This is a genomic window from Rhizobium sp. P40RR-XXII (assembly GCF_012641405.1).
Taxonomy (GTDB): domain Bacteria; phylum Pseudomonadota; class Alphaproteobacteria; order Rhizobiales; family Rhizobiaceae; genus Rhizobium.
The window spans coordinates 283,975-508,501 of sequence record NZ_JABAII010000002.1 but is presented as its reverse complement, the minus strand read 5'-3'; the positions used below and the strand labels follow the sequence as shown (position 1 = coordinate 508,501).

Annotated in this window: 222 protein-coding genes, 3 tRNA genes and 2 riboswitches (2 of these 227 running past the window's edge); of the genes, 130 read left to right on the top strand and 95 right to left on the bottom strand. The window is 60.1% G+C overall.

From position 1 onward, the window contains the following. The 18 genes from HGP16_RS05750 to lpxB form a co-directional block, all read left to right on the top strand. A protein-coding gene (locus HGP16_RS05750; RefSeq protein ID WP_168839040.1) for a cell envelope integrity EipB family protein crosses the window boundary here: on the top strand, nucleotides 1-149 show its 3' portion. Its footprint begins 679 nt before the window's first position; only the last 149 of its 828 coding nucleotides appear in the window; its start codon lies off the left edge, out of view; its stop codon occupies nucleotides 147-149. A 222-nt stretch (nucleotides 150-371) separates the two neighbouring features. Further along, nucleotides 372-1,451: a toxic anion resistance protein gene (locus HGP16_RS05745; RefSeq protein ID WP_168839039.1), complete on the top strand. Its 1,080-nt coding sequence runs from the start codon at nucleotides 372-374 to the stop codon at nucleotides 1,449-1,451. A 5-nt stretch (nucleotides 1,452-1,456) separates the two neighbouring features. Further along, complete coding sequence (locus HGP16_RS05740; protein ID WP_168839038.1) at nucleotides 1,457-3,031, top strand: VWA domain-containing protein; 1,575 nt, start codon at nucleotides 1,457-1,459, stop codon at nucleotides 3,029-3,031. 109 nt (nucleotides 3,032-3,140) lie between these two features. Continuing rightward, the gene (locus HGP16_RS05735; protein WP_168839037.1) at nucleotides 3,141-3,758 is read left to right on the top strand and encodes a 5-bromo-4-chloroindolyl phosphate hydrolysis family protein; all 618 of its coding nucleotides are present in this window, start codon (nucleotides 3,141-3,143) and stop codon (nucleotides 3,756-3,758) included. Further along, entirely contained in the window at nucleotides 3,758-4,864 is a 1,107-nt protein-coding gene (locus HGP16_RS05730) for a substrate-binding domain-containing protein (RefSeq protein ID WP_168839036.1), read from the top strand. The genes HGP16_RS05735 and HGP16_RS05730 overlap by 1 nt, the downstream gene beginning before the upstream one ends. Nucleotides 4,865-5,051: 187 nt before the next feature. Continuing rightward, on the top strand, nucleotides 5,052-5,819 hold the full coding sequence (gene rpsB / locus HGP16_RS05725) for a 30S ribosomal protein S2 (protein ID WP_168839035.1): 768 nt from the start codon (nucleotides 5,052-5,054) through the stop codon (nucleotides 5,817-5,819). Nucleotides 5,820-6,194: 375 nt separating this feature from the next. Further along, complete coding sequence (gene tsf / locus HGP16_RS05720; RefSeq protein ID WP_168839034.1) at nucleotides 6,195-7,121, top strand: translation elongation factor Ts; 927 nt, start codon at nucleotides 6,195-6,197, stop codon at nucleotides 7,119-7,121. A 136-nt stretch (nucleotides 7,122-7,257) separates the two neighbouring features. Next, a complete protein-coding gene (gene pyrH, locus HGP16_RS05715; protein WP_168839033.1) occupies nucleotides 7,258-7,977 on the top strand; it encodes a UMP kinase in 720 nt (239 codons plus the stop codon). 55 nt (nucleotides 7,978-8,032) lie between these two features. After that, nucleotides 8,033-8,593: a ribosome recycling factor gene (frr, locus tag HGP16_RS05710; RefSeq protein WP_168839032.1), complete on the top strand. Its 561-nt coding sequence runs from the start codon at nucleotides 8,033-8,035 to the stop codon at nucleotides 8,591-8,593. 109 nt (nucleotides 8,594-8,702) lie between these two features. Further along, nucleotides 8,703-9,449 carry an isoprenyl transferase gene (locus tag HGP16_RS05705; protein WP_168839031.1) on the top strand — a complete coding sequence of 249 codons (747 nt, stop codon included), beginning with the start codon at nucleotides 8,703-8,705 and terminating at the stop codon, nucleotides 9,447-9,449. Beyond that, nucleotides 9,449-10,282: a phosphatidate cytidylyltransferase gene (locus HGP16_RS05700; protein WP_168839030.1), complete on the top strand. Its 834-nt coding sequence runs from the start codon at nucleotides 9,449-9,451 to the stop codon at nucleotides 10,280-10,282. Before HGP16_RS05705 ends, HGP16_RS05700 begins: the two co-directional genes overlap by 1 nt. Before the next feature lie 24 nt (nucleotides 10,283-10,306). Then, nucleotides 10,307-11,980 carry an RIP metalloprotease RseP gene (gene rseP, locus HGP16_RS34655; protein WP_168839029.1) on the top strand — a complete coding sequence of 558 codons (1,674 nt, stop codon included), beginning with the start codon at nucleotides 10,307-10,309 and terminating at the stop codon, nucleotides 11,978-11,980. 200 nt (nucleotides 11,981-12,180) lie between these two features. Continuing rightward, nucleotides 12,181-14,514 (top strand): outer membrane protein assembly factor BamA, encoded by a 2,334-nt coding sequence (gene bamA, locus HGP16_RS05690; RefSeq protein ID WP_168839028.1) that lies wholly within the window; start codon nucleotides 12,181-12,183, stop codon nucleotides 14,512-14,514. 51 nt (nucleotides 14,515-14,565) lie between these two features. Beyond that, nucleotides 14,566-15,633, top strand: a complete 1,068-nt coding sequence (gene lpxD, locus HGP16_RS05685; protein WP_168839027.1) for a UDP-3-O-(3-hydroxymyristoyl)glucosamine N-acyltransferase — start codon at nucleotides 14,566-14,568, stop codon at nucleotides 15,631-15,633. Then, nucleotides 15,626-16,099, top strand: a complete 474-nt coding sequence (gene fabZ / locus HGP16_RS05680) for a 3-hydroxyacyl-ACP dehydratase FabZ (protein WP_149637607.1) — start codon at nucleotides 15,626-15,628, stop codon at nucleotides 16,097-16,099. Before lpxD ends, fabZ begins: the two co-directional genes overlap by 8 nt. After that, nucleotides 16,096-16,911 (top strand): acyl-ACP--UDP-N-acetylglucosamine O-acyltransferase, encoded by an 816-nt coding sequence (lpxA, locus tag HGP16_RS05675; RefSeq protein WP_168839026.1) that lies wholly within the window; start codon nucleotides 16,096-16,098, stop codon nucleotides 16,909-16,911. The genes fabZ and lpxA overlap by 4 nt, the downstream gene beginning before the upstream one ends. A gap of 1 nt (nucleotide 16,912) precedes the next feature. After that, a complete protein-coding gene (locus HGP16_RS05670; protein ID WP_168839025.1) occupies nucleotides 16,913-17,794 on the top strand; it encodes an LpxI family protein in 882 nt (293 codons plus the stop codon). Then, entirely contained in the window at nucleotides 17,791-18,972 is a 1,182-nt protein-coding gene (lpxB, locus tag HGP16_RS05665) for a lipid-A-disaccharide synthase (RefSeq protein ID WP_168839024.1), read from the top strand. Before HGP16_RS05670 ends, lpxB begins: the two co-directional genes overlap by 4 nt. 27 nt (nucleotides 18,973-18,999) lie before the next feature. Here the strand turns inward: lpxB and gltA are convergent, their stop codons facing one another. Next, a complete protein-coding gene (gene gltA, locus HGP16_RS05660; protein ID WP_168839023.1) occupies nucleotides 19,000-20,289 on the bottom strand; it encodes a citrate synthase in 1,290 nt (429 codons plus the stop codon). A gap of 281 nt (nucleotides 20,290-20,570) precedes the next feature. On the opposite strand from gltA, the gene HGP16_RS05655 reads away from it, so the two are divergent. After that, nucleotides 20,571-23,066, top strand: a complete 2,496-nt coding sequence (locus HGP16_RS05655) for a ComEC/Rec2 family competence protein (protein WP_409526810.1) — start codon at nucleotides 20,571-20,573, stop codon at nucleotides 23,064-23,066. Here the strand turns inward: HGP16_RS05655 and lexA are convergent. After that, the gene (gene lexA / locus HGP16_RS05650) at nucleotides 23,047-23,769 is read right to left on the bottom strand and encodes a transcriptional repressor LexA (protein ID WP_168839022.1); all 723 of its coding nucleotides are present in this window, start codon (nucleotides 23,767-23,769) and stop codon (nucleotides 23,047-23,049) included. The genes HGP16_RS05655 and lexA overlap by 20 nt on opposite strands. A gap of 398 nt (nucleotides 23,770-24,167) precedes the next feature. Here lexA and HGP16_RS05645 point away from each other — a divergent pair, with 398 nt between their 5' ends. From HGP16_RS05645 to HGP16_RS05580, 14 genes are all read left to right on the top strand, one after another. Beyond that, a complete protein-coding gene (locus tag HGP16_RS05645) occupies nucleotides 24,168-25,055 on the top strand; it encodes a VOC family protein (protein ID WP_168839021.1) in 888 nt (295 codons plus the stop codon). Then, nucleotides 25,052-25,891 carry a 3-deoxy-8-phosphooctulonate synthase gene (gene kdsA, locus HGP16_RS05640; protein WP_168839020.1) on the top strand — a complete coding sequence of 280 codons (840 nt, stop codon included), beginning with the start codon at nucleotides 25,052-25,054 and terminating at the stop codon, nucleotides 25,889-25,891. The genes HGP16_RS05645 and kdsA overlap by 4 nt, the downstream gene beginning before the upstream one ends. A gap of 149 nt (nucleotides 25,892-26,040) precedes the next feature. Next, nucleotides 26,041-27,315 (top strand): phosphopyruvate hydratase, encoded by a 1,275-nt coding sequence (gene eno, locus HGP16_RS05635; protein ID WP_168839019.1) that lies wholly within the window; start codon nucleotides 26,041-26,043, stop codon nucleotides 27,313-27,315. A 222-nt stretch (nucleotides 27,316-27,537) separates the two neighbouring features. Continuing rightward, entirely contained in the window at nucleotides 27,538-27,849 is a 312-nt protein-coding gene (locus tag HGP16_RS05630) for a septum formation initiator family protein (protein ID WP_168839018.1), read from the top strand. Nucleotides 27,850-28,006: 157 nt separating this feature from the next. Then, nucleotides 28,007-29,050 carry a pyruvate dehydrogenase (acetyl-transferring) E1 component subunit alpha gene (pdhA, locus tag HGP16_RS05625; protein ID WP_168839017.1) on the top strand — a complete coding sequence of 348 codons (1,044 nt, stop codon included), beginning with the start codon at nucleotides 28,007-28,009 and terminating at the stop codon, nucleotides 29,048-29,050. A gap of 16 nt (nucleotides 29,051-29,066) precedes the next feature. Continuing rightward, nucleotides 29,067-30,449, top strand: coding sequence for a pyruvate dehydrogenase complex E1 component subunit beta (locus HGP16_RS05620; protein WP_168839016.1), 1,383 nt, complete (start codon nucleotides 29,067-29,069; stop codon nucleotides 30,447-30,449). A gap of 15 nt (nucleotides 30,450-30,464) precedes the next feature. Next, nucleotides 30,465-31,826 carry a pyruvate dehydrogenase complex dihydrolipoamide acetyltransferase gene (locus tag HGP16_RS05615; protein ID WP_168839015.1) on the top strand — a complete coding sequence of 454 codons (1,362 nt, stop codon included), beginning with the start codon at nucleotides 30,465-30,467 and terminating at the stop codon, nucleotides 31,824-31,826. Between the two features lie 25 nt (nucleotides 31,827-31,851). Continuing rightward, complete coding sequence (locus HGP16_RS05610) at nucleotides 31,852-32,493, top strand: SGNH/GDSL hydrolase family protein (RefSeq protein ID WP_168839014.1); 642 nt, start codon at nucleotides 31,852-31,854, stop codon at nucleotides 32,491-32,493. A gap of 52 nt (nucleotides 32,494-32,545) precedes the next feature. Beyond that, nucleotides 32,546-34,009, top strand: coding sequence for a dihydrolipoyl dehydrogenase (gene lpdA / locus HGP16_RS05605; protein ID WP_168839013.1), 1,464 nt, complete (start codon nucleotides 32,546-32,548; stop codon nucleotides 34,007-34,009). 55 nt (nucleotides 34,010-34,064) lie between these two features. After that, complete coding sequence (locus HGP16_RS05600; RefSeq protein ID WP_168839012.1) at nucleotides 34,065-34,319, top strand: GlsB/YeaQ/YmgE family stress response membrane protein; 255 nt, start codon at nucleotides 34,065-34,067, stop codon at nucleotides 34,317-34,319. Between the two features lie 34 nt (nucleotides 34,320-34,353). Next, entirely contained in the window at nucleotides 34,354-34,602 is a 249-nt protein-coding gene (locus tag HGP16_RS05595; RefSeq protein ID WP_092715509.1) for a GlsB/YeaQ/YmgE family stress response membrane protein, read from the top strand. A 34-nt stretch (nucleotides 34,603-34,636) separates the two neighbouring features. Next, nucleotides 34,637-35,608 (top strand): lipoyl synthase, encoded by a 972-nt coding sequence (gene lipA, locus HGP16_RS05590; RefSeq protein ID WP_168839011.1) that lies wholly within the window; start codon nucleotides 34,637-34,639, stop codon nucleotides 35,606-35,608. A 202-nt stretch (nucleotides 35,609-35,810) separates the two neighbouring features. After that, the gene (locus HGP16_RS05585; protein ID WP_205926325.1) at nucleotides 35,811-36,359 is read left to right on the top strand and encodes an AAA family ATPase; all 549 of its coding nucleotides are present in this window, start codon (nucleotides 35,811-35,813) and stop codon (nucleotides 36,357-36,359) included. A gap of 9 nt (nucleotides 36,360-36,368) precedes the next feature. Next, nucleotides 36,369-36,815 carry a type II toxin-antitoxin system RatA family toxin gene (locus tag HGP16_RS05580; RefSeq protein ID WP_168839010.1) on the top strand — a complete coding sequence of 149 codons (447 nt, stop codon included), beginning with the start codon at nucleotides 36,369-36,371 and terminating at the stop codon, nucleotides 36,813-36,815. A gap of 15 nt (nucleotides 36,816-36,830) precedes the next feature. Here the strand turns inward: HGP16_RS05580 and HGP16_RS05575 are convergent, their stop codons facing one another. Next, complete coding sequence (locus HGP16_RS05575) at nucleotides 36,831-37,328, bottom strand: CinA family protein (protein ID WP_168839009.1); 498 nt, start codon at nucleotides 37,326-37,328, stop codon at nucleotides 36,831-36,833. Further along, nucleotides 37,325-38,545: a bifunctional 2-C-methyl-D-erythritol 4-phosphate cytidylyltransferase/2-C-methyl-D-erythritol 2,4-cyclodiphosphate synthase gene (locus tag HGP16_RS05570; RefSeq protein WP_168839008.1), complete on the bottom strand. Its 1,221-nt coding sequence runs from the start codon at nucleotides 38,543-38,545 to the stop codon at nucleotides 37,325-37,327. The genes HGP16_RS05575 and HGP16_RS05570 overlap by 4 nt, the downstream gene beginning before the upstream one ends. A gap of 218 nt (nucleotides 38,546-38,763) precedes the next feature. Here HGP16_RS05570 and dusB point away from each other — a divergent pair, with 218 nt between their 5' ends. The 8 genes from dusB (at nucleotide 38,764) to hflX (ending at nucleotide 48,983) form a co-directional block, all read left to right on the top strand. Then, nucleotides 38,764-39,792 (top strand): tRNA dihydrouridine synthase DusB, encoded by a 1,029-nt coding sequence (gene dusB / locus HGP16_RS05565; RefSeq protein ID WP_168839007.1) that lies wholly within the window; start codon nucleotides 38,764-38,766, stop codon nucleotides 39,790-39,792. After that, a complete protein-coding gene (locus tag HGP16_RS05560; protein ID WP_168839006.1) occupies nucleotides 39,789-40,946 on the top strand; it encodes a two-component system sensor histidine kinase NtrB in 1,158 nt (385 codons plus the stop codon). The genes dusB and HGP16_RS05560 overlap by 4 nt, the downstream gene beginning before the upstream one ends. Then, nucleotides 40,943-42,394: a nitrogen regulation protein NR(I) gene (gene ntrC, locus HGP16_RS05555; RefSeq protein ID WP_168839005.1), complete on the top strand. Its 1,452-nt coding sequence runs from the start codon at nucleotides 40,943-40,945 to the stop codon at nucleotides 42,392-42,394. The genes HGP16_RS05560 and ntrC overlap by 4 nt, the downstream gene beginning before the upstream one ends. A 286-nt stretch (nucleotides 42,395-42,680) precedes the next feature. Further along, complete coding sequence (locus HGP16_RS05550; RefSeq protein ID WP_168839004.1) at nucleotides 42,681-44,954, top strand: PAS domain-containing sensor histidine kinase; 2,274 nt, start codon at nucleotides 42,681-42,683, stop codon at nucleotides 44,952-44,954. Continuing rightward, complete coding sequence (locus tag HGP16_RS05545) at nucleotides 44,944-46,308, top strand: sigma-54 dependent transcriptional regulator (RefSeq protein WP_168839003.1); 1,365 nt, start codon at nucleotides 44,944-44,946, stop codon at nucleotides 46,306-46,308. The genes HGP16_RS05550 and HGP16_RS05545 overlap by 11 nt, the downstream gene beginning before the upstream one ends. A gap of 48 nt (nucleotides 46,309-46,356) precedes the next feature. Further along, nucleotides 46,357-47,220 carry a D-amino-acid transaminase gene (locus HGP16_RS05540; protein ID WP_168839002.1) on the top strand — a complete coding sequence of 288 codons (864 nt, stop codon included), beginning with the start codon at nucleotides 46,357-46,359 and terminating at the stop codon, nucleotides 47,218-47,220. A gap of 107 nt (nucleotides 47,221-47,327) precedes the next feature. Next, a complete protein-coding gene (gene hfq / locus HGP16_RS05535) occupies nucleotides 47,328-47,570 on the top strand; it encodes an RNA chaperone Hfq (RefSeq protein ID WP_003539403.1) in 243 nt (80 codons plus the stop codon). Between the two features lie 78 nt (nucleotides 47,571-47,648). Next, nucleotides 47,649-48,983, top strand: a complete 1,335-nt coding sequence (gene hflX / locus HGP16_RS05530; protein WP_168839001.1) for a GTPase HflX — start codon at nucleotides 47,649-47,651, stop codon at nucleotides 48,981-48,983. 225 nt (nucleotides 48,984-49,208) lie between these two features. Here the strand turns inward: hflX and mazG are convergent, their stop codons facing one another. Both mazG and HGP16_RS05520 read right to left on the bottom strand, forming a co-directional pair. After that, the gene (mazG, locus tag HGP16_RS05525; RefSeq protein ID WP_168839000.1) at nucleotides 49,209-50,057 is read right to left on the bottom strand and encodes a nucleoside triphosphate pyrophosphohydrolase; all 849 of its coding nucleotides are present in this window, start codon (nucleotides 50,055-50,057) and stop codon (nucleotides 49,209-49,211) included. Between the two features lie 22 nt (nucleotides 50,058-50,079). Continuing rightward, the gene (locus HGP16_RS05520) at nucleotides 50,080-50,667 is read right to left on the bottom strand and encodes a nucleoside deaminase (protein WP_168838999.1); all 588 of its coding nucleotides are present in this window, start codon (nucleotides 50,665-50,667) and stop codon (nucleotides 50,080-50,082) included. 292 nt (nucleotides 50,668-50,959) lie between these two features. Between HGP16_RS05520 and cysG the strand changes: the two genes are divergently transcribed. The 5 genes from cysG to HGP16_RS05495 all read left to right on the top strand — a co-directional run bounded on the left by cysG (nucleotide 50,960) and on the right by HGP16_RS05495 (nucleotide 55,979). Further along, nucleotides 50,960-52,396, top strand: coding sequence for a siroheme synthase CysG (cysG, locus tag HGP16_RS05515; RefSeq protein ID WP_168838998.1), 1,437 nt, complete (start codon nucleotides 50,960-50,962; stop codon nucleotides 52,394-52,396). 3 nt (nucleotides 52,397-52,399) lie between these two features. Next, nucleotides 52,400-52,714: a DUF2849 domain-containing protein gene (locus HGP16_RS05510; RefSeq protein WP_168838997.1), complete on the top strand. Its 315-nt coding sequence runs from the start codon at nucleotides 52,400-52,402 to the stop codon at nucleotides 52,712-52,714. Nucleotides 52,715-52,731: 17 nt separating this feature from the next. Beyond that, nucleotides 52,732-54,411: a nitrite/sulfite reductase gene (locus HGP16_RS05505; RefSeq protein ID WP_168838996.1), complete on the top strand. Its 1,680-nt coding sequence runs from the start codon at nucleotides 52,732-52,734 to the stop codon at nucleotides 54,409-54,411. 11 nt (nucleotides 54,412-54,422) lie between these two features. Further along, nucleotides 54,423-54,935, top strand: coding sequence for a DUF934 domain-containing protein (locus tag HGP16_RS05500; protein ID WP_168838995.1), 513 nt, complete (start codon nucleotides 54,423-54,425; stop codon nucleotides 54,933-54,935). A 231-nt stretch (nucleotides 54,936-55,166) separates the two neighbouring features. Continuing rightward, entirely contained in the window at nucleotides 55,167-55,979 is an 813-nt protein-coding gene (locus HGP16_RS05495) for a ferredoxin--NADP reductase (RefSeq protein WP_168838994.1), read from the top strand. Between the two features lie 54 nt (nucleotides 55,980-56,033). Here HGP16_RS05495 and HGP16_RS05490 read toward each other — a convergent pair whose 3' ends face one another. The 3 genes from HGP16_RS05490 to HGP16_RS05480 form a co-directional block, all read right to left on the bottom strand. Then, a complete protein-coding gene (locus tag HGP16_RS05490) occupies nucleotides 56,034-56,648 on the bottom strand; it encodes a GntR family transcriptional regulator (RefSeq protein ID WP_168838993.1) in 615 nt (204 codons plus the stop codon). Between the two features lie 177 nt (nucleotides 56,649-56,825). Further along, nucleotides 56,826-57,032 carry a hypothetical protein gene (locus HGP16_RS05485; protein WP_168838992.1) on the bottom strand — a complete coding sequence of 69 codons (207 nt, stop codon included), beginning with the start codon at nucleotides 57,030-57,032 and terminating at the stop codon, nucleotides 56,826-56,828. Nucleotides 57,033-57,235: 203 nt separating this feature from the next. Next, nucleotides 57,236-57,493, bottom strand: coding sequence for a GlsB/YeaQ/YmgE family stress response membrane protein (locus HGP16_RS05480; protein WP_168838991.1), 258 nt, complete (start codon nucleotides 57,491-57,493; stop codon nucleotides 57,236-57,238). A gap of 376 nt (nucleotides 57,494-57,869) precedes the next feature. Here HGP16_RS05480 and HGP16_RS05475 point away from each other — a divergent pair. From HGP16_RS05475 to HGP16_RS05465, 3 genes are all read left to right on the top strand, one after another. After that, a tRNA-Lys gene (locus HGP16_RS05475) sits at nucleotides 57,870-57,945 on the top strand. A 364-nt stretch (nucleotides 57,946-58,309) separates the two neighbouring features. After that, the gene (locus HGP16_RS05470) at nucleotides 58,310-58,786 is read left to right on the top strand and encodes a hypothetical protein (protein ID WP_246703231.1); all 477 of its coding nucleotides are present in this window, start codon (nucleotides 58,310-58,312) and stop codon (nucleotides 58,784-58,786) included. 429 nt (nucleotides 58,787-59,215) lie between these two features. Further along, nucleotides 59,216-59,419, top strand: coding sequence for a hypothetical protein (locus HGP16_RS05465; RefSeq protein WP_168838990.1), 204 nt, complete (start codon nucleotides 59,216-59,218; stop codon nucleotides 59,417-59,419). Nucleotides 59,420-59,540: 121 nt separating this feature from the next. On the opposite strand, the gene HGP16_RS05460 is transcribed toward HGP16_RS05465, so the two are convergent. Beyond that, complete coding sequence (locus HGP16_RS05460) at nucleotides 59,541-59,756, bottom strand: hypothetical protein (protein ID WP_168838989.1); 216 nt, start codon at nucleotides 59,754-59,756, stop codon at nucleotides 59,541-59,543. A gap of 328 nt (nucleotides 59,757-60,084) precedes the next feature. After that, nucleotides 60,085-60,363 (bottom strand): PsiF family protein, encoded by a 279-nt coding sequence (locus HGP16_RS05455; protein WP_168838988.1) that lies wholly within the window; start codon nucleotides 60,361-60,363, stop codon nucleotides 60,085-60,087. A 270-nt stretch (nucleotides 60,364-60,633) separates the two neighbouring features. Here HGP16_RS05455 and HGP16_RS05450 point away from each other — a divergent pair, with 270 nt between their 5' ends. Together HGP16_RS05450 and HGP16_RS05445 are read left to right on the top strand one after the other, a co-directional pair. Beyond that, nucleotides 60,634-61,386 carry a cytochrome c biogenesis CcdA family protein gene (locus HGP16_RS05450; protein ID WP_168838987.1) on the top strand — a complete coding sequence of 251 codons (753 nt, stop codon included), beginning with the start codon at nucleotides 60,634-60,636 and terminating at the stop codon, nucleotides 61,384-61,386. A 65-nt stretch (nucleotides 61,387-61,451) separates the two neighbouring features. After that, on the top strand, nucleotides 61,452-62,414 hold the full coding sequence (locus HGP16_RS05445; protein ID WP_168838986.1) for an AEC family transporter: 963 nt from the start codon (nucleotides 61,452-61,454) through the stop codon (nucleotides 62,412-62,414). Here HGP16_RS05445 and HGP16_RS05440 read toward each other — a convergent pair. Further along, on the bottom strand, nucleotides 62,391-63,593 hold the full coding sequence (locus HGP16_RS05440; RefSeq protein ID WP_168838985.1) for a UbiH/UbiF family hydroxylase: 1,203 nt from the start codon (nucleotides 63,591-63,593) through the stop codon (nucleotides 62,391-62,393). The two genes, HGP16_RS05445 and HGP16_RS05440, sit on opposite strands and share 24 nt — an antisense overlap. Before the next feature lie 211 nt (nucleotides 63,594-63,804). On the opposite strand from HGP16_RS05440, the gene pcsA reads away from it, so the two are divergent. The 15 genes from pcsA (at nucleotide 63,805) to HGP16_RS05365 (ending at nucleotide 81,778) form a co-directional block, all read left to right on the top strand. After that, on the top strand, nucleotides 63,805-64,530 hold the full coding sequence (gene pcsA, locus HGP16_RS05435) for a phosphatidylcholine synthase (RefSeq protein WP_168838984.1): 726 nt from the start codon (nucleotides 63,805-63,807) through the stop codon (nucleotides 64,528-64,530). Between the two features lie 12 nt (nucleotides 64,531-64,542). Next, on the top strand, nucleotides 64,543-65,526 hold the full coding sequence (locus HGP16_RS05430) for a quinone oxidoreductase family protein (RefSeq protein WP_168838983.1): 984 nt from the start codon (nucleotides 64,543-64,545) through the stop codon (nucleotides 65,524-65,526). A gap of 41 nt (nucleotides 65,527-65,567) precedes the next feature. Further along, the gene (locus HGP16_RS05425) at nucleotides 65,568-67,142 is read left to right on the top strand and encodes an ABC transporter ATP-binding protein (protein ID WP_168838982.1); all 1,575 of its coding nucleotides are present in this window, start codon (nucleotides 65,568-65,570) and stop codon (nucleotides 67,140-67,142) included. Next, nucleotides 67,132-68,217 carry an ABC transporter permease gene (locus HGP16_RS05420; protein ID WP_168838981.1) on the top strand — a complete coding sequence of 362 codons (1,086 nt, stop codon included), beginning with the start codon at nucleotides 67,132-67,134 and terminating at the stop codon, nucleotides 68,215-68,217. The genes HGP16_RS05425 and HGP16_RS05420 overlap by 11 nt, the downstream gene beginning before the upstream one ends. After that, on the top strand, nucleotides 68,214-69,134 hold the full coding sequence (locus HGP16_RS05415) for an ABC transporter permease (RefSeq protein WP_168838980.1): 921 nt from the start codon (nucleotides 68,214-68,216) through the stop codon (nucleotides 69,132-69,134). Before HGP16_RS05420 ends, HGP16_RS05415 begins: the two co-directional genes overlap by 4 nt. Before the next feature lie 48 nt (nucleotides 69,135-69,182). Further along, entirely contained in the window at nucleotides 69,183-70,259 is a 1,077-nt protein-coding gene (locus tag HGP16_RS05410; RefSeq protein ID WP_168838979.1) for a BMP family ABC transporter substrate-binding protein, read from the top strand. Between the two features lie 142 nt (nucleotides 70,260-70,401). Further along, nucleotides 70,402-71,364: a galactofuranose ABC transporter, galactofuranose-binding protein YtfQ gene (ytfQ, locus tag HGP16_RS05405; RefSeq protein ID WP_168838978.1), complete on the top strand. Its 963-nt coding sequence runs from the start codon at nucleotides 70,402-70,404 to the stop codon at nucleotides 71,362-71,364. 128 nt (nucleotides 71,365-71,492) lie between these two features. Continuing rightward, on the top strand, nucleotides 71,493-73,016 hold the full coding sequence (ytfR, locus tag HGP16_RS05400) for a galactofuranose ABC transporter, ATP-binding protein YtfR (protein WP_168838977.1): 1,524 nt from the start codon (nucleotides 71,493-71,495) through the stop codon (nucleotides 73,014-73,016). Then, nucleotides 73,013-74,041, top strand: a complete 1,029-nt coding sequence (locus tag HGP16_RS05395; protein ID WP_168838976.1) for an ABC transporter permease — start codon at nucleotides 73,013-73,015, stop codon at nucleotides 74,039-74,041. Before ytfR ends, HGP16_RS05395 begins: the two co-directional genes overlap by 4 nt. Next, complete coding sequence (gene yjfF, locus HGP16_RS05390) at nucleotides 74,038-75,006, top strand: galactofuranose ABC transporter, permease protein YjfF (RefSeq protein WP_168838975.1); 969 nt, start codon at nucleotides 74,038-74,040, stop codon at nucleotides 75,004-75,006. The genes HGP16_RS05395 and yjfF overlap by 4 nt, the downstream gene beginning before the upstream one ends. Before the next feature lie 17 nt (nucleotides 75,007-75,023). Continuing rightward, nucleotides 75,024-75,770: a FadR/GntR family transcriptional regulator gene (locus HGP16_RS05385; RefSeq protein WP_168838974.1), complete on the top strand. Its 747-nt coding sequence runs from the start codon at nucleotides 75,024-75,026 to the stop codon at nucleotides 75,768-75,770. Between the two features lie 102 nt (nucleotides 75,771-75,872). After that, nucleotides 75,873-77,234, top strand: coding sequence for a bifunctional UDP-N-acetylglucosamine diphosphorylase/glucosamine-1-phosphate N-acetyltransferase GlmU (glmU, locus tag HGP16_RS05380; RefSeq protein ID WP_168838973.1), 1,362 nt, complete (start codon nucleotides 75,873-75,875; stop codon nucleotides 77,232-77,234). A gap of 115 nt (nucleotides 77,235-77,349) precedes the next feature. Next, on the top strand, nucleotides 77,350-79,176 hold the full coding sequence (gene glmS, locus HGP16_RS05375; protein WP_168838972.1) for a glutamine--fructose-6-phosphate transaminase (isomerizing): 1,827 nt from the start codon (nucleotides 77,350-77,352) through the stop codon (nucleotides 79,174-79,176). Between the two features lie 178 nt (nucleotides 79,177-79,354). Beyond that, nucleotides 79,355-80,056 carry a DUF502 domain-containing protein gene (locus tag HGP16_RS05370; protein ID WP_168838971.1) on the top strand — a complete coding sequence of 234 codons (702 nt, stop codon included), beginning with the start codon at nucleotides 79,355-79,357 and terminating at the stop codon, nucleotides 80,054-80,056. Nucleotides 80,057-80,293: 237 nt separating this feature from the next. Continuing rightward, nucleotides 80,294-81,778 carry an esterase-like activity of phytase family protein gene (locus tag HGP16_RS05365; protein WP_409526809.1) on the top strand — a complete coding sequence of 495 codons (1,485 nt, stop codon included), beginning with the start codon at nucleotides 80,294-80,296 and terminating at the stop codon, nucleotides 81,776-81,778. A gap of 42 nt (nucleotides 81,779-81,820) precedes the next feature. On the opposite strand, the gene recG is transcribed toward HGP16_RS05365, so the two are convergent. Continuing rightward, entirely contained in the window at nucleotides 81,821-83,926 is a 2,106-nt protein-coding gene (gene recG / locus HGP16_RS05360; RefSeq protein WP_168838969.1) for an ATP-dependent DNA helicase RecG, read from the bottom strand. A gap of 173 nt (nucleotides 83,927-84,099) precedes the next feature. Between recG and HGP16_RS05355 the strand changes: the two genes are divergently transcribed. Continuing rightward, on the top strand, nucleotides 84,100-84,414 hold the full coding sequence (locus tag HGP16_RS05355) for a succinate dehydrogenase assembly factor 2 (protein ID WP_168838968.1): 315 nt from the start codon (nucleotides 84,100-84,102) through the stop codon (nucleotides 84,412-84,414). Next, complete coding sequence (mfd, locus tag HGP16_RS05350; protein ID WP_168838967.1) at nucleotides 84,411-87,911, top strand: transcription-repair coupling factor; 3,501 nt, start codon at nucleotides 84,411-84,413, stop codon at nucleotides 87,909-87,911. Before HGP16_RS05355 ends, mfd begins: the two co-directional genes overlap by 4 nt. Before the next feature lie 77 nt (nucleotides 87,912-87,988). Here the strand turns inward: mfd and HGP16_RS05345 are convergent, their stop codons facing one another. Continuing rightward, nucleotides 87,989-88,411: a RidA family protein gene (locus HGP16_RS05345; protein ID WP_168839179.1), complete on the bottom strand. Its 423-nt coding sequence runs from the start codon at nucleotides 88,409-88,411 to the stop codon at nucleotides 87,989-87,991. Nucleotides 88,412-88,575: 164 nt separating this feature from the next. Here HGP16_RS05345 and HGP16_RS05340 point away from each other — a divergent pair, with 164 nt between their 5' ends. After that, on the top strand, nucleotides 88,576-89,163 hold the full coding sequence (locus HGP16_RS05340; protein ID WP_168838966.1) for a TetR/AcrR family transcriptional regulator: 588 nt from the start codon (nucleotides 88,576-88,578) through the stop codon (nucleotides 89,161-89,163). Between the two features lie 81 nt (nucleotides 89,164-89,244). Here the strand turns inward: HGP16_RS05340 and HGP16_RS05335 are convergent, their stop codons facing one another. Then, nucleotides 89,245-89,916 carry a DsbA family oxidoreductase gene (locus HGP16_RS05335; RefSeq protein WP_168838965.1) on the bottom strand — a complete coding sequence of 224 codons (672 nt, stop codon included), beginning with the start codon at nucleotides 89,914-89,916 and terminating at the stop codon, nucleotides 89,245-89,247. Between the two features lie 91 nt (nucleotides 89,917-90,007). Continuing rightward, entirely contained in the window at nucleotides 90,008-91,819 is a 1,812-nt protein-coding gene (locus HGP16_RS05330) for an extracellular solute-binding protein (protein ID WP_168838964.1), read from the bottom strand. A 264-nt stretch (nucleotides 91,820-92,083) separates the two neighbouring features. Here HGP16_RS05330 and HGP16_RS05325 point away from each other — a divergent pair, with 264 nt between their 5' ends. After that, a complete protein-coding gene (locus HGP16_RS05325; protein ID WP_168838963.1) occupies nucleotides 92,084-92,743 on the top strand; it encodes an invasion associated locus B family protein in 660 nt (219 codons plus the stop codon). Between the two features lie 138 nt (nucleotides 92,744-92,881). Here HGP16_RS05325 and hspQ read toward each other — a convergent pair whose 3' ends face one another. The 3 genes from hspQ to HGP16_RS05310 form a co-directional block, all read right to left on the bottom strand. After that, the gene (hspQ, locus tag HGP16_RS05320; protein ID WP_168838962.1) at nucleotides 92,882-93,211 is read right to left on the bottom strand and encodes a heat shock protein HspQ; all 330 of its coding nucleotides are present in this window, start codon (nucleotides 93,209-93,211) and stop codon (nucleotides 92,882-92,884) included. 214 nt (nucleotides 93,212-93,425) lie between these two features. Continuing rightward, nucleotides 93,426-94,835 carry a type I glutamate--ammonia ligase gene (gene glnA / locus HGP16_RS05315; protein WP_168838961.1) on the bottom strand — a complete coding sequence of 470 codons (1,410 nt, stop codon included), beginning with the start codon at nucleotides 94,833-94,835 and terminating at the stop codon, nucleotides 93,426-93,428. A gap of 61 nt (nucleotides 94,836-94,896) precedes the next feature. Continuing rightward, the gene (locus HGP16_RS05310; RefSeq protein WP_015339877.1) at nucleotides 94,897-95,235 is read right to left on the bottom strand and encodes a P-II family nitrogen regulator; all 339 of its coding nucleotides are present in this window, start codon (nucleotides 95,233-95,235) and stop codon (nucleotides 94,897-94,899) included. Between the two features lie 348 nt (nucleotides 95,236-95,583). Between HGP16_RS05310 and HGP16_RS05305 the strand changes: the two genes are divergently transcribed. Further along, nucleotides 95,584-97,059, top strand: coding sequence for an NAD(P)H-hydrate dehydratase (locus tag HGP16_RS05305; RefSeq protein ID WP_168838960.1), 1,476 nt, complete (start codon nucleotides 95,584-95,586; stop codon nucleotides 97,057-97,059). A gap of 3 nt (nucleotides 97,060-97,062) precedes the next feature. Here HGP16_RS05305 and HGP16_RS05300 read toward each other — a convergent pair whose 3' ends face one another. Together HGP16_RS05300 and uvrA are read right to left on the bottom strand one after the other, a co-directional pair. Then, nucleotides 97,063-97,869: a DUF72 domain-containing protein gene (locus HGP16_RS05300; RefSeq protein ID WP_168838959.1), complete on the bottom strand. Its 807-nt coding sequence runs from the start codon at nucleotides 97,867-97,869 to the stop codon at nucleotides 97,063-97,065. A 32-nt stretch (nucleotides 97,870-97,901) separates the two neighbouring features. After that, nucleotides 97,902-100,823 carry an excinuclease ABC subunit UvrA gene (gene uvrA, locus HGP16_RS05295; RefSeq protein WP_168838958.1) on the bottom strand — a complete coding sequence of 974 codons (2,922 nt, stop codon included), beginning with the start codon at nucleotides 100,821-100,823 and terminating at the stop codon, nucleotides 97,902-97,904. Nucleotides 100,824-101,093: 270 nt separating this feature from the next. On the opposite strand from uvrA, the gene HGP16_RS05290 reads away from it, so the two are divergent. Further along, on the top strand, nucleotides 101,094-101,651 hold the full coding sequence (locus tag HGP16_RS05290) for a single-stranded DNA-binding protein (protein WP_168838957.1): 558 nt from the start codon (nucleotides 101,094-101,096) through the stop codon (nucleotides 101,649-101,651). A gap of 72 nt (nucleotides 101,652-101,723) precedes the next feature. Here HGP16_RS05290 and HGP16_RS05285 read toward each other — a convergent pair whose 3' ends face one another. After that, nucleotides 101,724-102,356 (bottom strand): MarC family protein, encoded by a 633-nt coding sequence (locus tag HGP16_RS05285; protein WP_168838956.1) that lies wholly within the window; start codon nucleotides 102,354-102,356, stop codon nucleotides 101,724-101,726. A 224-nt stretch (nucleotides 102,357-102,580) separates the two neighbouring features. On the opposite strand from HGP16_RS05285, the gene gyrA reads away from it, so the two are divergent. Further along, entirely contained in the window at nucleotides 102,581-105,376 is a 2,796-nt protein-coding gene (gene gyrA / locus HGP16_RS05280) for a DNA gyrase subunit A (RefSeq protein WP_168838955.1), read from the top strand. Between the two features lie 142 nt (nucleotides 105,377-105,518). On the opposite strand, the gene HGP16_RS05275 is transcribed toward gyrA, so the two are convergent. From HGP16_RS05275 to HGP16_RS05265, 4 genes are all read right to left on the bottom strand, one after another. Continuing rightward, the gene (locus HGP16_RS05275) at nucleotides 105,519-106,409 is read right to left on the bottom strand and encodes an NAD(P)-dependent oxidoreductase (RefSeq protein ID WP_168838954.1); all 891 of its coding nucleotides are present in this window, start codon (nucleotides 106,407-106,409) and stop codon (nucleotides 105,519-105,521) included. A 202-nt stretch (nucleotides 106,410-106,611) separates the two neighbouring features. Next, nucleotides 106,612-106,746 (bottom strand): hypothetical protein, encoded by a 135-nt coding sequence (locus HGP16_RS34360; protein WP_281023965.1) that lies wholly within the window; start codon nucleotides 106,744-106,746, stop codon nucleotides 106,612-106,614. Nucleotides 106,747-106,786: 40 nt separating this feature from the next. After that, entirely contained in the window at nucleotides 106,787-106,945 is a 159-nt protein-coding gene (locus tag HGP16_RS05270) for a hypothetical protein (protein ID WP_168838953.1), read from the bottom strand. A 91-nt stretch (nucleotides 106,946-107,036) separates the two neighbouring features. Beyond that, a complete protein-coding gene (locus tag HGP16_RS05265) occupies nucleotides 107,037-107,261 on the bottom strand; it encodes a hypothetical protein (protein ID WP_246703230.1) in 225 nt (74 codons plus the stop codon). A gap of 201 nt (nucleotides 107,262-107,462) precedes the next feature. Here HGP16_RS05265 and coaD point away from each other — a divergent pair, with 201 nt between their 5' ends. The 7 genes from coaD to HGP16_RS05230 all read left to right on the top strand — a co-directional run bounded on the left by coaD (nucleotide 107,463) and on the right by HGP16_RS05230 (nucleotide 113,338). Continuing rightward, the gene (gene coaD / locus HGP16_RS05260) at nucleotides 107,463-107,975 is read left to right on the top strand and encodes a pantetheine-phosphate adenylyltransferase (protein ID WP_168838952.1); all 513 of its coding nucleotides are present in this window, start codon (nucleotides 107,463-107,465) and stop codon (nucleotides 107,973-107,975) included. A gap of 28 nt (nucleotides 107,976-108,003) precedes the next feature. Then, the gene (locus HGP16_RS05255) at nucleotides 108,004-108,576 is read left to right on the top strand and encodes a peptidylprolyl isomerase (protein ID WP_168838951.1); all 573 of its coding nucleotides are present in this window, start codon (nucleotides 108,004-108,006) and stop codon (nucleotides 108,574-108,576) included. Between the two features lie 133 nt (nucleotides 108,577-108,709). Then, nucleotides 108,710-109,219 carry a peptidylprolyl isomerase gene (locus HGP16_RS05250; RefSeq protein WP_168838950.1) on the top strand — a complete coding sequence of 170 codons (510 nt, stop codon included), beginning with the start codon at nucleotides 108,710-108,712 and terminating at the stop codon, nucleotides 109,217-109,219. Between the two features lie 88 nt (nucleotides 109,220-109,307). Next, nucleotides 109,308-110,393, top strand: a complete 1,086-nt coding sequence (gene queA, locus HGP16_RS05245; RefSeq protein ID WP_168838949.1) for a tRNA preQ1(34) S-adenosylmethionine ribosyltransferase-isomerase QueA — start codon at nucleotides 109,308-109,310, stop codon at nucleotides 110,391-110,393. 6 nt (nucleotides 110,394-110,399) lie between these two features. Further along, nucleotides 110,400-111,530, top strand: a complete 1,131-nt coding sequence (gene tgt, locus HGP16_RS05240; protein ID WP_168838948.1) for a tRNA guanosine(34) transglycosylase Tgt — start codon at nucleotides 110,400-110,402, stop codon at nucleotides 111,528-111,530. Between the two features lie 237 nt (nucleotides 111,531-111,767). Further along, entirely contained in the window at nucleotides 111,768-112,151 is a 384-nt protein-coding gene (locus HGP16_RS05235) for a VOC family protein (RefSeq protein WP_168838947.1), read from the top strand. Between the two features lie 296 nt (nucleotides 112,152-112,447). Beyond that, on the top strand, nucleotides 112,448-113,338 hold the full coding sequence (locus tag HGP16_RS05230) for a cell wall hydrolase (protein WP_168838946.1): 891 nt from the start codon (nucleotides 112,448-112,450) through the stop codon (nucleotides 113,336-113,338). Between the two features lie 77 nt (nucleotides 113,339-113,415). Here the strand turns inward: HGP16_RS05230 and HGP16_RS05225 are convergent, their stop codons facing one another. From HGP16_RS05225 to HGP16_RS05200, 6 genes are all read right to left on the bottom strand, one after another. Next, entirely contained in the window at nucleotides 113,416-113,838 is a 423-nt protein-coding gene (locus HGP16_RS05225; RefSeq protein ID WP_168838945.1) for a DUF4864 domain-containing protein, read from the bottom strand. Between the two features lie 57 nt (nucleotides 113,839-113,895). Next, entirely contained in the window at nucleotides 113,896-115,161 is a 1,266-nt protein-coding gene (gene fabF, locus HGP16_RS05220) for a beta-ketoacyl-ACP synthase II (protein WP_168838944.1), read from the bottom strand. Between the two features lie 17 nt (nucleotides 115,162-115,178). Beyond that, nucleotides 115,179-115,685 carry a helix-turn-helix domain-containing protein gene (locus HGP16_RS05215; RefSeq protein ID WP_168839178.1) on the bottom strand — a complete coding sequence of 169 codons (507 nt, stop codon included), beginning with the start codon at nucleotides 115,683-115,685 and terminating at the stop codon, nucleotides 115,179-115,181. A 220-nt stretch (nucleotides 115,686-115,905) separates the two neighbouring features. Further along, complete coding sequence (locus HGP16_RS05210) at nucleotides 115,906-116,496, bottom strand: NADPH-dependent FMN reductase (protein ID WP_168838943.1); 591 nt, start codon at nucleotides 116,494-116,496, stop codon at nucleotides 115,906-115,908. Nucleotides 116,497-116,532: 36 nt separating this feature from the next. Next, nucleotides 116,533-118,434, bottom strand: a complete 1,902-nt coding sequence (locus HGP16_RS05205) for an ABC transporter ATP-binding protein (RefSeq protein WP_168838942.1) — start codon at nucleotides 118,432-118,434, stop codon at nucleotides 116,533-116,535. A 2-nt stretch (nucleotides 118,435-118,436) separates the two neighbouring features. Further along, the gene (locus HGP16_RS05200) at nucleotides 118,437-120,329 is read right to left on the bottom strand and encodes an ABC transporter ATP-binding protein (RefSeq protein ID WP_168838941.1); all 1,893 of its coding nucleotides are present in this window, start codon (nucleotides 120,327-120,329) and stop codon (nucleotides 118,437-118,439) included. A 228-nt stretch (nucleotides 120,330-120,557) separates the two neighbouring features. On the opposite strand from HGP16_RS05200, the gene HGP16_RS05195 reads away from it, so the two are divergent. Then, nucleotides 120,558-121,214 carry a dihydrofolate reductase family protein gene (locus tag HGP16_RS05195; RefSeq protein WP_168838940.1) on the top strand — a complete coding sequence of 219 codons (657 nt, stop codon included), beginning with the start codon at nucleotides 120,558-120,560 and terminating at the stop codon, nucleotides 121,212-121,214. Between the two features lie 42 nt (nucleotides 121,215-121,256). Here the strand turns inward: HGP16_RS05195 and HGP16_RS05190 are convergent, their stop codons facing one another. Next, nucleotides 121,257-122,147, bottom strand: coding sequence for a LysR family transcriptional regulator (locus HGP16_RS05190; RefSeq protein WP_205926295.1), 891 nt, complete (start codon nucleotides 122,145-122,147; stop codon nucleotides 121,257-121,259). 102 nt (nucleotides 122,148-122,249) lie between these two features. Between HGP16_RS05190 and HGP16_RS05185 the strand changes: the two genes are divergently transcribed. The 4 genes from HGP16_RS05185 to HGP16_RS05170 all read left to right on the top strand — a co-directional run bounded on the left by HGP16_RS05185 (nucleotide 122,250) and on the right by HGP16_RS05170 (nucleotide 124,951). Next, on the top strand, nucleotides 122,250-122,474 hold the full coding sequence (locus HGP16_RS05185) for a DUF1127 domain-containing protein (RefSeq protein WP_168838939.1): 225 nt from the start codon (nucleotides 122,250-122,252) through the stop codon (nucleotides 122,472-122,474). Between the two features lie 44 nt (nucleotides 122,475-122,518). Continuing rightward, nucleotides 122,519-122,659, top strand: a complete 141-nt coding sequence (locus tag HGP16_RS05180) for a hypothetical protein (RefSeq protein ID WP_168838938.1) — start codon at nucleotides 122,519-122,521, stop codon at nucleotides 122,657-122,659. A gap of 218 nt (nucleotides 122,660-122,877) precedes the next feature. Then, on the top strand, nucleotides 122,878-123,732 hold the full coding sequence (locus HGP16_RS05175; RefSeq protein ID WP_168838937.1) for a D-alanyl-D-alanine carboxypeptidase family protein: 855 nt from the start codon (nucleotides 122,878-122,880) through the stop codon (nucleotides 123,730-123,732). A 397-nt stretch (nucleotides 123,733-124,129) separates the two neighbouring features. After that, nucleotides 124,130-124,951, top strand: a complete 822-nt coding sequence (locus HGP16_RS05170; protein WP_168838936.1) for a class I SAM-dependent methyltransferase — start codon at nucleotides 124,130-124,132, stop codon at nucleotides 124,949-124,951. Nucleotides 124,952-125,135: 184 nt separating this feature from the next. Here the strand turns inward: HGP16_RS05170 and HGP16_RS05165 are convergent, their stop codons facing one another. From HGP16_RS05165 to metG, 5 genes are all read right to left on the bottom strand, one after another. Next, complete coding sequence (locus tag HGP16_RS05165; protein ID WP_168839176.1) at nucleotides 125,136-125,615, bottom strand: SRPBCC domain-containing protein; 480 nt, start codon at nucleotides 125,613-125,615, stop codon at nucleotides 125,136-125,138. Between the two features lie 73 nt (nucleotides 125,616-125,688). Next, entirely contained in the window at nucleotides 125,689-126,180 is a 492-nt protein-coding gene (locus HGP16_RS05160) for a YbaK/EbsC family protein (protein WP_168838935.1), read from the bottom strand. Continuing rightward, nucleotides 126,177-127,004 (bottom strand): MBL fold metallo-hydrolase, encoded by an 828-nt coding sequence (locus tag HGP16_RS05155; protein ID WP_168838934.1) that lies wholly within the window; start codon nucleotides 127,002-127,004, stop codon nucleotides 126,177-126,179. The genes HGP16_RS05160 and HGP16_RS05155 overlap by 4 nt, the downstream gene beginning before the upstream one ends. A gap of 4 nt (nucleotides 127,005-127,008) precedes the next feature. After that, the gene (locus tag HGP16_RS05150; RefSeq protein ID WP_168838933.1) at nucleotides 127,009-127,791 is read right to left on the bottom strand and encodes a TatD family hydrolase; all 783 of its coding nucleotides are present in this window, start codon (nucleotides 127,789-127,791) and stop codon (nucleotides 127,009-127,011) included. Nucleotides 127,792-127,799: 8 nt separating this feature from the next. Continuing rightward, on the bottom strand, nucleotides 127,800-129,353 hold the full coding sequence (gene metG, locus HGP16_RS05145; RefSeq protein ID WP_168838932.1) for a methionine--tRNA ligase: 1,554 nt from the start codon (nucleotides 129,351-129,353) through the stop codon (nucleotides 127,800-127,802). 308 nt (nucleotides 129,354-129,661) lie between these two features. Between metG and HGP16_RS05140 the strand changes: the two genes are divergently transcribed. Continuing rightward, a complete protein-coding gene (locus HGP16_RS05140) occupies nucleotides 129,662-130,405 on the top strand; it encodes a sulfite exporter TauE/SafE family protein (RefSeq protein ID WP_409526815.1) in 744 nt (247 codons plus the stop codon). Nucleotides 130,406-130,457: 52 nt separating this feature from the next. Here the strand turns inward: HGP16_RS05140 and HGP16_RS05135 are convergent, their stop codons facing one another. From HGP16_RS05135 to HGP16_RS05100, 8 genes are all read right to left on the bottom strand, one after another. Continuing rightward, a complete protein-coding gene (locus tag HGP16_RS05135; protein WP_168838930.1) occupies nucleotides 130,458-131,489 on the bottom strand; it encodes a DNA polymerase III subunit delta' in 1,032 nt (343 codons plus the stop codon). Continuing rightward, complete coding sequence (tmk, locus tag HGP16_RS05130; RefSeq protein WP_168838929.1) at nucleotides 131,486-132,163, bottom strand: dTMP kinase; 678 nt, start codon at nucleotides 132,161-132,163, stop codon at nucleotides 131,486-131,488. The genes HGP16_RS05135 and tmk overlap by 4 nt, the downstream gene beginning before the upstream one ends. Before the next feature lie 153 nt (nucleotides 132,164-132,316). Then, on the bottom strand, nucleotides 132,317-133,525 hold the full coding sequence (locus HGP16_RS05125; protein WP_168838928.1) for a D-alanyl-D-alanine carboxypeptidase family protein: 1,209 nt from the start codon (nucleotides 133,523-133,525) through the stop codon (nucleotides 132,317-132,319). Nucleotides 133,526-133,595: 70 nt separating this feature from the next. Beyond that, on the bottom strand, nucleotides 133,596-134,765 hold the full coding sequence (locus HGP16_RS05120) for a septal ring lytic transglycosylase RlpA family protein (RefSeq protein WP_168838927.1): 1,170 nt from the start codon (nucleotides 134,763-134,765) through the stop codon (nucleotides 133,596-133,598). Between the two features lie 333 nt (nucleotides 134,766-135,098). Then, entirely contained in the window at nucleotides 135,099-135,602 is a 504-nt protein-coding gene (locus tag HGP16_RS05115) for a GNAT family N-acetyltransferase (protein WP_168838926.1), read from the bottom strand. Nucleotides 135,603-135,681: 79 nt separating this feature from the next. Further along, a complete protein-coding gene (locus HGP16_RS05110) occupies nucleotides 135,682-136,554 on the bottom strand; it encodes a sigma-70 family RNA polymerase sigma factor (RefSeq protein WP_168838925.1) in 873 nt (290 codons plus the stop codon). After that, the gene (locus tag HGP16_RS05105) at nucleotides 136,547-137,170 is read right to left on the bottom strand and encodes a flavodoxin family protein (protein WP_205926293.1); all 624 of its coding nucleotides are present in this window, start codon (nucleotides 137,168-137,170) and stop codon (nucleotides 136,547-136,549) included. Before HGP16_RS05105 ends, HGP16_RS05110 begins: the two co-directional genes overlap by 8 nt. A gap of 192 nt (nucleotides 137,171-137,362) precedes the next feature. Continuing rightward, complete coding sequence (locus tag HGP16_RS05100; protein ID WP_168838924.1) at nucleotides 137,363-137,728, bottom strand: helix-turn-helix domain-containing protein; 366 nt, start codon at nucleotides 137,726-137,728, stop codon at nucleotides 137,363-137,365. 98 nt (nucleotides 137,729-137,826) lie between these two features. Here HGP16_RS05100 and HGP16_RS05095 point away from each other — a divergent pair, with 98 nt between their 5' ends. Beyond that, entirely contained in the window at nucleotides 137,827-138,573 is a 747-nt protein-coding gene (locus HGP16_RS05095; RefSeq protein ID WP_168839174.1) for an SDR family NAD(P)-dependent oxidoreductase, read from the top strand. A 100-nt stretch (nucleotides 138,574-138,673) separates the two neighbouring features. Here HGP16_RS05095 and HGP16_RS05090 read toward each other — a convergent pair. After that, a tRNA-Ser gene (locus tag HGP16_RS05090) sits at nucleotides 138,674-138,763 on the bottom strand. A 416-nt stretch (nucleotides 138,764-139,179) separates the two neighbouring features. Here HGP16_RS05090 and HGP16_RS05085 point away from each other — a divergent pair. Further along, on the top strand, nucleotides 139,180-139,776 hold the full coding sequence (locus tag HGP16_RS05085) for a DNA-3-methyladenine glycosylase (protein ID WP_168838923.1): 597 nt from the start codon (nucleotides 139,180-139,182) through the stop codon (nucleotides 139,774-139,776). Between the two features lie 72 nt (nucleotides 139,777-139,848). Beyond that, complete coding sequence (locus HGP16_RS05080; RefSeq protein WP_168838922.1) at nucleotides 139,849-140,253, top strand: VOC family protein; 405 nt, start codon at nucleotides 139,849-139,851, stop codon at nucleotides 140,251-140,253. 231 nt (nucleotides 140,254-140,484) lie between these two features. Here HGP16_RS05080 and HGP16_RS05075 read toward each other — a convergent pair whose 3' ends face one another. The 4 genes from HGP16_RS05075 to HGP16_RS05060 all read right to left on the bottom strand — a co-directional run bounded on the left by HGP16_RS05075 (nucleotide 140,485) and on the right by HGP16_RS05060 (nucleotide 144,301). Continuing rightward, entirely contained in the window at nucleotides 140,485-142,029 is a 1,545-nt protein-coding gene (locus tag HGP16_RS05075) for a DHA2 family efflux MFS transporter permease subunit (protein WP_168838921.1), read from the bottom strand. Continuing rightward, complete coding sequence (locus tag HGP16_RS05070; protein WP_168838920.1) at nucleotides 142,022-143,248, bottom strand: HlyD family secretion protein; 1,227 nt, start codon at nucleotides 143,246-143,248, stop codon at nucleotides 142,022-142,024. The genes HGP16_RS05075 and HGP16_RS05070 overlap by 8 nt, the downstream gene beginning before the upstream one ends. Continuing rightward, the gene (locus HGP16_RS05065) at nucleotides 143,241-143,705 is read right to left on the bottom strand and encodes a MarR family winged helix-turn-helix transcriptional regulator (RefSeq protein ID WP_168838919.1); all 465 of its coding nucleotides are present in this window, start codon (nucleotides 143,703-143,705) and stop codon (nucleotides 143,241-143,243) included. Before HGP16_RS05065 ends, HGP16_RS05070 begins: the two co-directional genes overlap by 8 nt. A 314-nt stretch (nucleotides 143,706-144,019) precedes the next feature. Continuing rightward, nucleotides 144,020-144,301 (bottom strand): hypothetical protein, encoded by a 282-nt coding sequence (locus HGP16_RS05060; RefSeq protein ID WP_168838918.1) that lies wholly within the window; start codon nucleotides 144,299-144,301, stop codon nucleotides 144,020-144,022. Between the two features lie 180 nt (nucleotides 144,302-144,481). On the opposite strand from HGP16_RS05060, the gene HGP16_RS05055 reads away from it, so the two are divergent. Genes HGP16_RS05055 through glp form a run of 5 tightly spaced genes read left to right on the top strand, consistent with a single transcriptional unit; the run spans nucleotide 144,482 to nucleotide 149,970 of the window. Beyond that, nucleotides 144,482-146,374 carry a peptidylprolyl isomerase gene (locus HGP16_RS05055; protein WP_168838917.1) on the top strand — a complete coding sequence of 631 codons (1,893 nt, stop codon included), beginning with the start codon at nucleotides 144,482-144,484 and terminating at the stop codon, nucleotides 146,372-146,374. Nucleotides 146,375-146,399: 25 nt separating this feature from the next. Further along, a complete protein-coding gene (gene trpD, locus HGP16_RS05050) occupies nucleotides 146,400-147,422 on the top strand; it encodes an anthranilate phosphoribosyltransferase (protein ID WP_168838916.1) in 1,023 nt (340 codons plus the stop codon). A 6-nt stretch (nucleotides 147,423-147,428) separates the two neighbouring features. Then, entirely contained in the window at nucleotides 147,429-148,244 is an 816-nt protein-coding gene (gene trpC / locus HGP16_RS05045; protein ID WP_168838915.1) for an indole-3-glycerol phosphate synthase TrpC, read from the top strand. Between the two features lies 1 nt (nucleotide 148,245). Beyond that, the gene (moaC, locus tag HGP16_RS05040) at nucleotides 148,246-148,740 is read left to right on the top strand and encodes a cyclic pyranopterin monophosphate synthase MoaC (protein WP_168838914.1); all 495 of its coding nucleotides are present in this window, start codon (nucleotides 148,246-148,248) and stop codon (nucleotides 148,738-148,740) included. A gap of 3 nt (nucleotides 148,741-148,743) precedes the next feature. Then, entirely contained in the window at nucleotides 148,744-149,970 is a 1,227-nt protein-coding gene (gene glp / locus HGP16_RS05035) for a gephyrin-like molybdotransferase Glp (protein ID WP_168838913.1), read from the top strand. Nucleotides 149,971-150,039: 69 nt separating this feature from the next. On the opposite strand, the gene gnd is transcribed toward glp, so the two are convergent. Beyond that, complete coding sequence (gnd, locus tag HGP16_RS05030) at nucleotides 150,040-151,065, bottom strand: phosphogluconate dehydrogenase (NAD(+)-dependent, decarboxylating) (protein ID WP_168838912.1); 1,026 nt, start codon at nucleotides 151,063-151,065, stop codon at nucleotides 150,040-150,042. Between the two features lie 304 nt (nucleotides 151,066-151,369). Between gnd and tehA the strand changes: the two genes are divergently transcribed. Further along, complete coding sequence (gene tehA / locus HGP16_RS05025) at nucleotides 151,370-152,371, top strand: dicarboxylate transporter/tellurite-resistance protein TehA (protein ID WP_168838911.1); 1,002 nt, start codon at nucleotides 151,370-151,372, stop codon at nucleotides 152,369-152,371. 31 nt (nucleotides 152,372-152,402) lie between these two features. After that, on the top strand, nucleotides 152,403-152,774 hold the full coding sequence (locus tag HGP16_RS05020) for a VOC family protein (protein WP_168838910.1): 372 nt from the start codon (nucleotides 152,403-152,405) through the stop codon (nucleotides 152,772-152,774). Nucleotides 152,775-152,803: 29 nt separating this feature from the next. On the opposite strand, the gene HGP16_RS05015 is transcribed toward HGP16_RS05020, so the two are convergent. After that, entirely contained in the window at nucleotides 152,804-153,934 is a 1,131-nt protein-coding gene (locus tag HGP16_RS05015; RefSeq protein ID WP_168838909.1) for a citrate synthase, read from the bottom strand. A gap of 84 nt (nucleotides 153,935-154,018) precedes the next feature. Between HGP16_RS05015 and HGP16_RS05010 the strand changes: the two genes are divergently transcribed. After that, nucleotides 154,019-155,107: a citrate synthase/methylcitrate synthase gene (locus HGP16_RS05010; protein WP_168838908.1), complete on the top strand. Its 1,089-nt coding sequence runs from the start codon at nucleotides 154,019-154,021 to the stop codon at nucleotides 155,105-155,107. Between the two features lie 23 nt (nucleotides 155,108-155,130). On the opposite strand, the gene HGP16_RS05005 is transcribed toward HGP16_RS05010, so the two are convergent. After that, nucleotides 155,131-156,006, bottom strand: coding sequence for a LysR family transcriptional regulator (locus tag HGP16_RS05005; RefSeq protein WP_168838907.1), 876 nt, complete (start codon nucleotides 156,004-156,006; stop codon nucleotides 155,131-155,133). Nucleotides 156,007-156,106: 100 nt separating this feature from the next. On the opposite strand from HGP16_RS05005, the gene HGP16_RS05000 reads away from it, so the two are divergent. Then, a complete protein-coding gene (locus HGP16_RS05000; RefSeq protein WP_168838906.1) occupies nucleotides 156,107-156,706 on the top strand; it encodes a LysE family translocator in 600 nt (199 codons plus the stop codon). 26 nt (nucleotides 156,707-156,732) lie between these two features. Here HGP16_RS05000 and HGP16_RS04995 read toward each other — a convergent pair whose 3' ends face one another. From HGP16_RS04995 to HGP16_RS04980, 4 genes are all read right to left on the bottom strand, one after another. After that, nucleotides 156,733-158,592: a CHASE2 domain-containing protein gene (locus tag HGP16_RS04995; RefSeq protein ID WP_168838905.1), complete on the bottom strand. Its 1,860-nt coding sequence runs from the start codon at nucleotides 158,590-158,592 to the stop codon at nucleotides 156,733-156,735. A 12-nt stretch (nucleotides 158,593-158,604) separates the two neighbouring features. Then, complete coding sequence (locus HGP16_RS04990) at nucleotides 158,605-159,138, bottom strand: FecR domain-containing protein (protein WP_168838904.1); 534 nt, start codon at nucleotides 159,136-159,138, stop codon at nucleotides 158,605-158,607. 86 nt (nucleotides 159,139-159,224) lie between these two features. Beyond that, nucleotides 159,225-160,274, bottom strand: coding sequence for a HoxN/HupN/NixA family nickel/cobalt transporter (locus tag HGP16_RS04985; RefSeq protein ID WP_168838903.1), 1,050 nt, complete (start codon nucleotides 160,272-160,274; stop codon nucleotides 159,225-159,227). A 142-nt stretch (nucleotides 160,275-160,416) separates the two neighbouring features. Continuing rightward, entirely contained in the window at nucleotides 160,417-160,809 is a 393-nt protein-coding gene (locus HGP16_RS04980; RefSeq protein WP_168838902.1) for a rhodanese-like domain-containing protein, read from the bottom strand. Between the two features lie 65 nt (nucleotides 160,810-160,874). Between HGP16_RS04980 and ftrA the strand changes: the two genes are divergently transcribed. Then, entirely contained in the window at nucleotides 160,875-161,927 is a 1,053-nt protein-coding gene (gene ftrA, locus HGP16_RS04975) for a transcriptional regulator FtrA (protein ID WP_168839173.1), read from the top strand. Nucleotides 161,928-161,967: 40 nt separating this feature from the next. Here ftrA and HGP16_RS04970 read toward each other — a convergent pair whose 3' ends face one another. From HGP16_RS04970 to HGP16_RS04955, 4 genes are all read right to left on the bottom strand, one after another. Beyond that, nucleotides 161,968-163,596: a CTP synthase gene (locus HGP16_RS04970; RefSeq protein WP_168838901.1), complete on the bottom strand. Its 1,629-nt coding sequence runs from the start codon at nucleotides 163,594-163,596 to the stop codon at nucleotides 161,968-161,970. 143 nt (nucleotides 163,597-163,739) lie between these two features. Continuing rightward, a complete protein-coding gene (gene secG, locus HGP16_RS04965) occupies nucleotides 163,740-164,267 on the bottom strand; it encodes a preprotein translocase subunit SecG (protein WP_168838900.1) in 528 nt (175 codons plus the stop codon). A gap of 114 nt (nucleotides 164,268-164,381) precedes the next feature. Further along, nucleotides 164,382-165,152 (bottom strand): triose-phosphate isomerase, encoded by a 771-nt coding sequence (tpiA, locus tag HGP16_RS04960; RefSeq protein ID WP_168838899.1) that lies wholly within the window; start codon nucleotides 165,150-165,152, stop codon nucleotides 164,382-164,384. 139 nt (nucleotides 165,153-165,291) lie between these two features. Beyond that, on the bottom strand, nucleotides 165,292-166,188 hold the full coding sequence (locus tag HGP16_RS04955; protein ID WP_168838898.1) for an alpha/beta fold hydrolase: 897 nt from the start codon (nucleotides 166,186-166,188) through the stop codon (nucleotides 165,292-165,294). Between the two features lie 203 nt (nucleotides 166,189-166,391). On the opposite strand from HGP16_RS04955, the gene parE reads away from it, so the two are divergent. The 3 genes from parE to HGP16_RS04940 all read left to right on the top strand — a co-directional run bounded on the left by parE (nucleotide 166,392) and on the right by HGP16_RS04940 (nucleotide 171,056). Next, nucleotides 166,392-168,455, top strand: coding sequence for a DNA topoisomerase IV subunit B (gene parE, locus HGP16_RS04950; protein ID WP_168838897.1), 2,064 nt, complete (start codon nucleotides 166,392-166,394; stop codon nucleotides 168,453-168,455). Between the two features lie 149 nt (nucleotides 168,456-168,604). Beyond that, nucleotides 168,605-169,738: an esterase-like activity of phytase family protein gene (locus tag HGP16_RS04945; protein ID WP_168838896.1), complete on the top strand. Its 1,134-nt coding sequence runs from the start codon at nucleotides 168,605-168,607 to the stop codon at nucleotides 169,736-169,738. 139 nt (nucleotides 169,739-169,877) lie between these two features. Continuing rightward, entirely contained in the window at nucleotides 169,878-171,056 is a 1,179-nt protein-coding gene (locus HGP16_RS04940; protein ID WP_168838895.1) for an AI-2E family transporter, read from the top strand. Between the two features lie 6 nt (nucleotides 171,057-171,062). Here HGP16_RS04940 and HGP16_RS04935 read toward each other — a convergent pair whose 3' ends face one another. From HGP16_RS04935 to HGP16_RS04920, 4 genes are all read right to left on the bottom strand, one after another. Beyond that, nucleotides 171,063-171,527 (bottom strand): GNAT family N-acetyltransferase, encoded by a 465-nt coding sequence (locus HGP16_RS04935; protein ID WP_205926291.1) that lies wholly within the window; start codon nucleotides 171,525-171,527, stop codon nucleotides 171,063-171,065. 35 nt (nucleotides 171,528-171,562) lie between these two features. Next, nucleotides 171,563-172,702: a DUF2336 domain-containing protein gene (locus HGP16_RS04930; RefSeq protein WP_168838894.1), complete on the bottom strand. Its 1,140-nt coding sequence runs from the start codon at nucleotides 172,700-172,702 to the stop codon at nucleotides 171,563-171,565. Between the two features lie 128 nt (nucleotides 172,703-172,830). Next, nucleotides 172,831-173,436, bottom strand: a complete 606-nt coding sequence (locus tag HGP16_RS04925; RefSeq protein WP_168839171.1) for a flavin reductase family protein — start codon at nucleotides 173,434-173,436, stop codon at nucleotides 172,831-172,833. Next, nucleotides 173,436-174,023 (bottom strand): nitroreductase, encoded by a 588-nt coding sequence (locus tag HGP16_RS04920; RefSeq protein ID WP_168838893.1) that lies wholly within the window; start codon nucleotides 174,021-174,023, stop codon nucleotides 173,436-173,438. Before HGP16_RS04920 ends, HGP16_RS04925 begins: the two co-directional genes overlap by 1 nt. Before the next feature lie 110 nt (nucleotides 174,024-174,133). Here HGP16_RS04920 and HGP16_RS04915 point away from each other — a divergent pair, with 110 nt between their 5' ends. After that, on the top strand, nucleotides 174,134-175,246 hold the full coding sequence (locus HGP16_RS04915; protein ID WP_168838892.1) for a DUF4493 domain-containing protein: 1,113 nt from the start codon (nucleotides 174,134-174,136) through the stop codon (nucleotides 175,244-175,246). A gap of 80 nt (nucleotides 175,247-175,326) precedes the next feature. Here the strand turns inward: HGP16_RS04915 and HGP16_RS04910 are convergent, their stop codons facing one another. The 5 genes from HGP16_RS04910 to HGP16_RS04890 all read right to left on the bottom strand — a co-directional run bounded on the left by HGP16_RS04910 (nucleotide 175,327) and on the right by HGP16_RS04890 (nucleotide 179,862). Beyond that, nucleotides 175,327-176,166 (bottom strand): lysophospholipid acyltransferase family protein, encoded by an 840-nt coding sequence (locus HGP16_RS04910; RefSeq protein ID WP_168838891.1) that lies wholly within the window; start codon nucleotides 176,164-176,166, stop codon nucleotides 175,327-175,329. 144 nt (nucleotides 176,167-176,310) lie between these two features. Further along, nucleotides 176,311-178,299, bottom strand: coding sequence for a threonine--tRNA ligase (gene thrS / locus HGP16_RS04905; protein WP_168838890.1), 1,989 nt, complete (start codon nucleotides 178,297-178,299; stop codon nucleotides 176,311-176,313). Nucleotides 178,300-178,427: 128 nt separating this feature from the next. Further along, nucleotides 178,428-178,955: a DUF1697 domain-containing protein gene (locus HGP16_RS04900; RefSeq protein WP_168839170.1), complete on the bottom strand. Its 528-nt coding sequence runs from the start codon at nucleotides 178,953-178,955 to the stop codon at nucleotides 178,428-178,430. Nucleotides 178,956-178,960: 5 nt separating this feature from the next. Further along, nucleotides 178,961-179,383 (bottom strand): membrane protein insertion efficiency factor YidD, encoded by a 423-nt coding sequence (gene yidD, locus HGP16_RS04895; protein ID WP_168838889.1) that lies wholly within the window; start codon nucleotides 179,381-179,383, stop codon nucleotides 178,961-178,963. A 14-nt stretch (nucleotides 179,384-179,397) separates the two neighbouring features. Further along, nucleotides 179,398-179,862 (bottom strand): iron-sulfur cluster assembly scaffold protein, encoded by a 465-nt coding sequence (locus HGP16_RS04890; RefSeq protein ID WP_312862840.1) that lies wholly within the window; start codon nucleotides 179,860-179,862, stop codon nucleotides 179,398-179,400. Nucleotides 179,863-180,265: 403 nt separating this feature from the next. On the opposite strand from HGP16_RS04890, the gene folE reads away from it, so the two are divergent. From folE to HGP16_RS04875, 3 genes are all read left to right on the top strand, one after another. Next, entirely contained in the window at nucleotides 180,266-180,877 is a 612-nt protein-coding gene (gene folE, locus HGP16_RS04885; RefSeq protein ID WP_168838887.1) for a GTP cyclohydrolase I FolE, read from the top strand. A gap of 25 nt (nucleotides 180,878-180,902) precedes the next feature. After that, entirely contained in the window at nucleotides 180,903-181,352 is a 450-nt protein-coding gene (hisI, locus tag HGP16_RS04880) for a phosphoribosyl-AMP cyclohydrolase (RefSeq protein WP_168838886.1), read from the top strand. 105 nt (nucleotides 181,353-181,457) lie between these two features. Then, complete coding sequence (locus HGP16_RS04875; RefSeq protein WP_168838885.1) at nucleotides 181,458-182,417, top strand: patatin-like phospholipase family protein; 960 nt, start codon at nucleotides 181,458-181,460, stop codon at nucleotides 182,415-182,417. A 96-nt stretch (nucleotides 182,418-182,513) separates the two neighbouring features. Here HGP16_RS04875 and HGP16_RS04870 read toward each other — a convergent pair whose 3' ends face one another. Both HGP16_RS04870 and HGP16_RS04865 read right to left on the bottom strand, forming a co-directional pair. Beyond that, entirely contained in the window at nucleotides 182,514-182,948 is a 435-nt protein-coding gene (locus tag HGP16_RS04870; protein ID WP_112343114.1) for a CBS domain-containing protein, read from the bottom strand. A gap of 165 nt (nucleotides 182,949-183,113) precedes the next feature. Further along, entirely contained in the window at nucleotides 183,114-183,884 is a 771-nt protein-coding gene (locus HGP16_RS04865) for a rhomboid family intramembrane serine protease (RefSeq protein ID WP_168838884.1), read from the bottom strand. A gap of 314 nt (nucleotides 183,885-184,198) precedes the next feature. Here HGP16_RS04865 and HGP16_RS04860 point away from each other — a divergent pair, with 314 nt between their 5' ends. The 7 genes from HGP16_RS04860 to HGP16_RS04830 all read left to right on the top strand — a co-directional run bounded on the left by HGP16_RS04860 (nucleotide 184,199) and on the right by HGP16_RS04830 (nucleotide 190,665). Next, a complete protein-coding gene (locus HGP16_RS04860) occupies nucleotides 184,199-184,861 on the top strand; it encodes a PAS domain-containing protein (RefSeq protein ID WP_246703228.1) in 663 nt (220 codons plus the stop codon). Between the two features lie 83 nt (nucleotides 184,862-184,944). Further along, the gene (locus HGP16_RS04855; protein WP_168838882.1) at nucleotides 184,945-185,574 is read left to right on the top strand and encodes a PilZ domain-containing protein; all 630 of its coding nucleotides are present in this window, start codon (nucleotides 184,945-184,947) and stop codon (nucleotides 185,572-185,574) included. 72 nt (nucleotides 185,575-185,646) lie between these two features. Next, on the top strand, nucleotides 185,647-186,609 hold the full coding sequence (gene pip, locus HGP16_RS04850) for a prolyl aminopeptidase (protein WP_205926290.1): 963 nt from the start codon (nucleotides 185,647-185,649) through the stop codon (nucleotides 186,607-186,609). Nucleotides 186,610-186,998: 389 nt separating this feature from the next. Beyond that, a complete protein-coding gene (locus tag HGP16_RS04845) occupies nucleotides 186,999-187,604 on the top strand; it encodes a transglutaminase-like cysteine peptidase (protein ID WP_168838880.1) in 606 nt (201 codons plus the stop codon). A 318-nt stretch (nucleotides 187,605-187,922) separates the two neighbouring features. Next, nucleotides 187,923-188,693 (top strand): hypothetical protein, encoded by a 771-nt coding sequence (locus HGP16_RS04840; RefSeq protein WP_168838879.1) that lies wholly within the window; start codon nucleotides 187,923-187,925, stop codon nucleotides 188,691-188,693. A 117-nt stretch (nucleotides 188,694-188,810) separates the two neighbouring features. Continuing rightward, complete coding sequence (locus HGP16_RS04835) at nucleotides 188,811-190,292, top strand: serine hydrolase (RefSeq protein WP_168838878.1); 1,482 nt, start codon at nucleotides 188,811-188,813, stop codon at nucleotides 190,290-190,292. A gap of 97 nt (nucleotides 190,293-190,389) precedes the next feature. Further along, nucleotides 190,390-190,665, top strand: coding sequence for a hypothetical protein (locus tag HGP16_RS04830; RefSeq protein ID WP_075856917.1), 276 nt, complete (start codon nucleotides 190,390-190,392; stop codon nucleotides 190,663-190,665). Between the two features lie 12 nt (nucleotides 190,666-190,677). Here the strand turns inward: HGP16_RS04830 and HGP16_RS04825 are convergent, their stop codons facing one another. Both HGP16_RS04825 and HGP16_RS04820 read right to left on the bottom strand, forming a co-directional pair. Further along, the gene (locus tag HGP16_RS04825; protein ID WP_168838877.1) at nucleotides 190,678-191,112 is read right to left on the bottom strand and encodes a DUF1489 family protein; all 435 of its coding nucleotides are present in this window, start codon (nucleotides 191,110-191,112) and stop codon (nucleotides 190,678-190,680) included. Nucleotides 191,113-191,171: 59 nt separating this feature from the next. Then, nucleotides 191,172-192,581, bottom strand: a complete 1,410-nt coding sequence (locus tag HGP16_RS04820; RefSeq protein ID WP_168838876.1) for an L-serine ammonia-lyase — start codon at nucleotides 192,579-192,581, stop codon at nucleotides 191,172-191,174. A gap of 200 nt (nucleotides 192,582-192,781) precedes the next feature. Here HGP16_RS04820 and HGP16_RS04815 point away from each other — a divergent pair, with 200 nt between their 5' ends. The 3 genes from HGP16_RS04815 (at nucleotide 192,782) to HGP16_RS04805 (ending at nucleotide 195,014) form a co-directional block, all read left to right on the top strand. Further along, nucleotides 192,782-193,474 (top strand): DUF599 domain-containing protein, encoded by a 693-nt coding sequence (locus HGP16_RS04815; protein ID WP_168838875.1) that lies wholly within the window; start codon nucleotides 192,782-192,784, stop codon nucleotides 193,472-193,474. Between the two features lie 64 nt (nucleotides 193,475-193,538). Then, nucleotides 193,539-194,528, top strand: coding sequence for a heparan-alpha-glucosaminide N-acetyltransferase (locus HGP16_RS04810; protein WP_168838874.1), 990 nt, complete (start codon nucleotides 193,539-193,541; stop codon nucleotides 194,526-194,528). Nucleotides 194,529-194,540: 12 nt separating this feature from the next. Continuing rightward, nucleotides 194,541-195,014, top strand: coding sequence for an isoprenylcysteine carboxylmethyltransferase family protein (locus HGP16_RS04805; RefSeq protein WP_168838873.1), 474 nt, complete (start codon nucleotides 194,541-194,543; stop codon nucleotides 195,012-195,014). A gap of 22 nt (nucleotides 195,015-195,036) precedes the next feature. Here the strand turns inward: HGP16_RS04805 and HGP16_RS04800 are convergent, their stop codons facing one another. Then, complete coding sequence (locus HGP16_RS04800; RefSeq protein ID WP_168839169.1) at nucleotides 195,037-195,429, bottom strand: MerR family DNA-binding transcriptional regulator; 393 nt, start codon at nucleotides 195,427-195,429, stop codon at nucleotides 195,037-195,039. A 319-nt stretch (nucleotides 195,430-195,748) separates the two neighbouring features. On the opposite strand from HGP16_RS04800, the gene HGP16_RS04795 reads away from it, so the two are divergent. Further along, nucleotides 195,749-196,243 (top strand): peptide deformylase, encoded by a 495-nt coding sequence (locus HGP16_RS04795; protein WP_168838872.1) that lies wholly within the window; start codon nucleotides 195,749-195,751, stop codon nucleotides 196,241-196,243. 59 nt (nucleotides 196,244-196,302) lie between these two features. Here HGP16_RS04795 and HGP16_RS04790 read toward each other — a convergent pair whose 3' ends face one another. After that, nucleotides 196,303-196,839 (bottom strand): hypothetical protein, encoded by a 537-nt coding sequence (locus HGP16_RS04790; RefSeq protein ID WP_168838871.1) that lies wholly within the window; start codon nucleotides 196,837-196,839, stop codon nucleotides 196,303-196,305. 627 nt (nucleotides 196,840-197,466) lie between these two features. Then, nucleotides 197,467-198,183, bottom strand: coding sequence for a lipoyl(octanoyl) transferase LipB (gene lipB, locus HGP16_RS04785; protein WP_168838870.1), 717 nt, complete (start codon nucleotides 198,181-198,183; stop codon nucleotides 197,467-197,469). Between the two features lie 238 nt (nucleotides 198,184-198,421). Between lipB and HGP16_RS04780 the strand changes: the two genes are divergently transcribed. From HGP16_RS04780 to HGP16_RS04770, 3 genes are all read left to right on the top strand, one after another. Continuing rightward, nucleotides 198,422-198,506: transfer RNA gene (locus HGP16_RS04780), tRNA-Leu, on the top strand. 304 nt (nucleotides 198,507-198,810) lie between these two features. Continuing rightward, entirely contained in the window at nucleotides 198,811-199,026 is a 216-nt protein-coding gene (locus HGP16_RS33875; protein ID WP_120664072.1) for a hypothetical protein, read from the top strand. Between the two features lie 78 nt (nucleotides 199,027-199,104). Then, nucleotides 199,105-199,257 carry a hypothetical protein gene (locus HGP16_RS04770; RefSeq protein WP_168838869.1) on the top strand — a complete coding sequence of 51 codons (153 nt, stop codon included), beginning with the start codon at nucleotides 199,105-199,107 and terminating at the stop codon, nucleotides 199,255-199,257. A gap of 18 nt (nucleotides 199,258-199,275) precedes the next feature. Here the strand turns inward: HGP16_RS04770 and HGP16_RS04765 are convergent, their stop codons facing one another. Beyond that, complete coding sequence (locus HGP16_RS04765) at nucleotides 199,276-199,698, bottom strand: helix-turn-helix domain-containing protein (RefSeq protein ID WP_168838868.1); 423 nt, start codon at nucleotides 199,696-199,698, stop codon at nucleotides 199,276-199,278. 220 nt (nucleotides 199,699-199,918) lie between these two features. Here HGP16_RS04765 and HGP16_RS04760 point away from each other — a divergent pair, with 220 nt between their 5' ends. The 6 genes from HGP16_RS04760 to sugE all read left to right on the top strand — a co-directional run bounded on the left by HGP16_RS04760 (nucleotide 199,919) and on the right by sugE (nucleotide 206,168). Continuing rightward, nucleotides 199,919-200,854: a DMT family transporter gene (locus HGP16_RS04760; RefSeq protein ID WP_168838867.1), complete on the top strand. Its 936-nt coding sequence runs from the start codon at nucleotides 199,919-199,921 to the stop codon at nucleotides 200,852-200,854. A gap of 81 nt (nucleotides 200,855-200,935) precedes the next feature. Further along, a complete protein-coding gene (locus tag HGP16_RS04755; protein WP_168838866.1) occupies nucleotides 200,936-202,945 on the top strand; it encodes an acetyl/propionyl/methylcrotonyl-CoA carboxylase subunit alpha in 2,010 nt (669 codons plus the stop codon). Nucleotides 202,946-203,105: 160 nt separating this feature from the next. Then, nucleotides 203,106-204,233 (top strand): S-(hydroxymethyl)glutathione dehydrogenase/class III alcohol dehydrogenase, encoded by a 1,128-nt coding sequence (locus tag HGP16_RS04750; protein WP_168838865.1) that lies wholly within the window; start codon nucleotides 203,106-203,108, stop codon nucleotides 204,231-204,233. A gap of 74 nt (nucleotides 204,234-204,307) precedes the next feature. Beyond that, nucleotides 204,308-204,748 carry a YaiI/YqxD family protein gene (locus HGP16_RS04745; protein WP_168838864.1) on the top strand — a complete coding sequence of 147 codons (441 nt, stop codon included), beginning with the start codon at nucleotides 204,308-204,310 and terminating at the stop codon, nucleotides 204,746-204,748. Between the two features lie 120 nt (nucleotides 204,749-204,868). Further along, nucleotides 204,869-205,705, top strand: coding sequence for an S-formylglutathione hydrolase (gene fghA, locus HGP16_RS04740; RefSeq protein ID WP_168838863.1), 837 nt, complete (start codon nucleotides 204,869-204,871; stop codon nucleotides 205,703-205,705). A gap of 148 nt (nucleotides 205,706-205,853) precedes the next feature. After that, nucleotides 205,854-206,168 (top strand): quaternary ammonium compound efflux SMR transporter SugE, encoded by a 315-nt coding sequence (gene sugE / locus HGP16_RS04735; protein WP_168838862.1) that lies wholly within the window; start codon nucleotides 205,854-205,856, stop codon nucleotides 206,166-206,168. Nucleotides 206,169-206,178: 10 nt separating this feature from the next. Here the strand turns inward: sugE and HGP16_RS04730 are convergent, their stop codons facing one another. The 8 genes from HGP16_RS04730 to HGP16_RS04695 form a co-directional block, all read right to left on the bottom strand. Further along, on the bottom strand, nucleotides 206,179-206,565 hold the full coding sequence (locus HGP16_RS04730; protein ID WP_168838861.1) for a DoxX family protein: 387 nt from the start codon (nucleotides 206,563-206,565) through the stop codon (nucleotides 206,179-206,181). Nucleotides 206,566-206,702: 137 nt separating this feature from the next. Further along, nucleotides 206,703-207,095 carry a DoxX family protein gene (locus HGP16_RS04725; protein WP_168838860.1) on the bottom strand — a complete coding sequence of 131 codons (393 nt, stop codon included), beginning with the start codon at nucleotides 207,093-207,095 and terminating at the stop codon, nucleotides 206,703-206,705. A 123-nt stretch (nucleotides 207,096-207,218) separates the two neighbouring features. Next, nucleotides 207,219-208,751, bottom strand: coding sequence for an acyl-CoA carboxylase subunit beta (locus tag HGP16_RS04720; RefSeq protein ID WP_168838859.1), 1,533 nt, complete (start codon nucleotides 208,749-208,751; stop codon nucleotides 207,219-207,221). Between the two features lie 162 nt (nucleotides 208,752-208,913). Then, on the bottom strand, nucleotides 208,914-209,384 hold the full coding sequence (locus HGP16_RS04715; RefSeq protein WP_168838858.1) for a hypothetical protein: 471 nt from the start codon (nucleotides 209,382-209,384) through the stop codon (nucleotides 208,914-208,916). Nucleotides 209,385-209,453: 69 nt separating this feature from the next. Next, a complete protein-coding gene (locus tag HGP16_RS04710; protein ID WP_168838857.1) occupies nucleotides 209,454-210,239 on the bottom strand; it encodes an ATP12 family chaperone protein in 786 nt (261 codons plus the stop codon). A gap of 9 nt (nucleotides 210,240-210,248) precedes the next feature. Continuing rightward, entirely contained in the window at nucleotides 210,249-210,902 is a 654-nt protein-coding gene (locus HGP16_RS04705; protein ID WP_168838856.1) for an HAD-IA family hydrolase, read from the bottom strand. Then, nucleotides 210,899-211,897: an RluA family pseudouridine synthase gene (locus HGP16_RS04700; protein WP_168838855.1), complete on the bottom strand. Its 999-nt coding sequence runs from the start codon at nucleotides 211,895-211,897 to the stop codon at nucleotides 210,899-210,901. Before HGP16_RS04700 ends, HGP16_RS04705 begins: the two co-directional genes overlap by 4 nt. Before the next feature lie 186 nt (nucleotides 211,898-212,083). Continuing rightward, the gene (locus tag HGP16_RS04695) at nucleotides 212,084-212,617 is read right to left on the bottom strand and encodes a copper chaperone PCu(A)C (protein ID WP_168838854.1); all 534 of its coding nucleotides are present in this window, start codon (nucleotides 212,615-212,617) and stop codon (nucleotides 212,084-212,086) included. Nucleotides 212,618-212,785: 168 nt separating this feature from the next. Continuing rightward, a riboswitch (glycine riboswitch) is annotated at nucleotides 212,786-212,869 on the top strand. Nucleotides 212,870-212,872: 3 nt separating this feature from the next. Then, nucleotides 212,873-212,950: riboswitch (glycine riboswitch) on the top strand. Between the two features lie 70 nt (nucleotides 212,951-213,020). Between HGP16_RS04695 and gcvT the strand changes: the two genes are divergently transcribed. The 4 genes from gcvT (at nucleotide 213,021) to HGP16_RS04675 (ending at nucleotide 218,066) form a co-directional block, all read left to right on the top strand. After that, nucleotides 213,021-214,157 (top strand): glycine cleavage system aminomethyltransferase GcvT, encoded by a 1,137-nt coding sequence (gene gcvT, locus HGP16_RS04690; protein ID WP_168838853.1) that lies wholly within the window; start codon nucleotides 213,021-213,023, stop codon nucleotides 214,155-214,157. Between the two features lie 25 nt (nucleotides 214,158-214,182). Beyond that, nucleotides 214,183-214,545, top strand: coding sequence for a glycine cleavage system protein GcvH (gene gcvH / locus HGP16_RS04685; protein WP_168838852.1), 363 nt, complete (start codon nucleotides 214,183-214,185; stop codon nucleotides 214,543-214,545). Continuing rightward, nucleotides 214,545-217,409 (top strand): aminomethyl-transferring glycine dehydrogenase, encoded by a 2,865-nt coding sequence (gcvP, locus tag HGP16_RS04680; RefSeq protein WP_168838851.1) that lies wholly within the window; start codon nucleotides 214,545-214,547, stop codon nucleotides 217,407-217,409. Before gcvH ends, gcvP begins: the two co-directional genes overlap by 1 nt. A 348-nt stretch (nucleotides 217,410-217,757) precedes the next feature. After that, nucleotides 217,758-218,066, top strand: a complete 309-nt coding sequence (locus HGP16_RS04675) for an addiction module antidote protein (RefSeq protein ID WP_168839168.1) — start codon at nucleotides 217,758-217,760, stop codon at nucleotides 218,064-218,066. On the opposite strand, the gene HGP16_RS04670 is transcribed toward HGP16_RS04675, so the two are convergent. The 8 genes from HGP16_RS04670 to HGP16_RS04635 form a co-directional block, all read right to left on the bottom strand. After that, entirely contained in the window at nucleotides 218,021-218,644 is a 624-nt protein-coding gene (locus HGP16_RS04670; RefSeq protein WP_168838850.1) for a hypothetical protein, read from the bottom strand. The two genes, HGP16_RS04675 and HGP16_RS04670, sit on opposite strands and share 46 nt — an antisense overlap. Nucleotides 218,645-218,671: 27 nt before the next feature. Continuing rightward, nucleotides 218,672-219,061 carry a Fe-S cluster assembly scaffold SufA gene (gene sufA / locus HGP16_RS04665; RefSeq protein WP_168838849.1) on the bottom strand — a complete coding sequence of 130 codons (390 nt, stop codon included), beginning with the start codon at nucleotides 219,059-219,061 and terminating at the stop codon, nucleotides 218,672-218,674. Between the two features lie 76 nt (nucleotides 219,062-219,137). Beyond that, nucleotides 219,138-219,518, bottom strand: coding sequence for an SUF system Fe-S cluster assembly protein (locus tag HGP16_RS04660; protein ID WP_120664094.1), 381 nt, complete (start codon nucleotides 219,516-219,518; stop codon nucleotides 219,138-219,140). A gap of 11 nt (nucleotides 219,519-219,529) precedes the next feature. Continuing rightward, entirely contained in the window at nucleotides 219,530-220,771 is a 1,242-nt protein-coding gene (locus tag HGP16_RS04655) for a cysteine desulfurase (RefSeq protein WP_168838848.1), read from the bottom strand. 15 nt (nucleotides 220,772-220,786) lie between these two features. Further along, nucleotides 220,787-222,061, bottom strand: coding sequence for a Fe-S cluster assembly protein SufD (gene sufD, locus HGP16_RS04650; protein ID WP_168838847.1), 1,275 nt, complete (start codon nucleotides 222,059-222,061; stop codon nucleotides 220,787-220,789). A 22-nt stretch (nucleotides 222,062-222,083) separates the two neighbouring features. After that, a complete protein-coding gene (gene sufC / locus HGP16_RS04645) occupies nucleotides 222,084-222,839 on the bottom strand; it encodes a Fe-S cluster assembly ATPase SufC (protein ID WP_047633180.1) in 756 nt (251 codons plus the stop codon). Between the two features lie 71 nt (nucleotides 222,840-222,910). Further along, nucleotides 222,911-224,380 carry a Fe-S cluster assembly protein SufB gene (gene sufB / locus HGP16_RS04640; RefSeq protein WP_168838846.1) on the bottom strand — a complete coding sequence of 490 codons (1,470 nt, stop codon included), beginning with the start codon at nucleotides 224,378-224,380 and terminating at the stop codon, nucleotides 222,911-222,913. Nucleotides 224,381-224,526: 146 nt separating this feature from the next. Then, nucleotide 224,527, bottom strand: partial view of a cysteine desulfurase family protein gene (locus HGP16_RS04635; RefSeq protein WP_168838845.1) — a 1-nt sliver only. 1,166 nt of this gene lie beyond the right edge of the window; only 1 of the gene's 1,167 nt is visible here; its start codon lies beyond the right edge, outside the window — the gene reads right to left on this strand; only part of the stop codon is in view: it crosses the right edge, with 1 base visible at nucleotide 224,527.

The window sequence follows — 224,527 nt, the reverse complement described above, 5'->3', positions numbered from 1 at the left end:
CCACAGGCGACGCCACGCCCGTCTACCGCATGTCCTTCAAGCTCTACGAGAACGGCATAACGCGTGATCTCACCATGGATTACGGTGACTTCGTATTGACCGGCAAGCTTACCAAGCTCGAGGTTCTCGATACCAAGGCGTGCCAGTAGTCCGGCGCGCGGCGTTGGGTCGGCCGAAACATAAAATCATCGTCATAAAACTGTGATCTAAGCTTCACTATGGTGTGAAACGATTGGCACGTGTGGGTGAGTCCGTCTTTCGCTCGCGCCGATCTGGAATTGTAGTGGGGCGCGCGGGGGAATGATCGCCTTTTGGGGCGATTGAAAATTTTTGCGGTCGGCTCCGTGTTTATGGACGAGAAAGCACGACCTATGAGCAATACCGACATCTCCGCCGGTTCCACCAACAGCCTGCCGGCTGTCGCCGCCGATCCGGCGGAAATCGCCCGCATCGGCGACGGCATCGATCTGACCGATCGCGCCGGCATTTCCGTCTATGGCGATCGCGCCCAGCAGGCCGTTTCCGATTATTCCGATCGTATCCTGCGCGAAGTTCGCAATCGCGATCTTGGCGAGGTCGGCAAGCTGCTGACCGATATCATCGTCAAATCAAAGAAGCTGGACCCCGCTTCCCTGAAGGACGAGGGTTTCCTCTCGCGGATGTTTTCCTCGTTCAGGGCGAGGCTCGAGCGCTTCAAGGAACAATTCGAGGATGTCGCCGGCCAGATCGACCGCATCGGGCTCGAGCTCGATCGGCACAAGGATATCCTGCGCCGGGATATCGCCCTGCTGGACGATCTGCATGAGGAGACGAAGCAATCCATCGTGCAGCTCGATGCCTATGTGCAGGCCGGCAAGGATTTTGCCGAGCGTTTTCGGTCCACCGAACTTCCCCGCCTGAAGAACGTCGCCGATGCGGCTTCCGCTAATCCTGGCGGCGGCATGCTGGAAGCGCAGATCTACCAGGATAGCCTTCAGGCCCTCGATCGGCTGGAAAAGCGGGTTTTCTACCTGCAGCAGGCCCGTCAGCTCGGTATCCAGCAATTGCCGCAGATCCGTATCGTCCAGTCGGGCGATGAAACCCTGATCGAAAACCTGCAGGCGACTTCCGCGCTGACGGTGCCGGCCTGGAAGCAGAAGATGGTGATTCTGCTCGGCTTGACGCAGCAGAAATCCGCGCTCGACCTGCAAAAGACTGTTACCGACGCCACCAACGACATGATCCGTCAGGCATCGAAAATGATGAAGGATCAGGCGATCGCCATAGAACAGCAATCGCAGCGCGGTATCGTCGATATCGACACGCTTGCGGCTGCCAACCGCGACCTGATCGACACGATCAGTGGTGTCCTGAAGGTGCAGGAGGATGGCCGCGCCAAGCGGGCAGAGGCCGAGCAGCGGATGCAGAAAATGACCATAGAGCTCAAGAAAGCAATGATCGAGGCGCGGTAATTCGCATGACAATCCGCACATTTGTTACCGGCTTGACGCTCGCGTCAGCTCTTGCGCTGAGCGGCTGCGATGTCGGCGGCCAGGGGCCGAAGTTCTCGATCGTTTCCGGCTCGGAAAATACGGTTCTTCAGCCTGTTGTCGAGGAATTCTGCAAGGAGAAGAAGGCGACTTGCACCTTCGCCTACGAGGGCACGCTGGATATCGGCTTGGCCCTGCAGAGCGAGAAGGGTGTCGAGCAGGACGCAGTCTGGCCGGCCTCGAGCGTCTGGGTCGACATGTTCGATGCCAAGCGCCGGGTGAAGTCGCTGACATCGGTCGCGCAGATGCCCGTCATTCTCGGCCTACGCAAATCCAAGGCCGAGGTGCTCGGCTGGGTCGGCAAGCCGGTTTATATGAAGGACATTCTGGCGGCGGTGAAGAACGGCTCGCTGAAATTTCTCATGACATCGGCGACGCAATCCAATTCCGGCGCCAGCGCCTATCTCGGCATGCTTTCGAGCGCGCTCGGCAACAAGCCCGTGATCGAGCCGGGCGATCTCGACAAGCCGGAGGTTCAGGGTGCGGTCCGCTCGCTGCTTGCCGGTGTCGAGCGCTCTTCGGGTTCGTCTGGCTGGCTTGCCGATCTCTACACCGACTCGGCCGCAAAGGGCGTGCTCTACGACGCCATGTGGAATTACGAGGCGGTGCTGAAGGAAACCAACGACAAGCTCGCAGGCATGGGCAAGGAACCGCTTTATGCCATCTATCCCGCCGATGGCGTGGTCGTTGCCGATTCGCCGATCGGCTTCGTCGATCACGGACGAGGGCAGGAGGTCGAGACCTTCTTCAATCAGCTTGTCGATTATCTGCGCTCCGCTTCGGTGCAGAAGCGCATCGCCGATACCGGCCGCCGCATTCCTCTCGCCGACGTTGCCGCAAAGCCGGATCCGTCATGGAATTTCGATCCGACCCGGCTCGTGACGGCGATCCGCATGCCGGAACCTGCCGTCATCCGCCAGGCACTCGATCTCTATCAGGTCGCTCTGCGCAAGCCGTCGCTGACCGCTCTCTGTCTCGATTTCTCGGGCTCGATGGGGGGCAAGGGCGAGGAGCAGCTCCAGGCGGCCATGCGATTCCTGTTCAATCCCGGCGAAACAGGCAAAGTGCTGGCGCAATGGACGCCGGCCGATCGTATCATGGTCATTCCGTTCGACGCCGATGTGCGCACGACTTTCGAGGGCACGGGAGATCCGGCTCAGCAGAAAATGCTTGTCGACAAGGTTTCGCGCCAGCACGCAGACGGCGGCACGGATATGTATGCCTGCGCAAGCAGGGCGCTTGACTGGATAAGTGCGACGCGGGATCTGTCATCCTATCTGCCGGCGGTCGTCATCATGACCGATGGGAGATCCGATGATGCCAACGGTGATTTCATGAGCCGCTGGGCATCGGTGAACCCGCATGTGCCGGTGTTCGGTATCACCTTCGGCGATGCGGACAAGCGGCAGCTCGATGCTATCGCAAAGGAGACCTCGGCACGCGTGTTCGACGGTCGCGGCGATCTGGTCAGCGCGTTCCGGGCAGTGCGCGGTTATAACTAGAGCATTTCTGTTTTAAATGAAGCCACAGAAATGCTCTATCCCTTTGTTTTCTCGCAATTCCGGACGCAAAACCGCTTCGCACGTTTGCTGGAATTGCTTTAGGACGATAATGCGCAATTGGTTCGGCAATGACTGGAATTGGATCGTGGCGGGGCTTGCCGCCGCGATCGTCGTTCCTTTGCTTAGCTTTTTTGCCGGCATGCCGATATGGATCGCGGCGCTGATCGGTCTCTTGGTGTTCGTCGGCCTGATCTTCGTGCTCGCGCCCACGCGCCTGTTTGAAGGGCTGGATGCGAAGGCAATCGGCAGGGGACGCCTGGACTTTGCCCGTGACCTGTTGAGTGCGGCGACACCGGCCGCACAAAGGCTGGAGGCATCGGCAGGTCAGATCGCCAGCAAGGAACCGGCAGAACGGGTGCGGCATCTGGCTGACATTGCCGCCGACGTCTTCGCCAAGGTGGAGGCCAATCCGGAAAGTGCCGGCACGGTCCGGCGGTTCCTCAGCTATTATCTGCCGCGGGCGGCGGAGGTGGCGGAAGGATTTGCCGTGATCGAGGCGAAACGCCAGCCGGACGCCGCGCGCCTGCAGGAGGTGGGTCTCGTCCTGACCAAGCTGGAAGACGCTTTCGTGCACTATTCCGACAGCCTGCTCGAAGACAGGCTCGATACGCTTGATACCGAGCTGCGCCTCATACAGGCTTCGCTCAAAGAGGATATAAGACGCTGATGGCCATTTCCCGCCGCGCTTTTGGAGTAGGGCTTCTTGCCGCCGGTGTCGCGGGGACTGGAGGCTATTTCGCGATCAAGGACCGTCCGGAGCTGCAGGGGCTGCTTGGCAACCGCACCAAGCTCTTCGGCTTTATCGGCGGCGAGAAGGAAGCCTTCCTGGCCGATAGCGACGTGATCTCGGCACTTCACGGTTACGGATTGGAGATCAACAGCCGCGTAGCCGGTTCGGTGGAGATGGTGCGCGAGCAGGCGCTTCTCTCGCAGGACCCCGCGTTCCTGTGGCCGTCTTCGTCGATCATGGTCGATATCGCCCGTCAGGGCGGCGTCAAGATCCGCAATGATCGCGTCATCCTCAATACGCCCGTCGTCATCTATTCGTGGCAGCCCGTCGTCGACGGATTGACGAAGGCCGGGCTCGTCACTACGACCCCGGCGGGGCAGCACCAGCTCGACCTCAAGGCGCTGCTGGACGCAATGCTTGCCGGAACGAACTGGTCGAAGCTCGGCGTCAACTCGCTCTATGGCCAGGCCCGAATCGTCTCGACGGATCCCAACCGTTCCAACTCCGGCTTCATGTTCTCCGGCCTCGTGCTCAGCCTTCTGAGCGGCAATGTCGCGAGCGCTGAAAGCCTCGCGCAGTTCGGCGACAAGGCGCAGACGATCTTCCGCAACATGGGCTTCAAGTCGTCGTCATCAGGCAAGCTGTTCGAGCAGTATCTCGCCGGCGGCATCGGCGGCGAGCCGATGATCGTCGGCTACGAGAATCAGCTGGTGGAATGGATTATCGCCGACCCGAAGCGCTGGCAGAGGATACAGGCCGGCAACGGCGCCAAGCCCGTGGTGCTCTATCCGCATCCGACAGTCTATTCCGCGCACCCGCTGATCGCCATCGATGAACAGGTCGATCGCATGATCGAGGCCCTGGTCAGCCCGCGGCTGCAGGAGCTTGCCTGGACCAAGCACGGTTTCCGGGGGCCGCTGGGAACAATGACCGGCGATGCCGACAGCGCGATTGCCGGCCTGCTGCCGGCTGAAATCGATGCCGTATTGCCGCTGCCGGACGCCAATGTCATGCTGGCGCTGCTCGATAAACTGGCGGCTTGAGGGCAGGGTAGGGTTATTTTTCGACCCAAAGCCTTGCATTCCAAGTGAATCGAATGTATGGGCACCGGCATTCCACACGTAAGGCATGGGATTGTCCGGGAGAAATCCGGATTGTTCCGCCCGGTGGCATTCTCGAAGAGGGTGCTGTTCGCCTTGCGGAGGTTCAACCGGAAAAGGATACAAAGGCATGGCATTGCCCGATTTTTCTATGCGCCAGCTTCTCGAAGCAGGTGTTCACTTCGGCCACCAGACGCATCGCTGGAACCCGAAGATGAAGCCGTACATTTTTGGCGATCGTAACAACATCCACATCATCGACCTCGCCCAGACGGTTCCGATGCTGAGCCGCGCCCTGCAGGTTGTCAGCGACACCGTTGCTCGCGGCGGCCGCGTCCTGTTCGTCGGCACCAAGCGTCAGGCGTCCGAACTGATCGCCGACAGCGCAAAGCGTTCGGCTCAGTACTACGTCAACGCCCGCTGGCTCGGCGGCATGATGACCAACTGGAAGACGATCTCCAATTCGATCCAGCGTCTGCGCAAGCTCGACGAAATCCTCTCCGGCGAAGCCCAGGGCTTCACCAAGAAGGAGCGTCTGAACCTTGAGCGCGAGCGCGAAAAGCTCGACAAGGCCCTCGGCGGTATCAAGGACATGGGCGGCACGCCGGACCTGATGTTCATCATCGACACCAACAAGGAAAAGATCGCGATCGACGAAGCCAAGCGCCTCGGCATCCCGGTCGTCGCCATCATCGACTCGAACTGCGATCCGGACCTGATCGACTATCCGATCCCGGGCAACGACGACGCTTCGCGCGCCATCGCTCTCTACTGCGACCTGATCGCGCGCGCTGCCATCGACGGCATCGCCCGTCAGCAGGGTGCATCCGGTCGTGACCTCGGCGCTTCCGAGGAAGCTCCGATCGAGCCGACCCTGGCGGACGGCACCGAAGCCTGATCGCGCCCAGAGGCGGGCAGAAGATTGCCCGCCCACGCGCATTGACATCCGGGATAAGGCCGTTTGCGACTTCAAGAAGTTCGAGCGGCCTTATCGCGTTTTGCAAAGGCCTTGCCTACTGCATAATTCCTTAAATCGGAATCGATTTAAGGGTAAAATTATGCAGCGGATTTAAGTGCTACAGCGACCTTTGCGCGTCACTTGTGACGCACGGCGCTGTAGGCGGTAAATCCAGGCATGTTCCAATCAAGAATTCCACAGTATGACGCGGCTTCATAACGCTGTCATACTTACGGGTACATTTCGTCCCTCAAATCGGTGCCGCTTCGGCTCAAAACCGCATGCCGCACCGTATGAACCGACAAGAGGAAGCTTATGACCGAGATTACGGCTGCACTGGTGAAGGAACTGCGCGAAAAGTCTGGCGCAGGCATGATGGACTGCAAGAAGGCGCTGACCGAAACCAACGGCGATATCGAAGCTGCGATCGACTGGCTGCGCGCCAAGGGCATCTCCAAGGCCGACAAGAAGTCCGGCCGTACCGCCGCTGAAGGCTTGGTCGCCATTGCCGGCGCCGGTCACAAGGCCGTTGTCGTCGAGCTCAATTCCGAAACCGACTTCGTTGCCCGTAACGATGCCTTCCAGGACCTCGCTCGCGGCATCGCCGAAGTTGCGCTGTCCACCAACGGCACGGTCGAAGCCATTTCGGCTGCGACCTATCCGGCATCCGGCAAGCCGGTCGCCGACACCATCAAGGATGCGATTGCAACCATCGGCGAGAACATGACGCTTCGTCGTGCGGCCAAGCTGGAAGTCGAGCACGGCGTCGTGGCGACCTACATCCACAACGCTGCCGGCGACGGTATCGGCAAGCTCGGCGTTCTGGTCGCCCTGAAGTCGGTCGGTGACAAGGCCGTTCTGACGTCGATCGGCCGCCAGGTCGCCATGCACATTGCTGCCACCAACCCGCTGGCTATCCGCGCCGAAGAAGTCGATGCCGCGGTCGCCGAGCGCGAACGCAACGTCTTCATCGAGCAGTCCCGCGAATCCGGCAAGCCCGAAGCCATCATCGAAAAGATGGTGGAAGGCCGCATGCGCAAGTTCTTCGAGGAAGTCGCTCTTCTCTCGCAGGCTTTCGTCATCAACCCGGACCTGACTGTCGCTGCTGCCATCAAGGAAGCCGAAAAGACCGCCGGCGCCCCGATCGAAATCACCGGCATGGCCCGTCTGCTCCTCGGCGAAGGCGTCGAGAAGGAAGAGACCGACTTCGCTGCCGAAGTTGCGGCTGTCGCCAAGGGCTGATCGGCAAAAAGAAATCATATCCCGGATTGGTGAAACCATATCAGGGAAAACATCAGGGCATCGCGTGACAACGCGGTGCCCTTCGTGTATCCGGCTTGCACAATCATTCCCCCGGTGATCACTTCAAGGAGCTACGATGTCCCAGCCGATCTACAAGCGCGTGTTGCTCAAGGCCTCTGGTGAAGCTCTGATGGGCAGTCAGGGCTTCGGTATCGACGTGACCGTCTCCGACCGGATTGCATCCGACATCGCGGAAGCGCGTGCAATGGGCGTTGAAGTCGGCGTCGTCGTCGGTGGTGGCAATATCTTCCGCGGCGTCGCCGTGGCTTCCAAGGGTGGCGACCGCGTGACCGGCGACCACATGGGCATGCTCGGCACCATTATCAACGCGCTGGCTCTGGCGACCTCGCTGCGCAAGCTCGATATCGACACCGTCGTGCTCTCGGCCATCTCCATGCCGGAAATCTGCGAAAGCTTCTCGCAGCGCGCCACGCTTTATCATCTCTCGCTCGGTCGCGTGGTGATCTTTGCCGGCGGCACCGGCAATCCATTCTTTACGACAGATTCCGCGGCCGCGCTGCGAGCGGCCGAGATGGGCGCGGAAGCGATCTTCAAGGGCACGCAGGTCGACGGCATCTATTCCGCCGATCCGAAGAAATTCCCCGATGCCGAGCGCTTCGACCATCTGACGCACAGCCAGGTGCTCGAAAAAGGACTGGCCGTCATGGATGTGGCCGCCGTGGCGCTTGCTCGCGAAAACTCCATTCCGATCGTCGTCTTCTCCATTCACGAGAAGGGCGGTTTCGCTGAAATCTTGACCGGCGGCGGCCGCAAGACCATCGTATCAGATAATTGACGTTCCTGTGACGCCGGGCATGCCCGGTGTCGCCATATCAGACGGGAGTATAAACATGAGTGAAGGCAACGACCTCAAGGAATTGAAGCGCCGCATGGACGGCGCCATCGCGGCATTCAAGAGCGATATCGCCTCTCTGCGGACCGGACGTGCATCCGCCAACATCCTGGATCCGGTTGTGATCGAAGCCTATGGTTCGCGCATGCCGCTGAACCAGGTTGCCAACATTACCGTGCCGGAATCGCGCATGCTGACGGTTTCGGTGTGGGACAAGTCGATGGTCGGTGCCGTGGAGCGCGCCATCCGTGAATCCAATCTTGGCCTCAACCCCATCGTCGACGGCCAGAACCTGCGCATCCCGCTGCCGGAGCTCAACGAAGAGCGGCGCCGGTCGCTGGTAAAGGTCGCCCATGAATACGCGGAAAAGGCGAAGGTGGCGATTCGCCATGTCCGCCGCGACGGCATGGATGGTCTCAAAAAGGCCGAAAAAGATGGTGTACTCGGCCAGGACGAGAGCCGTTCTCTCTCCGAACGTGTGCAGAAAATGACGGATGAGACGATTTCGGAAGTCGACCGCTTGCTAGCCGACAAAGAAAAGGAAATCATGCAGGTCTGATCGCACGCTGGGGAGATGTCGCGCTTTTGATTTGGCAATATTGAAAGCGGTGGCCGCGCCCTAGATTACGAGACCAGAGCGTATTTCCGCCGAACGAAACCGGATCCATATGTCAGCTCCCACGTTCTCTGTCGTACCCGAACACGTTGCCATTATCATGGATGGCAACGGTCGCTGGGCCAATGCGCGCGGTCTGCCGCGCACCATGGGCCACCGCAAGGGCGTGGAGGCGGTCAGGGAAACGGTTCGGGCCGCCGGCGATATCGGCATCAAATACCTGACGCTGTTTGCCTTTTCCTCGGAGAACTGGCGCCGCCCCGAGACTGAGGTGAGCGATTTGCTGGGCCTGCTCAAGGCCTTCATCCGAAGGGACCTCGCCGAGCTTCATCGGCAGAACGTCCGGATTCGCGTCATCGGCGATCGCAGTAACCTGCGCGGCGACATTCTGCCCCTGTTGATCGAGGCGGAGGAAACCACCAGGAACAATACGGCCCTGACGCTGGTGATCGCCTTCAATTATGGCTCGCGCGATGAAATCACGCGCGCCTTCGCGAGCCTTGCAAAAGATGTCGAGGCTGGGCGGCTGCGCCCCCAGGACATCAGCCCTGAACTGGTCGATGCCCGCCTCGACACCGCCGGAATTCCAGATCCCGACCTCATTATCCGCACGAGCGGCGAGGAACGGCTTTCGAATTTCCTGCTGTGGCAGGCCGCCTATTCCGAATTCATGTTCGTGCCGGACTATTGGCCCGATTTCAGCCGCGATCTCTTCTTCTCCGCGCTGGAAAGATATGCAGCGCGCGACCGGCGCTTTGGCGGCCTTTCCGCCAAGCCGGCGGCCGCCGTGGGGTCCTGATGAGCCGCGAACTCAGGCTGCGCATTATTTCAGGCATCCTTCTCGCCGTCATCGTCCTTGCCGCCACTTGGTATGGCGGCTTGAGCTTTCGTCTTCTGGCGGCCGCGATCGGTCTGCTCGTCTACTATGAATGGTCGACGATAGCGGATCTGCATGGCCGAGATCCCCAGGGAAATGCGCTGGGCTGGCTTGGTCTCGTGCTGATGGCCGGCGCGACGATCCTGGGCGAATCCGTCTACTCCATCGAAGTTCTGGCGGTCTTCGTCATCGTCACGGCGATCATGGTCGGGATTCGCGCCAGAAGCTGGTGGCTGCCTGGCGGCATATTCTATTCCGGACTGACGACGATTGCGCTTTCGGAGATTCGCGATGACGATCTGCGCGGCTTCGTCGTAATGCTGTTCATTTTCGCCACCGTGTGGGCAACGGATATCCTCGCCTATTTCGTCGGGCGCGCCATCGGTGGGTCGAAACTGGCCCCGCGGATATCGCCGGGCAAGACATGGTCGGGCGCGATCGGCGGTGCCATTGCGGCCGTCGTGGCTGGAACTGCGGTCGTCTGGAGCTTCTTTTCCGCCGATGAGCTGCGGATTCCCATCCTTGCCCTGGTGCTTTCCGTATGCAGCCAGATCGGCGATTTGTTCGAGTCGTTCGTCAAGCGCAAGTTTGGTGTGAAAGACTCCAGCCATCTGATTCCCGGCCATGGCGGCGTCATGGATCGGGTCGATGGACTAATTTTTGCTTGTTTTGCGGCGTTTTTGTTGGCTATCGTAATGTCGCTGACAATGAGCGGCGAGACCTTTTCGTTGGGCGGCGTTCTGCTCGGGGTCTGAAATTAACACGAACAGGATCGTTGCATGGGTAGCGCGGCTAGCTTCATTGGTTTCTTGACGAACAACGTCATCACGTTTGTTTTCGTCCTGTCGCTGCTCGTCTTCGTGCATGAGATGGGCCACTATCTGATCGGCCGCTGGTCCGGTATCCGCATCATGGCCTTCTCGATCGGCTTTGGCCCGGAGATCGCCGGATTTACCGATCGGCACGGCACGCGCTGGAAACTTTCGCTCATCCCGCTCGGCGGCTACGTGCGCTTCTTCGGCGACGAGGACGCCTCCAGCAAGGTCGACGTGGATCAGCTTTCAGCCATGACGGAGGAGGAGCGGGCACAGTCCTTTGCCGGTGCCAAGCTCTGGAAGCGGGCGGCCACGGTTGCGGCCGGCCCGATTGCCAATTTCCTTCTCGCCATTGCGATCTTCGCCGTCCTTTTCGGTATCTATGGCCGTACGGTCGCCGATCCGGTGGTTGCCATGGTGACGCGTGACGGAGCTGCCGCCGAGGCAGGCATCGAGCCAGGCGACCGCCTTGTTGCCATCGACGGCAACAAGGTGGCGACCTTCGATGAAGTGCAACGCTATGTCGGTCTTCGCCCGGGCCGTACCATCGTTCTGACGGTCGAGCGCGACGGCCAGAATCGCGATTTCCGGATCGTGCCTAAGCTCGTGGAAGATACGGATCAGTTCGGCAACAAGATGGAAATGGGCCGCATCGGCATTGCGCTCGTCGATCCGGTGGTGACGGCGGTTGAGCCGGTAGGTCCGGCCGCCAGGGCTGGCTTGCAGGCCGGCGATCGGCTGATTGCGGTCGACGGCCACAACGTCGCGACCTATTACGATATCGGTCGCTACGTGGCCGACCGTCCCGGCAAGAGCATCGTGCTGACCACACAGCGCAACGGTGCAATCCGCGATATCCCGATCATGCCCGAAACGCTTGTCGATACCGATGCGTCTGGCAACAAGAAGGATATCGGCAGCATCGGAATCGCACCGATCGATCCGATCGTTGCCTCGATCGGTTCCGACAGCCCCGCCCAGATGGCCGGCCTGGAACCAGGCGATCGCATTCTTTCTGTGGATGGACGGGACATCGGCTCCGTCGGCGAAGTGCAGCGTTATGCAGCGGCTCATGCCGACAAGCCCATGGCGCTGACGGTCAAGCGCGACGGTCAGACACGCGATCTGACGGTGACGCCCAGGAAGTCGGAAGAGACCGATGCCTTTGGCGCCCGGACGGAGATCGCCACCATCGGCATCACCGACGGCCAAAAGCCGATCAAGCTGCGCTATGAGGCCTATGGGCCACTCCAGGCGCTTGCCGAGGGTGTGAAGCAGACCGGCAGCATCGTTTCCGGCACTTTCGAATATATCGGCAATGTCATTGGCGGCTATATGAAGGCCGATCAGCTTGGAGGCCCGATCAGGGTTGCGCAACTTTCGGGGCAAATGGCAACTTTAGGCTTTGCTGCGGTGCTCCAATTCGCCGCCATACTTTCTGTTTCAATAGGGTTATTAAATTTGATGCCGGTGCCGGTACTTGATGGCGGCCATCTGATGTTCTATGCGATTGAAGCCGTAAGGGGAAAACCCCTGGGTGCAAGGGCGCAGGATATCGCTTTCCGGATCGGATTTGCGATGGTGCTCTCACTCATGGTGTTTGCGACCTGGAACGACATCAGTTCCAGAATAGGCTAGCGGAGCTGCGACGAGAGGAAATTACGATTTATTTACGATGTTTCAAAGCTGTAGTGGCGAATGAGCCACGCTTTGAAATGAAGTAAACAGAAATTAACGTGCTCCCTTGCTTGTATGTCAAAAGCGGGTAAAACGACACACGTGGCCGGAATCGGGTTCGCTCGAGGCTGGGGACGATTGAAAAAAGGTAAGAAGTGAAAATGAAGGCTGGTTCAAAATTTTTGAACGCAGTGTCGGCGGTAGCGCTGTCTGCTGGTGTTGTTGCGTCTGGTGCTGGTGTTCTCACACTTGCCTCTGCCTCGGTCGCGGAAGCGGCTGTCATTCAGCGCGTTGACGTTCGCGGTGCGGAACGTGTTGGCGCGACGGCAGTTCGCGACAATATCACGATCAAGCCCGGAAAGAGCTTCTCCCCCGGCGACATCGACACTTCGGTGAAGCAGCTCTATGCCACCGGATATTTTTCGGATGTCCACGTCACGGTTTCGGGCAGCACCCTGATCGTAACGGTCCAGGAAAACAAGCTCATCAACGCCGTGGTCTTCAACGGTAACCGCAAGATCAAGGACGACAAGCTTCAGGGCGTCATTCAGACCCATTCGGCTGGTCCGTACAACGAGGCTAGCGTTCAGGCTGACATCAAGACCATCAAGGACGCCTACGCTGCGATCGGTCGTAACGATGTCCAGGTGACGACGCAGACCGCGGAAGTCTCGCCGGGCCGCCTCAACGTCGCCTTCGTCATCAACGAAGGTGATCGCACCAAGATCGACAAGATCAATTTCTCGGGCAATCAGGCCTATGGCAGCGGCCGTCTGGCTTCGGTGATCAGCACCAAGAAGAGCAACTTCCTGTCATTCCTGACCCGTAAGGATGTCTACAGCCCTGAGCGCCAGCAGGCAGACCAGGATACGCTGCGTCAGTTCTACTACAATCACGGCTATGCCGATTTCCGCATCGTCAGCGCCGACGCGACGCTGAACGAGCAGAACAACGAATACACGCTGAACTTCAATGTGGACGAAGGTCCGCGTTACACCTATGGCGACATCAACGTGGTCTCGACGGTCGACGGCGTCAATGCCGACGAGCTGAAGGGTCTCATCATCACCCACAAGGGCGATGTCTATAGCGCCAAGGATATCCAGACCTCGATCGAGAACATTTCCAAGCGCGTGGCCTCCGCGGGCTATCCGTTCGCCCGCATCACGCCGCGTGGCAATCGCGATCTGTCCGGTCACACCATCGGTATCGAATATCTGGTCGACCAGGGCGAGCGCGCCTATGTCGAGCGGATCGAAATCCGCGGCAACACCCGTACGCGCGATTACGTCATCCGCCGCGAGTTCGACCTCAATGAAGGCGATGCCTTCAATCAGGAAATGATCACGCGCGCCAAGCGTCGCCTTGATGCGCTCGGCTATTTCACCAAGGTCGATATCTCGACGGCGCAGGGCAGTGCCCCGGATCGCGTGGTCGTTATCGTCAACGTCGAAGACCAGCCGACCGGCTCCTTTGGTATCGGCGCCGGTTACGCTGTCGGTAACAATGGCGGCCTGCTGCTCGAAGCTTCGGTCGAAGAAAAGAACTTCCTTGGTCGCGGCCAGTACATCCGTATTGCCGCAGGTGCCGGCACGGAAGGTAACCGTACCTATAACATCTCGTTCACCGAGCCTTACTTCCTCGGTTATCGTCTTGCCGCCGGCTTCGATATTTTCAAGAACCAGACGTCGAGCGATGATTATTACGATTACTCGGAAGAAGGCTTCTCGCTGCGCGTCACCGCGCCGATCACCGAGAACTTCGCGACGACCCTGCGCTATAACTATAAGCGCTTGACCTACGACGGCACGAATAATTGGCAGGACAATCTTTCTGCTCCGTATGTCAACCTCGTCGAGAACGGCCCTTGGACGCAGTCGACTATTTCGCAGACCTTCACCTACAATACGCTCGATGACCAAAACCTGCCGCGCGAAGGCATCATCGCCAAGTTCACGCATGAATATGCCGGTCTCGGTGGCGACTCCGACTTCTACAAGCTGAGCGGTAAGGCTCGTTACTACAAGATGATCAGCGACGAAGCCGATATCATCGGCTCGCTGACGGTCGGTGCCGGTTACGTGATGCCGACGGACGGCAAGCTGAACGTCTTCGATCAGTTCACGCTTGGTGGCCGTGAAATCCGCGGCTTCGAGAATGCCGGTATCGGCCCGCGTTCGTCGCATGGCGATCCGCTCGGTGGCACGACCTACTTCACGGCTTCGGCGGAAGCTAGCATGCCGATGCCGGGCGTACCGCAGGATATCGGTCTGCGTATTGCGGCCTTTGCCGATGCAGGTTCGCTCTACGGCAACAAGGCGAATCTCTTCGGCGATACGCTTCACAACGACAGCTCGATCCGCGCATCGCTCGGTGCCGGTTTGATCTGGTCGTCGCCGTTCGGTGTCATCCGCGTCGACTATGCCGTACCTGTTCTCAAGGAAGATTACGACAAGGTCGAGAATTTCCGGTTTGGCATCGCCAACCAGTTCTGATATCGGCAGTCCAGAACTTCGGGCTTAAACACCGTTCTGGAGCCGGTGCTTATGGAACATACTGGTTTTTTCCCGCCCCATGGTGGCGTCAGCTTAAAGCAACTGGCTGAGCATCTTGGGGCGGAACTTGCTGATGCGGCCTCTTCGGAGGTCGTCATCAGGTCGATCGCCCCCGTCTATCGGGCAGGCGAGGGTGATATTTGCTATATCCTTTCCCGAAAGAATCGCGCTGAGCTGGAGACCTGCAAGGCTTCCGCCATCATTTGCTTGCCGGCGCTGAAATCTTTCGTTCCCGATCATATTCCCGTGCTTCTGTCCAGGAAGCCGCATACGGATTTTGCGATCGTCGGAGGTTTGCTGCATCCGCAAGCCATGCGGCCGATCGCATTCGCGGCGAATCAGGGAACGATTTCACCGGCCGCTACTATCGATGCGACGGCGAAGCTGGAGGCCAATATTGGCGTCGAGCCGGGTGCTGTCATCGGGGCTGGCGCCGAGATCGGCGAGGGCACGTATATCGGTGCCAACGCCCTTATCGGGCCAGGCGTGAAAATCGGACGCAATTGTAGCATTGGCGGCGGTGCGAGCGTGCTCTGTGCCTACCTCGGCAATGGCGTCATCGTCCACAATGGTACGCGCATCGGCCAAGATGGTTTCGGTTATGCGCCAGGGCCTCGCGGCATGGTCAAGATCGTTCAGATCGGCCGCGTCATCATCCAGGACAATGTCGAGATCGGCGCCAATACGACGATCGACCGCGGCACCATGGATGACACCGTGATCGGCGAAGGCACCAAGATCGACAATCAGGTTCAGATCGGACATAACGTCCGCATTGGTCGGCATTGTGCTATCGTCAGCCAGGTCGGTATCGCCGGCAGCACGGTGATTGGAGATGGTGTCCAGATCGGCGGCCAGGCTGGCCTCAATGGCCACATCCACATCGGCGATGGCGTGCAGATCGGTGCCAAGAGCGGCGTGATGAACAGTATTCCGGCGGGAGAGCGTTATGCGGGCCTTCCAGCGCGGCCTCTATGGGATTTTCTAAGGGAATCGGCGGAGATCGCAAAGCGGTCAGGGGCCAGGGAAAAGAAAGACGGGAGTGCGGAGCATGACTGAGGAAGCCAAGGCGTCGTTGTCGTCGGCTGACGTTCTGGAAATTATGAAGCTGTTGCCGCATCGTTATCCCTTCCTGATGGTCGATAAGATCATCGAGATCGATAGCGACAATTCCGCGATCGGCATCAAGAACGTCACGGCCAACGAACCGCAGTTCACGGGGCATTTTCCCGGTTCTCCGATCATGCCGGGCGTGCTGCTCATCGAGGGCATGGCGCAGACAGCTGGCGCGATCTGCGCACGCAAGGACGGCATTGGCGGTAACCTCGTTTATTTCATGACGATCGATAACGCACGTTTCCGCAAGCCGGTCGTTCCCGGTGACCGCGTCGAGTTTCACGTCGTCAAGCAGAAGCAGCGCGGCACCATCTGGAAATTCCATTGCGACGCGAAGGTCGATGGCTCTCTGGTCGCCGAAGCCGATATCGGCGCGATGATTGTGAGGAAGGATCAGGACGAGGCATGAGCAGCATCGCTAAAAGCGCTCGCATTCACAAGCAGGCGGTCGTCGAAGATGGCGCAGTCATCGGCGAGAATGTAGTGGTCGGCCCGTTCTGCTATGTCGGTCCGAAAGTCGTACTCCATGATAATATTCACTTGCTCAACAATGCGGTCGTGACCGGCCGCACGACGATCGGTAAGGGAACGAAGATATTTCCGATGGCCGTTGTTGGCGGGGATCCGCAAAGCGTCCATCACGGCGGCGAAGAAACAACGCTCGATGTCGGCGAGAACTGCACGATCCGCGAGGGCGTGACGATCAATACCGGCACGGCCGATTACGGCGGCAAGACGATCATCGGCAACAACAATCTGTTCCTTGCCAATTCCCATGTCGCGCATGATTGCCGCGTCGGCAACAATGTCATCATGTCGAATAATGTCATGTTGGCGGGGCATGTGACCGTCGAGGATCGCGCCATCCTGGGTGGCGGCTGTGCCGTCCACCAGTTCACCCGCATCGGCCGGCAGGCCTTTATCGGGGGGCTTTCGGCTGCGAGTTACGACGTCATTCCCTACGGCATGTTGAATGGCAATCCGGGCGTTCTCTCGGGCCTTAATATTGTTGGCATGTCGCGTGCGGGTATAGAGCGCGCGGTCATTCACAGGGTTCGGCGCGCCTACAAGACCATCTTCGAGAATGAAGGCTCGATCCGCGACAACGCGGCTGCGATCCGCGACGAATATGCCGACTGCAAGGAAGTGGTCGAAATCCTCGATTTCATCGCAGCCGATAGCGACCGCGCTCTGTCGTCGCCCAATCGCGGCAAGAGCTGACGTGGTTTCGGCCGGCCAAAACGGCAAAGGCAGGCTGGCGATTATCGCAGGCAGCGGGCTTTTGCCGGTTTACGTCGCCGACGCCGCTCGCCAGGCCGGTGAAAATCCCGTCATTATTGCGTTGACGGACGAGGCGGATCGGGATTGGTCCGCCTTTGACCATGCCAATCTCGGTGTCGGCAATTTCGCGGGGCTGGAGGCGATGTTTCGTCGTCATGGCGTGGACCGCGTCGTCATGTCTGGCGGTGTCGCGCGCCGTCCGCCCTGGCGCGAGATCCATCCGACCTGGCGTGTGATCAAAGAATTGCCTCTGACTATCCGCACGCTTCTTTCCGGCGGCGACAATGCCGTGCTGCAAATGGTCATCCGCTTGATCGAAGCCGGCGGCGTTCAAGTCGTTGGAGCGCATGAGATCGCGCCCGATCTGCTGGCGACCACCGGACCGCTCGGCCGGCACTCGCCGTCCCCAGAGGATTTGCGCGATATCGCGCAAGGGGCGAAGGCCGCCGATGCGCTGGGGTTGCTGGATGTCGGCCAGGGTGCCGTCAGCGTGGGTGGGCGTGTCGTCGCGCTGGAAGGTGCCGAGGGCACGGACAAGATGATCGAGCGGGTTGCCGAACTGCGCGCGGCGGGGCGCATCTCGACGCGTCGGCGCGGCGTGCTCGTCAAACTCTGCAAGCCACAACAGGATGTCCGGGCCGACCTGCCGTCCATTGGGGTATCTACGGTGTCGAACGCCAAGAAGGCCGGTCTTGCCGGCGTTGCCATCGAAGCCGGCAGGGCGCTGATCCTCGACCGGCAGGCTGTCATCGCCGCCGCGGACGAGGCCGGTATTTTCGTCTGCGGCATCGACCGGGGCTTGAGCGCGGAGGGCTTCATGTGAGCAGTGCGCCTTTGAAGCTTGCCGTCGTCGCCGGCGAGGTTTCCGGCGATCTGCTGGGGGGCGATCTCGTTGCCGCACTGAAGCGGCGCTACGACGGCCCTGTCGAACTGGTGGGCGTCGGCGGCGAGGCATTGGAAGCGCAGGGCCTCCGCTCGCTCTTCGACTATTCCGAACTCTCGATCATGGGATTCATTCAGGTCATCAAGCGGTTGCCGAAGCTGCTTGCCCGCATCCGGCAAACGGCCGACGCCATTATTGCCGAAAAGCCCGATGTGCTTCTGATCATCGATAGCCCCGATTTCACCCATCGTGTCGCGAAGAGGGTGCGCAAGGCTCTGCCTGGTCTTCCGATCGTTAATTATGTGTGCCCCAGCGTCTGGGCGTGGAAGGAATATCGCGCGCAGAAGATGCTCGCCTACGTCGACCATGTGCTGGCCGTGCTGCCGTTCGAGCCCGCCGCAATGCAGCGTCTGGGCGGTCCGGCCACGACCTATGTCGGCCACCGCTTGACCGTGGACGCCGATTTGTTGGAGACGCGCCGCCAGCGTGCATTGCGCGGTCTTGCCGGCGCCGATGCGCAGAAAACAATCCTGTTGCTGCCCGGATCGCGTGCATCGGAGATCCGGCAGCTGCTTCCGGTTTTTGAGCGGGCTACCGAAGAACTTAGCCGGCGAAACGATAATATTCGTTTTCTGCTGCCAACCGTACCGCGGCAGGAGGCATTGGTGCGTTCTCTTGTCGGAAACTGGCAGGTAAAGCCAGATATTGTCGTTGGCCAGAATGCCAAATGGAGCGCTTTTGCTGAGGCTGATGCCGCCATGGCAGCCTCCGGCACCGTGATCCTCGAACTCGGGCTCGCCGGCGTCCCCGTGGTCTCGACCTACAAGACGGAATGGCTGGCGAAGTTCGTGCTGTCACGCATCAAGATATGGACGGCCGCCTTGCCGAACCTGATTGCCGATTACGCCGTTCTGCCCGAGCTTATCAACGATGTTCTGCGGCCAGGAATGCTCGCTCGCTATATGGAGCGCCTGGCGAACGACACGCCGGAACGTGCAGCCATGCTCGCGGGTTACGATCTCGTCTGGGAGCGAATGCAGACGGAGGAACCGCCCGGCGACAAGGCGGCGCAGGTTGTTCTGGACGTTCTAGCCCATAAAAAAACCGGTCATCCCTGACCGGTTTTTTCGTTTCAGTACCGAAGCTTAGCGCTTGGAAACAGGCACATATTCGCGCAGCGGAGCGCCGGTGTAGAGCTGGCGCGGACGGCCGATGCGCTGATGCGGATCCTCGATCATTTCGTTCCACTGAGCGATCCAGCCGACGGTGCGGGCGAGAGCGAACAAAACGGTGAACATGGTCGTGGGGAAGCCGAGAGCCTTCAGCGTGATGCCGGAGTAGAAGTCGACGTTCGGATAGAGCTTCTTCTCGATGAAGTACTCATCCGTCAGAGCGATGCGCTCCAGCTCGATTGCGATGTCGAGCAGCGGATCGTCCTTGATGCCGAGTTCGCCCAGAACCTCATGCGCCGTCTTCTGCATGATCTTGGCGCGTGGATCGTAGTTCTTGTAGACGCGGTGACCGAAGCCCATCAGGCGGAACGGATCGTTCTTGTCCTTGGCGCGGGCGATGAATTCCGGGATGCGATCGACCGTGCCGATCTCATTCAGCATGTTCAGCGCCGCTTCGTTGGCGCCGCCGTGAGCCGGACCCCAGAGGCAGGCAATGCCTGCGGCAATACAGGCGAACGGATTGGCACCCGAGGAGCCTGCGAGGCGGACCGTCGAGGTCGACGCATTCTGCTCATGGTCGGCATGCAGGATGAAGATGCGGTCCATGGCGCGGGCGAGCACCGGATTGACGACATAGTCTTCGCACGGAACAGCAAAGCACATGCGCAGGAAGTTAGACGCATAGTCGAGATCGTTCTTCGGGTAAACGAAGGGCTGGCCGATATGGTACTTGTAGGCCATGGCGGCGAGCGTCGGCATCTTGGCGATCATGCGAAGGCTTGCGACCATGCGCTGATGCGGATCGGTGATGTCGGTCGAGTCGTGATAGAAAGCGGAGAGCGCGCCGACGCAGCCGCACATGACGGCCATCGGATGCGCGTCGCGGCGGAAGCCGGTGAAGAAGCGCGACATCTGCTCGTGCACCATCGTGTGATGGGTCACGCGATAGTCGAAATCCTTCTTCTGTGCTGTCGTCGGCAGTTCGCCGTAAAGAAGAAGATAGCATACTTCGAGGAAGTCGCCGTGTTCGGCCAGCTGATCGATTGGATAGCCGCGATGCAGCAGAACGCCTTCGTCGCCATCGATATAGGTGATGCTGGACTCGCACGATGCGGTCGAGGTGAAGCCAGGATCGTAAGTGAAAGTGGAGGTGTTCTTATAAAGGGCACCAATATCAATGACACTTGGGCCGATGGTTCCGGTCATGACCGGCAGGTCCACCGTCTTTTCACCCCAAGTTAGTTTCGCGCTTTGTTCCGTCATGCTGATCCTCCAAGATTTGGCGGGATTGACGCCATAAAAAGCGCCAAAAGGTTAAGCGACTACCGACTAGCTATATGATCCAGAGCCTAATGCCAAGTTATCCGATTGCTGAATTGTGCATCGCGGTATCAACTTTTGGGCACTGCGGTAGCGCCACTAATCGTGCTGTACCGAGAAACCGGCTCAATTTCATCCCTATCATGCCGATTTCGGTTGAAATCACCTGATGGTGACGGCAAAAATCGCGCCAAAGCTGTGGTTTTGCGTGGGGGTGGCGGCGAGTGCCTAATTTGGAGGCAACGGAGCAGCGGGACGATGGCCGGGAAGTCGCTGCGCCTTCGCAGCTTCGTCCTGCCGTCGCGACGAATGTGCTTCGTGCCAAGGCACGACAAGGGGAGCGGACGCAGCATCTGGCGCCGCTGACCTCGCGTTTCCTCCTGATCGCGGGCCGCATTCGAGGCGGCATTGCCCGGCTGGTCGAGGAGGAAGCCGCACACGGCCGCGCCATCCTTTTCGCGCCGATCTATATGGGTCTCGGTGCGATCTTCTGGTTCGAAGCTGGCAGCGATCCGCCTCCGCAAGCCGTGCTGGCGGGCCTGTTTGTCTTTACCGCTAGCTTTGCGCTCCGGCGGGAAACGGGCAGGCTGTTTCGGCATCTGCTTTTCGCCGCCATGCTGATCTGCCTCGGCATGGCGCTGGCTCAATGGGAAAGCTGGCGGGCTTCCACTGTCATGCTCGACTCGGCCGTGACGACGACCGTCACGGGGAGGGTCGAGCGACGTGAATCCTATGACAATGGCGGCTGGCGCTATGTCGTCCGGGTCGCGGCAACGGAAAAGCCCACGATTCGCCGTTCGCCGGAACGGATCACGATCTTCGTACGCAAGCAGCTGAAGCCGTTTGACCTCGGCGATCGCATCCAGGGCAGGGCGCGCCTGACACCGCCGTCCGGGCCGGCTTTGCCTGACCTCAACGATTTCGCCTTCAGCTCTTACTTCAATGGCATTGGTGCGAACGGTTTCGCCTATGGCAGCCCGAACCTATTGCCTCCATCCGGTGATAACACCGCAAATTCGCTGCTGGATAAGGCCGATATCTGGCTTGCCGGCCTGCGCAACGGCATCGGCGACAGGATCAGGGAAACCCTGCCGGGAGATACGGGCGCCTTCGCTGCGGCGCTCGTCACCGATGAGAGACGTGCGATCTCCAAGGATACGACCGAGTCGCTGCGAATTGCCGGTCTTACCCATATTATTGCAATTTCGGGGCTGAACATGGCGCTATCGGCCGGCATCTTCTATGTCGGCCTGCGCTATCTGTTCAGCTTGTTTCCGGGAGTTGCGCAGGCCTGGCCGACCAAGAAATTCGCGGCTTTCGGCGCGCTTTTGACGGTAACGGCCTATTACCTCATTTCCGGCTTCGGCGTATCCGCCGAGCGTGCTTTCATCATGATGGCGATCATGCTGGTGGCCGTACTTTTCGATCGGCCCTCGCTCAGCCTTCGCAATGTCGCGCTATCCGCCATCGTCATCCTTGTTCTGTCGCCGTCGCAGGTGCTAGGCCCAAGCTTCCAGATGTCCTATGCCGCAACGCTGGCGCTGGTGTCGGGCTATTCGTTATGGAAACGACGGCGGCACCGCGAAAACATCCTCTCGCGGATCCGCCTGTTAAGCCCGCTGCTCTTCGTCTCGCGCTTCTTCGGCGGCGTATTGTCGACCTCGTTCATCGGCGGCGCATCGACGGCCATCTTCTCGATCGAGCATTTTCACCGGCTGGCGACATATGGTCTCGCCGCCAACCTCGCGGCCATGCCGGTGGTCTCCTTCATTGTCATGCCGTTCGGCATGGTGGCAATGCTGCTCATGCCCTTCGGCCTGGACGGGCCGTTTTGGAAGGTCACCGGCGAGGGACTGGAACTCGTCATCGTAATCGCCAAAACGGTGGCCGGTTGGGGAGGCGACATCACCTTCGGCCGCCAACCCGGCTGGCTAATGCCGACCTTCATTGCCGGCTTCCTGATCATGACCGTGTTGCGGACCCGGCTTCGCCATTTGGGGCTGCTGTTGGTGCTTTCATCCACCGGCGTGGCGGCATTCGACTCCGGCGTGCCGAAGCCGGATCTGATGATTTCGGAAGATGGGGTCCTGGTTGCGCTGCGACAGGACGATATACTCGCCACAAATCGCGAAAGGCCGCAGGCCTTCATTTTCGAACAATGGCAGAAGGCACTGGTCGCAACCGAACACCAGCCGCCCACTATTCTCCCCAGCGATAGCCGGCTTCCGCAGATCAGCAAGACCGATCGCCACAAGCGACTGAGCAGCGAAGAACATAAGGCAGTCCGTAAGGCAATGGAGGAAGCGCTGGACCGGACGATGCAGGGAAGTTTCGCCTGCCAGAAAGGCGCATGGTGCGCAGCCATGCTTGATAATGGCGCTATCCTGATCACCATAGAAAACGCAGCCTATTTGCCGTCCGCCTGCGACACGGCAAATATCGTCGTGACCCCGATCCGACTGCGGCTCGATCATTGCCGCTCCGGAGCGATACTCATAACCGGTGCGACATTGCGCAAAACCGGGTCCATCGAAATGGCGCTCACCGCCGATAAGCCCGTTATCTCTGCCGCTTTCGAAAACCCGCAGCGACCATGGACCAGACACCGAACCTATGATTGGCGCACCGGCAAATTCGGTACACCACCTGCGCAGGTATCACCCGTCAACGGTAATCCAACTGTTAGTGATAACTCATCCGTCAATGATAACGACGAATAAGCCCTACCAGCTTGCCTTGAACCTTGACGCGGTCTGGCCCGAAGATGCGGGTTTCATAGGCCGGATTGGCGGCTTCCAGCGCGATCGAGGCGCCCTTGCGGCGGAAGCGCTTCAGCGTTGCCTCTTCGTCGTCAACGAGCGCAACGACGATATCGCCGGGATTGGCTGTCGTCGAATTTCGGATGATGACCGTATCGCCATCGAAAATTCCGGCGTCGATCATCGAATCGCCCCTCACCTCCAGCGCATAATGCTCGCCGGAGCCGAGCATGTCGGCGGGAACGGTAATGTCATGTGTATTGTTCTGAATGGCGGAAATCGGAACGCCGGCAGCGATGCGCCCCATGACCGGTACCGATACCGAACTGTTGTGGTCGTCGTTTGCAACCTTTGCCGGGGCTGGCGGCGCGACCGGCTGGGGTTTGCCGAGACTGCCTTCGATAACACTCGGCGAAAAGCCGCGGCGTGGCTGCAGGCTCGAATTATAGGCGTCCGGCAGCTTGATGACTTCGAGCGCCCGCGCCCGATTCGGCAGGCGGCGGATGAAGCCACGTTCCTCGAGCGCCGTGATCAGACGGTGAATGCCGGATTTGGATGCCAGATCCAATGCGTCCTTCATCTCGTCGAAAGATGGCGGGACACCGGACTCCTTCATCCGCTCGTGAATGAAGAGAAGCAGTTCCTGCTGCTTGCGCGTCAACATCGTCTTGGAACCCCAAATCAAGAAAAATCGTGAAACAAATCCAGAACGGACACTATATGTTCCATATGTGTTCTGCAAGTGCTTAAATTTCAGTAAAGCTTCGCCGGGTCTGTCAAATAATTGCCGCTATCGCACGGATCGCTTGAAATTCCTCGGGAATTATATCCGCGCTAATTCATCGATAAATATGAGAAATGCCGCTTTGTTCGCTTTATGGACGCTTCACGTCAATCCCGCTCGGCGCATGTGCGGATGGAGACGACGACTGTCGCATAAGCCGGCTACAGTTGAGAATTAGTGCGCCCGCGTTCTTCTGCGCGTTCACGGCTTTGGCTTTGGTCTTGAATTGAGCATTGTATGGGCGCAAATCTGTTCTTGCGGGCAAACAAGGGAGGACCATGACTTTGTCACCGCATCCGTTGGATCATCTCGTGCTGCCGACCGTCAACATCGCTCTGGCGCGCGAGCGCCTGGGCAAGCTCGGCTTCACGGTGGCTCCGGATGCCCGCCATCCTTTCGGCACTGAAAATGCCTGTGTCTTCCTTGCCGATAAGACCTATCTCGAGCCTTTGGGCGTGGCATCGCAGGAGCAATGCGAGACGAGTATTGCCGATGGCAACGTCTTCGTCGCGCGTGACCAGGCTTATCGATTCCGCGTCGCCGAGGATGGATTTTCGGCCGTGGTTTTCGGCACCGACGATGCCGTCGACGACGACGAGCGTTTCAAGGCGGCCGCGATCTCGGCCGGGCGCATGCTTGATTTCTCGCGGCCGATGAAGATGCCGGACGGAACGGAAACCACGGCCGGCTTTCGTCTCGCATTTGCGGCGGATCTGCGCGCGCCGGATTTCCTGGCCTTCTGCTGTCAGCGTATCAATCCGCTGCCGGCCGATCGTGGCGCGCTCGAACGTCACGAAAACGGCGTGACCGGCATCGCGCGGGTGGCGCTTTCCGCGCTGACACCAGCGGTGTATCGCGGCTTTTTCGAAGAGATCGTTGGTGGTCCGCGAGTCCTCGAGCACTCCTTCGGCTTGACGATCAAGACGGCCAATGTCGATCTCGAACTTTTGTCGCCGGAAGGAATGGAGGCATTCTACGATTTGCCGGTTCATACCAGCGATCCCGGGCTGAGGGCGCGCGCAATCCTTTTCAAAACGCGCGATCTTTCCGTGACATCGTCGCATTTCGCTGCTAACGGCGTCACCTACACGCGTAAGAACAATCGTATACTGGCAAGGCTGGCGCCCGGACAGGGCGCATTGTTCGCCTTCGAGGAGATAGCATGAGCACGAATTCCGAAGTCACCGTCGGCGAGGGTGCCTCCAAGGTCCTCTTTTCCAACACCGCCAAGCTGTCGCTGATTGCCGGCCCCTGTCAGATGGAGAGCCGCGACCATGCATTCATGGTCGCCGGAGTCCTGAAGGAGCTCTGCGGCAAGCTCGGCATCGGCCTTGTCTACAAGTCCTCCTATGACAAGGCGAACCGGACCTCTCTGTCAGGCAAGCGCGGCATCGGTCTGGAAAAATCCATGGAAGTCTTTGCCGACCTCAAGAAGGAATACGGCTTTCCGGTTCTGACCGACATCCACACGGAAGAGCAATGCGCCGTCGTTGCCAAGACGGTCGATATCCTGCAGATCCCGGCTTTCCTGTCGCGCCAGACCGATCTGCTGGTTGCGGCCGCCAAGACCGGCCGTATTGTCAACGTCAAGAAGGGTCAGTTCCTCGCGCCCTGGGATATGAAGAACGTGCTTGCCAAGCTCAATGAAAGCGGCAATCCGAACATTCTTCTGTGCGAGCGCGGCGCCTCCTTCGGCTACAATACGCTGGTCTCCGACATGCGCTCGCTGCCGATCATGGCGGCTATGGGCGCGCCAGTGATCTTCGATGCGACCCATTCCGTGCAGCAACCCGGCGGGCAGGGCGGCTCTACCGGCGGTGACCGCCGATTCGTCGAGACGCTGGCGCGCGCCGCCGTTGCCGTCGGCGTGGCAGGTGTTTTTGTCGAGACGCATGAAGACCCGGACAATGCGCCCTCGGATGGCCCGAACATGGTTTATCTGAAGGACATGCCGCGGCTTCTGGAGAAGCTGCTGGCTTTTGATGCCGTGGCCAAGGCTTAAGAAATATCAGGCATTCAACAGGCTGACATGAATTTGCTTTACGCGGCCTGCAGGAGTGCCAAATCGGGGCGCGGATCGGCATTGAAATTTCCGTGCCTTCGATTAAGACGATTTAAATCGATTTATAAACCAGCGAGCAGGAAGCTATCATGACCGCAATCACCGACATTATCGCCCGCGAGATTCTCGACAGCCGTGGCAATCCGACCGTCGAAGTCGATGTCTACCTCGAAGACGGCAGCATGGGCCGCGCGGCGGTTCCGTCGGGTGCGTCGACCGGCGCGCATGAAGCCGTCGAGCTTCGCGATGGCGGCAAGCGCTACCATGGCAAGGGCGTCGAGAAGGCTGTCGAAGCCGTCAACTCGGAAATCTTCGATGCGATCGGCGGCATGGACGCTGAAAACCAGATCCAGCTCGACAACATCATGATCGAACTCGACGGCACGCCGAACAAGTCGCGCCTCGGCGCCAATGCTATCCTCGGCGTCTCGCTTGCCGTTGCCAAGGCCGCTGCCCAGAGCGCCAACCTGCCGCTCTACCGCTATGTCGGCGGCGCTCATGCCCGTCTCCTGCCGGTTCCGATGATGAACATCATCAACGGCGGCGCCCATGCCGATAACCCCATCGACTTCCAGGAATTCATGATCCTGCCGGTCGGCGCAGAATCCATCCGCGATGCCGTGCGCATGGGCTCGGAAATCTTCCACGTCCTCAAGAAGGAACTGGCATCGCAGGGGCACAACACCAATGTCGGCGACGAAGGCGGCTTCGCACCGGGCCTCTCCAGCGCTCCGGCAGCCCTCGACTTCATCATGAAGTCCATCGAAAAGGCCGGCTACAAGCCGGGCGAAGAAATCGCTCTTGGCCTCGATTGCGCCTCGACCGAATTCTTCAAGGACGGCAAGTACGTGCTTGAAGGCGAGGGCCGCACGCTGGAATCCGGCGCGATGGCCGAATACCTGGCGGAACTTGCCGCAAAGTACCCGATCGCTTCGATCGAAGACGGCATGGCTGAAGACGACTGGGAAGGCTGGAAGACGCTCACCGACCTGATCGGCAAGAAGACCCAGCTGGTCGGCGACGATCTGTTCGTCACCAACTCCGCTCGCCTGCGCGACGGTATCCGCATGGGCGTTGCCAACTCGATCCTCGTCAAGGTCAACCAGATCGGCTCGCTGACCGAGACCCTTGATGCCGTCGAAACCGCACACAAGGCCAACTATACCGCCGTCATGTCGCATCGCTCGGGCGAAACGGAAGATTCCACCATTGCCGATCTCGCCGTTGCCACCAACTGCGGTCAGATCAAGACCGGCTCGCTGTCGCGCTCCGACCGCCTCGCCAAGTACAACCAGCTCATCCGCATCGAAGAAGCTCTCGGCCCGCAGGCAAAGTATGCCGGCCGCTCCATTCTGCGTGGCTGATGCCTGATCCGCGGGATCTCCGGATCCGCGCGCCATTCCTATCTGAAATCGAACCACCGCGCCTTCGGGCGCGGTTTTTTGTTGGCCTGCGCAGTTAGAGTCAACGGACGGTTAATCTCTGCCGGGTAAATTAGCTCTAGGTGTTTGATTTGATGTGATCTTGTCCGAAGCGACATTGGCTCTGGAGTAAGATTGCTTAAAGCCAGAGCGTTTCGAGCGAGTATGTGGACAAAGTATCATAAGAAGAGAAAGTTCGGGCGTTTCATCCTTCCCGCCATCACCGTCGCCTTTGTGAGCTATTTCGGTTATCATTGCATCCATGGCGACTACGGCCTGAAGGCGACCGAAGTATTCGAGCAGCGCCGCGTCGATCGCGCCAAGGAATTGGCGGATCTGGTCGCCAAGCGCGAACACCTTGAAAAGGAGGTCACGCTCTTGAGTGACGGCTCCCTGGACAAGGACATGCTCGATCAATATGCGCGTTATCAGCTGACCTATTCTAAGGCGAACGAGATCGTCATCTTCAACAAATAGCCGTAATTAACCGAATTCCGGTTAATCGACTTTTCGCGAGTTATATCAATAACTTGCGGAGAATATGAGCCATGCAATTATAGCATTGCTGTGGCGGACAATCTTCCCTATGTTACGCCTCACCAAAAAACGAGGCTACTCACACAGGGAGGGTTGAATGGCGCCGCGAAAAAACGCGACCGTTTCCAGCCGTAAGACAGCATCAAGGCCTGCCAAGGAAACCAATGGCGGCCCGATCGCGGAGTTCGATCGTGATGCGGAGCTCAAGGCTTATCGTGAGATGCTCCTGATCCGCCGCTTCGAAGAGAAGGCCGGCCAGCTTTACGGCATGGGCTTCATTGGCGGTTTCTGTCACCTTTATATTGGTCAGGAAGCTGTCGTCGTCGGCATGCAGCTGGCGCTGAAGGATGGCGACCAGGTCATTACCGGCTATCGCGACCATGGGCATATGCTGGCAACCGGCATGAGCGCACGTGGCGTCATGGCTGAGCTGACCGGACGTCAGGGCGGCTATTCCCGAGGGAAGGGCGGCTCCATGCATATGTTCTCCAAGGAAAAGAATTTCTACGGCGGCCATGGCATCGTTGGCGCCCAGGTCTCGCTCGGCACCGGCCTCGGTTTTGCCAACTGGTATCGCGGCAATGACAATGTCAGCGTTGCCTATTTTGGCGATGGCGCCGCCAACCAGGGCCAGGTCTACGAAAGCTTCAACATGGCGCAGCTCTGGAAGCTGCCTGTCATTTTCGTGATCGAGAACAACCGCTACGCCATGGGCACCTCGACCGCTCGCGCCACCGCGCAGGCCGATTTCTCCAAGCGCGGTGCATCCTTCGGCATTCCCGGCATCCAGGTCGACGGCATGGACGTACGCGCCGTCAAGGCTGCGGCTGACGAAGCTGTCGCGCATTGCCGTTCCGGCAAAGGCCCGATCATCCTGGAAATGCTGACCTACCGTTATCGCGGTCACTCCATGTCCGATCCGGCCAAGTACCGTTCGAAGGATGAAGTGCAGAAGATGCGCTCCGAGCATGACCCGATCGAACAGGTCCGTATTCGCCTTCTCGAAAAGGGTTGGGCGAGCGAAGACGATCTGAAGGATATCGACAAGGATGTCCGGGACATCGTCGCAGACAGCGCCGATTTCGCCCAGAACGATCCGGAGCCGGATGCATCCGAGCTCTATACCGACATTCTGCTCTAAATCGGGGAGGGACACTATGCCCATCGACATTCTCATGCCCGCCCTTTCTCCGACAATGGAAGAGGGTACCCTTTCGAAATGGCTCAAGAAGGAAGGCGACAAGGTCGTTTCCGGTGATGTCATTGCCGAAATCGAAACCGACAAGGCCACCATGGAAGTGGAAGCCGTCGACGAAGGCACGATCGGCAAGCTGCTGATCGATGCCGGCACCGAAGGCGTCAAGGTCAACACCAAGATCGCCATCCTGTTGCAGGACGGTGAATCCGCCGACGCTATCTCTTCCGCCAAGGCCGCACCCGCAGCCGAGCCGGCAAAGACCGAAGCTCCTGCCGCCGCTCCGGCGCCTGCTGCTGCACCCGTTCCGGCCCAGCCGAAGGTTGCCGCAGCCGCTGACCCCGAAATTCCGGCCGGCACGGAAATGGTGTCGATGACGGTGCGTGAAGCACTGCGCGATGCAATGGCCGAAGAAATGCGCGCCAACCAGGACGTTTTCGTCATGGGTGAAGAAGTCGCGGAATACCAGGGCGCCTACAAGGTGACCCAGGGCCTGCTGCAGGAATTCGGCGCTCGCCGCGTAATCGACACTCCGATCACCGAGCACGGCTTTGCCGGTATCGGCGTCGGTGCTGCGATGGCCGGCCTTCGCCCGATCGTCGAGTTCATGACCTTCAACTTCGCCATGCAGGCGATCGACCAGATCATCAACTCCGCCGCCAAGACGCTCTATATGTCGGGCGGCCAGATGGGTGCTCCGATGGTGTTCCGCGGCCCGAACGGCGCGGCAGCCCGCGTCGGCGCTCAGCACAGTCAGGATTACGCGGCCTGGTACAGCCAGATTCCGGGCCTCAAGGTTGTCATGCCCTATACGGCAGCCGACGCCAAGGGCCTGCTGAAGGCTGCCATCCGCGATCCGAACCCGGTCATCTTCCTTGAAAACGAAATTCTCTACGGCCAGCACTTCGATGTGCCGAAGCTCGATAATTTCGTTCTGCCGATCGGCAAGGCCCGCATCCATCGTCCGGGCAAGGACGTCACGGTCGTCTCCTTCGGCATCGGCATGACCTACGCCACGAAGGCAGTCGCCGAGCTGGAAGCCCAGGGCATCGATGTCGAACTCATCGACCTGCGCACCATCCGCCCGATGGACCTGCCGACGATCATCGAATCGGTCAAGAAGACCGGCCGTCTGGTCACCGTCGAGGAAGGCTATCCTCAGTCCTCCGTCGGCACGGAAATCGCCACTCGCGTGATGCAGCAGGCCTTCGACTATCTCGATGCGCCGATCCTGACGATCGCTGGCAAGGACGTACCCATGCCATACGCCGCCAACCTCGAAAAGCTGGCGCTTCCGAGCGTCGCCGAAGTGGTCGATGCGGTGAAGGCCGTTTGCTACAAATAAGGGGAGGGCTCATCGATGCCTATCAACATCACCATGCCTGCCCTCTCGCCGACCATGGAAGAGGGCAACCTCGCCAAGTGGCTGGTCAAGGAAGGCGATAAGATCAAGTCTGGCGACGTGATCGCCGAGATCGAGACTGACAAGGCAACGATGGAAGTCGAGGCTGTCGATGAAGGCACCGTCGCGAAGATCGTCGTTCCGGCCGGCACCGAAGGCGTGAAGGTCAATGCCCTGATTGCCGTCATCGCCGCCGATGGCGAAGATGTTGCCGCTGCAGCATCCGGCGCTGGTGCCGCTGCTGCTCCGGCAGCCAAGGAAGCTCCGAAGGCGGAAGCCGCACCTGCGGCAGCTCCGGCTCCGGCAAGCGTTTCGGCTCCTGCGGCTGCACCTGCACCCGTTGCATCGGCTCCGACTGCAAACGACGGTCATCGCACCTTCGCGTCTCCGCTCGCACGCCGTCTTGCCAAGGAAGCCGGCATCGATGTGACAGCGGTTTCCGGCACCGGCCCGCATGGCCGCGTGGTCAAGAAGGATATCGAAGCTGCCGTTTCCGGCGGCACCGCCAAGGCTGCTCCTGTAACAGCACCGGCAGCACAGCCGGCCGCCGCCGCTGCTGCTCCGGCCGCTGCGAAGGGCATGTCCGACGACGCCGTGCTCAAGCTGTTCGAGCAGGGTTCCTACGAGCTCGTGCCGCATGACGGCATGCGCAAGACGATCGCCAAGCGCCTGCAGGAATCCAAGCAGACGATCCCGCACTTCTACGTCTCGGTCGATTGCGAACTCGACGCGCTGCTGGCTCTCCGCACGCAGCTCAACGATTCCGCTCCGAAGTCCAAGGATGGCGTGCCGGCCTACAAGCTCTCGGTCAATGACATGGTCATCAAGGCTCTGGCGCTGGCATTGCGCGATGTTCCGGATGCCAACGTGTCCTGGACCGACAGCAATATGGTCAAGCACAAGCATGCCGATGTCGGCGTTGCCGTGTCCATCCCGGGCGGCCTGATCACGCCGATCATCCGCAGCGCCGAGCAGAAGACGCTCTCGACCATCTCCAACGAGATGAAGGACTACGGCAAGCGCGCCAAGGAGCGCAAGCTGAAGCCTGAGGAGTATCAGGGCGGTACGACCGCGGTGTCTAACATGGGCATGATGGGCGTCAAGAATTTCGCCGCCGTCGTCAACCCGCCGCATGCGACCATCCTGGCCGTCGGCGCGGGCGAACAGCGCGTCATCGTCAAGAAGGGCGAAATGGCGATTGCCACCGTGATGACCGTCACGCTGTCGACCGACCATCGCGCCGTTGACGGTGCGCTCGGTGCTGAGCTCCTGGCAGCCTTCAAGGGCTACATCGAAAATCCGATGGGGATGCTCGTCTGAGCCTTGTCGCGACACGGAGGCGTGAATGACCAAGACTGTTCTGTGTTACGGCGACTCGCTGACATGGGGCTACAGCGCCGAGACGATCGGCCGTCATGCCTTTGAAGATCGGTGGCCGAGCGCGCTGCAAAAGGCGCTCGGCAGCCAGGTGCGCGTCATCCCGGAAGGGTTGAACGGTCGCACGACGGCTTTCGACGATCACCTCGCCGATTGCGATCGCAACGGCGCGAGAATCCTGCCGACGATCCTGCAGAGCCACAATCCGCTCGATCTCGTGATCCTCATGCTCGGCACCAACGATATGAAACCGGTTGTGGCCGGCTCGGCGTTCGCCGCTTTGCAGGGCATCAGCCGGCTGGTCCAGCTCGTGCGCAATCACGCCTGGGGGTTCGACTACGAGGTGCCCGATATCCTTATCGTTGCCCCGCCGGCAATCACCGAAACGGCCAATCCGGCCTTTGCGGCGAGCTATCTCGGCGCGGTCAAGGAATCGAACAAGCTGCCGACGCTCTACAGAGATCTGGCCGACGAGCTCGGCTGCGGCTTCTTCGACGCTAATACGGTCGCTGTGACCACGCCGCTCGATGGCGTTCATCTCGATGCGGAAAACACCCGGGCGCTCGGTCGCGGCCTCGAGCCGATCGTGCGGATGATGCTCGGTCTCTGATAGATTCAAGGCGCCGGCTCCGATCCGCCGCCAGCAATAAGGCAGGAAACACATGGCTGAGAATTACGACGTCATTATCATCGGCTCTGGTCCCGGCGGTTATGTCGCCGCCGTGCGCGCCGCCCAGCTTGGCCTGAAGACCGCGATCGTCGAGCGCGAGCACCTGGGCGGCATCTGCCTCAACTGGGGCTGCATACCCACAAAGGCGCTGCTTCGCTCGGCCGAAATTCTCGATCATTCCAACCATCTGAAGGATTACGGCCTCGTTCTCGAAGGCAAGGTCAGCGCGGATGTGAAGGCCGTCGTTGCCCGCTCGCGCGGTGTCTCCGCCCGTTTGAATGCCGGCGTCGGCTTCCTGATGAAGAAGAACAAGGTCGACGTCATCTGGGGCGAAGCCAAGATCACCAAGGCTTCGACCGGCGCTCAGCCCGGCGAGATCGTCGTCGGCAAGTCGACCAAGCCGGTTGTCGAGCCGCAGCACCCGCTGCCGAAGAACGTCAAGGGTGAGGGCACCTACACTGCCAAGCATATCATCGTCGCCACCGGCGCCCGCCCGCGCGCGCTGCCCGGCATCGAGCCGGACGGCAAGCTGATCTGGACCTATTTCGAAGCACTGAAGCCGGACTTCCTGCCGAAGTCGTTGCTCGTCATGGGCTCGGGCGCGATCGGCATCGAATTCGCAAGCTTCTATCGCTCCATGGGTGTCGACGTCACAGTCGTCGAAGTCATGCCGACCGTCATGCCGGTGGAAGATGCCGAAATCTCCGGCATCGCCCGCAAGCAGCTCGAAAAGCGCGGCCTGAAGATCTTCACCAAGGCGAAGGTCACGAAGGTCGATAAGGCCGCCAACAGCGTCACCGCCCATGTCGAAACCGAAGACGGCAAGGTTCAGCAGATCGTTGCCGACCGCATGATCTCGGCCGTCGGCGTGCAGGGCAACATCGAAAATCTCGGACTTGAAGCGCTCGGCGTGAAGACCGACCGCGGCTGCGTCGTCATCGACGGCTACGGCAACACCAACGTTCCCGGCATTTATGCCATCGGCGATGTTGCCGGTCCTCCGATGCTGGCGCACAAGGCCGAGCACGAGGGCGTCGTCTGCATCGAGAAGATCGCCGGCCTGCCGAACGTTCATCCGACGGACAAGAGCAAGGTTCCGGGCTGCACCTATTGCCAGCCGCAAGTCGCCTCCGTCGGCCTGACCGAAGCCAAGGCAAAGGAACTCGGCCGCGATATCCGCGTCGGCCGCTTCTCCTTCGCCGCCAACGGCAAGGCAATTGCTCTCGGCGAGGACCAGGGACTCTGCAAGGTCATCTTCGACAAGAAGACCGGCGAACTGCTCGGCGCGCATATGGTCGGCGCAGAGGTTACCGAACTCATCCAGGGCTTCGTCGTCGCCATGAACCTGGAGACGACGGAAGAAGAGCTGATGCACACGATCTTCCCGCATCCGACCGTTTCGGAAACGATGAAGGAAGCGGTGCTGGACGCCTACGGCCGGGCGCTGAACGCTTGATAATTTCCTGCCATGCCCTTTATCCAAAGGGTGGAAATCAGGAAAGGAAATCAACATGTCTATAGCGGCTCAAGGTTGGATCGTCTTTCTTCTCATCGGGCTGGTCGCGGGGTTTCTCGCGAGCCTGATCGTCGGAGGCGGCGGGCTCATCGGTTGCCTGGTGAGCGGCGTGATCGGAGCGTTCGTTGGCGGCTTCCTGTTTCACTATTTCGGGATTTCGCTCGGCATTGAAAATGCGCTTGTGGTGGAGATCATCCATGCCACCGTCGGTGCGATCATCGTGGTGCTTTTGGCGAGATTGATCGTCTAGGGCACCCTAGCAATACGCCTGGAACGAGGGTTTGATGGAAAGTGTCGGTTGGCTGGGTCTGATCATCATCGGCGGTCTCGCGGGTTGGCTCGCGGGCAAGCTGATGGATGCGCGCTACGGTATCATCCTGAACATCATCCTCGGTATCGCCGGCTCGGTGGTCGCGGCGGGACTTCTGGTCGCCCTGCATGTCGGCGTGCCCGGCGGTCGGCTCGGCTTTTTCATCACCGGTTTCATTGGTGCATGCATTCTGATATTCCTCGCCAAATTCGCCCGGCGATGAAGGGCCGCAGGTAGCGGCGGAAAGTAGACGTTTCATGGTCACGATTCTCGACACGATCAACCCGGATGCAAAGCGCATCAGGCATCCGGAGAAGGCGCACAAGCCGGATACGGAAGTCCTGCGCAAGCCGGACTGGATCCGCGTCAAGGCGCCGACATCCAAGGGCTATGCCGAGACCCGTTCGATCGTGAAGGAGCATAAGCTGGTCACGGTCTGCGAGGAGGCAGGTTGCCCGAATATCGGTGAATGCTGGGACAAGAAGCACGCCACCTTCATGATCATGGGCGAGATCTGTACCCGCGCCTGTGCCTTCTGCAATGTCGCGACCGGCAAACCGAATGCGCTCGACATGGCCGAGCCCGAAAATGTCGCCAAGGCCGTCAAGGAAATGGGCCTCAGCCACGTCGTCATCACGTCCGTCGACCGCGACGATCTGGCGGACGGCGGCGCCGAGCATTTCGAGAAGGTGATCTGGGCGATCCGGGCCGCGTCGCCGACGACCACGATCGAAATCCTGACACCGGACTTCCTGAAGAAGCCGGGTGCGCTGGAGCGCGTCGTCGCCGCCAAGCCCGATGTCTTCAACCACAACATGGAAACCGTCGCGGGTAATTATCTGACCGTGCGTCCCGGCGCGCGCTACTTCCATTCGATCCGCCTGCTGCAGCGGGTCAAGGAACTGGATCCGACCATGTTCACGAAGTCAGGCATCATGGTCGGCCTCGGCGAAGAGCGCAACGAAGTGCTGCAGCTGATGGACGACCTGCGCACCGCCGATGTCGATTTCCTCACGATCGGCCAGTATCTGCAGCCGACGCGCAAGCATCATCAGGTGATGAGCTTCGTGACGCCGGAAGAGTTCAAATCCTATGAGACGGTCGCCTATACCAAGGGCTTCCTGATGGTAGCTTCCAGCCCGCTCACCCGCTCGTCGCATCATGCCGGCGACGATTTCGAGCGGCTGCGTGCCGCCCGCGAAAAGAAGCTGCTGCTCGCTGCCGAGTAAGCGCGCCAAGATTACATCTTGCCATTCGAACGAACCGCGGCGATTGTGCCGCGGTTTTTGTTCGCGCCGTCATCTCTTTGTCATCGACGCGGCCTAGGGAACACGCCGCCGTTTGTTACCGGTTTCGGCGCTTTAGATGAGACAATGGAGCTGGACCGTGGAGCAGATCGTCGCGCCGCAGGTGCTGTCTTGCACCGTTGACATGAATGAAGGGGCTGCCCTTCTCAAAAAGGCGAATCGCATTCTCGTCATGGGTTGCTCCGGTGGCGGCAAGTCGACGCTGTCGCAGAAGATTGCTGCCCGTTTCGACCTCACCTATATCTCGGTTGATCGGGACATATTGTGGCTGCCGGGCTGGGTTCAGCGCGACAAGACCGAGCAGCGTTCCCTCATCCTCTCCATGATTGAAGGCGAGCGATGGGTCATGGACGGCACGAATCCCTCGACGTTCGATATTCGTCTGCCGCGCACCGATTTCGTCATCTGGGTGCGGATGCCGCGATTGCTTTGCATTTGGGGTGCCGTCTCGCGATGGCTCAAATGGATCGGGCGCACGCGGCCTGAGATGGCGCCCGGATGCAAAGAGAAGATCGATTGGGAGTTCCTGCGTTTCATCTGGACGTTCGAGGAGAAATTTACGCCCCGCGTCGTCGCCGCCCTTGTCGAGCACGGCCCCGATGTGCCTGTTTTACAGCTGAAATCCCGCGGCGAAATGCGTCAGCTTCTTGATCTTCTTGGCCGTCCTGCTTAATTGCGGCTCATGCCTCAATTCGAAACTCATCGCCCCGTTCCGCATTCGCCCGACCAGATGTTCGACCTCGTCGCCGACGTGGAACGCTATCCCGAATTCTTGCCGCTTTGCGAGGCGCTGACGATCCGGAGCCGCAAGGAGCGGGACGGCAAGACCTTGCTCGTTGCCGATATGACCGTCGGTTATAAGGCGATCCGCGAGACCTTCACGACACAGGTGCTGCTGAACAAGGCGGAGCGCGCGATCGACGTGAAATACATCGACGGCCCGTTCAAATATCTCGATAATCGCTGGCGCTTCACGCCGTCGGAAAATGGCGGCTGCAGCATCGATTTCTTCATCGATTATGAGTTCAAGAGCCGCATCCTCGGCGCCTTGATGGGATCGATGTTCGATCGCGCCTTCCGCATGTTTACGGATGCCTTCGAGACGCGGGCAAACAAGATCTACGCTTGAGGCGCGATCTCGGCGCTATTTGCCGAGCGCGACCAGCATCTCCAGCGCCGTATGCAACGTGGCGAGCCGAACCTTGTCGCGGCCGATATCGCCATAGCGCATTTCACGATGGATGAGCGCGCCGCTGCGCGCCTTGGCTGCGAGATGGACGAGCCCGACGGGCTTTTCCGCGGAGCCGCCGCCCGGACCGGCAATACCGGTCACCGCCACGGCAAAGTCTGCACGGGAGCGGAAGAGGGCGCCATGCACCATCTGCAGCGCCGTTTCCTTCGAAACAGCGCCGAACTGCGCAAGCGTCTGTTCCTGGACGCCAAGCATCTCCATCTTGGCGGTATTGGTGTAGGTCACGAAGCCGCGATCGACGACGGCAGAGGAGCCGGGGATTTCCGTCAGCGCTCCGGCGATCAGTCCACCGGTGCAGGATTCGGCCGTGGCGACCATCCAGCCCTTTGCCGCGAAATCCGTGACGATCTCTTTTGCGAGCGCGAGAATCTCATCCGGAAAATGCGTCATGCCTTGCCTCCGCGATAGACGACGGTTGCGGTCGCGATGGCTGCGATGCCTTCGCGACGGCCGACGAAGCCGATCTTCTCGTTCGTCGTTGCCTTGACGGAGCAGCGATCGATGCTGATGCCCAGAAATTCCGAAAGTTTGGCGCGCATTGCGTCGCGATGCGGCCCGACTTTCGGCGCTTCGGCGATCAGCGAGACGTCCGCATTCATGATGGTGCCGCCGCGCTCGCGAACGATCTTTGCCGCGTGCTCGATGAATATGCGGGACGGGGCGCCTTTCCACTGCGGATCGGAAGGTGGGAAATGGTCGCCGATATCGCCGGCGCCGCATGTGGCGAGCAACGCGTCCGTCAGGGCGTGCAGGGCCACATCGGCATCCGAGTGCCCCTTCAGCTTCTGGTCATGCGGAATGAAGACGCCGCAAAGCGTCACGCCGTCGCCGGGTTCCAGCTGGTGCACGTCATAGCCATTGCCGGTGCGTACGTCGGGCAGCAGGCCGGCACTCAGCTTTTCATCGGCCATGGCAATATCCCTCTTGATGGTCAGTTTCACATTGTCGGCGCTGCCGGTCACGAGCGTTACCGGCAGATTGCACCATTCCGCGATTGCCGCATCGTCGGTGAAATCTGTTCTGCCGTCGGCCTCCGCCTTTTCGTGCGCGGCAAGAATATCGGCAAAGCGAAATGATTGCGGCGTCTGCGCGGCGTGAAGCCCGTCGCGGGGGACGGTTTCGACGACCAGCCTGTTTGCGTCGCCGCGCTTCAGTGTATCGGTGACAGGCATGGCAGGCAGCACGGCCGGCGCGCCCTCTACAAGCGCCGTGGCGACGCGATCCAGCAGATCGTGGTCGAAGAAGGGGCGCACGGCATCATGGATCATGACATGAGTCACGCCGCTGCCCTTCAGCTGCCGAAGTCCCGCAAGCACGGATTGCTGGCGTGTCGTGCCGCCGAAGGCTATCTCGACCTCGGGCAGGCCGGCGACCTGCTCCAGTGCCGCCTGAAGCAGATTTTCGTCGTCGCGATGGATGACGACGACGGTCTTCGCTGTCTGCGGCCATGTCACGAATCTTTCAAGCGTATGCGCAATAACCGCTCTGCCGCCGATCGGGCGATATTGCTTGGGGCCTTCTTCAGGAGAGCCCGCCCGTTCGCCGCGCCCGGCGGCAACGATCACGATTCCCACCGACAGCGGTTGCGTTGAATGCATTTGCGTCATAACCCCCGAAAAATAAAGGCTCGTCTCCGGAATGGCTTTGAAAAGCGCGGAGCTTTCTTTTGAACAAGCACATGCTAAATAGATCGCCAAACGGGATCTTGCTGAAGCAGGGTCTATCGCCTCGACTGAGTATTTTCCAGCATCTGCCCAAAAAATATCGGGAATCTCCAAACCCCCTTGGCAAACTTTCAAAGCGTGTCTAAAAATAGTGCAGATGTATGGTGTGCCCGAAAGATAATCATTTGCTTTCTTCCCAACTTGCAGCTCCGTTTTCCATCGGTTCCGTATCCATCCGAAATCGCGTGATTCTAGCGCCGATGTCTGGTGTGACCGATCTGCCCTTCCGGCAGCTTGCATTGCGTTACGGCGCCGGCCTGGTCGTTACCGAAATGGTCGCCAGCCGCGAACTTGTGCAGGATACGGCCGAATCCTGGGCGCGTTTGAAGAGCGCGGGATTGAAGCCGCATATGGTGCAGCTCGCCGGCCGTGAGGCGCATTGGATGGCCGAGGCGGCGAAGATTGCTGCCGACAATGGTACCGATATCATCGATATCAATATGGGGTGCCCGGCCAAGAAGGTGATCGGCGGCTATTCCGGCTCGGCGCTGATGCGCGATCCTGACCATGCGCTGACCCTGATCGAAGCAACCGTTCGTGCGGTGGACATCCCCGTGACGCTGAAGATGCGGCTCGGCTGGGATGAGAATTCCATCAACGCGCCGGATATCGCGCGCCGTGCCGAAGAGGCCGGTATCCAGCTCGTCACCATTCATGGTCGCACGCGCATGCAGTTCTATGAGGGCAGGGCGGATTGGGGTGCGATCCGCGCCGTGCGCGATGCAGTCTCCATTCCGCTTGTCGCCAATGGCGATGTCGAGACGGCCGAAGACGCGCGGGAAATCCTGCGGCGCTCCGGGGCCGACGCCGTCATGATCGGCCGTGGCTGCCAGGGTCGTCCGTGGCATGCCGGCGTTCTGGCCGGTCATCGCGAGCCGGGCCGGGAGGAGATCGTCGAGATCGCGCTCGAACATTATCGCATGATGCTGGAGTTTTATGGTGAAGCGGTCGGCATTCGCCATGCCCGCAAGCATCTGGCCTGGTATCTCGATCGCTATGCGCCGGCGACGACAGATGCCGACAAGGCGAAAATCATGACGTCGAAATCGAGCGGTGAGGTGGCTGCGTCGTTCTATGCCGCGCTGCAGGCAGGCGCTGATCTCGCCCAATGCGTCCAGGAGGCTGCATGACTTCGAAATCCAGCTCCGGCGCCGGGGACGTCTCGGCCAATTCGGTCGCCATGGCCGTTCTCAACGCGATCCAGAACCCCGTGGTCATGGTCGATGAGGTCGGGCTGATTGCCTTTGCCAATTGGGAGGCGGAAGCCTTCTTCGGCGCCAGCGCCTCGCATCTGTCACGTTACAAGATTTCGACCTTCATCCCCTTCGGCAGCCCGCTGCTGGCGCTGATCGATCAGGTGCGCGAGCGCCGCGCTCCGGTCAACGAATATCGCGTCGATCTGAGTTCGCCACGCCTGGGGCAAGACAAGCTGGTGGATATCTATGTTGCGCCGGTTTCCAGCGAGCCCGGCTCCGTGGTCGTCGTATTCCAGGAACGCTCCATGGCCGACAAGATCGACCGGCAGCTGACGCACCGCGCCGCCGCCCGCTCGGTCACCGGGCTTGCCTCCATGCTGGCGCATGAGATCAAGAACCCGCTCTCGGGCATTCGCGGCGCCGCTCAGTTGCTCGAGCAGTCGGTCGAGGACGACGATCGCGCGCTGACGCGCCTCATCTGCGACGAGACCGACCGCATCGTCTCGCTGGTCGACCGCATGGAGGTTTTCTCCGACGAGCGGCCGGTCGCTCGGGTCCCCGTCAACATCCATTCCGTGCTCGATCATGTGAAGGCGGTTGCCAAGGCTGGCTTTGCCCGCAACATCAAGCTTTCCGAGAATTACGACCCGTCGCTGCCGGCGGTCTTCGCAAACCGGGACCAGCTCGTGCAGGTCTTCCTCAATCTGGTGAAGAATGCCGCCGAGGCGGTTGGCGATCGGCAGGACGGCGAGATTATGTTGACGACGGCCTATCGCCCCGGCATCCGGCTCTCGGTCGCCGGCACTCGCGAGAAAATTTCCTTGCCGCTGGAATTCTGCGTCATCGACAACGGTCCGGGCGTACCGTCCGATCTCGTGCCGCATCTCTTCGATCCGTTCATCACCACGAAGACGAACGGAACCGGCCTCGGCCTTGCGTTGGTCGCCAAAATTATCGGCGACCACGGCGGCATTGTCGAATGCGACAGCCAGAACCATCGCACCACTTTCCGCGTTTTGATGCCCGCCTCCAAGGGCATCACCTCTGAAGATGCCCCCCTTCCGAACTCTACAGGGACTACTCGATGACAGCCACGATCCTTGTCGCCGATGACGATGCGGCCATCCGCACCGTGCTCAACCAGGCTCTGAGCCGCGCGGGTTATGATGTACGCATTACATCCAACGCCGCCACGCTCTGGCGCTGGGTCTCGGCCGGCGAAGGCGACCTCGTCGTAACCGACGTCGTCATGCCTGATGAAAACGCATTCGACCTGCTGCCGCGCATCAAGAAGGCGAGGCCGGACCTGCCCGTGCTCGTCATGAGCGCACAGAACACGTTCATGACAGCAATCAAGGCGTCTGAAAAGGGCGCTTACGATTACCTTCCGAAACCGTTCGACCTGACGGAGCTGATCGCGATCGTCGGTCGTGCCCTGTCCGAGCCGAAGCGCAAGCCGGCGAAGCTCGATGACGACATGCAGGACGGCATGCCGCTCGTGGGACGTTCGGCCGCGATGCAGGAAATCTACCGCGTGCTCGCGCGCCTGATGCAGACCGATCTCACGCTGATGATCACTGGCGAATCCGGCACCGGCAAGGAGCTGGTGGCGCGCGCGCTGCATGATTACGGCAAGCGCCGCAATGGGCCTTTCGTCGCCATCAACATGGCCGCGATCCCGCGCGATCTGATCGAATCCGAGCTGTTCGGCCATGAGAAGGGCGCTTTCACCGGCGCGCAGACCCGCTCGACCGGCCGTTTCGAGCAGGCCGAGGGTGGTACGCTGTTCCTCGACGAAATCGGCGACATGCCGATGGATGCGCAGACGCGTCTGCTGCGCGTGCTGCAGCAGGGCGAATATACGACCGTCGGCGGCCGCACGCCGATCCGCACCGATGTCCGCATCGTTGCCGCCACCAACAAAGACCTGAAGCAAGCGATCAATCAGGGTCTGTTCCGTGAGGATTTGTACTACCGCCTCAACGTCGTGCCGTTGCGCCTGCCGCCGCTGCGTGATCGCGCCGAAGACATTCCCGATTTGGTGCGTCATTTCATTCAGCAGGCCGAGAAGGAAGGGCTTGGTTCCAAGCGCTTCGACCAGGAAGCACTCGAACTGATGAAGGCCTATCCCTGGCCGGGCAACGTCCGCGAGCTGGAAAACCTCATTCGCCGGCTGATGGCGCTCTATCCGCAGGATGTCATCACGAGGGAAATCATCGACGCGGAACTGCGGGCCGATGTGCCTGACAGCCCGATTGAAAAAGGCCCGGTCCGCACCGGCTCCATGACCATCGCGCAGGCGGTGGAAGAAAACATGCGGACCTATTTCGCCGGATTCGGCGATAATCTCCCACCGCCCGGCCTTTACGACCGCGTGTTGACGGAAATGGAGTATCCGCTGATTCTTGCGGCGTTGACCGCGACGCGCGGCAATCAGATCAAGGCCGCCGATCTTTTGGGCCTCAACCGCAATACGTTGCGCAAAAAGATCAGAGAACTGGGAGTTTCGGTTTACAGAAGCTCCCGAACGGCTTGACAATGCGATCCGGTGCGTTGCATTTTCGCCACAATGCGTTGCTTAAAGGTCACGCAGTTGATTCGTCGTCTTTGCAGTGGCGATTCGTTTGACCTGCTCTTCGGGAAACGGGAGTTCGTCAGATTTTTCAGCCTGTTACAAGGGTGACGTGAAGTAAAGGTTTCGCTCTTGTGCGAAACCGAACGACAGTTCCCGCCTCTGCCAGTCGCGCACATGAATGCCAAATAGCGGCGGTGCGATTTTGATCAGGGCGCCGATAGTCGCTCGGGCGTGGAGATTGATGGGAATGATGCAGGACGCGGTGTCGCCGGCGGCGAGCGACGAGGCGGTTGTCAAGGTGACGGACCGTCGTGCTTCCTTCGCCCTGCCGGGTCTGATCCTGGCCGGCGGCGCGCTTCTGTGCGCCATCGCGACCTTGCTGATGCTCCTCGGGCTGACGCCGATCGCCCCGACGTCCTCCGTCGTCTTCACCTCGGTCGTGATCAACGGCCTGTTCGTGCTTGGCCTGATTGCCTTGATCGCCCGCGAAGTTGCACGCCTGATGAAGGCGCGCAGCCGTGGCCGCGCCGCGGCGCGACTCCATATCCGCATCGTCGTCCTTTTCTCGATCGTGGCGATCACGCCGGCCATCCTCGTCGCCATCGTTGCCAGCCTGACGCTCAATGTCGGCCTCGACCGCTGGTTCGGCGTGCGTACGCAGCAGATCATCAGTTCCTCGCAGAACGTCGCGCAAGCCTATCTGATGGAGAATGCGAGCTATCTGCAGGGGCAGACCGTGTCGATGGCGAACGATCTGGAGCGCAATCGCTCGCTCTTCAGCCTCGACCGCACCGGCTTTGCCGACCTGATGACCCGCCAGGCGCGGGGTCGTGGCTTGCTGGGCGCCTTCCTCGTGCGTCGCGACGGCACCGCCATCGTCCAGGCCGAGATCAAGACCGAGCGGCCGCTGCCGGCCATTCCGAAAGATGCGCTTGATTCCTCGGCCAACGGGCAGCCGACGCTCATTCCGCCAGGGGTGACCAACCTCGTCGGCGCAGTCATCAAGCTCGATGAAATTCCCGGCTCGTTTCTTTACACCGTGCGTGCCGTCGATCCGCGCGTCATGAACGCCATGCGGATGGTGGAAGATAACACCGTCGAATACAAGGCGATGGAAGAAGGGCGCATGTCGCTCCAGATCGCCTTCGCCGTTCTTTACATCGGCTTTGCGCTCATTGTGCTGCTGGCAGCGATCTGGACCGCCATCGCGATCGCCGACCGTATCGTCAGGCCGATCCGCCTCCTCATCAGTGCCGCCGATAATGTCGCCTCGGGCAACATGAATGTACTGGTGCCTGTGCGTTCGGCCGATGGTGACGTCGGCAGCCTGTCTCGCACCTTCAACAAGATGATCTCGGAAATCCGCACACAGCGTGATGAAATCCTTGAGGCGAAGGACGAGGTCGATGACCGTCGCCGCTTCATCGAGGCCGTTCTGTCAGGCGTGACGGCCGCCGTGATCGGCGTCGAGCATGATCGGCGCATCACCATCGTGAATACTTCGGCCGAAGATCTGCTGACGCTCAAGAGCGACGAGCTTATCGGCAAGAACCTGTCGGAAATTTCCCCCGAGGTCGATCAGGTCGTGACCGAGGCGACGACGCGCCATCGCAGCGATTTCCGCAAGCAGATCAGCCTTGTTCGCGGTGGAACGGTGCGCACGCTCAGCGTCCAGGTGACGCGCGAGGAATCGCGCGATGCCAATGAATCCTATGTGATTACGCTCGACGACATCACCGATCTGGTCATCGCGCAGCGCTCGACCGCCTGGGCCGACGTCGCGCGCCGCATCGCGCATGAAATCAAGAACCCGCTGACGCCGATCCAGCTGTCGGCGGAGCGCATCCGCCGTCGTTTCGGCAAGAACATCGCCGATGCCGACCGTCCGGTCTTCGACCAGTGCACGGATACGATCATCCGGCAGGTGGGCGATATCGGCCGCATGGTCGACGAATTCTCCTCCTTTGCCCGCATGCCGAAGCCGACCATGGAGCCGACCGACCTGCGCGATATTCTGCGCGACGCCGTGTTCCTGCGTGAAATGGGCAACAACCATGTCAAATTCGAGCGTGAGCTGGGCGACGAACGGCTGGAGGGCATGTTCGATGCGCGAATGCTCGGGCAGGCCTTCGGCAATCTCATCAAGAATGCCGTTGAGGCGATCGAAGGCGTGCCGAGCGATCAGGCGCGCGAGCAGCCGAAGGTCCTGGTGCGTTCGTCCCTGGATCCGGAGCGGGATCGTTTCACCGTCGATGTCATCGATAATGGCCGCGGCCTGCCGGTGGAGAACCGGCACAGCATTCTCGAACCCTACATGACCATGCGCGAGAAGGGCACCGGCCTCGGTCTCGCCATCGTCAAGAAGATCATTGAAGACCATGGCGGGCAGATCGAACTCCACGACGCGCCGGCCGATTTCGACCAGGGCAGGGGAGCCATGATCCGCGTGCATCTGCCACGCCGTGAGCAGGCCACCATCGCTCAGACAGCAAGTGACAAGGAAAGCGTCTATGGCATCTGACATTCTCGTAGTGGACGACGAGGAAGACATTCGCGAAATCGTTTCGGGAATTCTTTCGGATGAAGGGCACGAAACCCGCACGGCGCATGACAGCGACAGCGCGCTCGCCGCGATTTCCGATCGTGCGCCGCGGCTGATCTTCCTCGATATCTGGATGCAGGGCAGCAAGCTCGATGGTCTGGCGCTGCTGGACGAGATCAAGACGCGTCATCCGGAACTGCCCATCGTCATGATCTCCGGTCACGGCAATATCGAGACGGCCGTCTCCGCCATCAAGCGCGGCGCCTTCGACTTCATCGAAAAGCCGTTCAAGGCCGATCGTCTGATCCTGATTGCCGAGCGCGCCCTGGAGAATTCCAAGCTGAAGCGCGAGGTTTCCGAGCTGAAGCGTCGCACCGGCGATGCCGTGGAGCTGATCGGCACCTCTGTTGCCGTTTCGCAGTTGCGCCAGACGATCGACAAGGTGTCCCCCACCAACAGCCGTGTCATGATCTTCGGCCCATCCGGTTCCGGCAAGGAACTTGTTGCCCGCATGGTGCACAAGAAGTCGACCCGCGCCAACGGTCCCTTCGTGGCACTGAACGCCGCGACGATTACGCCGGAGCGGATGGAAATCGCCCTCTTCGGCACCGAAGGTTCGCCGGGGCAGGCGCGCAAGATCGGCGCTTTGGAAGAGGCCCATCGCGGTATCCTCTATCTCGACGAAGTCGGCGAAATGCCGCGCGAGACGCAGAACAAGATCCTGCGTGTGCTTGTCGATCAGCAGTTCGAGCGCGTCGGCGGCTCCAAGCGCGTCAAGGTGGACGTCCGCATCATTTCGTCCACGGCCTATAATCTCGAGAGCCGCATTGCCGAGGGGTTGTTTCGCGAGGATCTCTATCATCGCCTAGCCGTCGTGCCCGTGCGTGTACCCGCCCTTGCCGAACGCCGGGAGGACATTCCCTTCCTCGTCGATCAGCTGATGCGTCAGATTTCCGAGCAGGCCGGCATTCGTCCGCGCCGGATCGGCGATGACGCCATGGCCGTGCTGCAGGCGCATGACTGGCCGGGCAACATCCGCCAGCTGCGCAACAATATCGAGCGGTTGATGATTCTAGCACGCTCGGATGGCGCGGAAACGCCGATCACGGCTGAGATGCTGCCGACCGACCTCGGCGACATGCTGCCGAAGGTATCCGCCAAGAACGATTATCACATCATGACGCTGCCATTGCGCGAAGCGCGCGAGATGTTCGAGCGCGATTATCTCATCGCCCAGATCAACCGCTTTGGCGGCAATATCTCACGCACCGCGGAATTTGTCGGCATGGAACGTTCGGCGCTGCATCGCAAGCTGAAGTCGCTGGGCGTCTGACCGGCCGCTCCATACGTGAATATCATAGAATTCTGATCAGGGGCTTCCATGCCGAGAATAGCTTATGTCAACGGCCGCTACGTCAAGCATGGCGATGCCATGGTGCATATCGAGGATCGCGGCTATCAGTTCGCCGATGGCGTCTATGAGGTTTGTGAGGTTCGCCATGGCGTGATCGTCGACATGACGCGCCATCTCGATCGCCTCAACCGCTCGCTCAGCGAGCTGCGCATCGCCTGGCCGATGACGCGCCCGGCGCTGGTCCTCGTGATTCGCGAGACGCTACGCCGCAATCATGTCCGCAACGGCTTGTTCTATCTTCAGGTGACGCGCGGCGTTGCCCGGCGCGATCACGTCTTCCCGCCGGCCGACACGCCATCTTCCATCGTCGTCACCGCCAAGAGCACCGATCAGTCCGTGATTGCCAGGAAAAATGCCGATGGCATCAGGGCGATCACCGTCCGCGACAATCGCTGGGACCGGGTCGATATCAAGTCCGTCGGCTTACTTCCGAATGCCATGGCCCGCCAGCAGGCCAAGGAGGCCGGCGCGCAGGAAGCGATCTATATCGACCATAACGGCATGGTGAAGGAAGGGGCCGCGACCAACGTCTGGATCGTCGATCATGACGGCAATCTCGTCACCCGCCCAGCCGAGCACGGCATTCTGCGCGGCATCACCCGTACGACCCTGATGGATGTCGCAGCGAAACTCGGCGTGACGATTGTCGAACGATTCTTCTCGGTCGAGGAGATGATGAAGGCCCGCGAAGTCTTCATCACCGCGGCCACAAGTATCTGTTTTCCGGTCATTTCTATCGATGGAGAGACCATTGCCAACGGTCATCCGGGCAGCATGTCACAGAAAATTCGTGAAGCCTTTTTCGACGTTGCGGAAAAGACCGCGATTTGATACCAACATTCGCTGGGGGGAGAGAATGAGGGTATCTCCTGTCCGGGACCTCTGTATATCATGACATTTAACCGACCTGGGTCGGCAAAAAAGAAAGAAGCGGCGCGATGGCGGAACGTTCTCAAAACTTGCAGGACTTGTTTCTCAATACTGTTCGCAAGCAAAAGATTTCACTGACAATTTTCTTGATTAACGGCGTGAAGCTCACCGGTGTCGTGACCTCGTTCGACAATTTCTGTGTCCTGCTCCGCCGCGACGGCCATTCGCAGCTCGTCTACAAGCATGCGATCTCGACGATCATGCCGGGTCAGCCGATGCAGATGTTCGAGAGCGAAGAAGCCGCATCCTAACTGGGATTAGCTATTATCACGACACGCGATACCAAAAACGATTCCCTCATCCCGGAGACCGCAAAGCACCGGGATGATATGCGCGCTGTCGTCGTCGTGCCTGTGCTGAAACAGGCGCGCGCGGCGCGTTCCACCCAGGCCGACAGTGCCATCTCCGTCACGCGCCCGCCGGAAAGCCGGCTGGAGGAGGCCAAGGGCCTTGCGCTCGCGATCGATCTGGACGTGGTCAACGGCTCGATCGTCCCGATCAACGATCCGCGGCCGGCGACTTTGCTGGGCACAGGCAAGATCGAGGAAATCCTCGCGCTGCTCGATGAATTCAACGCCGGCCTCGTCATCGTCGATCATCCGTTGACGCCTGTACAGCAGCGCAATCTCGAGAAGGCATGGAATGCCAAAGTCATCGACCGTACCGGCCTCATTCTCGAAATCTTCGGCCGCCGCGCCTCCACCAAGGAAGGCACGCTGCAGGTCGAGCTTGCGCATCTGAACTATCAGAAGGGCCGGCTGGTTCGCAGCTGGACCCACCTTGAACGCCAGCGCGGTGGCGCCGGCTTCATGGGCGGCCCGGGCGAAACCCAGATCGAAGCCGACCGCCGCATGCTGCAGGAGCGCATCATCCGGCTGGAGCGCGAGCTGGAGCAAGTGGTGCGCACCCGCCAGCTTCATCGCGCCAAGCGCAGGAAAGTGCCGCATCCGATCGTGGCTCTGGTCGGCTATACCAATGCCGGCAAGTCGACCCTGTTCAATCGCATCACCGGCGCCGGCGTTCTGGCGGAAGACATGCTGTTTGCGACGCTCGACCCGACGCTGCGCCGCATGAAGCTGCCGCATGGCCGCACCGTCATCCTCTCCGATACGGTCGGTTTCATTTCCGACCTGCCGACCCACCTTGTGGCCGCGTTCCGCGCGACGCTGGAAGAGGTGCTGGAAGCCGACCTGATCCTGCATGTGCGTGATCTCTCCGATGACGACAATCTGGTTCAAAGCGCCGACGTGATGCGCATTCTCGGCGATCTCGGCATCGGCGAGGCCGAAGGCGCGGAGCGCATTGTCGAGGTCTGGAACAAGATCGACCGTCTGGAGCCGGAAGCCCATGATGCCATCGTGCAGAAGGCTTCGACGACAGAAAACGTTATTGCCGTCTCGGCGATGTCAGGCGAGGGCGTCGATCGCCTGATGGACGAAATCAGCCGGCGTCTCTCCGGTGTACTGACCGAAACGACGATCACGCTGCCCGTGGAAAAGCTGGCCCTATTGCCTTGGCTCTATAACCACGCAATCGTCGACAACCGCGAGGATAATGAGGACGGCACGGTCACGCTCGACGTACGCCTGACCGAGACCGAGGCGGCCGAACTGGAGCGGCGCATGGGCAACGGCCCGAAGCCGCAGCGCGAGGATTGGGAATAGGCGGGGCTAGGGCCGGATGATTTTAGATCTGTTCGACCTAAAATCTGAATCCGCTCTAGAATCAAAGAAGTAGAGCATGATGTCGTCCGAAAACCGATCACACTTTTCGGCATCATGCTCCAACGCATGTCGCGCAAAAGTGTGCAGCGGTTTTGCGACAACGGCATACGCAAAATCAAAGGCCTAAAGCGCGAGAAGCGAATCTGAAAGATCTCACGACGCGCTTTAGGCGGTTTTCGCGTCGCTGAGCTGACGCTCGATGGCCTTGGCCGACTGCCAGATCTCTTCCATCCGTTCCAGCGAGGCGCCTTCGAGCGTCTCGCCCTCGGCTTCAAGCGTCGTTTCGATGTGATGAAAGCGGCGGCGGAACTTCGTGTTCGTGCCGCGCAGCGCCTGTTCCGGATCTGTTTTGACGTGCCGGCCGATATTGACGACGGCGAAGATCAGGTCTCCGAGCTCGTCGCTGACCTTGGCCTTGTCGCCGCTTGCAAGTGCTGCCCGCAATTCGCCGATCTCCTCCTCGATCTTGTCGAGGATCGGCTCAGGCGCCGACCAGTCGAAGCCGACCTTGGCGGCCCGTTCCTGCAGTTTCAATGCTTCCGTCAGGGCAGGGAACGTCCGCTGCACCGAGCCCAGGAAGCCGGCCTTGAAATCTTCTGTAATGCCGCTTTTGGCACGGCGCTCGGCTCGCTCGCGCTTCTCTTCGGCCTTGATCCGATCCCATTGCAGCGTCACCGCATCCTCGGTCTTCGCATCGGAGACGGCGAAGACATGTGGATGGCGGCGGATCATCTTGCGGGAAATGGCATGGACGACGTCGCCGAAGGAAAATGCACCGGCCTCCTCGGCGATCCGCGCATGGAAAACGACCTGCAACAGGAGATCGCCGAGCTCGTCGCAGAGATCGTCCGTATCCTTCCGCTCGATCGCATCCGCGACCTCATAGGCCTCTTCGATCGTGTAAGGCTTGATGGTCTCGAAGGTCTGCACGATGTCCCAGGGGCAGCCGCTTTCGGGATTTCGCAGCGCCGCCATGATTTCGATCAGACGGGAAATGTCTTGCGATGCTTCCATCGTTGCCTCTGGTCTTGCTCTATCAATTCAGCGGGATATCGTTGCCACTCTTCGATGCCTGGTAGTTGTCGGAGAGGCTGGCATAGGCCCGCTTGATGCGCGCCGTTTGTTCCCTCAGCTCACCTTTTCGTGGATCGGCTTCCGTTTCCACCAGATCGGAGATGGAAAAGCTGTTCCAGAATGCGTTTTGACGGCGATAACCGCCAGGCTCCAGGCCGAAGACCTCCTTCAGGATCTTGAGATCATGCGGGATCGCGAAGGCGTCGCGGGAATCCTCGTGGCTGAAGAAATAGTAGAAATTGTCGAAACCGGCCCAGGTGATCGCCGACATGCACATGGTGCAGGGCTCATGGGTGGACAGGAAGATCAGATCCCGCGTCGCGGGCTTCTCGCCAAGCTCGTAGAAGCGCTTGAGCGCATGAACCTCGCCATGCCAGAGCGGGTTTTCTAATTCATTGTTGGTTTCCGCAATGACGAGCGAGAGATCGGACTTCCGCAGGATGGCGGCCCCAAAGACCTTGTTGCCGGCGGCCACGCCCTTGCGGGTCAGGTGTAGGATGTCGTGCTCCACGACGTCGAGAAGGCGGGCTGCGATGCTGTTGTCGGACAAGGTCTGCTCCAAGATTTTGGTGTCAGTCTATCGAGATTGCGCAAGCGGCGGAATGCGCAAATGACGTATGGACCAAGTTTGTCACAGGCAATAAAATCGCCACAGGCGTCAGTCAATCATAAAAGTCTATAGATTTCCTGTATTTATCTCGATCTGCTCGCCTGGTGAGTTTTGCTCAAATCCTTGTCATGTCGAGCAAAAGAATACGCGCATGCATGGGCATTAGAATTTCTGTTTCTTCAATCTCTTGGCCGCAGGGGCGATATTCGCCAAATCTCGAAGTGGAACCACGATGCCTCCCAGGACTGAACAGCTTTCGGTGTTTCCCGCCTTCTTCCGCGTGGAAGGAAGGGTAGCGGCTGTCTTCGGCAATGGCGATGAAGCCTTCGCCAAGGTGCGGTTGCTCATGAACACGCAGGCAAGGATCGTCGCCTATGCGCCGGCGCCCGAGGCTGACTATCATGCCTTCCTTATCGCCAACCGCCTCGAAACCGTAAGGGGTGATTTTTCAGCCGATCAGGTCAAGGGTGCAGCCCTCGTCTTTGCCGCCACCGGCGATGCCGAGGCGGACCGCGCGATCGTCGATGCGGCCCGCGCTGAGCGAATTCCGGCGAACGCCGTCGACCAGCCCGATTATTGCGATTTCTACACGCCGGCGCTGGTCAATCGCGCTCCCGTGGCTGTTGCCATCGGTACCGAGGGTGCCGGTCCGGTGCTGGCGCAGATGATCCGCGCGCAGATCGATCAGATGCTGTCGCCGTCGCTCGGCAAGCTGGCTGAATTGGCGACGCGGTATCGCAAGCCGGTCGAGCGCCTTGTGCCTCGTGGTGTCACGCGCCGTGTTTTCTGGCGGCGGTTCTTCTCCGGACCCGTTGCCGACGCCGTCAATGCCGGCTATCTCGCGCGGGCGGAACAGGCAGCTGAGGAGCTGTTGCGGTCGTCCCGTGAAGCTCAAGGTCGCGTGTGGCTTGTCGGCGCCGGCCCAGGCGCTAAAGATCTGCTGACGCTGCGGGCGCAGCGCGTGATGATGGAAGCCGATGTCATCGTCTATGACGCGCTTGTGCCGCAGGCGATCGTCGATATGGGACGGCGCGATGCCGAGCGTCTGTCCGTCGGCAAGCGCAAGGGATGCCATAGCAAGTCGCAGGAAGAGATCAACGATCTGCTGGTGCAGCTCGGCCGCGAGGGCAAGCGCGTCGTGCGGCTGAAGTCGGGCGATCCGCTGGTTTACGGTCGTGCGGGCGAGGAAATGGCGGCTTTGCGCGCGGCCGGTATCGGCTATGAGATCGTTCCCGGCATCACCTCGGCCTTTGCCGCCGCCGCGGATTTCGAACTGCCGCTGACGCTGCGCGGTGTCGCCTCGTCACTGGTCTTCACCACGGGGCATGATCTCACAGGCGACGTTCTGCCCGATTGGGCAAGCCTGGCCGTATCCGGCGCCACGATTGCGGTGTATATGGGACGCACGGTTGCCGCTTCCGTCGCCGGCCGCCTGATGCAGGCCGGCCTGCCGCCCGAGACGACCGTTGCCATCATCGAGAATGCCAGCCGCCGCGATCGCCGCCTGATGCACGGCATCCTGCGGGATCTGCCTGATCTCGAACACCGCGACGAGTTGAACGGGCCGGTCATGGTCATTATCGGCGATGCTGTCGCCGGTGCGAATTTTGAACAATCCGAGCCGCTGGTCCGCCGCGAGACCGTTGCTCAAGACTATGCAAGGAGCTGATTGATGGTCGACAAGGTTCTGACCGCAAACCGGCTCACCGATGGCGTCGCCGTTTGGCTGAACGCAAATGGTGAGTGGACGTTATCGCTGCAGGACGCGCTGGTCGCTCGTCATGCCGAGGCGGAAGCCGCACTGGAAGCGATCGGCAAGCAGGCCTATGCCGACAACAAGGTCGTCGACGTCAACCTGATCGATGTTCAGGAAACCGGCGGCAAGCTCTGGCCGCTGCGCCTGCGTGAGCGCATCCGCGCCGAAGGCCCCACCATGGAATACGCGCCGGGCTATGCCGCGGCCGATCCCGATTTCATTGCAGTCTGAGAAGTCCCGAGGAAATCATGTATCGTTACGATGAATTCGACCACGCCTTCGTTGCGGAACGGGTTGCCCAGTTCCGCGATCAGGTGGAGCGGCGCCTCTCGGGTGAGCTTTCGGAAGATGCCTTCAAGCCGCTGCGCCTCATGAACGGCGTCTATCTGCAGCTGCATGCCTATATGCTGCGCATCGCCATTCCCTATGGCACGCTGAGCTCGCGCCAGATGCGCATGCTCGCCCATGTCGCGCGCACCTATGATCGCGGCTATGGCCACTTTACGACGCGCCAGAACCTGCAGTTCAACTGGCCGAAGCTTTCCGAGATGCCGGACGCGCTGGCCGATCTCGCTACGGTCGAGATGCACGCCATCCAGACCTCGGGCAACTGCATTCGCAACGTGACCGCCGACCATTTCGCCGGCGCTGCGGCCGACGAAATCGCCGATCCCAGACCCTATGCCGAAATCCTGCGGCAGTGGTCTTCGGTTCACCCGGAATTCTCCTTCCTGCCACGCAAATTCAAGATCGCCGTCACCGGTGCCGAGCGCGATCGCGCCGCGATCCAGGTGCATGATATCGGCCTGCATCTGAAGAAGAACGACAAGGGTGAGATCGGCTTTGCCGTCTACGTCGGCGGCGGACAGGGCCGTACCCCGCTCATTGCCAAGCTGATCCGCGACTTCCTTCCGGAAGAAGATCTCTTGTCCTACACGACGGCAATCATGCGCGTTTACAATCTGCACGGCCGCCGCGACAACAAGTACAAAGCGCGTATCAAGATCCTCGTGCATGAAACCGGCGCCGAAGAACTGGCACGCCAGGTCGAAGTCGAGTTCAACAAGCTGAGGGATACCGAACTGAAGCTGCCGGAAGCCGACGTCCAGGCGATCTCGGCCTATTTCGCACCGCCGGCACTGCCGCAGCGCGCCGAAGGCTGGGAAAGCCTGGCGCGCTGGAAGAAGGCCGATCCGGCTTTCGCGCGCTGGGTGCAGCAGAACGTGCAGCCGCACAAGAATCCCGACTACGGCATGGTGACCATCTCGCTGAAGCCGATCGGCGGCATTCCGGGCGACGCATCGGACGCGCAGATGGAAGCGGTGGCCGACATTGCCGAGGAATATGCCTTCGATGAAATCCGCGTCAGCCACGAGCAGAACCTCATCCTGCCGCATGTGGCGCTGGCCGACCTCGAAGCCGTGTATCGCGGTCTGGTGGCCAACGGTCTCGAAACGGCGAATGTCGGCCTGATCACGGACATCATCGCCTGTCCCGGTCTCGACTACTGCGCGCTTGCCAACGCGCGCTCCATCCCGGTCGCGCAGGAGATTTCCACGCGCTTCGGCTCGGCCGAGCGTCAGGCTGAAATCGGTGAGCTCAAGATCAAGATTTCCGGCTGCATCAATGCCTGCGGTCATCACCATGTCGGCCATATCGGCCTGCTTGGCGTGGAAAAGAAGGGCGCGGAACTCTATCAGATCACGCTCGGCGGCTCCGGCGACGAGAACACCTCGATCGGCGAGATCATCGGCCGCGGCTTCGAGCCCGATAAGGTGACCGATGCTATCGAGACCATCGTCGATACCTATATCAGCCTGCGTCTGGATCCTTCCGAAACCTTCCTGACCGCCTACCGTCGCGTCGGGCCACAGCCGTTCAAGACCGCGCTTTACGGCGCGTCCTCGTCGGCAGCCGAAGCGGCGTAAGGAGATTGAACATGACCAAGATCTGGCGGGAAACCGGCTTCATTGAAAACGATCCGTGGGTCATCGAAACCGACGAAGTCAAGGCGACCGAGACGCAGAAGCCTCTGCTTGGCATCGATGCACTGATCGCAAAGGCGGAAGAGAGCAACGAGGCCGGCCTTGGCGTCGTCGTCAAGCCGGCTGATGACGTGACCCGGCTGCAGCCCTATCTCGATCGGCTCGACATTGTCGCCGTTGCCTTTCCGGCATTCAGCGATGGCCGCGCCTTCAGTCACGCCTCGCTGTTGCGCCAGCGTCTCGGCTATGCCAACGAGCTGCGGGCCGTCGGCGACGTATTGATCGACCAGGTACCGTTGATGCTGCGCGTCGGCATCGATAGTTTCGCCGTGACCAACGAGACGGCGCTGAAGCGGCTGTCGGAAAACCGCCTGCCGGGCATTCCGCACTACTATCAGCCGACCGCGCGCAAGGCTGAAGGCGGGCAGGCCTATAGCTGGCGGCGGCTGCCGGCAAAGTCGGCCTGATTTCGACAGGCTTGGGATTGCGGCAATTTGACTGTGTCGGATTGCCGTATTCAAGCCTCTTAATACATGTAAAGTCGGCGAGCTGAAATCCTGACTGAAATATACATATTTCAGTCCTGAGCCGCCGGATGGAATGGAATGCCTTTCAATACGGGCTATATTATAATATCAGCATCGCAAAATGAGCCTGCCAGGAAAGACGTGCAAGATTAATACGGGATCCGAGACAGAATGAACGCCCCCGCCAAATCAGATGAATTTGCTTCAGCAATTCCCGCCGGCGTCTTCGCCGAGAAGGTGCTGAGCGTCACGCATTATACCGACCGGCTCTTTCGCTTCACCATGACCCGGCCGCAAGGCTTCCGCTTCCGCTCCGGCGAATTTGCCATGATCGGCCTGATGGTCGATGGCAAACCGCTCTATCGTGCCTATTCGATCGCAAGCCCTGCCTGGGCCGACGAGCTGGAGTTCTTTTCCATCAAGGTGCCGGATGGTCCGCTGACCTCGCACCTGCAGAACATCAAGCCCGGCGACGAAGTGCTGATGCGCAAGAAGCCGACCGGCACGCTGGTTCTGGACGCACTGACGCCCGGCCATCGCCTTTACATGTTCTCCACCGGCACCGGTATCGCGCCGTTTGCGAGCCTGATCCGCGATCCGGAAACCTACGAGAAGTATGAGGAAGTCATCCTCACCCACACGACGCGAGATGTCGCCGAGCTGAAATACGGCTTTGACCTGGTCGAGGAAATCCGCAACGACGAGATCCTGAGCGAGGTCGTCGGCGACAAGCTGCGCCATTACGCGACCGTCACGCGCGAGGAATTCCCCTTCACGGGTCGCATCACCGATCTCATCGAGAACGGCAAGCTTTTCAGCGATCTGGGTGTGCCTCCGCTGGATCCCGCGATCGATCGCGGCATGATCTGCGGTTCCTCCGCCATGCTGAAGGACACCAAGGTCTTGCTCGAAAAGGCCGGCCTGAATGAAGGTGCCAACAACAACCCGGCCGAGTTCGTTATCGAACGCGCTTTCGTTGGGTAGACGAATTGCCGGTATGTGAACGGAAAGGCGGTTTCGGCAGCGAAGCCGCCTTTTTCATGGGCAGCTGAGATAATCGATGAGCGAGGCCATGGCGGCGCGCGCATGATCGGCATCGCCGCTGCGGATGGCGTCTATCGCCTGAACATGCATGGCTATCGCCTCGCCCATGCGATCGTGCGTTCCCGTGGAATACCAGAGCCGGCGTGCATGTGTCTGCACCGGCGCGAGTGCTGCGGTGATGAAGTTGTTGGGGCAGGCGGCTTCCAGAATCTCATCGAATGTCTTGTCGGCGGCGAAAAAGCCGGGCAGGTCGCTTGTAACGGCGCATTCCGCCATCAGGCGCGCACAGTCCCGCAACTGCTCGCGCTGCTGCGGATCGGCATGGGTGGCAACGAGCGCGGCCGCGATCGGCTCCAGTTCGCGCCGGACCTGCATGACAAATTGATGGTCCTCGGGGCGGATTTCCGCAATCTGCAGGCCGACGCGGGGCCGCACATGAATAAGGCCCTGCCAGGCAAGCTTCTGGATCGCTTCGCGCACAGGGGTTCGCCCGTGGCCAGCCATCTCGATCAACTGTTTCTCGGTAACCAGGGCGCCTGGCTGCAGCTCAAGCGTCACGATCGAGTATTCGAGCGCGAGATAGGCGAGGTGGCTAAGCGAATTCTGCATTCGAGGCGGTTTCCGGCACGTGCATTGACGGCAAAGAGTGTCATCTGGCGTCACCGAAGGCAACCGATAGTGATATATCAGGATTGCATTCAGCCTGTCTTCTTTAGCCGCTCATGTCCTTCAATGATCCGGATCGGTCTGACGGCAATTCGCAAGCCTAACGAAAAAAGCCGCGCATCATTGGCCGATTGCCGTGGAAAGGGTCGGCGGCTTCCGTTTGGCTGCCATGAGCAGATCCAGTTCCGTCGACGACGGCCCGAACTTATAGAAGAGGCGCTTTGCTTCCGCGTCGTCGAGACGATATTTCCGCGCAAATTCAGCAATGCTGTAGGGGCGGCCTCGAATGACTTTCCGCGTGGTTGTCCGATTGGCGTTTTCCGTCATGTTTCCAACCTCCTTTCGGTTCCACTTTGGTAAATAGCGCCGAGCTTGAGCTTGGAAAGGTCCGAAAGCGCATTGTGATCGTGCGGATGTCGTGGCAAGCCGCTGCGCACGCTTGCGAAACTCGCGCAACAAAAAGGGAAGGCGGGACATCCCGCCTTCCCTTTTTCCTCTTCCCGATTTGGGCGTAACAGCCCGATATGCAGTTACCGCCTGATCAGTCGGCCGACGAAAATCAGGATGCAGGCGCCGATGAAGCCCGTGACCAGATAGTTCAGCCATACATGGAACGGCAGCGCGATGCCGAGGGCACGGAACAGCCAGCTGGCGACGAGCGCGCCGACGATGCCGAGGATGATGTTCATGAATATGCCGGTGTTGCTCTTCATGATCATCTCGGCGAACCAGCCAGCCAAGCCGCCGATGATAATTGCTGCAATCCAACCTACGTTTGCGTCTTCCATAAAAGAACCTCCTGAGGGCCCGACAGGTTGTTAACAATAATCGATATACACCAAAAACGATTCGCACCCCAACAGTTGCCTATAGCGGGCCGATGGAACCGATCTCTGCAACCCTGATTATTAAGGGAAATTGTTACGGTTGTTTGCGCCCTTGAGAATCGGTTGCCCCGCCAAAGGCGGGCCTGTTGCGGCGCCCGATTTTCAACCTTGCTTCGCCTGGGACGTTTTTCCGGCTCGCCGCCGCCATTTCGTCATTAGGAGACGAGGAAAAGCACCTTCGGGGCATGACAACCTCTATTTTATGGGTTGACCGCAATAGGGCGTCTGCATATGTTCCGCGCACTTCCGGCCGAGGCAGCATCTGCCTGCGGAGAGGGAGAGCGTAGCTCAGTCGGTAGAGCAACTGACTTTTAATCAGTAGGTCATGGGTTCGAGCCCCATCGCTCTCACCAGCGTTTTTCCGCTGTTTCGATGATTTTCCTGAGAATCTGCCTTGTTTTTCGGACAAAGCGTCCGATGGCTGTTTGCTTGTCGTTGCAAGGGGAGCGGGTTGTCAGGATGGCTCTCGACTATCGATCCGTGGGAGCGCGCATAGCATCTCGCTGCACCAATAATCTCCCCCCTGTAAACTGTCGCGCAACTGACCTTTAAAGCGAAAGCCAAGGTTTTCGGTCAGTGCGGGCGAGGCGCTCTTGCGAGATTGCATAACGCACAGGTTGTTGATGTCGTTTACGTCGAAATGGCTGGTGAAGATCGTCGATCGGGTAGTAAGGTACACTGATCAAGAGGATGGCTGGTAAAGACGACGGGCAGATAATGGAATTCGTGGCAGATTTGTCCCTATGGGAAATCTACGCAATCGTTTGCGGGCTGTTGGGTTCCCTCGGGATTTTGTTCGGGCTGATTGCCGGAAAGAGGTTCGGGATTGCGTTGAGGGTGCTGCCCCTGGTTGGTGTGGCGATCACGACGCCGGTCACCGAGCATCTTGTGATTCCCTATCTCACGGCGCGTTATCCGGTGATCTTCGCCAACAAGGATCTACCCCGGAAGGTCGATCAGAAGACCACATTGATGAAAATAGATCTCACGGATCGCATCTACAGCTATTTCTATGATCTCGATGAGGATGACGACGATTTCGATCCGCCTCTCGTCAAATCCGCCCAGCTTGCCGACATTTGCGATTTCCTCCTGCCGAAATTCAGCTCCGGCGAAGCCTTGCTGGCAAATTACATCTATCAGCTCAAGGGCAGGGATTACTCGTTTTCGGTCGACAGCCGCGACTGCTCTTGAGGCTTGGATAGGCCGCCATGCGATAGCCCGCTCCGGTCATAAGGCGGGCAAAGCGACTAACACTATGCAATTGCCGAGAGCGCTACGATTGCAGCCGCCGTCAAGGCGCCGAAGATCGGCAGCAATGTCAGCATAACAAGCCGAGCGAACTTCTTCCTTTCGATCGTCGTCATGATCAGGTTCCCTCACTTAGCAGTGACGCTTAAACGCTGGGCAGTGACGTTTAAACGCTGGAATTCGTGATTCGTTTCGCATCGACTGTCGTAATTTTATATTATATGTCGCTAAAAGTATGGCGCTTTTCGGTTCCACGCTCGAAAGCCTCGCCGGCCTCGGAATCGGATCGTTGCCGGGCAGCGATATCCACCGTCTCGCTTGGAACAGAATCGAATCGACCGAGTTCCTCTTCCAACAAAGAGGAGACCTATCTTGGCACACGATCAGTCGCACGATCCGCGGGACGGAAACGAAGGTAAGCAGGCGCTGGCGAAGATTCAGCATAGCAAGGCACATGATGCGGATCGGACAGCGAAGGATAAGGACAATGCCAAGCTCGTTGCCGATCCACGCAACAGGCTCGCCGGCGGCAAGGTCGATCCGGCGACGAGGGAGCTAAAGCCGACGAAGGAGTGAACCATCGCGGTTCGCTGTTCCGATGACCGCAAGGGCATTGCCGCGCCCCAGGCCAACGGGCTTGGTGGCTCGGTCGCATTCGATTGGACGACTATACCGCAGCCGCGTGGTTCTCCACCGTTCACGAATGCAGCGGCTGTGTCGGTGACGCCGCGGCATCGGTGTCGTCCAAGACGAGAGCCATGATTGCCAGGAGAACATAATCCCGCTTCCAACCTGATTTCGCCGCCGCGGTCACCAGGCTTTCAAGGGAAGGTTCAAGAGCGAAAAGACAAGCTGCGAGATAGTTGGCATGCGACATGGCTTCGGAAGGGGGAGGGTTTACGGTTGGTTTCAATTTCCTGCTCCATCATTGATTTGACCGGACAGGAATCAGCTGTAATTTCAGCGGGTTTCTGGTGTTTGTCTCGTCTGTTGCAAAACATTGCTGCCGCTAAAGCGGCCGTTCCGAGGGAACTATGCAATCGCTGCGGCGGCGCTGATGGCGTCGGCCCTGAAGCACAAAGACCATGTGGTAAGCACCCGCTATCACGCGCGCTGTCTTTCGATGCCGCATTGGAGCATATCTGCCCGGCTGAGGGCATGGGGTGACGAACCCGCCGCAATGATCAACTCTACCGCCATTTCGACGGCAAAGTTGATCGTTGCGTAAGACGTATCTTGGCTTAGACCTTGCCGCCGTTCTTCTTGCAGTCGCTGCGGAATTTGGCGCGCGCCTTTCCATGCAGCCCCTTGGCATCGGCCTGGGTCGAACATGCCTTAGACACGGCAGTCTGGGCCGGCTTCATTGCTTTTGGCTTGGTCGTGGTGGTCGTTGAAGGTGTCGACGTCGCTGCACTGGGGGTTGTTGTCGTGGTGCTGGGGGTCGTCGCGGTTTGCGCCATGGCGCTTACGCTGAAGAGTGCGACAAAGGCTGCAGTCGTGAACGTGGTAGCAATTCGCATGGGGCTTTCCTCCGTTAAATAGCTGAGATGGAATATGCGTTGTTCTACGAACGAGGGCAGCTTGGACCCCGAATTGGGCGAAAAGTGAATTCTTTCATCCGCTTCTCCTGCGGCGTTTGGTCGCGTCTGTGGATACGGAATTCCAGCCTTTGGCGGGCTCCGCAACCATGCGTTTGCGAGGCTTTACCAGCGCCACCCCCGAAAAGGTGATTGGCTTTCAGTTGCCCGCAACGTTAGGAAGGGATCGAAATGACATAGCCGGAGTCCATCGTGTCGCTCGCCGATATCTCGCTTCTGAGTGCGTTGCTCGCAGGAGCGCTTTCGTTTCTTTCGCCCTGCGTGCTGCCGCTCGTGCCCCCTTATCTTTGCTACATGGCGGGCATCTCGGTCGAGCAGTTTCGCGGCGGTGGCACGGCCGTAGCGGCGAGCCCGAGCGTTCGCGGCAATGTGCTGATGTCGGCACTGTTCTTCACGTTAGGATTTGCGACCGTGTTCGTCGCGCTCGGTGCCGGTGCGTCCTCGATCGGCATGCTCTTGCGCCAGCACCTCGATATTCTCGCCAAGATCGGCGGCATCATCATCGTCATCATGGGGCTGAATTTCCTAGGCCTTTTCCGCATCGGCCTTCTGGCCCGGGAAGCACGCTTCCAGAGCGGCGGCAAGCCGGCGACGTTGACGGGCGCCTATATCATGGGGCTTGCCTTCGCCTTCGGCTGGACGCCCTGCATCGGTCCGGTTCTTGGTGCCATCCTCGGTATTGCCGCATCGCGTGAGACTGTCGGCGCCGGCGCCGGCCTGCTTGCCGTCTATTCGCTGGGCCTTGCCATTCCATTCTGGATCGCCGCCGGCTTTTCCGGCGCTTTCATGAGCTTTCTCTCCCGTTTCCGCCGCCATCTCGGCACGGTCGAGAAGGTGATGGGCGGGCTTCTGGTGCTCACCGGTCTTGCCTTCATCTTCGGCTATGTCAGCGACATGGCGATCTGGTTTCAGCAGACCTTTCCAATCCTGATGAAAATCGGCTAAGCCGAGCGATACCTTTCGCCCCCAATTTTCCTCGGTAAATGGAACATGCCCGATGGCTGACCCCCATGGCTGACATTGTCGGTCTGCTGCTGCCGTTCTTCGGCCTGATCCTGATCGGTTATGCCGCCGCGCGCGTTACGAAGCAGCCGGCGGAGGCGCTCGGCTGGCTGAATACCTTCATCATCTATGCCGCATTGCCGGCGCTGTTCTTCAAGCTCGTGTCCCAGACGCCGATCGAACAGCTGACGCGGATCGACTTCATCGCCGCCGATATCGCTGCAACCTATTCGATTTTCCTGCTGCTGTTTCTGATAGGCCGCTTCCTGCGCCGCAATTCGCTTACCGACAGCACGATCCAGGCGTTTGCCGGCGCCTACGGCAATATCGGCTATATGGGGCCGGGGCTTGCACTATTGGCGCTGGGCCAAAGGGCCGCCGTACCGGTCGCGCTGATCGTCTGTTTCGAAAACGCGCTGCATTTCATCGTTGCCCCGGCCTTGATGGCGCTGGAAGGCGGCGACAAGCGCTCGCCATGGCGGCTTGCCGCGGATATCGCCGGCAAGGTGCTGCTGCACCCCTTCATCCTGTCGACCGCGCTGGGCTTCGCCGTGGCGGCGCTGTCACTTCACCAGCCCGTCGCCTTCGAGCGATTTGTCAACTATCTCGCACAAGCAGCTGCACCTTGTGCATTATTTGCCATGGGGGTGACGCTTGCCCTGCGTCCATTGAAGCGGATTCCGGTCGAGATCGGCTATATCGTGCCGGTGAAGCTCGTCCTGCATCCGCTTGTCGTCTATATCGTTCTACAAGCTATCGGCCACTTCGATCCCATTTGGATCGAGGCGGCCGTATTGCTGGCGGCGCTGCCGACGGCGACGAATGTCTTCGTCATCGGCCAGCAATACGGCGTCTGGCAGGAGCGGGCCTCCGCCACCATCTTGATCACCACGGCCTGTTCCGTGGTGACGGTTTCCCTCGCTCTCTATTTGATAAAGTCGGGCACCTTACCGGCGCAGCTTTTCCCGTAACATCGATGGAAAATTGCGCAGGCTGCCGCCGGGCTCGATACCCTCGCGCATCACGATATTGCGAAGCGGAGCAATGGCGGAAAGCACATGCAGTCCCGCGGCGCGCAGCATCTGCACAGGCAGGAAGTCCGATAGAAGCGAGCGATTGAGGAGATCGACGCTCGCCGTCCGGCTGACGATATCAGCGCGCCTCTTGCGGTCGAAACTATCGCCCGCTGTGGCCGGGATCGGCTGGTCCGCGCGCGAGCAGAGAATGTCCGACAGCGCCAATATATCGCGAAGGCTGAGATTGAGCCCCTGGGCGCCGATCGGCGGAAATATATGGGCCGCTTCGCCGGTCAGCGCGGCACGGCCCTTGCCGAAGCGATAGGCCGTCATGCCGGAAAGCGGCCAGACCTGCACGCTGTCTTCGACGGTTACCTGGCCGAGCATCGATTGCATGCGCTCCTCCACCAGCCTGCCAAGTTCCTCGAGCGACTTTTCGGCATTGGCAGCCGCTTCGGCCGGTTTCTGCACCCAGACGAGGCTCGAACGCCTGCCGGGCAACGGCACCTGCGTGAAGGGGCCGCTTTCCGTATGAAATTCCGTGGAGATGTTCTGATGCGGCAGGCTATGCGTGAAGTTCAGCACCATCGCCGATTGCGGATAGGACCAGCCCTTGACCTTGATCCCCAGTGTCTCGCGCACCATCGAGTTACGGCCATCGGCGCCGACGACGAACGCGGCTTCGATCGAATCGCCGTTGTCGAGAGCGATCGTCACCCCATCGTCACGGAAGGTGATTTCCGAGGCAGTGGCTTCGATGCGGCTGATATTGCCTTCCGCTTCGATGGCCTTGCCGAGATTGTCGAGCAGGACCGCATTCGGAATGTTGTAGCCGAAAGCATCCAACCCGATTTCAGACGATCGGAACGACACGGTGGGAGCGCGCAACAGCCGCGAAGTGCCGTCGACGATGCGCATCGTGGTCAGTGGCGCGGCCGAAGGCGCGATCCTTTCCCACAGCGTCAGGCGCTCCAGAAAACGGATCGATTGATCCATCAGCGCCGTCGTCCGTTTGTCGGCTTTATTGTACGGCGCGGCGACAAGGGCGACGGATCTTCCGCCGCGCGCGAGCGCGAATGCCGTAATTATTCCGGCCAGGCCACCGCCGATAACGGCCACTTCAATCTGCTTCATATCGATGCCTCAATTGCCTCTTGTCTGAAAATAAGCGCTTAGCCTGTTGAAATCCATGGGATGAAACATCGCAACGGGTGAAAATGACAGCAAGTCGCGCTAGCGTGCCTGGATCGACGCTTTTGTGCTGGCGGTGCAAACCAAAGGATGCATATTAGCGAAAAAAACCGCCTGCCGGGGCAGGCGCATAAGCAGGCGAGTTACGGGGCGGATGAAAATCTTCAAGTACAAGCGGGTGCCTTACGCGGAGATGCGTGCCTTCTCCGTTCATATTCTGACGGCCTCGGGGTCATTTCTCGCCTTTCTTGGTGTCGTTGCCGCATCCGAGCATCGCTTTGTCGACATGTTCTGGTGGCTTGGCCTGGCGCTGCTGGTCGACGGCATCGACGGACCGATCGCGCGCAAGGTTCGCGTCAAGGAAGTCCTTCCCAATTGGTCCGGCGACACGCTCGACAATATCATCGATTATGTGACCTATGTGCTCCTGCCGGCCTTTGCGCTCTATGAAAGCGGCATGATCGGCGAGCCGTGGTCGTTCGTCGCGGCCGGCATGATCGTGGTCTCCAGCGCCATCTATTATGCGGATACCGGCATGAAGACGGATGAATATTTCTTCTCCGGCTTCCCGGTCGTCTGGAACATGGTGATCTTCACGCTCTTCGTCATCGATGCCAGTGCCACGACGGCGATGATCCTCGTCGGCTTTTCCGTCGTTTTGACCTTCCTGCCGATCAACTTCCTGCATCCCGTGCGCGTCAAGCGGCTGCGGCCGCTGAACCTCGGTATATTTCTTTTCTGGTCGGCGCTCGGCGTCTATTCGCTGCTGATGCACTTCGTCATGCCGCAATGGGCCGTTTTCCTCTTTATCAGCAGCGGTATTTATCTCTATTGTATCGGGGCCGTGCTGCAGTTTTTCCCGTCCCTCGGACGTCAATGAGGATTGCGCGTCATGAAGAAGACCAAGGTCATTCGCATCCATGAAAATGGCGGTCCCGATGTCATGAAGCTGGAGGAGGTGGAGCTGCCGCCTCCCGGCGCGGGTGAGGTGCGGATCCGCCATGCCGCGATCGGCCTCAATTTCATCGATGTCTATTTCCGCTCCGGTCTCTACAAGGTGCCTCAGTTTCCATTGTCGCTTGGCAAGGAAGCCGCGGGCACGATCACCGAGGTCGGGCCTGGCGTGACTGATTTCGTCGTCGGCGATCGCGTCGCCTATGTCGGCAGCGACGGCGCCTATAGCATCGAGCGCAATATCGAGACCCGCCATCTGGTCAAGGTGCCTGATGATATCCCGCTCGAAACCGCCGCATCGATGATGCTGAAAGGAATGACCGCGGAATATCTGCTGAACCGCACCTTCAAGGTGGGGCCGGGAACGACTTTGCTGTTTCACGCCGCCGCCGGCGGCGTCGGCTTGATTGCCGGCCAATGGGCCAAGGCTCTTGGAGCCGGCACCGTCATCGGCACGGCTGGCTCCGCGGAAAAGGTCGAGCTGGCATTGGCGCATGGCTATGACCACGTCATCGACTACAGCAGGGAAAACTTTGCCGACCGCGTCCGGGAGATTACCGGCGGCAAGGGTGTTGATGTCGTTTACGATTCGGTCGGCAAGGACACGTTTCCACATTCGCTCGACTGCCTGAAGCCGCGTGGCATGTGGGTCACCTTCGGCCAATCGTCCGGCCCGATCGAAAATTTCAATCTCGCCATCCTCAATCAGAAGGGTTCGCTTTTCGCCACCCGACCGAGTCTCTTTGCCTATATCGGCACATCTGACGAGTTGAGAGCCAGCGCGAACGCGTTATTTGCTGTTGTGCAAAGCAGCAAAGTGCGTATCAATATTCATCAGACTTATCCGCTTGTTGATGCGGGGCGCGCGCACGCGGATTTGGAAGCCAGGAAAACGAGTGGAACTACACTACTGATCCCATAGATCCGTAAAGGACAGGTCGGTGGGAAGGAAATGAGGGGAACGTGTCGTCATCTGATGCGCCGGCAACCGGTGCGCTATTGTCGGTTCGCAAATTGACGAAACTGTTCGGCAGTTTTGCGGCTTGCAGCGAAATCGATCTTGAAATCCAGCCAGGGGAAATTCACGCTCTCCTCGGTGAAAACGGCGCAGGCAAATCCACGCTCGTGAAGATGCTGTTCGGCGTGCTCGAGCCATCGCATGGGCAGATCGTATGGCAGGGACAACCTGTTTCGATCGACGCGCCTGGCACGGCGCGCAAGCTCGGCATCGGCATGGTGTTCCAGCATTTCTCCCTGTTCGAGGCGCTGACCGTCGCGGAAAACATCGCGCTCTCGCTCGACAGCAATATCCCGCTCGCAAGAATTTCCGAGGAAGCCGCAAAGCTTTCGCGTGCCTATGGGCTGCCGCTCGATCCGAGTGCGCATGTCGCCGATCTTTCCGTCGGCGAACGGCAGCGCATCGAGATCGTCCGTGCGCTTCTGCAGAATCCGAAGCTGATCATTCTCGACGAACCCACCTCCGTTTTGACGCCTCAGGAGGCCGATCGTCTGTTCGAAACCCTGTTCCAGCTGAGAGACGAGGGGCGCTCGGTGCTCTATATCAGCCACCGGCTGGAGGAAGTGCAGCGCATCTGTTCGCGCGCCACCGTATTGCGCCATGGCAAGGTAACCGGCGCCTGCGATCCGCGGCAGGAAACGACGGGCTCGCTTGCCCGCATGATGGTCGGCAGTGATGTCGCAAGCGTACATCACGAAGGCTTGGACAAGAAGGGGGATATCCTCCTGGAAGTCGCGGGCCTTTCGGCATCTGCGCGAACCCCCTTCGCCATGTCGCTGAAGGATGTTTCCCTGCGCGTGCGTGCCGGCGAGGTGCTGGCGATTGCCGGTGTCGCCGGAAACGGCCAGGGCGAGTTGTTCGATGTCATTTCAGGTGAATACACCGTTGCATCGGATAATCTCGTCCAGTTGCGCGGCAAGGCTGTGGGTGCCAAGGGCATCAATGCGCGCCGGCTGCTGGGTGCCGGTTTCGTGCCCGAAGAGCGCCATGGTCACGCCGCCGTGTCGGCATTGAAACTCTCCGACAATCTCGTGCTCGCCCGCAATCAGTCGGATCGCAAGGCGTTTCTGAGCGGACGCTTCCTCAATATCATCAGGCACGGGGCGGTCAAGCAGGCGACGAAGCGGATCTGCGAGGCGATGGATGTCCGCAAGAGCGGCGAGGATCCGGCGGCCGGCGCGCTTTCCGGCGGCAATCTGCAGAAGTTCATCGTCGGCCGCGAACTGGATCGTCAGCCGAGCGTTCTCGTCGTCAACCAGCCGACCTGGGGCGTGGATGCGGGCGCCGCCAGCCGCATCCGCCAGGCTCTGGTCGATCTTGCCCGCGACGGTTCGGCCGTGCTCGTCATCAGCCAGGATCTCGATGAGATTTTCGAAGTCGCGACCGACATCGCCGTCATCTCCGAAGGGCGACTGTCGCCGTCCTATCCGGCACGTGAACTGACCCGTGAAAAGATCGGGCTGCTGATGGGCGGTCAGCACGAATCGAAGACGCATTCGGAGCCTGCTCATGCGCATTGAACTTGAAAAGCGCCCGCAGGTCTCGAAGCTGTTCGGCTTCCTGTCGCCATTGCTGGCACTCGCATTGGCGCTGATCGCCGGCACCATCATGTTCGCCGTCATGGGCAAGGATCCCGTCGAGGCGCTTAATGCCTTCTTCGTCGAACCTCTGCTGGAGGTTTGGTCGCTGCACGAACTGGCGATCAAGGCGGGGCCGCTGATCCTGATCGCCGTCGGCCTTTGCCTTTGCTACCGGTCCAACAACTGGAATATCGGTGCCGAGGGCCAGTTTACCATGGGTGCCGTCGCCGGATCGTTCATCCCGATCGTCTTCACCGATTGGCATTCGCCGATAGTCCTGCCTTTGATGCTGGTCGCCGGCGCCGTCGGCGGGGCGCTCTATGCGGCCATTCCAGCGCTCCTGAAAGCGCATTTCAATACCAATGAGATCCTGACGAGCCTGATGCTGGTCTATATCGCCCAGCTGTTTCTGGATTGGTTGTCGCGTGGCCCGTGGCGCGATCCCCAGGGTCACAATTTTCCGCAGAGCGTCGATTTCCCGCCGGATGCGGTGCTGCCGGCGATATGGGAGGATTCCGGACGCGCGCATTGGGGCATCGTCTTTGCCGTGGTCGCGGCGATCCTTGCCTGGTTTCTGATGAAGTACACGCTGAAAGGCTTTGAAATCACCGTGCTTGGACAATCGGCGCGGGCAGGGCGCTTTGCCGGTTTCTCTTCGCGAAAAATGGTCTGGTTTGCCTTCCTCTTCTCCGGTGCGCTCGCGGGATTGGCCGGTATATCCGAAGTTTCCGGCTCCATCGGCCATCTGCAGCCGGCGATATCGCCGGGCTACGGCTTCACCGCCATCATCGTTGCCTTCCTCGCACGTCTCAATCCGCTCGGAGCCATCCTGTCCGGCCTCGTGCTGGCGCTGACCTATCTCGGCGGCGAAGCGGCACAATTGTCGCCGGGTATCTCCGCCAAGGCGGCCAGCGTCTTCCAGGGCCTGCTGCTGTTTTTCGTGCTCTCCTGCGACACGCTGATCTATTACAAGATTCGCCTGGTCTGGTCGCGAGTTCGGGGGGGTGCGGCATGAGTGTCTTCGAAGCAATCCTTCTCACCATCATCACGGCGTCGACGCCGCTCGTCATTGCCGGCCTCGGCGAACTGGTGGTGGAACGTTCGGGCGTGCTCAACCTCGGTGTCGAAGGCATGATGATCATCGGTGCCGTTGCCGCTTTCGTCGGGGCGCAGGTGAGCGGATCTCCCTATGTCGGCCTGCTGACCGGCATCGTCGCGGGTGCGCTGTTTTCGCTGCTGTTCGGCTTCCTCACCCTGACGCTGGTCACGAACCAGGTTGCGACCGGCCTGGCGCTGACCATCCTAGGCCTCGGCCTTTCCGGCATGATCGGCGAAGGTTATGTCAGCGTGCCGGGCGTGCAGCTGCATGAGATCGTCTTCCCGTTTCTGTCGGACATTCCACTGATTGGCTCGGTACTGTTCAGGCAGGATCTGACCTTCTACCTCTCGATTGCGCTGCTGATCGGGGTCAACTGGTTCCTTTTCCGCAGCCGTGCCGGCCTCAAGCTGCGCGCCGTGGGCGACAGTCATGGCTCGGCCCACGCGCTCGGCATCGACGTCATTCGCACGCGCTATCTCGCCGTCATGTTCGGCGGTGCCTGCGCCGGGCTTGCCGGTGCTCAGTTGTCGCTCGTCTACACGCCGCAATGGGTCGAGAACATGTCGGCCGGCCGCGGCTGGGTAACGCTTGCGCTGGTGGTCTTTGCGTCCTGGCGGCCGATGCGCGTCATGGCCGGCGGCTATCTTTTCGGCGCCGTGACGATCCTGCAGTTTCATGCGCAGGGCTTCGGTGTCGGCATTCCCTCGCAGTTCCTGTCGATGCTGCCCTATGCATCGACTATTGTGGTTCTCGTCATCATCTCTCAAAATCGCCGCGCGACCTTGATCAACACGCCAGCGTCGCTCGGCAAGGCCTTCGTTCCGGAGCGCTGAAGACACGAACCGGACGGATTTCATAGTGTCAAACCAACAGGGGTAACCATGAAGAAACTAACACTCGCCCTCGCCACGACAGCCGCTGCCATCATCGGTTTTGCGGCCGCTGCAGAAGCCGCGCCGACCAAGGTCTGCTTCGTCTATGTCGGCTCGCACACGGATGGCGGCTATTCGCAGGCGCATGATCTCGGCCGTCAGCAGGTCCAGAAGGAGTTCGGCAACAAGATCGAGACGCCCTATCTCGAAAACGTGCCGGAAGGCCCGGACGCAGAGCGCGCCATCGAGCGTCTTGCCCGTTCCGGCTGCTCGCTGATCTTCTCCACCTCGTTCGGCTTCATGGACGCGACCGTCAAGGTTGCCGCCAAGTTCCCGAAGGTGAAGTTCGAGCATGCGACCGGCTTCAAGAGCGGCCCGAATCTCGCAACCTATAACTCGCGTTTCTATGAAGGCCGTTACATCCTTGGCCAGATCGCCGCCAAGACGTCGAAGAACCACGGCGCCGCCTACATCGCGTCCTTCCCGATTCCGGAAGTCGTCATGGGCATCAATTCCTTCGAACAGGGCGCCCGCTCGATCGATCCGAGCTTCAAGCTCAAGGTCGTCTGGGTCAACACCTGGTTCGATCCGGGCAAGGAAGCCGATGCCGCCAAAGCCATGGTCGACCAGGGCGTCGATGTCCTAACGCAGCACACCGACACGACGGCGCCGATGCAGGTGGCCGAAGAGCGCGGTATCCATGCGTTCGGTCAGGCGTCCAACATGATTGCCGCCGGCCCGAAGGCTCAGCTGACCGCCATTGTCGACACCTGGGGTAACTATTACTCCAAGCGCGTCCACGCGCTGCTCGATGGCACCTGGAAGTCCGAACAGAGCTGGGACGGCCTGAAGGACGGCATCCTGAAGATGGCCGATTACACCAACATGCCCGACGACGTGAAGAAGATGGCTCAGGAAACCGAAGCCAAGATCAAGTCAGGCGAGCTCGCTCCCTTCACCGGCCTGATCAACAAGCAGGACGGAACGCCCTGGCTGAAGGCAGGCGAAAAGGCCGATGACGGTACGCTGCTCGGCATGAACTTCTACATCGAAGGTGTCGACGACAAGCTGCCCGCTTCGAAATAAGCAGATGAAATAGTCTAAGTTGAGAAGGGGCGCTTAAAGCGCCCCTTTTTGTTGCACTGCATCATCGAATGTCGATTTACAAAAGTATTACTATATGATTTTTTTGACCGCGGCCTGAGGAAATGGCCTTTGGGAGGAAATCATGAAGTTGAAGACTGCACTGATCAGTGCGACGATGCTTGCTGCCTGCATGTTCACGTCGGCATCGGCTAAAGACCTGGTCGTCGGATTCTCGCAAATCGGTTCTGAGTCCGGTTGGCGTGCGGCCGAAACGACGCTGACGAAGCAGCAAGCCAAGAAGCGCGGCATTGACCTGAAGTTCGCAGACGCGCAGCAGAAGCAGGAAAACCAGATCAAGGCGATCCGTTCCTTCATCGCGCAGGGCGTCGATGCGATCCTGCTGGCGCCCGTCGTCGAGACCGGCTGGGATGCTGTCCTGAAGGAAGCCAAGGAAGCCAAGATCCCCGTCATTCTGCTTGACCGCACGGTTGCTGCACCGAAGGACCTTTATCTGACAGCTGTCACGTCCGACCTGGTTCATGAAGGCAAGGTCGCCGGTGACTGGCTTGTAAAGACGGTCGGCGACAAGAAGTGCAACATCGTCGAGCTGCAGGGCACGACCGGCTCTTCGCCGGCCATCGCCCGAAAGAAGGGCTTCGAGGAAGCCATCAAGGGTCATGACAACCTGAAGATCGTTCGTAGCCAGACCGGTGACTTCACCCGCGCCAAGGGCAAGGAAGTCATGGAAAGCTTCCTGAAGGCTGAAAACGGCGGCAAGGATATCTGCGCGCTCTACGCCCATAACGACGACATGGCCGTCGGCGCTATTCAGGCGATCAAGGAAGCCGGCCTGAAGCCGGGCAAGGACATCCTGACCGTGTCGATCGATTCGGTTCCGGATCTCTTCAAGGCCATGGCTGCCGGTGAGGCGAACGCCACCGTCGAACTGACGCCGAATATGGCAGGTCCTGCCTTCGACGCGCTCGATGCGTATCTGAAGAGCAAGAAGGAGCCGCCGAAGTGGATCCAGACGGAATCCAAGCTCTACACCCAAGCGGATGATCCGCAGAAGGTCTACGAGCAGAAGAAAGACCTCGGCTACTAAGACAAAAGCTGATCGTACCGGCTGGCAACGCCGCCGGTGCGAATTCATGTGCGAGATGCCGGCGCATCAGGCCAATGCGCCGGCTATCGCTTTCGCCCATTGGCTCAATGCAAGGACATCAGCGCTTCATGGCTCAAGACGTCGAGCGACTTCTGACAGCGACAGGCTTTTGTAAATATTTTCCCGGTTCGACCGCTCTCGATCATGTCGATTTCACGTTGATGCGCGGCGAGGTCCATGCGCTGCTCGGCGAGAACGGCGCCGGAAAATCCACACTGATCAAGTGCATGACCGGCGCCTATCGCCGCGACGGCGGCACTCTGGTTCTCGACGGCGCCGAGATCGATCCGCATGACACGCTGGCGGCGCAGAAGCTCGGCATCGGAACCGTCTACCAGGAAGTGAACCTGCTGCCCAATCTGAGCGTCGCGGAAAACCTGTTTCTCGGTCGCCAGCCGCGGCGGTTCGGCATGGTCAGCAGCCGCATCATGAACGGCATGGCGAGAGACCTGCTGTCGCAATACGGCATGGATATCGATGTCAACCGCCAGCTCGACCGCTTCTCCGTTGCCATACAGCAGGTGATCGCGATTGCCCGCGCCGTCGATCTCTCCGGCAAGGTGCTGATTCTCGATGAGCCGACGGCAAGCCTCGATACGCATGAAGTCGAAATGCTGTTCGGCATCGTCAGGCGATTGAAGGAGCGTGGCCTGGGGATCGTCTTCATCACGCATTTTCTTGAGCAGGTCTACGAGATCTGCGATCGCATTACCGTTCTTCGCAACGGTCGTCTGGTCGGCACGCGCGAAGCGAATGGTCTGCCGCGGCAGACCCTGATCGCCATGATGCTCGGCCGCGAGCTCGCCGAGACGGAAAGCACGGTGAGGCAGACCGAGACGGAAAGCGGTCCGGTCAGATATCATTTCACGAATTTCGGCAAGCGCGGCAAGATCAAGCCCTTCAACATGGAGGTGCATGTCGGAGAGGTGGTCGGCATCGCCGGCCTGCTTGGCTCCGGCCGCACCGAAACCGCCGAAGTGCTTTTCGGCGTCGAGCGTGCCGATAGCGGCGAAGCGAAGATCGACGGTAATACGGTGACGCTTTCCAGCCCCCGGGCTGCGATCAAGCGCGGCTTCGGCTTCTGCCCGGAAGACCGCAAGACGGACGGCATCATCGGCGATCTTTCCATTCGGGAAAACATTATCATGGCGCTGCAGGCGCGGCGCGGTTGGGCCAGACCTCTCGCGCGCAGCGAGCAGAACGCCATCGCCGATCGCTACATCAAGGCACTGGATATCCGCACGACCGATCGGGAAAAGCCCATCCGGCTTCTTTCGGGCGGCAACCAGCAAAAGGCGATCCTCGCGCGATGGCTGGCGACCAATCCGAATTTCCTGATCCTGGACGAGCCGACCCGCGGCATCGATGTCGGCGCCCATGCCGAAATCATCCGGCTGATCGAAGATCTTTGCCGGCAGGGCATGTCCCTGGTGGTCATTTCGTCTGAACTTGAGGAGCTTGTCGCCTATAGTTCACGCGTCATCGTCCTGCGCGACCGCGAACACATTGCCGAGTTGACCGGCAGCGGGATAACCGCCGGAAATATCGTCGAGGCCATTGCCACGGCTCAGAATGCAAAGGAAGACGCATGAGCTCGCAAATCAAGGCATCCTTGCTTCGGTTGCTGCCGCAGCTCATTGCGCTCGCGGTAATTCTTCTGTTGAATTTCATTATGTTCCCGCATTTTTTTCATCTAGAAATTCAAAATGGAAGACTCTACGGGAGTCTGATTGATGTGCTCAATCGCGGCGCACCGGTGGCGCTGCTGTCCATCGGCATGACGTTGGTCATTGCCACCAAGGGGATCGATCTTTCGGTCGGCGCGGTGATCGCAATATGCGGCGCCGTGGCGGCATCGTCGATCGTTTCCGGCTATTCGCTGACCTATACGCTGTTTCTGACCCTCGGCATCGGCCTGGCTTGCGGCCTATGGAATGGCTTCCTTGTCGCCACGCTCGATATCCAGCCGATCATCGCAACGCTGGTGCTGATGGTGGCCGGTCGCGGCATCGCGCAATTGATCACCGAGGGTGCGATCCTCACGTTCAACAATGACGGGCTGATCTTTCTCGGCAGCGGTTCCTTCGCGGCCTTCCCGATGCCCGTGGTGATCTGGTTTGTCGCCGCACTTGTCGTGATCCTTCTCGTCCGGCGCACGGCGCTTGGGATGCTGGTCGAAGCAATTGGTATCAACCGCCGGGCGAGCACGCTCTCGGGTATTCAAACCCCGGTCCTGCTCGTGGCGGTTTATGCATTGAGCGGGCTTTGTGCTTCCATCGCCGGCATCATCGTTTCAGCCGATATCAAAGGCGCTGATGCCAACAATGCCGGCTTATGGCTCGAGCTGGATGCGATTCTTGCCGTCGTCGTCGGTGGCAATTCGCTGCTCGGTGGCCGCTTCAGCATCGTCGGTTCGCTGATCGGTGCGATGATCATTCAATCGGTCAATACGGGCATCCTGCTCTCCGGCTTTCCGCCGGAGTTCAATCTGGTGATCAAGGCGATCATCGTCATCGTCATTCTGGTCATCCAGTCCCCGGCGATGCAATCCGCCACGTCATTCTTCTGGCGCCGCCGAGTCGAGGGGCAGATGGTGCAAAAGGAGCAGGCAAAGTGAATTCGAAATATCTTCCGCTGCTTGCGACCATCGTTATCTTCATCCTGGCTTATGCCGGCTGCGTGACGCAATATCCGAACATGCTGTCGACGCGGGTGATCGGCAATCTATTGACCGACAATGCTTTTCTGGGAATTGCGGCCGTCGGCATGACATTCGTGATCATTTCCGGCGGGATCGATCTGTCCATCGGCTCGGTCATCGCCTTTACCGGCGTTTTCCTGGCAGTCATCCTTCGCGATACGACGATTCATCCCTTGGTGGCTTTCGCCCTGGTTCTCGTCATCACGACGATCTTCGGCGCCGGCATGGGCGCCATCATCCATTATCTCAGCATGCCGCCCTTCATCGTGACGCTGGCCGGCATGTTCCTGGCGCGGGGCATAGCCTTCGTGCTGTCCATCGACAGCATCCCGATCGAGCACGATTTCTATTCGCAATTGAACGATCTCTATTGGCTGATGCCCGGTGGCGGCCGGTTGACATTGATCGGCGGTCTTATGCTGTTGGTCTTTGCCGGCGGCATCGTCCTTGCTCACCGCACCCGTTTCGGCGCCAATGTCTACGCTTTGGGTGGCGGCGTGCAGACGGCGGAACTCATGGGCGTGCCGGTCGGTCGCACGACGATCCGGATCTATGCTTTGTCCGGCTTTCTCGCCGGTCTATCCGGAATCGTTTTTTCAATTTATACATCCGCTGGATATTCGCTTGCCACGGTTGGCGTTGAGCTTGATGCCATCGCTGCCGTGGTCATAGGCGGAACACTGCTGACGGGAGGGGCGGGGTTCGTCGGGGGAACACTCATCGGAATTCTCATTCAGGGCCTGATTCAGACCTACATCACCTTCGATGGAACGCTTTCCAGCTGGTGGACGAAGATATTGATCGGCTTATTGCTGTTTGCATTTATTCTGATGCAGAAAGGCCTTCTGCTGCTTTCCCGTTTCAATCGACGATATGCCTGAGGGGAAGGACAGAGCGCTTGCGCAGCCGATTGCTTGATACCAGAAAAACCGAGAGAAAGTCACGAACGAGCCATGCTCAGGTCGTCGACGATCTTGGCAAGGCGATCGTCTCCGGAGCCTTTCCGATCGGCACCATCCTTCCCGGCGATAGCGAGCTTCTGCAACGTTTCAAGGTATCTCGCACCGTTCTGCGTGAGAGCATGAAGACTCTTGCGGCAAAAGGGCTGGTCGTGCCGCGCGCGCGGGTCGGCACTCGGGTCACCGAGAGAATTTATTGGAACATGTTCGACAATGAAGTGCTTAACTGGCACTTCGAAAGCGGGGTGAACAAGGAGTTCCTTCTCCATCTCTACGATATACGCATGGCTTTCGAGCCGTTCGCTGCTAGCCTGGTGGCGGAGCGCGCCAGCCGCGAGGACATCGATCTCTTGCGCCGGCTCGCGGCCTCCATGGCCGCTCCGCATCATACGTCGGACAGTCTTGCCGTTGCCGACCTGCATTTCCATCTGGCAATCACCGAAGCGTCGCAAAATCCGTTCATGCGGTCGCTCGGCGGGCTCATCGAGGCGGCGTTGGTCGGCATGTTCCGCATGAGCGCGCCACCCTCCAGCAACGGCTTCGCCAATATTGCCGACACGCATATGGCGATCGTCGATGCCATTGCGGCGCGGGACGGCCCGGCTGCGCATAAGGCCATGGAGTTTGTGATCATTGATGGGCGTCAGCACGTCCTCGAGGGTTTTGCCGCTCTTGCCCAGGCCTGACGCCCGTCTCTAATTTCGCCGTAGTTCATCGCTCGACTAGTTGCTATGAGGAGACTGTGCCCATCAGCGGGCAACGCCTGATCGTATATCTCGGAGCCCGAAATGGAACGTACCTGCCTCGCCATCATTCTCGCCGCCGGCGACAGTACCCGCATGAAATCGTCGATGTCGAAGGTTCTGCATCCGATTGCCGGTCGCCCGATGATCGCGCACGTGATGGAGGCGATCGCCAAGACGGATATTTCGGCGGCGGCGCTGGTTGTCGGGCGCAACCCCGATGAAGTCAGCGCGGCGGCGTCAATCGGCGGCATGACGGTCGAACCCTATCTGCAGAAAGAGCGCCTTGGCACCGGTCATGCCGTGTTGGCTGCGCGCGAGGCGATCGCGCGAGGGTATGACGATATTCTCGTTGCCTATGGAGATGTGCCGCTGCTGACTGACGCTCCGCTTCGCGCCGCCCGGCAAGGGCTCGCAGACGGCAATGATGTCGTCGTCATCGGCTTTCACACCGACAACCCGAATGCCTATGGCCGGCTGCTGGTCAAGGATGGCGAATTGATCGCGATCCGCGAGGCAAAGGATGCGACGGATGCCGAGCTGGCGGTGACCTGGTGCAACAGCGGCTTGATGGCGATCAACGGCCGTAAGGCGCTCGATCTGCTCGACCGCATCGGCAACGATAATGCCAAGGGCGAATATTATCTCACCGATCTCGTCGAGATCGCCCGGTCGCTTGGCGGCCGCGCCGTGGCCGTCGATGCGCCTGAGGTCGAGATGACCGGCTGCAACAACCGCGCCGAACTCGCTTTCATCGAGCGTCTCTGGCAGGAGCGGCGTAGGCACGAACTGATGCTGTCCGGTGTTACCATGATCGCGCCCGAGACCGTGTTTCTTGCCTACGATACGGTCATCGGCCAGGACGCGCTGATCGAGCCGAATGTCGTGTTCGGCCCGGGAGCGGTCATCGAAGGCGGCGCGATCATCCATGCCTTCTCGCATATCGAAGGCGCGCATGTCAGCGCCGGCGCGACGGTCGGACCCTTTGCGCGGCTGCGTCCGGGAGCCGATCTTGCCGGCGGCGCCAAAGTCGGCAATTTCTGCGAGGTCAAGAACGGCAAGATCGGCGAGGGCGCCAAGGTCAACCATCTGACCTATATCGGCGACGCGACGATCGGCGGCGGCAGCAACATCGGCGCCGGCACGATCACCTGCAACTATGACGGGGTGAACAAATACGAGACCCATATCGGCGCCAACGCGTTCGTCGGGTCCAACTCCTCGCTGGTCGCGCCCATTCGTATCGGAGACGGCGCCTATATTGCGTCCGGCAGCGTCATCACGGATGATGTTCCGGCTGAAGCCTTGGCCTTCGGCCGTGCACGCCAGGAAATCAAGCCGGAACGTGCCAAGGTCCTGCGCGAGCGGGCGCTCGCCATCAAGGCAGCGAAGAAGAGCGACCACTAAATCTTTGGGCTGCCGGCGTAACGGTCCGAAATCGAAAGTGACCGTTACGGCAATTGAGAAAATTGCAGGAACGATTAGGACTTGCCCTCATATTTGAGGCCAGACGGAGAGTTGTATGTGCGGTATTGTTGGGATCGTCGGAACGAAGCCTGTGGCGGACCGCTTGGTGGACGCGCTGCGGCGTCTCGAATACCGCGGCTATGATTCGGCCGGTGTCGCAACGATCCATGACGGCGTGATGGATCGCCGCCGCGCGGAAGGAAAGCTCTTCAATCTGGAGAAGCGGCTGGAGACGGATCCTCTGCCCGGCACGACGGGCATTGCCCACACACGCTGGGCAACGCACGGCGTTCCGAATGAGACCAATGCCCACCCGCATTTCGTCGAGGGTGTTGCCGTCGTCCACAACGGCATCATCGAAAACTTTTCCGAACTGCGCGAGGAACTGAAGGCCGAAGGCAAGGTGTTTGCTTCGCAGACGGACACGGAAGTCGTTGCACACCTGCTCGCAAACCATATCCGCGAAGGTCTCGAGCCCCGCGCCGCAATGCTGAAGATGCTGAACCGCGTGACCGGTGCCTACGCATTGGCCGTGATGTTTGAGAACGATCCCGACACGCTGATAGCGGCGCGTTCCGGCCCGCCGCTTGCCGTGGGGTACGGCAAGGGCGAAATGTTCCTCGGCTCGGATGCGATTGCCCTTGCACCCTTCACCAACGAGATCACCTATCTCGTCGATGGCGACTGCGCGATCGTCACGCATGCCGGCGCGACCATTCTCGATTTCAATGGCAATGAAGTAACCAGGCCGCGGCAGATCTCCCAGGCGACCGCCTATGTTGTCGACAAGGGCAATCATCGCCACTTCATGGAGAAGGAAATCTACGAGCAGCCGGAGGTCATTTCGCACGCGCTCAGCCAATATGTCGATTTTGCCAGCCATCGCGTGCGCCCAGGTGCGTCGGCGATCGATTTCGACGGTGTTTCCGGCCTGGCGATTTCCGCCTGCGGCACGGCCTATCTTGCCGGCTTGATCGGCAAATACTGGTTCGAGCGCTATGCGCGCCTGCCGGTCGAGATCGACGTCGCCTCCGAATTCCGCTACCGCGAGATGCCGCTGTCGCCCTCGCAGGCGGCGCTGTTCATTTCACAGTCCGGCGAGACGGCCGATACGCTGGCTTCGCTGCGTTACTGCCGCGACAACGGCCTGAAGATCGGCGCCGTCGTCAACGTCAAGGAATCGACCATCGCGCGCGAAGCCGATGCCGTGTTTCCAATCATGGCCGGTCCCGAGATCGGCGTTGCCTCGACGAAGGCCTTCACCTGCCAGCTTGCCGTTCTCGCATCGCTGGCGATCGGAGCGGGTGTCGCGCGCGGTACCGTCAGCGCTACGGATGAACAGGAAATGGTGCGCCATCTCGTCGAGATGCCGCGTATCATGGCCAATGTCCTGAATATCATCCAGCCGCAGATGGAAAGCCTGGCGCGAGAGATTTCGAAGTTCAAGGATGTGCTCTATCTCGGTCGCGGCACCAGCTTCCCGCTCGCCATGGAAGGTGCGCTGAAGCTGAAGGAAATCTCCTACATCCATGCCGAGGGTTATGCGGCCGGCGAGCTGAAACACGGGCCGATCGCCCTGATCGACGAGAACATGCCTGTCATCGTCATCGCGCCGCATGACCGCTTCTTCGACAAGACGGTTTCCAACATGCAGGAAGTGGCGGCACGCGGCGGCCGAATCATCTTCATCACCGACGAGGCGGGTGCGGCCGCATCGACGCTGCCGACGATGGCGACCATTGCCTTGCCTGTCGTCGACGAGATCATCGCGCCGATCATCTTCTCGCTGCCGATTCAGCTGCTCGCCTATCACACCGCCGTCTTCATGGGCACGGACGTCGATCAGCCGCGCAACCTCGCCAAATCGGTGACGGTGGAATAGGCTTTTCCGCCGGCCTCTTTTCGCAGTCACGTCATCGTGAGCAGGGTGTCCGTTCGGCGCTGCGGCGTGACTGGCTGGTTGTATGCCGCCCCAATTTCTGGCAGTCTTTCCGAAGGAGACGGTGGGGGAGGATTTGCCGGTCAGCGGGAGGCGACCGAACGGAGTTTTCGAGCGGCGAATGACTGAAAAGCTCATCAAAATGTCTGTGACCACGCGGATCAGAAACAATTTCCTGGCCGGTCTGATCATATGCGCTCCGATTGCCATCACGCTCTGGCTGACCTGGTCCGTCGTGCATTGGGCCGATAGCTGGGTCCGCCCCTATATTCCCGCGCGCTACGACCCCGAGAGCTATCTGAATTTTGCCGTTCCCGGCACTGGCCTGATCATCGCGATGATCTTCATTACGCTCGTCGGTTTTCTCGCCAAGAACCTGATCGGCCAGAGCATCGTCCGTTTCGGCGAGTCGATCGTCAATCGCGTGCCACTGGTGCGGACGATCTATAAGAGCGTCAAGCAGATCTTCGAAACCGTGCTGAAAGAGCAGGGCACGTCGTTCAAGAAGGTGGGCCTCATCGAATATCCGAGCCCCGGCCTCTGGTCCATGGTGTTCATATCGACGGATGCCAAGGGCGAAATCGCCTCGAAATTCAATGCCATGGGCCAGGACATGGTAGCGGTCTTCCTGCCGCCGACACCCGTGCCTACGGCCGGCTTTCTGGTTTTCGTTCCGCGCGAAAAGATCACGGTGCTCGACATGAGCCCGGAGGATGGCGCCAAGCTTCTAATTTCCGGTGGCCTGGTTTCGCCCGAATACAAGGAAGAACTGGTCGCGGCGAAGGGGCTGCCCAGGCCCGTTCCGATAAAGTCGCTCACCTAGAAGCACTCTCGTTCCTGTCGCTGGTCGGCTGGCTTCGCGTATCGCGCGAACTGTCATGTCCCTATCATATTGACGCCTTAGATCGTCCTTGGGGACAGGCAATCGAATGTATCTCATCAGCGAATGCTCGGAGTTTCGGTGTCGGGCTGTCGTTTTCTACGCGGCCTGAAAGCGGGCCGGAGATGGATGCCGTTGTCTCCACGCGGATTTTCATCGGAGGATACTGTTTTGAGATATATGCGTTCGAAGAGCCTGCCGCTGCTGTCGGCCGTACTAGCCACATTCGTTTTCTCCGCGCCGGTCGCCGCGCTCGCGGATAATTCCGTCGCGGTCCAGGGCGTGACGCTCGTCAACAAGGGACGCGTGGCGGTCGGTCGCATCCCGGCCAACCTGCGCGACAAGTTCGGCGAGACCTTCGGTTCCGGTTCGGGCATGTCGATCGACACCAAGAGCTGGGTTCGCAACGCCGACGGCACCTACAAGGGTTCGCTCTGGCTGCTACCGGACCGCGGCTACAATGCCGTCGGCACGACCGACTATCGCCCGCGTCTGAACACGATCGACGTTACTCTGAGCCCGGTCGCGTCCGGCGCGGCGCCGCCGGCCGGCAAGGAGCAGTCGGGCGTCGACGCCAAGCTTGCCGACACCCAGCTTCTCAAGGACGACAAGGGCGCCGACACCACTGGCCTCGATCCGACCAATGGTACCCGCCAAGCGGAAGGCAGCATGCCGCTGCTGCCCCAGGCGCCGAACGGCAAGATCTCGCTCGACACCGAAGCCATTGCCCGTCTGCCTGACGGCACCATGTTCATCAGCGACGAGTATGGCCCCTATATCTACCGCTTCGCCGCCGATGGCCGCATGATGTCCGCCACCCCTCCGCCGGCTGCGCTGCTGCCGATGCGCAATGGCGCCGTCAATTTCGCCTCCAATAACCCCGGTCCCGGCGAATCCGCTCCGGATCCGAAGGACCCGACCAGCGGCCGCCAGAATAACCAGGGCCTGGAAGGCATGTCGCTAACGCCGGATGGCAAGTTCCTGATCGCGGTGCTGCAGTCCGCAACGCGCCAGGATGGCGGCGATTCCAGCTCCACGCGACAGAACACCCGCGCGCTGGTCTATGATGCCGCCGATCCGGCAAATCTGAAGCTGGTTCACGAATATGTCGTGCCGCTGCCGGTCTTCACGAATGACAAGGGCAAGACGGCCGTCGCCGCCCAGAGCGAAATCTATGCGCTCTCGCCGCAGACCTTCCTGATGCTGGCGCGTGACAGCAACAACGGTTACGGCGTGAAAGGCGACAAGTCGCTCTACCGCAGCATCGTCGCTGTCGATGTCTCCACTGCTACCGATATTGCCGGTAAGTTCGATGCCGACAAGTCGGTCGCGCCCAAGGGCGTTCTTGACGCTTCGGTAAAGCCGGCAACGGTCAGCCAGTTCATCGACATTAACGACAGCGCCGATCTCGCGCGCTTCGGCCTTCATAATGGCGCGCCGAACGACCGCAACAATCTCTCGGAAAAGTGGGAGGCGATGTCGCTCGCAAGCGTTCAGGATCCAAAGCTGCCGGACGATTACTTCCTCTTCGTTGCCAACGACAACGACTTCCTGACCCAGGACGGCTATCAGGTCGGCGCTGCCTACAAGGGTGACGGCGGAGGCGATGTCGACACCATGTTCCAAGTGTTCCAGGTCACAATTCCCGGCCTTGCTGCCAAGTAAAGTTGTCAGAAAGGGATGGACGCAACAAATGCGTCCATCTGCTCATCCCGCCCGCAGGAACCGGATCGCCTCGTCGCGGCGGAAGAGATAGAGCAGGGTGCGCACGGCCATGCCGCGCTCGCCCGTCAGCTCCGGATCGCGCTCGATGAGATAGGCGGCATCCTTGCGGGCGATTTCCAGAAGATCGGCGTGCGCTTCGAGGCTGGCAATGCGGAAGCCGGGCGTGCCGGATTGACGCGTACCGAGAAGTTCGCCTTCGCCCCGCAGCTTTAAATCCTCCTCGGCAATGCGGAAACCATCTTCGGTGTCGCGCATGATCGACAACCGCGCATGGCCAGCTTCGCCAAGCGGCCCCTTGTATAGAAGAATACAGGTGGAGGCCTCGTCGCCGCGTCCGACCCGTCCGCGCAGCTGATGCAGCTGCGCTAGGCCGAAACGCTCGGCATGTTCGATGACCATGATCGTCGCGTCCGGCACGTCGACACCCACTTCGACGACCGTCGTTGCGACCAGTAGACGGATCTCGCCGCTCTTGAAGGCCATCATGACGGCATCCTTTTCCGGACCGCTCATCCGGCCATGGATAAGGCCGATGCCGGGACCGAGCGCCTTGGTCAACGTGTCATGGCGCTCCTCGACCGACATTAAATCGGATTCTTCGGATTCCTCCACAAGTGGACATATCCAATAGGCTTTTTTACCCTCAGAGAGCGCACTTTTCAGCCGAGCGACGATATCGCCGGTTCGCTCGTTCGGGATCGTGATCGTCTGGATCGGCTTGCGGCCCGCCGGCTTCTCGGTGAGCTTGGATACGTCCATATCGCCAAAGGCGGCAAGCACCAGCGTTCGCGGGATGGGCGTCGCGGTCATGACGAGCATATGCGGCGAGATGCCCTTCGCAGTTAGGCGCAGGCGCTGGTGGACGCCGAAACGGTGCTGCTCGTCGACGACAGCCAGCATGAGGTTGGCATAGGCGACGCTATCCTGGAACAGAGCATGCGTGCCGATGATGATCTGCGCTTCGCCGGAGGCGATGCGCTCGAGGATAGCATCCCGCTCGCGCCCCTTCGTGCGGCCTGTGAGAACTTCGACGGAAAGGTTTGCACTTGCTGCGAATTTTGAAATTGTCGTATGATGTTGGCGGGCAAGGATTTCGGTCGGCGCCATCAGCACGGCCTGTCCGCCGCTTTCGATGACCGCGGCGATCGCCATCAGCGCGACCAGCGTCTTTCCCGCGCCGACATCGCCCTGCAGCAACCGGAGCATGCGCTCCGTGCCTGCCATGTCCTTGAGAATATCGGCCACCGCGTCGCGCTGGCTATTCGTCATCGAGAAAGGCAGGGATTCCAATATCTTGCCGCTGATTTCTCCAGTTGGATGCACGGATTGTCCGGCAACCTTGCGCAGCCTCTGGCGAACCAGGGAGAGTGACAATTGCCCCGCCAGGAATTCGTCATAGGCAAGCCGGCGACGGGCCGGTGCCTGCGGATCGATATCGGCGGCGTCTCGCGGCGCATGCAGCATGTGGAAGCTGTCGGATATCGAGGGAAAACCCTGCTTCTGCGTAAGGGTAATGTCATCCCATTCGGGCAGTTGCGGAATTCGCGAGAGCGCGCCCTCGATGGTTTTGCGCAGGAATTTCGGGGTGAGGCCGGCGGTCAACGGATAGACCGGCTCGACCAGCGGCAGGTTTTCCGCCTCGCTGTCACGCATGATATAGTCCGGATGCACCATGGACGGCCGACCGTTGAACCAGTCGACCTTGCCGCTGACGGTGACCGTCTCGTCGACAGGCAGCTGCTTTTCGAGCCATTGCGCCTTGCCGCGGAAGAAGACCAGCGCAAGCTCGCCCGTCTCATCATGCAGATAGACACGATAGGGAACGTTGCTGCGCGGATTGGGCGGCGGCTGATGGCGATCGACGCGGCCGGTAATGGTGACGATGGCTCCCTGCGGCGCGCGGGCGATACCCGGCTGCTCGCGCCGGTCGATGATTGAATGCGGCGCATGGAAAATGAGGTCGATGACGCGGCAATCGTCGATCGTCTCGCGATCGAGCAGCTTCACCAGCAGCTCTGATACCTTCGGCCCGACGCCGGGCAGCGAAGATATGGAGGCAAACAGCGGATCGAGGATAGCGGGACGCATGACCGGCAAAATGCGACGGGCAGGGCGCATTTGGCAAGGGGTAGCGCCACGCACGACGTCTTTGAGGCCACCACTCCCCCGAAAATTACGCTTCCGACGCTTTTTTCTGAAAAACCGGTTCCCACCTTTCAATGCTGGTTTTATAGAGACGCATCAACATAAAGGTGTTTTTGATGACTGGGCTTACCCTCAGCAGTGCCGATCTCGATCCCCGTCGTCGGCGCATCCTTTTCCGCTGTTGGCATCGCGGCATCCGCGAGATGGATCTGGTCTTCGGCCAGTTCGCCGATAACGAGCTGCCGGGTCTTCCCGAGGCCGAACTTGATGAACTCGAGCGCATCATGGCCGAAGAAGACAATGATCTTCTAAAATGGATCCTCGGTAGCGAGCCGACGCCGCAGAATCTGCGCACACCGCTCTTTGAGCGTCTCGCCTCCTACAAGCCCGATTTCGAAGAGATCGCCGAAAGGTTTGGATTAACGAAATGATCCCCGGTTTCGACGCGAAGAAGCTGCTTGCCGCAAGCGAGCCGATGACGATCGGTCATGTTCCGGCCGGCCTGGAGCCGTTCCTGATTGCCGAGATGGCAAAGGCCGGCCGGCCGATCGCCTATGTCATGTCCGACGGCCAGCACATGGCCGATGTCGAACAGATGCTCGGCTTCATCGCGCCTGAAATTCCGGTCCTCACCCTGCCGGCCTGGGACTGCCTTCCTTACGACCGCGTCTCCCCAAGCTCCGACACGTCGGCCCGGCGTCTTGCGGCTTTGTCCGGCCTCATCGCGTATCATCGCAAGCCGCATGCGGCGGTCGTGCTGGTGACGGTCAACGCCATGCTGCAGAAAGTGGCACCGCAGGACATTATCGAGAGCCTGGCTTTCTCGGCGAGGCCGGGCAATCAGGTCCGGATGGACGATATCGCGGCCCGTCTGGAGCGCAACGGCTTCGAGCGCGTGGCGACCGTGCGCGAGGTCGGCGAATATGCCGTGCGCGGCGGCATCCTCGATGTCTTCGTTCCGGGTACGGAAGAGCCTGTGCGCCTGGATTTCTTCGGCGATACGCTGGAAAGCATCCGCAGCTTCGATCCTGCCAGCCAGCGCACGACGGGACAGGTGCGCTCGCTCGATCTCAATCCGATGAGCGAAGTGACGCTGACGCCGGATACGATCAGCCGCTTCCGCAAGAACTATCTCTCAGCCTTCGGCGCCGCCACGCGCGACGATGCGCTTTATGTCGCCGTATCCGAAGGGCGACGCTATGCCGGCATGGAGCATTGGCTGCCGCTTTTCTACGAGAAGCTGGAGACGGTCTTCGATTACCTCAAGGGCTTCCGGCTTGTGACGGACCACACCGTGCGCGAGGCGGCCGAGGAACGCTCCAAGCTCGTCTTTGACTATTACGACGCCCGCCTGCATTCCGGTCAGCAAGCCAAGGGGCAGATGGCGCAGGGCACACCCTATAAGCCGGTAACGCCCGGTCAGCTCTATCTCGACGGCAAGGCCCTCGGCAACGCGCTCGATGCCTTTGGCGCTATCCGCATCTCGCCCTTCAACGAACATGAGGGCGAGGCGCGCCGCGTCATCGAGCTTGACGCCCGTCAGGGGCCGCGCTGGGCGCGGTCCGCGACTGACACAGCCGACAGCGAGCGCGTCAACGTCTTCGATGCCGTCGTCAAGCATATCGCCGACAAGCGGGCGGCGGGCGGCAAGGTGCTGATTTCGGCCTGGACCGAAGGCTCGCTCGACCGTCTCCTGCAGGTGCTCTCCGAACACGGGCTGGCGCGCGTCAAGACCATCGAGGCCTTCAAGGACCTCGGCGGCCTGGCGAAGGGCGAGGCGGCCGCCGCCGTCCTCAGCCTGGAAGCGGGTTTCGAGGCCGGCGATCTGATCGTCATCGGCGAGCAGGATATTCTCGGCGACCGCATGGTGCGCCGCTCCAAGCGCCGCAAGCGCGCCGCCGACTTCATCTCGGAAGTGGCGGGGCTGGACGAAGGTTCGATCGTCGTGCATGCCGAGCATGGCATCGGCCGCTTCGTCGGGCTGAGGACCATCGAGGCCGCCGGCGCGCCGCATGCCTGCCTTGAGCTGCTTTATGCTGACGATGCCAAGCTATTCCTGCCGGTCGAAAACATCGATCTCCTGTCACGCTACGGCGGTGAGGGCACCGAGGCGCAGCTCGACAAGCTCGGCGGCGGTGCCTGGCAGATGCGCAAGGCGAAGCTCAAGAAGCGCCTGCTGGATATGGCGGGCGCCTTGATCCGCGTCGCGGCGGAACGCTTGACCCGGCATGCGCCGGTACTCAGCACCCCGGATGGCCTCTACGACGAATTTGCCGCACGCTTCCCTTATGACGAGACCGACGACCAGATGAACGCCATCGAGGCCGTGCGCGACGATCTCGGCGCTGGCCGGCCGATGGATCGCCTCGTCTGCGGCGACGTCGGCTTCGGCAAGACGGAAGTGGCGCTGCGCGCCGCCTTCGTCGCCGCCATGAACGGCGCGCAGGTCGCGGTCGTCGTGCCGACGACCTTGCTCGCCCGCCAGCATTTCAAGACCTTTTCCGAGCGCTTTCGTGGGCTCCCGATCCGAATACAGCAGGCATCCCGTCTCGTCGGCGCCAAGGAACTGGCGCTGACCAAGAAGGAAGTGTCCGAAGGCAAAACCGACATCGTCGTCGGAACCCATGCATTGCTCGGCGCCGGCATCAAATTCGCCAATCTCGGCCTGCTCGTCATCGACGAGGAGCAGCATTTCGGTGTGAAGCACAAGGAGCGCTTGAAGGAGCTGAAGAGCGACGTGCATGTGCTGACGCTATCGGCAACGCCGATCCCGCGCACACTGCAGCTGGCAATGACGGGCGTCCGCGAGCTGTCGCTCATCACCACGCCACCGGTCGACCGCATGGCGGTGCGCACCTTCATCTCGCCTTTCGATTCGCTCGTGATCCGCGAAACTCTGATGCGCGAGCATTATCGCGGCGGCCAGAGCTTCTATGTCTGTCCGCGCCTTGCCGATCTCGCCGATATTCACGCCTTCCTGCAATCGGATGTACCGGAGCTGAAGGTGGCGGTCGCCCACGGCCAGATGCCGGCCGGCGAGCTGGAAGACATCATGAATGCCTTCTACGAGGGGCGTTATGACGTGTTGCTCTCTACCACCATCGTCGAATCCGGCCTCGACGTGCCGACGGCCAACACGCTGATCGTCCATCGCGCCGACATGTTCGGTCTTGCTCAGCTCTATCAGCTCCGCGGCCGCGTCGGCCGCTCCAAGGTCCGCGCCTTCGCTCTCTTCACCCTGCCGGTCAACAAGGTGCTGACGACCACGGCCGAACGCCGGCTCAAGGTGCTGCAGTCGCTGGATACGCTCGGCGCCGGCTTCCAGCTCGCCAGCCACGATCTCGATATTCGCGGCGCCGGCAATCTGCTCGGCGAGGAACAGTCCGGCCACATCAAGGAAGTCGGTTTCGAGCTTTACCAGCAGATGCTCGAGGAGGCCGTCGCTGAGGTCAAGGGTGTCGATGAGATCCAGAATACAGGCTGGTCGCCGCAGATCTCCGTGGGCACGCCGGTCATGATCCCCGACGATTACGTGCCCGATCTGCATCTGCGCATGGCGCTGTACCGCCGCCTCGGCGAGATCACCGAGCTGAAGGAGATTGACGGTTTCGGTGCCGAAATGATCGACCGATTCGGCCCCTTACCGATCGAGGTGCAGCACCTCCTCAAGATCGTCTACATCAAGTCGCTCTGCCGCGTCGCCAATGTCGAGAAGCTGGACGCCGGCCCGAAGGGCGTCGTCGTGCAGTTCCGCAACAAGGAATTCCCGAACCCGGCCAATCTCGTCGGCTACATCGCCAAACAGGGCACAATGGCAAAGATCCGCCCCGACCACAGCGTGTTTCTGACCCGTGATCTTCCGACGCCGGAAAAGCGGCTGCAGGGGGCGGCCGTGGTCATGACGCAGCTGGCGGAGCTGGCGAAGTAGGGAGGCGTGTCTTAGCAACCGATCGTTTTCGGCCCGCAACAGCCATTTACCGCCGCGGGCTGAAATCCGACATGTCCTCATGCGGCCTGGGGCTTGCGAGTCTCTCCAACGTCTGGAATGCGCGCGATAACCTTGATTTCGAAATCGAAGCCAGCCAGCCAATTGACGCCGATCGCCGTCCAATTCGGATAGGGCGCCTCATTGAAGATTCGGGTCTTGACGGTCATGATCGCGCCGAACTGCCGTTCCGGATCGGTGTGGAACGTGGTGACGTCGATAATATCGTCGAAGGTGCAGCCTGCGGCTTCCAAGATTGCCCGCAAATTGTCGAAGGCAAGCTGAACCTGACGTTCGAAATCCGGCTCCGGGCTCCCATCCGCACGGCTGCCGACCTGGCCGGAAACGAACAGCAGATCACCTGATCGGATAGCGGCGGAATAGCCATGTTCTTCGTAAAGCGCATGTCTGTTCCTAGGGAAAATTGCATTACGCGTCGTCATCATGTTCGGCCCTCGCGTTGACGTGAAAGATCGGAGGGGCGCCATCCTGTACGGCCCTTCCAAAATGCCGTTTCATTTGATATACGGCACGTATGTGAGATATTCATATACACTGCGTATGTCAATGTTTCAAATACGAAACGTATGTGAAATTTGAGGGTGAGATGGCGAAACGCCTGGAAACAATGGAAGAAAACCGGAACAAGCTCATTGTCGCCGCACGAAAAGCCTTCGCCGAAAAAGGATTTGCCGGAGCGTCGATGGACGAGCTGACGGCAGATGTCGGCCTGACGAGGGGCGCTCTCTATCATAACTTCGGAGACAAGCGCGGATTGCTCGCCGCCGTCGTTGATCAGATCGACAATGAAATGGCGCTGCGGGCAAAAGCGATAGGCGAGCAGGCGGGCGGCGGCTGGCAAGGCCTGCTTGCGGAAGGCGAAGCCTATATCGAAATGGCGCTCGATCCCGAGGTCCAGCGCATCGTCCTGCTTGACGGGCCGGCGGTGCTCGGCGATCCATCGAAATGGCCCAGCCAGAACAGCTGTCTCGCGGGGACCCGGCAGACGGTGTCAAAGCTTCTGGAGCACGAAGTCGTCAAGCCGGTCGATGCCGAGGCGGCAGCGCGGCTCCTCTCCGGCGCAGCGCTGAATGCTGCCCTTTGGGTTGCCGCCAGCGACAATCCTGTGGAGGTGCTGCCGAAGGCGATCGAGGCTTTCCGCGCGATGGCTTCGGGATTGCTGGCAAAGGCCTGACGGCGATTGTCGCTCGACTGCTTCCACTATCGGCGATTCGCGGAAGCTTTTGCGCATTTCATTGGAAACGCCGAACTCCGATCAATTCATCCCCGCCCGCGCTTCCGCCTTCATCTTGGCAATGTCACGCAACGCCTCGGCGATCACATCCGGTGTCTGTGCGCCGCTGACGGCATACTGCTGGTCGAAGATGAAAAAGGGCACGCCGTTGACGCCGATCTTCTGGGCGGCGTCGATTTCGCCGATGATGAGATCTCGGTCCGCGTCGGAGGCAAGCAGGGTGGCGATGACGGAGCGGTCGAGGCCTGCTTCTTCGGCAATATCGAGCAGCACGGCGTGATCGCCGACGTTGCGGCCCTCTTCGAAATTGGCCTTGAAGAGCGCATCGACCACCTTGTCCTGCTTCTCGCGGCTTTCCGTGACGGACCAATGGATGAGGCGGTGCGCATCGAGCGTGTTGGGACCGATCTTGATGGCGTCGAAATCGAACTTGATGCCGACTTCGCGGCCGAGATCGGTCAGCATCTTGTGCCCCTGTGCGACACGCTCCGCGCCGCCGAGCTTCTGCTCCAGTGCTTTCTTCTGGTCGACGCCTTCGGGCGGATAGTCGGGATTCAGGCGGTAGGGCCGCCAGTTGAGGTCGACGCCAACCTCGTCCTGCACCTCGGCGATGGCGAGCTCAAGCCGTGCCTTGCCGAGATAGCACCATGGGCAGACGACGTCGGAGACGATGTCGATCGTGATGCGTTCCATGGTTCCGTCCTTTCGGTTTTGGGCTGTTCTTCACCATCTAGGCCTTTGTGCCGATGGCTTCAACCGGTTACCGAAAAGGAACCATGCAATACTATTGCGCCGAGGCGTCCCACCAGACCGGTAACTGATAACCATAGAGCGGCAATGCGTCGGGATGAGCAATGTGGCTTCGCCGCGCCACCCATTGCTGCGCGATATGATAGAGCGGCACGGCATAATAGCCCGAGATCAGGATACGATCGAAGGAGCGCACCGCATCGCGAAAATCATCAGCCGAACGCGCCGTTAGGAAATGATTGATCAGCGTATCGACATTAGGATCCTCGACGCCGGCAAAATTCAGGCTGCCCGGCATTTTCGCGGCGGCGGAACCCCATCGTCCTACTTGCTCGATACCAGGCGAGAGCGAGGAGGGGTAGGATTTGACGACCATGTCATAATCGTAATTTGTCGTGCGCAGCTGATATTGCGAATCGTCTACGGTGCGGATGGTGACGGCAATGCCGAGCAGCGCCAGCGACCGGCGGTAGGCGATGGCAAGACGCTCCTGATCTGCATTCTGCGTCATGATCTCAAAGCTAAGCTGCCGCTCGGCGCTATCGACCATGCGTTCGCCCTTGATCGTGTAGCCGCCTTTCTTGAGGAAGTTGACGGCCTTGCGCAGAATCTTGCGGTCGCGGCCGGAACCGTCGCTGACCGGCAGCTTGTAGGTGCCGTCAAGCACATCGGCGTCGATATGGTCCTTGATCGGACCGAGCATGGCAAGCTCGTTGGCATCGGCCGGAACGCCGAACGAGGAAAGATCGGAATTCTGCCAGTAGCTTTCGGTGCGCGTATAGGCATTGGAGGCAAGATTGCGGTTGAACCACTCAAAATCGAAGGCGAGCGTCAGGCCCTTGCGCACATTCTTGTCGGAAAAGATCGGCCGGCGCGCGTTGAAGACAAAGCCGAACATGCCGCTCGGCAGCTTCGGCGTGAATGTTTCCTTGACGACTGCTCCGGAGCTTGCGGCCGGAAAGTTATAGGCCTGCTGCCAATGCGCCGGGCTGCCGTCCTGATAGATATCAAGATCGCCCTTCTTGAAGGACTCGAACACAGTCGTATCCTGCAGGAAGTAGTTCACCACGATCTGATCATAATTGTCGACGCCGACCTTCGTCGGAATATCCTTGCCCCAGTAGTCGGAATTGCGCTCGAAGACGATTCGCTGGCCCGGATCGACGCTCTTTACCCGATACGGCCCGGAGCCAATCGGGATACTGAGCGTGGTATGGTCGAAATTATCTGGATCGGTCGCATGTTTCGGCAGGATCGGCAGCGATGATGCGATGATCAGCGGCGTTTCGCGATTGGCCTTCTCGTTAAAGCGGATCATAACGCTATGCTCGCCGACCTTTTCCATGCTGCTGATCGTATCGAGCCAGGACGAAAGAGGAATGCGTCCCTTATCGCGCAGGAGCTGGAAGGTGAAGATCACGTCGTCCGGCGTCACCGGCTGCCCGTCGGACCATTTGGCGTCGGGATTGAGGTTGAACTGAATGTAGCTCCGGCTCTCGTCCCATTCGACCGTCTGCGCCAGTAATCCGTAGAGCGTAAAGGGCTCGTCGCGTGAGCGCTGCATCAGCGGTTCGTAAATGAGATTGCCGAATTCCGGATCCCACATGCCGCGCGCCGTCGTGCGCATGCTCTTTAAAATGAAGGGATTGAGATTGTCGAAGGTGCCGACGACGCCGTAACTGATGCGGCCGCCCTTTTTCACATCCGGATTGACATAAGGGAAATGCTTGAAGTCCGCCGGCAGCGCCGGATCTCCATGCATGGCGATGCCATAGAGCGGTTGCGCCGCGGCGGCATTGCACAAGGCTGCGAAGAACAGGAAGACAGCGATCCGGAGCGCTTGCATGGCATCCTTTCCGGTAAGGGTACGAATCGGCCGAACATTATCACGAGCGTGCCCAATTCAACACGCGACTGCGGAATTCTTGGGTCTCAGCAGAAAAGGCCAAAGAAAAGCTGGATATCCGCGCCAGTGCGATGTAACAGGGGTGCCGGGTTTCTCGGGTCATGTATTTGCCTTATTCATTCGACAGGTGGACGACGGTTTGACCCGAATTGCATGGGACGGCGCGCTGTCGTTCCGAAGCGGATTTCAGGAGGCGGTTTCGCTATGATGTTCAAGACTGACAACAAAATGCGGGCAGGTCTCTCTGCTCTGGCTCTCATGATCGGCGCGGCCATGCCGGCTGCTGCCTTCGCTCAGGACGCGTCCAACGCAGCTCCTGCCGATGGTGGCAACGATCCCAATCAGCCGCGCCTGGGTTGGTACAAGACCTGCACCAAGCAGGACGATGCCGATATCTGCATCGTGCAGAACCTGATCATGGCCAACAATGGCCAGCTAGTAACGGCAGTGGGCCTCATCTCCGTCGATGGCAAGGTTAACCGCAAGATCCTGCAGATCTCCGTTCCAACGGCTCGCCTGATCCCGCCCGGCGTCACCATGCAGGTTGACGGCGGCAAGGGCCAGAAGCTCGATTACGCCGTCTGCCTTCCGGACAAGTGCACCGCTGAAGTGCCCGTGACCGACGCGATGATCAACTCGCTGAAGAAGGGCACGGATGTGACCTTCACCTCGATCAACTTCCGCCGTGCGCCGAACCCGATCAAGATTTCGCTCACCGGTTTTGGTGCCGCTTTCGACGGTCCGGCAATCTCCGACAGCAAGCTCGCTGAAAGCCAGAAGAGCCTGCAGGACAGCATGCAGAAGAAGGCTGAGGAAGCGCGCAAGAAGCTGGAAGACGCCCAGAAGGCCGCCAAGCAGCAGTAAGTCTCGCGAAACTTTGCGCTTTGAAAAAGCCCGGAGCGATCCGGGCTTTTTTGCTGGTATCAACCATGTCCGTAAATCAAAAAAGGGAAGAGGCTTGGGGCATCTTCCCTTTTTTTAAAAAACTTATCTGACAGGCGCTTAGTGGGCGAAGCTCATCTTGGGTCTGAACTGGCCTGTTGGCGCCCGGTCGAAAATCTGACCGATCTGCGGATTGCGAAGCGGAACGCCGCTCTCGTCGTTGATCAGATTCTGTTCCGATACGTATGCGACATACTCCGTCTCGTCATTTTCGGCGAGAAGGTGGTAGAAGGGCTGGTCCTTGTCGGGCCGCACTTCGGCCGGGATAGAATTCCACCATTCCTCGGTGTTTGCGAATTCCGGATCGACATCGAAGATGACACCACGGAAGGGGAACATCCGGTGTCGAACCACGTCGCCAATATTGAATTTTGCGTTTCGTTGTTTCATGGCACGACTTCCTTTCAGCTAATCATGTGGTGACTTTCACCACTGATATCAAGGATTTTGCCCCCATTCCTTCATCGAACTGTCACATCCAGCCCGGTTCTTTGACCGGACAGCGTTCGATGGCCCAATGCGAAAACGCATCTGGCGGGATACCTGCCACTGGCTCCCCAATTGCGAAGAAAGCCCCGGCAAGCCGGGGCTTTCGTATCTGATATCAGACCGAGTAGTACATGTCATACTCGACCGGATGCGGGGTCATTTCAAAACGCATGACCTCCTGCATCTTCAGCTCGATGAAGGCATCGATCTGGTCGTCGTCGAAGACACCGCCGGCCGTCAGGAACTTGCGGTCCTTGTCGAGGCTTTCCAGAGCTTCGCGCAACGAGCCGCAAACCGTCGGGATCTTCTTCAGCTCTTTCGGCGGCAGGTCGTAGAGGTCCTTGTCCATGGCCTTGCCCGGATGGATCTTGTTCTTGATGCCGTCGAGGCCGGCCATCAGCATGGCGGCAAAGCCGAGATAGGGGTTGGCGGTCGGGTCGGGGAAGCGGACTTCGACGCGCTTTGCCTTCGGGTTGGTGCCGAACGGAATGCGGCAGGAGGCGGAACGGTTGCGCGCCGAGTAGGCGAGCAGAACCGGAGCTTCATAACCCGGGACGAGACGCTTGTAGGAGTTCGTCGACGGGTTGGTGAAGGCGTTGATCGCCTTGGCATGCTTGATGATGCCGCCGATATAGTAGAGGCAGCTTTCCGAGAGGCCTGCATATTCGTCGCCGGCGAAGGTGGGCTTGCCGCCCTTCCAGATCGACTGGTGGACGTGCATGCCCGAGCCATTATCGCCGAAGATCGGCTTCGGCATGAAGGTTGCCGTCTTGCCGTAGGCATTGGCGACCTGATGCACGACGTACTTGTAGATCTGCATCTTGTCGGCGTTGCGCACCAGCGTGTCGAACTTGATCCCGAGTTCATGCTGGGCTGCGGCGACTTCGTGGTGATGCTTTTCGACGACGACACCCATTTCGGTGAGAACCGTCAGCATCTCGGAGCGCATGTCCTGGCAGCTGTCGATCGGCGGGACCGGGAAGTAGCCGCCCTTGACGCGTGGACGGTGGCCGAGGTTGCCCGTTTCGTAGTCGGTGTCGTCGTTGGACGGCAGTTCGCTGCTGTCGAGCTTGAAGCCCGTATTGTAGGGATCAGCCTTGTACTTGACGTCGTCGAAGACGAAGAATTCGGCTTCCGGGCCGAAGAAGGCGGTGTCGCCGATGCCGGAGGCCTTCAAGTAGGCCTCAGCCTTCTTGGCGGTGCCGCGCGGGTCGCGATTATAGGCTTCGCCGGAGACCGGGTCGAGAATGTCGCAGAGGATGACCATGGTGGACTGCGCGAAGAAGGGGTCCATATGGACCGTATCCGGATCGGGCATCAGCACCATGTCGGATTCATTGATGGCCTTCCAACCGGCAATCGAGGAACCGTCGAACATGACGCCATCGGCGAACATGTCTTCGTCGACACAGACCACATCCATGGTGAGGTGCTGCAGCTTGCCCTTCGGGTCCGTGAAGCGCAGGTCTACGAACTTGACGTCGTTGTCCTTGATTTGTTTCAAAATTTCGCTTGCGGTCGTCATTAAATTGCTTCCCTTGACTTAGATGACGATTAAACGAGCCGCGGCCGGAGGGCCGGGCGGATTAAATGGCGTCGATGCCCGTCTCGCCGGTGCGGATTCGAATGACTTCTTCCACGTTGGAAACGAAAATCTTTCCGTCGCCGATACGGCCTGTTTGCGCGGCCTTGCGTATGGCCTCGATCACCGCCTCCGCATTTTCGTCGGCCAATACAACTTCGACCTTCACCTTCGGCAGGAAGTCGACGACGTATTCGGCGCCACGGTAAAGCTCCGTGTGGCCCTTTTGACGACCGAAGCCCTTCGCTTCCGTGACGGTGATGCCCTGCAGGCCGACTTCCTGAAGGGCTTCCTTCACTTCGTCGAGCTTGAAGGGCTTAATGATCGCTTCGATCTTTTTCATGAGAAAATGTCTCTCCGCTTCTTCTGTTACAGCAGGACTACTCCCCGCTCGGCCAGCGTGATGCACGTATCATGCCAGTTGAGAACGAGCTGCCGTAGAAAATCCCGGCGAATTCGCACCGAGATGATGGATTGATGAGGATTTTTCGGAAAAATGGAAGCGCTTTCGCGCTGAAATGCATGGGATAAGCAAAATTTCGCAAAAAAGTGCGATGCGCGGTAGGTTTATCCTTCGGTAAAGCCTTGAATGCTATTGGTTATTTATTATGCAAATGCACATTTATCAGTCGATCGGCCTGTTGCAAAAGCGGTTGTTTTTGAGGCAGATTTCGCATCTATAATGGCTGCCATGATGTTGCCGCTAGCCGACCTGCTCCTCACACCCGACGATATGGCCGCTGTCGATAGCGCCGCTGCCGCGTCCGGCATCGATTCCTATGGGCTTATGGAAAGGGCGGGGCAGTCTGTCGCCGCCGTAGCACTTCGGCGCTTTCCCGAGGCGCATCGATATGTCGTGCTTTGCGGGCCGGGTAACAATGGCGGGGACGGGTATGTCGCAGCTCGCGCGCTGCAGCAGGCCGGCGCCGAAATACGGCTTTTCCATCTTGGCGATCCGCAACGGCTCAAGGGCGATGCAGCTCGCGCCTTTGCCGATTGTCCGGCCGGGGGCGAGGCGATCGGCGGCTATGTTCCGGAGGCTGGCGATGTGGTGATCGACGCCATCTTCGGCGCGGGGCTTTCCCGCTACGTTCCCGATGAGGTGGCCACCGTCATTGCGCGGGTCGCCGAAACGAAAGTTCCCGTCATCGCCGTCGATCTGCCGTCCGGCGTCGATGGTCGCAGCGGCCAGATCCTTGGTGCTGCCTTCCATGCTGCGCGTACGGTTACCTTCATGACGCGCAAGCCGGGCCACCTTCTTCTTCCCGGTCGCGACCTGTGCGGGGAGCTGGAGGTTTTCGACATCGGCATTCCCGCCCGCATCGTTCGCGCCCATGCCGATAATCTGATCGCCGAAAACACTCCCGCGCAGTGGCAGGCGAAAATACCGTCGGCGGGCGTCGACACGCACAAATACAAGCGCGGCCATCTCGTCGTCTTTTCAGGCGGGCCGAACGCGACGGGCGCCGCGCGCATGTCGGCCATGGCGGGGCTGAAGGCGGGGGCGGGGCTCGTCACCATCGCCTCGCCGCCCGAAGCGCTTGATGTCAATGCCGGTCTACTCACGGCAATCATGCTGCATGCGGTCAAGGACGAAGCCTCATTGCGGCAATGGCTTGGCGATCAGCGTCTCTCGACCTTCATTCTCGGACCGGGCTTCGGGGCCGGCGAGAAAGCCCGACTGTTTTCCCTCGCGCTCGCGGATCGCCATTTGGTGCTGGATGCGGACGGCATCACTTCATTTCGCGACGAGCCGCAACGGTTGTTCGATGCTTTTGCCGAAGGACCGACACGATTGGTGCTGACGCCGCATGAAGGGGAGTTTGCACGGCTCTTTCCCGATATTGCCGCGGATGAAGCCTTGAGCAAGGTCGACAAGGCGAGGGCGGCCGCAGCGAGAGCCCACGCCGCCATCATCTACAAGGGTGCCGATAGCGTGATTGCCGCACCCGACGGCAGGGCTCTGATCAATGCCAATGCGCCGCCCTGGCTTGCCACGGCCGGCTCCGGCGATGTGCTGGCCGGCATCGTCGGCGGCCTGATGGCGCAGGGCGCCCCCGCTTTCGAAGCGGCGGCTGCCGGCGTCTGGCTGCATGGCCTTGCGGGCCGGCACGCGGGCAAAGGGCTGACGGCCGAAGATCTCGTCGCGGCCGTCAAACCGCTGTAAGAGCTATTTCGCGACTTCTTCCTGCAATGCAATTGCGCCTGGAGGCGCATTCACCTTGCCCTCATGGATCATGAAGGCAAAGACATCGCGCGGCTCGGCTTTGACTTTGCGTTTTGCATCGATCAGCGGCAGATCGTCCGGCACCTTTCCCTCGGCCCAGGTTTTCAGGCGATCGGCCCAGGTTTTCAAATCCTTCGGCGGATAGCAGGTCTTGATATCGTCCGATCCCTTCTGCAGGCGGGCATAGACGAAATCCGCCGTAACATCGGCGATCATCGGATAGTCGAAATGCTCGGCGCAAACAGGCGCCACATTATATTTCTCAAGCAGGGCGATGAAGTCAGGCACCTTGAAGGAATCGTGCCGGACTTCGACGACATGCTTCAGCCCAAGACCATCCTGCTTCGATGGCAGCAGCTTCAGAAAAGCCTCGAAATCATCCGGGTCGAATTTCTTCGTCGGCGCGAATTGCCAAAGCAGCGGCCCCAGATGATCGCCGAGCTCGCTGATGCCGGATTCCAGGAAACGCTGCATCGACTCGCCCGCTTCGGCAAGCACGCGACGGTTGGTCACGAAGCGGGTTGCCTTCAGGGAAAAGATAAAGCCATCGGGAACATCCGCCGCCCATCTGGCGAAGACCTCGGGCTTTTGTGTGCTGTAATAGGTGCCGTTGACCTCGATCACCTTCAGCTGGCGGCTGGCGTAGTTCAGCTCGTCCTTCTGCTTCAGCGTATCGGGATAAAAGGTCCCGCGCCATGGTTCGAAAGTCCAGCCGCCAATGCCTATGCGGATTTCGCCCGCTTTGGTCATTCTCTCCTCCTTGGACGTTCAGTCGGGTGAATTCACTCCGCTGCCGCAACCTTCTTCATCGGACGTCTCTCCAGCAGCTCCTTCAGGAACTGCCCCGTATAGGAGCGCTTTTCGTTGACGATCGCTTCCGGCGTTCCCACAGCAACGATCTCGCCGCCGCCATCGCCGCCTTCCGGACCGAAATCAAGGATCCAGTCGGCCGTCTTGATGACTTCGAGATTGTGCTCGATGACCACGACCGAATTGCCCTGGTTGACCAGCTCGTGCAGCATTTCCAGAAGCTTGGCGACATCGTGGAAATGCAGCCCGGTGGTCGGTTCATCGAGAATGTAGAGCGTGCGGCCCGTCGATCGCTTCGACAATTCCTTGGCTAGCTTGACGCGCTGCGCCTCGCCACCCGAAAGCGTATTGGCCTGCTGTCCCACTTTGATATAGCCGAGGCCGACATCCTTGAGGCTCTGCAGCTTGTCGCGCACGGCGGGGACGGCCGCGAAGAAGTCGACGCCTTCCTCGACCGTCATGTCAAGCACATCGGCGATCGACTTGGTCTTGAAGGTGACGTCGAGGGTTTCGCGATTGTAGCGCTTGCCATGGCAGACGTCGCAGGTGACGTAGACATCGGGCAGGAAGTGCATCTCGATCTTGATGACGCCGTCGCCCTGGCAAGCCTCGCAGCGGCCGCCCTTGACGTTGAAGGAGAAGCGGCCAGGCTGATAGCCGCGCGCCTTGGCTTCCGGCAATCCGGCAAACCAGTCGCGGATCGGCGTGAAGGCGCCGGTATAGGTCGCCGGGTTCGAGCGCGGGGTGCGACCGATCGGCGACTGATCGATGTCGATCACCTTGTCGATATGCTCGAAACCGTCGATGCGGTCGTGATCGGCCGGGATTTCGCGGGCGCCCATAACGCGCCGCGCAGCCGACTTGTAAAGCGTCTCGATCAGGAAGGTGGACTTGCCGCCGCCGGAAACGCCCGTAACGGCCGTGAAAACGCCGAGCGGGATAGAAGCCGTGACATTCTTGAGGTTATTGCCCCTTGCGCCGACGACCTTGATTTCCTTGCCCTTCTTGGGTTTGCGGCGCTCGTCCGGAACCGGCACCCCAAGTTCGCCGGAGAGATATTTACCGGTCAGTGACTTCGGGTTCGCCATGATATCCTGCGGCGTGCCATGCGCCACCACCTGGCCGCCATGCACGCCCGCCGCTGGACCGATATCGACGACATCATCGGCCGTCAGGATCGCATCCTCGTCATGTTCGACGACGATGACGGTGTTGCCGATGTCCCGCAGGTGCTTCAGCGTCTCCAGAAGACGGGCATTGTCGCGCTGATGCAGGCCGATGGATGGCTCGTCGAGAACGTAGAGAACGCCCGTCAGCCCCGAGCCGATCTGCGATGCCAGCCGGATGCGCTGGCTCTCGCCGCCCGAAAGCGTGCCTGAATTGCGCGACAGGCTGAGATATTCAAGGCCGACATCGTTGAGGAAGCGCAGGCGATCACGGATTTCCTTGAGGATGCGGACCGCAATCTCGTTCTGCTTGTCGGTAAAGGTCTCCGGCAACGCCTCGAACCAGTCGCGGGCGATGCGGATGGACATTTCCGCGACCTGGCTGATGTGCAGCTTGTTGATCTTGACCGCCAGAGCCTCCGGCTTCAGGCGATAACCGTTGCAGGCCGGGCAGGGGGCGGCCGACATGAAGCGTTCGATTTCCTCGCGCGCCCAGGCGGAATCCGTTTCCTTCCAGCGCCGCGCTAGGTTCGGCACGATGCCTTCGAAATTCTTGTGCGTGGTGTAGGAGCGCGCGCCATCGGCATAATGGAATTCGATCTTGTCTTCCGTGCCGTTCAGGATCACGTCCTTGGCTTTATCGGACAGCTCGTTCCACCGATTGCCGAGCTTGAAGCCGTAATGCTTGCCGAGCGCTTCCAGCGTCTGGTTGTAATAGGGCGAAGTCGACTTGGCCCAGGGAGCGACGGCGCCGTCGCGAAGCGTGCGTTCCGGCTCCGGCACGATCAGTTCCGGATCGATCTTCTGCTGCGAGCCGAGGCCGTCGCAGGATGGGCAGGCACCGAAGGGATTGTTGAACGAGAACAAGCGCGGCTCGATCTCCGGAATGGTGAAGCCGGAAACCGGGCAGGCGAATTTCTCCGAGAACAATACGCGCTCGTGCGTCTCGTTCAGCGACTTGTTGGCCGAACCGCCGGCGGCGGTTTCCTCCGGCGGCAACGGCTTGTCGGCGAATTCCGCAACCGCGAGGCCGTCGGCGAGCCGCAAAGAGGTCTCGAAGCTGTCGGCCAGTCGAGCCGCCATATCGGGCCGGACAACGATACGGTCGACGACCACGTCGATGTCGTGCTTGTATTTCTTGTCGAGCACCGGCACATCGGCGATTTCATAGAACTGGCCGTCGACCTTGACGCGCTGGAAGCCCTTTTTCATGAGCTCCGCCAGTTCCTTCTTGTATTCGCCCTTACGCCCACGCACGAGCGGCGCCAGAATGTAGAGCCTGGTCCCTTCCTCATAGGCGAGTACGCGGTCTACCATCTGGCTGACCGTCTGGCTCTCGATCGGCAGGCCCGTCACGGGCGAATAGGGAACGCCGACCCTGGCAAACAGCAGACGCATATAGTCATAGATCTCGGTGACCGTGCCGACCGTCGAGCGCGGATTGCGCGACGTGGTCTTCTGCTCGATCGAAATTGCTGGCGAGAGGCCGTCGATCTGATCGACATCCGGCTTCTGCATCATTTCGAGGAACTGGCGCGCATAAGCCGAAAGGCTTTCGACATAACGGCGCTGTCCCTCGGCATAGATGGTATCGAAGGCAAGCGACGACTTGCCGGAGCCGGAAAGGCCGGTCATGACGATCAGCTTGTTGCGGGGCAGGTCGAGATCGATGCCCTTGAGATTGTGCTCGCGCGCACCACGTATGGAAATAGTCTTCAGTTCGCTCATCGTCGATGCAGGTCCTTTGGAGTCTGCCTTTATTTAGTGATGTCAGCCCGCGAGTCGAGGCTGAAATGAAGGGTGGAGCCGGGTTTTCGATTCCGTTGACAAGATCATAGAGACAAATTAGAACAAATAAAGAACAAAATTATTGCGGCGAATTCTTTGTGGATGAACCGAGCTGGGAAGGCCGCATAAATAGCACCTGACGCCTGCTATGGGTTAAGGTGCTCGGATAGAATTTCAAAGCCGTCGATGGGCGGCAAGCAGGGTGGTATCATGGCCGGTAGTGTGAACAAGGTAATTCTAATTGGAAATCTCGGGGCTGACCCGGAAATCCGCCGCACGCAGGACGGTCGCCCGATCGCCAACCTCAACATCGCCACGTCGGAAACCTGGCGCGACCGCAATTCCGGCGAGCGCAAGGAAAAGACGGAATGGCACCGCGTCGTCATCTTCAATGAAGGCCTCTGCAAGGTCGCGGAACAGTATTTGAAGAAGGGCGCCAAGGTCTATATCGAAGGCGCGCTGCAAACCCGCAAGTGGCAGGATCAGAACGGCCAGGATAAATACTCGACCGAAATCGTGCTGCAGGGCTTCAATTCGACCCTGACGATGCTCGATGGCCGTGGTGAAGGCGGCGGCTCGGAAGGCGGCAGCCGTGGCGGACGCGGCGGCGGTGACTTTGGCGGTGGCGATTACGGCGGCGGTGACGATTATGGCCAGCCTTCTTCGCAGGGCTCCTCTCGCGGCGGCGGTGGTGGCAGTCGTGGTGGTAGTAACCAGGGCGGCGGCGGTAATTTCTCGCGCGATCTGGATGATGACATCCCGTTCTGAGGCCGGCCTACGCAATCGGATTTTGAAAGGCCCGCCTTCTTGGTGGGCTTTTTTCATGGAAGGGGGCCGGCTTTATGAAAGGGTCAGTGCCGCCCGAGCGCCGTCAACGACGAATTGTGCGGCAAGCGCCGCCAAGATGACGCCGAGCAGGCGGGTCAGGATGGCGCGGCCAGTCGCGCCGAGCATGCGGTCCAGCCTGTCGGAAATGGCCAATGCGGCAAAGACCAGGCAGAGATTGGCGGCAATGACGCCGATCAGCTGTGCCCGGTCCAGCATCGTCTGCAGGGAGCCTGCGAGCAGGATCGTGGCCGAGATCGCACCCGGACCGGCAATCAGAGGCAGGGCGAGGGGAAAAACTGCGATATTGCGGATATGATCCTTGGTGATAGCAACTTCCGTCGTTTTCTCTTTCCTGTCCTGCCGCCGCTCGAACACCATCTCGAAGGCGATCCAGAAGAGCAGCAGGCCGCCGGCGATGCGGAAGGCGCCGATCGAAATGCCGAGCACGCCGAGGACGCTTGCTCCGAACAGGGCGAAGGCTGCCAGAATGAAGAAGGCGATCAGCGAGCCGCGAAGCGCCACCTGCTTGCGCTCGGAGCGGTTCATGCCCGCCGTAAGTCCGATGAAGAGCGGCGCGAGCCCAGGCGGATCGACAGTGACAAGCAGAGTCGTGAAGGCATTGATCAGCGTATCCGCGCTCGCCATATAGTCCCCGGAGCTTGTTCTATCGTTGTTATCGGACATTGTTATGCGAGGAATGGGCTTTCGCAAAGGGCCATGCGCCGGTGTCGGCGGGTTTCGCCATGGAAATGTTCGATTCCATGGCTTAAAGGGGCAAAACCTGTTCAAAAACACCGGCCAAAATTGGCGCTCGCCAGGCCTTTCGGCTATAAATTTCGCAGTGATTCTAAAAGAGATCGTGATCTGTTTTGACTGAGCAAACACCACCCGGCGGCGGGAAGCTCCCGCCAGGCATCGAACCGATTTCCATCATGGAGGAAATGCAGCGGTCGTATCTCGATTACGCCATGAGCGTGATCGTCAGCCGCGCGCTTCCCGACGTTCGCGACGGTCTCAAGCCCGTTCATCGGCGCATCCTCTATGCGGCCCATCAGAGCGGCTATCACTGGAACCGCAAATATGTGAAGTCGGCCCGCCCCGTCGCCGACGTCATGGGTAGTTACCACCCGCACGGCGACTCCTCGATCTATGATGCCTTGGTCCGCATGGCTCAGGATTGGTCGATGCGCGTGCCGCTCATCGACGGGCAGGGTAATTTCGGTTCCATCGACGGCGATCCGCCGGCGGCGATGCGTTATACGGAATCGCGCCTGGCGAAGGTCGCCCACGAGCTTCTCGAGGATATCGACAAGGAAACGGTCGATTTCCAGGAAAACTACGACGCAACGACGGAAGAGCCGAAGGTTCTGCCGGCGCGCTTCCCGAACCTGCTGGTCAACGGCTCCGGCGGCATTGCCGTCGGCATGGCGACCAACATTCCGCCGCACAACCTCTCCGAAGTGATCGACGGCTGTATCGCCCTCATCGACAATCCGGCCATCGAACTGGCTGACATCATGCAGATCATCCCCGGTCCGGATTTCCCGACCGGCGCGAAGATTCTCGGCCGCGCCGGCATCCGTTCCGCCTATGAGACGGGCCGCGGCTCCGTCGTCATGCGCGGTGTCGCGACGATCGAGCCGATGCGCGGCGATCGCGAGCAGATCATCATCACCGAGATCCCCTTCCAGGTGAACAAGGCGTCGATGATCGAGAAGATGGCCGAACTGGTGCGCGACAAGCGCATCGAGGGCATCTCCGACCTGCGCGACGAATCCGACCGTCAGGGCTATCGCGTCGTCGTCGAGCTGAAGCGCGATGCCAATGCCGATGTTATCCTCAATCAGCTTTATCGCTACACGCCGCTGCAGACCTCCTTCGGCTGCAACATGGTGGCGCTGAACGGCGGCAAGCCCGAGCAGATGAACCTGATGGACATGCTGCGCGCCTTCGTGGCGTTCCGCGAGGAGGTCATCAGCCGCCGCACCAAATATCTGCTGCGCAAGGCGCGCGATCGCGCTCACGTCTTGGTCGGCCTGGCGATTGCCGTCGCCAATATCGACGAAGTCATCCGCGTCATCCGCCAGGCGCCCGATCCGCAATCAGCCCGCGAAGAGCTGATGACGCGCCGCTGGAACGCCGCGGATGTCGAGTCCCTTATCCGGCTAATCGATGACCCTCGTCACCGTATCAACGAAGACGGCACCTACAACCTCTCGGAAGAGCAGGCCCGCGCCATTCTCGAACTGCGTCTGGCACGTCTGACCGCTCTCGGTCGCGATGAAATCGATGAAGAGCTCAATCAGATCGGCGTCGAGATCAAGGACTATCTCGATATTCTCTCTTCGCGCGTCCGCATCCAAACCATCGTAAAAGACGAGCTTTCTGCTGTTCGCGAAGAGTTCGGAACGCCGCGCCGCACCGAGATCGTCGATGGCGGTCTCGAAATGGATGACGAGGATCTGATTGCCCGCGAGGACATGGTCGTCACCGTTTCCCATCTCGGCTACATCAAACGCGTGCCGCTGACCACCTATCGCGCGCAGCGCCGCGGCGGCAAGGGCCGCTCGGGCATGACGACCCGCGACGAAGATTTCGTTACGCGTCTATTCGTTCTCAATACGCATACGCCCGTTCTGTTCTTCTCGTCGCGCGGCATCGTCTACAAGGAAAAGGTCTGGCGTCTGCCGATCGGCACGCCGACTTCGCGTGGCAAGGCGCTGATCAACATGCTGCCGCTTGAGCCGGGAGAGCGTATCACCACGATCATGCCTCTGCCCGAGGATGAGGACAGCTGGGATAATCTCGACGTGATGTTCACGACGACGCGCGGAACCGTGCGCCGCAACAAGCTGTCGGATTTCGTGCAGGTGAACCGCAACGGCAAGATCGCCATGAAGCTCGAGGAGGAGGGCGATGAAATCCTCTCCGTCGAGACCTGCACCGAACGCGACGACGTGCTGATGACGACGGCGCTCGGCCAGTGCATCCGTTTCTCGGTTTCGGACGTGCGCGTCTTTGCCGGCCGTAACTCCATCGGCGTGCGCGGCATCAGCCTTGCATCCGGAGACCGCATCATCTCGATGACGATCGTCCGTCACGTGGATGCGGAACCTTGGGAACGTGCGGCCTATCTCAAGCGCTCCGTCAACGAACGTCGCTCCGCAACGGGAGACGACGAGGAAATCGCTCTGGTCGGTGAAGAAGTCACCGAAGAGGGACAGCTCAGCGACGAGCGTTACGAAGAACTCAAGGCGTTCGAGCAGTTCGTTCTGACGGTCTCGGAAAAGGGCTTCGGCAAGCGTTCGTCTTCGTATGATTTCCGTATCTCCGGCCGCGGCGGCAAGGGTATCCGCGCCACCGATACGTCGAAGACGGGCGAGATCGGCGAACTCGTTGCCGCCTTCCCGGTCGAAGATGGCGATCAGATCATGCTCGTCTCGGATGGCGGCCAGCTGATCCGCGTCCCTGTCGGCGGCATCCGCGTCGCCAGCCGCGCCACCAAGGGCGTCACCATCTTCTCCACCGCCAAGGATGAGAAGGTCGTATCCGTCGAGCGCATCAGCGAGCCGGAAGGCGAAGATGACGCGACGGTCGAGGATGACGCCGTAGCCGGTGAGGCAGAGGATGCCGGCGGCGACGTCGAGGGTGGCGGCGAAGAATAGGACTGCGCTGCAACCCGGTCGGAAAGCTGTAGGCTGACCGATCTGCTTGAAATGGAAGTTTTTCAATCGCATGAGCTTGGCAACAGGCTCATGCGATTATTTTTGGAGCGTAAGCTTGCTTGGCGGAAGATCGCAATAGGATCTATTCGGATTGTTTATTGTTTTGGGAGAGGGGCGGCAGAACTTCCAGGCTTTCCCGATCCAGCTGTGCGAGAACCTCGTCATAGCCGAAACGGAAATGCCATCCGAGGACCGTGCCCGCGGATTTCGCGGCATAGACGCGATCGATGCTTTGCGGCAGCGGCCAGTTTCGTTGCGCAAATTTTGCGGCAAGACCCGGAGCGCGCAATTGGATGACGGAAGCTGCATCGGCGGCGAGCGCTTCACAATCTTCCGGCTTGAACAGCGTGCCGGCGGAAATGATATGCCGTTGAAAATCCCTGCCGCCATTCGTCAGCGCCGCGACATGGGCATCCGCCACATCCCGGATATCGACGCCACGATGCAGCCGGTAGACGGCTATTACATTGGCTGGTTCCGGAAAGCTCCGAGACATGCGTAAAACGCGCACCTGCAAATCCGGGCCGGCCATATCGGCCAAAACTCGTTCGGCTTCCAGTTTCGTGCGGTGATAGATGCTTTTCGGTTGTGGCGCCGTGTCTTCGTCGATCCATGTGCATCGGCCGGGAGCGGCTGCGTGGCCATAGAGCGCAGTCGTGCTGGTAAACACCACTCGTTTGACGCCGGCTGCCAAGGATGCTTCCGCCAGGAAGCGCGTTCCTTCCACATTGATGCGGCGAAACTCGTCATCGGAGATCGTGCCGACATGTGGAGCGTGCAGGGCCGCGCAATGGATAATCGCGTCCGCCTCCTTCAGCGCCTGGCGCAGCAGCATCGCATCGGTAAAATCGCCAACGAGATGTGTCGTCAAAAACGGTGAACGGTCGATCCCTACGATCGAGTGTTTTGTCGCCAGCGCATTGAAGATCGCCCGGCCAAGCCGGCCTGAACTGCCTGTCAGAACAATGCGCATGTCGCTCCCCTGATGAACTGACCGATCATGGCACGATTGTAGCGATTGCCGCGCTTCTTGTTGCAAGATCAGGCGCTTGCAGAGTGGCGGCAGGATGCGAGGGCAGGTGTATCGGCAATAAAAAACCGGACGCTGGCGGGGTAGCGTCCGGTTCATGGTCCATCCGAGCATCTGGCGGGGAGAGGATGCTCGGTACGCGGAATTAGAGCGTCTTGTGACGCTTATGCAGTCTCTTGCTCTCTTCGCTCTCGCGATGGAGCGCCGAAATGGTGGATGCGACAGACACGATAAACATGATGCTGATGAAAAGTGTAAGCAGCGTCAAAATTGTGAACATGATCGCTCCCTCCTTTAGTGGAACTAGCGTTCAGATCCCTTTAGTATTGGCTCGAGGCAACGAAGGGACGAGCCGAAGCAAAGGGACCGTAGACCTTCGACTGGTCGGGTTTCTGATCGTAAAGCGCAACGGTTGCCGCGAGCATTCCCGAAATCATGGCCATCCAAACAACGTTAATGAGGGTGATCTTGTCGGGCATACTCTTGTTCCTTCTTGCCGCAATATGCGAACTGAGTTTCGGACTGTTAACGCGGCGTTTCCGAAATGGTTCCGCCGATGTTGAGGGCTATCTAGCAATGCGCGCCTGAAGCGACCTTGAATGCCGTGTTCATCTGGCGTTCAGATTCGCGATGCGTTTTGCGCATGGCAGTGGCGATTTTTTGGGCAAAATCGATGTCTTTGCCGTTTTCAAAGGCGGAATCCCATTCGATCTCATAGTTGTCGGCGAAAAGGTGAACGAGATATTCGACGAAAAATGAACCGACGATGGCGCCTGCGATGATGAAGACGAGCATGGCATGATTTCCCTGAGGCGGAGATCAGCGAGCCAGTGAACCAGGCCCGTTTCGATGTTGAAGCCAGTAAAGCATTGCCGAGCTGAAACGGGCTTGAACGTCGCATTCATCCGGCATTCACAGGCGGTCCCTGGGTTGCAAATGACTTGCGATGCGGCCTCATCCATGACAAAAGGCGTCAAAACAACGAGCCGGCTTGGTATGACGACAGCCTTTTATCCCGGATCCTTCGACCCGATGACCAACGGACATCTGGATGTCCTCGTGCAGGCGTTGAACGTCGCCTCGAATGTGATCGTCGCGATCGGCGTTCACCCCGGCAAGAAGCCGCTCTTCTCCTTCGAAGAGCGGGCGGAACTGATCCGCAGATCGCTCTCCGAGGCTCTGCCGCAGAAGGCGGATGCCATTTCCGTCGTCGCCTTCGACAATCTGGTCGTTGATGCCGCCCGCATTCATGGCGCTACCTTGCTGGTGCGCGGTCTGCGCGATGGCACCGACCTCGACTATGAAATGCAGATGGCCGGCATGAACCGGCAGATGGCGCCGGATATCCAGACGCTGTTTCTGCCGGCAGGTACGGCCTCGCGGCCCATAACCGCCACATTGGTGCGGCAGATCGCATCCATGGGCGGCGATGTCAGCGCCTTCGTGCCGTCAGCGGTTCTGGAAGCCCTGACCGACAAACTCAAAGATACGGCCAGCGTCAAAAACTGAGCCCAATTCATTTCCGAACGGAGCATCCATGAAACTCTTTCATATCGCATTGGCAGGCGCTTTGAGCCTTGCCGCCTTCGCAGGTAGCGCAATCTCGGCTGCGGCCGCCGATCTCCTGACGATCCAGCTCAAGGACGGTCCGGTCGTTATCCAGTTGATGCCCGAAGTTGCTCCGAAGCATGTCGCGCAGATCGAAGCGCTGGCAAAGAAGGGTGCTTACGACAACGTCGTCTTCCACCGCGTCATCGATGGTTTCATGGCCCAGACCGGTGACGTCCAGTACGGCAATGCAACGAAGGGCTATGATCCCAACAAGGCTGGCACCGGCGGTTCCGACCTGCCGAATCTTCCGGCCGAATTCTCCAAGGTTCCGTTCCAGCGCGGCACCGTCGGCATGGCGCGCGCGCAGGATCCGAACTCGGCCAATTCGCAGTTCTTCATCATGTTCGCCAATGGCGATTTCCTGAATGGCCAGTATACGGTCGTCGGCAAGGTCGTCTCCGGCATGGAGCTTGTCGACAAGATCAAGCGTGGCGAAGGCCAGAACGGCGAAGTGAGCAATCCGGACAAGATGGTCAAGGTCACCGTCACCAAGAAGTAATTTCACAGGCATGATCCCAAAAAGTGCGATGCGGTTTTTGGACAAGATCATGCCGAGACCAGCGACATGATCCCGAAGGCACGATGCTGCTTCGGGATCATGTGCAATCAAGAAGAGAGAAGAGGAAACGAACATGGCTGAGATCAAGGATCCAGAAAACACCCTCATCCTGGAAACCACCAAGGGCCAGGTTGTCATTCAGCTTCTGCCGCAGGTCGCTCCCGAGCATGTTGCCCGCGTCAAGGAACTCGCGCGCGAGAAGGCCTATGACGGCGTCGTCTTCCATCGCGTCATCGATGGCTTCATGGCGCAGACCGGCGACGTGCAGTTCGGCAAGCAGGGTAGCGAAACCTTCAATCCCGGCCGCGCCGGCATGGGCGGCTCCTCCAAGCCGGATCTGAAGGCGGAATTTTCGGCGACTTCGCATATACGCGGCACCTGCTCCATGGCACGCTCTCAGAACCCGAACTCGGCCAACTCGCAGTTCTTCATCTGCTTTGCCGACGCTCCGTGGCTGAACAAGCAGTACTCCGTCTGGGGTCAGGTCATCTCCGGCATGGAATTCGTCGACCAGATCAAGCGCGGCGAGCCGGTGAAGGATCCGGATTCGATCGTATCCGCGCGGGTTGCCGCCGACGTTTGATCGTGATTATTCCTGAAACCCGCCTCTTGCGCTTCTGGCGTGAGGGGCGGGTTTCGCTTTGCCTGAACGAACTGCCTGGACCAATTGAATGCGTGTTGACCTTTTCGATTTCGATCTGCCGGAGGAGCGTATCGCGCTCAGGCCCGTCGAGCCGCGCGATAGCGCGCGCCTGCTCGTCGTCGATCCGAACGATGGCTCGAATACGCTGAGCGACCATCAGGTGCGGGATTTCCCGTCTTTCCTGCGTCCCGGCGACGCCGTGGTTTTCAACGATACCAAGGTGATACCGGCGCAGCTTGAAGGCATTCGTCATCGCGAGGGCGCGCCCGGCCAACAGGTTTCGGCAACCCTGCATATGCGCGCCGCACCCGATCGCTGGAAGGCCTTTGCCAGGCCGGGAAAGCGCATCAAGATCGGTGACCGTATTCAGTTCGGTCACGGCGAAAATGTCTGTGCGCTCGGTTCGCTCGACGCGACTGTCGAGGAAAAGGGCGAGGGCGGCGAGATCACCCTGCGGTTCGATCTGTCCGGTCCGTCGCTGGACGAGGCGATCGCCGCGGTCGGTCACATTCCCCTGCCGCCCTACATTGCCGCCAAACGTCCGGAAGACGAGCGCGATCGCGCCGACTATCAGACAATCTACGCGCGGGAGGAGGGCGCCGTCGCGGCACCCACCGCCGGCCTGCATTTCACGCCATCCCTGTTTGCAGCGCTTGATGCCCTGGGTGTCGAGCGGCATTTCGTGACACTGCATGTCGGCGCCGGCACCTTCCTGCCTGTTAAGGCCGATGATACCGAAGACCACAAGATGCATTTCGAGATCGGCTATGTCGATGCCGAAACCGCCGCCACGCTCAATGCCGTCAAGGCGAGGGGCGGGCGCATCGTCTGCGTCGGAACCACATCGCTAAGACTGATCGAAAGTGCCGCCGCCGATGATGGCACCATCCAGCCCTGGCAGGGCGCCACCGGCATCTTCATCACGCCCGGCTACCGCTTCAAGGCCGTGGATATGCTGATGACCAATTTTCACCTGCCGCGCTCGACCCTGTTCATGCTCGTATCGGCGTTTGCCGGCCTCGATACGATGCGCGCGGCCTATACCCATGCTATCGAGACGGGCTATCGCTTCTATTCCTATGGCGATGGCAGCCTGCTCTACCGGAAAGACTAGAACGAGATGAGCGAGAGCTTTCAGTTTCAATTGAAAAAGACCGACGGCGGCGCGCGCCTCGGCGAAGTCTCCATGCCGCGCGGCACGATCCGCACGCCGGCCTTCATGCCCGTCGGCACGGTCGGTACCGTCAAGGCCATGTATCTCGACCAGGTGCGCGAGACGGGCGCCGATATCATTCTCGGCAATACCTATCATCTGATGCTGCGCCCGACGGCCGAGCGCGTCGCCCGCCTCGGCGGCCTGCACCAGCTGATCCGCTGGCCGCATCCGATCCTCACCGATTCCGGCGGTTTCCAGGTGATGTCGCTGTCCGGTCTGCGGAAATTGGACGAGCAGGGCGTCACCTTCAAATCGCATGTCGACGGCAGCCTGCATCACATGTCGCCGGAGCGATCGATCGAGATCCAGGGATTGCTCGGTTCCGACATCCAGATGCAGCTCGACGAGTGTGTTGCCTTGCCGGCGACGCCGAAGGAAATCGAGCGCGCCATGGAGATGTCGCTGCGCTGGGCCGAACGCTGCAAGGTGGCTTTCGGCAATCAGCCCGGCAAGGCGATGTTCGGTATCGTGCAGGGCGGCGACGTTCCGGAGCTTCGCGTCCGTTCCGCGCAGGCGCTGAGTGGCATGGACCTCAAGGGCTATGCCATCGGCGGCCTTGCCGTCGGCGAGCCACAGGAAGTCATGCTGCGCATGCTGGAGATCACGCTTCCCGAACTGCCGACGGAGAAGCCGCGTTATCTGATGGGGGTCGGCACGCCGGACGATATCCTGAAGTCGGTCGCCCTCGGCATCGACATGTTCGATTGCGTGATGCCGACCCGCTCGGGCCGTCACGGTTTGGCCTTCACCCGTCGCGGCAAGGTGAATATCCGCAACGCCCGCCATGCCGAAGATATGCGCCCGCTCGACGAGCAGTCCAGCTGCCCGGCCTCGCGCGATTATTCCCGAGCCTATCTGCATCATCTCGTCCGTGCGAACGAGGCGCTCGGCGGCATGCTGCTCTCCTGGCACAATCTCGCTTACTACCAGGAACTGATGAAGGGCATCCGTCAGGCGATCGCCGAAGGCCGTTTCGCCGACTTCATGGCCGAAACGATGGAGAACTGGGCGAGGGGCGATCTCGAGCCGGTTTGACAGCCGGTTGAGCTCGCTCCCGGCCTGCTTCGCTTGTCTGCAAGGCGATTTCACGCTATCGGGAATCGTCGAAAAAGGCAGGGTCGTTTTCGGTAAGCCCGACCCCTTCCATTCGGAAGCTCTGCTCCACGCCATCGGCGTGAGAACCCACGACGCGGAACTTGGTCATTCTGGCCGAGTGTCCTGCGTTGACGTGGGTGTTTGACCTGTCTCCGCGGGAAACCCTATGGAGCTGTCATGAGATTGAACCACCTCGATTTGCATGTGCCCGATGTGGCCTCGACCCGGGACTTTCTTGTTACCGCATTCGGCTTGACCGAAGTCGAGACGCGCGGGGCCAATGGTCTCGCCATCCTGCGCGATGATGCCGGCCTTGAGCTGGTCATCAGCCGTCCCGGCGAGAAATTCGGAGGCGCCGATACGGTTACGGTCGGCCGCAATACCTATCATATCGGCTTCATTCTGCCGTCCCGCGAGGCGGTCGACGCGCAGTATGAAAGGGTCAAGGCGGCGGGCCACGAGATCTGGCAGCCGCCGGCTGCGATCCGTGGCGGATGGCTATTCTACTGCTTCGCGCCGGGGCGAATCCTCATCGAGGTCGGATGGCGGCCAAGCGGTTAATCGGCGTGGTAAATCCTTTATTATCGATTGATTGCTATGTTTAAGGCATATCGTTTTGAACTGGCTGGAACAGGCTTGCCGTGGGCAATTTCTGTCTCCAGTCGTGTTTCATAATGGGCTTTTCGACAATAAAGCATTGGGAAAAATAGCGAATCGGAATAAACGGTCCTTCCGCCATTGATGCATCTCATTGGCCGATTTGATTGCGTGAGGCTTGGAATTTCAAAAAAATCCGGCTAAAACGCATTCTCTTGATCGATAAGGGCTGTACTACCGAAAATAGGAGGCACTTGCCGTTGAGGGCGCAACGCAAATTCGGGGCATGTCTTTCAGGGCTATTGGTTGTCGGTCTGGCGGCCACCAGCTGTACGACAACGCAGAAGACGACCCACACCCCCAGCAATACCACCAAGCCCATTCGTGGCGCGAAAGTGACCTATAATTACACGATAAAGGACAAGGACTGTCTCGAACGTGCAATGTACTTCGAGTCGGAACGCTCCGATCCCAGCGGTTATATGGCCGTTGGCACGGTCGTGATGAACAGACTGACCTCGGGGGCCTATCCGCCCACGATCTGCGGAGTGGTTTCCCAGGAAAGGCAGTTCGCGCCGGGCGTGATGACCAGGGAAGTCAAGGGCCAGGCGAAGTCGGATCTTGATGTCGCTGCGGCCGCGATCCTGCGTGGCGAACGGCATCCCCAGGTGAAGGACGCAATGTTCTTCCATACCGAAGGCTTGAGATTCCCCTACGACAACATGCATTATGTCGCTTATGCCGGCGGCAACGCATTTTATGAGAAGCGTGGTCGGGATGGCGAGCTGCAGACGCCCGCGCCGCTTCCGGCCTATGAGGTTGCGATGAATTATGTGCCCACGCAGGGCGCGCCGCAATCTCCGTTCGTGCTGCCGGAAACGCAGCCGGCGCAACAGGCTTCGTCCGTTATGGCCTTCACGCCGGTCTCGAACCCGATGGTGACTATGCCGCAGAGTGCCGTTGTCATCCCGGCCGCGGTTCCGATCCCGACACCGGCACCCACGACGATGGCGATTTCCGGCCCGCTTTCGAACGACGACAGCGCGATGACGAATACGCCGATGCCCGCATCGACAGTCGTCATTCCGCAGCCGCGCCCGGAATTCGACGGCAACACGTCGGCAGGAAATTCACCTAGAATTCGCGGCTAGTAAGACCTGGCCCGAGTCTTCCAGTAGCGCGTCTCTTTTTAAGAGGCGCGCTGTTTTCGCTTGGGCGGAGCTATTGCTCAGATGCCCTCGCTCGTCGCTTTCGAAAGAATCTGCACGCCGTTGATCTTGTAGCTGCCGTCGGGCTGGCGGGTTATCTGGTAGATCGCCGTCCAATCCCTGTGGTCCGTGCCGGTAATAAGGACTTCCTGATAGACGACCGCGCCGCTGTCGATCGCACGGCTCTTGCCGAAGGCATAGTTGCCGGGATGATAGACCGGCTGGTAGCTCTTCTTCACCATGGCGAAGAAGCTGTCCTTATCCGGAAAAAGTGCCTTAATGCCGGGCGCTGCGAAGGAATAAGCCGTCGCCGCGTCATCATGCAGAAAAGCTTCGATCTGTTGTTCGATGAGGCTCTGTGCCGCCTGCACCGGATCTTCCGCGCGAGCGGCCGTTGCAAAGACGATGCAGCAGAGAAAAGCGGCTATGGAAAAAGCGCGCATGTTCGACCCCAGCCATAAGGGGAGAGCATAGCGCGCTTTGATATCAAGCAGAAGCGGTTACTGCCAGCGGCGGAAGAGGGCGCTGGCATTGACGCCGCCAAAGCCGAAACCGTTGGAGATCGCGTATTCCATGGCCATGGGCCGTGCAGTGCCGCCGACAATATCGATACCCTGCGCCGCGGGATCCGGATCCTGCAGATTGCGGGTCGGCGGAGCGATCTGATCGCGCAGCGCCATGATGGTGAAGATCGCCTCCATGCCGCCGGCGGCACCCAAAAGATGGCCGGTTGCGGCCTTCGTGCCGCTGACCGCGATCGCACCATCGCGTCCGAAGACGGTCTTGATCGCTTCCATTTCGCCACGGTCGCCGACCTGGGTCGATGTCGCATGCGCGTTCAGGTGCTTGACCTCGGCCGGTGAAATCCGGGCCTGGGAAAGGGCGGCAAACATGGCTCGGCGCGCGCCATCGCCGTCTTCCGGCCCGGCGGTCATGTGATAGGCATCGGCGGCGGTACCATAACCGACGAGCTCGGCAAGCGGCGTCGCGCCGCGCGCAAGTGCGTGGTCCAATGTCTCGATGACAAGCATGCCGGCGCCTTCGCCCATGACGAAGCCGTCACGGCCATTGTCGAAGGGACGGGACGCTTCCTCCGGCCGATTGCTGAATCCCGTCGAGAGTGCGCGCGCTGCGGCAAAGCCGCCGAGGCTTACCTTGTCGATACATGCCTCGGCGCCGCCACAGATGGCGACATCGGCCTCTCCTGCTCGGATGAGCCGCGCCGCATCGCCGATCGCCTGGACGCTGGCGGCACAGGCCGTAACCGGTGCGCCGAGCGGTCCCTTATATCCATAGCGGATGCTGACCTGGCCAGCGGCGAGATTGACGAGGAAAGAGGGGATGGTGAAGGGTGAAAGGCGCCGGACGCCTTTTGTTTCAGCGGTGCGCACGGCATCGGCGATAGCGGGAAAGCCGCCGACGCCCGATGCGATGACCGTCGCCGTCCGCTCGAGAGCGCCGACCTCAGCCGGTTGCCAGCCGGCTTGAAGGATCGCTTCCTCGGCCGCCGCCATCGCGAAAAGGATGAAGCGATCCATCTTTTTCTGGTCCTTGACAGGCACGTAGCGGTCGACATCGAAGCCGGCTTCGGGATCTTCCGCGATGTCTGGAACGACGCCACCGATCTTGGCGGCAAGATCGCCCACCATCTCCTCAGGCAGCAGCCTGAGGCCGGAACGCCCCTCGACCAGCCGTTTCCAGCTTGCATTGACACCCACGCCCAAGGGCGAAACCAGCCCCATGCCGGTGACGACGATACGATCCATGTCTTGCTCCTATTGTGTCAGGCGTCGAAGCCTAGAAACCATGCCTTCATCTGGGCGATGCGATCATGAACGGCGTCGTCGGCCGCAGGCCCGGGCACGAGCATCGTGTCTTCGGGCCGAAAGGCGCGACCGGTGACGCGGTCGATGAGAAGAGGGTCGCGATCTTCGCCGGTATTGGCGTCGACGAGGCGCATCGCGACTTCTTCCTGAGGCAAATGCTGATTGCCCCAGGTGAAGAGCGCCATCAGTACGGGGAAGAAATCCCGACCCTTGTCGGTCAGCACATATTCGTAGCGCGGCGGTCGCTCTTTGTAGAGCCGCCGCTCGAACAGGCCTTCGTCGGTCAGATGCTTAAGCCGTCGTGTCAGGATGTTCGGCGCAACCCCAAGATTCTTCTGGAACTCGTCGAACCGGCTCAACCCCTGCAGCGCATCCCGCAGGATCAGGATGCTCCACCAGTCGCCAACGCTTTCGAGCGCACGGGCGGCGGGGCATTTGAAGGTGCTGAAGCTGGTTCTTTGCATGGGCAGGGCAGATAGCATGAGTAACTAGCATTATGCAAGTTGGTATCGTGGACCTATGTCTGCGCGAAGCGCGCAACTCAATCTGCTGGTGTGAGATCCAGTTACGTTTTTGAGGAATTAGGAATGAAGGAGATACAACAACTGCATCGCCTTGGAGCGGCAAAGCTTCGGCGAAGAAGACGAGAGACCCAGCGGCTATCCGCAGACAACCACAGGACTCTCAATAGGGAGGTGACTTGCGGGCGCGCTGCTGTTTCGCTGCTTCGGTCCACCAGGCGAGATCGTCGGCAAAACGGGGAAATGCTCTTGCAAGGGCATCGCCTCCGCTCCCAATAGGTTTGCCGTCAACGTCCAATGCGGCGGATATATTGGCGACGGCAAGGGTGCTCGAGATAACGACCATTCCCAGCTCGGAAAGGGTGCCATGCCAGGAGACCGCTGCGCGCGCGCCGGAAAGGCGGCCGCCGGAGTAGCTGGCAATTGCCGCCGGGCGCCAAAACCACTCCTCAAGGTAGTGATCAGTCAGGTTTTTCAGGCCGGGTTGCATGCCCCAATTATATTCGCCGGTGACGAAAACGAAGGCATCGGCCGCCCGAATTTTCTCGGCAAGCCTCTCCATTGCCGAGGGCGCGGAACCTTTGGGGTATTCCTTGTACATCCGATCCAGCATTGGCAAGCCAACCGCTTTGGCGTCGATGAGCTCCACATCGTTTCCGCGCCGACGCAGGCTGGTTACGAGATAATTCGCAAGACGGATGCCGACGCGATCCGATCGGTAGGAACCGTAGAGAACCAGAATACTGTCGGTCATCGTTGATTATGCCCTCACAGTTTTGTGCGACGTGCTCTAGGTCTGTGACTCCACAGGCACCGAAGTGGAGGCTTCTTCCTCCGGAATATCGTCGAACGACGCATAATTGAGGTTGTAGAGCTTCGAGTAAAGCTTGCCGTTTGCCATCAGCTGATTGTGGTTGCCGCTTTCAAGCAACTGACCGTTTTGCAGCACGATGATGCGATCGGCTTCGCGGATGGTCGCCAGACGATGGGCGATGACAAGGCCCGTGCGGCCCTCGAGGAGCTTCACCAATGCCTTCTGGATCAGCATTTCGGTGTAGCTGTCGATATTCGCTGTTGCTTCGTCGAGCACGAGGATCTTGGCATCCGCGACGAGAGCGCGGGCGAAGCTGACGAGCTGGCGCTGACCAAGCGAGAGACCGCCGCCGCGCTCGCCGAGAACGGCGTCGTAGCCATCGGGCAGGCGCATGATGAATTCATGCGCGCCGACGGCCTTGGCGGCTTCGATCACCTCTTCGCGCGTCGCCTCCATTTTGTTGTAGCGGATGTTCTCCAGCACCGTGCCGGTGAAGAGGAATGGCTCCTGCAGCACCATGGCGATCTGCCGGCCGAGCGAATCCTGGGTGAGGGAGCGTACGTCGTGACCGCCGACCAGCACCTGGCCCTGCTGCACGTCGTAGAAGCGATGGATGAGCGCCATCGAGCTCGACTTGCCCGAACCTGTGGGACCGATCAGCGCTACGGTTTCGCCGGGATTGACCCGGAAGCTGACATTCTTCAGCACGGGATGCTTGGGATTATAGCCGAAGACGACGTCTCGGAATTCGACCGAGCCATCCATGTCTCGTGAAAGTTCGATGGCGTCGGGCGCATCCTTGATGTCGATCGGAACGTCGAGCACTTCGGTCAGGCGTTGACCGGACGCCATGGCGCGCTGCATGACCGAATATTGCATGGTGAGCGAGCGGATGGGGTCGAAGAATCGCTGAATGTAGAACAGGAAGGCGACCATGATGCCGACATCGAGCTTATGGTTCAGAACCATGGAGCCGCCGACGATGATGACGATCGCCATCGCCATGCCGGTCAGCGTGTCGACGATCGGCACCATGACTTGTGCATAGCGCGCCGCCGTCAGATGCGTCTGGAGATTGGCATGGGCCTTGTCGTCAAAAAGGGAGAAATTGACGCCTTGCCGATGCATGCCCTGAACAGCGCGCACGCCATGGATTGCTTCCGCCAGCGCGCCGTTGGTGACGGAGTTGGTCTCATGCGCGTTCATAAAGGCGACGCGCGCCTTCGGCAGCCAGAACAACCGGACGATGAACAGGATCGGCATGACGGAAAGCGTCAGCAGGCCGAGCCGAAAATCGAGCGACAGCATGACGATGACGATGCCGAAAAGCAGGGCTATGTCACCGACGGAAAGCACTGACGTTTCAAGGAATTCCTGCATGGAGTTAACGTCGCCCTGCAAGCGCGACATCAAACGTCCGACTTCCGTCTTGTCCATGAAGGACAGCGAGACCCGCTGCAGATGAGCAAACATCGCACGGCGTATGTCGAACAGGACTTCTTCCGCGACCTGGCCGACAAAGGTCTCCTGCACATAGCTCGCGCCGTAATTGACGAGGATCGCCGCGGCGAAGATCGCAAGCGCCACCCAGAGCGCCGAGTAGTCCATGGCGCCAGGCGCCATCGCGTTGTCGATCGCATGGCGGATGACGAGCGGTATGACGATCTGCGAGCCGGTAAAGAGCAGAACGGCCGCGACCGAAATATAGATCTGACGGCGATAGGGGCCGACGAAGGCCCATATGCGGCGGATGATCTTGCTGTCGAAGACCTTGCCGAAGATCTCCTCTTCGACGCGGTGGGAGCCGACCACGGCACGGGGAGGGCGGCGACCATCCTCGCGCACGTCGTTGCGCTCGGTTTCGGTGATTTCCGACATTGTCAAACCTCCCTCTTCGCCCTTTCGAGCACGCCGCTGCTGGATGTCCTGATGACGTCGTCCTGCGGGCGAACCTGCAGATCGTAGAGCGCCTTGTACCGCCCTCCAGCGGCCAGAAGCTGCTCATGGGTGCCTCGCTCGACGATCTCGCCGTCCTCGATGAACAGGATCTGGTCGGCATGCATCAGCGAGCTCAGCCTATGGGCAACGATCAATGTCACGCGGTCGCGCGCGAAGCGCTTCATGGCGCTGCGGATGCGCTGCTCCGTTGCGGCGTCGATCGCCGCTGTGGAATCGTCGAACACCATCACGGCCGGTTTCAGCATCAATGTGCGGGCAATCGTCAGGCGCTGGCGCTGGCCGCCGGATAGCGATACGCCGCGCTCGCCGACAACAGTGCCGTAGCCGCCTGGCAGGCCGAGAATGTAATTATGCAGCTGCGCGGACTCGGCGGCGCGCTCGACGCGGGTCTCCTTCGCCCAAGGGTCGCCATAGGCGATATTGTTCTCGATGCTCGTCGTGAACAGGAACGAATCCTGCTGTACGACAGCCACGTTCTGCCGCAACGATTGCAGTGTCGCCTCGCGGATATCCTGGCCGTCCAGCGTGATCTGCCCCGCCGTGACATCGTAGAAGCGCGGAATGAGATGGGCGATGGTGGATTTGCCGCTGCCGGGCGGGCCGACGATGCCGATCGTCTCGCCACGCTTCGCCTCGAAACAGATATTCTTCAGCACCGGCCGCGTTTCCGAGCCGGGATAGCTGAAGTCGACATTCTCGAAGCGCAGCGTACCGTCCGTCACGACAAGCGGCTTGGCATCCGGAGCATCCTTGATAGGAATATCGAGATCCAGCAGTGCAAACAGTCGCGATCCGCATGTCGATGCGCGCGCAAAGGCATTCACCATCAGGCCGAGCTGGCGCACCGGCATCTGCAGAATGGTCATGAAGGTCAGGAACGAAGCGAGCGTGCCGACGCTGATCTCGCCCGCAATGACCTTGAGACCACCCAGCCAAAGCACGAGCCCCATCGACACGAAGAAGGAGAGGTTCATGGCGCTGGTATTGATGACGCGGATGCCGACGCGCTTATGGGCGAGAGAAAGCGCGTTGTGCGAGGCGCCGTCGAACTTCATGAGTTCGTGCGCGTGCGCGGCAAAGGCACGGACGACGCGGATGCCGCCGAGATTTTCCTCCATCACGCGCGTCAGCACCGAGAGCCGTTCCTGCAGGTCGAGCCATGTCGAGCGTAACCGCAATTGCGTAACCGAGGAGCGCCACGCGACGAAGGGCACGAAGCTCAGGGCCAGCAAGCCGAGCGCCACATCGGTCGACAGCAGCATGTAGGCGCCGACGCCGATCAGCATGGTCAGCAGCAGCATGCGCACCAGTGCGGTGGAGAAATACATGCGCACGCCTTCCAGATCGAGCAGGCCGACGGTGATGAGATCGCCGGAATGAACCTTGTCATGGAAGCTGAAGGAGAGCTGCTGGATCTTCTCGTAACAGGCGAGCCTTAGCTCATATCCCATATGATGGCCGACGGACTCGCTGTAATAGTTCTGCACCATCGTGAACAGGCCGCGCAGGATGCTGACGACGAGCAGGAGCAGGGCGGTCGTCATCAAAGCATTTTCGGCGATCTGGCCGGCGGCACCGCCGGCGAACGCTGTCTGTGTCTGATCGACCGCGCGACCGAGCAGGCGCGGAATCGTCAGCTGCAACGTTGCAGCTACGAATGTTGCCCCTATGGCGAAGCTCGTCTGCCATGGGTGGCGCAGCGTCATATGGGTGATGCGAACGATCGTCGACAGGCCTTGGCCCCAACCGACCGCGTTGATATGCGCGCGCGAGGCCAATGGCCGCGCCGCGCTTCTTGATGAATCGCTGCTCACGCTTTTATCCAGGCATGTTTAAACGAGGCTGGCCCGCAGACGGGTTCGTATCTCAGAGGAAGTATTGATAGGATGAATTTTGCCGATTCCGTGGCGACGTTCAAGAGTCGATTGGTCACAAGTCCCACGCGAACGTTAGATTGCGTGTTCAAAAAATAATCGATGACATGTCGGGATCGAAACCGGCGAGACGTCCTTCGGGCACCAACCCAGAACAAGGAGGAAATCATGCGCAAGGTCATCGCAGCCACATTCATCAGCCTTGACGGAGTCATGCAGGCACCCGGCGGTCCGGATGAGGATCCAACCGGCGGTTTCGTGCATGGCGGCTGGGTATTCCCTTACTCCGATGAAGAAACTTTCAAGACACTCTTCGAAGTGTTCGAAAAGCCGTTCGATCTGCTGCTCGGACGCAAGACCTATGACATTTTCGCCGCCTATTGGCCTTATATCGACAACGACAATCCGATCGCCGCTAAATTCAACAGCGTTACCAAATATGTCGCGACGCACGGCGATGTCAGGCTGAAATGGAACAAGAGCCAGTCCCTTGGCAAGGATGTCGTGGCGGCGATCGAGGAGCTGAAAGCGGGCGAGGGGCCGGATCTCCTCATTCAGGGCAGCGGCGACTTCATTCAGACCCTGCTGCGCCACGGACTGATCGACGAATTCAACCTGATGATCTTTCCGCTCGTGCTGGGCGGCGGCAAGAAGCTGTTTGCCGGCGGGGCGGTTCCCACGGCGATGAAGCTGCTGCGCACACAGTCGTCTCCGACCGGTGTCATCTTTGCGACTTACCAGCCGGACGGGCCGGTGAAGACAGGCTCCTTCGTCGGGCCGGATCCGTCCGAAGAAGAGATCGAGCCCCGCAAGAGGCTGGAATAGCTGATCCGACCATGGCGGGCGTTTGACGGACGCCCGCCGAGATCACCCTGTGTGCTCGGTCTTCTGAAATTCGCGAAGGGATTTCATGATTTCGCGAAGACCTTTCGTGAGATGCTTGTCGCGGCGCAACACCATGCCGAGTTGCCGAACGAGCCTTGGCCGGAGCGGAGAGGTAACCAGCAGGTCCGACCTGTCACGTCTCAGCGCCATGTCCGGGAGGATGGACCATCCGAGGCCCGCTGCGACCAGCTCCTTGATGGCTTCGACGCTTCCGAACTCCATGGCGGGCTCGGGTTGGACCCCGCCAGCCTGGAACCATTCGTTCGTGGCCCGACGCGTGTTGCCACCTTCGTAAAGAAGCATCGTCTTGTCCTTCATGAATTCCACATCCGGGCCGCCCTCCGGCATCGCGCTTCCCTTCGGCGCCACGGCCAAAAGCTCGTCGTCGTGGAATGGTTCGACTTCGAGGGAGCGGCCGGCAGCGGGCAGGGCGACCACCGCCAAGTCCAGCGCATTGGCTTCGAGATCGCGCAGAATTTCCGCAATATTACCGATGCGGACGATGATCTCGAGATCGGGCATGCGCTTTTTCGCCATGGCGATGGCGCGGGGCAGCAGGTGGATCGAGGCCGTGCCGCCGCTGCCGATCCGCACGCGGCCGACCGATCCCTCGCGAAACGGCGTCATCGCCTCTTCCGCCATGGAGCAGGCTTCGATGATGCGGCGCGCATGCGGAAGCAACTCCATACCCGCCGGCGATGGCTGTGCCCGCCGGCCGACACGCTCGATCAGTTTCACGCCGAGGCGCTGCTCCAGAAGTTTCACCTGCAGGCTGACCGCCGGTTGAGTCAGCCCGGCTTTATCGGCTGCGGCTGTGAAACTGCCGAGATCAACGACGCTGATAAAGGCCGCGAGTTGATCCAGATTGAGCATCAGAAGAATTCCTTATGGATTGCATAAAGATTATAAGCTTCATTCGTTGCTAATGCCAGTGCATCCTGAAGCCATGTTGATACGGCTGAAGGAGCATGAAGAATGACGATCGATATCGATGGAGCAATGCCGGCGGCGGCTGACGCGGGCAGGGAACGGCGAAAGCCGGGATTTCTGCACGTCACGCTGGCGAAATTTGTGTCCTATCTCGAAAAGCGCGAGACAAGATGGGATCTGCGTGACCTGACCGACGATCAGCTCCGCGATATCGGTATGACGCGCGCCGAAGCGCGAATCGAGGTCAGCAAGTCATGGTTCTGGGGCTGAATCGCCCAAAGCCACTCGAAGGGAAAGTTCCGGAGAGGAGCCGCATGACGGTGCTGTTTGCACAGACGGGATCTATGCAGGAAGTGACCGTCGGAAGCGGATGGTCGAAGGAGTTCATGCAGTTGCCCAACAGGTTTGACCGGGCGATTTCAAACGTCATCCCTGGCGCGCACAGCGCAGATTGAGGCAGCAGGATCTGAGCCATGGGGCGGGCAGGGCCGGCGCCCCGGATGATCCCAGCCTCAGTCCACAGCAATTATGTCTCGTGCAGCCGTTTTTGTGGCGGCGTTCTTCTTTCCGCCATAGAGTTGTCTGATCCATCGCCTTCCAAATCCAGCGGTGCCTTTCGGCCATTGCCCACCTTCCGCCCGGATCGTCAATTCAGAGTGCCAGATAAAGTTCCATGCCCAAGACAATTTCCTTGCTCTTCACCACGGTGCTTTCAGCCGTATCTTTTCTTGGCAGTCTTTCGATAGCGCAGGCCGGTCAGGCGAGTTATGTCGTGGACGCGCGTAGCGGCCAGGTGCTGGAGGCATCGAATGAGAACGAGCTGAACTATCCTGCATCGCTCACCAAGATGATGACGCTCTATCTCGCCTTCGAGGCGTTGCATGCCGGCCGCCTGACCTGGGATCAGAAGCTGACCATGTCGGAGAACGCCGAAGGCAAGGAACCCTTCAAATTGGCCGTTGGCGTCGGCCGCAAGGTCAGCGTGCGTGAAGCCGTTGAAGGCATCGTCGTCTTGTCTGCCAATGATGCGGCCGTCGCGATTGGTGAGCAGCTTGGCGGCACCGAGGACAGCTTCGGCCGGATGATGACCGAAAAGGCGCATAAGCTCGGCATGAGCAACACCGTCTTCAAGAATGCGTCTGGCCTGCCGGATCCGGAGCAGGTGACGACCGCCCATGACATGGCGGTACTCGGCGTCGCGCTGATGCGGGATTTCCCCGAGGAATTCAAGCTTTTCTCCATGCGCGGCATCAAGTTCCGTGGCATGAAACTGCGCGGTCACAACAATCTCATGTATCGCTACGCCGGTGCCGATGGCATCAAGACCGGCTATACCGATGCCTCCGGCTATAATCTCGTGACGTCTGCAACGAGGAACGGCCGCCATGTCGTCGGCGTGGTCATGGGCGAGAAGACCGCTGAAATTCGCGACAACAAGATGGCAAGCCTTCTGGACACCTATCTGGCCCCGGTTCCGACAACGGCCACAGTATCGACCGGCACTCCCAAGCAAAGCTCGGCGAACTGATTTCTGCTTGATTTCAGCATCCAGCAGGCCATTCATCTTTGGGCGACTGACAAGAGGGTGCCTTCGTTTCCGAAATTGCTCCGCGGAGACGCTAATCCTGCCGCATTCCGCCCATCGTACAGGTTAGGAGATCATGTTTCTTCGTACAGAAGTGCGATGTCCTCCGACTGCTGCTTTTATCCGAGGCATTTTCACGGTTGAATGCTGAGACGTGCCTCTTGCGATAAATAGTTGAGTAGTGATTGCCGAGCTGGCGGGCTGCCCTATGTCAACAGCGGAACTCGCCCGTTCGCTGCGCTCATCATGATCTGGTAGGAATCGGCGCCGAACTGCGAATTCGCTTAGGCGGAGATATCTGTTTCCAGTTTGTTATTCTCCGAAAATGAAGGACCCATCATTGGCCGCGACCGGCCTGATGCTCCTGCAAGATAGATCTCGCAAATATTTCAACGCATTAGGTCAAGTTGGGAGGACCGGAATGACGTATGATGCACGTTTGACGCGTGAGCGCGACTTTCACAATGAACGCTTCGGTGCAGTGGAGGAGCGCAAGGAGGATTCGTTTTATTTCGCCGTCAAAGCCGCTGTGGACACCTATTGGCGGCTGGTGAGGGCGGCTTGCCCCGAAAAGGAAGTGCTCGAATACGGGTGCTCGAACGGCATGAGCAGCATTGGTCTCGCGCACTCCGCCAAGCGGATCACCGGCATCGACATTTCGGACGTCGCTATTCAACAGGCCACCAATACGGCGGCTGGCCGTGGAATCAACAACGTGGCCTTCCAGGTCGACAATGCGGAAGACATGACGTTGCCGTCGGCGGGTTTCGACGTCGTCTTCGGCAGCGGCATCCTGCACCATCTGGTTCTGGAGAAATCACTTAGCGAGATCCGGCGTGTGCTGCGACCCGGCGGCAAGGCTTTCTTCTTCGAGCCACTCGGCCATAACCCCGTGATCAATCTCTATCGCAACCGGACGCCAACCGCCCGCACGGTTGACGAGCATCCGCTCTTGAAATCCGACTTCGACATCGTACGCAAATATTTCTCGAAGTACGATCTGGAATTCTTCGGGCTCGCTACGCTTGCCTCGATCCCGTTTCGCAGGAGTCCGCTCGGCACCGCGGTCCGAGGTACCGGCGAACAGATTGACAATCTGCTGCTCAAAATCCCGGGCGTCAGATGGCAGGCCTGGATCGTCGTTATGACCCTGGAAGCATGAGGGAGCAGGCCTGTTCAATTGCGTAAAAGAGCAGGCCATCCCATCCTCAAGAAATCATGGCCGATGCTGTGTGTCTGTTGCATTTAAAAATGGAACCAACCCAGCTATAAACAAACATCAGATAAGATAGATTATGGAACTAAATCAGATATAGCCTCTGGAAAGAGATAGCCATTTTTTTATTTCATTTCAGATGGTTGGCGAGATTTTCGAGAGTCGATTTCAAGCCCTCGTCATGGTCTTTCTTGCTGATGCCATACGGCACATTCTCGCAAACTACGGTGACCTTCGTACCGGATGGCACCTCCACTAAGGACCACGTAATGATCATCCTGCCAGCGAACGCCGGGTCGTCGGATTCGAAATCCACCGCCTGAACGATGCGTTTGTCAGGAACGATTTCGAGGAACCGGCCGGAAACGATATCGGTGTGCTCGGAGGATTTTCCGGGAGTCGAATGATCCGCTGCATTATAGGACAGCGCCAGCCGGTAATTGCCGCCTTGATGCGGCTCGAAGACGTGAACGTGCCCCGTCATACCCTTGGGCGGAAGCCAGGCGATCAATGCATCGGGATTGATGAACGCGTCGAAGATCGCGTGTGGCGTCGCGCGGATTATTCTGGAAGCCGTGTCGGTTCTTTTTGCGCCTGTTGCCTCGCTCATCACATCCTCCTCGTCGTGAGCGTCGCAGCGCTTCGTATGGCTCGGCCGTTCAATGCCGACGGCGTTTGCCTCTTCAGCCTGCCTTGATGCGGATCGCCTTGGCTGCAATCTTCTCGGCCAGCAAAATCGGATCGCAGGCGAAAATACTGTCCGGGCGTCCGGCCGCGCACCAGACCTGATCATAAGACAAAAGGCTCTCATCCATGAAGACAGGCAGATCGACGAGATGGCCGATCGGTGCGACGCCGCCGATGGCGAAGCCGGTTTCGTCGCGAACGCGATCGATATCCGCACGCTTCAGCCGAACCCCGTAAGTCGTTGCTATATATGCTGTATCGGCATTATGGCTGCCCGAAACAAGAAGCAGCGTCAGTTCGTGCGTGTCGGCGTTGACGAAGACCAGCGACTTGACGATCTGGCCGACGGCGCATCCGACCGCCTTGGCGGCTTCCTCGGCCGTCCGCGTCGATTGCTCCATGCGTTTGATCGAAATATCCAGACCCAGATGGCGCGCCGCCAGCTCGACGCGCTCCAGGCTCGAAAGCTTTCTGCTGTCTTCGCTCATAGATCGTCATCCTCCACGTCGAGTTCGATCTGCATCTGATCGTAGGCCGGCTCGACATGATCGGGCGTTTCTGCCAGCACGGTGTCATAATCCAGCGGCGTGTGCATATGGGTCAAGATGGCATGTTTCGGCCGCAAGCGTTCGATCCATCCAAGCGATTGTTCCAGCGATAAATGGCTCGGATGTGGCCGATACTGCAGAGCGTCGATGATCAGGACATCGAGATTCTCGACTTTTTCTACAGATTCCGGCGGGAAGTCGCTGATATCGCTGCAATAAGCGAGTTTACCGATACGAAAACCCAGCGAATGAATATCGCCGTGCAGCTGCTTGTGAGGCCAGAAACGGATCGGACCGCCCGCCCCCGCGATCGTGAAGCTTGTCTCGAGGCTTTCTATCAGCACCGGCCGCACGATGGGCGGATAGCTGCTGCCGGGCGGCGTCTCAAGACAGTAGCGAAAACCCTCGCGGATTCGATCCATGGTCGGCGGATCGGCATGGATCGGGATCCGCTCATGCGAGATATGAAAGAAGCCGCGCAGATCGTCGATGCCGTGAATATGGTCGGCATGGGCATGGGTATAGAGCACGGCGTCGACGGAGCTGACACCGGCTCGGATCATCTGCTCGCGGAAATCCGGTCCCGTATCGATGACGACGGTGGTAATCCCGCCATCGGGTGCGATCTGTTCGACGAGAAATGCCGCGCGCGTGCGCCGGTTCTTCGGGTTCTTGGGATCGCAGTCGCCCCAATCCCCGGTGATGCGCGGAACACCCGGCGACGATGAACAGCCCAAAATGGTGAAGCGTCGCCGGTATGTCACGACGTCAGACCCTCGTCATCTTGGAGAAGCAGCGGAAGGCGTTCGCCGTGGTGATCTCGGCGATATCCGCCATGCTGACGCCGATCGTATCGGCCAGCACCTCGGCGGTGTTGACGACATAGGACGGTTCGTTGCGCTTGCCGCGCCAGCGCTTCGGCGCCAGATACGGCGCATCGGTCTCGACCAGCAGCCGGTCATGCGGGATCGTCTTGGCGATCTCGCGCAGTTCTTCCGATTTCGGGAAGGTCAGAATGCCGGAAAAGGAGATGTAGCCGCCGAGTTCGACGCCTGTGCGGGCAAGGGCAGGGCCGGCGGAAAAGCAATGCAGGATGAAGGGGAAAGCCCCCTTCCCCGTCTCTTCCGTCAGGATGGCCGCCATATCCTCGTCGGCGCTGCGGCTGTGAATGACCAGCGGCAGCTTGGTTTCGCGCGCGGCAGCGATATGGCGCAGGAAGCCGGTCTTCTGGTCTTCCGGCTTGACGGTATCGTAGAAGTAGTCGAGACCCGCCTCGCCGATCGCCACGATCTTTTCGTGCTGATTTGCCAGCCGCACGAGGTCTTCCGTCTGGATGTCCAGCTCCTGGTCGGCGCTGTTCGGATGTGTGCCGACCGAACAGAAAACCGATGGATAACGCTCGGTGAGCGCAAGCAATCCATCGAGCTTCCTGACCTTGGTCGAGATTGTGACCATCTGCTTGATGCCGACCTCGTGAGCGCGCGCGACGATCGCATCGCGCTCGTCCTCGAAGTCTGCAAAATCCAGATGGCAATGCGTATCGATCAGCATGGAAAACCTTATTCGGCGGTCGGCGCGACATAGCGCGGGAAGACCGGTTTCGGCGCTTCCAGCGGCGTCCCGGCAACGAGGCGGCCCGCCTCGCCGAGTGCCGTGAAATCACGCTTGTCGGCAGGGATTGCGATAAGATCCAGCAGCTTTGCCGAGGATTCCGGCATGAAGGGCTGCAGCAGAATGCCGATCTGACGCACGACGTCGGCCGTGACATAGAGCACGGTCGCCATGCGGGCTGGGTCGGTCTTCTTCAGCGCCCAAGGCTCCTGGCTCGCGAAATAGCGGTCTGTTTCGGAAACCACCGCAATGATGGAGGCAAGAGCGCGATGGATGAGCTGCTTGCCCATGTCTTCGCGATTCGAGGCCAGCAAGGCGTCGGCCTGCGCGAGAAGCGCCTTGTCTTCGTCGGTCAGCGGACCGCATTCGGGGATCTGGCCGTCGCAGTTCTTGACGATCATCGAGAGCGAGCGGCTGGCGAGGTTGCCGATGCCATTGGCGAGATCGGAATTGATGCGCGTGCCGATCGCCTCTTCGCTATAGCTGCCGTCCTGGCCGAAGGAGACTTCGCGCAGGAAGAAGTAGCGCACCTGGTCGAGACCGAAATGGTTTACGAGATTGACCGGATCAACGACGTTGCCGAGCGACTTCGACATCTTCTCGCCCTTGTTGAGCAGGAAGCCGTGGGCATAGACGCGCTTCGGCAGCGGCAGCTTCGCCGACATCAGGAAGGCCGGCCAATAAACTGCGTGGAAACGGATGATGTCCTTGCCGATGACATGCAGGTCCGCCGGCCAGTATTTCGCCCGTGGATTGTTACGGTCTTCGATATAGCCGGTCGCTGTGATGTAGTTCGTCAGCGCATCGACCCAGACATACATGACGTGAGCCGGATCGTTCGGCACCTTGATGCCCCAATCGAAGGTGGTGCGTGAGATCGACAGATCCTTGAGGCCCGACTTCACGAAGGAAATCACCTCGTTGCGCCGCTCGGCAGGGCCGATGAAGTCCGGATTCTCTTCGTAAAGCTTCAGCAGCCGGTCCTGGTATTCCGAGAGCTTGAAGAAATAGCTTTCCTCCTGCACCCATTCGACCGGCGTGCCCTGAGGCCCGTAGCGCACGTCGTCGGCGCGCAGCTCGGTTTCGCTTTCCTGGTAATAGGCTTCGTCACGCACCGAATACCAGCCGGCATAGGAATCCTTGTAGATGTCGCCGGCGTCCGCCATCAAGTTCCAGATGTTCTGCGATGTCTCATGGTGGCGCGGCTGCGTCGTGCGGATGAAGTCGTCGTTCGACGCGTTCAGCAGCTTGCCCATCGCCTGGAATTCGTCTGAATTGCGGTTGGCGAGCTGCTGCGGTTCCATGCCCTCGGCGCGTGCCGTCTGCTGCATCTTCTGACCATGCTCGTCCGTACCCGTCAGGAAAAAGACGTCGCGGCCGTCGAGGCGCTGGAAGCGCGCCAGCGCGTCGGTGGCAATCAGCTCATAGGCATGGCCGATATGCGGCTTGCCATTGGGATAAGCGATCGCGGTGGTAATGTAGAACGGAGTTTTTTCGGTCATGTCGGGCAGCGGTCCGCTTTTTACTGTTGCGTCTTTGTTATTCTTGGCACCGCTCGCTTTAGCGCATGTTTGCCGGGAGCGAAACACCAAGTTTCGCGCCCGCAGCATTCGGAACTTCGGGATGGCGCCTTGCTTGACTCGGCCCCGCCTCGCCTTTACCCCTTCGGAGGACTCGAACGCAGGACAGAGATGGCCGTGAATTTCATTGTTTTATCTATTGGTCTGCCCAACGGCTTCAAGGGCCTGTGAATTTGAGTTCGATCGGTTCCTTTCAGCCGCTTTATTCCGTTTCCGGCTTTTTCGTCGGCATGCTGGTCGGCATAACCGGCGTCGGTGGCGGCTCTCTAATGACGCCCTTGCTCGTCCTCCTCTTCGGGGTGCACCCGGCGACGGCTGTTGGCACCGACCTGCTCTATGCCGCAATCACCAAGACGGCGGGAACGGCCGTGCACGGCATTCACGGGCGGGTCAATTGGCGGGTCGTCGGCCTCCTGGCCTCCGGCAGCGTGCCGGCGGCGCTCGCCATGCTCTGGATCATGGCCGGCGTCAATCGCGAGAGCCCCGCCGTCGCCCATGCCATCACCCTGTCCTTGGGCTGTCTCCTGCTTTTGACGGCGCTGATGCTGATCTTCCGTGGCCAGATCCTGGCGGCCATCCGCAAATGGCGCGGCGAGCGCGGAACCATATCGCCACGCAACATCGCCCTGCTGACAATCGTCCTCGGCCTCACGCTTGGCATTCTCGTTACCATGACCTCGGTCGGCGCGGGCGCGCTCGGTGTCACCGTTTTGCTGGTGCTCTATCCGCAGACGGACGTACGCGAAATCGTCGGCTCGGATATCGTCCATGCCGTGCCGCTGACCTTGATCGGCGGCATGGGCTATTGGTTCATCGGCGAGATCAACTGGACGATGCTGTTCGCCCTGCTGGTGGGCTCGATCCCGGGCATCGTCGCCGGCAGCCTGCTGGCGCCGCGCCTGCATGAGCGGTCCGTGCGCATCATCCTTGCCGTTACGCTGGCCATCGTCGCCTGGAAGCTGATCCTTCCCTGATGCGTTTCAGAGGAAACTCCATGGCGGCTTTCGTTCGGAATTATAGTCCGTTTTATGCCGAAAGCTGCTGCTTGAGCTCGCCGAGAATTGTGATCAGCGTTTGCTTGCGATCGAGATTGTAAGCCTGTGACACGTTGAGCCGTTCGGTGGTCTCGGAATGCAGGCGGGCCAGTCTTTCGGCCGCGGCAACGGAGCCGTCAAGCGCGGCGGCACGGGCGCGATCGATAATGTCATCGCCGATATGAGCCACGAAGAAGCCGAAGATCGTGTCGCTGTCCTTGGCGGAAAGTGCATCGGCGAGGCGGTGCATTGCCTTGCGGGCGGCGGGTCCATCCGCCGAAAGCACTTGCCTATAGGCTTCGACGATTTCGCCGCCACCGTAATTCAGCAGCTTGAGCGCCTCGCTGACGCTGCCCTTGGCTGCCGAGAGCAATTTGCTGCCCTGCCCGGCCGGCACACCCAGGTTTTCGAGCGCCAAACGCAAGGCATCATCGGCCAGCGGCGCGAGCTTCAAAGGCAGGCAGCGCGAGCGGACCGTCGGCAGAAGCCGGCCCGGTGCATGCGAAAGCACGAGGAACAAAGCGCGCTTCGGCGGCTCCTCGAGGATCTTCAGGATGGCATTGGCTGCACTGCGGTTGAGATCGTCGGCTGGATCGATGATGACGATCCGCCAGTTGCCGGTGCCCGAGGTCTGCGAGAAGAATTTTCCGGCGCGGCGCACCTCGTCCACGGTGATTGCGGACTTCACCTTGCCGGTCTTGTCGTCGACCGGTCGGCTGAGGTGCAGCAGATTGTGGGAGGCGCCACCGGAAATCTGCCGGCTGACGGCGGATGTCGGGTCCGGATCGCCGATCGTCTCCGGTGCGGATGCCGGATCGGGATGGGAGAGGACATGATTGGCGAAACGAAAGGCAAGCGTCGCCTTGCCGATACCCTCTGGCCCTTCGATCAGCATGGCATGATGCCCCTTGCCGGAGCGATAGGATTGCGCGAGGAAAGCTTCCGCCTGCTCGTGGCCGAAGAGTTTCACGTTGTCCTGCGGAGGAATGGCGCCGTCGAGGACGCCCGGCCGGTCGTCACTCATTGCGCCGCTTCCGATCCAGCGGCGATATTGGCAGCCGCAAGCCGCTTGTCCACGATCGCGGCTATTTCCGCCGCGATATCGTCTTCCGATCGCTGCGCGTCGATGACGTGGCAACGATCAGGTTCTCGGGCGGCGATATCGAGAAAGGCCTCGCGGCGCTTCTCATGGGTCTGCATCTCTTCCTTTTCGAAACGATCGGGTGCGGCGACGGCCGAGGCGCGTTTACGCGCACGCTCCAAGCCCTTTTCGGCCGGGATGTCGAGAATCAGCGTGCAGTCCGGCACGACGCCGTTGACGGCGACCCTTTGCAGGGCCTCGATATAATCAGGTTCGAGATTGCCCGTCACGCCCTGATAAACGCGTGAGGAATCCATGAAGCGGTCGCAAAGGACGATGGTGCCGCGCGAAAGCGCCGGACGAATAACTTCCTCGACGTGATCGTTGCGGGCCGCAGCGAAAAGAATGGCCTCCATTCGCGTGCCGAACATTTCTGCCGCGCCGGAAAGCAGGACGTGCCGCACAGCCTCCGCGCCCGGTGAGCCACCGGGTTCGCGCGTCACCAGAACCTCGTGGCCACGCTCGCGCAACCGTTCAGCCAGCCGGCGGATCTGGGTGGATTTGCCGGCCCCTTCCCCGCCTTCGAAGCTTACGAATAATCCGTTTGCATCAGCCAATGATCATGTCCTGCACTTTTCGCGTGCCATCCGTCTGGTATGCGATACGCATTCTGTTTAACCCAAGACACGCCTCGGTGGAACCGTGCATGTCTAGGTGGGCACGACTCTATATGGGGTGTGAACAGAGATTTCGCGAGCCGCTCGGCTCTCTCAACTCGGCAAAGGCTTGTCCCAAAGCCAGGAGAACAGCAGCGATTCCGTCAATTCCATAAAGGCATCGAAGGCGCGGCGGCCCAATGTGCCCTGCGCGACCGATTCCTTCGTGTAGAGCGGCAGTTCACGCACCAGCCGCGCGCCGAGGAATACGCGAAGAGTTCCCGCTTCGTAGCCCGCGGCCACGGGCGCGGCCAGCGGCCAGCGATAGACGATACGCGCCGACAGTCGATCCGGGGTTTCGATCGGGACATAGACATCAACAGGCATTTTTGCCTGCAGGCCGACCGTGGAAGCAGCGCCACCGTAGACGCTGGCATCGCCGATTACTTCGCCATCGGCAAAGATGCGCTGGCTCTTGAAGTTGCTGAGGCCCCATTCAAGCACGCGCCGCGTCTCTTCAATGCGTTCCTTGTCACTCTTCAAGCCGCCGAGCGCCAGGAACAACCGGCGTCCATCGCGCTGAATGGAGGCGACGATCGAAAAGCCCTCGCTTTCGGCAAAACCGAGCCCCAGGCCATCCACGCCGATATTGAGCAAAAGCATCGGGTTCTTGTTTCGCTGATAGATCTTGTTCCAGGTGAAATCGGCCTGCCCGAAATATTTATATAGATCCGGGTGCTTCTGCTGCAGGTCCTGCGCCAGCATGACCATCTCCCGCGCGGAGACCTTGCCGCCGCCATTCGGATCGTTCGCATCGGGCAGGCCGGTGGAATTGATGAAGGTTGCCCGCGACATGCCGATCTCTCTTGCACGCGCCGTCATGCGCCTGGCGAATTCCCGTTCGCTGATGGACATGCCTTCCGCGAGAACGATACAGGCGTCATTCGCCTGCTGCACGGCAATACCCTGGATCAGGTCGCCGACGCGGATGCGCGATTTCAACGCGGCGAACATCGTCGATGCGCGCGAGGGGGCGCCGCCCGTCCGCCAGGCATTTTCCGAGACGGGATATTCGGTATCGAGGCTGACCTCCCCTCGCCCGATCGCGTCGAAGACGACATCAAGCGTCATCAGCTTTGCGATGGATGCCGGCGAAATCAGCTGATCTTCGTTCTTTGCAAGCAGGATGGTGCCGGTCGAGGCTTCGATCATGAATGCCTGCGCGGCTTTTGTGTCGAAAGTACCGGGTGCCGTCTGCGCAAAGGCGGAGGCATTGCCGAACCCGAGGACAAAAAGGAACAAAAGAATCAAGCACTTTGGCATATCGTCCCCTTCATCCGATCACCGGCACGATTATTTTAGTGACGGGTTGAGATTCAGGCAATGATACCGATCAATCCGCCTGCGTCGTACCTTGACGCTGGCGATGATAGGACGAAAGGATCGATTGCTGCGTCAACCCGTCATTGCGAACCATGACGGCATCGAAAGCAAGATTGACGTAAACGGTCTTGACGGGAGCCTCCTGGTAGGCGGCAACGGTGGAGCCCAGGGTTTCATCCTTCAGGCTTGCAAGACGCCGAGAGAAGTCCGGCCGCTCGTAAGGGATCGGGCCAATTCTCGGCAGCACGACCATGGACGGCTCCGCGGACTCAGCAGCCGGCATTGCGCCGCCGTTCCATTCCATCGGCGGCGGATCGTTGCGCTTGCCGCCCTTATAACCGGCATCCGGCGTCGAGCCGGCAAAGGCCGTCGTCGAATAAGGCGCCTTGCGCGGAATGGGTGCGATCGCCGGCGCAGCGTCATAGCTGCGCTGCTGGCGGCTTGCGCGGAGGGGAGTATCCGTTTCGGGCAACTGATCCGCCGTCATCCGGCCGGCCGAGGCAACCATCACGCCTGTCGCGATCTGGCCACCCGGATTGATGCTGGGCAGGCGCGAACCCTTCGGAATGTAGGAGGCCATCAGATAGGGCTCGTCATGGCCGTCCATGCGGGCGCGGCCGACATATTGCACGCGCACGTCGCCGGTGCCGCTGTGCTGGAGATCGAGCATCTGCGCGGTCTTGTTGGAAAGGTCGATGATGCGGCCGGGGTGGTATGGGCCGCGATCGTTGACGCGCACGATGATGGAGGAGCCGGTCTCGACATTGGTGACGCGGGCGTAGCTTGGCAGCGGGAAGGTCGGATGGGCAGCGGTCAATGCCTGCTGGTCGTAGACTTCGCCGTTGGCCGTCAGGCGGCCGTGGAAGGCAGAGCCGTACCAGGAGGCGATGCCGACCTTGCTGTAGCCGAAATCTTCCTTGGGGTAATACCACTTACCCTTCACCTGGTAAGGATTGCCGACCATGAAGCGGCCGCCGCCCTTCGGCACGGGGCCATTATTGACGACGCGAGGGCTCGCCTTCACGCCATATTCCTTCTCGGAGAAATATTCCTTGCCGTGCTGGCGCGTCGAGGCAACCTTCTGAGACGTTCCGCAGGCCGTAATGGTTGCGCACATCAGGGAAAGAGCAAACCAACGCATACCCGTTGCGCATGTCACCGCACGATTTTCTGATGTCATCTGTCCCAAGCCGCTACTCATTACTTTGACGGAGGTATGCTACCGGCACATTCCCTCATTCCGGTATCCTGCTACGCTCCAATCACCTAACGGTGCTTTAATCATGATTACAGTTTGTCGATTTTGCGATGCAAATTGAGCGCACCGAAGAGATTCTTAAAGTCATGGTTAACGCACAGTAAAGTGGCGCCGATTTGAAGTAGCGAGGTCGACGGCATGCATGCCCAGGCATTGGTCGTCTGCGGATCGTCACCAGCCGGTCTCGCTCTGTGACAGACGAGATCGGATCGTCATTGCAACCGGGATCAGTCGGATGGATTTGAAGCAGTTCTTTCAGGTGCTTGTATCAAGACGCATCAGTATCTCGTCATGATAGATATCGCCCACCTTCAGCGCTTCGGTATCGACGGCCCAGGTCTTGAAGCCGAAGGATTCATAGAGGCGAATGGCTGGGGCGTTGGAGGATACGACGCTGAGGCGCACCGAGCGGCAATCAGCTCTTGCTTCCTCAAGTGCCGCAGCCATCAGCAAACGTGACAGGCCGGTGCCCCGCCCCTTTGGACGCACATACATGCCCCAGATCGATGCGATGTGCCGCATCTTCGTCCCTTTCGACCGCGCGATGGCGATAACGCCGGCAAGCGCCCCGTCATCCTCGAAGCCGCCGATCACCGTATTGCCTTCGAGTATGTCGCCGATCTGCGCCGGCGAATATTCCAGCTCCTGCTCATGGGAAGCGCCAAAGGCTTCCGGATGATGCGCCAGCCCTTCCAGGCGGATATCTCTGAAAATCGAGGCATCGTCGCGCTGCAGGCGGCGTATGTTGAAGCGCTGCATGCCTATTCCTCTCGCTGAAGCAAATGTACGGCGCGGTGGAGAGGCGTGTTTCGCATCCCGCCCTTTGCGCCGTCAACCGTCAATGGGGCATTGTGCCGATAATGTGCCGCAGCTTGTCCGGATTGCGCACGCAATAGATGGCAACGACCTTTTCGCGCTCGATGTGCAGCGCGGTCGTCTGCACGACATTGCTGCCCTCCACCGTTACGAAGCCGGGCAAACCGTCGATGACGGCATAATGGATCAGCCGTGAGGGCTCCGTGCGGAAAAGCCGCGCCAACTGCTCATGCAGGAGCATAACCGCCGAAAGCCCGATGAGCGGCCGCCGTGAGGTCGGCACCTTGCCGCCGCCATCCGCATAGGCAACCACATCTTCGGAAAGCAGGGTGCCAAGAGCGGCCATATCCCCCGTTCTCGACGCGGTAAAGAAGGCGGTGGCAATTTTGCGTCCCTGTTCCCTGCCGACGGCAAAGCGCGGCCTGGCCTCGGTGACATGCGCCCTCGCCCGGCTGGCAAGCTTGCGGCAGGCACCAGCCTCGCGGCCGATCGCGAGCGCGACATCGTCGAAATCCATGCCGAACACGTCATGCAGGAGAAAGGCGGCACGCTCCAGTGGTGACAGGCGTTCCAGCGCCATCATCAACGGCAGCGTGATATCGTCGGCCGCATCGGCATCTTCCGGATCGAAGATCGGCTCCGGCAGCCATGGTCCCACATAGGACACGCGCTGCCGGCGCGCCGATTTCAACTCGTTCAGGCAAAGTCTGGTGACGATGGTCCGCAGAAACGCGACGGGCGTGCGAATGGTCGCAGGATCGGTCGCCAGCCAGCGCAGCCATGTATCCTGCACGATATCCTCGGCATCAGCGACCGATCCCAGCATCCTGTAGGCAAGCCGGACGAGGCGCGGGCGCAGCTCGGCAAAGATCGGGTCCGAAGGCGTTTCACTCATGGGCGGCGAGCTCACGTGGGAATGAAATAATTTCGCGGCCACGGACGAACTGCAGTGTCGTCAGCGCCACCCGTCGCCCAAGATGGCAGGCGGTGGCGAGGTCGGATGCGGGCGGCGCGGTTTCCGGGCCTTCATCCGTGTTCGCCTGCGCCGCGGCACCAAGCCAGAATCCGAGACGGTTCATATCCGCTTCCGAGCCGGTCGAAGAGCAATTCGCCGGAGGAAGATCGAGGCCGACCCAATGCATTCCGTGCTGGGCTGCGAAGATCACCATCTGCATCAGCGTCGAGAGCTTATCGCCGGATCGCGACCCCGAGGTGGTGAAACCCGCCGCAATCTTGCCCTTCCACAGGTAACCCTTGGCGAGAACGGCATGCGATGTTGCCTCCTGGAACGCTTTGAACGACGCGGAAACCGCGCCCATATAGGTCGGCGATCCGAAGATGATGGCCTGCGCCGCATTGAGATCATCCCAGTGGCGCTCCACCTTGTCCACCGTCAACAGCATGGCCTCGACACCATCCACCTGCTCAACCCCCGCCCTCACGGCTTCCGCCTGACGGCCCGTATGCCCATAGCCGCTATGATAGACGATTGCGATGCTCTGCCGGATCATTGTCATCTCCTTCGAAATTGGCGTTGCGAAGGAGATGACAAGGCATGGGTGCGGATTGTGACATGCCGCGAATTTAGGGGAAGGCAAAAATTGGGAAGTTTATTGGCGGAAAGGGAACGATGAAGATGGGCACTATGTCTACGCTATAGCCTCCTGAGGCGCGCCATGGCTTGCCGCAAGATATTCGGAAAATCAGGCGACTTTCTCCATCTCGGACGCGCCGCGGCGTGACATGAGTTTCTCGACTTCGATCATATGTTCCGTTCCCCAGGCGCAGAGCGGCTTCAAGGCTCCGGCGAGGGTCTGGCCGAACGCAGTGAGGGAATACTCGACTTTCGGCGGAATTTCCTTGAAGTCGAGCCGATCGACGATCCCATCAGCCTCCAGTTCCTTCAGTTGCTGGATGAGCATCTTGTCACTGACCTTGCCGATGGCCCGCCTCAGGTCACCATAGCGTCGGGCTTCGTGGGCAAGGTGGAACAGGATCAATGGCTTCCACTTGCCACCGATGACAGCCAACGCAGCGTCCAGCCCGCAGATAAAGCCAGGTGTCGCCATTTCGCATGCTCCAATTAGCACTTACCAAAAGGTGCATACTGGAAGAAAGAAAAGCAAGCCTCTATTTCGAAGCGGTCATCATTTTCTTGGAGATCGAGATGCGCAGGCTTGAAGGTAAAATCGCCGTCATAACTGGCGGCAACAGTGGCATCGGTCTGGCGACCGCCAAACGGTTTGTGGTGGAAGGCGCCGAGATTTTCATTACCGGCCGTCGTCAGGAGGAACTGGACAGGGCGGTGGAGGAGATCGGCTCCGGAGTGACAGCGGTGCAGGGCGACGTTTCGCGTCTGGACGATCTTGATCGGCTGTTCGCGGCGGTGCGTGCGAAGAGCGGACGAATAGACGTACTCTTCGCTAACGCTGGGCTCGGAAAGCTGACTCCGCTTGGCACTATCGATGAGGCGTCGTTCGATTTGACGTTCGACGTCAACGTCAAAGGAACGCTGTTCACAGTGCAAAAGGCGCTGCCGCTTATGCAGGCCGGTGGATCCATCATCCTCACCGGCTCGACCACCGGCTCGACAGGAACGCCTGCGTTCAGCGTCTACAGCGCGACCAAGGCTGCAATCCGCAATTTCGCCCGAAGCTGGGCACTGGACCTGAGGGGGACGGGTATCCGCGTGAACGTACTTTCCCCCGGCGCCACCGAGACGCCCGGCCTCAAGGGGCTCGTGAAGGCCGGAGAGGAGGACGCGTTGCTGGAGAGCTTTGCCTCGCAAATACCGCTTGGTCGCGTGGGCCACCCCGAGGAGACGGCGGCGGTGGCGCTCTTCCTTGCCTCGGACGAAAGCAGCTTCATGACCGGTAGCGAGGTCTTCGTTGACGGCGGAGACGCACAAGTCTGACGGCCGATCGAACCCCTGCCGAACCCTTTCGGCGCGAAAGTGTTACCTATGTCTCAGGGACAAACTGTTACCTATGTCTTCGGTATGGACACAAGCCTATTGGCGGAAGAGGTGGGATTCGAACCCACGGTACGGTTTCCCGCACGCCGGTTTTCAAGACCGGTTCCTTAAACCACTCGGACACTCTTCCAAGCCCTTGAAAAGGTTGAAAAATCAATGTTTATTGATTCTTCGAAATCGGACGCGGTTGCCGATTTTCTACCCAATCACTCGACGGCTGGCTTTTTAGCAGCTTTGGTCGCCGCGTCAACTTGTTCCGCCAAGCTCTCTTGCATTCTCGACATCAAATGGAATGGTGATTGAGGGATATCGATCGAGCGCGGGTCAATGCGCGAGTTTCGTTTCGTCAAGGCGACAAAAATAAGGTGGCCCGGCCGCTGGAACGGGCCGGGCCACCTTCGCCAGGTCAGGGGTCAAATCTGACTGAAGCAGGCTAATTAATAAGAAAAGCTTAGTTATTGTCAATTCTCAGTGCGTTGGCTGCGCCGACCTCGATTTCTCGACCTCGTGTTGATGGCTTCGACTATCCGGGATAGTTTCCTACACATGACTTCTGACGATCATTCCCTGTCTCTCGGCGCGAAGCCTCTCGCCGGCCAGGCCCTCACCGCCTTTTTCAGCCGCGATGCCGTGGTGGTCGCGTCCGACCTGATCGGCGCGCGTTTCACGGTTGCGGGCATAGGCGGCCGCATCGTCGAGACGGAGGCCTATCGGCCCGATGACGAGGCTTCCCACGCATATCGCGGGCCGACGCGGCGCAATGCGGCCATGTTCGGACCTGCCGGCCACGTCTATGTCTATCGCTCCTATGGCATTCACTGGTGCCTGAATTTCGTTTGCACCAAAGCAAGTGCAGTGCTCATCCGCGCGATCGAGCCGGAAAGTGGCATCGGCGATATGATCCGGCGGCGTGGCCTTGCCGATATCGTCTCGCTCTGCAACGGGCCGGGCAAGCTGTCGCAGGCACTTGATGTCGATATAAGTCTCGACGGCCACTCCCTGGATGCGGCGCCGTTTTCGATGTCGCTGGCGGAACCGGTCCCGGTCGTTTCGGGCAAGCGCATCGGAATCACCAAGAACATCGATCCGCTCTGGCGCTTCGGGGCGGCGGGCTCGCGTTTCGTCAGCCGTCGTTTCCTATGAGCGCAGGCAGGATGCCTGGCGCCTCCTCCAATGTTCGGTTAAACTCGGCGAACGAACATTCTGGGAAATAGCATGTTCGACCATATCGGAATCGTCGCCAAGGATTTACGGGCCAGTGCCAGGCTTTATGCGCATATGCTGGCGCCGCTCGGCATCCGTATCGTGGAGAAGCATCGGCTGGCGCCCGATTCCGCCTGGGTCGTTCTTTCTACAGGAAAGCCGCAATCGCCTTTCTTCGTGATCGCTGAAGGACGGCCGACCTTTTGGACTGACAGTGCAACGGTTGCCTCCAGCCCCATTCATCTCTGCTTCCAGGCACCCTCACGCGAAGCGGTCGATCGCTTTCATGAGGCCGGGCTCAAGCATGGCGCGCGCGACAACGGTCTTCCGGGCATTCGCCGGCCACCATTCTATTGTGGCTTCCTAATCGACCTGGACGGCAACAATGTCGAAGCCGGTTGCTATCTCGGCGATTAAGGCGGTCTTGCGCGGTCTCGGCAATGCCATCCGATGAGCCGGCTTGGCCTCTCGTTTCTGACAAAAAAGGCCGCCGGGGTGGTGCCCGGCGGCCGTCCGGCCACGTAGTGAAACTGGAAAGACCGCGCGGCAAGTATTTCCGTTTTTCTTCGCATCGCGAAAACGCTCTATCTTCTTCTTTCTCAACGCATTCCGGACGGAAAACCGCTGCGCATTTTTCCTGAAAATGCTCTATTCCATCGCGACGCTATGGTCGACGGCCGGAGGTGCCTTCGGCTTGCGGAGCAGCACCAATAGCGGCATGGCGAAGATCGACATCAGCATCAGCAATTTGAAGTCGTCGATATAGGCGATGACGGTTGCCTGGGTGGTGATCATGCCGTCGAGGGTCGCGCGGCCGACCGCCGTCAAGGGGCTCACTCCCTGCGCGGCCGTCGCGTCGAAATAGCGGTTGAACGGCGTCACATAGGCGGCAATGTTTGCGTGATTGACCTGCGTGTTCTCGGTGATCAGCATCGAAACGACGGAAATGCCGACGCTGGAGCCGATATTGCGCGAGAGGTTGTAAAGGCCCGTCCCCTCGCCGCGCATCTGCGCCGGCAGCGTCGCAAAGGCGATCGTCGTCAACGGCACGAAGAGGAAGCCGAGGCCGGCGCCCTGGACGAAGCCCACGGATATCAGCGTCCATTGCGAAACATCCGGTGTCCAGCCGGTCATGTCATACATGGCCCAGGCCGTCAGCGCGAGGCCGATGAACAGCAGCCAGCGCGTGTCGATCTTGCCGATCAGGCGTCCCACCAGGAACATGCAGAACATGGTGCCGAGGCCGCGCGGCCCCATAACGATGCCGGCGGTCACGACCGGATAGCCCATCAGCGTCTGCAGATAGGGCGTCATCAGCGCCAGCGAAGCCAGATAGGTCACGCCGACGATGAAGATGAACAGGATGCTGACGGCAAAGTTCTGGTCCATGAAGAGCCGCGGATTGACGAAGCTTCGCTCGGCCGTGAACATGTGAACGATGAAGAGATAGAAGGCACAGACGCAGACGAGCGCTTCGATGATGATTTCGCTCGAGTAGAACCAGTCGAGCTGCTCGCCGCGGTCGAGAAAGAGCTGTAGCGCCGCGATGGTGATCGAAAGCATGCTGAAGCCGAACCAGTCGAGCTTGGCAAGCGCATCGAGCTTGGTTTCCGTCACGTAGACGACGATGCCGAAGAAGGCGAGCGCGCCGATCGGCACGTTGATGTAGAACACCCAGCGCCAGCTGATATTGTCCGTTAGCCAGCCGCCAATGACCGGTCCCAGCACCGGACCGACCATAACCGAGACGCCGAACAGCGCCATGGCGCGGCCGCGCTCCTCGACATTGTAGATATCGAGCAGAATACCCTGCGACAGCGGTACGAGCGCGGCGCCGAACAGCCCTTGCAGCAGGCGGAACCCGACGATCTGCACCAGTGATTCCGACAGGCCGCACAGGACGGAAGCGGCGACGAAGCCGGCGATTGCGACCAGTAGGACCCGCTTGCGGCCGAATTTCGCCGAAAGGAAGCCGGAGGGCGGCGTCATGATCGCCGCCGCGACGATGTAGGACGTCAGAACCCAGTTGATCTGGTCGGCGCTGGCCGAGACGTCGCCCTGGATGTGCGGCAGCGCGACGTTGGCGATCGTGGTGTCCAGCGCCTGCATGATGACGGACAGGATGACGCAGGCGGTGATGGCGCCGCGATTGGCGACCGGCGCCGACGGTGAAGCGGTGGTAGCGTTACTCATGATCCTGACCACGGGAATGGCCCAGCAGATTGGTAATGAAATCCGGCAGGCCGCGGGCATGGCCGGTGTCGACACCGGCAACGACGCTCATCCCGACACGCAGCGGCGGTTTGCCCTGCATATCATCGATACTGATGATCATCGGAATGCGCTGCACCACCTTGACCCAGTTGCCGGTCGTGTTCTGGGCCGGGAGCAGCGAGAAGCTGGAGCCGGATGCCGGCGAGATGCTGGCGACTGTGCCCTTCCAGGTTACGTCCGGATAGGCATCGACCGAGATGTCGACCTTCTGGCCGGGGCGCACATAGGTAAGCTCGGTTTCCTTCGGGCTCGCATTGATCCACACATGGGTCGTGGAAACCAGCGAGAATCCCTGCTGCGCGGCCGTCAGATAGGCGCCGACCTGAAGCGAGGGCACGTTGGCGGTGATGCCGTCGAAGGGCGCGCGCACGACGGTATCGTCAAGCTCGCGCTGCGCATTGTCGACTGCAGCCTTGGCTTGGAGGTAAAGCGGATTTTGCTCGACGGGCAGATCGGCGGCACCTTCGCCGCCCAACTGGGCGAGCGTCGTTGCCGCCTGCGCCTGCGCGACCGATACCTTCTGCTGTGCGGCCTCGAGATTGTGCTTGGCCTCGTCGAATGCCGCCTTGGAGGCAACCGAGCTGCTGATCAGGTTCTGCTGGCGCTCGAATTCCGTCTGGAAATAGGGAATGTCGGCCTGTGCCTGGGCGATTTCGGCCAGGGCCTGCTTGTAGCTCGCCTGCAGGTTCAGGATCTGGTTCCTGGCGTTGCCAAGCTGCGCCGTTGCACCCTCCAGTGCGATCCGGAAGGAGTCAGGCTTCAGGCGAAAGAGCACCTGGCCCTTCTTCACCACCTCGTTCTCATGCACGTCGACCGAGATCACCGTGCCCGAAACGTCAGTGGAAACGCCCACCATGTCGGCCTGGATATAGGCATTGTCCGTGGACATGATCTGTCCGCCGGTGACGTAGTAATAACCGCCGATGACGAGCGCGACGGGCAGCAGTGCGAACAGGACCGGCCGCGTCAGGTTGCGGCGCTTGCGCGGCGTTTCCGGGGGCGTGACCGGGGCCGTCGCTACAGCCGCAGTGGGCTGCGGCGACGGGTTGGAGGACGGTGCCTCGGCCACTGTGGTCTCATTTTGTTCAGCGGAATTTGCGTTTGCGGGTACGCGAAGCGAGGAAGATGCGTCAGCCATGTTGTAACTCTTTGTCGACTGCCTTCGAACGGCAGGCGCTAAGCAGGTTCGATTTCATGAGGGTTAGCAATTCATGAAGGCGCTCGTGATCCTCCTGCGAGGTTCCTTCAAGCGCTTCCTTGCGTGTCTGGTCGCCCATATCGCGCATGGTATCGATCAGCGGCCGGGCTTCCACGCACAGATAGAGAAGCCAGCTCCGCCGATCGTTCGGATGCTGCCGGCGCTCCACCAGGCCGCGCTCGCTTAGCTTGTCGAGGATGCGAACCAGCGTAATCGGCTCGATCTCCAGTATTTCCGCCAGGCCGGCCTGATGGATGCCTTCGTTGTTTGCGAGGTAGGCGAGCGTCTGCCATTGCGAACGCGTCAGACCCAAATCTTTTGCGCGCTGCTCGAACCGCTTGCGAAGCAGCCTGGCAACGTCATGGAGGAGAAAACCGAGGGTGGGTGTCGAATTCATAGTATGAAAAGCCTGCTATTGATAAGCAACCTTATAATTATCGGTACGTATAGTAAGTGCCCGTGCGATACAAGAGGGCGGGCGATCAAGAAATGGCTGTGGTCGAAGATGTCGCAGGGGTGTCGCAAAGATGCCGCAGTGAGCGGCGGTTGTCTTGCGTATCGTTCAAGTCGTAACGCCCGCGCGCAGGAACGATCGTCGGCGACAGATAGGCAATTGAAAAGGCGCGGACGAATCGCCCGCGCCTTTTCGGCAGTTTCGCAGCAGAGGTGGCACGTAGGGGGCCGCCCACCCGTTGAGAGTTCGGTCCGAAGCTAGCGTCGGCTGAGAAGGCCGATAAGATAGCCGATGCCGGCTGCGGCAACGACCATGAAGATCGGCTCTTCACGAACTCTCTCGCGCAACTGCTCCGTGATCTCCTGGGCTTCCTCCGCGACGACAGATTTCGCTCCCTGCCCCACGGCTGCCATGCTCTGCGACAACCTCGAGAGATCTTCGCGTAGCGCGGCGACCTGAGCGGCAAGGTCCTCCATTGCCATTTCAGTCTGTACTCGCGCGGAAGAAGATTGGGCGGAAGCTGATTTAGTCTCTGCCATCGTGTGCTCCTTATGTCTTCTGGTTCGTAGAACGTCGCTGCCCGTCAAAGGTTCCGGCGCGCTCGCATGCTGTCCGGCGATTTCCCCAGTGGCTCTTCAATTCCGGTTCGGATTGTTCTAAGGAACTCCGATTGTTTCGCCCGCGTGCGAAGACTTGATGATGACGAGGTTTGCTTTCCGATGTTCGACGTGCTGAGAAAAATCGCCCAGACCTGGCTTGCCAAGGGCTTGTTGCTTCTTCTTGCGGCAGCCTTCGGTGTATGGGGCGTCGAGCGGTCCCTCATCTCCGGCGGCAGCAGCAATACTGTTGTCACCGTTGGCGATCAACACATCGATACCAATGAATTCCGCCTTGCCTACCGCCGCCAGATTCAGGCGATCAGCCAGCAATTGCGCATGCAGATCACGCCGGAGCAGGCCCGCGCCTTCGGCATCGGACAGCAGACGGTGGCGCAGCTCGTCGCCGGCGCCTCGCTCGACCAGCTTGCCGCCGATATGGGCCTCGGTCTTTCCCAGGACCGGCTGGCCAAGCTGATCGGCGACGATCCGGCCTTCAAGGCACCGAACGGCTCTTTCGACCGGCAGAAGTTCGACCTGCTGCTCCGCAACAGCAACATTTCGCCTGACGACTACATCAAGGAGCGCAGCAAGGTTGCGATCCGCAGCCAGATCGTCGAGGCGGTATCGAACGGCTTTACCGCACCGCAGGCCCTGGTCGACGCGGTCAAGCAATATCACGACGAGAACCGCAGCATCGATTATCTGCTGCTCACCAATGCCAACATCGACCCCGTCAAGGCGCCGGCCGACGATGTCCTGCAGAAGTGGTTCGACGGCGTGAAATCGAAGTATCGCGCTCCAGAATATCGCAAGTTCGGCTATGTGAAACTGCAGGCCGAGGATATCGCCGATCGGGCGAGCGTGTCCGACGACGAGGTGCGCGCGCAATTCGACAAGCGCAAGGACAGCTTCACGACGCCGGCGACGCGCACGATCGAGCAGCTGACCTTCGCCAACAAGGATCTCGCCAGCGCCGCGGCCGAAGCTCTGAAGACCGGAACGACCTTCGACCAGCTGGTCTCCGATCAGGGCAAGAAGCCCTCGGATGTGCTGCTCGGCACCTTCACCAAGGACCAGGTTCCGGACAAGACCGTGGCCGAAGCCGCCTTTGCCGTCACCAAGGAAGGCGGCACGAGCCCCGTCGTCGACGGTTCGTTCGGCCCGGTCATCCTGCGCGTGACCAACGTGAAAAATGAAACCGCGAAGAATTTCGACGAGGTCAAAGAAGATATCCGCAAGCAGATTGCGCTCAGCAACGCCGCCAACGAAATCACCAGCGTCCACGACAAGTTCGAGGACCTGCGTGGCTCCGGCGCATCGCTGCAGGAAGCAGCATCGCAGCTGAAGCTGAAACTGGTCACTATCGATGCAATCGACCAGACCGGCCTCGATCAGAATGGCAGCGAGGTCAAGGACCTGCCGGCACGCCAGCAGCTGCTTCCGGAAGTTTTCAAGGCCGATCAGGGTGGCAACCCGGCGCCGCTGACGGTCGGAAACGACGGCTATATCTGGTACGATGTGACGAATATCACGCCCGATCACGACCGCCCGCTTGCGGAAGTGCGCGAAAAGGCCGTTGCCGATTGGACTGCCGAACAGCAGAAGATCGCGCTCGCCGCCAAGGCGGCCGAGCTGAAGCAGGAAGCACAGAAAGGCAAGTCGCTTGCCGACATCGCCGCGCCGCTCGGCATCGCCGTCGAAAACAAGACCGGCATCAAGCGCTCGACCGACGATCCTGTTCTGGGCCGTGGCGGCATCGCAGCCACCTTCTCCGGCCCGGTCGACGCAGTCGCCAACGCCGTCGGCGCCGACGATACGACGCAGATCCTGCTGAAGGTCACCGATGTCAACGACAATCCGACCACGGATGCGCTGAGCAACGACGATCAACAGGTCGCGCAGATCGCCAACGCCGCCGGCGACGACATACTCGATCAGATGGTCAGCCAGCTGCAGGGCAAATATACCGTCACGGTCAACCAGAGCCTCGCCGAACAGGCGATGTCACGCTAGGCCCGGTCGGGAGGATGGATAGCCGATGAGCGAATTGAAGCCTTTCCTCGCCAAGGTCGCCAATCGCGAGGCATTGACGCGGGACGAAGCCAGGCAGGCATTCGAAATCCTGATGTCGGGTGAGGCCACGCCGTCTCAGATCGGCGCATTTCTGATGGCTCTGCGGGTGCGCGGCGAAACCGTCGACGAGATCGTCGGCGCGGTGACCACGATGCGCGCCAAGATGCTGCCGGTGAAAGCCCCGGCTGATGCCATCGATATCGTCGGCACGGGCGGCGATGGCGTCGGCACCTACAATATCTCGACGCTGGCGGCATTCATCGTTGCCGGCGCGGGCGTGCCAGTTGCCAAGCACGGCAATCGCGCTCAAAGCTCAAAGGCCGGCACCGCCGATACGCAATCTGTATTGGGCATCAAGCTCGATATCGGGCCGGAGACGATCGCCCGCTGCATTCGCGAAGCCGGCATCGGCTTCATGTTCGCGCAGCTGCACCATTCGTCGATGCGCCATGTCGGCCCTTCGCGCGTCGAGCTCGGCACGCGGACGATCTTCAACCTCCTTGGCCCACTTTCGAACCCGGCCGGTGCGCGCCGGCAGTTGCTGGGCGTCTTCGCGCCGCAATGGGTACTGCCTCTGGCCGAGGTTCTGAGGGATCTCGACGCGGAAAGCGTCTGGGTCGTGCACGGCGACGGTCTGGACGAGATCACGACGACCGGCAAGACCTCCGTCGCCGCGCTTGAGAATGGCAAGATCCGCACCTTTGAACTGACGCCGGCCGACTTCGGCCTGCAGCATGCCGACCTTGCCGACCTCAAGGGCGGAGACGGCGTTGCCAATGCGGCGGCGCTGCGGGGCGTGCTCGGCGGCGCAAAGAATGCCTATCGCGACATCGCGCTCGCCAATGCCGCCGCATCGCTGGTTATTGCCGGCAAGTCGGAAACGCTCCATGATGGCATGAAGCTCGCTGCGCATTCGCTCGACAGCGGCGCCACAGCCGTTGCATTGGAAAAGCTCGTTGCCATTTCCAACGAGGAAGCAGAGGACTAGGACGTCATGCCCGATATCCTTCAAAAGATCGAGGCCTATAAGCGCGAGGAGATCGCCGCTGCCAAGGCCAAGCTCTCTCTTGCCGATCTCAAGGCGATGCAGGCCGAGCAATCCGCGCCGCGCGGTTTCCACAGGGCGCTCCTCGCCAAGAAGGATGCCGGCGCTTTCGGACTGATAGCCGAGATCAAGAAGGCGAGCCCCTCGAAGGGCCTGATCCGCCCGGATTTCGACCCGCCTGCCCTCGCCAAGGCCTATGAAGCGGGCGGAGCTGCCTGTCTTTCTGTGCTGACCGACACGCCGAGCTTCCAGGGCGCTCCGGAATTCCTGACGGCTGCCCGCGCCGCCTGCTCGCTGCCGGCGCTGCGCAAGGATTTCATGTTCGATACCTATCAGGTGCAGGAAGCCCGCGCCTGGGGTGCCGACTGCATCCTGCTGATCATGGCGTCGCTTTCCGATGATGATGCCGAGCGTCTTCAGGACGAGGCGTTCGGCCTCGACATGGATGTGCTGGTCGAGGTTCACGATGCGGAGGAGATGGAGCGCGCGCTGAAGCTGTCGTCGCCGCTGATCGGCATCAACAACCGCAATCTGCGCACCTTCGAGATTAGCCTCGCGGTCAGCGAAAACCTGGCTGCCATGGTTCCCGAGGGCCGGCTGCTGGTCGGCGAAAGCGGTATCTTCACCCATGCCGATTGCACGCGCCTCGAATCAGTCGGCATCACCACTTTCCTCGTCGGTGAAAGCCTGATGCGCAAGGATGATGTGACGGCGGCGACGAAGCTGCTGCTGAACGGCGAAACCGGCATTCTGGCGGCCGAGTGAAATGAGCACTGAGAAGGCCGGTCTTACTCATATCGACGCTTCCGGCGAAGCGCATATGGTCGACGTCGGCGACAAGGCGGAGACTGCGCGCAGCGCCACGGCCGCCGGTTACGTCAGAATGAAGCCGGAGACATTGACGCTGATTCGTGACGGCAACGCCAAGAAGGGCGATGTCATCGGCACGGCGCGGCTTGCCGGCATCATGGCGGCGAAACAGACGAGCAATCTCATTCCACTCTGCCACCCCCTCATGCTGACGAAGGTTGCCGTCGATATCGAGGAGGATGCCGCCCTGCCCGGCCTGCGCGTCACGGCGACGACAAAGCTGACCGGCCGCACCGGCGTCGAAATGGAAGCGCTGACGGCAGTCTCCGTCGCCTGCCTGACGATCTATGACATGGCCAAGGCCGTCGATCGGGGCATGGAAATCGGCGGAATCACACTGTTGGAGAAATCAGGCGGCAAATCCGGAGATTTCCGCCATCCCGAGGCATGACAGATGAGCCTATTGCCCGTTGCCGAAGCGCAAGCGCGCTTGTTGGATAGTGCCGCGCCGATCCATCGCCTTGAGAGCGTTCCGCTCGATGTGGCTGAGGGCCGGGTCTTAGCCGCTGATTTGACCGCCCGCCTTACCCAGCCCCCTTTCGATGCTTCGGCGATGGACGGCTATGCGTTGCGCTTCGACGATGCGGCAACGCCGGGTTCGGAGCTGCGGGTCACCGGCGCCTCCGCTGCCGGTCATGCCTTCGAAGGAATCGTCGGCAAGGGCGAAACGGTTCGCATCTTCACCGGCGCACCCGTTCCAGCGGGTGCCGATTCGGTACTCCTGCAGGAAGATGCCGAGCGCCTGGAAGGCGATGGTATCCGCACGACCTATCCCCTGCGCAAAGGGCAGCATATACGCCCGCGCGGCCAGGATTTCCTGGAAGGCGAAGCTGTGCTTCCCGCCGGTACGGTCATGGATTTCTCTCGGCTCACCGTCGCTGCGGCCATGAACCATCCGGCATTGGATGTCTATCGTCGGCCGCTGGTGGCGATTCTCGCGACAGGTGACGAGCTTGTGACCCCCGGCAATGAACCAGGCCCTTCGCAGATCATCGCTTCGAACACATTCGGCATCGCCGCGCTCGCCCGTAATGCCGGCGCCCATGTGCTTGATCTCGGCATCGTCGCCGACGACAGCGACGAGATCACCGCTGCCATCGGCCGTGCGCAGGTGGCCAAGGCCGATATCATCGTCACGCTCGGCGGCGCCTCGGTTGGCGATCACGACCTGGTGCGAGCGACGATGATCGCTGCGGGCATGAAACTGGATTTCTGGCGCATCGCCATGCGTCCCGGCAAGCCTTTGATGGTCGGTAGCCTCGGCGAGATGCATGTCCTCGGCCTTCCCGGCAACCCCGTTTCCAGCCTCGTCTGCGGCCTGCTTTTTCTTGAGCCGTTGATAAGAAAGCTTGCATCCTTGCCGCCGCTCAAGCGTGAGGGAGTAGCGCGCGCTGCCGTGACCTTTGCGGCGAACGATCAGCGCCAGGACTATGTCCGCGCGACCCTGACGAAGGCTGACGACGGCGGCTGGCTCGCCGAACCGTTCTCGAAGCAGGATTCGTCGATGATGAAGGTCTTTTCGCGCGCCGACTGTCTGGTCGTCCGCCCGCCACACGCATCGCAGCTTGAAGTGGGCTCGCCCACGCCGGTCATATTGCTGCGGCCGAACCTTTTGGATTGAGCTGGGCAGGCAAAAGCCGGGAGGTTTGACCCACCCGGCTCGCAATCATCAGATCGATAGGCCAGTTAATTACTTCGCCGGCTTCTCGTGGTGGCCGCCGAAGCCGGCGCGCATGGCGGAGAGAACCTTGTTGGCGTAATCGTCATTGCCGCGCGAGGCGAAGCGGCCGTAAAGCGCTGCGCTGAGCACCGGGGTCGGAACGCCCTCGTCGATAGCAGCCGAGATCGTCCAGCGGCCTTCGCCGGAATCGGAAACGCGGCCGGCATATTGCGAGAGCGCTGCGTCGCCATGCAGGGCGTCGGCGGTGAGGTCGAGCAGCCAGGAGGTGATCACGCTGCCGCGGCGCCAGACTTCGGAGATTTCAGCGATGTCGAGATCATACTGGTAGTATTGCGGATGCGAGAGCGGCGCTGTTTCGGCGTCTTTCTCGGCGGTCTGCTTGCCGATATTGGCATGATGCAGCACGTTCAGGCCTTCGGCATAGGCAGCCATCAGTCCGTATTCGATGCCGTTATGGACCATCTTGACGAAGTGGCCGGCGCCGGACGGGCCGCAATGCAGATAGCCCTGCTCCGCCGTGCTGTTCTTGGAGGCCTCTTCGGAGCGCATCTTCGACGGAGCTACGTCGCCGACACCCGGAGCAAGCGTTGCGAAGATCGGCGAGAGATGCTCGACCGTTTCTTTCTCGCCGCCGATCATCAGGCAATAGCCGCGCTCGAGGCCGAAGACGCCGCCGCTGGTGCCGACGTCGACATAATGTATGCCTTTGGGCTTCAACTCTTCGGCACGGCGGATGTCGTCATGGTAATAGGAGTTGCCGCCGTCGATGACGATGTCGCCCTCCTCGAGAAGCGGAGCGATCGCCGCCAGCTCCTGATCGACGATCGCGGCCGGCAGCATCAGCCAGACGACGCGCGGCTTCGCGAGCTTCGATACGAAATCGGCGAGCGACTTGCTGCCGGTGGCGCCGAGCTGTTCAAGCCCCGCAATGCTTTCGGGACGCGCATCGAAAACAACCGCGCTGTGACCGCCCCTCATCAGGCGCTGCACCATGTTGTTGCCCATACGGCCGAGGCCAATCATACCGATTTGCATATTTCAGTCTCCTAGGACGGTTTTAATCGTTTTGAGTACTCAATAAAGACATTTGGCAATCTTTTCCAATGAACAAATGACGGGCGAGCTATGCGCTGGCTCGGCAGCACGGAAAAATTCGCACGTTCACGCATCTGTGATATCGCCAGCCGAAACCTCCCGCTTTTTGCGATGATCACGCTTTGCCGGTCTTGAGGAAAGCTGTATTTTGCCCCTCTGTTCGCGTTGATCGATTTAGCATCGATCCCGCTCTTTGCACATTCTCTTTAGGCCGACGCTCGCCGTGGAGCGTCAAAGGAGGCATATGGCTGCGTCTCTGAAACTTCCGCTCATTCCCGCCGCGTTCTTCGGTATGGTTCTAGGGCTTTCCGGCCTCGCCAATGCCTGGCGGGTCGGTGCCCGCATCTGGCAATTGCCGACGGTCGTTGGAGAAGCGCTGACCTTCGTCAGCCTCGCCGTCTGGCTGGTCTTGATCGTGCTTTATGCGCTGAAATGGATGGTCGCGCGCGACGAAGCCCTCAAGGAGGTGGCGCATCCCGTTCAGTGCTGCTTCATCGGCCTAGTTGGTGTAGCGACCATGCTGGTCGCCGGAGGGCTGTTGCCCTATTCGCGCATCGGTGCCGAAACCATATTCCTGCTTGGCGCCGTCTATACGCTCGCATTCTCCGTCTGGCGTACCGGCGGTCTCTGGCAGGGTGAGCGCGACATCGCCACGACGACCGCCGTGCTCTACCTGCCGAGTGTCGCGGGAAGCTTCGTCACCGCCATCGTCGGCGCAGCCCTCGGTTTTCCCGAATGGGCTCAGCTTTTCTTCGGCGCCGGTTTCTTTGCCTGGCTTGCCATCGAGTCGGCATTGCTGCACCGCCTGTTGACGGGACCGGCACTGGCTCCGCCGCTGAGGCCGACCCTTGGAATTCAATTGGCGCCGCCGGCCGTCGGTGCGCTCGCCTATATCAGCGTTACGAAAGGCTCTCCCGACATGCTGGTGCATGCCATGATCGGCTATGGCCTGCTGCAGGCCCTGATCATGCTGCGCCTCCTACCCTGGATCGCCAAGGAAGGCTTCAGTCCTGCCTATTGGGCTTTCACCTTCGGTGCGACAGCACTGGCGACCGCTCCCATGCGGCTGGTCGAGCGCGGCGATGTCGGGCCGGTCACGCAGCTCGCGCCGATGCTCTTTGTTGTTGCCAACCTCGTCGTCGCTCTGATCGCACTGGCAACGATCTGGATGATTGCCAACCGCAGGCTGGCGATCGGCTGGGTCGAACTTGCCGACCGCGACGCCGGTGCGGTCGGCCAGGGTTAGGGAAGCTCAAGAACGCTATTGGGAGGACGGCATGCTTGACCATATGACGATCGGCGTTCTCGATGTGGAACGTTCGAAAATATTCTACGACGCGGCATTGCGCCCTCTCGGTATCGAACGTCTTTACTCGGAAGGCGAAACCTTTGCGGGCTATGGCGCGAAACCGAAGGCATTCTTCTGGATCGGCCAGCGTAATTCACCGCAGACAAGCGCGCATATAGCCTTCGCTACCGGCAGCAGGAAGATTGTCGATGAATTTCACCAAGCGGCCCTTGCGGCCGGCGGCATCGATAACGGCGCTCCCGGGCTTCGTCCTCACTATCACGAGAACTACTATGGCGCCTTCATCCTCGATCCGGATGGCCACAACATCGAAGCCGTTTGTCACTTGCCGGTGAGCTGAGTGGCGACGCCGCATTCCTGGTAAAATCACTATACCGGCGGGCCGACATAGCGCGCACGCGGCCGGATCAATCGGCCGCTGGTCGCCTGCTCCATGGCATGTGCGAGCCAGCCCACCGTCCGCGCCAGCGCGAAGATGATCAACGGCGCATCCTCCGGGAGATGATAGGCATGGGTCATCGCCGTCAGAGCGAAGTCAACATTGACGCGTTCGCCGACCAGCTGTTCGCCGGCATCGCGAACCCCAGCAAATAACGGTGGAAGCGTAAAGCAGCGCAGCAGCGCCTCGGCACGGATATCGACATCCGGATAAAGCTGATGGCCGAAGGCCGGCAATGCTCGGCCCTCCGAGAGATAGCCGCGAACCGCCTCCTCCGCGCCCGTCACGGCCGCCCGGGCGATCAGCGAGCGCACGCTTTGCCATGCGCCGCCGTGCAAAGGACCCGTCAGCGTGGAAAGGCCGGACAAAGCGGCGGCGGATAATGTCGCTCCCGCGGACGCCGTGATCCGTGCGGTGAAGGTCGAAGCATTCAATTCATGATCGGTGAGCAGCACGAGGCTGCGGCGTATCAGATCGCTCGCATCGGGACGATTCCAGGCGGCGGCAAGACGTCGATGCAGCGGTTCGTCCCATGCGCCGGGGGCCAAGGCTTCGGCCACGGTGTCGAATACGCTCTCCGCCTCCTTCTGCAGGGCTGGAAGCGAGCGTCCAAGTGACGGCAGGTCGCCCATTATGCGCTCGGCAAGGGCAGAGAAAGCAGCATTCAACGAGGGAGGTCTTGGCCGCGCCTCGTTTTGCTCAAAGCGTAACGGCCGCTTCATGTCCCAAAGCAACAGCGCGACGTCCTCCAGAGCAGCGCTTTCGGCAAGCAATGCCGCATCCCTGCCGCGATAGAAGAGCCTGCCGTTCGAAACCGTCGACAGCGCCGATGGCAAGACCGGATCGCCCCATTGAATGGCTTCGGCCGCCACTGCCTCCGTCTTGCGCCGGCCGGCATGGCGGGTGACCAGTCGCTTCACGTCGTCGGTAAAATAGAGGCTGCGCCGCGTATCGGCGGGATCCGGCTTCGCACGAATGCGACCGCGGCTGACATTGGCGTATAGCGTCTGTGGTTTCGTTCCCAGCAGGCTCAGCGCCTGCTCCGCCGTCAGCCAGCTCATCATCCCTCACATTGATCAATTGCGTCAAGATTGACGTCAATAAAAATAGGCCCGATCTAATCGGATAGTCAAAGGAGAACGATGATGAAAAGTGGTCTTGAAGACGTCATTGCCGCGGAAACCAAGCTGTCCGACGTCGATGGCGCAGCCGGTCGTCTGATCATCCGCGGCGTGTCGCTGGATGATCTGGTGGCGACCAGCCGCTTCGAAGATGTCGCGGCGCTGTTGCTCGATGGCCTATTCGACGAGCATATCGACGCAGCCTCCATCCGCACACAGCTCGGCGTGGCCCGCCTTGCGCTCTTCGCGCATGTCGAGGCTGCCGATGCGGCTGTGCTCGCACTGCCGCCGGTCGATGCCGTACGCGCCTTGCTGGCGCGCCTCGGCGACGGCGAGGACTTTGCGACGGCGGTCCGCCTGATGGCAGCGCCGGCTGTCTTCCTGCCGGCCGTGTTGCGATTGCAGCGGCGCGAAACGCCGATCAAGCCGGATGCATCGCTTTCCCAATCGGCAGACATCCTGCGCATGTTGACAGGCCGCGTTCCGACGGCGGAGCAGACGGCGGGTCTCGATGCCTATCTGGTGACGATTTCCGATCATGGCCTCAACGCATCGACCTTCGCCGCGCGCGTCATTGCCTCGACCCATGCGGGCCTGACCTCCTCCGTGCTGGCGGCAATAAGCGCCCTCAAGGGTCCCTTGCATGGCGGCGCCCCCGGCCCGGTTCTCGATATGCTTGATGGTGTCGGCAAGCCCGAAAACGCTCGCGCCTGGCTGTCGCAGGCACTCGATCATGGCGAGCGGCTGATGGGTTTCGGTCATCGCATCTATCGCGTCCGCGATCCGCGTGCCGATGCCTTGAAGACGGCGCTGAAGCCGATTTTTGCGGGCGGACAGGCGGATGCCGCACGCATCGCCTTGGCGGAAGCGATCGAGGCGGCGGCTCTGGCCCTGCTGAAGGAGCGCAAGCCGGATCGGCCCTTGGACGTCAATGTCGAATATTATACCGCCCTGTTGCTCGATGCGCTCGGTTTCCCGCGCAACGCCTTTACCGGCGTCTTCGCGATCGGCCGCACGGTCGGCTGGATCGCCCACGCGCGCGAACAGACGCTCGATGGGCGCCTTATCCGGCCGCAGTCGCGCTATGTCGGCCCTCTTCCGAAGGCGGCATAGGCAGGTCTGATATCTGATGGAATTCAGGCGGCCGCGGATTGGCGCGGCCGCATCATGCCCTCGCGGATGTGGCGGGCAAGCTCCAGAGCCTGCGGTGTTGCGCCCCCCTTGGGCAAATGCAGGTTGATCGCAAAGACCGGCAATTCGGGCAGTCCCTGCTCGACGGTGAGGATATCGAGATCGGCCGGAACGGTGGAAGCGAGCCAGGCAGTCACTGCCAGATCCGTGCGCACCGTCGCCGTGGTCGCCTCGATATTGCCGTTCTCGAAAACAGTCCGCCAGCGCAACCCATCCTTGCTGAGTGCGGCAAAGACGGATGACCGAAAGGCACAGGTGTCCGCCACCATCGAGATCGGCAGAGGCACCTTGCGATAGGCATTTCCCGCCTTTGCACCCACCCAGACAAGCCGCTCGGCACCAAGGCATTCGCCTTGTGACGGACCAAAAGGTTCCTCCACCACGCAGAGGTCGACGGTTCCCTTCCCCAATTCCGCCAGCAGCTCCGGCGACGAGGCGCAGACCAGCGAAATCTCCACATGCGGATGACGCTCGGCATAGAACTTCAGTACGGGTGCCAGCGTTGCTCCCACGAGATCGTAGGGAACACCGAGCCGGACGCTGCCGCGAACGCTCCTCTCCGTCATGTCGTCCCAGATTTCGTCGTTCAATGCCAGCAGGCGGCGGGCCTTGCCGAGCAATCGTTCCCCCGCTTCCGTCAGCCGCAATCCGCGCCTATCCCGCTCGAACAGGGCACAATCAAGCATGTCCTCCAATCGCTTGATCTGCTGGCTGACGGCACCCTGGGTCATATGCAGCATATTGGCGGCAACCGTCATGCTGCTTTTGTCGGCGACAGCAGCGAAAGTTCGGATAAGGGCTATATCGAAATTCCGGATCATGGCTCGCATTATAAATGCTAATGCGACGATCCTTCAATATTCGTTTTGCTGATGAAGGCCATATCTCTATCCCTTGTCTCAAAATCGAGAAAGGCTGGAGATGACTGTCGAAACCCTGTTGCCGCTGATCCTCTTCGCATTGGTTTCGACCATAACGCCAGGGGGTGCTACGACGCTCGCGACCGCGTCCGGCGCGCATTTCGGCTTTCGCCGGTCGGTACCGGTCATGGCCGGTTTTGCTGTCGGCCTCGGCTCCATGGCCGGCGCGACGGCCGCGGGGCTTGGCGGCGTATTGCTGGCCCTGCCGGTGCTGCAGATCGGCATGAAGACGCTGGGTTCGCTCTACCTGATCTGGCTTGCCGTCCGCATCGGCGGGAGCGGCCCGCCGAGCGAGGCCGGGCAAATGGCGAGGCCCACCGGCTTCCTCGCCGGTCTCTGGATGCTCTGGCACAATCTCAAGGGCTGGGCGATGACCATGGGTGCTGCCGCTTCTTTCGCCGCGCTGGCGGAAAGTCCCGTCAGACTTGCGATCCTGCTCGGTGTGACCTTCTGTCTCGTCGCGGCTTTCTCGCTCGCCGTGTGGTGCATTCTCGGACAAATGCTCGGGCGCCTATTGAAAACCGCGTGGCAATGGCGCGCGGTCAACGTCTCCCTCGCCTGCCTCCTGGTGATTTCGATCGTTCCGATGTGGCATGAATGAAAGCTGACACGTCGAGGCCGGCGTGATCACGTCCGGCTGCGCCAGAGCCATATGGTCAATGTTCCGGCGCGGCCACGCAAGCCTGTATCGATCGGGCCATGGAGGTTCCCCTCCTTGAAAGGGGTGCTGTCCCGGCCGGCTGAGAGCAACAGCTCGTCACTGAGAGCGACCTCCGCCCGATGGCTGGCGGCGACCTCCATCAGTCGGCTGGCGATGTTGACCGTGTCGCCGGTTGCCGTGATCTGCTGGCGACCCCCACCACCCAGCCTCGAGGCGACGATAGTGCCGAAATGCGCGCCGATCTTGAAGCCGATACGGGATGCGACCGTCTCCGGCATGGCCGAGAGCCAGCCTCTCATACGCGCGGCCAGACGAATGCAACAGCGCGCCGCATCGGCGGAATCGCTCGGTTTCGGTTGCGGCAAGCCGAAAAGGATCATCGCTCCATCGCCCATGAAGCTGGTGATAGCGCCGCCGCATGCAGTCACTTCCTCGTCGACGAGATTGTAAAAGCCGTTCAGCAGTTCCCGCACGGCCGTCGGGCCGATCGTTTCGCTGAGCCCCGTGAAACCGTTGATATCGATGAAGACGACGGCGGCTTGCTGATGCACCGGGCTTGCTAGAAAATCGGGATCACGGGCAAGATGTTCGGCAAGACCGGGCGCCTCGATGCGCTGCAGGAGTTCGCTTTGCTTGGCGAAGCGCGTGGCCCGCCTGCGGTCGAACCAAAGCTGTACAGTGCCAAACAGCAGCGCCGTCGGGACGGTCGCGGCAATCGGCAGGGCGGCACTCAGCCAGATCCCATGCTTGAAAGCGCTGACATTGACTGCGAACCAGAGGAGCACGACGCCGAGAGCTGTTATCAGGCCGAAGGTGCTGCGTTGCCAGGAGAGAAGGCCGACGACGAGCAGCGGCAAACCGACGGCGAAATAGAGATCGATGAAGCGAATGTTGCGGTCGCGCACCAGGCCGTCTCCGGCAATCAGATGCGTGATCGAGGTGGAGATAACCTCGACACCCGGCAGAACGGGATCGAAAGGCGTCGGAAAGACATCGCCGCCACCGGTAACGGTTGCGCCGATGACGACGACATGATCCTTGATCGCAGCTTCCGGCAATTGCCCGTTGAGCGCCGCGCTGGCGCTGATGGTGCGGATCGTGCCGCGCGGACCGTAGAAAGAGAGCGGCAAGAGATAGCCGGTATCGGTCTGGATGGACCGGTCACCGATCTTGATACGATCGGAGATGACGGTTGTCTGCTCATCGGTTGCAGCGGAAACGACGCGCAGCGAAAAGGACGGCTCGATTCGCTCGCCGCTGCGAAACAGCATCGGAACGAAACGCGGCGTTCCCGCCTTGTCCGTCTGCACATTGACGACACCATAGCTTGCGGCATCGGCGAACCGCTGCTGCGGTTGGAGGAATTGCAGTGCGCTTGGCACGCGGGCGAGAGGTTCCCTGCTGTCGTCAACGACACGCTGTCGGCTTTCGGGGAAAATGCCCGCCGCAGCCAGCACGACTTTCGTTCGCTTCAGCGATTGCTCCAACGCGGAATCGCCGGCCTCGTCGCCGGAATCGAGCAGAAGCAGGTCGAGCGCAATGGCTTTCGGCCCCAACGCGCCGATGGCATCGATGATCCTGGCGAGCGTGGTGCGCGACAAGGGATAGTGCCCCGCCACGCGCGACGTATCATCATCTATGGCAACGATCGTGACGAGATCGGGTGGTGGGTGGCTGCCGCCGAGTGTATTGCGGAGGTTCGTCAACGTCGCTTCGGCGTTGTCGACGAAGGGAATGTCACCGCGCAGATGCGCGATGCCGAGGCCCAATCCCCAGACGGCAGTCAAGAGAAGCGCAATCAGCGTCTGCAGCGGTGGTCTGCGCATGGCGTCCGGGTCTCACTGGCCGAGGCGAGCCATCAAAGCGTTTATGCGCGGTTGTCCCCATTGGGTGACACGCAATGGGGAGCGGCTGCGGTCGACGTCGACGCCTTGCCCTCGGCCGAGCGTAACCCCCTGCCCGGTCGATACCTTGTTGACCGCGACACGGCCGCGCAAGACCAGCACGGATGTGTTGGCGCGTTTCACGTCGACTGCCCATCGTGTGCCGCGCACGGCGGCGATTGCTTGTGGCGTTACCACCTCGAATCCGCCCTGAATGCGACCGGCATCCACATCGATCAGCGCTGCCTTGCTGTCGAGCACAAGAGCATCCACCTGGCCATCACGGTTGCGGTCCGCGAGCCGGTAGTGCGCGCCGCGCTCGACGGTGATGCTAAGCCCAGCTTCGCAATTCAACGTCTGGCGCTCGGCGCTGACAGCGGGCCGCAACGGACAATTCGCGACGGGTTGCGAGGAGGCGGTGCCGGCGCTGATGATGCACAAGGCGCCAATTAACAACGCCAGGTTGCGAATATTGCTTGCATGGATCATGATTCTGGCCCCTCATCGCGTATAACTGGAGCGGCGAACGGCGATTTCCAGTCACGGCATGCTCGATCCCTGGGGGCGATGATGCGTCATGAACGATCGATCTGCAAGTTGTCGTATCCCCTGGCTTTGTAGAGGACGGTCGAAATCAGCCAGCTCAGCAGGAAAATGCCGACGACGGCGAAGCCGAAATTGGCAAGATTGTCATTGAGTTCGCCGATGAAGCTCCAGAAGCCGCCTTCGAGGCCGAGCTTGTCGGAGATCAGCCCCAGCGCCTCGATGCCGCCAATGAAGACCGCGACGACGACCGAGGCCGCCGTGATCGTCAGATTGTACCAGAGCTTGCGGATCGGCTTGACGAAGGCCCAGCCATAGGCGCCGGTCATCAGCGTGCTGTCGAGCGTATCCATCAGCGACATGCCGGCGGTGAAGAGCGCCGGGAAGACGAGGATGGTCCAGAAGGACATGCCCTGCGCGGCTTGGGCGGCGGAAATGCCGAGAAGCCCGATTTCCGTCGCGGTGTCGAAGCCGAGGCCGAAGAGAAAACCGATCGGATACATATGCCAGGAGCTGGTGACGACCTTGAACATCGGCCGGAATATGCGCGCCAGAAAACCGCCGCCGGCAAGCAGCGTATCGAGATCCTCGTCCGCGATCCTCTCGCCCCTCTGCGCCCGCCTGAAGGCGGACCATACGCCTCTGAGGACAAAGAGATTGGCAATGCTGATCAGTAGCAGGAACACGGCCGATACGGTGGTGCCGATGACGCCGCCGATATCGTGGAAGGAATCGAGCTGGCTCTGCATGGCGGCCGCGGTCGCGGCAATCAGGATCGAGGCGATCACGACGATCGAGGAATGGCCGAGCGAGAAGAAGAAGCCGACCGCATAGGGCTGCTTCCTTTCCTGGATCAGCTTGCGCACGACGTTGTCGATCGCGGCGATGTGATCGGCATCGAAGGCGTGGCGAAGCCCGAACATATAGGCAAGAAGCGCAATACCCAGCAGCGATGGCCTGTCAGCGAAAGCGAGCCAGGCCCATATCCATGCGGCAATGTTGAACGCGATCAGCAGCGTGAAAGTGATGGCGATCTTGGCCTTCGGCTTTTCCGCTCGATCGTCAAATGGATTGAGGATCATACTTTTGTTCCCGTTATGCTTACTCGCACAGTGCCACGGAACGAGAAGCGGCGCGACAGTCAAATGACGTAGGTGCCGAAGTTTTTCGCAGTGTCATAAAAATGGGCAAACCCGGCAGGCGCCGGGTTGTCCTCTTTGCCTGCTAGCCTCTTTCGAATGGGTGCCCCTCGTCCGCCCAGCCGGTCATGCCGCCGATCATGACCTTCACGCGCTTGCCGAGCGTGCCCAGTCGCCAGGCCGCCTTGTCGGTGCCGTTGCAATGCGGGCCGGCGCAATAAACGACGAACAGCGTATCGTCAGGCCATTCCGCCATCTTCCGCGCGGTCATCTTGCCATGCGGCAGATTGATCGAGCCGGGAATATGCTGCTCCTGGAACATGGCTGGACCGCGAACATCAAGCAGGACGAAATCCGGATTGCCTGAGGTCATGGCCTGACGCACATCGGAGCAATCGGTCTCGAAGGCAAGCCTGCGGGCATAATGTTCCGCAACGAGGTTCGAGGCGGCAGCGGGGATTTCACTGACTAGGGACATGGAACGCTCCTTCTTTGGTTCGGTGCATTCATGCCTGAGCGATCCCGGAGTTGAAATTGGCCGAAATGCCATATAGCATCAACATCATGCCAAACTCCGATAACCCAAATCTTCTCGGCCCGCATGTCGTCACCCTCGTCTATGACGGGCTGTGCACGTTCGAATTCGGCGTTGCCTACGAGATCTTCGGCCTGCCGCGCCCGGAGATGGGCGACGGCTGGTATCGCTTTTCCGCCTGCGCGATCGAGGACGGCCTCCTTCGCGCCGCCGGTGGACTGACGGTGCAGGTCGATCACGGGCTCGATGTCATTGCCGATGCCGATCTGATTATCGTGCCGGGATGGCGCGGCATCGGGACGCCTGTCCCCGCCCCGCTGATCGCCGCGCTGCAGGCAGCCAGCCGCCGCGGCGTCCGTATCATGTCGCTGTGCTCGGGCGTCGCAGTCCTTGCAGCCGCCGGATTGCTTGCGGGCCGAAAGGCGACCACGCATTGGCGCTACGTCGATTCCATCGCTGCGCGTTACCCGGACATATCAGTCGATGCCGATGTTCTTTATGTCGATGAGGATAGCGTGCTGACAGCCGCCGGCAGTGCCGCCGCCATCGATCTCTGCCTGCATGTCGTCCGCCGGGATTTCGGACCTGATATCGCCAATAGCGTCGCGCGCCGCCTTGTGGTGCCGCCGCATCGCGAAGGCGGCCAGGCGCAATATATCGAGACCCCGGTTCTCAGACAGCGCGAGGGAGCACGCTTAGGTCCCTTGCTCGAATGGATGCGCGAGCGCTTGCAGGAAGACCAGCCCGTTGCTGTGCTTGCGGCGCGAGCCGGAATGAGCGTACGGACTTTCCAGCGCCGCTTCGAGGCGACCACCGGCATGTCGCCGGGCGAATGGCTGTTAAGTGAGAGGTTGCGCCGCGCCCGCGATCTGCTCGAAAAGCAGACAGCTATTTCGCTTGATGATGTGGCGGTGGCGAGCGGATTTGGGTCGCTCGCCACCATGCGCCATCATTTTCGGGAGAGGCTTGCGGTGAGCCCGAGCGACTACCGCAAGCGATTTGCTGTTCTTAGAGCAATTCCAGGAAAAGTGCCCAGCGGTTTTCCGTCCGGAATTGCGTAAATCAAAAAGGTAGAGCGATTCAACGTTTCTGTGAAACGCTCTACACCAGCCGGCTCTGTTCCGTTGCCGCTTCGATGAAGCTGGAAAACAGCGGGTGCGGTTCCAGCGGCCGTGACTTCAGCTCCGGATGATACTGGACGCCGATGAACCATGGATGATCCGCATATTCGACCGTTTCCGGCAGGATGCCATCTGGTGACATGCCCGAAAAGGTCAAGCCGCAACCTTCCAGCCGGTCCTTGTAATCGACATTGACCTCGTAGCGGTGGCGATGGCGCTCCGAAATATCGGTGGAACCGTAGATTTCGGAAATCTTCGTACCCTTCTTCAAGGCCGCATTGTAGGCGCCGAGACGCATGGTGCCGCCGAGATCGCCGGATGCCGTGCGCTTCTGCAATTCGTTGCCCTTCAGCCATTCGGTCATCAGGCCGACGACCGGCTCCGGCGTCGGTCCGAATTCGGTCGATGAGGCCTGTTCGACGCCTGCCAGATTGCGGGCCGCTTCGATGACAGCCATCTGCATGCCGAAGCAGATGCCGAAATACGGCACTTTGCGCTCGCGCGCAAAGCGGGCAGCCAGGATCTTGCCTTCAGACCCGCGCTCGCCGAAGCCGCCCGGTACGAGAATGCCATGAACCTTCTCGAGATAAGGCGCTGGATCTTCCTTTTCGAAGACCTCGGACTCGATCCATTCGAGGTTAACCTTGACCCGATTGGCAATGCCGCCGTGATGAAGTGCCTCGATCAGCGACTTATAGGCATCCTTCAGGCCGGTATATTTGCCGACGATGGCAATGGTCACCTCGCCTTCAGGCGTACGGATGCGGTTGCAGACTTCTTCCCACTGATCGAGACGCGGCTTCGGGGCCGGCTCGATGCCGAAAGCGGCCAGCACTTCGTTGTCGAGGCCTTCCTTGTGGTAGGCCATCGGCACGTCGTAGATATTGGCGACGTCGAGCGCCTGGATGACGGCCGAGGGGCGGACGTTGCAAAACAGCGAAAGCTTGCGGCGTTCTGCTTCCGGGATCTCGCGATCCGCACGCACGAGCAGGATATCCGGGTGAATGCCGAGAGCCTGCAGCTCCTTGACGGAATGCTGCGTCGGCTTCGTCTTCAATTCGCCGGCGGCCGGGATGTAGGGCATCAGCGTCAGGTGGACATAGATCGCCGTGCCCCGCGGCAGATCGTTGCCGAGCTGGCGGATCGCTTCCATGAAGGGCATGGCTTCGATATCGCCGACGGTGCCGCCGATCTCGCAGATGACGAAATCATACTCGTCATTGCCCTCGATAACGAAATCCTTGATCTCGTTGGTGACGTGCGGAATGACCTGGACGGTGGCGCCCAGATAGTCGCCACGACGTTCCTTGTCGATGATGTTCTTGTAGATGCGACCGGTGGTGATGTTATCGGTCTTGGTGGCCGAGCGGCCGGTGAAGCGCTCATAGTGGCCAAGATCGAGGTCGGTTTCCGCACCGTCGTCGGTGACGAAGACCTCGCCGTGCTGGGTCGGGCTCATCGTGCCCGGATCCACGTTCAGATAGGGGTCAAGTTTGCGCAGGCGGACTCGATAACCACGAGCCTGCAACAACGCTCCGAGAGCCGCAGCCGCAATTCCTTTTCCGAGGGAAGAAACCACGCCGCCAGTGATGAATACATATCGCGCCATGGGAGTCACCGGATACCTTTTCACAAATGATTCCGCTAGCCCTAAAATTCGTTTCCGGAATTTTGGCTACAGAACGCGGAATATGGACAAAACAAAACCGGCAGATCCAGGGACCTGCCGGGGATGATCTTCGGCGACCGGAATTACTTACCGGTCGGAACGCCGCCGTTGTCGGCTGGCGCGGGAGTCGTTGTCGCCGGCGCGGTCTGCTGACCGGTCGCGGCCGGAGCCTGTTGAGCCGGCGCCGTGGCGGCAGGCTGGTTCGTCGTTGCGGGCGGTGTCGCCTGCGACTGCGGAGCGACGGCGCCACCGTTCGGAACGCCGCTATTGTCGGCCGGCTTCGGCTGGGTGGTCGCCGGCGCCGGGCTCTTCTGGCCGCCGAGCGAATCGAGAATGCCGTTGCCCTGGCCCGCCGTGCTCGGGATACGATTGAGAACGTCGGTCGGGCGGGCTTCGAAACGCGACAGCACATTCATGCCGAGCGCAAGAGCGAAGAACAGCGCTGCCAGAATGGCCGTGGTGCGCGTCAGCGCATTGGCCGTACCGCGTGCAGACATGAAGCCCGATCCGCCGCCGATACCGAGGCCGCCACCTTCAGAGCGCTGAATCAGCACAACGCCGATAAGGGCGACGACGATCATGAGATAGATAACAAGCAGTACGGTTTGCATAGATCCAGTCCCGCCCGCGGGCGGGCATTAAAAAGAAAAGCTCGCGGCTCTTTACATGAGGCTCTCGCCTATTCCAAGCCCCTTTAGGACTGGAATACCGGGCAAGTTGTTGCTTCAGGCGAACTGCCGTTCGAATGCGGCATAAATGGCGAGGAAGTCGGCGGCTTTCAAGCTCTGCCCGCCGACCAGCACGCCGTTGACGTGGGGAACGTCCAGAAGGTCGCGTGCATTGGCGCCGCTGACTGATCCGCCATAGAGGATTCGCATGCTCGCCCCCTCCTTGCCGAAGCGCTCGATGAGCTCGGCGCGGATGAAGGCATGTGCCTCCTCGACATTTTCCTGGGTCGGAACGACACCGGTGCCGATCGCCCAGACGGGCTCATAGGCGATCACGGTCGTCTGTGCCGTAGAGCCATCCGGGATGGAGCCTACGAGCTCTCGCTTCAGTACCTCCAGCGTCTGGCCGCTATTCCGCTCATAGGCGGTCTCGCCGATGCAGATGATGGCGATGAGCCCTGCATCGTGCGCGGCCTGCGCCTTGGCGCGCACCAGCATGTCGCTTTCCGCGTGGTTCCTGCGGCGCTCGGAATGACCGACGATGACATGGGTACCGAAGCAGTCCGCAATCATCTCGGCCGAAATATCGCCGGTATGGGCACCGCTGACCTGCTGATGGCAATCCTGGGCGCCGATTGCGAGCGGGCTGTCGTCGCAAAGTGCGGTCGCGACATAGAGCAATGTGGCCGGGGGGCAGAGCAGCGTATCGATCTTCTCAGACAGAGGCGCCTTGACGCCGTCAGCGATCGCCTTGATCTGATCAAGGCTCGCGCGCGTCCCGTTCATCTTCCAGTTTCCGGCCAGAAGCGGCCGTATGGTCTTCGTCATCCAGGTTGTCTCCCCCTTAACTCCATCAGTCGGACTAACAAAAAGGAGGAGGAAAGGAAAGTTATCGAATGCAGACGAAACGGTTCAAATCGTTTGAAAAAATGCTTACCCGGAAAATAGTTCGAATTGCGGGAGCGCTTTACGATGCCTGCGGATCGACGATCCAGTTGAGCACCTTGCGCCAATCGGTCATGCGCACGGGTGTTCCATGGTTACCGGTTTCGAAAAGCGTGAAGCGCGCCGGATAATGCGCCTTGTAGAGTTTCTCGAACAGTGCCTGCTGGTCCGCCGCGGCGTAGACGGGGTCCTTGCTGCCATGCGTGAACCAGAGCGGCAGCCTTGCCTTGTAGAAGGCGCTCTTGGTGAAATCCGGATCGGTCACCCCGCTCAGGATCGCCATGCCCTTCAGGCGCTTGATGCTATCGGCATCGCGGGTAATGCCCCAGCAGACGAAGCTGCCCATGGAAGCGCAGGTGAGGATCACCGGCTTGCCGCCCGATTGCTCGTATGAGTAGCGGATCAGCGCGGCGATATCGGCAACCCCGTTGCTGTCGAAACCCCTAACGCTCGGCGCGTAATAGGTGCCGCCATTGCGATAGGCGAGGTTTTTCAGCCGGTTGAAATTGCCGCCGAACGTATAGTCGTTGGAGCCGAGCCGGCGGTCACCGCCGCGACCGTGGATGAAGATCACGGTAAAGGACTGCTTCGATGCCGGGCCGATGCGGGTGACGTCGACCTTGCGGTCACCGAGTTGCAAGGTTTCGTCCTCTTGCGCCTTCCAGCGCATGCCGGTGTCGACATAGGCGGGCTTGACCCGCTTTTCCGGAACCTGGTCGCGGCCGTTGATATCCCGCATTTCCTGGTAATCGATCGTCTGGAACGCGCCATTGTCGTGGCTTTCGATGACGGTCTGGTTGGAAAACAGCTCGTCCTTGAAGGGCTTCAACATGTCGGCGGCGGCGCCTTGGGCAGTCGCCAGAAGCAGAATGCCCGCTATTGCGGACAGGATGGGCAAATGAGCTGTGGACATTGGCATGCGGACACTTCCTCCGATCGGACATCGGGCTTGCCATTCGTCACCCGGCAACGCAAATCTCTTTTGAATCTGCCCCGCTTTGGGGCGCCATCGCTCTTGTGCGTCGTTTCTGGCAGAATCACGGTGATTCGCGAATACCGGCCATAAATGCGACAATAAAGGGATCTGGCCCCTCCAGGACAAATCTAGCAGCTTGAAGTTCTATGGATAACAGCAACGATCTCTTCTCCGGACTGCCCCGCTCCCCGAAACCGGAAGCGGTGGAAAAGCCTGTTGCAAAGGCTGAGAAGCCGGCAGCCGCTCCGGCGCCGCGCGCCGCGCCGGCGACATCTTCTGCGGAAGAATACGGCGCAAGCTCGATCCGCGTTCTCGAGGGGCTTGAGCCCGTGCGCATGCGTCCCGGCATGTATATCGGCGGCACGGACGAGAAGGCGCTGCATCACCTCTTCGCCGAAGTCATCGACAACGCCATGGACGAGGCGGTGGCCGGTCATGCTAATTTCATCGAGGTCTATCTCGACCGGCAGGGCTACCTGACCGTCACGGACAATGGTCGCGGCATTCCTGTGGAAAACCATCCGCAGGTGCCCGGCAAGTCGACGCTCGAGGTCATCATGACCAAGCTGCATGCCGGCGGCAAATTCGACGGCAAGGCCTATGAGACATCGGGCGGCCTGCACGGCGTCGGTGTGTCCGTCGTCAACGCGCTGTCGGACGATCTGGAAGTCGAGGTCGCCCGCAACCGCAAGCTCTACCGCCAGCGCTTTTCGCGTGGCCTGCCCGTCGGCGGCCTGGAAGAACTGGGCGATGTGCATAACCGGCGCGGCACCCGCGTCCGTTTTCATCCCGACCCGCAGATTTTCGGCGATCACGCCCGTTTCGATCCGGCCCGCGTCTTCCGCATGGCCCGGTCCAAGGCCTACCTGTTCGGCGGAGTCGAGATCCGCTGGACTTGCGATCCTGAGCTTGCGCCCGAAGGTGCCGACGTTCCGGAAAAGGCGGTCTTCCATTTTCCCGGCGGCTTGAAGGACTACCTCAAGGCGACGATGGGCAACGAGTTCACCGTCACCCGCGAGATATTCGCCGGCAAGACGGAGAAGGAAAGCGGCCACGGCTCGCTCGAATGGGCGATGACCTGGTATGGCGGCGACCCGCAGATCCACTCTTATTGCAACACGATTCCGACCCCGGAAGGTGGTACGCATGAAGCTGGTTTCCGCATCGCACTGACCAAGGGCCTGAAGAACTACGCCGATCTCACCCAGAACAAGCGCGCGGCCAATATCACCACCGACGATGTGATGATCTCGGGCGTCGGCATGCTGTCGATCTTCATCCGCGAGCCTGAATTCGTCGGCCAGACCAAGGACAAGCTTGCAACGGTCGAAGCCCAGCGCATCGTCGAAAATGCACTGCGCGATCCCTTCGATCATTACCTGACCGATAATCCGGCCGAGGCCGAAAAGCTGTTGGAATGGGTGATCGAGCGTTCCGAAGAGCGCATGCGCCGCCGCAAGGAAAAGGAAGTCAACCGCAAGACAGCCGTGCGCAAGCTGCGCCTGCCCGGCAAGCTGGCCGACTGCTCGCAAAATTCCGCGGCAGGCGCCGAACTCTTCCTGGTCGAGGGCGATTCGGCAGGTGGCTCGGCCAAACAGGCACGCAACCGCACGAACCAGGCGATCCTGCCGCTGCGCGGCAAGATCCTCAACGTGGCCAGCGCGGGCCGCGAAAAGCTGTCCGCCAATCAGCAGATTTCCGATCTCGTCCAGGCGCTCGGCTGCGGCACGCGCACGAAATATCGCGAGGAAGACCTTCGCTATCAGCGCATCGTCGTCATGACCGATGCCGACGTCGACGGTGCGCACATCGCCTCGCTGCTCATCACTTTCTTCTATCAGGAGATGCCCGAGCTCATCCGCCAGGGCCATCTCTTCCTGGCCGTCCCGCCGCTCTACAAGATCACGCAGGGTTCGAAATCCATCTACGCCCGCGACGATGCCCATCGTCTTGAGCTGATGGAGACGGAATTCAAGGGCAGAGGCAAAGTCGAGATCAGCCGCTTCAAAGGCCTGGGCGAAATGCTGCCGGCCCAGCTCAAGGAAACGACGATGGATCCGTCCAAGCGCACCCTACTGCGCGTCGAGATCGACGAGGTGGATTTCGAAGGCACGCGCGATGCCGTCGATAATCTGATGGGCACCAAGGCCGAGGCGCGCTTCCGCTTCATTCAGGAGCGGGCCGCTTTTGCCGAGGATCTGGATATCTGACAATCCCAACGGATCGCCGTGGCATATCTCCATCCCCGATATTTTATTGGATTGTCGAATATCCGTTACGAGCGCGTCATCGACGGATGCATAGATGGCGGCATTGCCTTGGATGTCACCATTTAACCGTTCGGATTGACCATACCGCCATGCTGAAATCCTTTTTGACGACCGTTGCCGCCGCTCTCCTTCTTGGCTTTCCCGTTCGTGCCGCCGACATCGGCACCACCATCGACGTGCCCTGCCCTTTTGGCGACTGCAACGCCGGCATCAGCCTTTCCTATCTCGGCAGCTATGACATACCGACCGGCTTTACGGAAAACGGCGTCGAAGTCGGCGGCCTTTCGGGCATCGAATTCGATCCATCCACCGGCCGCTATATTTCCATCAGCGACGATCGCTCCGAAAAGGCGCCTGCCCGTTTTTACCGTCTCGATATCGACGTCGGCGCCAATGGTCTGAACGGAGTGGCGGTTCTCGATCACGTCACGCTGAAGGACAAGGACGGCCAGCCTTTCGCATTCCGCAAGGTGGATGCGGAATCCATCCGCTTCGGCAGGGACGGCATTTACTGGAGCAGCGAAGGCGACGGTAAGGCACTGTTGCCACCCTTCGTGCGCATAGCTGATCGCGACGGCAATTTCATGCGCGAGTTCTCGCTTCCGGCGGGATTTGCCCCCACCGCCGACAAGGGCACCGGCATCCGCGACAATCTCGCATTCGAGGGCCTGGCGTTCCTCCCTGGCGGCGATCTGATCGTCGGCACCGAATCCGCGCTCTACCAGGATGGACCGATTACGACGCTGACCGGCGGCGCGCTTGCCCGCCTGATCCGCTATGATGTGGCGACCGGCGAGCAGAAGGCGCAATATGCTTATCCGATCTCGCCCATTCCCCAGGCGCCGTCAACGGCAAGTGGCTGGAACGACTTCGGCCTGTCCGAGATCCTGGCGCTTGATGACCGCCATCTGCTGTCGATCGAGCGCGGCTATGCGCAGGGGGTCGGCAATTCGGTCGTCATCAACATGTTCGATCTCGACGGCGCCACCGATGTCTCGAACATCCCGTCCCTGGCGAAAACCGATCAGCGAATCGTTCCCGTGCGCAAGACGCAGATCATGGATCTGAGAGCGCTCGGCCTTGCGCCCGATAACATCGAAGGCATCACCTTCGGCAAGGCGAAGGACGGCACTGACGTCTTGATCCTCGTCGCCGACAACAATTTCAATCCGACGCAAAAGACCCAGTTTTTTGCATTCAAGGTGATCCGTCGCCCCTCGTGACAGCTCATTCTTATTTGCACCGCAGTCGTGTTATTGTCACGGCAGCGGAATAAAGAGGCTTTCAGGGCGTTGCTCTTGAAAGAGCCTAGATCATACCCCATAACCGGGAGGTCTAGTAAAGAGGGGCGAAATAAGTCCGGTGGGTGTATTTGAACGTCAAAAGCCGAAGGAGCATCGGTGGCTTGGGCCGAGCGCGCATGCGCGTATGCCGCTTATTCCATCTATCTCCGCGGCGCGTTGGCTGCTGATCCTGATTGCCATTGCGGGCATCTATTTCTTCTACGGTTTTCTCGTTCCGGTTCTGGCAGCGGCAGTGATCGGTTTCGCCACCTGGCCACTTTATAGCGAGCTTGTGCGCCGCACCGGCGGAAATACTACGCTCGCGGCCACGATTGCCCTCATGTTCATCGTCACCTTTCTCGTTCTGCCGATCGTTCTGTCGGCCATCTATATGGCCGGCGAAGTGCGCGAGTGGTTCGGCTGGGCTGTACACGTCAACCGCGAAGGCGCGCTGCCGCCGCAATGGATTCTGGCCTTGCCTGTCATAGGATCCTGGCTCGGCGAACAGTGGACGCAATATGTCGGCAGCCCCGGCTCGCTCGGCGAACTGGCACAACTCGTCAGTGGCGCGCATATCGGCAATATCTACAGAGCCGTGCTTGCGGCCGGCGGCGGGGCATTCCATGTCATTCTGACCCTGCTGTTCATGCTGATTGCGCTGTTCTTCATCTATCGAGACGGTTCGACATTCGTTCGGCAAGTCGATCTGCTCGGCGAGCGCATCCTTCCGAACCGCTGGGAACGGATTTCCCGGGTTGTTCCCGCGACTATCAGCTCGACCGTCATGGGCATGACGCTGATTGCCATTGGTGAGGGTATCGTTCTCGGCGTGGCCTATTGGATCGCCGGCGCTCCGTCCGCCATCACGCTCGGCGTCCTCACGGGTGTCATGGCGCTGGTGCCGGGCGGCGCTCCGCTGTCGATGTCGCTCGTTTCGATCTATCTCGTCGCGAGCGGTTCGCTCTGGGCGGGCATTGCCCTCTTCCTCTGGGGCACCATCGAACTCTTCATTGTCGATAAGACGCTTCGCCCGAAGCTCGTCGGCGGCCCGATCAAGCTGCCTTTCCTGCCGACCTTCTTCGGTCTCGTCGGCGGCGTGAAAACCATGGGCTTTCTCGGCCTCTTCATCGGGCCGGTCCTGATGGCGATCATCGTCGCGATCTGGCGCGAATGGATCCGCGAAGCCGAATTGACCGAGGAGCAGCAAGCGAAGGAACCGGAACTGCAGCTCCATGTCCGAGACGCTGCCGAACGCTGACCTTCGCTATTTCTGCGTCAGCTGTTTCTCCATGAACAGGCTGAGCGGGTCCGGCTGGTAGTCGCCGAAGGCAGCGATGTCGACATAACCGAACCTCCGATAAAGGCCGATTGCTTCCGGCTGGTATATGCCCGTCTCCAGCCGGATCGCTGAAAGGCGCTTTTCCAGCGCTTTCGCTTCGAGCGTTTCCATCAGCTTGCGCGCGACGCTGCGTCCTCGGGCTGCTGGATCGACGAACATGCGCTTGATTTCCGCCGTGCCGTCACCGGCCTCCACCAGGGCGCAACATCCGACGATGGCTTCCTCCAGCCTTGCGACCCAGAACGTCACGTCCGGTTTCTCCAGCGAAGCCAGATCAAGGATGTGATTGCTCTCGGGCGGATAAAGCGATTCCGCATAGGCGCTCGACATGTCGAGAAGGCGGATGACGCCTTCCTGGCGCGGGGATTCGATGGCGATCGTCAGCGGCAAGTTGAACCTCGGAAAAATGAGCCGCGCGCTGGATATCACGCAGCGGCGAGCGTCGCCAGAGCTGCGAAGCTACGCGCGGCCTGTCGCCGCTCGGCGTTCGCCAGCTTTTCCACCATGTCGAGCAGCTGCGTCGCGGCGGCGGGAGGCTGTTCGGCAAGGCGGAATTTACGCATCAGCTGCGAAGAGACGTTCTCCAGCATGGCGGCACTGTTCTTGCGGGACGCTTCGCGCCAGATCAGCGTCGCCTCGACGAAGATCGTGCTGATGTCGCGCGTCAATCCCGCGCTTTCATAAAGCGCCCGGATGGCATGGACGCGGCCTCTGGAGATGATGGAGCGCACGCGCCGTTCGTCGCAGCCGGAAAGATTGGTGATCGCGCACGCAAAGAAATCGACCTTGCCGGAGCACAGCGCATGCATCAGGAAGGCCGGCGTCAGCCAGCCGGATTGCCGCAGATGCTCCACGAGATCGGGCAGCTGCTCGTGCCCTGCCGTTCCCGCAATGGCGACGGTTGTGGATTCGGCCGCTTCGCGCGTCACCTGCTGCAGCCTGCTGCTGCCGATAACGCTCTGAACGAGCGTTGATTCCGACAGCGCCTCACTGACCCGGAGCATCAGCTGGTGCCTGACATCCGAAGACAGGGCGTCACGCGAAAGAAGCAGGCCGCGTATATCGGCGCAATCGCCCAGGCGCTCGGCGATGCGCTTAAGCGATGCCTGCGAAAGCAATGCGCCATCATTTTCGAGCAGACATAGGATTTCCGCCTCCCCGCCGATCTCGGCAAGCGCGGCACAGACAGCACGCGGCACCTGGCCGCGGGAGGCAATCAGGACTCGCGTCACGTCGCTGCCATGCAGCGCCAGATCGACAAGATCGGCATCGGTGAACACTGGCGAAAGCAGGATGATCTGTCCTGCTATTTCCGGCTGATCTCCAGCCAGAGACAGAATGACATTGCGGGGAGCACCGGCCGAGCGGGCGACTGCTTCGGCAAGCGCAAGCCGGACGCGCGGAGACGGATCATCGAGCAGATAGGTCATCGCCATTTCCGCGGCGGCGCGCTCTTCCCTAGGCATCTCCGACTGCAAATAGGCTCGGCCGAGCGCATTGGCCGCCCTAGCCCTGCTTTCTGCCTTGGCGGTCTCGGCCCAGCGGAGAAATGCTTCTATGATCACGTAATGCCCCGATAGCGACGAGGCGATTCCCGCCCCGCAAACTCATATTCCCCACGCTATCGAGGAAAAGTTTACGGGACGTTTACCGTGCTTATTAACCTTTTGCATATCAGTGCGATGGCCCCCCTTCAGGGTGCCTTTGGCCGCATCATCTCGAAGACGTCGCTGCCCTCGCTATAATCCATGTAGCCCATGCGCGCGACGGGCCGCGCAAGCGCCATGTCCAGCCTGCCGTCACGGATGATCGCCTCGTCGATGTGGATGCCCACAACCTGACCGATGGCCATGATGTTTTCCGACGTCTCGCCATCGAGGCCCTTTGGCCGTAGTACTTCGGTGACGCGGCATTCGAGAACCGCGAAAGCTTCGCCGACATAAGGCGCATCCACCAGCTGGCCCGGTTTCGCCGTCAACCCGGACAGCTCGAATTCATTGGTGCCGTAGGGAACGGCAATCGACGAATGGTTCATCTTTTCGACGATGTGACGGCTGACGAGATTGGCGGTGAAAACGCCGGTTTCCTCGACATTGCGCACGCTGTCCTTGCGGCCGGCGGAGGAGAACATCACCAGCTTCGGCCGGTCGCTAACCGCGTTGAAAAAGGAGTAGGGAGACAGGTTCAGCGAACCATCCCTGCCCTTGCTGCCGATCCAGCCGATCGGCCTTGGCGCGACGATGGCCTTGAAAGGGTCATGCAACAGCCCGTGGCGATTGCTGTCCGTCGTGTAGAACATCATGCGTCCTCCCCACCGACCCAGCTTACAGTCTCCGACAGTTCCGGGCGCGGGCGCTCGACGGGAGGGAAGCTGGAGGAGCCGATATGGATGAATCCGGCTACCTTTTCGCTCGGCTTAACGCCCAGCAGCGGATAGGCGCGCTCATCATAGGCGAACCATTCGGTCAGCCAATTGGAGACCCAGCCATGAGCATTCGCTGAAATCAGCAGGTTCAGGCAAAGCGCGCCGGCCGACATCAGTTGTTCCCATTCCGGAATCTTGAAATGCGGCGCGGCCTTGCTGACGACGGCGATGACGACCGGAGCGCGGGTGAAGCGAGTGCGTTCGACCTGGATCATTTCCTCCGAGAGCTCAGGCTTTGCCTGCAGCGCGAGTTTCAGCAACTCCTCGCCGATACGCGCCCGCTCTTCGCCGCGGTAGACAATGAAGCGCCAGGGGGCAAGCTTGCCATGATCCGGCACGCGCGAGGCCAGCCGGATGATCTCCTCGATCTCGGCCTTGCCCGGCCCCGGCTCCGACATTTGAAACGCGGGAATGGATCGGCGCACGGCGAGATAATCGACCAGCTTGATATCGGTTTTCATTAAGGAACTGCCTTCATTTTGGCTTGTGCTAAGAGGTAGGTCTTGAATTTGCCACTGCATTGGTTTTGAAGTGGCTTGTGTTTTATCGGAAGTCAATCGGTTGGGTATCCATGTCAGGCATTTCATCCGCTCGCCGATTGAGTGCTGTGATCGCGATCTTCGCGAGCGTGAGTACGGCCGCCTCCGCGCAGGAAGCCTTCAAGGAATTCAAGCAGCTGGACGGCAGCGTAAAGATGCCCAAGCTGAACGCCTTCGTGGCGCCCGCTGGGGAGAATTCGGCCTCCCGCACCTTGCGTGACGTTTCGCTCGAAGCGAGGATGACGCCACAGAGCAGCCCGCAGCAGCAAGGCCTCTCCTGGTATGTTTTCAGCCCTGTTGCCGGTGCGGACGGCAAGCTGCCGCTTGTCGCCAGCTCGCGAGGAGGCTCGGCCTCATTCCACCTGCTGCCCGGCGACTATTTCGTCAATGTCTCCTTCGGCCGTGCTGGCGTCACCAAGAGGCTGAGCGTCGCGGAAACGGGCGAAACGCAAAAGCAGACGATGGTGCTCGACGCCGGCGGCATGGTCTTGAACGCCGTATCCGGATCCGATGTCCGGATCCCGCCGAATGAGCTGAGCTTCTCGATCTATTCCAGCGAAGCCAAGGAAGACGGGGAACGCGGCCTTGTCATGGACGATGTGAAGCCGAATACGCTGGTCGGCCTCAGCGCCGGCACCTATCACGTCGTTTCCGAATATGGCGACGTCAACGCCGTCATCCGTGCCGACATTCAGGTGGAAGCCGGCAAGGTGACGCAGGCGACCATCCAGCACAGGGCGGCGAAGGTCACACTCAAGCTGGTGTCGGACGCCGGTGGCGAGGCGATCGCCGATACCGCCTGGTCGGTCCTGACATCGGCGGGCGATATTGTCGGCGAAAGCGTCAGCGCCTTTCCGACCATGGTGCTTGCCGAAGGCCGCTACACCGCCGTCGCCCGCAACAAGGACAAGATCTATCAGCGCGATTTCACCATCGCCGCAGGCATGAATACGGATGTGGAAGTGCTGATGAAGCAGCAGCAGCCGCAGGACGCCGATACCGAACAGCCGGCCCGCCAGCTTCCGATCCAGATGCCGCCGATGCGTGAGAGCCAGACACCGTCGGCGACAACCAGTCAGCAACCGCTGCCGACCTACGAACAACTGGCGCCTGCCGGCGGCGACAGCGGCGACAGCATGGATTGATAGCGGCGGCACGCCTTGAGCCACTGGCTGAACTCACTTGAGCGATCACCGCTTGGTGGCAGGTAGCTCGGCGCCCGTGCTTACCCAGCCCTTCGCCGCAGCATCTTTCTTGGCGGCGCCATGGAGAAGACAGCCCCATAGAGCTTCGACAGCAGATCCTTGCGGTCGCTGCCTTCGCTGAGCGCCTCCCAGCTTCTGGGAGCGCCGATATGGGCGGTAATGGTGCTGCCGGAAAGACGCCGGAATTCGCGGATCAGCAGCGAGATGCGCAAGGTCATCGAAATACGGCTCGCCAGATGGAACAGCCGGCCGTTCTGCCCTTCGAAATAGATGGGAATGACGCTCGCGCGCGCCGCCTGGATGAGCTTGGCGGGGAATATCTTCCATGGAAGATCCTCGGCGCGGCCGAAACCCTTCTTGGCTGTTGCGACGCCGCCGGCGGGAAAGACGATGATGGTCGTGCCTTCCTTCAGCAGGCGAACGGCCTCATGCCGGGTTTTCATGTTGATCGCCATCGCTTCCTTGGTTTCCTCGAAGGAGACCGGCAGCGAATAGTCGAGCATCTCAGGCACTTTCAACAATTCATTGTTGATGAGAACCTTGAAGGGGCGCCCCAGCTGCTCGGCAAGTGCCAGCACCGCGATCCCGTCGCCGATACCATAGGGGTGGTTGGCGACGATGACGATCGGCGCTTCGGGGATCTGGCTCGGCGGCCATTCGCCCTTGATGAGCAGGCGCACGTCGATGAGATCGAGCATCTTGCCGAAGACGCGCTCGCTCTTTCCGGCGATATCGGTGCGCCAGATATCGTAAAGCCGGGTGTAACGGTCCCGGCCGGAAAGGCCTTCGATAGAACGGATGAACCAGCGCTTGAGGCGCGGATCCCGTTCATTGGAGTAGGATAATTCTTTGAATTCCAAGTGCGCGACGGGGCTGCCCCGCTCCTATCGTTCCGTTGCGTCACATGTTGCGGCCACAGCAACGCCTTGATTCATCAACTATATGAATGCTCTATGACAATTGTCTGACGGCGCCCTGAAGCGCCGTCAGATGTCCATGGTCCGTCAGGCGGCCTTGGCGCGGCGTGCCGCCCGCTTGCGCAGGATGTCCGGTGCTGTTGCCTCCAGAGCAAGCGAAGCGATGGCTTCGTCAAGCGACATCGAAGTCTGCGCTTGGCTGCCGAGGCGGCGGATATTGACCGAACGCTCCTCGGCTTCCTTCTTGCCGCAGACGATGATGACAGGCACCTTCGTGACCGAATGCTCGCGGATCTTGTAGTTGATCTTCTCGTTGCGGAAATCGGTCTCGACCGTGAGACCGGCATCGCGCAGAGCTTCGGCTACTTCTTCGCCATAGGCATCGGCTTCGGAGGTGATGGTGGCGACAACTACCTGCAGCGGCGAGACCCAAAGCGGCATGTGGCCGGCAAAGTTCTCGATCAGGATGCCGAGGAAGCGCTCCATCGAGCCGCAGATGGCACGATGGATCATGACCGGCTGCGTCTTCTCCGAGTGCTGGTCGATGTAGAAGGCGCCGAAGCGTTCCGGCAGGTTGAAATCGACCTGCGTCGTGCCGCACTGCCATTCACGACCGATGGCATCCTTGAGCGTATATTCGAACTTCGGCCCGTAGAACGCGCCCTCGCCCGGCAGGATGCCGGTCTTGATGCGTCCTTCCGACTGCGCCTCGATCGTCTTCAGCACATCCATCATCACGCTTTCGGCGCGATCCCAGAGTTCGTCGGAACCGACGCGCTTGTCCGGGCGCGTCGAGAGCTTGACGACGATCTCCTTGAAGCCGAAATCCTCATAGACAGAGAGGATCAGGTCGTTGATCTTCAGGCATTCGGCCGCCATCTGCTCATCGGTGCAGAAGATATGAGCGTCATCCTGCGTAAAGCCGCGCACGCGCATCAACCCGTGCAGCGCGCCTGACGGCTCGTAACGATGCACGGCACCGAATTCCGCAAGGCGGATCGGCAGTTCGCGGTAAGACTTCAAGCCATGCTTGAAGATCTGGATATGGCCGGGGCAGTTCATCGGCTTCAGCGCGAAGACGCGATCATCGTCCGTATCGTCGCCGGCGACGGTCACCTTGAACATATTGTCGCGGTACCAGCCCCAATGGCCGGAAGTCTCCCAAAGCGACTTGTCGAGCACCTGCGGCGCGTTGACTTCCTGATAGTCGCCCTCAAGCCGCCGGCGCATGTAGGACACCAGCGTCTGGAACAAGCGCCAGCCCTTGCCGTGCCAGAAGACGACACCGGGGCCTTCTTCCTGGAAATGGAACAGATCCATTTCGCGGCCGAGACGGCGATGATCGCGCTTCTCGGCTTCGGCAAGGATGTGCAGGTAGTTATCGAGATCCGCCTGTTCGGCGAATGCCGTGCCGTAGATGCGGGTCAGCATCGGATTGTTGCTGTCGCCACGCCAATAGGCGCCGGCCACCTTCATCAGCTTGAAGGCGGTGCCGATCTGGCCGGTCGAGGCCATGTGCGGGCCGCGGCAGAGATCGAACCAATCCCCCTGGTAGTAGATCTTCAGATCCTGACCTTCGGGGATGGCATCGACCAGTTCCCCCTTATAGCGCTCGCCCTTGGCGGCAAAAACTTCCTTTGCCTTGTCACGGGACCAGATCTGCTTGGTGAACGGCGCATTGCGCTGGATGATCTCGCGCATCTTCTTCTCGATGACCGGGAGATCATCGGGCGTGAAGGGCTCGTTCTTGGCAAAGTCGTAATAGAAGCCGTTCTCGATCACCGGGCCAATGGTAACCTGCGTACCGGGCCACAATTCCTGAACCGCTTCCGCCATCACATGCGCCGCGTCATGCCGGATAAGCTCCAGCGCGCGGTCGTCCGTGCGGGTAATGATCTCGATCCTGCCATCGGTCACCGGATCGGAAAGGTCGCGCACGGTGCCGTCGATGGCAATGGCGACGGCCTTCTTGGCCAGCGACTTGGAAATGGATTCGGCGACATCGCGACCGGTCGTGCCGGCAGCGAAGCTGCGCACGGAATCATCGGGAAATGTCAGGGAAACGGATTGGGACATCGATATTCTCCTTGTCCAGTCCCGCCAACGAATGCGGGTGGTTTCGTAAAAAGAGGACCAAGTAAATACTTACTTATGTCCGCGCGCCTGATAGCCGCATTTCGTGATCTAGTAAAGAAAAAGCGGCGTTAGCGGCGGATCATCTCGGCCAAACCGCGCACCGTGTTCCAATTCCGCATCGTTCCGACGCCAAGCCTCTTTGTCGTCAAGGCCGGCAACATTTTGGTCTCGCTGGCCTTGAGGCCGAAATCGATCCAGAGATCGCCATCGACAACAGCCATGCGCTCGCTGCGGCGGTATTTCTCCAGCGTACCGAGGATTTCAGATTCGAGCGGCTGTCGCATAACCCGAACGATGACCTCACTGCCGATGCCGTCGCCGAAAGGATTGCCCTCGGTAAGCTTCAGCCATGTATCCGCATCGCGCACGATGATGTCGACATGCTTGCCGAAAGCCGCAGCAAAGCCGGCTTCGAGTTGTTCTTCAATCGCGGCGATCGGCTGTTTCTCGCATTCGAAAATCAGATTGCCGGTAGCGACCAGCGTTCTGGCATTGTGATAACCCAACCCCTCCGCCATCGCCTTGAGATCGGCCATAACGACCCTGCGACCTTGGCCGAGAACAATGCTGTGAAGCAGTGCCACATAAAGCGCCATGCGGATCAGGCGGTCTTCCGCCCAAGGCGGAAGTAGCGCCAAGGGGTCCACCAGTGATAGCGGCGCTCCAGCTCGCTGGGCACGGGATCGAGCCCGCTTGTACCACCGGGTCCACAGCGGGCGACACGAAACAGCGTCATCCAGCCACCGGCCCAAAGCCCGTGGCGAGCAACGGCTTCATAGCCATATTCCGAACAGGTCGGGATATGGCGGCAGGAATTGCCGACAAAACCTGAGAGCGTGAGCTGATAGAGGCGAATGAGGCCCATGCCGAAAAGCCTGTCCGGGGTCTTGCGCAATGGGCCGGAATAATTTCGCGACTGCGTCGCCTTGTCGCTGGCTGGTGACGTATGGCGTCGCGCATGCCTGGGAGGAGCGGCGCCACCCTCATCTTCATCGTCTTCCTGCATGAGACAGAATTGGCACATCGTCAGTATTCCGCTCAGACCTCTTCGGCCGTTTTGGTATTTCCACCCTGACGCGCCGCTTCGATCTGCCCGATCGCATCGACGACGGCATCGAAGGTCAGCATCGTCGAGGCATGACGGGCCTTGTAGTCCCGGACGGGCTTCAGATAGCGCATATCCTCGAAGCGCCCGCTCGGCCCTTCGCCATCGGCCTTGAGCATGGCGAGCATATCTTCACGGGCCTTTCGCACTTCATCTGACGAAGCGCCGACGATATGGCGGGCCATGACCGAAGACGATGCCTGGCCGAGGGCGCAGGCCTTGACGTCGTGAGCAAAATCGGTCACGACATCGCCGTCCATTTTCAGCCAGATTTTTACGCGAGAACCGCACAGTCTGGAATGGGCCTGGGCACTGGCATCGGCGTCAGGAAGACTGCCGATACGGCCGATATTGCCGGCAAACTCCAGGATTTTGCTGTTGTAGATGTCGTCCATCACAGATTTTGCTCCGATGCGCCTGCTAGAGCATGATGCCGAAAAGTGTAGGCGGTTTTCGGACGACATCATGCTCTATTTATTTGATCTAGAGCGGATTCAGATTTTTTAGGCCGAGCAGACCTAAAATCATCCGGCTCTAGTGTTTCGTAACAAAAAACACAGCGTGTCCATTTCGGACACTTTCACAGGGACAATGCCATACTATATGTATGTCGTTCGAAGACCATCGAAATGCAATGGTCTTCTGTAAGTTTGATGGGAAACCGTGCAGGACGGCAGGCTTGTCCGCCAGCCAGAACGCCCCGGAGCCCGCCAAAGGTACGTAAGCCTCTTTGTGGGGAATGCCAGTGGCGAGTCCGACAAGATGATATCCGCGTAGTGCGGGTCAGGAGATCCACAGGTAATGGACGCCATTGTAAAGAACTTTCCGCAAGTCGTTGATTCCGAACGTCCGACGCAGAAGGAAGCCGAGGACGCCATCCGCGTTCTGCTTCGCTGGGCCGGCGACGATCCGCAGCGCGAAGGCCTGCTTGATACGCCCGCGCGCGTCGCCAAGGCCTACCGCGAGCTTTTCGCCGGCTATGACATGAATCCCGAAGACGTGCTCGGTCGAACTTTCGAAGAGGTTTCGGGCTACGACGACATCGTCCTCGTGCGCGATATTCCGTTTTTCTCCCATTGCGAACACCACATGGTGCCGATTATCGGCAAGGCGCATGTCGCATATCTGCCGAACGGTCGGGTCCTCGGTCTTTCCAAGATCGCCCGCGTCGTCGATATCTTCGGCCGCCGCCTGCAGACGCAGGAAGCCATGACGGCGCAGATTGCCAATGCGATCGACGACACGCTGCGCCCGCGTGGTGTTGCCGTCATGATCGAGGCCGAGCATATGTGCATGGCCATGCGCGGCGTGCAGAAGCAGGGCTCCTCGACGTTGACGATGACCTTCACCGGTGCCTTCAAGGCCGATCCGGCCGAACAGGCCCGTTTCATGTCCTTGGTCCGGGGTCGCTGACCGGGCTTCAACGAAAGAGCCGGAGATGAACCTGATCTTCAACGCGCCTTCCGAAGACAAATCCGAACTTGAGGATGCCGGCGATTTCACGCCTCGCTTCGACGATCGCGGCCTGATCACCGCGATCGTGACCGATGCGCATGACGGCGAACTCCTTATGGTCGCCCACATGAATGCCGAGGCGCTCGCCCTGACGATCAAGACGGGCACGGCGCATTATTTCAGCCGTTCCCGTGGTAAAATCTGGAAAAAGGGCGAAACCTCCGGAAACTTACAGTCGGTGAAGGAAATTCGTACCGATTGTGATCAGGATGCCATCTGGCTGAAAGTGGAGGTCGCCGGACATGACGCAACGTGCCATACTGGGCGACGTTCCTGCTTCTATCGAACGGTTGAGCTTGAAGAAGGCAAGCCCGTGCTGAGCGTAGTCGACGATCATCTGCATTTCGACCCGGAAGAAGTCTACAAACAGTAGACCCATAGGCGAAACGGTCAAGAAGCCACAACCGATATACGATTTGGAAACGAAAAAGGGACAGTATTTTAGCGGAGGCACGCAGGGCCTCGAAGGAGGCTTCAAATGCTGAATTGGGGGTTGAATCGTCAGAACGGCGGACAGAACTTGACCGGTTCAGGCCTCTCGCAGGATACCTCCAATCCGCTTCCCCCTCCCGCACCACCCAAGAAAGTTAAGATCGCTCTGGCGCTCGGTGGCGGCGCCGCGCGCGGCTGGGCGCATATCGGCGTTCTGCGGGCGCTCGACGAGGCAGGTATTGAAGTCGGCATGATTGCCGGCACGTCGATCGGCGCCTTGGTCGGCGGCTGCTATCTTGCCGGCAAGCTCGACGAACTCGAAGCCTTTGCCCGCTCGCTGACGATGCGCCGCATTGCCAGCCTTCTCGACCTGACCATCGGCGGCAGTGGCCTGTTCGGTGGCATGCGGCTGACCAAGCGCATGCAGGAGCACCTGCAGGGCCTCTCGGTCGAGGATTTGGACCGTCCCTTTGTCGCCGTCGCATCGGAACTGAATACCGGACATGAAGTCTGGATTGCCAATGGCTCCCTGATCACGGCGCTCAGGGCTTCCTATGCCCTACCCGGCATTTTCGAGCCGGTGCGGACCAACGGCCGTACGCTGGTCGACGGCGCCCTCGTCAATCCCGTGCCGGTTTCGGTATGCCGCTCGTACGAACAGCCGCTCGTGGCGGCGGTCAATCTAAACTATGACCTCTTCGGTCGCTCGGCCGTGGTCAAACACAATGTCGGCCAGCTGAGCAGCGATTTGGTGCGGCGTGAAGACACGCCGCCCATGAAACTCGGCATGACTGGCGTCATGGTCCAAGCTTTCAACATCATCCAGGATAGAATTGCCCGCGCCCGCCTGGCTGGCGATCCACCGGATCTTGCGCTGCATCCACGCCTTAGCGATATCGGCCTATCGGAGTTCCATCGCGCAGGCGAAGCTATCGAACGCGGCTACGAGGAAGCTCTGACAAGATTGCCGGAAATCCGCCGCATGCAGGAAGCTTACGCGCGCTAAGGTGTAAATCAAGTTGATAGATCAATTTAGGCCTCTCCGCCAAGAACGGGAGAGGCTCTGTCGATGCCGGACGATCCGGCCCCCCGCTCCTCACCCTCAGCCGGCGATATAAGCTTTGATCTGCTCGGCCTCGAGTTCGATCTCGCGGATGCGCCATTTGACGACGTCACCGATCGAGATGATGCCGGAGAGCTTGCCTTTCTCCTCGACGGGAACGTGACGGAAGCGGCGCATCGTCATCAGTTCCATCAATTCGTCGGTCGTCGTATCTTCCTTGCAGCGGTGTACCTTGGCCGTCATCATCGAAGCGATCGGCTTTTCAAGGCATTCATGGCCATGCTTGGCAACGGCATTGACGACATCCCGCTCGGTGAAGATACCGGAAATCTTGCCGCCTGGACCGACGACCACGATGGCGCCGATGCGATTCTCGTTGAGAATCTTCGCGGCCTCGGCAACGGTTGTGTTACCGCCTGTCGTAACGACGTCGCGACCCTTGGCTTCCAGTATGGCCTTTACGGAAACTGACATTCGATCCTCCCATCTCGAAAGCATGATGAACACTTGAAGGTCCGATATGTTCCGAAATTACCCCCGGAGCTTAAACCGGCGCCCTACCCGTCGGTCGAGTCGATCTCCTCATCTCGCGACCGACGGAGAACAATGGTGCGCCTGTGTCAATGAGAAAGCAACAGCTCATTCATCGAGCGGTAAAGCTTCCTGGGCCTCCTCGCGCGGCTGCCGGTCGAACAGCGCAAAAAGCAGAAATCCGAACAGAAAACCGCCGATATGGGCATCCCATGCCACCGGCTGAGAGCTGTCGCCCGCAAGCGTAATCCCGAAGGCGACAAGCGCGTTACCGGCAACCCACATGACGATATAGGCAATGACGGTACGGCTTTGAAGCGAGCCGAGAATGGTGAGACGCGGATTGAGATGCGCCTCCCGTATGGAGACCCGCCGACCGTCCATGGCCGGGAAAGCGAAGCGGCAAGCCGCGCCCATGAGCGCCGAGACGACCCCGGATGCCCCTATCAGAAGCGTCTGGTCGCCCCAGTAGAGTGCGGCATGCATAAAGGCGGAAGCCGTGGACGAGAAAATCCAGAAGATGACATAGCGCAGGGCGCCGATGCGCCGCGCCACGGGCGCCGCGAAAACCATAAGCCACAGACTATTGAAGACGATGTGCTCGACCCCGCCATGCAGCAGCGAATAGGTGACCGGCGTCCAAAGCCATTCCAGGCCCTGCTGCGACAGGGGAAGGGCGTAGCGGGCCGGGATGAAGCTGAAGGTGAAATAAATCCAGTTCAGCATATCGTCCGACCACCACGGCAGGTTCATGACCGCGAAAATGACGATCAGGAAGGCCAGGCTTGCCAGTATGACGGGAGGCAGATTGAAAGCCGGAGTGCGTTGCCGCGGCCTCGGATCTTCGGGCTCTTGGTGCGGCAGCTGTTCATCATCCATGTCTTGCTCGGCTTGTCTATGAAGGTCATCGACACATAGCACAGCGAAAACCAAAAAAAAGCCGCCCAACAAAGCCGGGCGGCATATCGGGCGCTCCTTCCGGAATTGACCTTGAGGCCGGTCCGGCACCCGTGAAGTTCGTGCTGAAGGTCACTTCGTGAAGTGATGAACGATTCCTTTCATTTGTCGATGCAAAAGGCAACCGAAACCATTCATTAACCCTAACGGCCCGGCTTTGGCATGGAATTCGCAACGCTGGAATTGGAGGCAATGAATGCCTGGGCAATTGAATTGAAATGGGACACGGACGCGGCATGCGCCAGAAGACGAGCATCGACATATTTACCTATTGGGAACGGATACGCGGCAGCGCGGATGCCCCCTTGCGCAATTTGATACAACCGTCGGCAGTCAGCCATATTCTTCCGGAGCTGTTCATCCTGGAAAATACCGCGGACGACAATCCTCGTTTCCGGTTGGCCGGTACGGCGATCTGCAATCTCATGGGGCGCGAGATTCGCGGCGAAAACTTCGCGGCGCTATGGGCCAGCAGCCAGCAGGATGATCCGGTGCGCATCGCCGCCGGCGTGATGGCGCACGTCATTCCAGCGTCTATCCATGCCACGGGCTATTGCGTCAGTGGCCGCAGTATGACTTTCGAAATGACATTGATGCCGGTGCGTTCCTCTGCGGACGTCTGTGACAGGTTGCTGGGATCTCTGACGCCCACCGTTCATTCGACGTGGCTCGGCAACGAGCGTCTGGAGTTTCTGGCGCTGGACCGCAGTCGTTTGCTCTATGAGCGTCCTGCCCGGCTCGTGGAGGCTCCTCCCCACCCCGATCCGACGGATCTTCTGCCGCTTCAGGCAGGCGCCGGCCTTGGTGAATGGATGCGCCGAAAGTTGAATCAAGCAAAGAATAGCCGCGATCGTGCCAGAATTGATCCGGCGCGGGACAGAATCGGCCGTCACCTTTGAGTTATGCCTCGGGAAAGACAACCTTACTTTAAGGAGTTGCGGCTAATAGTTGGAAGAGACGCAATAGGACCCAAGACGCTTCCATGCACTCGTTCCAACCGGCCCAAGCGACGCGGCCCAACCAGTTGGCAGGCAATGCCGTCCGCGGTGATCAACGGACCTTTCAGCGGGTTCCGATCAACATGCAGGGCCGACTGATGTTGGCCAATTATGAGGAATTCGAGTGCCTGGTGACGGAGATGTCGCCGGGCGATCTCTATGTCACCTGCGTGGGACGTCCGCGCGCGGACGAGCGGGTCATCGCCTATATCGACCATCTCGGCCGCGTCGAGGGCAATGTCGTTGCCGTTGACGGCCGTGGTTTCAGCATGTCGATCAACGCCACCGAGCGGAAGCGCGAGAAGCTTGCGGCTCAGCTGACCTGGCTTGCCAACAAGCATGAGCTCGGACTGCCGGAAGATCGCCGCCATGATCGCCTGACGCCGCGCACGACCCGCAGCGAACTCACGCTCGATGACGGCACGCACTATGTCTGCCGCATCATGGACCTCTCGCTTTCGGGCGCTGCCGTCGACGTCGAGATACGCCCCGTGATCGGGACGCCGGTGCGTCTCGGCAACATGCGCGGCCGCGTCGTGCGTCATTTCGTGGAGGGCGTGGCGATCGAGTTCCTCTCCTTGCAGTCGCGCGAGACCTTGCGCGAATTTCTCTGATGCAGTCATCCTCCTGTCACGCAGCGTCGCGAAACAGCGGCGCTTGTCTTTTCTTTGATGCGTTGCGGCGAGATGCTCTACCCGGACACAATTCCCTTTGATGAAGGCCTGCTCGATGTGGGCGACGGCCAGCGGATTTACTGGATGCTCTCAGGCAATCCGGAAGGTGTTCCCGTGCTCATCCTGCACGGCGGCCCGGGATCCGGCAGCTCCGCCGGAACGCGACGCTATTTCGACCCGCAATACTACTGGATCATCCAGTTCGACCAACGCGGCTGCGGACGCAGCCTCCCGCATGCGTCGGAGCCGGAGAGCGATCTCTCGGCAAACACCACATGGCATTCCATCGCCGATATCGAGCAATTGCGGTTGGAGCTCGGTGTCGAACGCTGGACCGTATTCGGCAATTCCTGGGGCTGCACGCTGGCGCTGATCTATGCCGAAACGCATCCGCATCATGTCGACGGCTTGCTTCTCGTCGGCGTCACTATGACGAGGCAATCCGAAATAGATTGGCTTTATCGCGGACTTGGCCGTTTCTTTCCGCAGGAATGGGCGCGCTTCCGGGCCGCCGTGCCACAAGAGGATCGCGACGGCGATCCGGTGGCCGCCTATTATCGTCTTCTATGCGATCCGGATCCCGCAACCCATGTGAAGGCCGCCAGGGATTGGCATGAATGGGAGGCTGCCTCGATCCTGATCGATCCGCGTGCGACCCTGTCGCCGCGCTGGTCCGATCCACACTATTTGACGGCGCGGGCACGGATCATCACTCATTACTTTCATCATCTGGCCTGGCTTGAGGATCGGCAGATCCTGCGCGATATCCATAGGCTTGCCGGTATCCCCTGCGCGATGATTCAAGGACGACTGGATCTCGAGGCACCCCTCGTGACAGCCTGGGAATTGTCGCAGGCTTGGCCGGAAGCGAAACTGGTGATCGTCGCGAATGCTGCCCACTCGATGGCAGTCACCGAAATGACCACTGCGATCATACGCGTGACCGATGGCCTCCGCAGCGATATCAAGCGATAAAAATCAAAAATACTTTTGAGCCGACTTTCTCAAAATGGGACATATCCGGCTGCAAATGGCCGGTTTCAGCGCCTGGATAGGACGTATGCGCGATTGCCATGCTTCATTCTGGCACGCTTTCCGTCGTAGGCGGCCCCTCGACGTTAAGAAATCCGTTTCGAAAAGTCCTTTCAGCGCAGCACGATGCAGGATTTGGCCCTCCCATATCCAATACCGAAATCACTCAAATTTTAATCGAATTTTCCGCGAACTTGAATCAAGTTTTCTGCGTGTTTTATGAAAGTTTGATCCAGATTTGAATAAACTAAGTCCTTAATTTGACTGCGCAATTTTGCGCCGGATAAAAACATGCGTGTCATTCTGATCCCAATAAAAACAGGGACAGGGACATGAACTTTCAATTCGCAATTCGCGGCTGCGCCGCATTGATATTCGCCACTCTTGGCTTCTTCGGTCTCGCTCAGGCCGCGCCCGCCAACATGACGATCACCGGCGATGCGGCTCCTCCGATCGGCCACTATGAGTTCTGCAAGGAAAATCCGCGGGAATGTGTCTATGCCGGCGGCGATGCCGGTCCGATCATCCTCACCCAGGACAGCTGGAAGACGATCCTGAAGGTCAACTACACCGTCAACACGACGATCAAGCCGGTGACCGATATGGAACTTTACGGCGTCGAAGAGAAATGGGCCATCCCCACGACGGCCGGTGACTGCGAGGATTTCGCTTTGCTGAAGCGCAAGCAGCTGATCGATGCCGGCTTCTCGCCCTCCGATCTGCTGATGACCGTCGTGCTGCAGCCGAACGGCGAAGGCCATGCCGTCCTGACGGTCCGCACCGATCGCGGCGATTTCGTCCTCGATAACATGCGCAACAAGGTGAAACTCTGGTCCGAGACCGAATACACCTTCCTCAAGCGTCAGTCCGCTGACGATCCGGCCCGCTGGGTCAAGATACAGGATGGCCGCGCCGTCGCAGTCGGCAGCTTGAAGTAAGCCTTCCGCACACGATCGTCGGCGTCGATGATCAAAGTCTAAGGCCCGGTCTCGTCCCCTGAATTCTGTCCAGACCGGTGCCTTTGAGCCGTTCCCACTGTCCCGGGGAACGGCTCATTTTCATTGAGCAGCGCCCTCAAAGCGGTCGCGGAGAATTTCCTCAGAATTAACTGTGCCGTTAGCATGGCTTGCGATGTATATTTAACCGTCGGTTAACCATCGTGACGTCAATCATTCTTTCCAACGAGACTCATCAAGTCACACGCCGCGCGGCTTGGCCATCGATGACGGCGGGCGGAAGGAAATGAAGGCAACAGCATGGCTCATCCCCTGTCATCCGCCTCAATGATCGAAGAAAGGCCGCTGATCTCAAGCGGTGTCGTTTATCGGCTCACGGCAGGCGTTGCCGTCCTGGCTGCCCTTACGGTTGCCATATCCATCGGCGGTCACTGGCTTGGCGGGAAAATATCGTTGGCCGGTCATACGATCGATGCCAAACCCATCTCCGTCACGATCGGTGACGACACATTGCATTTGGCCGCGAATACGATCCGCTTCCCGAGCGAACGCGTGAATGGCGCTGCCGAGCGCATCGACCTCTATCTGACTTGGCCACAGATGCAGGGGTACAGCGAAGTGGATCGGCTGCGCTTCGATGATATCTCCCAGTCGTCGTCGTTGATCTTCCTGCAGGTCAGCCAGAGCACGATGTCCCGCGACATGTCCGGCAGGTTGGCGCCGATCTACTCGCAATTGATGGACGGCGCCGCCTATGCCGGCCCCTTCGGTCTGACAGCACATCGGCTGCGCGCGGATGCCGGCTATAACGGCGAAGTGCTTCTGACCGCGCCGCGTTCCGGCGAATCCGATTATGTCGTGCGCTGCCTCCTTCCCTCCTCGCCGGCTCTGGCCACCAGCGGGGATTGCCAGCGAGACGTCAAGCTTGGCAGGGATTTGAGCGTTCTCTACCGCTTTTCCAGCAATCAGCTCGGGGATTGGCGCGCCATGGACGCAGCCGTCCAAAATTTCATCGGGGCGCGCCTTGAGGATAAAGCCGACGCCGTGACGGCGGCCGAGGTCGGCCGCTAAAATGGCGCAAAAACTTGAAACCAACTGTTCATCATAAACCGATTGGTAACGCTAAGCTTCTACTGTCGAACGCAACGGACGTTCATGGAGGCGGCGGCCGGATCATCGAGAATGTAAATGCAAGCAGAGAGTGATTTAGTGTCCAGATCAATTCTTTCCGTTTCGACGTCTCAAACCGGTAAGATTCTGGCGAGAGCGCTAATTGGCTTTTCAATCGCGACGGCAACGATCACCGTGACGACGGACGCGAATGCCTCCGGGACGAAATATGCGGGCATCGTCATCGATGCGAATACCGGCAACGTCCTTTACAGCGAAAATGCCGACACGCTTCACTATCCTGCCTCGTTGACCAAGATGATGACGGTCTACCTGACCTTCGAGGCTCTCGAGGCCGGGCGCATCACCCTCGACACTCCCGTCGTATTCTCCAGGAATGCGGCCACTCAGGCGCCGACGAAGCTTGGGATTGGTCCCGGCCGTTCCGTGACCGTTCGCGAGGCCATCCTCGGCATCGTCACCAAATCCGCCAATGACGCCGCCATGGCGCTTGGCGAAATGCTCGGCGGTTCGGAGGAAGGCTTTGCCCGGCTGATGAACGACAAGGCGCGCGCCCTCGGCATGACGCGCACGACCTACCGCAATCCGAACGGCTTGCCGAATACTGCGCAGATGACGACCGCGCGTGATCAAGCCCGCCTCGGCGTGGCTCTGCGTGAACATTTCCCGCAATATTACGGCTTCTTCTCAGAAACGAGCTTCCGTCTCGGCAACCGGATCATTCCCGGCCACAACCGTTTGATCGGCTCCGTGCGGGGCGTCGATGGCATCAAGACCGGTTACACCCGCGCGGCCGGTTATAATCTCGCAACCTCGGTGAAGATCGATGGGCGCTCCATCGTCGGCGTCGTCCTGGGTGGCGCCTCGACGCCGGCTCGGGACAATCAGATGCGCAAGCTGATTGCGGAGTATCTGCCTGTCGCATCGACGAAACATATTCCCTCGAATGTTATCGCGCAGGCGCCGGCTGCGGCACCCAATCTCCAGGCTGCCAGCGCGCGCATGGCCGACATGAGCCGTGCGAAAATCAAGAACGACGAGACGGCGGAAGCCACCGATACGCATCCCTCCAGCGCGGCCGCCTTTGCAGCGGTTACGCCTCAATCCACCAATCCATTGCTGTCGACGAAATCCGTCCAGCGCCCCGCCTCCGAAGAAGTCGCTTCAGTTGCGCCTTCGGATGAGGGCAATGAGGACGAGGTCGATACCGTGACGACGGCATCGACGACCAAGGCCGATGCCAGGCCCATCAAGCAGCAGCGGGCCGAGAAGTCTGAAAAAGTCGCCAAGGCCGAGCGCGAACCGACCGGCTGGGTCGTTCAGATCGGCGTTTCCTCAAGCAAAAATGGCGCGAATGATCTGCTCGATACGGCGAAGAGCAAGGGTGGCAAGGCGCTTCGCTCGGCTAGACCTTACGCGGTCGCCTTCGATGGCGGCTATCGCGCCCGCTTCGGCGGTTTCGACGATCAGGGCGCGGCGCTCAATGCCTGCAAGGCGCTCAAGCGCGCTGGCGTGAAGTGCTGGGCAAGCATGGAATAGGAATGCAGATTGGCCGGGCTTTGTGTCTCGCCCGGCTTTCCGGTCCCGAATGTCAAACGGGCCGGCCCTGAGTTTGTAACGTGTACGGGGTTTTGAAATGGCAATGAACGAGAACTTTCCCGGTTTCTCGCTCGATAGCGGGGGCAAGATGAAACAGAAGAGCTTTGCTCTTCATCCGCTGCATGAAGCGGCGATGCGACTGGCGGACCTTGGTCTCAGCCGCTCGCGCTCGCGCAACAAGACGAAAGACCTGATCGGCATCCTGCTCTGCCACGGCGCGCGCGCCTGGCGCTACTCGCAGCCGGAAGCGCATATTCATCTGCACATCACCGCGCCAACGGGCCGTGCGCCGATCATGATGCGGCTGCGCTGAGCACCGCCTGGCCTAAAGCAATCCAAGTTCGGAGAGTTCCCGCCTGAGATCGGCGGGCAATTCAGCCGCAGCGCCCAAGCTGTCGAGGTCGCGGGGCACATCGTCCTGCGGCAGATAACGCCAGCCCTGAAACGGGCGTCGCGGCTGCCCGGTGGTTTCGACGACGCTCGGATCGAGAATGAGCCGGCAACGATGAATACCGTCCGCGTCGGTGAAGGTCTCGATCCCGAGAAGCTTCTGCCTTGCCTGCACCTGCCCCTTGATCACCCAATAGAGCGAGCCGCCATCCAGCAGCTCCTCGATCCGTTTCGGCACCATGCGTGTCGTATGGGTCGTATGCGGCTCCAGTCCGGCGGCAATGGCGTTCATTGCCCGCTCGGACACCCATTCGCGCAGATCCTCGATCGAATCCGCGCCGACACACAATTTGATGAGATGCAAAGCCATAGTGCCGTTTGAAGTCCTTTTGCCCGGCAGCGTCAAGCTTTTAGATCAGGCGTCCACACTCAGCATTCCACGACATTGACGGCGAGACCGCCGGTCGAGGTTTCCTTGTATTTTTCGCTCATGTCGTAGCCGGTCTGGCGCATGGTCTCGATGCAGGCGTCGAGAGGCACGAAATGCTGGCCATCGCCCTTGATCGCGAGCGAGGCGGCGGTGACCGCCTTGACAGCGCCAAGCGCGTTTCGCTCGATGCACGGCACCTGCACCAGGCCGGCAATCGGATCGCAGGTCATGCCGAGGTGATGTTCCAGCGCGATTTCCGCGGCGTTTTCGATCTGCTCCGGCGTTGCGCCCATCACTGCCGCAAGCCCCGCAGCCGCCATGGCCGCCGCCGAACCCACCTCGCCCTGACAGCCGACTTCAGCGCCGGAAATCGAGGCATTGTGCTTGATGATGCCGCCGACGGCGGCTGCCGTCAGAAGATAGTTGCGAATGCCGTCCTGATCCCAATCCTCGTGGAAATGCTGATAGTAGCGGATCGTCGCCGGGATGACGCCCGCAGCACCATTGGTCGGCGCCGTCACCACGCGTCCGCCGGCCGCATTCTCTTCGTTGACCGCCATGGCGTAGACGCTCAGCCAGTCGTTGGCGAGCAGCGGGTTGATGCGGTTGCTGCGCCATTCCTCCTGCAGCTTGTCATGAATGGCGCGCGCGCGCCGGCGCACCTTCAGGCCGCCGGGCATGATGCCGTCGACCTTCAGGCCGCGATCGATACAGCTGCTCATGGCAGCCCAGATGCGGTCGAGGCCGGCATCCAGCTCCTCGGCGCCCATGCGCGTCTCTTCATTGGCGCGCTTCATCTGGGCGATCGAGAGGCCGGAGCGCTCGGACATTTCGAGCATCTGCTTGGCGCTGGCAAAGGGGAAGGGAATGCGCTCGCCCGAGGCAGCCGGCTTCTTCTTGTCCGCCCGCATCTGCTCCAGTTCCGTATCGGTGACGACGAAGCCGCCGCCGACGGAATAGTAGATGCGCTTCACCAGCAGGCGATCATCCTTGTCGAAGGCGGAAAAGCTCATGCCATTGGCATGACCGGGTAGCGGCACCTTCTTGTCGAAGATAAGATCGGTCTTGGGCTGGAATTCATAGGCGGGATGGCCCGGCGGCGTGATGCGCCCGCTGCGCTCGACCTCATCGATGGTGCTATCCATGTGGTCGGGATCGACGCTATCCGGCCGTTCACCCATCAGGCCGAGAATAACCGCCCTGCCCGTACCATGGCCGATGCCGGTATGGGCGAGCGAACCATGCAGGCTGACCTTGATCGAGGCGACATGCACATTCGAGGACGGGCGCGGCCATTCGTTCGACAGCAGCAGGTCCAGGAAGCGATTGGCGGCCGACATCGGCCCCATCGTATGCGAGCTGGACGGCCCTACACCGATCTTGAACACATCGAAAACTGAAAGAAACATGGACCTTTGGTGCCTCCCAGGCAAATCGATTTCCGGCAAGGCTACGCTATTGCGGTAAGCTTGCACGGCGATTGGCCGACATCGGATTTCATGGCAGCGACATTACATATAGGCATTCGGGGAAGCAAACAGAAGGCCATTGCGCGCCGTCCGCGCTGCGCTACAGTTCACATCGGATTGGTCCTGGAGAATCTGCCTTTATGACGACTGCCGACTATGTCGCCCTCGCCCTGTTCATCTTTCTCTGGATCGCGCTGAACTGGATCACCACTAGCGCCCGCTTTTTCAATCGTACCAGCCTGACGCTGGCGATGAACGAGCGCCGGCGCGAGTGGATCTACAATTCATTGCGCCGCGATCTGAAGATGATCGATACGCAGATCCTCTCCGGCCTGCAGAACGGCACGGGCTTCTTTGCCTCTACCTCGATCTTCGCGATAGGCAGTTGTTTCGCCCTCCTCGGCGCCACCGACAAGGTCAACGCTTTCTTCTCCGACCTGCCGTTCATACTCAATGGCGGCCGCGCCGCTTTCGAGATCAAGGTGACGGGACTGGCTTGCCTGTTCGGCTATGCCTTCTTCAAATTCGGATGGGCCTATCGTTTGTTCAACTATTGCACCATCCTTTTCGGCTCGTTGCCGATGCGTGAGGAAGCCATTCTCGATCCGCTCGGCGCCGAACGGGCGGCGGAGCGCGTGGTGCGCATGAACATCATTGCGGCGCGCAACTTTAATGCCGGCCTGCGGGCGATCTTTCTGTCGATCGGCTATCTCGGCTGGTTCCTCAGCCCTTATGTCTTCATGGCGACCACTACATTCATCATCATCGTGCTGATCCGCCGACAGTTTTTTTCCGATGCCCGTCTGGCCATCATGGATGCCGATATGCAATGACAAGGCCGCGTCGGCTCGGACCGGCGCAGCATATATTTGAGTTTATGCCTGGAAGGACCCCACGATGGCCGTGATCGCGGAGAGCGTCGATGCCCCCCGAAAAACACCTCGCATCGGCATTCTGGATACGGCGCGCGGCTTGGCCCTTCTGGCCATGGCAAGCTATCATTGCACCTGGGATTTCGAATTCTTCGGCTATCTCGATTCCGGCACGGCTGAAACGGGCTGGCTGAAACTCTATGCCCGCGCCATCGCCAGCACTTTCCTGTTCCTGGCGGGCTTCAGCCTCGTGCTCGCCAATATGCCGGAGATCCGCTGGCACTCCTATTGGCGACGGATGGGCATGATCGTCGCCGCGGCCGCGGCGATTTCGCTTGTCACCTTCATCGGCATGCGTGACGAATGGATATTCTTCGGCATACTGCACAGTATCGCGGCGGCAAGCCTCGTCGGGCTGCTGTTCCTGCGACTTCCGGCATTCGTCACCCTTCTCATTGCAGCCTTGCTGACGGTCGGCATCGTCATCGACAATGTCATCGCACCCCTGTCGCTGCATTCGAGCTTTTTCGATGCGCCGTGGCTCTGGTGGGTCGGGCTCTCCGAGAATCTGCGGCGCTCGAACGATTATGTACCGCTCTTTCCATGGCTGGCGCCATTCCTGTTCGGCCTTGGCATCGCGCAATTGGCCACGTCCCTCGGCTGGCTCGAGCGTCTGGCGAAATTCGGCCCCGGCCGCAATCTGATCGCCCGCGCCGGCCGCCACAGCCTCATCGTCTATCTGGTCCACCAGCCCGTCCTGTTCGGCCTTGTCTACCTGCTGTCGCTGGTTGCGCCGGCGGCGCCGCAGGATCCGGCGGTTGGTTACATCAGGCAATGCGTGGCTTCTTGCACGCGGTCGGGCAGCGAAACCATGTGCCGCAGCTTCTGCCAATGCACCCTCGACAAGTTACAGGCCCAGGATCTCTTTAAACCGTTGGAATCCGGGGCGATCAAAGCAGATAGCGATGAACGCGTAAGCCGAATCGCGATACAATGCACGGATGAAGCGCAATGACAGGGTTATTCCATGAATGCCTATCGTTCGAAGTCGCTAAGTTTTCCGTGGTCGCCGCTGCTCTATAGCCTTGCCGTCCTTATGGCACTCTATATCCAGCGGTTGTATCCATTGCCCCTGCCGTTCATCTGGGCGCTCGCTTCATGGGTCGTCGGCGCGATCCTGACCGCCGTCGCGGTGACGTTGAACGTTTGGGCCGTCAAGACGCTGCTGGAGAGGCGAACGACCGTCTTGACCCAACGCTGCAGCGCGCATCTGGTGACCACGGGTCCCTTTCGCTTCACGCGCAACCCGACCTATCTAGGTTATACCCTGCTGACGGCGGGGCTCGGCCTGATGATCGGCAATCTATGGTTCGTGGCGATGGCGGCAGCGGCGGCTGCTTTGACGACATTCCTCGTCATCCGCTGCGAGGAGATGCATTTGCTCTCGCGCTTCGGCTGTGAATTCGAATTCTACTGCAAGCACACGCGCCGCTGGGTATAAGGCGCTGGCAGTTGGCCCATGATCAGGTCCCGACGCCGATTTCGGCGAGACGACCGAGACAGGCTTCCTCGACATTGTCGAGCTCGCTCAGCGTATCGTCGATATCCTTGCGCTTCTGGCGCAGCTCGTCGCGCTTTTCGTCGACGCGCTTCATCAGCAGCTTCAACTGGCCGATCTCGCCCGGCGGCTCCCTGTAGACCTGAATGATCTCGCGGATTTCGGCGATGGTGAAGCCGATGCGGCGGCCACGGAGGATTTCGGCAATGAGGCGTCGGTCGGCGGGCCGGAACAGGCGCGTACGCCCCTTGCGCTCAGGTTGAATGAGACCCTCGTCTTCATAGAACCTCAGCGTCCGGGTCGAAACCCCGAATTCCCGAGTAAGTTCTGTTATGCTATAATATCCGTCGACCAAGATTCCGCCCCTATCTGCTGCCCACCATAATATTGACTTTTACGTAATAGTCAATTTTGACGGGTTTGCAGCCCGTTGTTTCCTAAAGCGCGTGGAGCGCGCCCCGTCGGGCCGCGAGGATAACCAGGGGAAATATCAGGTAAATTCGATAGCAATGGCGGCCAGGAAGACGGATGCCGCCTGGCCGGCTCAGTCCGAATCGGGACGACAGAAGCGATAGAAGAGATAGCTGATAAATCAGCTATCGAGGCGGTGGTAATATCGCCAACCCGCCCTTATCGTGGGTATCCACATATGTCCTTTCATTCGATAGAGAGTGTCGTTGCCCGCCCGCCCGATCATCCGCTTCCCGGATCCGCTACTGCGAATCGCCTGTTCTCCCGTGACCATCTTCGACGACGATCTGCGAATGCTCGTCGGCGACCTGCTGGATACGATGCGCGCCGCCCCCGGCGTCGGCATCACCGGCCCGCATATCGGGGTCCTCAAGCGAGTCGTGGTGATAGAACTTAGCCGCGATGATGGCGTGCGCACCTATATCAATCCGGAGATTCTCTGGTCCTCGGAAGAGACCATGCGACATACGGAGGGCAGCGTTTCCATGCCTGGAGCGACCGAAGAGATCGTCAGGCCCAAATCCATCCGCTTCCGCTATCAGAATGTCTCCGGCGAAGTGCATGAAGCGGAGGCGGAGGATTTTCCGGCCATCTGCATTCAGCACGAGATCGACCAATTGGATGGCATCTTCTGGCTTCAGCGGCTTTCAAGGCTCAAGCGCGATCGCCTTGTAAAGAAATGGGAAAAGGCGCGAGACTAAGTTTGCAAAACAAAACGGGCGCCAAAAGGCGCCCGTTCTGCAATTGGTTGGATACGCGATCAGCCCTTGAGCTTGGAGTTGCAGAGGCTGTAGTAGCCGCCGCCCTTCTGGATCCACTTCAGGCCGCCGAGCGAATTGCTGGTCTTGGCGGCGTTGTATGCGTCGACGCAGGTATGGAAGCGGCCCTTGCCGGGCGTCTCGGTGGCATACTTGGGATCGACCTTTGCCGGGAACGTCACGCCGGCCGGAGCAGCCGTCGTCGGCTTTGCCGGCTCGCTTGCCGGCGGCTTCATGGCATCGGGCTCGCTGGCGTCTACCTTGGCGGCAGCGGTCGTCTTCGCAGTCTTGGAAGGTGTCGTTGTGGCCGGCGCGGTGGTTGCCGGCGCAGTCGTGGTGGTGGCGCTGGCATCGGCGCTGCACTGCGTCGCGCGGAAGTCGTTCCACTTTTGGCCGTTCAAGGTACCAGCGGTCTTAGCCGCCTGGTATTTGGCGCTGCACTCTTTCATGGTTAGCGCAGAAGCCGAAGAAGCGAGGCCCATCGAACCTACAACTGCAAGAGACGCAAAAGACATCAACAGAATGGCACGACTAGTCATTGGCATTTCCTCCGCTCTATGACGAATGTCGAAACTATTAATCGTATCGTCCCTACCGATTGTCAATCGACGCGCGATTTCTGGGGCGACGGAAAACACCATATGCGGACGAACATGAACGCAAACTGTACAAAAATAGCCATCAAAAAGAGAGGCTTGGCGGGATCGGCAATCGCTGATGGTCTTTCGTCGGGGTGCCGGATTCATCCGGAGGTAGATAAGGCAAAGATGCCGATATGGCATAATGGCGCTCGATTATCTCACGCGCGGATCAGCGATGCGTTCGGGCTGCAATGGCATCGAACGTCAAACTGCTGATCAGCAGTGGCCGATGTCCCGCTATAGATGAAAGCGATTGTTGACGCGATACAACCTATCACGGGCTTCGGGCCTTGAAGTGCGAGCGTGTCGCCCTACTCTCTTCCCTGCAGTTCCCCTCTCTATGCCCTGGATGCTCTCCCTTCCAGGGCATTTTTCTTGGCTGGCGCGCCATGCCGCAAGACCCACCTGTCCAAAATGATTCGCCTTTCCCTGTAAGGCTGCGGCGAACTGCAGTGGTCGATCGGACAGGGCTGCTTGATCTGCCGGGCTTTCCTAGGATCGCGCGGAAGCGCTCGGGAATCGGTCCTACGCGTCGTTGACCGTCTGTCCGAAGACCTGTTCGAAGGCGTCGCGAAGGCGGATGTCGACATCGGTCATCATGACCGGCAGACCGAGATCGACGAGGCTGGTGACGCCGTAAGCAGAAATCCCGCAGGGAATAATGCCGGTGAAATGGCCGAGATCTGGATCGACGTTCAGCGAAAGGCCATGAAACGTCACCCATTTGCGTACGCGGATGCCGAGGGCTGCGATCTTGTCTTCGGTTACGGTGCCATCTGGTAGAACCGGCTTTTCCGGGCGCCGGACCCATACTCCGACCCGATCCTCACGACGTTCGCCGCGCACATTCATCGCATCGAGCGTACGAATGATGACTTCTTCAAGCGCGCCCACGAAGGCGCGGATATCCTGCCGCCGACACTTCAGGTCCAGCATGACATAGGCCACGCGCTGGCCCGGCCCGTGATAGGTGTATTCGCCGCCGCGTCCGGTCGCGAATACCGGAAATCGATCCGGCTCGATGAGATCGGCGACATCGGCGCTGGTGCCGGCGGTATAGAGCGGCGGATGCTCGACCAGCCAGACCAGCTCCGGCGCCCGCCCCTCGGCGATATCGGCGACTTCGGCTTCCATGGTGGCGACGGCCTCTTCATAAGGCACGAGTCCCTCGCTGATCCGCCAGCGAACAGGCGGCGTACCGTGGACGGGAAGCATCTGGTGGGAAAGTTCTGTGCGAAGCATATGGCAGTCCTTTGCGTGCCGCCGGCCGCTCATGTGGAAATCCAGCGCTGCCTGCGGGTTGTCCACATATGGCGCTATTCGGGCGGAAATTCAAACATCTAAGGCGTTTCCACCGCATCTGGGCTGATACGATCGGAGGAGCTGTGAAGGAATTTAAAAAAACTGACACATCGCTCTTGTGCCCCCCGAATGCTTTTGCTACATGCAGCCGCGCCGGAGCAATCCAGCCTACCACGATGCGGTCGTGGCGGAATTGGTAGACGCGCAGCGTTGAGGTCGCTGTGGGGCAACCCGTGGAAGTTCGAGTCTTCTCGACCGCACCAAAAAGAACCCGGCTTAGGCCGGGTTTTTTGTTTTTCAAACAGTGCTTTAGGCAAGCATATATTCCGCAATGAAACGGGTCGCAGAACACAACGGATATCTCTCCGCGCTGTTGAGTACTTGCTCGCTTGAAATCAGCTTTTGTCGATATCGAGCGCTTGGTGTCCCCGCCTCATATATTTTCGTATGTTCGGGGCGTTCATGCTGTTCTCCCGCCTCGATCAGCGAGAGCCGTTAGGTCTCCGCGGTTACTTGACTTCGCGCCCCTCTCTGGCACCGTGAAATTCTTCAAAAATCGGAGGATGCATGACGCCAGAACGCTTTTCCGAATGCCTTTTGCATATCCGCTGGACGCCTATCAATCTGGCGAGCGCCCTGCAATGCGACCTATCATGGGTGGAGGCAATGGAAGTTGGAAATGCCGAAGTGCCGGCCGGATTGGCAGAGTGGCTGGAAACTCTCGCACAATGCCATGAGGAGGCCGGCGTCCCGACCACGTATCGCGGACGCGGGCACGACTGAGATCGACGGAGATGAACCTGGAAAACAACGGCAGTCCGGCAAACGGCGGATAATTCACTCCAAACGGAGGGGTTTGAGATGAATGATGATTTTCGTTTGAAGCTTATCAAAATCAGAGGCGAAAAGATCGCCCATCGCGACGAACTGCTGGCGATGAAGATGCAGGGCGTGAGCGCAAAAGGCGGTGCCGAGATTATCGATCTTGACGATACGATTGCCCGCCTGAGCTAGAAATGCCCAGCTCCGCGCTCAATGCGCCACGTCCTTGCTGAGTTTGCGCAGCCGGATCTGATGATCGAGCCGCTCGAGTTGGTGAGTGGTCGCCTCGATCAGTTTGCCGATTTCCTGGTGTGCTGTTCGTAGCCGCGAAAGCTCGTTTCGGACAGCTTCCAAGGCGCGCTCGTCGCTATCCTCTCCAGGACCATCGCCCGACCCGGTCATCAACCACGCCGGGGAAACATCGAAGAGAGCCGACATCTTCACCAGGGCGGAGGGGTTGGGTTCGGCGCGATCGGATTCCCAGGCAAGCATCGTCTCCTCGCTGACGCCAAGCTGGCTTGCCAATGTTTCGAGGCTGATGCCGGCGGCATCGCGGGCCATGGACAACCGTCCGCCCAGCGTATCGTCGCCCTCATCCGAAAAAACGGTCGTCTCTTGTTCGGGTTTGAACATCGGTGCGATCCTTTTCCTGGCTGCGTCGCTGATTTTTTGTGCGGCGCGTTTATGTTTTATCCGTTTCCGAAGGCGGAGATAGGTCTAAGGACGTCATCCCGCCATTCCGATCTGTCCCAAATGGAAAAGTGTGACGTTTTGCCATGCCTGTTTCCGCGTCTTGCGATCCGCTCACGATCGCGCCTTGATTGCATGCCTCTCTCGTGTTTGATGTCTCTTCATGTCCATCTCTCCCGCCGTTTCCACACAGCAGAATCCCCTCAAAGGCATGACGATCATGGCAAGCGCCATGTTCCTGCTGCCGACGATGGATGCGATTGCCAAGTACATGGCGAGTTTCGAAGGCATGTCGCCAGGCCAGGTGACCTTCTATCGCTTCTTCTTTCAGATTGTCTGCATGCTGCCGCTGCTGGCGACCGAAACTGGACGGTCGGCATTCTCGGCAAAGCGTCCCTGGATGAACCTCCTGCGTGGCGCGTTGCACGGTGCGGCCAGCCTGCTCTTCTTCGCAGCGGTCAAATACATGCCGCTTGCCGATGTCTTCGCGATCTATTTCGTCGAACCATTCATGCTGACAGCACTTTCAGCTCTGTTTCTGGGCGACAAGGTCGGCTGGAGACGCTGGCTGGCGATCGCCATCGGCTTCGTCGGCGCGATGATCGTCATTCAGCCGAGTTTCGAGATCTTTGGGCTGAAAGCGCTGCTGCCTGTAGCCTGCGCCTTCCTCTTTGCACTCTATCTGTTCATGAATCGCGCCGTCGGCGAGGCGGATTCGCCATTGACGATGCAGGTCATGGCCGGCGTAGGCGGCACGCTGTTCATGACGGCCACCCTGTTGGCCGGGGCATCCGCCGGCATCGCCGATTTCGAGCCTTCCCTGCCCGCCTCTGCGCTCGGCCTCGCGCTTCTACTGATTCTGGGTTCGATATCGGGCTACGCGCATATGCTTGTCGTCCGGGCCTTCCGGCTGGCACCCCTTTCGCTGCTCGCCCCGTTCCAATATTTCGAGATCATTTCCGCCACCGTCCTCGGCTACGCGATCTTCGGCGATTTCCCCAATCTTTCCAAATGGATCGGCATTGCCATCATCGTCAGCTCCGGTCTCTTCATCATCTGGCGGGAGCGCGTGCAGTCAAAATTGGCAAAAGCGGCGTGAGCCAAGACAGCTTGCGCATGGACCGGCCATGCAATTTGTGGCTAAAACACTGACTGAATAGAGTATTTGGGCGGAGATTGCATGTTCAAGAAAATCCTGATCGCCAATCGCGGTGAGATCGCTTGCCGCGTGATCAAGACGGCGCGCCGGATGGGTATCCTGACGGTCGCCGTCTATTCGGATGCCGATCGGGATGCTCTTCATGTCGAAATGGCGGATGAATCAGTCCATATCGGTCCGGCGCCCGCCGCCGAAAGCTATCTCGTCGCCGACAAGATCATCGCCGCCTGCAAGGAGACCGGCGCCGAAGCGGTTCATCCGGGCTACGGTTTCCTCTCCGAGCGCGCCTCCTTCTGCGCGGCGCTGGAGAAGGAAGGCATCATCTTCATCGGCCCCAAGCCGAAGGCGATCGAGGCCATGGGCGACAAGATCGAATCGAAGAAATTCGCCAACGCCGCCAATGTGTCCACCGTGCCGGGCCATCTCGGCATCATCGATGACGCCGATCACGCCGAGCGGATCGCGGCCGAGATCGGTTATCCCGTCATGATCAAGGCCTCCGCCGGCGGCGGCGGCAAGGGCATGCGCATTGCCTGGAGCAAGGACGAGGTGCGCGACGGGTTCGAGCGCGCCCGTTCGGAAGCGAAAAGCTCCTTCGGCGACGATCGCATCTTCATCGAGAAATTCGTCGTCGACCCCCGGCACATCGAGATCCAGGTACTGGCCGATGCCCATGGCAACGTGGTCTATCTCGGCGAGCGGGAATGCTCCATCCAGCGCCGGAACCAGAAGGTCGTGGAAGAAGCGCCCTCGCCGTTTCTCGACGAGGCGACGCGCAAGGCCATGGGCGAACAGTCCGTGGCGCTCGCCAAGGCCGTCGATTATCAAAGTGCCGGCACGGTCGAATTCATCGTCGATCGCGACAGGAACTTCTACTTCCTCGAAATGAACACCCGCCTGCAGGTCGAGCATCCGGTGACGGAGCTTGTGACCGGCATCGACCTCGTCGAGCAGATGATCCGCGTCGCCGCCGGCGAAAAGCTACCGTTCAAGCAGGCGGATATCAAGCTCAACGGCTGGGCGGTCGAAAGCCGCCTTTATGCGGAGGATCCCTATCGCAATTTCCTGCCCTCGATCGGCCGTCTGACGCGCTATCGCCCGCCGCGCGAGGGCAAGACGGAAAAATCGGCCGTCCGCAACGACACCGGCGTCTTCGAAGGCGCCGAGATCTCCATGTACTATGATCCGATGATCGCCAAGCTCTGCACCTGGGCTCCCACCAGGCTGGAAGCGATTGAAGCGATGGGCGAAGCCTTGGACGGTTTCGTGGTCGACGGCATCGAACACAACATGCCATTCCTGTCCGCGCTGATGAAGCATCCGCGCTGGCGCGAGGGCCGCCTTTCTACCGGCTTCATTGCCGAGGAATATCCTGATGGGTTCGCGCCTGTGACGCCGGATGAGGACCAGACAGCACTTCTTGCCGCAGTCGCCCTCTCCTGCAGCCTGATCGAATCCAACCGCCGCGAACGCTATGCCGATCGCTTGCGTCCCACAGCCGGGCCGTTGCCGGAGAACTGGATCGTCAAGCTCGGCACGGCCTACCTGCCCGTGGCATTGCTCGAGGGTGTGGTGACCATTCCTTTCGAGATGGATATGCGGATCGGCGGCAAGATCGTGACTGTCGCAACCGACTGGCGTCCCGGCGATGCCGTCTGGGCCGGCACCGTAAACGGCCGCAAGCTGACCGTCCAGATCCGCAGCCTGCTGAACGGCCTGCGTATCGACTGGCAGGGCATTTCCGTCAGGGTCAAGGTATTCACCCCGCGTCAGGCTGAGCTCGACAAGCTCATGCCCGTCAAATTGCCGCCCGACACGTCGAAGCTGCTGCTCTGCCCCATGCCTGGCCTGGTCGTCGCCATTGCCGTTGCCGAGGGACAAGAAGTCAAGGCCGGCGAGACGCTGGCCATCGTCGAGGCGATGAAGATGGAAAATGTCCTGCGCGCCGAACGCGACCTGGTCGTCGGCAAGATCAACGCCAAGCCGGGTGAGAGCCTCGCTGTCGATGCCGTGATCATGGAATTTGCCTGATCCGGATATAGGTATCGCCACCCTTTCGGAAAAACTGAGCGGCGGTTGCTCGGCTGAAACATGACGATTGCGACGCTAAGTGTCTGATTTTGGCTTGAGTCGCCCTGCGCGCCCATGCCAATGTCGCGCGGACCAAATCATAGCAAAAAGGGATGAGATCATGGACGTTCGCGCCGCCGTAGCCATTGCCGCCGGCAAGCCGCTAGAAGTGATGACGGTTCAGCTTGAGGGGCCGAAGGCCGGCGAAGTGCTGATCGAGGTCAAGGCGACCGGCATCTGCCATACCGATGATTTCACCCTGTCGGGTGCCGATCCGGAAGGCTTGTTCCCGGCGATCCTCGGCCATGAGGGCGCCGGCATCGTCGTCGATGTCGGACCGGGGGTGACTTCGGTCAGGAAGGGCGACCACGTCATTCCGCTCTATACGCCCGAATGCCGCGAATGCCCGTCCTGCCTGTCGCGCAAGACCAACCTGTGCACGGCGATCCGCGCGACGCAAGGCCAAGGCCTGATGCCGGACGGCACCTCGCGCTTCTCGATCGGCAAGGACAAGATCCATCACTATATGGGCTGCTCGACCTTCGCCAATTATACCGTGCTGCCGGAGATTGCCGTTGCCAAGGTCAATCCCGACGCCCCCTTCGACAAGATCTGCTATATCGGCTGCGGCGTGACGACGGGCATCGGCGCGGTCATCAACACCGCCAAGGTGGAGATGGGGGCAACGGCGATCGTCTTCGGTCTCGGCGGCATCGGCCTCAACGTCATCCAGGGCTTGAGGCTGGCCGGCGCCGACATGATCATCGGCGTCGATCTCAACAATGACAAGAAGGCCTGGGGCGAGCGCTTCGGCATGACGCATTTCGTCAATCCGAAGGAAGTCGGCGACGACATCGTTCCCTATCTCGTCAACATGACGAAGCGTGGCGCCGACCAGATCGGCGGGGCCGACTATACCTTCGACTGCACCGGCAACACCAAGGTGATGCGCCAGGCGCTGGAGGCGAGCCATCGCGGCTGGGGCAAGTCGGTGGTGATCGGCGTTGCCGGCGCCGGCCAGGAGATCTCGACGCGGCCGTTCCAGCTGGTGACGGGCCGCTCGTGGATGGGGACGGCCTTCGGCGGCGCGCGGGGCCGCACCGATGTGCCGAAGATCGTCGACTGGTACATGGAAGGCAAGATCGAGATCGATCCGATGATCACCCACACCATGCCGCTCGAAGACATCAACAAGGGATTTGAGCTCATGCACTCCGGAAAGAGTGTCAGGGGCGTCGTGGTGTACTGACACTCGAAGTCGCGAAAAGAAACGTATGCGGCGCATGAGAAATACGCCGCATATAACTGAAAAGATTTGATATCATGATCTATGTCGACGCTGATGCCTGTCCGGTCAAGCCGGAGATCCTGAAGGTTGCCGAACGCCACGGCATCGAAGTGACCTTCGTCGCCAATTCGGGGCTGCGGCCGTCGCGGGATCCGATGGTGCATAACGTCATTGTCTCCAACGCCTTCGATGCCGCCGACAACTGGATTGCCGAACATGCGGGCGCCGGCGATATTGTCGTCACGGCGGACGTGCCGCTCGCCGGCCGCTGCGTTGCGACGGGAGCGCTTGTGACGGGGCCGACCGGCCGCATCTTCGACAAGACGAATATCGGCATGGCGACGGCCATGCGCGATCTCGGGGCGCACCTTCGCGAAACCGGCGAAAGCAAGGGCTACAATGCCGCCTTCTCGCCGCGCGACCGCTCCGCCTTTCTCGAAACCTTCGACCGGCTCTGCCGGCGTGCCGGAGCATGATCCCAAAAAGTGCGCAGCGGTTTTAAGATAAGATTATGCAAAATCAAAGCATTAGAGCGTAATGGCAATTAGAAGAAAGCCGTTACGCTCTAAAACTCACCAATCGCCTGGAGACCAATCGTGAACATCATTTCCCAGAACACCGCCTTCGGCGGCATGCAGGGTGTCTTTTCGCATGAATCTGAAGCCTGCAAATGCGAGATGACCTTTGCCGTCTTCGTGCCGCCGCAGGCGATTACCGAGCCTCGGCCTGTCCTCTGGTATCTTTCCGGTCTCACCTGCACCCACGCCAACGTCATGGAAAAAGGCGAGTATCGCCGCATGGCCGCCGAGCTCGGCCTGATCATCGTCTGCCCGGACACGAGTCCGCGCGGCAATGACGTGCCGGACGAGCTGACCAATTGGCAGATGGGCAAAGGCGCCGGCTTCTATCTCGACGCCACCGAGACGCCCTGGGCCGAAAACTACCGGATGTACAGCTATATAACCGAGGAATTACCCGCGCTCGTGACCAAGCAATTCCGTGCCGATATGAGCCGCCAGGGTATCTTCGGCCATTCCATGGGCGGCCATGGCGCCATGACGATCGCGTTGAAAAACCCGAAGCGCTTCAAGAGCTGCTCGGCTTTCGCCCCGATCGTGCAGCCGTCGACGGCCGATTGGTCGGCTCCCGCTCTCGAGAAATATCTCGGCAGCAACAAGACGGCCTGGAGACAATACGACGCCTGCTCCCTCGTCGAGGACGGTGCCCGCTTCCCGGAATTCCTGATCGACCAGGGCAAGGCGGACAGCTTCCTCGAAAAAGGCCTGCGCCCATGGCTTTTCGAAGATGCGATCACGGGCACCGATATCGGTCTGACGCTGCGCATGCATGAGCGCTATGATCATTCCTATTACTTTATCTCCAGCTTCATGGACGATCACCTGAAGTGGCATGCCGAACGCCTGGCAAGATGAAGGTTGCGTGGCTGCCATGCGGCTCATGCCTTGAAAAGCGCCTTCGGCAAAGGCATATACAAAATGCGCAGACGACTGCGGTGGCCGGCGAATATGACCGGCCGCAGACATCGCGGGGACGGCCTCGCTCTTAACAAAGGAGCGTAAAATGGCTTGGTTCCTGCTTTTCCTCGCTGGCTTGTTCGAAATCGGCTGGGCCGTCGGCCTCAAATATACCGACGGATTCACCCGGCCGATGCCGACGGTCCTCACCGTCATATCCATGATCATCAGCGTCGTGCTGCTCGGTCTCGCTGTAAAGACCCTGCCGATGGGCGCGGCCTATGCGGTCTGGACCGGCATAGGCACGGTCGGCACTGTTCTCTTGGGCATATGGCTGCTCGGCGATCCCGCGACGTTCGTCCGACTGCTCTGCATCGGTCTTATCGTGGCTGGCATCGCCGGCCTGAAGCTTGCCGCCTGACAAGCTGCCGTCATCGGCGCTGGCGATTGTCCAGCGCCCACTTTCCAGGGCCTGCAAACACCAAAAACAGGAAGACGAAGCAGAACAGCACTGCGCCATCGCCCTGATTGTTGGCCGGGAAGAAGTCGATCGGCATATGCACCGTGAAATAGGCGATCGCCATTTCGCCACTGAGGAGAAAGGCGACCGGGCGGGTGAAGAGACCGAGCAGGATGAGGATACCGCCTACGAACTCGATGATCGCCGCAGCGAAGAACAGCGTCGTGATGGCGTAAGGTGCCGGCGGAAAGCCGAAGAGCTTCTGCGTACCATGTTCGATGAATAACAGGGCAGTCATGATTCGCAGAATTGTGAGGACTGCAGGCTGGTATGGCGAAAAGCGCTCGAAAAACGACATGAAGATCTCCGTTCGAAGGGGAATGCGAAGGAGATCCTGCCGAAAATGCTCTCGCTCCGCTGACAACGGGGCAAACACGCGAGAGGCGGATTTATTCGCCGGACCCAGCGATCAGCCAGGCCCGGCGACGAAGCGGATTACTTCTTGCTATTGTCGATCGCCAGAAGGCCCGGACCTGCGAAGATCAGGAACAGGAAGATGAAGCAGTAGAGGATCGCTGCGTCACCGCCATTGTTGGCCGGGAAGAAATTCTTGGGCGAATGCGCCATGAAATAGGCGACCGCCATATTGCCGCAGAGAATGAAGGCAACCGGACGGGTAAAGAAGCCAACGATCGTCGCCAATCCGCCTACGACTTCGATAATCCCCTGAACCAAGATCAAGGTCGGCAAGGGGCTAGGAAATTGACCGCCGGCCGGAAAGCCAACGAGCTTCTGCAAGCCATGTTCGATGAACAGCAGGCCGGTCATGACACGCAATACAGTAAGAGCATAGGGCTGATATTGGGTCAGCCGATCGGAAAGCGCCATTTTAAACTCCAGTTTTAACTCCCCCTGGAGGAAGCATTAGTGCGGACAGTCGCGAACGTGAAAACACGGCTTTTGACACTCAATCAATTTTTCGTGTGATATCCGTGGCTTGTTGTCACAGACTCACAAGGGGATGTTGTCGTGCTTCTTCCAGGGATTGGTCAGATCCTTGTTGCGCAGCATCCTCAGCCCCTGCGCCAGCCGCCGCCGTGTCGAACGCGGCATGATCACTTCGTCGATGTAGCCGCGTTCGGCCGCCACGAACGGCGATAGGAAGCGATCCTCATACATCTTGGTATGCGCTACAATCTTTTCCGGGTCGGCGATATCCTTGCGGAAGATAATTTCCACCGCCCCCTTGGCACCCATCACGGCGATCTGCGCCGTCGGCCAGGCATAGTTGAGATCGCCGCGCAGATGTTTCGAGGCCATGACGTCATAGGCGCCGCCGAAGGCCTTGCGGGTAATGACGGTCAGTTTCGGCACGGTCGCTTCGGCATAGGCAAAGAGCAGCTTGGCGCCATGCTTGATCAGCCCACCATATTCCTGTGCCGTTCCCGGCAGGAAGCCGGGCACATCGACGAAGGTGACGATCGGGATATTGAAGCAATCGCAGAAACGCACGAAGCGGGCCGCCTTTCGCGATGCATCGCTGTCGAGAACGCCGGCCAACACCATCGGCTGGTTAGCGACGAAGCCGACCGTGGCTCCCTCGATGCGACCGAAACCACAGACGATGTTCTTGGCGAAGCTTTCCTGTATCTCGAAGAAATCGCCCTCATCCGCGATCTTCAAGATCAGCTCCTTGATGTCGTAGGGTTTGTTGGCATTGGCCGGAATCAGCGTATCGAGCGAGTTATCCGGCTCTGTCACGGATTGATAGCATTCGATCTCCGGTACCGCCGCCGTGTTCGACTGCGGCAAGAAATCGACGAGACGGCGCACCTGCAGCAGTGTATCGACATCGTTGTCATAGGCGGCATCCGCGATCGAGGATTTCGTCGTGTGTACCGAAGCGCCGCCGAGCTGCTCGGAGGTAACGGTTTCGTTGGTGACGGTCTTTACCACATCCGGCCCGGTGACGAACATGTAGGAGGTGTCGCGCACCATGAAGATGAAATCCGTCATGGCCGGGGAATAGACGTCGCCACCCGCGCATGGCCCCATGATGATGGAGATTTGCGGAATGACGCCGGAGGCCAGCACGTTGCGCTGGAACACCTCGGCATAGCCGCCGAGTGCGGCCACGCCTTCCTGAATGCGGGCGCCGCCGGCATCGTAGATGCCGATGATCGGCGCCCGGTTCTTCAGCGCCATATCCTGTATTTTGGTGATCTTTTCCGCATGTGCTTCTGAAAGAGATCCGCCGAAAACCGTGAAATCCTTGGCAAAAATGAAAACGGTACGCCCGTTGATGGTGCCCCATCCGGTGACGACGCCGTCGCCGGCTATCTTGCTCTTGTCCATGCCGAAATCGGTCGAGCGATGTTCGACGAACATGTCGAATTCCTCGAAGGAGCCCTCGTCGAGGAAAATATCGATGCGCTCGCGCGCAGTCAGCTTGCCGCGCGCATGCTGCGCATCGATGCGCACCTGTCCGCCTCCGAGCCTTGCGACCTCGCGACGACGTTCCAGTTCCTGCAGGATTTCCTTCATGCGGTCCTCTCTCCCTCATCGCTTGGACTGGAGCATTTTCGCTTTTTTCGAATCGCGGAAGTGCTCTATCTTCTTGTTTTTACGCAATCCGGACGGAAAACCGCTGCGCACTTTTCCTGGAAATGCTCTAGCATGGCGCGAGCGTCGTTTGAAGCTGCCGGGTCAATTCGCCAGCCGCGGCGTAGTCAGGGAAAAGATGGAGCGGACGCGCGCCGCGATATCCTCGGCCATCAGCTCATCCGCCGTGGCGGGATCGGGAGCGGTGGTTTTAGTCTCGAAAGACGCCATGGCGACCACCGCGCCGCCGTCCAATGCCGCGGCGTCGATGTTGACCTTGGCGCTGTTGCGATCACGGTTGAAACCACGCGCCCTGCGGACATCGGTCAATCGGACCGTAATTGCGACCTGTGGCAAGGGTTGACTATAGGTCGTTGCGGCAATCGCCGCATTCACGCGATCGTTGACGGCGGCGACCAGCGCTGGCGATACCGGAGGCAAGGCCTGATCGGCGACGACACTCGCACTGCGTACGGCATAGGTTGGAGGCGGAGGGTCGACGGACCAGCTTGAGCAGGCTGCCAGAGCCAAACATCCCACGAGCGCCGAAGCGGCACCCGACTTCAACCACGACATGATATCCGTCCAGACCTACGAACTTGCAAGATACGAAGATCGCTATAAAGGACTGGAAATCAACAATGTTCAACTGCGAAGCGCGGAAAAAACATCGGTCGCGGCCTGAAATTCCTCAAAACGCTGTGCACGACGCAGTTCGGCCTCTTCGTCGCTGCCCCAGTGCTCGATCGTCCAGTCCTCATCGAGATGGGCAAGCGACCAGACGTCGGTGAGTGGCAGAAAACCTTCGGCGAAAGCAAGCGCCAGGATCGCCGAGCCGGTGAGCGTCGTGATCGTGTGCAGGCTCGCAAGCTCCATCGGCGTGGAGTATTTGCGCAACGCAGCGGCGAAGGCTGCGATGGCTTCGCCAGGCTGTTCCTGATGCATGACGCCTTCGGCCAGGATGAAGCGGGCGCCGATGTCGCGCGCCACCCATTCGATCACCGGATCCCAGCGTTCCGAATGCCGTTCGACGAGCCGCTCAGGCCCGTCGGCGCGGTAGCAAAGCAGGTCGCTGCCGGAGAAACGGACGATCTCGTCGAACACGGCCTCGCTCTCCGTCTCAACACCGTCGATAGCGGTGTTGACGAGGCGCGTTACCGGCATGGTGGCCGGATCGATCACGTCGACCTGCCGCGCCCATTCGGCAGCCACCAGCTTGGCAAGGGCTTCCGTCGGCAGGGCCAGGGAGTGCCGCGCCGGCGTCTTCACCACCTTGCCGTCGAGAGCGATGGCATGGTTGCCCTCTTCCTCGTTGATCGTCACGTCCTTGTAGAAGCGCTTGGGCAACGGCTTCTTCATCTGGATCTGCGCACGGCGGATCGGATCGGGATGGCTCAGGCCCTCGGAAACATCGTTCAACAGGTCGCGCATGACGTCACCTCAGAGAATATGGCTCAACAGGTCGTTCGGATGGTGTGCGATGGCATCGGCTCCGGCTGCCAGCAACTCCTCGACGGAAGCATAGCCCCAGGCGACGCCAATGGCAGTCGCACCCGCCGCCTTCGCCATTTGCATGTCGTAGATCGCATCGCCGATCACGATCGTGTCGTGCGGATCCATGCCGGTTTCGTCGCAGCATTCGGTCACCATCGCCGGATGCGGCTTGGACGGGCAATCGTCGGCGGTGCGCGAGACAATAAAATAGGGTGTGAAATCGTTGACCTCAAGGATATGGGACAGGCCGCGGCGGGATTTGCCCGTTACCGCGCCGATCAGCAATTCATCGCGGGCCGAAAGCATCTCGATCAGCGGCTTGATGCCGTCGAAGAGCGGCGTCTGCATGTCGGCCTCGTCCCGCACGTCGGGAAAAATCGACTTGTAATGCGCCGTCATGGCGATCGCCTCGTCATCGACATGCGGCTTGCCCTGCAGGCGGGCGATGGCGATGTCGAGCGTCAGGCCGATGATCGACTTGGTGGCCGAAACGTCCGGACGCTTATAGCCGAAGGCGACAAAAGTTCGCGCCATGACCTCGTGGATCAGCCGCGCACTGTCGACCAGCGTGCCGTCACAATCGAATAGGACCAGCTTCATTCGTCGTCCGGCTCCCCTGCCGATTCCATATCGAAACCGAGAAGGTTCCAGGTCTGCACCATATGCGGCGGCAAAGGCGCGGTGACGCGCAGGCGCCCGCCGCTCGGATGCGGGATATCGATATGGCGCGCATGCAGATGCAGGCGCTTCTGGACGCCGCCCGGGAAATCCCAGTTCGGATCGTCATCGAAATATTTGGGGTCGCCGATGATCGGATGGCCCATATGCAGCGCGTGGACACGCAACTGGTGGGTACGGCCGGTATAGGGCTCCATCTCCAGCCAAGCGAGGCTCTGCGCAGCGGTTTCGAGCACGCGATAGTAGGAAATGGCGTGATCGGCGCCCTCCTCCCCATGCTTGGCAATGCGCATGCGATCGCCATCCGGCGTCGCCTCCTTCACCAGCCATGTGGAGATCTTGTCCTCATGCTTGCGCGGCACGCCCTTGACCAGCGACCAATAGGTCTTCTTGGTGTCGCGCTCGCGGAAGGCCGCCGTCAGCTTCTGCGCGGCTCCACGGGTGCGGGCAACGACGAGCACGCCCGACGTATCGCGGTCGAGACGGTGCACCAGGCGCGGCTTTTCGCCTTTCTTGCTCGTCCAGGCCTCCAGCATCTTGTCGATATGACGCGTAAGGCCGGAGCCGCCCTGTACCGCAAGGCCGGCCGGCTTGTTCAGCACATAGACTTTGTCGTCTTCATGCAGAAGCATGCGCGCAAGAAGCTCGGCATCGCCGGAATGTTTGAGGTCATTGCTGGCAATAGGACCGCTCTTCAGGGCCTTTGCGTCGACATCGAGCGGCGGCACTCGCACGGTCTGCCCCGGCTGCACGCGCGCATCCGTCTTGACGCGGCCACCATCGACCCGCACTTGGCCCGAGCGCATCAGCTTCTGCAATTGCCCGAAGCCGAGGCCCGGAAAATGCACCTTGAACCAGCGGTCGAGGCGCATGCCGGCCTCGTCAGGCTCGACCTTAATATGCTCAATCCCGGCCATTCTTCTTCTTTCAAACATCGCGGCATGTCCCGGAAAATGCCGAACGCTCGTCGGACGGGGTCATGCGAATTCAAACGACGGGACAATCAGCCCCGCGGCCGGAGATTTCCTAGCCTTTTGACGTGGCTTTAGAGCATTTCGAGGAAAAGTGGAAACCGGAATTATACGGCAGGATAATTTTCTGGCTCAGTTTCCCCTAGCCGAGACGACGGGCAGATTGACGTTGACCATACCAGCCTTGTCGAACATCAGCATCACGGGCACCGTGCCGCCCTGCTTGAAAGGCGCCTTAACCTGCTTGAACATCATGTGCATCGTGTTGGGCGCAAGCGTCACAGTGGCGCCGGCGGGAATGGCGACGCCGCCCTTGATTTCGCGCATCTTCATGATCTCGCCGTCCATCTTCATCTCATGCAGTTCCACCTTGCCGGCGGACGACGAGGTCACGGAGGTCAGCTTGTCATCGGTCTTGCCACTGTTGTGGATGGTGATGTAGCCGCCGCCGACGGGCTGGCCAGGAAGCATGGCGCGAACATAGCCGCCGCTGATATCGAGATCGCCAAGCTTGGCGACGGCAGAGCCTGAAGGTGCTGCGCCGGCATCCATATGCATTCCAGGCATAGACTTCATCGCGCCGCTGTCCTGCGCCATCGCCCCGCTTAGGGACAGTGAAAATGCGCCAATCGAAATCAGCAGTGCGGCGGCGTAGTTGCGGTTCATCTTCATCTCCTGCCCGGCTCCTCAATCGACCAGAAGGGATAACCTCTCCAGTCTCTATTGCAAAGGCCAGTAATCGTTGCCAAACGCAGGATTGATCGGCGCGACAAAAATTTGTTCAGCGGCGACATTTGCCCCTTGCCATCTCTGACCGGGACCGGATAATGGCAACTGACCTTGTTGGGAGAATCCGGCGCAAGCCGGTGCCGAAGGAGCAACCGCCCCGGAAACTCTCAGGCCAAAGGACCAGCAAGGGGCAGACGGAACTCTGGAGAGAAGCGCGCAAGCGTTCGCCGAAGGGATAACAATCTCAGGCAAACAGACAGAGGGGGCTCATCGTCAGGCGCGCTTGCGCCGAAATTGTGAGCTCTGCGCCTCGAAACGGCGCAAAACCCGGAGGCGTCATTTGGACGAGACCGCTGCCCTCAAGACAACACCACTTCACGCCCTGCATCTGTCGCTCGGTGCCCGCACGGTGCCGTTCGCCGGCTATGACATGCCCGTGCAATATGCGCCCGGCGTGCTGAAAGAACATCTTTGGACCAGATCTTCCGCCGGCCTGTTCGACGTGTCGCATATGGGTCAGGTGACAATCCGCGCCCGCTCCGGCAAATATGAGGATGCGGCACTGGCGCTCGAAAGCCTGGTGCCGGTCGATATTCTCGGGCTTGCCGAAAATCGCCAGCGCTACGGCTTCTTCACCGACGATAACGGCGGCATCCTCGACGATCTGATGATCGCCCATATGGACGACTATCTTTTCGTCGTCGTGAACGCCGCCTGCAAAGAGCAGGATTTCAAACATCTTCAAGATCATATAGGCGATAGCTGCGAAGTTACATTACTCGATCGCGCCCTCATCGCCCTGCAGGGACCACGCGCCGTCGACGTGCTTGCCGAGCTCTGGGCCGATATCGCCTACATGAAGTTCATGGATGTGCGCCATTGTCGCCTCCACGACGTTTCCTGCCTCGTGTCGCGCTCCGGCTATAGCGGCGAAGACGGCTTCGAAATCTCCGTACCGGCGGATAAGGCCGAAGATATCGCCAAGCGGCTGCTGGAGCACCCGGACGTCCAGCCCATCGGCCTTGGCGCCCGTGACTCGCTCCGCCTCGAGGCCGGCCTCTGCCTCTACGGCAACGACATCGACGAGACGACGACGCCGATCGAAGGCGCCCTTGAATGGGCGATCCAGAAGGCCCGCAAGACCGGCGGCGCACGCGCCGGCGGCTTTCCCGGCGCAAGCCGCATTCTTGCCGAACTCGATGGCGGTACCGCGCGCCGCCGCGTCGGCCTGAAGCCCGAGGGCAAGGCACCGGTGCGCGGTCACGCCAAGCTTTATGCCGATGCTGAAGGCAAGACGGAAATCGGCGAAGTCACCTCCGGCGGCTTCGGCCCGAGCGTCGAATCTCCCGTTGCCATGGGCTATGTGCCGACCGAATTCACCGCTCCCGGCACCATCGTTTACGCCGAAGTGCGCGGCAAATACCTGCCGGTCGCCGTCAGCGCCCTGCCTTTCATCAAACCCACCTACAAACGCTGAACGTCTTTTCCAGAGAGGATTATCCATGCTGAAATTCACCGAAGAACACGAGTGGCTGAAGGTCGAAGGCGATGTCGCAACGGTCGGCATCACCGCGCATGCGGCCGAGCAGCTCGGCGATCTCGTTTTTGTGGAATTGCCCGAAGTCGGCGCCAGCTTCTCCAAGGGTGACGACGCGGCAACCGTCGAATCCGTCAAGGCGGCATCGGAAGTCTATTGTCCGCTCGATGGAGAAATCACCGAAGTCAACGAAGCCATCACCGCCGATCCGGCCCTCGTCAATTCCGACCCGATGGGTGCCGGCTGGTTCTTCAAGCTCAAGCTGAAGAATATGAGCGATGTCGATGGTCTTCTTGATGAATCCGGTTACAAGGAGCTGATCGGATAATGACGACGCCTACGGAATTCACATTCACCGACTACCAGCCATACGATTTCGCCAATCGTCGCCATATCGGCCCGTCTCCCTCCGAGATGACCGATATGCTTCGCGTCATCGGCTACAACAGCCTCGACGGCTTGATCGATGCGACGCTGCCGCCGGCGATCCGCCAGAAGACGCCGCTCGCCTGGGGCGCGCCGATGACGGAGCGCGAGGCGCTCGACAGGCTGCGCGAGACCGCCAATAAGAACAAGGTCTTGGTTTCGCTCATCGGCCAGGGCTATTACGGCACGATCACGCCGCCGGTCATCCAGCGCAATATCCTGGAAAACCCGGCCTGGTACACGGCCTATACGCCGTACCAGCCCGAGATCAGCCAGGGCCGCCTCGAGGCTCTGCTGAACTACCAGACGATGATCAGCGACCTCACGGGTCTCGACGTCGCCAATGCATCCCTGCTCGACGAAGCGACCGCCGCTGCCGAAGGCATGGCGATGGCGGAACGCGTCGCGAAATCGAAGGCAAAAGCCTTCTTCGTCGATGCCGAATGCCACCCGCAGACCATCGCGCTGATCAGGACGCGCGCCGAGCCGCTCGGCTGGACCGTCATCGTCGGCAATCCGTTTACGGATCTCGATCCGGTCGACGTCTTCGGCGCGATCTTCCAGTATCCGGGCACGCATGGTCACATCAACGATTTCACCGGTCTGATCGCACGCCTGCACCAGACTGGTGCAATCGCCATCGTGGCGGCCGACCTCCTCTCCCTGACGCTGCTGAAATCTCCCGGCGAAATGGGCGCGGATATTGCCATCGGCTCCTCGCAGCGCTTCGGCGTTCCTGTCGGCTATGGTGGTCCGCATGCCGCCTATATGGCGGTCAAGGACTACTACAAGCGCTCCATGCCGGGCCGTCTCGTCGGCGTTTCGGTCGATGCGCGCGGCAATCGCGCCTATCGCCTGTCGCTGCAGACGCGCGAACAGCACATTCGCCGCGAAAAGGCGACGTCGAATATCTGCACCGCCCAGGTCCTGCTTGCCGTTATGGCTTCCATGTATGCAGTCTTCCACGGCCCGCAGGGCCTGAAGGCGATCGCCCAGCAGGTCCACCAAAAGGCCGTCCTGATGGCCAAGGGGTTGGAAAAGCTCGGCTATACCATCGAGCCGGAAAACTTCTTCGACACCATCACCGTCGAGGTCGGTCACATGCAGGGTCTCATCCTGCGCGCGGCCGTGGCCGAAGGCGTGAACCTGCGCAAGGTCGGCGAGACGAAGATCGGCATGAGCCTGGACGAGCGCACCCGCCCGGCAACGGTAGAAGCCGTCTGGCGCGCCTTCGGCGGCGATTTCCGCATTGCCGATTTCGAGCCATCCTATCGCCTGCCGAAGGGCCTGCTGCGCACCAGCGAATACCTGTCGCATCCGATCTTCCACATGAACCGCGCCGAAAGCGAGATGACGCGTTACATCCGTCGTCTCTCCGACCGCGACCTGGCGCTCGACCGTTCGATGATCCCGCTCGGCTCCTGCACCATGAAGCTCAATGCGACGGCGGAAATGCTGCCGATCACATGGCCTGAGTTTTCGGATATCCATCCTTTCGTGCCGGCCGACCAGGCGCTCGGCTACCGCGAAATGATCGATGATCTGACGGACAAGCTCTGCGCCATTACCGGCTACGACGCCTTCTCCATGCAGCCGAACTCCGGCGCGCAGGGCGAATATGCCGGCCTCCTGACCATCCGCAACTACCACATAGCCAACGGTCAGGGTCATCGCGACATCTGCCTCATCCCGACCTCCGCGCACGGCACCAACCCAGCTTCGGCGCAGATGGCGGGCATGAAGGTCGTGGTCGTCAAGGTCAGCGACGACGGCGATATCGACATGGCCGATTTCCGCGCCAAGACCGAGCAATATGCCGACAACCTCTCCTGCTGCATGATCACCTATCCTTCGACGCACGGCGTCTTCGAGGAGACGGTGAAGGAGATCTGCGATCTCGTGCACAAGCATGGTGGTCAGGTCTACCTCGATGGCGCCAACATGAACGCCATGGTCGGCCTCTCGCGTCCGGGCGATATCGGCTCCGATGTCAGCCACCTGAACCTGCACAAGACCTTCTGCATTCCGCATGGCGGCGGCGGCCCCGGCATGGGCCCGATCGGCGTCAAGGCTCATCTGGCATCCCACCTGCCCGGTCATCCGGAAACGGACGGCCGCAACGGTGCGGTCTCGGCGGCAGCCTTCGGTTCGGCCTCCATCCTGCCGATCTCCTGGAGCTACTGCCTGATGATGGGTGGCGAAGGCCTGACGCAGGCGACTAAGGTGGCGATCCTCAACGCCAACTATATCGCTGCCCGGCTCAAGGGCGCCTATGACGTCCTCTATAAGTCGAAGGCAGGACGTGTCGCGCATGAATGCATCATCGACACGCGTCCGCTGGTCGCAAGCGCCGGCGTGACGGTTGACGATGTCGCCAAGCGCCTCATCGATTGCGGCTTTCACGCGCCGACCATGAGCTGGCCGGTTGCCGGCACGCTGATGATCGAACCGACCGAATCGGAAACGAAGGCCGAGATCGACCGCTTCTGCGAGGCGATGCTGGCGATCCGCGAGGAAGCCCGCGCCATCGAAGGCGGTCGCATGGACAAGACCGACAATCCGCTGAAGAACGCTCCGCACACGGTGGAAGACCTCGTCGGCGAATGGGATCGCCCCTATTCGCGTGAACAGGCCTGCTTCCCGCCCGGCGCCTTCCGCGTGGACAAATACTGGTCCCCGGTCAATCGCATCGACAATGTCTATGGCGACCGCAACCTGATCTGCACCTGCCCGCCGCTGGAATCCTACGCCGAGGCAGCCGAGTAGAATTTTTGAAAAAAAGTGAAGCGGTTCAGTCGCTTCGCCGGAAACAGACATAAATCTATTGTGAAACTTGTCTATGAAAACGCCGCGTGTCCGAACGGATGCGCGGCGTTTTTTATGACGCGGCAATGGCGCCTTGGAATTCAGATTTATGCCGGAACAACCGGAATTTCATTTCGTCGCCGGGGGGCGAGCGGAGGCTTGCTTGCGGATGCGATCACGCTGCAACGCCCGCGTAAGGCTGCTTGCCCTGCCCCGATTCTGGTCGGCTTCCCCAATGGGGGCACCATGGCCGCATCGGCTCCGCGGCGGGAATCATCCGCGATTGGCTTGTACGGAAAGGCATATGACATGAATCAGGAGATTTTCTTGGACGCGGACAATCCCGACGGCTACATCGCGGCGGCCTTTGCAACGGACGATCCGTCCTCTATCGCCAGAGCATTGGGCGAAGTCGCCCGCACGCGCAACATGAGCAAGCTCGCCAAGGATGTCGGTATGAACCGATCCGCACTCTACCGGGCTTTGAGCGGTGACGGAAATCCGGAATTCGCGACGATCCTGAAAGTCGTCAAGGCGTTGGGCCTCAAGCTGACACCGGTGCCGGCGGCAAACTACCAGATCACTTTGGACAATTCGGAAAGAACTGTGTTGCCGTAGTCCGAGTCCTTCATGCTGAATTCCGCCTCGCCGGAGACCAGATTGAAATTGAAATAGACCTCGGCTGACTCTTCGCCGAGGAAGAGTTTGGTGGCATACCAATCTCCTGGCCTGCCACCGAAGCCGCCGTCGGGAAGACGTGTGGTCGCAGCTCCGAGAAATGCTATGCCGAACGGCAGAGTTTCAAGCTTGGCGTCTGACGAGCTGGGCGCATTTGCTGCCAATGCTTTGGCCAATTGCTCGAAGAATCGCGCCGGCCGAGAACCGTTAACGTGGCGGAATTCGCCACGCAAGAAACTGATTGGTCCTCCTGTCTCAGCACTTCCCTCCGAGGCGCCGTCCTTTTCACGCGGCCCCTGAATTTCGATGATGAACTTGGTCTGGTCTTCGCCTTCACCAAAGCTGGCCATCAAGGCGAGCATTTCCGGATCCGAGCCGGGGGGCCGCAGAGCAATCGTGAAGGGAAGAGGTCCGGGAAAATCACTATCGGGCGGGAGTGGCACCTCGGCACGGTTCTGTGCCGACAGCAATGCCCCGACTGGCAGAATCAGTATGGAGCGCCGTGTGATTTTCCACATTTTGAGATAACAAACACTGTCGGTCCGTTAGATGGCCTGCGCGGCCTGGCGTTGCGCGGCAAGCGCAGCGAGATCGGCAGGCTTCAATTCGACGGATTCACCGCAGCCGCAGGCCGATGTCTGGTTCGGATTGGTAAAGATGAAGCCCGAGCGCAGCGTGGTGACTTCGAAATCCATTTCCGTGCCGAGCAGATAAAGCACGGCCGACGGCTCGACCCAGACCTTGGCACCATCGCGCTCGATCAGGTCGTCCTTCGCATTCGGCTCGGTCACCAGGTCGATCGTATATTCCATGCCGGCACAGCCGCCCTTCTTGATGCCGACGCGAACGCCCTTGGCATCGGGGCCAGAATTCTCGACGATCGCCTTGACGCGGGCTGCCGCCGCATCCGTCATGCTCATGACTGCAAAGCCCATGGGCTCATTCTCCTTCCGCAACCGGGGTCAAGATCCGGCGCTTCGAGTCTTAATGTAAAGCCGGCGGCTTAAAGCTTCAATACCAGCCGACGGCAACCTGCGCTTCTTCCGACATGCGATCCGGCGTCCAGGGCGGATCGAAGGTCATGCTGACCTCGACGCCGGAAACGCCTTCGACGGCGCCGACGGCATTTTCGACCCAGCCCGGCATTTCGCCGGCAACCGGGCAACCGGGCGCGGTCAGCGTCATGACGATCTTCACCATGCGGTCGTCTTCGATATCGATCTTGTAGATTAGGCCGAGTTCGAAGATATCGGCTGGAATTTCCGGGTCATAGACCGTTTTCAGCGCGGAGATGATGTCGTCGCTGAGGCGTGCCAGCTCATCCTCGGGGATGCTGGAATGCACGATCCCTTCGCGCACATCGATCTTCTGTTCGCTTTCGTCGAGTGACATTGCTTGCCTCCTTAGGCAAAGAATTTCCGCGCATATTCCAATGCATCCGCCAAAGCATCCACCTCGGCGCGCGTATTGTACATGCCGAACGATGCACGGCATGTGGAGGTGACGCCGAAGCGTTTCAAGAGTGGCTGGGCGCAATGGGTGCCGGCACGAACGGCGACACCCTGCCGGTCGATCACCATCGAAACGTCGTGAGAGTGAATTCCCGCAAGCTCGAAGGAGAAGATTCCGCCCTTGCCGGGCGCCGTGCCGATCATGCGCAGCGAATTGATCTCCCGCAGCCGCTCGGCCGCATAGGCGGCAAGATCGGCCTCGTGGCGTGCGATCGCTTCCCGGCCGATGCTGTCCATGTAATCAAGCGCATAGCCAAGGCCGATCGCCTGGACGATCGGTGGTGTTCCCGCTTCAAAGCGATGCGGCGGCTCGTTATAAGTCACGTTTTCCTCGGTGACGTCGAAGATCATCTCGCCGCCGCCCTGGAACGGCCGCATCTCGGCAAGCCGCTCCTTCTTGCCGTAGAGCACGCCGATACCCGATGGACCGTAAAGCTTATGACCGGTCATGACGTACCAGTCGCAATCGATATCCTGCACGTCGACGGGCATATGCACCGCCCCCTGCGAGCCGTCGATCAGGACGGGAATGCCACGCTCATGCGCGATCCGGCACACTTCCTTCACCGGAACGACGGTTCCGAGCGCATTCGACATATGGGTAATGGCGACGAGCTTGGTGCGCTCCGTCAGGCTCTTCTCGAAATCTCCGATATGGAACGCACCCTCGTCGTCGACCGGCACCCAGACGAGCTTCGCACCCTGCCGTTCCCGGATGAAATGCCAGGGAACGATATTGGAGTGGTGCTCCATGATCGAGACGACGATCTCGTCGCCCTCACCGATTTTCGGCATGCCCCAGCCGTAGGCGACCGTGTTGATCGCTTCCGTCGAGTTCTTGGTAAAGACGATATCGTCCACCGATGGCGCATTCAGGAAGCGGCGCACCTTTTCGCGCGCTGCTTCATAGGCTTCCGTCGCGGCGTTGGACAGGAAATGCAGGCCACGATGCACATTGGCATATTCGTTCGAATAGGCATGCGAGATGGCATCGATGACGACCTGCGGCTTCTGCGCCGACGCGCCATTGTCGAGATAGACCAGCGGCTTGCCGTGCACCGTCTTCGCCAGGATCGGGAAATCCCGGCGAATCGCTTCGACGTCATAGGCCGTTGCCGGCACGATCTTGTCCACGAGCTTTGCCTCCAATCAGGCGTGCTTTTCCAGCCAGGCGGAAATAACGCCTTCCAGCGCCTCTACCAGGGCTTCGTCTTCCAGTTCCTCGACGATCTCGGCCACGAAGGCGTTGACCAGCATGGCCCGCGCCTTGTTCTTCGGGATGCCGCGCGCCATCATGTAGAAGAGATGGTTCTCGTCGATATCGGCAACCGTTGCGCCATGGCCGCACTGGACGTCGTCGGCGAAGATTTCGAGCTCCGGCTTGACGGAGAATTCGGCATCATCAGACATCAGCAACGTATTGCAAGCCATGCGTGCGTCGGTCTTCTGTGCATCGGGCGCAACTCGGATCATGCCCTGGAACACGCCGCGGGCGCGGTCGAACACCACGTTGCGGACGATCTCGGTCGATCCGGTATGCGGAACGTCATGGCCGAGCACCAGCGTCACGTCGGTATGGGTGTCGCCGCCCAAGAGGTTGATGCCGCGAATCGTCAGATCGGAGCCCTCGCCCGTCACCTTCACATGCAGCTCCTGGCGCACCAGCTTGCCGCCGGCATTGATAACGAAGAGCTTCAGCTTCGCATCGGCACCGAGATCGACGCGGATCTGACCGAGATGCGTGTCCTCGGACCCCTGCTCCTGCAGGATGATCCAGATCACTTCCGCACCCTTGCCGATCTTGATTTCGCTCACCGACGAAACGAGAGCGGCAGCGCCTTCGACCGCCTGATGGCGTTCAATGACCGTTGCCTTGACCTCGGCTCCGAAGGAAACCGGCAAGCGGCTGTGGATCTGCCCGCCGGCATGCACGAACTGCACTTCCAGCGGCGCTTCGAGTTCGGTGCCATCAGGAAAAACGATGACGTAGCCGTCGCGCACAAAGCTCGCATTGATGCGCCCGATAGCGTCATCCTTGTCGAGCGCTTCAAGCCCGGCGGCGGCCGTGCCATTGATCAGGCTGTCGGCATAGCGTCCGACCGTCAGGTTCTTGACGGCAGCCTTTTCGTTCGCCCTGCCCTGGAGGACGGCAAGAACCGGAGATCCGTCGACCGTCGGCGGCAACGCCTCCACGAGACCCTTGCCGATATCGCTCGGAACCAGGCGCAGCAGGTTCTTGAAATCGGTGTAATGCCAGGCCTCGACACGGCGTGTCGGCAGGCCCGCGGTCTTTAGCTCGTCCAGCAGGCGATCGCGAACGGCAAAAACTTCGCCGTCACCGGGCAGATCGCCCATCTGGTCGTTATACGCCTCGATCAGCGCCGTCTCCGCGGCGGTGAGGCGGTTCGTCGTCTGAATGTTCATCGACGTGTCCTTTCCGCCTCGATCAGGCTGCAGCTCCGATGATGTCGGCATAGCCGTTGGCTTCGAGCTCATGCGCCAGCGTCTTGTCGCCGGATTTGATCACTTGGCCCTTGTAGAGAACGTGAACGGTATCCGGAACGATGTAGTCGAGCAGGCGCTGATAGTGGGTGATGACGATCACGGCGCGATCAGGCGAACGCAGCGCGTTGACGCCGTCGGCAACGATCTTCAGCGCGTCGATGTCGAGGCCGGAGTCGGTTTCGTCAAGCACGCAAAGCTTCGGCTCCAGCAGCGCCATCTGCAGGATTTCGGCGCGCTTCTTCTCGCCGCCGGAGAAGCCGACGTTCAGCGGCCGCTTCAGCATGTCCATGTTGATCTGCAGCTTGCCGGCAGCATCCTTGACGCGGCGGATGAAATCCGGCGTCGTCAGCTCGTCTTCGCCGCGCGCCTTGCGCTGCTCGTTCAGAGCCACTTTCAGGAACTGCATGGTGGCAACGCCGGGGATTTCGACCGGGTACTGGAAGGCAAGGAAGATGCCCTTGGACGCACGCTCGGCAGCGTCGAGCTCCAGAATGCTCTCGCCGTTGTAGAGAATGTCGCCCTCGGTGACTTCATAGTCGCTACGGCCGGCGAGAATATAGGACAGCGTCGACTTGCCGGAGCCGTTCGGCCCCATGATGGCGGCAACTTCGCCCGCCTTCACGGTCAGGTTCAGGCCACGGATGATCTCGGTGCCGTCTTCGGCGATGCGGGCATGCAGGTTCTTGATTTCAAGCATTTTGGAATCCTATCGCAGGAATGAGTGTGCGGCGCGCGTGGCGCGCCAAAGCTAATTCTGGTTCGTGGACGTCAGCCGACGCTGCCCTCAAGCGAGATGCCGATCAGCTTCTGCGCTTCGACGGCAAATTCCATCGGCAGCTCCTGCAGGACTTCCTTGACGAAGCCGTTGACGATCAACGCGATCGCCGCTTCGGTCGGGATACCGCGCTGCAGGCAGTAGAACAGCTGGTCTTCGGAAATCTTCGACGTCGTGGCTTCATGTTCGAACTGCGCCGTCGAGTTCTTCGCCTCGATGTAGGGCACCGTATGAGCGCCGCACTTGTCACCGATCAGCAGCGAGTCGCACTGCGTGAAGTTACGCGCGTTCGACGCTTTGCGGTGAGCTGAAACCTGGCCGCGATAGGTGTTCTGCGAGACGCCGGCGGCGATGCCCTTCGAGACGATGCGGCTCGACGTGTTCTTGCCGAGATGGATCATCTTGGTGCCGCTGTCGACCTGCTGATGGCCGTTCGAAACGGCGATCGAGTAGAACTCGCCGCGGCTGTCGTCGCCGCGCAGGATGCAGGACGGATACTTCCAGGTGATCGCCGAGCCGGTCTCGACCTGCGTCCAGGAGATCTTCGAGCGATGGCCGCGGCAATCGCCACGCTTGGTGACGAAGTTGTAGATGCCGCCCTTGCCGTGCTTGTCGCCCGGATACCAGTTCTGGACCGTCGAATACTTGATCTCGGCATCATCGAGCGCAACCAGCTCGACGACGGCTGCGTGCAGCTGGTTTTCGTCGCGCTGCGGCGCCGTGCAGCCTTCGAGATAGGAGACATAGGCTCCCTCTTCGGCGATGATCAGCGTGCGCTCGAACTGGCCGGTATTCTTCTCGTTGATGCGGAAATAGGTCGACAGTTCCATCGGGCAACGAACGCCCTTCGGCACGAAGACGAACGAACCGTCGGTGAAGACGGCCGAATTCAGCGTCGCATAGAAATTGTCCGTCGTCGGCACCACGGAGCCGAGATACTTGCGCACCAGCTCAGGATGCTCGCGGATGGCTTCCGAGATCGACATGAAGATCACGCCGGCCTTCTTCAGCTCTTCCTTGAAGGTCGTGACCACCGAAACGGAATCGAACACAGCGTCGACGGCGATCCTCGGCTTCTCGACGCCAGCAAGAATCTCCTGCTCGCGCAGGGGAATGCCGAGCTTTTCGTAGGTCTTCAGGAGTTCCGGATCGACTTCGTCGAGCGACTTCGGACCGGCGAACTTCTTCGGCGCGGCGTAGTAGTAGATGTCGTTGAAGTCGATCTTCGGATAATCGACGCGCGCCCATGTGGGCTCTTCCAGCGTCAGCCAGCGGCGATAGGCCTCCAGACGCCATTCCAGCATCCATTCCGGCTCTTGCTTCTTGGCGGAAATAAAACGGACAATATCCTCGGATAGACCCTTGGGAGCCTTGTCCATTTCGATGATGGTCTCAAAACCGTACTTGTACTGGTCCACGTCAATCAGGCGAACCTGATCGACCGTTTCCTGGACTGCAGGCATTTCGTTCTCCAATCTCGCCGGATCCAAGGTCCGGCAGCTTGTCAACGTTGCGGCAGACTTATGTCTACCCCCTATGTAGTCGGCCAAAAGGGACTTTTCATCCCGCTTGGCAAGCGGAAATTTCGGTTTCCGCAAATTTGTGGCCGT

What these genes read in the sequence shown, in the direction of transcription:
- HGP16_RS05115 (WP_168838926.1), bottom strand. Translation starts at nt 135,602, where the DNA reads ATGCAGCGCTTCAACATACGCCGCCTGCAGCGCGACGATGCCTCGATT.
- HGP16_RS05700 (WP_168839030.1), top strand. Translation starts at nt 9,449, where the DNA reads ATGAGCCGCGAACTCAGGCTGCGCATTATTTCAGGCATCCTTCTCGCC.
- HGP16_RS04715 (WP_168838858.1), bottom strand. Translation starts at nt 209,384, where the DNA reads ATGTCGTGGTTGAAGTCGGGTGCCGCTTCGGCGCTCGTGGGATGTTTG.
- HGP16_RS05480 (WP_168838991.1), bottom strand. Translation starts at nt 57,493, where the DNA reads ATGGAAGACGCAAACGTAGGTTGGATTGCAGCAATTATCATCGGCGGC.
- HGP16_RS33875 (WP_120664072.1), top strand. Translation starts at nt 198,811, where the DNA reads ATGACGCCAGAACGCTTTTCCGAATGCCTTTTGCATATCCGCTGGACG.
- HGP16_RS04805 (WP_168838873.1), top strand. Translation starts at nt 194,541, where the DNA reads ATGAATGCCTATCGTTCGAAGTCGCTAAGTTTTCCGTGGTCGCCGCTG.
- pcsA (WP_168838984.1), top strand. Translation starts at nt 63,805, where the DNA reads ATGAAAATCTTCAAGTACAAGCGGGTGCCTTACGCGGAGATGCGTGCC.
- HGP16_RS05255 (WP_168838951.1), top strand. Translation starts at nt 108,004, where the DNA reads ATGAAACTCTTTCATATCGCATTGGCAGGCGCTTTGAGCCTTGCCGCC.
- HGP16_RS04675 (WP_168839168.1), top strand. Translation starts at nt 217,758, where the DNA reads ATGAATCAGGAGATTTTCTTGGACGCGGACAATCCCGACGGCTACATC.
- uvrA (WP_168838958.1), bottom strand. Translation starts at nt 100,823, where the DNA reads ATGAGCGAACTGAAGACTATTTCCATACGTGGTGCGCGCGAGCACAAT.
- HGP16_RS05430 (WP_168838983.1), top strand. Translation starts at nt 64,543, where the DNA reads ATGAAGAAGACCAAGGTCATTCGCATCCATGAAAATGGCGGTCCCGAT.
- rseP (WP_168839029.1), top strand. Translation starts at nt 10,307, where the DNA reads ATGGGTAGCGCGGCTAGCTTCATTGGTTTCTTGACGAACAACGTCATC.
- HGP16_RS05250 (WP_168838950.1), top strand. Translation starts at nt 108,710, where the DNA reads ATGGCTGAGATCAAGGATCCAGAAAACACCCTCATCCTGGAAACCACC.
- HGP16_RS05290 (WP_168838957.1), top strand. Translation starts at nt 101,094, where the DNA reads ATGGCCGGTAGTGTGAACAAGGTAATTCTAATTGGAAATCTCGGGGCT.
- rpsB (WP_168839035.1), top strand. Translation starts at nt 5,052, where the DNA reads ATGGCATTGCCCGATTTTTCTATGCGCCAGCTTCTCGAAGCAGGTGTT.
- fabF (WP_168838944.1), bottom strand. Translation starts at nt 115,161, where the DNA reads ATGGATCGTATCGTCGTCACCGGCATGGGGCTGGTTTCGCCCTTGGGC.
- HGP16_RS04900 (WP_168839170.1), bottom strand. Translation starts at nt 178,955, where the DNA reads ATGGCGCTTTATGTGGCACTGCTTCACAGCATTGTTCTCGGCCAAGGT.
- HGP16_RS05545 (WP_168839003.1), top strand. Translation starts at nt 44,944, where the DNA reads ATGGCATCTGACATTCTCGTAGTGGACGACGAGGAAGACATTCGCGAA.
- HGP16_RS05235 (WP_168838947.1), top strand. Translation starts at nt 111,768, where the DNA reads ATGAGATTGAACCACCTCGATTTGCATGTGCCCGATGTGGCCTCGACC.
- HGP16_RS05080 (WP_168838922.1), top strand. Translation starts at nt 139,849, where the DNA reads ATGTTCGACCATATCGGAATCGTCGCCAAGGATTTACGGGCCAGTGCC.
- HGP16_RS05100 (WP_168838924.1), bottom strand. Translation starts at nt 137,728, where the DNA reads ATGGCGACACCTGGCTTTATCTGCGGGCTGGACGCTGCGTTGGCTGTC.
- gcvH (WP_168838852.1), top strand. Translation starts at nt 214,183, where the DNA reads ATGCTGAAATTCACCGAAGAACACGAGTGGCTGAAGGTCGAAGGCGAT.
- HGP16_RS05225 (WP_168838945.1), bottom strand. Translation starts at nt 113,838, where the DNA reads ATGCGCGCTTTTTCCATAGCCGCTTTTCTCTGCTGCATCGTCTTTGCA.
- HGP16_RS05190 (WP_205926295.1), bottom strand. Translation starts at nt 122,147, where the DNA reads ATGCTCAATCTGGATCAACTCGCGGCCTTTATCAGCGTCGTTGATCTC.
- HGP16_RS04970 (WP_168838901.1), bottom strand. Translation starts at nt 163,596, where the DNA reads ATGGCGCGATATGTATTCATCACTGGCGGCGTGGTTTCTTCCCTCGGA.
- HGP16_RS34360 (WP_281023965.1), bottom strand. Translation starts at nt 106,746, where the DNA reads ATGTTCACAATTTTGACGCTGCTTACACTTTTCATCAGCATCATGTTT.
- sufC (WP_047633180.1), bottom strand. Translation starts at nt 222,839, where the DNA reads ATGCTTGAAATCAAGAACCTGCATGCCCGCATCGCCGAAGACGGCACC.
- HGP16_RS05185 (WP_168838939.1), top strand. Translation starts at nt 122,250, where the DNA reads ATGACGATCGATATCGATGGAGCAATGCCGGCGGCGGCTGACGCGGGC.
- HGP16_RS05175 (WP_168838937.1), top strand. Translation starts at nt 122,878, where the DNA reads ATGCCCAAGACAATTTCCTTGCTCTTCACCACGGTGCTTTCAGCCGTA.
- HGP16_RS05620 (WP_168839016.1), top strand. Translation starts at nt 29,067, where the DNA reads ATGCCCATCGACATTCTCATGCCCGCCCTTTCTCCGACAATGGAAGAG.
- HGP16_RS05055 (WP_168838917.1), top strand. Translation starts at nt 144,482, where the DNA reads ATGTTCGACGTGCTGAGAAAAATCGCCCAGACCTGGCTTGCCAAGGGC.
- HGP16_RS05495 (WP_168838994.1), top strand. Translation starts at nt 55,167, where the DNA reads ATGAACGCCCCCGCCAAATCAGATGAATTTGCTTCAGCAATTCCCGCC.
- HGP16_RS05560 (WP_168839006.1), top strand. Translation starts at nt 39,789, where the DNA reads ATGACTTCGAAATCCAGCTCCGGCGCCGGGGACGTCTCGGCCAATTCG.
- secG (WP_168838900.1), bottom strand. Translation starts at nt 164,267, where the DNA reads ATGCAAACCGTACTGCTTGTTATCTATCTCATGATCGTCGTCGCCCTT.
- HGP16_RS05735 (WP_168839037.1), top strand. Translation starts at nt 3,141, where the DNA reads ATGCGCAATTGGTTCGGCAATGACTGGAATTGGATCGTGGCGGGGCTT.
- HGP16_RS05125 (WP_168838928.1), bottom strand. Translation starts at nt 133,525, where the DNA reads ATGCCAAAGTGCTTGATTCTTTTGTTCCTTTTTGTCCTCGGGTTCGGC.
- sufD (WP_168838847.1), bottom strand. Translation starts at nt 222,061, where the DNA reads ATGAACATTCAGACGACGAACCGCCTCACCGCCGCGGAGACGGCGCTG.
- HGP16_RS04995 (WP_168838905.1), bottom strand. Translation starts at nt 158,592, where the DNA reads ATGCGCAGACCACCGCTGCAGACGCTGATTGCGCTTCTCTTGACTGCC.
- HGP16_RS04835 (WP_168838878.1), top strand. Translation starts at nt 188,811, where the DNA reads ATGCAAGCAGAGAGTGATTTAGTGTCCAGATCAATTCTTTCCGTTTCG.
- HGP16_RS05410 (WP_168838979.1), top strand. Translation starts at nt 69,183, where the DNA reads ATGAAGAAACTAACACTCGCCCTCGCCACGACAGCCGCTGCCATCATC.
- HGP16_RS04745 (WP_168838864.1), top strand. Translation starts at nt 204,308, where the DNA reads ATGATCTATGTCGACGCTGATGCCTGTCCGGTCAAGCCGGAGATCCTG.
- tgt (WP_168838948.1), top strand. Translation starts at nt 110,400, where the DNA reads ATGAGCGAGAGCTTTCAGTTTCAATTGAAAAAGACCGACGGCGGCGCG.
- sugE (WP_168838862.1), top strand. Translation starts at nt 205,854, where the DNA reads ATGGCTTGGTTCCTGCTTTTCCTCGCTGGCTTGTTCGAAATCGGCTGG.
- HGP16_RS05455 (WP_168838988.1), bottom strand. Translation starts at nt 60,363, where the DNA reads ATGCGAATTGCTACCACGTTCACGACTGCAGCCTTTGTCGCACTCTTC.
- HGP16_RS04855 (WP_168838882.1), top strand. Translation starts at nt 184,945, where the DNA reads ATGCACTCGTTCCAACCGGCCCAAGCGACGCGGCCCAACCAGTTGGCA.
- HGP16_RS05420 (WP_168838981.1), top strand. Translation starts at nt 67,132, where the DNA reads ATGCGCATTGAACTTGAAAAGCGCCCGCAGGTCTCGAAGCTGTTCGGC.
- HGP16_RS05615 (WP_168839015.1), top strand. Translation starts at nt 30,465, where the DNA reads ATGCCTATCAACATCACCATGCCTGCCCTCTCGCCGACCATGGAAGAG.
- HGP16_RS05415 (WP_168838980.1), top strand. Translation starts at nt 68,214, where the DNA reads ATGAGTGTCTTCGAAGCAATCCTTCTCACCATCATCACGGCGTCGACG.
- HGP16_RS04770 (WP_168838869.1), top strand. Translation starts at nt 199,105, where the DNA reads ATGAATGATGATTTTCGTTTGAAGCTTATCAAAATCAGAGGCGAAAAG.
- HGP16_RS04810 (WP_168838874.1), top strand. Translation starts at nt 193,539, where the DNA reads ATGGCCGTGATCGCGGAGAGCGTCGATGCCCCCCGAAAAACACCTCGC.
- HGP16_RS04990 (WP_168838904.1), bottom strand. Translation starts at nt 159,138, where the DNA reads ATGATCCATGCAAGCAATATTCGCAACCTGGCGTTGTTAATTGGCGCC.
- HGP16_RS04845 (WP_168838880.1), top strand. Translation starts at nt 186,999, where the DNA reads ATGAACTTTCAATTCGCAATTCGCGGCTGCGCCGCATTGATATTCGCC.
- HGP16_RS04725 (WP_168838860.1), bottom strand. Translation starts at nt 207,095, where the DNA reads ATGGCGCTTTCCGATCGGCTGACCCAATATCAGCCCTATGCTCTTACT.
- HGP16_RS05740 (WP_168839038.1), top strand. Translation starts at nt 1,457, where the DNA reads ATGACAATCCGCACATTTGTTACCGGCTTGACGCTCGCGTCAGCTCTT.
- HGP16_RS05085 (WP_168838923.1), top strand. Translation starts at nt 139,180, where the DNA reads ATGACTTCTGACGATCATTCCCTGTCTCTCGGCGCGAAGCCTCTCGCC.
- sufA (WP_168838849.1), bottom strand. Translation starts at nt 219,061, where the DNA reads ATGGGCTTTGCAGTCATGAGCATGACGGATGCGGCGGCAGCCCGCGTC.
- tsf (WP_168839034.1), top strand. Translation starts at nt 6,195, where the DNA reads ATGACCGAGATTACGGCTGCACTGGTGAAGGAACTGCGCGAAAAGTCT.
- HGP16_RS05730 (WP_168839036.1), top strand. Translation starts at nt 3,758, where the DNA reads ATGGCCATTTCCCGCCGCGCTTTTGGAGTAGGGCTTCTTGCCGCCGGT.
- HGP16_RS05395 (WP_168838976.1), top strand. Translation starts at nt 73,013, where the DNA reads ATGAGCTCGCAAATCAAGGCATCCTTGCTTCGGTTGCTGCCGCAGCTC.
- HGP16_RS05135 (WP_168838930.1), bottom strand. Translation starts at nt 131,489, where the DNA reads ATGAGTGACGACCGGCCGGGCGTCCTCGACGGCGCCATTCCTCCGCAG.
- HGP16_RS04985 (WP_168838903.1), bottom strand. Translation starts at nt 160,274, where the DNA reads ATGATCCTCAATCCATTTGACGATCGAGCGGAAAAGCCGAAGGCCAAG.
- HGP16_RS05060 (WP_168838918.1), bottom strand. Translation starts at nt 144,301, where the DNA reads ATGGCAGAGACTAAATCAGCTTCCGCCCAATCTTCTTCCGCGCGAGTA.
- HGP16_RS04730 (WP_168838861.1), bottom strand. Translation starts at nt 206,565, where the DNA reads ATGTCGTTTTTCGAGCGCTTTTCGCCATACCAGCCTGCAGTCCTCACA.
- HGP16_RS05070 (WP_168838920.1), bottom strand. Translation starts at nt 143,248, where the DNA reads ATGGCTGACGCATCTTCCTCGCTTCGCGTACCCGCAAACGCAAATTCC.
- HGP16_RS04870 (WP_112343114.1), bottom strand. Translation starts at nt 182,948, where the DNA reads ATGTCAGTTTCCGTAAAGGCCATACTGGAAGCCAAGGGTCGCGACGTC.
- HGP16_RS05355 (WP_168838968.1), top strand. Translation starts at nt 84,100, where the DNA reads ATGACTGGGCTTACCCTCAGCAGTGCCGATCTCGATCCCCGTCGTCGG.
- HGP16_RS05000 (WP_168838906.1), top strand. Translation starts at nt 156,107, where the DNA reads ATGACTGTCGAAACCCTGTTGCCGCTGATCCTCTTCGCATTGGTTTCG.
- thrS (WP_168838890.1), bottom strand. Translation starts at nt 178,299, where the DNA reads ATGTCCCAATCCGTTTCCCTGACATTTCCCGATGATTCCGTGCGCAGC.
- HGP16_RS04720 (WP_168838859.1), bottom strand. Translation starts at nt 208,751, where the DNA reads ATGAAGGAAATCCTGCAGGAACTGGAACGTCGTCGCGAGGTCGCAAGG.
- coaD (WP_168838952.1), top strand. Translation starts at nt 107,463, where the DNA reads ATGACGACAGCCTTTTATCCCGGATCCTTCGACCCGATGACCAACGGA.
- HGP16_RS04670 (WP_168838850.1), bottom strand. Translation starts at nt 218,644, where the DNA reads ATGTGGAAAATCACACGGCGCTCCATACTGATTCTGCCAGTCGGGGCA.
- HGP16_RS05440 (WP_168838985.1), bottom strand. Translation starts at nt 63,593, where the DNA reads ATGAAGCAGATTGAAGTGGCCGTTATCGGCGGTGGCCTGGCCGGAATA.
- dusB (WP_168839007.1), top strand. Translation starts at nt 38,764, where the DNA reads ATGGTGTGCCCGAAAGATAATCATTTGCTTTCTTCCCAACTTGCAGCT.
- recG (WP_168838969.1), bottom strand. Translation starts at nt 83,926, where the DNA reads ATGCGTCCCGCTATCCTCGATCCGCTGTTTGCCTCCATATCTTCGCTG.
- fabZ (WP_149637607.1), top strand. Translation starts at nt 15,626, where the DNA reads ATGACTGAGGAAGCCAAGGCGTCGTTGTCGTCGGCTGACGTTCTGGAA.
- HGP16_RS05340 (WP_168838966.1), top strand. Translation starts at nt 88,576, where the DNA reads ATGGCGAAACGCCTGGAAACAATGGAAGAAAACCGGAACAAGCTCATT.
- HGP16_RS04820 (WP_168838876.1), bottom strand. Translation starts at nt 192,581, where the DNA reads ATGTTTCTTTCAGTTTTCGATGTGTTCAAGATCGGTGTAGGGCCGTCC.
- trpD (WP_168838916.1), top strand. Translation starts at nt 146,400, where the DNA reads ATGAGCGAATTGAAGCCTTTCCTCGCCAAGGTCGCCAATCGCGAGGCA.
- ytfQ (WP_168838978.1), top strand. Translation starts at nt 70,402, where the DNA reads ATGAAGTTGAAGACTGCACTGATCAGTGCGACGATGCTTGCTGCCTGC.
- HGP16_RS05160 (WP_168838935.1), bottom strand. Translation starts at nt 126,180, where the DNA reads ATGAGCGAAGACAGCAGAAAGCTTTCGAGCCTGGAGCGCGTCGAGCTG.
- HGP16_RS05275 (WP_168838954.1), bottom strand. Translation starts at nt 106,409, where the DNA reads ATGCGCATTGTTCTGACAGGCAGTTCAGGCCGGCTTGGCCGGGCGATC.
- HGP16_RS05630 (WP_168839018.1), top strand. Translation starts at nt 27,538, where the DNA reads ATGTGGACAAAGTATCATAAGAAGAGAAAGTTCGGGCGTTTCATCCTT.
- HGP16_RS05470 (WP_246703231.1), top strand. Translation starts at nt 58,310, where the DNA reads ATGGAATTCGTGGCAGATTTGTCCCTATGGGAAATCTACGCAATCGTT.
- HGP16_RS05600 (WP_168839012.1), top strand. Translation starts at nt 34,065, where the DNA reads ATGTCTATAGCGGCTCAAGGTTGGATCGTCTTTCTTCTCATCGGGCTG.
- pdhA (WP_168839017.1), top strand. Translation starts at nt 28,007, where the DNA reads ATGGCGCCGCGAAAAAACGCGACCGTTTCCAGCCGTAAGACAGCATCA.
- mfd (WP_168838967.1), top strand. Translation starts at nt 84,411, where the DNA reads ATGATCCCCGGTTTCGACGCGAAGAAGCTGCTTGCCGCAAGCGAGCCG.
- HGP16_RS04815 (WP_168838875.1), top strand. Translation starts at nt 192,782, where the DNA reads ATGACGACTGCCGACTATGTCGCCCTCGCCCTGTTCATCTTTCTCTGG.
- HGP16_RS04700 (WP_168838855.1), bottom strand. Translation starts at nt 211,897, where the DNA reads ATGGCCGGGATTGAGCATATTAAGGTCGAGCCTGACGAGGCCGGCATG.
- sufB (WP_168838846.1), bottom strand. Translation starts at nt 224,380, where the DNA reads ATGCCTGCAGTCCAGGAAACGGTCGATCAGGTTCGCCTGATTGACGTG.
- HGP16_RS05015 (WP_168838909.1), bottom strand. Translation starts at nt 153,934, where the DNA reads ATGAGCTGGCTGACGGCGGAGCAGGCGCTGAGCCTGCTGGGAACGAAA.
- HGP16_RS05365 (WP_409526809.1), top strand. Translation starts at nt 80,294, where the DNA reads ATGCGTTCGAAGAGCCTGCCGCTGCTGTCGGCCGTACTAGCCACATTC.
- trpC (WP_168838915.1), top strand. Translation starts at nt 147,429, where the DNA reads ATGCCCGATATCCTTCAAAAGATCGAGGCCTATAAGCGCGAGGAGATC.
- HGP16_RS05210 (WP_168838943.1), bottom strand. Translation starts at nt 116,496, where the DNA reads ATGACCGACAGTATTCTGGTTCTCTACGGTTCCTACCGATCGGATCGC.
- HGP16_RS05205 (WP_168838942.1), bottom strand. Translation starts at nt 118,434, where the DNA reads ATGTCGGAAATCACCGAAACCGAGCGCAACGACGTGCGCGAGGATGGT.
- HGP16_RS05140 (WP_409526815.1), top strand. Translation starts at nt 129,662, where the DNA reads ATGCTGGTCGGCATAACCGGCGTCGGTGGCGGCTCTCTAATGACGCCC.
- HGP16_RS04765 (WP_168838868.1), bottom strand. Translation starts at nt 199,698, where the DNA reads ATGTTCAAACCCGAACAAGAGACGACCGTTTTTTCGGATGAGGGCGAC.
- HGP16_RS05075 (WP_168838921.1), bottom strand. Translation starts at nt 142,029, where the DNA reads ATGAGTAACGCTACCACCGCTTCACCGTCGGCGCCGGTCGCCAATCGC.
- HGP16_RS04980 (WP_168838902.1), bottom strand. Translation starts at nt 160,809, where the DNA reads ATGTCCCTAGTCAGTGAAATCCCCGCTGCCGCCTCGAACCTCGTTGCG.
- HGP16_RS05165 (WP_168839176.1), bottom strand. Translation starts at nt 125,615, where the DNA reads ATGAGCGAGGCAACAGGCGCAAAAAGAACCGACACGGCTTCCAGAATA.
- HGP16_RS04860 (WP_246703228.1), top strand. Translation starts at nt 184,199, where the DNA reads ATGCGCCAGAAGACGAGCATCGACATATTTACCTATTGGGAACGGATA.
- lexA (WP_168839022.1), bottom strand. Translation starts at nt 23,769, where the DNA reads ATGTTGACGCGCAAGCAGCAGGAACTGCTTCTCTTCATTCACGAGCGG.
- parE (WP_168838897.1), top strand. Translation starts at nt 166,392, where the DNA reads ATGGATAACAGCAACGATCTCTTCTCCGGACTGCCCCGCTCCCCGAAA.
- glnA (WP_168838961.1), bottom strand. Translation starts at nt 94,835, where the DNA reads ATGACGACCGCAAGCGAAATTTTGAAACAAATCAAGGACAACGACGTC.
- hfq (WP_003539403.1), top strand. Translation starts at nt 47,328, where the DNA reads ATGGCGGAACGTTCTCAAAACTTGCAGGACTTGTTTCTCAATACTGTT.
- HGP16_RS05105 (WP_205926293.1), bottom strand. Translation starts at nt 137,170, where the DNA reads ATGATCCGGCAGAGCATCGCAATCGTCTATCATAGCGGCTATGGGCAT.
- frr (WP_168839032.1), top strand. Translation starts at nt 8,033, where the DNA reads ATGAGTGAAGGCAACGACCTCAAGGAATTGAAGCGCCGCATGGACGGC.
- kdsA (WP_168839020.1), top strand. Translation starts at nt 25,052, where the DNA reads ATGAGCACGAATTCCGAAGTCACCGTCGGCGAGGGTGCCTCCAAGGTC.
- HGP16_RS05310 (WP_015339877.1), bottom strand. Translation starts at nt 95,235, where the DNA reads ATGAAAAAGATCGAAGCGATCATTAAGCCCTTCAAGCTCGACGAAGTG.
- HGP16_RS05705 (WP_168839031.1), top strand. Translation starts at nt 8,703, where the DNA reads ATGTCAGCTCCCACGTTCTCTGTCGTACCCGAACACGTTGCCATTATC.
- HGP16_RS04695 (WP_168838854.1), bottom strand. Translation starts at nt 212,617, where the DNA reads ATGAACCGCAACTACGCCGCCGCACTGCTGATTTCGATTGGCGCATTT.
- bamA (WP_168839028.1), top strand. Translation starts at nt 12,181, where the DNA reads ATGAAGGCTGGTTCAAAATTTTTGAACGCAGTGTCGGCGGTAGCGCTG.
- pip (WP_205926290.1), top strand. Translation starts at nt 185,647, where the DNA reads ATGCTCTACCCGGACACAATTCCCTTTGATGAAGGCCTGCTCGATGTG.
- hisI (WP_168838886.1), top strand. Translation starts at nt 180,903, where the DNA reads ATGAACCTGATCTTCAACGCGCCTTCCGAAGACAAATCCGAACTTGAG.
- HGP16_RS05745 (WP_168839039.1), top strand. Translation starts at nt 372, where the DNA reads ATGAGCAATACCGACATCTCCGCCGGTTCCACCAACAGCCTGCCGGCT.
- HGP16_RS05505 (WP_168838996.1), top strand. Translation starts at nt 52,732, where the DNA reads ATGTATCGTTACGATGAATTCGACCACGCCTTCGTTGCGGAACGGGTT.
- HGP16_RS05345 (WP_168839179.1), bottom strand. Translation starts at nt 88,411, where the DNA reads ATGACGACGCGTAATGCAATTTTCCCTAGGAACAGACATGCGCTTTAC.
- HGP16_RS04915 (WP_168838892.1), top strand. Translation starts at nt 174,134, where the DNA reads ATGTCAGGCATTTCATCCGCTCGCCGATTGAGTGCTGTGATCGCGATC.
- HGP16_RS05580 (WP_168839010.1), top strand. Translation starts at nt 36,369, where the DNA reads ATGCCTCAATTCGAAACTCATCGCCCCGTTCCGCATTCGCCCGACCAG.
- eno (WP_168839019.1), top strand. Translation starts at nt 26,041, where the DNA reads ATGACCGCAATCACCGACATTATCGCCCGCGAGATTCTCGACAGCCGT.
- HGP16_RS05370 (WP_168838971.1), top strand. Translation starts at nt 79,355, where the DNA reads ATGACTGAAAAGCTCATCAAAATGTCTGTGACCACGCGGATCAGAAAC.
- HGP16_RS05490 (WP_168838993.1), bottom strand. Translation starts at nt 56,648, where the DNA reads ATGCAGAATTCGCTTAGCCACCTCGCCTATCTCGCGCTCGAATACTCG.
- HGP16_RS05265 (WP_246703230.1), bottom strand. Translation starts at nt 107,261, where the DNA reads ATGCTCGTCTTCATCATCGCAGGCGCCATCGTCGGTTCATTTTTCGTC.
- HGP16_RS04830 (WP_075856917.1), top strand. Translation starts at nt 190,390, where the DNA reads ATGGCAATGAACGAGAACTTTCCCGGTTTCTCGCTCGATAGCGGGGGC.
- HGP16_RS05215 (WP_168839178.1), bottom strand. Translation starts at nt 115,685, where the DNA reads ATGCAAAGAACCAGCTTCAGCACCTTCAAATGCCCCGCCGCCCGTGCG.
- HGP16_RS04755 (WP_168838866.1), top strand. Translation starts at nt 200,936, where the DNA reads ATGTTCAAGAAAATCCTGATCGCCAATCGCGGTGAGATCGCTTGCCGC.
- HGP16_RS04840 (WP_168838879.1), top strand. Translation starts at nt 187,923, where the DNA reads ATGGCTCATCCCCTGTCATCCGCCTCAATGATCGAAGAAAGGCCGCTG.
- lpxA (WP_168839026.1), top strand. Translation starts at nt 16,096, where the DNA reads ATGAGCAGCATCGCTAAAAGCGCTCGCATTCACAAGCAGGCGGTCGTC.
- HGP16_RS05570 (WP_168839008.1), bottom strand. Translation starts at nt 38,545, where the DNA reads ATGACGCAAATGCATTCAACGCAACCGCTGTCGGTGGGAATCGTGATC.
- hspQ (WP_168838962.1), bottom strand. Translation starts at nt 93,211, where the DNA reads ATGAAACAACGAAACGCAAAATTCAATATTGGCGACGTGGTTCGACAC.
- HGP16_RS05445 (WP_168838986.1), top strand. Translation starts at nt 61,452, where the DNA reads ATGGCTGACATTGTCGGTCTGCTGCTGCCGTTCTTCGGCCTGATCCTG.
- yidD (WP_168838889.1), bottom strand. Translation starts at nt 179,383, where the DNA reads ATGTGCCAATTCTGTCTCATGCAGGAAGACGATGAAGATGAGGGTGGC.
- HGP16_RS04875 (WP_168838885.1), top strand. Translation starts at nt 181,458, where the DNA reads ATGCTGAATTGGGGGTTGAATCGTCAGAACGGCGGACAGAACTTGACC.
- HGP16_RS05285 (WP_168838956.1), bottom strand. Translation starts at nt 102,356, where the DNA reads ATGGCGAGCGCGGATACGCTGATCAATGCCTTCACGACTCTGCTTGTC.
- lpdA (WP_168839013.1), top strand. Translation starts at nt 32,546, where the DNA reads ATGGCTGAGAATTACGACGTCATTATCATCGGCTCTGGTCCCGGCGGT.
- HGP16_RS05585 (WP_205926325.1), top strand. Translation starts at nt 35,811, where the DNA reads ATGAATGAAGGGGCTGCCCTTCTCAAAAAGGCGAATCGCATTCTCGTC.
- HGP16_RS04920 (WP_168838893.1), bottom strand. Translation starts at nt 174,023, where the DNA reads ATGAAAACCGATATCAAGCTGGTCGATTATCTCGCCGTGCGCCGATCC.
- HGP16_RS04750 (WP_168838865.1), top strand. Translation starts at nt 203,106, where the DNA reads ATGGACGTTCGCGCCGCCGTAGCCATTGCCGCCGGCAAGCCGCTAGAA.
- HGP16_RS05610 (WP_168839014.1), top strand. Translation starts at nt 31,852, where the DNA reads ATGACCAAGACTGTTCTGTGTTACGGCGACTCGCTGACATGGGGCTAC.
- cysG (WP_168838998.1), top strand. Translation starts at nt 50,960, where the DNA reads ATGCCTCCCAGGACTGAACAGCTTTCGGTGTTTCCCGCCTTCTTCCGC.
- HGP16_RS05300 (WP_168838959.1), bottom strand. Translation starts at nt 97,869, where the DNA reads ATGACCAAAGCGGGCGAAATCCGCATAGGCATTGGCGGCTGGACTTTC.
- HGP16_RS04865 (WP_168838884.1), bottom strand. Translation starts at nt 183,884, where the DNA reads ATGGATGATGAACAGCTGCCGCACCAAGAGCCCGAAGATCCGAGGCCG.
- HGP16_RS05510 (WP_168838997.1), top strand. Translation starts at nt 52,400, where the DNA reads ATGGTCGACAAGGTTCTGACCGCAAACCGGCTCACCGATGGCGTCGCC.
- HGP16_RS05500 (WP_168838995.1), top strand. Translation starts at nt 54,423, where the DNA reads ATGACCAAGATCTGGCGGGAAACCGGCTTCATTGAAAACGATCCGTGG.
- HGP16_RS05065 (WP_168838919.1), bottom strand. Translation starts at nt 143,705, where the DNA reads ATGAATTCGACACCCACCCTCGGTTTTCTCCTCCATGACGTTGCCAGG.
- HGP16_RS05645 (WP_168839021.1), top strand. Translation starts at nt 24,168, where the DNA reads ATGACTTTGTCACCGCATCCGTTGGATCATCTCGTGCTGCCGACCGTC.
- HGP16_RS04945 (WP_168838896.1), top strand. Translation starts at nt 168,605, where the DNA reads ATGCTGAAATCCTTTTTGACGACCGTTGCCGCCGCTCTCCTTCTTGGC.
- HGP16_RS05180 (WP_168838938.1), top strand. Translation starts at nt 122,519, where the DNA reads ATGACGGTGCTGTTTGCACAGACGGGATCTATGCAGGAAGTGACCGTC.
- HGP16_RS05010 (WP_168838908.1), top strand. Translation starts at nt 154,019, where the DNA reads ATGAAAAGTGGTCTTGAAGACGTCATTGCCGCGGAAACCAAGCTGTCC.
- HGP16_RS04705 (WP_168838856.1), bottom strand. Translation starts at nt 210,902, where the DNA reads ATGAAGCTGGTCCTATTCGATTGTGACGGCACGCTGGTCGACAGTGCG.
- pyrH (WP_168839033.1), top strand. Translation starts at nt 7,258, where the DNA reads ATGTCCCAGCCGATCTACAAGCGCGTGTTGCTCAAGGCCTCTGGTGAA.
- gltA (WP_168839023.1), bottom strand. Translation starts at nt 20,289, where the DNA reads ATGACGGAACAAAGCGCGAAACTAACTTGGGGTGAAAAGACGGTGGAC.
- HGP16_RS05195 (WP_168838940.1), top strand. Translation starts at nt 120,558, where the DNA reads ATGCGCAAGGTCATCGCAGCCACATTCATCAGCCTTGACGGAGTCATG.
- HGP16_RS05540 (WP_168839002.1), top strand. Translation starts at nt 46,357, where the DNA reads ATGCCGAGAATAGCTTATGTCAACGGCCGCTACGTCAAGCATGGCGAT.
- HGP16_RS05005 (WP_168838907.1), bottom strand. Translation starts at nt 156,006, where the DNA reads ATGATCCGGAATTTCGATATAGCCCTTATCCGAACTTTCGCTGCTGTC.
- HGP16_RS04710 (WP_168838857.1), bottom strand. Translation starts at nt 210,239, where the DNA reads ATGCGCGACCTGTTGAACGATGTTTCCGAGGGCCTGAGCCATCCCGAT.
- HGP16_RS04825 (WP_168838877.1), bottom strand. Translation starts at nt 191,112, where the DNA reads ATGGCTTTGCATCTCATCAAATTGTGTGTCGGCGCGGATTCGATCGAG.
- HGP16_RS05325 (WP_168838963.1), top strand. Translation starts at nt 92,084, where the DNA reads ATGATGTTCAAGACTGACAACAAAATGCGGGCAGGTCTCTCTGCTCTG.
- lipA (WP_168839011.1), top strand. Translation starts at nt 34,637, where the DNA reads ATGGTCACGATTCTCGACACGATCAACCCGGATGCAAAGCGCATCAGG.
- lipB (WP_168838870.1), bottom strand. Translation starts at nt 198,183, where the DNA reads ATGCTTCGCACAGAACTTTCCCACCAGATGCTTCCCGTCCACGGTACG.
- HGP16_RS04955 (WP_168838898.1), bottom strand. Translation starts at nt 166,188, where the DNA reads ATGCCAATGTCCACAGCTCATTTGCCCATCCTGTCCGCAATAGCGGGC.
- HGP16_RS05305 (WP_168838960.1), top strand. Translation starts at nt 95,584, where the DNA reads ATGATGTTGCCGCTAGCCGACCTGCTCCTCACACCCGACGATATGGCC.
- HGP16_RS05595 (WP_092715509.1), top strand. Translation starts at nt 34,354, where the DNA reads ATGGAAAGTGTCGGTTGGCTGGGTCTGATCATCATCGGCGGTCTCGCG.
- HGP16_RS05150 (WP_168838933.1), bottom strand. Translation starts at nt 127,791, where the DNA reads ATGCTGATCGATACGCATTGCCATCTGGATTTTGCAGACTTCGAGGAC.
- HGP16_RS05335 (WP_168838965.1), bottom strand. Translation starts at nt 89,916, where the DNA reads ATGGAACGCATCACGATCGACATCGTCTCCGACGTCGTCTGCCCATGG.
- HGP16_RS05270 (WP_168838953.1), bottom strand. Translation starts at nt 106,945, where the DNA reads ATGCCCGACAAGATCACCCTCATTAACGTTGTTTGGATGGCCATGATT.
- HGP16_RS05095 (WP_168839174.1), top strand. Translation starts at nt 137,827, where the DNA reads ATGCGCAGGCTTGAAGGTAAAATCGCCGTCATAACTGGCGGCAACAGT.
- folE (WP_168838887.1), top strand. Translation starts at nt 180,266, where the DNA reads ATGGACGCCATTGTAAAGAACTTTCCGCAAGTCGTTGATTCCGAACGT.
- glmU (WP_168838973.1), top strand. Translation starts at nt 75,873, where the DNA reads ATGGAACGTACCTGCCTCGCCATCATTCTCGCCGCCGGCGACAGTACC.
- ftrA (WP_168839173.1), top strand. Translation starts at nt 160,875, where the DNA reads ATGCCATATAGCATCAACATCATGCCAAACTCCGATAACCCAAATCTT.
- mazG (WP_168839000.1), bottom strand. Translation starts at nt 50,057, where the DNA reads ATGGAAGCATCGCAAGACATTTCCCGTCTGATCGAAATCATGGCGGCG.
- hflX (WP_168839001.1), top strand. Translation starts at nt 47,649, where the DNA reads ATGCGCGCTGTCGTCGTCGTGCCTGTGCTGAAACAGGCGCGCGCGGCG.
- HGP16_RS05120 (WP_168838927.1), bottom strand. Translation starts at nt 134,765, where the DNA reads ATGACATCAGAAAATCGTGCGGTGACATGCGCAACGGGTATGCGTTGG.
- lpxD (WP_168839027.1), top strand. Translation starts at nt 14,566, where the DNA reads ATGGAACATACTGGTTTTTTCCCGCCCCATGGTGGCGTCAGCTTAAAG.
- HGP16_RS05330 (WP_168838964.1), bottom strand. Translation starts at nt 91,819, where the DNA reads ATGCAAGCGCTCCGGATCGCTGTCTTCCTGTTCTTCGCAGCCTTGTGC.
- ntrC (WP_168839005.1), top strand. Translation starts at nt 40,943, where the DNA reads ATGACAGCCACGATCCTTGTCGCCGATGACGATGCGGCCATCCGCACC.
- queA (WP_168838949.1), top strand. Translation starts at nt 109,308, where the DNA reads ATGCGTGTTGACCTTTTCGATTTCGATCTGCCGGAGGAGCGTATCGCG.
- tpiA (WP_168838899.1), bottom strand. Translation starts at nt 165,152, where the DNA reads ATGACGAAGACCATACGGCCGCTTCTGGCCGGAAACTGGAAGATGAAC.
- HGP16_RS04660 (WP_120664094.1), bottom strand. Translation starts at nt 219,518, where the DNA reads ATGTCACTCGACGAAAGCGAACAGAAGATCGATGTGCGCGAAGGGATC.
- HGP16_RS05110 (WP_168838925.1), bottom strand. Translation starts at nt 136,554, where the DNA reads ATGAGTGAAACGCCTTCGGACCCGATCTTTGCCGAGCTGCGCCCGCGC.
- HGP16_RS05485 (WP_168838992.1), bottom strand. Translation starts at nt 57,032, where the DNA reads ATGACGGAAAACGCCAATCGGACAACCACGCGGAAAGTCATTCGAGGC.
- HGP16_RS04925 (WP_168839171.1), bottom strand. Translation starts at nt 173,436, where the DNA reads ATGTTCTACACGACGGACAGCAATCGCCACGGGCTGTTGCATGACCCT.
- glmS (WP_168838972.1), top strand. Translation starts at nt 77,350, where the DNA reads ATGTGCGGTATTGTTGGGATCGTCGGAACGAAGCCTGTGGCGGACCGC.
- gnd (WP_168838912.1), bottom strand. Translation starts at nt 151,065, where the DNA reads ATGCAAATCGGTATGATTGGCCTCGGCCGTATGGGCAACAACATGGTG.
- HGP16_RS04760 (WP_168838867.1), top strand. Translation starts at nt 199,919, where the DNA reads ATGTCCATCTCTCCCGCCGTTTCCACACAGCAGAATCCCCTCAAAGGC.
- HGP16_RS05550 (WP_168839004.1), top strand. Translation starts at nt 42,681, where the DNA reads ATGATGCAGGACGCGGTGTCGCCGGCGGCGAGCGACGAGGCGGTTGTC.
- glp (WP_168838913.1), top strand. Translation starts at nt 148,744, where the DNA reads ATGAGCCTATTGCCCGTTGCCGAAGCGCAAGCGCGCTTGTTGGATAGT.
- ytfR (WP_168838977.1), top strand. Translation starts at nt 71,493, where the DNA reads ATGGCTCAAGACGTCGAGCGACTTCTGACAGCGACAGGCTTTTGTAAA.
- HGP16_RS05020 (WP_168838910.1), top strand. Translation starts at nt 152,403, where the DNA reads ATGCTTGACCATATGACGATCGGCGTTCTCGATGTGGAACGTTCGAAA.
- metG (WP_168838932.1), bottom strand. Translation starts at nt 129,353, where the DNA reads ATGACCGAAAAAACTCCGTTCTACATTACCACCGCGATCGCTTATCCC.
- HGP16_RS05575 (WP_168839009.1), bottom strand. Translation starts at nt 37,328, where the DNA reads ATGACGCATTTTCCGGATGAGATTCTCGCGCTCGCAAAAGAGATCGTC.
- moaC (WP_168838914.1), top strand. Translation starts at nt 148,246, where the DNA reads ATGAGCACTGAGAAGGCCGGTCTTACTCATATCGACGCTTCCGGCGAA.
- tehA (WP_168838911.1), top strand. Translation starts at nt 151,370, where the DNA reads ATGGCTGCGTCTCTGAAACTTCCGCTCATTCCCGCCGCGTTCTTCGGT.
- HGP16_RS04790 (WP_168838871.1), bottom strand. Translation starts at nt 196,839, where the DNA reads ATGACTAGTCGTGCCATTCTGTTGATGTCTTTTGCGTCTCTTGCAGTT.
- gcvP (WP_168838851.1), top strand. Translation starts at nt 214,545, where the DNA reads ATGACGACGCCTACGGAATTCACATTCACCGACTACCAGCCATACGAT.